The sequence below is a fragment of the Methylobacterium phyllostachyos genome (assembly GCF_900103445.1).
Lineage (GTDB): Bacteria > Pseudomonadota > Alphaproteobacteria > Rhizobiales > Beijerinckiaceae > Methylobacterium > Methylobacterium phyllostachyos.
The window spans coordinates 1-221,808 of the sequence record NZ_FNHS01000005.1; the positions used below are offsets into that span (position 1 = coordinate 1).

Consider the following 221,808-nt stretch of genomic DNA (forward strand, 5'->3'; position numbering starts at 1 on the left):
GCGTTTGCGGTGAGGCGCTTGATGTCGGCGTCGACCATCTCGGTGATCAGCGTCTCCAGGCTGGTCTGCGCCTCCCAGCCGAACGCCGCCTTCGCCTTGGCCGGGTTGCCCAGAAGAACCTCCACCTCCGCCGGACGGAACAGCGCCGGGTCGATCACCAGGTGATCGTCCACGTTCAGTCCCACATGCCGGAACGCGATCGCACACATGTCCCGCACCGTCGTCGTCCGCCCCGTGGCGATCACGTAGTCGTCCGGCTTATCCTGCTGCAGCATCAGCCACATCGCCTGAACGTAGTCCCGCGCATGACCCCAGTCCCGCTTGGCGTCGATGTTGCCCAGACGCAGCTCGCGCTGCCGGCCCAGCTTGATCCGCGCCACCGCGTCCGTGACCTTGCGCGTCACGAACTCAACCCCCCGCAGCGGGCTCTCGTGGTTGAACAGGATCCCGTTCGAGGCGTGAAGCCCAAAACTCTCCCGGTAGTTGATCGTCATCCAGTGCGCGTACAGCTTGGCCACGCCGTAGGGCGAGCGCGGGTAGAACGGCGTCGTCTCGCTCTGGCGCTCCTCCTGGATCAGCCCGAACATCTCCGAGGTCGAGGCCTGGTAGTAGCGCGCCCCCGGCGCCACCGAGCGCAGGCATTCCAGCATGTGCACGGCCCCCAGACCCGTCACCTGCCCGGTCAGAAGCGGCTGCTGCCAGGACGAGGTCACGAACGACTGCGCGGCCAGGTTGTAGATCTCGTCCGGCTTGGCCTCTTGGACGATGCGCAGCAGCGCCGACTGATCCAGAAGGTTGCCGTCCACCAGCGCGACATCGTCCAGGATGCCCAGCCACTTCAGACGGTGATCGAACACGCCGGCATGGCTGGAGCGCCGCACCACGCCGGTGACCGCGTAGCCCTTCTGAAGAAGGAGCTGCGCCAGATACGCCCCGTCCTGGCCCGTCACACCCGTGATCAGCGCGCGCTTGCCCGTCATCAAACCGTCCCATCCCAACGATGAACGGCTGCTACGACCCGGGCAGCCCGCACGTCAAGGCAGGCCCCGAGGCCGGTGGTGATGTCCGGCTGCGGGATCGCCTTGGCCGGCACGCTCGGAATCCGCTGCCGGTCCTGAGGCGTTCGGGCGGGGCGCGGGCAGCCGGGACGCGGATCCCGCGGGCCGAACGGTACGAAGTGAGGCGCTGACCTTCGATCGTGCCGGGCCGACGAGCGCCTGTATCGGCGCCCGGACCGTCGATCGGTCCGGGCGTGGGGCCTCAGCCGTCGAAGCCGAGCATCAGCCCGATATTCTGCACCGCCGCGCCCGAGGCGCCCTTCCCGAGGTTGTCGAGGCGCGCCACCAGCACCGCATGCCCGTGCTCGGACGAGCCGAACACCCGTAGCTCCAGCCGGTCCGTGTCGTTGAGACCCTCCGGCTCGATCTTTTCGCGATGGGCGCCCGTCGCGGCGCCGGGTACGACCTGCACGAGCGACCGGCCAGCGTACCAGTCGCGGAGCGCAGCCTCCAGATCGCCGGCCGTGGGCTTGCCCGGCAGCGCGTCGAGGTGGAGCGGCACGCTCACCAGCATGCCCTGCCGGAAATTGCCCACGGAGGGCACGAAGATCGGCCGCCGGGTCAGCCCACTATAGCGCTGCAGCTCCGGCACGTGCTTGTGGGTGAAGCCCAGGCCGTAGAGCTGGAACGGCGGCGCCGAGCTCTGCTCGTAGGCCTCGATCATGCTCTTGCCGCCGCCGCTGTAGCCGCTGACCGCGTTGACGCTGATCGGGTGATCGGCCGGGATCAGGCCGCCCTCCACCAGGGGCCGCAGGAGCGCGATGCCGCCGGTCGGGTAGCAGCCGGGATTGGCGACCCGGCGGGCGCGGGCGATCGCGGCCTCCTGCTCCCGGGTCATCTCCGGGAAGCCGTAGGTCCAGCCCTCGGCGACGCGATGGGCCGTGCTGGCGTCGAGGACGCGCGGACCCCCGCCCGGCAGGCTGTCGGCCAGCGCCACCGTCTCCTTGGCGGCTTCGTCCGGCAGGCAGAGCACCACGAGATCGACCTCGGCGAGCAGCGCGCGCTTGGCCTGCGGGTCCTTGCGGTGCTCGGGGGCGATGCTGCGCAGGGCGACCCGCCCGTCGCGCTCTAGGCGCTCGCGGATGCCGAGGCCGGTCGTGCCGGCCTCGCCGTCGATGAACACGGTGGGCTTCGTCGCGCCTTCGCCAGCCATCGTCCGTCTCGCTCTCTCCGAATGCAGACCGCCCGAGTCGGTCCTTCGCAGCCGCCGATCAGGTGATCGCGGTGCACCATCCTGTCAACGGCCGCAGCGCGGCCTGAAAACGCGAAAGGGCGGCTCCCGCAGGAACCGCCCTCTCCATGACACCGGTATGACCGGATGTCTTAACGCTTGGAGAACTGGAAGCTGCGGCGGGCCTTCTTGCGGCCGTACTTCTTGCGCTCGACCACGCGGGCGTCGCGGGTGAGGAAGCCCTCACGCTTCAGTGGGGCGCGCAGCTCCGGCTCGTAGTAGGTCAGAGCCTTCGAGAGACCATGGCGCACTGCACCGGCCTGACCCGAGAGGCCACCGCCCGCCACCGTGACGGTGATGTCGTACTGATCGACGCGGCCGGCGATCTCCAGCGGCTGGCGCAGGATCATGCGCAGCACCGGACGGGCGAAGTAGGTCTCGACCGGGCGCTTGTTGATCGTGACCGTGCCCTTGCCGGGCTTGATCCAGACGCGGGCGACCGCGTCCTTGCGCTTGCCGGTGGCGTAGGCACGCCCCTGGGCGTCCAGCTTCTGGACGTGCACGGGGGCCTCGTTGGCGGGATCGACCGCGCCGGTATTCGCCCGGTTGAGGTCGGCGAGGGACTGCAGGGTCGCCATGATCAAGCGCTCACGTTCTTGCGGTTGAGGGCGCCGACGTCGAGCGCCTGCGGCTGCTGGGCCTCATGCGGGTGCTCGGCGCCCTTGTAGACGCGGAGGTTGCCGAGGATCTGACGGAAGAGCGGGCCACGCGGCAGCATGCGCTCGACGGCCTTCTCCACCACGCGCTCGGGGAACCGGCCCTCGAGGATGAACTTGGCCGTGCGCTCCTTGATGCCGCCCGGATAGCCCGTGTGATAGAAGTAGCTCTTCTGCGTGTACTTGCGGCCGGTGAACTTCACCTTGTCCGCGTTGATGACGATGACGTTGTCGCCGCAATCGACGTGGGGCGTGTAGGCGGCCTTGTGCTTGCCGCGCAGGCGCATCGCCACGATCGAGGCGAGACGGCCCACAACGAGGCCCTCCGCGTCGATCACGATCCACTTCTTATCGACCTCGGCGGGCTTCAGCGAGGTGGTCTTCATAGCCAAATCCCAGGGGTTCCGACGGACCGGATCCCGACGCATCGGGTTCCGAAGGCATCGGGGTGCCGAAAAACGAGCCGCCGCGTGGGGGACACGCGGCGGTGGTGGCGGGTGCATAGCCGCACCGGGATGCCGGGTCAACAGCGACACGGGTATTTTTTGAAAACCGCAATTTCCAGAATGATTTAGCGTTTGCGGTATCAGGATACCGCATTCATTCGCCGCGCCGGCCCCGCTCGGCGATGGTGAGCTTCTGAACGCCCTTGGCCGCGAGCACGGGCTTCTTCGCGCTGAGGATGCGGGAATTCACCCCCGTCCAGCCGATCTCGCCCGAGAGGCGCCCGTACTCGATCTTGGGGCAGCGGTTCATGATCACCGAGAGGCCCCGTGCCTCGGCCCGGGCGGCGGCCGCGTCGTCGCGCACGCCGAGCTGCATCCAGATGACTTTGGGAAAGGGCGAAAGGGCCAGCGCCTCGTCGACGAGCGGGCCCGCGGCGGCCGAATTACGGAAGATCTCGACCATGTCGATCGGCTGATCGCCCAGGGCGGCCTGGACCTCGGCGAGGCTCGCCGCGACCCGGCGCCCGAGCAGATCCTGGCCGGCGAGGCCCGGATTGACCGGGGTGACCGCGTAGCCCCGGGCGAGCAGATATTTCAGCACGATCCAGCTCGGGCGGGCGGGGTTCGCCGAGGCGCCCACCAGCGCGATCGTGCGCGTGTCGTTCAGGATCGCGCGGATCCGCGCGTCGGCGTAGCGCGCGTGCCGGTCTGCAACCGTGCCGGATTCGTCGCCTGTCGGCTGCATGGCGTGCCTCGTCTTCTGCCGGAACAGGCGAAACGTCTTCGCTGCCGATGCCGTGTACTCAACTTATGCGTTTCTAGCAATCCAAGGTCAGATCAACTAAGATACACTGACTTGCGCGGCCTTGTGAGAAGGTGATCGCACGATGTTTTCGGCGTTCAGTACGTACATATTCCGAAATTACCATAAAAATTCGGACCGTGCGAGGCTGTCGAGCAGCCTATCCGCGCCCAATCTGTCGACGCCGAATAGGACCAATGGTCTGGATGCGATCAACGGCAAGGCCAACCCGAAAGAGTCCTTCGCCCAGGTTGCGCTCAAGGCAAGAGCTTTTCTCGACGAGGCTTATATCCGGCTCAACAAGACCGCGGACCGCCATACGACCGAGAAGGAATGGCGCGAAGCGATCCATATCGGTACGCTGGACAGACGAACGCTCTATGCGATCAAGAGCAATCAGGGCGGCCTGTTCTCGGAGGCCGAGATCAAGGCCGCGAGCCTGCCCGTCGAGGACATGCTCAAGGCGGCGACGGCCGCCGCCGATCCGAGGGGCAAGGATCCGGCCGCCGCGTTCAAGGCTTCGATCGGTGTCATGGATGGCGCGTCCACCGAGGAGAAGGCGTCGTTGTCCTGGGTAACGGCGCGCGCCAAAGCGCAATGGAGCTACGAGAACGCGATGCGAGAAACGCATCCCCACCGCATTCCGGCCAATGTCACGACGAACAATCCCGTCGTCGATCTCTTCGTCAAAGCGTGGGGCGAGTTCTCCGCGAGCACGTATAGCCTGGACAGCGTGGAGGACACGCCGTCCTGGTCGAAGGCCATGTCGCTCTGGCGCATTCAGGACAGCGGACGGGCGGATTCGAAGACCATCGGGCATCTTTGACGCGCGTTCAGCCTTGATGCGGTCCTGAACGTTCGAGCGTGCGGCTGCCGCGCTGTCCGAGCGCGCTACAGCCGCCAGACCTCGAAGCCCAGCCGTGCGAAGGCCGCCCGCTCATGGAGCGCCTTCACGTCCACCACCAGCCCCCCGGGCCTCAGCCGCCCGGTGATCGCCTCCGGGCCCAGCTGAGCGTAATCCTGATGCGGGACGGCGATCACGATCGCATCCGCCTCATGGGGCAGGTCGTCCCACGCGACCAGCGCGATCCCGTACTCGGCCTGGGCCTCCGCGGCGCTGGCGCGGGGATCGTGGACCGCGACGGTGCAGCCGAAATCCTTCAGCTCCCGGACGAGGTCGGCGACCTTGGAGTTGCGCAAATCCGAACAATTCTCCTTGAAGGTCAGGCCGAGCACGATGACCCGTCCGCCGCCCGACCCCCCTCCCCCGCGAACGATCCGCTTGACCGTCCCGCGGGCGACGTGGGCGGCCATGCTGTCGTTGATGCGCCGCCCCGCCAGGATCACCTGCGGGTGATGGCCGATCATCGCGGCCTTGTGGGTGAGGTAGTAGGGATCGACCCCGATGCAGTGGCCGCCGACGAGCCCGGGGCGGAACGGCAGGAAATTCCACTTGGTCCCGGCGGCCTCCAGAACCTCCAGGGTGTCGAGGCCGAGCTTGTCGAAGATCAGCGACAGCTCGTTCATGAGGGCGATGTTCAGGTCGCGCTGGGTGTTCTCGATGACCTTGGCGGCCTCCGCGACCCGGATCGACGCAGTGGCGTGGATCCCCGCCTCGATGATCGATCCATAGAGGGCGCAGAGCCGCGTCAGGGTCTCGGGCGTGTCGCCGGAGACGACCTTCACCACCTGGGTCAGGGTGTGCTCCCGGTCGCCCGGATTGATCCGCTCCGGGGAATAGCCGACGAAGAAGCCCGATTTCCAGCGCAGGCCCGAGCACCGCTCTAGGACCGGAATGCAGACCTCCTCGGTGGCGCCGGGATAGACGGTGGACTCGAACACCACGGTCGTCCCGGGCCGCATGTGCTGCCCGACCAGCGCGGCCGCCTTGATCAGCAGATCGAAATCCGGGCTCTGCGCCGCATCGACGGGAGTCGGGACCGTGACGATGACGATGTCGGCGACCGAGAGCGCGGCCGGATCGTCGGTGACCGTCAGGTGTTCGGCGGCCCGGAACGAAGCGGCGTCGACCTCGCCCGCCGGATCGCGCCCGGCCCGGTAGGCCGCCACCTTGTCGGCGCATTGCTCGTAGCCGATCGTAGCCCGCGTCCGGCCGAAGGCCAGGGCGAGGGGGAGCCCGACATAGCCCAGGCCGACGATTGCCACGCTCTCTGCCACGCCGCATCCCTCAGCGGACGCGACGGGGCCGATCGCCGCACCGCCCGCCGGGCGCGTATAGGGGGGCCGCGCGTTGGCGTCGATCCGAATCGCGTCGGCCGGTCCGGACCTTCGTCTTGGCGCGCTCCCTTGCGCCGAACCGATCTCCCCGTCGACGAAGAGCGCTACCCTTCAGCTCTCCGTCTCGGCGGGGTCATCCCACTCGATGCGCCGCGGCCGGATCGCTGGCACGGCCGCGGCGATGCCGATCCGGACTGCCGTGCAAACGATGGCGATCACGGCGCAGACGAGGAGCAGGGAATCGAGCACGGCGTTCAGATCAGGGAGCGGCCGGCCCGGTGATGCCGGGCCGCGCGCTGGCGGGCACGCGTGTTGTGAAGGCGCCGCATCTGCTCCTGCAGGAGCAGATCCTCCTGTACGGGATGACTTGTCGTTGCGAGCGGAATTGGTGCTTCCAAGCGGTCATCGCCCTGGGGATAGACTGGTTTCATAGCCGCCCTCCTCAGTAGTACCTACGTAGGAGCTTAACCATTTCTTGAACGATTGCAACCCGGCCGGTGCGACGGGCCTGTTGCGCAGCTGCCGGGCGGACACAGCGCGGCACCTTCCAGGATGAGGGAGCATGAGAGCCGGCACGGGTAACGATTCGCTCCGGACCCACCGCGGACCCGACCCCACGACGCCCGATTCGGTCCTGTCTCAAAGTTGCAGAAACCATGGGGTGATACCACTCAACGGTAGCCCGAAAGCACTCCGTCGCGATGAACGTCCGATCGCCGCGTCCTATTCGACCGTCGCATCTGTCCGCTGTCGGGACACCCGGCGATATGGTGGGCCTCCGCCGATTTGGCGCCGCCAATTCCGGTGAAGCTATCTGGCGGTGAGCTTGAAACCTGCTCTCAGCCTGAAATCCTAAGATCTATGCTGGCCGAAGACCTTGTCGTTAACTGGCTGTTAACGAATTGATCCTAGGTCTCGGGTCGGGGCTGATCGCTGGGGTCTCCCCTGCCGGGCGAGGCTCCGATGCTCATTCTGGTAGCGGCCGCACTCGGGGGTGGCTTGGCGACGGCGGCGTTGCTGGGGCCGGTCAGTCCGCTCGCTGCGCTGATCACGGCGCCGTTCGTAGCCAGTGCCATGGCGGTCCTTGCCAGCTTCCTCCTGGCGTGGCGCGGCAGCCGCGAGACGTCGGTCCTCGACGCCCAGACGGACGCGATGGTGGCGGCCCTGCGGACGCTGACCGAGCAGGCGAGCCCCACCAGCCCGGCCCCGAAGGACTCCGCCGACCGTCACCGGGTCGCCTGAGGTTCACTTCCCCCTCCCCCGCCTGCGCCGCCTTGTGCGCGCTTTCGCGACAGGCGAGTCGGGCCCCGATCGCGCGCGGCTCAGGCTTGCTGCAACGGGGCGGCGGCCCTCCCTGGCGCATGGCTCGGCATACGCGCGCCCGTCGCTCTGACACTCGCGGCGCGCGCCATCAGGCGCTCGGCCAGCGCGCTGCCCGGATGCCGACAGGCCAACGCACGGGCTGAGTCTTCCATTGCCTCGGGCTCGATGCCCCATTGCAGCTGGTCTTCCGCGGAGACGAGCAATCTCCAGAACGGGATGAATTCGTCCGACATTGGCACAGATCCCCGGATGACTGACGTCCTGCCGGGTTCATCGCAAGGATCGGGCGTCGCCGAGGGGCGGTCAGGACGCCAGCGCGAAATTGGCGCCCGCGAAGCCGAGCCCGGCCAGGAACAGGCCCCCGCCCATCATCTCGAGGACGGCGCGATAGCGCCGGGACCAGAGGGATCCGGCCGCCATGCCGGTGCCCGCGACGATGCAATACACGCCCAGCGACATCATGGTGGCCTCCGCGTCGATCTGCGACGAGAAGTCTACACGGGATGGAACGGTGCGGTTCCGTCAGGCGGCGGGCATCGACAGGGTTAATTCAATCCCCTTGCGATGCCGTATGTATGGGCCTCAGGGGCTCGGATCCACGCCCGCCTGGGGTGAATTGAGGAGTCACGTGAGGCGGGCGTGGAGGTCGGCTGAAGCCGATCGGGGGAGGCGACCGCGATCGGGTTGCCCGTTTCCTGATTCAGAGGGGTGTCGCGCCTGCATCCGATTGCGTGTCCAGGCTCAGCCCTTGGCCACGCACACCATGACCGTCGAGGCGCCGGCATAGGGACGGTCGGCCTAGGCGATCGCCTTCGCGGCCGCCTCGCACCCGTCCTCGGCGTTGAAGACGACCGATCCGATCGCCGAGCCGGAGCCGGCCAGCATAATAACGAGCACGTAGATCACGGCACCCTCCCCCGATCGGGGCGCTGGCGCGGCCACCTCGACGTGTTGCTGCCCGGCTCCCGAAAGCTGACGCGCGGCCATCACGAGGCCTGCCCTATGCCGAGGTCCCGGCCTTCTACGCGGCGGTCGCGGCCGGGCGCACGAGCTTCTCCTCGCTCGCGCTGCGCTTCATGATCCTGACGGCCGCCCGGTCCGGCGAGACCCGCAGGCTGAGCTGGGGCGAGGTCGACCTGGCCGCGGCGCTCTGGACGATCCCGGCCGAGCGCATGAAGGCCGGCCGGCTGCACCGGGTGCCGCTGGCGGCGCCGGCGCTCGCGATCCTGGCCGCGGTGCGGCCCGACTGTGCCGGGCCTTCGGATCTTGTCTTTCCCTCAAGGGCGGAGACGCCGATCTCGGACATGGCTCGGGCCATGGTCCTGCGCGGCGCCGACCCGAACGGCTTCACCATCCACAGATTCCGATCATCGTTCCGGGGCTGGGTGACCGAGGAGACCGACTTCCCGGGCGTACTGGCCGAGGCCGCGCTCGCGCATCTCGTCGGCGACGAGACCGCGCGCGCCTACCGCCGCGGCGACACCCTGGAGAAGCGCCGTCACTTGATGGACGCCTAGGCGGCCTTCGTGGCGGCCGACAAGGCCGCGCCGTCGAGCACGCGCGCCAACTCGGAATAAGGGATCAGCGTCGCCGATCCGAGCGTCCGGGCGACGATCTCGCCGTCGGCGATCATCTGGTGGATCGTCGAACGGCTGACGCCGAGCATGGCCGCCGCGTCCTTCGGCCTGTAGGCCAGAGGTTGAAGCGATTCACACAGTGCGCCCTCCGTGGATCTGCGCGATCTCGGCCTCGACCCAGGCGCGCGCCGCCTCGTCGGATCCGTGATCACGCTTGGAGGCGAACCGCGGCGGCCATTCCGAGCTGGATTGGACGACGTACCCGCGGACGCCCTTCGCGGTCGGCCCGACGTAGCCGAGGACGCGGCCCGTTCCGTTGACGAGATCGGTGCAGTGGACCGGACCTTCGATCCATCGCAACTCGCTCATGGCCCCTCCCCTGCTCCTTGCCCTTCCACAGGATCCGGCTGCTCTGGATCCGCAACCGGCCCCGCGCCATCGGGTGAATTGGCCTGCCAGCGGGGGTTAAGCACGAAGCCGTTCACGTCCGCGCCTCCCCGGTCCCCAACTCGCGCAGCGCGGTGGCCAAGGGGCGGTATGTGGCCGCGCGTTGCGCCTGCGCGACGGTGCGCTCGTCCGGTGGGTGCCCAACTGCGTCCTTCTTGGCCTGCTCGGCCGTGCCTTCAGGACCCGGGCGGTAGCCTCGGCGTCGAGTGCAGGCGTGATCGTCTCGAACCGCCCGTCGCGGGCGGTGAAGCTCTCAACCGTGATCGTGCTGTCGGCCATGGGCTGCTCGGCTTCGACGGAGGCGTGGTTGGCGCGGGAGATCACGATCCGCCGACCGATCCAGGCGAGCACCGGCCGCCAGCCGAGCGGCACCCACGCGCGTGCGGCGACCTCGATCCCCGGACAGACGGCCGGGTAGCGGAGCGCGGCCATCCCGGTGCCCCTGCACCGCTTGCCGAGGCAAGGCGTGAGACTTGTGCAAAGCGAAATCCTACAGGATCGTGTTGAAGCACGCGCCCCGAGGAGAGGACTTGGTGAAAAACGTTGCTGCTTTCACGTTCGACGTGACGTTGCCGGCCGTAGGCGCCGGCTTCCTTTCTGCGATCCTTTTTCGCCCCGATGGCATGCAAGCCGGCGTAACGCCCATGTGGATTGGTGGGATCGGCATCGCGGTCGGGATGATTCTCGCCGGCGTCGTGTGCTGGCAGCGGCCGCGATAGCTTCATCGACCGCCCAGGGTCGGAAGGAGCAACGCTCAGAGCCGGATCTCCGGCCATTCGGCAGCCACAACACTGCGCGGCGGCTTCACGAGGCTGGGTATCCGACAGGCGCCGAGGAATGTCCGGTCGCGCGCCCAGGCCTGGAACGTGTGCGTGCCGCGGCGGAGCATCCGGCCGATCCGTACCGCAGAGAATTTAGGAGCGTGGTTCCCTCGGAACTGATTGCAGAATTCGTCGGCTGCCGCGAGGTTCGCCGGATCGTCCGTGCCGCCGTCGCAGCGCGGCACGACGTGCTCGGCTGTGACCGTGCGCATCGCGATGATCCGCCTGCGGTGCCACGCCTTGCCGTCGGTGCTGATCAGCGCGTCGGCAAGGGCTCGGCTCGCATGGCGCGGCAGCATCCGGAAACCGCACCAGCAGCAGCACCAGTTCTGCGCTTCGGCGAGGCGTTGGACGGTGGCGGTGGAGACCGCGCCGATCAGAACGGAATCCGGTCGTCCTCGGGATCCGCGTCCGGATGCGGCAGGGCGAGGTGCGCCGGCGGTTTGTAGGGCCTGTTCGAAGCCAGCGCGAGCCGACGAGCCCGACGAGGCAACCGACGCTGACGCCGAGGCGGTGAGCGAGGACGACCCGGACGAGGCCGTGCCTCTCGAGGATGGCTCGCAGATCCGGCTTGGCCGCTTCGTGTCGAGCAGTCTCGAAGGATGTAATTTTGCGGCACTGAGCGAAGAGCTGCCGATACGTGAAGATGCTTTCGACCCCGATGCACTTAAATCTGGAGGACGAGGCGGCCCCGACGCACCGTCCCCGGAGAACAAAGCGCAAGGCCGCCTGAACCAGCAAACGATTCGGCAGGCACGGAACCCTCGTCCGATAGGACAGTCGAACCCGACATCCGCCGTAGCGCATGATGACCAAGTCGAGAGAGTTCTACATCCAGGATGGCGGCGAGCGCAGGGACGCGCCGCTGCACGACCCCATCCTCGACAACGAGGCGGCCGAGATTGCCGTGATGCGCATGACGCGCGAGCGGCTGATCGCCCAGGGCGAAGATCCGGAGCTGATGAAGCGGTTCTATCCGCTGCCCGAGGACAAGGCCTAGACCGCGCCGGCAGGCCTGCGGGCCGCGAACGGGCCGCGTACCACGGTGTTTGCCCATGCCCGATTCGGTGAACGACGCGATCCTCGAAGCCCAGGTCGGCCACGCGGTCGGCCTGCTGTTCCGAAGGGCGGGCTCGCGATCGACCGGTTCGTGGACCCTCCGGCCACGCCTACATGCTGCCCTCACCGAAGCCTGACGATCCGTGCCCCGGCGCGGCCATCGGCCGGCAGCCATGGCGCTGACCGGCCTCTCCCGCGCTGGGGCGGAAAGAGCCCACCAGGAAGCTCAAGAAGGTCTACGACACTGAGGCCGAGATCCCGGAGGAGGCCGCAGCCTTCTACGAGGCGCGCGCCCCCAACCTGCGCACGGTCCGCGCGACCTATGAGGCCAACCGGGTGTCGCTCGACATCTCCCGCGAGCCGTTCACCGCCGAGCCGATGCCGGCCGGGCGGATGACGGCGAGCCGCTTTCCGGGGCTGCACAGCTAGCGCCATGCCCTGGTCGAACCCCTACAGCGGCCTGCCCTGGCGGGAGCGCGGCCTCACGCGCGAGGGCATCGCGTGCTGGGGGCTGTGCCGGCTCGTCTACGCCGAGCTGCTCGGCATCGCCGTGCCGGACTACGCCGCCGTGGGCGCCTCGCTGGGGGAGCGGGCCGAGGTCGCGGCAATGTTCGCCGGCGGCACGATGCAAGAACCGTGGGCGAGCATCCCCGAGATTGAGGCGCGGCCCTTCGACATCGCCGTGTTTCGCCGCGCCGGACTCGACGTGCATGCCGGCATCGTCACGCAGCCGGGTCGCATGCTGCACATCACGGCCGGCCACGACAGCGCGATCGTGGCCTATGCGGCTGGGCGCTGGCGATGATCACCTGGGTCGGCGTGGTCGCGCCGAAGCTGGGTCTTCAGGTCGAGGTGTGGCCGCGCTGAAGGGCATGCCGGCCGAGCTGTGATCGCGGCTCACCGTGGGCATCGGCACCTACATGCTGGCGCACCTGATCGAGCGCGTGGAAGCCACGGGCCGTCAGATGGACGTGCTGGGAGGCAAGCTCGAACGGATGGGCAAGAAGCTGGCGGGCGTGGCCTCCCGGCGGGACATCGAACTTTTCGTGGCGCGCGAGGAGATCGAGCGGCGGATCGACAAGGCGGTGGACGGCGCGAAGCTTGAGGCTCTGCGGGGCTTGGCTGAGGTGAACGGGCAGGCGCGGACCCTGTACCGGGTCGGCTGGGGGCTAGCCTCGGCGGCGCTGATGGCGTTCGGGGGATCGTGTTGGCGAAGGTCGGGCGGGCGCCGCACTAACTATCCGGCTTGAGCTCACCGGATACCGAGGGATGCCCCGGCTCAAAGCGCGGTGGTACTGACGCCTGCAGGGCTGGTGAGCCAGCGGGAGCGGAACACGAAGTCCGAGATGCGCACGCCGCGCTACACGATGCCGGTCGAGGCGCTGGCGGTTGCCCGGGCATGAGGGCTGAGCCGTCGAGCGTCGGTTGTCTCGCTTCGGGCGGGTTTCTGCCGATCGACTTTCGAGGGTCGAATTTGAGGATGCCGACGTTTTACGCTCATCATGAGCTTATCGAAAGTCGATGGGTTGGTCTTGTTGGCGCGATGTACGAGAGCCAACGTCGCTGCATTCCTGCTGTAAACACGTGAAACACAATTCTCGACGACATTTGACGAGAAACAATATTTTTCCGACGCGGCTGCGGCGGTTCACGCTGGTCAACAGAGATAACCGGCGGTCGTCAGCAGTCAAATCACCTCGGTTTTGAATCACGCTGGGCGGTGAAGCTGCACGCGCCAACGGTCTTGCTGTACGCCGAGCTTTGCCATAGCCAACATTCAGATGCGTCCGAATTTTAGCAAATTTTTTGAACTATGAAAATAATCATGGCGTTAATTTCAGTAAAATCCGTCGATAAATCTTACGCTGGTCGCTCGGGATTGATCTCTGTTCTAACGGAAGTCAATCTCGACATCCTGCATGGGGAGCTTTGTGCCCTGATGGGGGCCTCCGGGTCCGGCAAGACCACGCTGATGAACCTGGTCGGCCTGCTGGACCGCCCCTGTCACGGCGAGATCCACCTGGGTGGCGTGCCGACGGCAAACCTGCGCGACGACGCGCTGGCCGCCCTGCGCAACCGCCAGATCGGCTTCGTCTTCCAGGCGTTCCACCTGCTGCCCCGCCTGTCGGCTCTGGACAATGTCGCCCTTCCGCTCCTGTATCGCGGCCTCGGGAAGCGCCTGCGCCGGGCGCGGGCCGCGGAGGCGCTGCACAAGGTCGGGCTCGCGGACCGCGCATCCCATCGGCCGGACGAGCTGTCCGGCGGCCAGCGTCAGCGCGTCGCGATTGCGCGGGCGCTCGTCGGCGAACCGACGCTGCTGCTGGCCGACGAACCGACCGGCAACCTCGACAGCCGGGCGGCCGACGACATCATGGACCTGTTCCTCACCCTCAATCGGGATCTCGGCGTCACCATCCTGATCGTGACCCACGATCCTACCGTGGCCGCGCGCTGCCCGCGCCGCATCGTCATGCGCGATGGCCGGGTTCTCGACGATACGGGCGTCCTGCCCACATGACGGAAGTGAGCAAGGCGCGGCTGCGCGAGGTCGTGCGCGAAGGCGCCGGTAATCTCCGGGCGCTCGGAGCGCGGGCCCTGCTGGCGCTCACCGGCATCGCGGTCGGCACCGCCGCGGTGATCGCGATCCTGCATGTCGGCCACAATGCCCGCGCCGAGGCGATGCGGCAGTTCGAGGCGCTGGGCACCGACCTCGTGAGCCTCACCCCGCGCGGCGACAACCACGATGTCCCGGACCTGCCGCCCGAGGCGATGCGCACCCTGCCCGCGCGCCGGCTCGGCCTGTCCGAGGCCATCCCGATCGTCTCCGGCAGCGCCTCGCTGCGCGTTGGGCGGGCTTCGCTCTACACCGCCCTGATCGCCGCCGACGCGGCACTCTACGGCTTCCTCAAGGCCCCCGTCGTGGCGGGGCGCCGGACGTCGGATCTCGACGGCGCCGCGCCCTTCGTGGTCCTGGGGGCCGACGTGGCGCGGGATGCGGCGGCCTCCGGAAGACCCGTCCGCATCGGCGATCCCGTGACGGTGAACGATCAGGTGCTGACCGTGATCGGCATCCTCGGGCCGGCGTTCCGGAGCCCGCTGCTGGGCGTCGACCTGAACCGGGCGGCGGTGATCCCGTTCCAGGCCGCGCGGCGGGTGATGCCGGACGCGAAGATCACCAGCGTGGCGGCGCGCCTCGCCCCGGGCGCGGACGACCGGGCGACGGCCCGGCGCGTGACCGATTATTGTCGCCTGCTGCTTCGTACCGGCAGCGTCGACGTCCAGACCGCCCGGCAGCTGATCGACGGGCTGGAGACGCAGATGCGGATCTATGCCCTGCTGCTGATCGGCATCGGCACCACGTCGCTGGTGGTCGGCGGGGTCGGCGTCATGAACGTGATGCTGATGAGCCTGATGGAGCGGCGCCGCGAGATCGGCCTGCGCCGGGCGATCGGGGCGCGCCGCCGCGACATCACCGCCCTGTTCCTCACCGAGGCGCTGCTCCTTTCGGCTGTCGGCTCCCTGCTGGGGACGGGCCTCGGCACCGTCGCCGGCTGGATCTTTGCGCGCGCGTCGGGCTGGCCGTTCCAGCCGGCGCCGCTGGCGCTGCCGCTCGGCGCCGGCATGGCGGCGACGGTCGGCCTGTTCTTCGGCCTCTATCCCGCTCTCAAGGCCGCCCGGCTCGACCCGATCGCCGCCCTGCGCGCCGAGTGAGGCGGAGGCTGGGCCGGCGGCTCGGCGCGCGCGGCCACGAACTGCGCCAGATCTCCAAACCCCGCCCTCATCCTGAGGTGCCGAAGCGAAGCGGAGACCTCGAAGGAGACATCCAGAGAGCACTGTGCCTCCTGGAGGACGCCTTCGAAGCGGCCGCGCCGTTCCCTGGCTTGGAGGCAGTGGTTGAAACGTCCGCGCCGGATCGGCCCCGACGGCGGGGCCACCGAAATGAGATCGCGATCGCTCCCGCTTGAAATAAAGAATTTTCTGGAACGGCTCAAGCATTCGAGCCGATGATCGAACCTCAGCGAGGATTTTGTTCAGATGCAACTTTCTGTTGGTTGACCTCAGGTCGCACTTTTGTTCTGCTGGACAGGCTGGAGCATGAAGCTCGGCGCCGAAGGTCTACGGGATACCGCGACCTCCCCGGATCCGTGGGGCGATGCAGCCTCCACGATCCCGCGCAGATCAGCCGATCGACAGTCTAGGCACGCTGACCGGCTGTTCATCTCACAACACATGCGTTTCCGCATACGCAGCAGGGGGATTCGAACATGCGTGCGTTCATATTCAGTGCAGCTGGCTTGTTGAGCGCTCTGTGTCTGAGCAGCCCGGCCATGGCTCAGAACAGAAACAAGATTACTATAAATCTGTACAATAAAGCTGATCACTCCTTTGGTCTCCATGACGTGGCGTCAATGCCGACGGCCAAGGATTGGAGTTGGAGTCCAGAGACGGTCAAACCTGGGGGCACAGGCAAGTTCGAAGCCTATTGGGATGACAATCAAGGACAGTCTGTTACACTTGAAGTCTCAGGAAGGACACCAGATCCATACTCATGCCCTGTTTCGTGTGCAATTACAGTCAAAATGCCTCTGTACGACGCAACATCGGAAGGTTTGAAATGTTCACAAACAAAACCCACTGTAGAATTCAAAACAACCAGCAACAATAATGTGTGCGGCAATGTTAAATGTAAATATGACTCGGACAAGGTTTCTCCTCTCGACACAGAAAATTGTAATTTTACGTTGAATGCAAAATTTACTAATCCTAACCGGATAGGACAAGAGGATTAACGTTATATTAATTTTAAAATCTTGGTGGTATAACATATTCGCAAATGAAAAATAAAATGACCCATTGTATACTTGGGTGATTCTGGGGCTTGGCGCAAAATGGATATTGAGTAGCACTGCAAATGTGATCAAATTCTTGATTGCGGCAGTCCCTCATCGTGTATCTCTGCCTAAATACGCTCAATGTAGATTTTTTTAATCCGCTTTGTTTGACATCAAAGTTTTTGATTGAAATTAGATTTATGTCTATTGAATATCTAGAAAAGTACTCAAAATCAATTAATAGAAAATATCAGAAATTTGCCGTGATATCAATCTGATAGGAGTGCAACATGGTATCCGCAGTTTCTTCTTCCTCGGCGGCACTGAAAGTCCTGCGGACGCAGGTGCTGGAACGCGTGGCATCTGGGCCGCAGGACCAGGATCCGCTCCAGCGTTTCCTCGATCCGCGGTCGGTCCGGGCACTGGCTCCCCAATCGTTCGATGCTCTGCTGAAGCTGAAAACCGAGCTTCGCCGGGAACCGGTGCAGGGCCTGCAGGCTCAGGAGGGCGTGTCTCTGCCGCCCCGTGGTGGCAAACCAGGACATTCGGGCAAGCTAGCCTGGGAGAACGAAGGCACGTCGGTCCAGACGTCGAATCTGGACCGGTGGGCCGAGGGTATAGAACGCCTGAAGGCTCGCACATCAGAGCGCCCAGACAGCCCGCTGTTGCCTTGGAACTCGCCCGACGTCATTCAGCAATTGAGGGACATGGACAAGCATGGCGCCATCTCATCATCGCGCGAGCGTGCGTTTCTCGCCAGCGATGCGGCAATCTACAAAGGCATGGCCGAGACGCCACCGGAGGACGTGGCGCGGATCAAGGCTAAGGGTGGAGAGATCTGGTACGAAGACAGTCAGTTCTTCGATCGGCGGAGCGACAAGGAATTCTTCCGGGACATCAAGAACTATGCCCTGTATGGCGGGAGCCTCGATGAGCCGATTGATCCGTCCAATGCGAGGTCTCAGGCCCTGCTGAAAGGTACGGCACAGATCATACGTGGTTCGAGAATTCAAGATTTTTTTGATCACTACGCCTCATACACAATGTATGCGTACAACTCTGATGCCAATCAATATAAATGGCTCGGCGGATGGGATCGCGACGAAAACAACGCGCGTCAAATAATTGATGAACTCCAGAAGACTAATCCCACTATGAAGGTGAGTTCAATTTGGGCAGGCAATGATGTTGCATTCATCCTCTATCCCAAGACTGACTCGACCACTACTGCCGCTGCTGAAGGCAGGGCCGCTGGGACCATCACGCCGCTCCCAGCTATGCCCGTACATTGAAAGCTGATGCGCGCTTTGAACCGCCGCAGCGCGGACCCAGTGGCCGCCCAGCGGAGACTATTCAACGCGATATACGGTGTCTCGATCACGATCCGACGACGAAGACCGCTCGACCCGACAGGAGCGCGACATGGTATCGACAGTTTCATCCTCTTCGACGGCGCTAACGGTCCTACAGACGCAGGCGCCGGGGCCAGTGGCATCCGGGCAGCGGGACCAGGATCCGCTCCGAGCCTTCCTCGATCCGCGGTCGGTTCATGCGCTGGCGCCCCAATCGCTCGATGCCCTGCTGAAGCTCAGAACCGAACTTCGCAGGGATCCTGTGCAGGAACCGCGAGAACAGAAAGACGTGTCTCCGACGTCCAGTGCCGGCGTGTCGAAACATTCGGGTTCGAGACATGCGGGCATGTTGGCTTGGGAGAACGAAGGCGCGTCCAAGAAGTATTCGAATTTGGACACGTGGAAGGAGCGAATGCAGTTCCGACAGGCTCATTCGTTCGATCCGATGGCTCAGCTCGTTCCTCATTTAGAGGTTCCCCTGGACAGTCCGCTCAGCCCGTGGAACTCACCTGATGTCATAGAGGAACTGAAAGATAGGGATAGGCACGGTGCCATCTCATCCTCGCGCGAGCGTGCTTTTCTCGCCAGCGATGCGGCGATCTACAAAGGCATGGCCGAGACGCCACCGGAGGACGTGGCGCGGATCAAGGCCGAGGGCGGAGAGATCTGGTACGAAGATAGTCAGTTCTTCGATCGGCCGAGCGACAGGGAATTCTTCTGGGACGCCAAGAACCTTGCCCTGTATGGCGGGAGCCTCGAAGATCCGATCGATCCGTCCGACGAACTGTCTCAGGCTCTCCTGAACGGCACGGCGCAGATGATTCGCGGGTCAAACATTCCAGGGTATTACGAGCGCACTTTCTCGTACAATATGTATGCTTACAATTCTGGTGCCGACCAGTACAAATGGATTGGCGGATGGGGGCGCGGGGAAAGCAATTCAGATGTGATCCGTGAGGACCTCATTAAAAAAAATCCTACTATGCACGTGGCTTGCCTAGGTCTTGACGGGGATACTGCGTTCGTTCTGTATCCTAAGACGAGTCCCACCGCCTCGGCTGCGACGGCTTCGGCCTCAAGCAGCGCAACTGGGACCGGGACGAGTCGGCCGGCCACTGCGGCACACTAAGGACCGATGCGCGCTCCTGGCCGCTGCGGCGCAAACCCGGTCGTCGCCCGGCGAACCGGCTAGCGCCATGTCTCGCTTGCTACGATTGGCACGAGCCGCGATCGGTCTCGTCGCGGCGATCGGGGCGGCCCACGAGTCCCGTGCGGCCCACCGGCCGCCCAAGCCGCCCCGATCGTCCGCGCCGGCAGCGCCGATCTCCGGCAATCCCGACAGCAAGGCGAAAGCCGCGGGCGCGGCCGGCATTCCCCTCAGCCTGACGGACGCCGTGTCCCTGGCCCTGCGCGACAACCGCACCATCCGCGGCGCCTACATCGACCGCATCACCCAGAAATTCAGCCTGCGCGTCGCCGAGGACGGGTTCATGCCGCATCTCGGCCTCTCCGGCGGCGCGGTGCGCCAGACGATCGCCGGGATCACCACCACGAGCCTCGATGTCACGCCGGGCGTCACCGCGCTCCTGCCAACAGGCGCCACCGTCACCTTCTCCTGGGCCGACCACGCGAGCGAAGGCGCCGGCATCCGGACGCGCAGCACGGGCAGCGTCCTGTCGGTCACGCAGCCGCTCCTGCGCGGCGGCGGCGTCGACGTGACCCTGGCGCCGATCCGCTCGGCCCGGCTCAGCGAGCAGGGGAACCGGTTGCGGCTCAAGGCGACCGTGTCGGAGACGATCGGGCAGGCGATCTACGCCTATCGCGATCTGCTGCGCGCCCAGAGGGCCATGGTGCTCGCCCAGGCCGCCGTGCGGCGCGCCGAGGAGATCCTCGAGATCAACCGGGCCTTGATCGAGGCCGGACGGATGGCCGCGGTCGAGATCGTCCAGTCCGAGGCCGACCTGGAGAACCAGCGCCTGGGCGTGCTGGGCGCGACCCGATCCCTCGACAGCGCCCGCCTCAAGCTCCTGGACCTGCTCGCGCTCGACCTCGGGACCCCGATCCTGGCCACCGAGAGCACCGAGCCGGCGCAGGTCGCCACCGACCTGCCGCACCTGATGGCGGTCGCGTTCGCGCAGCGGCCCGACTATCTCGGCCAGCTCCTGGCGCTGGAGCAGACCAAGCTCGGCCTCGTCGTCGCCGAGAACGCCCGGCTCTGGGACCTGTCGCTGTTCGCGACCCGGAGTGTCGGCCGCACGGCGATCACGGGGCCGCAGGGCAGCGTCACCGGCCAGTCCGACACCACGGTCGGGTTGGCCTTCAACGCGCCCCTCAACGATCTCCAGCGCGAGCAGCCCTTCGTCCAGGCGACGGCGAGCCGCCAGTCCGCCGAACTGCAGCTCGAGACGATCCGCCGGGGGATCGAGCTGCAGATCCGCAGCTCGGCGAGCGACGTCGCGATCCGCTGGCGCCAGCTCGAAGGCGCGCGCCGCGCCCGCGATCTGGCGGCCCGTGCCGTCGAGATCGAGCGGGAGAAGCTCAAGGCCGGGCGTTCGGCCAACTATCAGGTCCGGTCCCTGGAGACCTACCTCCGCTCGGCGGACGTCCAGCTTCTGGACAGCGTGATCGGCTACCTCAATACGCTGACCCTGCTCGATATCCAGCTCGGGACGACGCTCGACACATGGCACGTCGCCCTGCGGGATTGACGGACATGGCCGAGCCCGCACCCGAAGCCGCGCTGCTGCCGATCGCCGATCGATTGCCGAAGATCGGCGCACCGCCTCGCGTCCGGCGCGCGGCTGCCCTTGCTTGCGCCGCCACCGTCGGGCTTCTCGCCGGACTGGCTTGGCTCCGGGGAGCGCCGCGGTTCGGTCCGGGTGAGCGCAAGGCCGTGCAGCCGGTCGCGGAACGCACCATCACGGTCGCGCCCGTGGCCGCCGCCGCCTTCGTGACCCTCGCCGGCACGGTCGGGGCGGAGAAGACCGTTCCAGTCGTCGCACCGTTCGACGGCGTGATCCGCGAGGTGCGGGCACAGATCGGCGACGTCGTGCAGGCCGGCGACCCGCTCGTGGTGATGGATGATGGCGAGATCGCCACCCGGGTGCGGGAGGCGCAGGCCGCCTTCCTGAAGAGCTCGATCGCCGTCGACCTCCTCGATCGCTGGGCCGACAGCCCCGAGGTGATCCGCGCCAAGCGCGCGCTGGAGAGCGCCGAGACGAGCCTCGCGCTGGCCGAGCGGCAGGTGACGGAGACCAAAAGGCTGTTCGACCGCGGGATCGTGTCGCGCAACGAGTATGACGGCGTCGTGCAGCAGCGCGACACGCAGAGGAAGGCGGTTGCGAGCGCCGGCATGGACCTGCAGACGACGCTGGCGCACGGCGATGCGAACAGCCGGCGGCTCGCCGAACTGGATCTGCAGAATACGCGATCCCGTCTCACGGACGTGATGGCGCAGGCCGACGGCAAGGTCGTGTGCGCGCCGATTGGCGGCATCCTCTCCCATCCACCCGTCAGCCGACAGACCAATCAGCCTGCGGCCGAGATCACGAGCGGCGTCCGGGTCAGCCGGGGACAGGCGCTCTTCGCCGTCGCCGACACGGCGACGCTCGTGGTGACCGGCCACGTCGACGAGGTCGACGTCAACCGCATCCGGATCGGGCAGCCGGTCGCGATCACCAGTGATGCCTTTCCGGGAGAGCCGATCCCAGGACGCTTGATCGGGATCAGCGCCGAGGCCGACACCGCGCGCGGTGGGAGCCGTGCACCCTCTTTCGAGGTTCGGGCCGCCTTCCCGAGGGACGCCGGCCACGGTCAGATCCGCCTCGGCATGTCGGCCCGGATGCGCATCGAGATCGCCAGCAATCCGCAGGCGCTCGTCGTGCCGATCGAGGCCGTCCGCGACCCGACGACGAATCCGGTTGTCCGGGTGCGTGATCCGGCGACCGGCGAAGCCCGCCTGCGCCAGGTCCGGCTCGGAGTCACACAGCAGCAGGGTATCGAGATTCTGTCCGGCCTTCGGGACGGTGATGTTGTGATCCTGCCTTGAGGTGGCCAGCCGTGCTGCCTTGTTCCCTTGATGTAGTTCGACAGCGGCACGGTCGGCTTTGTTGCGGGAGAAGGGCTGTTGATCGACCCGCTTCAAAGATGCTCGTCATTTCAGAGCACATGGAGGGCTGTGAAGCTGCCGGCGTACTGCTCCATGATGATAGCGATGCTGGCACGCGTCTCCGCATCTCGGTAGCCGCCGTAGACTTCGATGTTCAGGTAGACGACCAAGGTCGGTGGCGCTCCATACCGGTTCCCAGCCTTCTTGCCGATCACGCGATCCAAGGCCTTCGGAAGCTCGTCGAGACGCCTATCCCACTCCTCAACCGGGTCGTGCCGCATACTGGGAGCGTCAGGGGCGTACTCGTTCGCTCGCATCCGGTTGGGCATCATCGCCTCTGTCACCTCCACGTCGAGGATCTGCGAAGCCAACCTCACCCGCCCGTCAGGGTAGTGCTCGGTAGCAGCGGCGAGCTAGACAGCTTCAGCATGGATGAGGTCGGCGAACCGGCCGATGGTCCAGGCGTCTCGCCAGAACGACCAAGCCGGGTTGCGGAAGATGACGTGCGGACCCAGGCGGGCACGAGCATCCTCCACCACCGCCTTGAACTCGATGGGTGTCAGCCAAACCGATAGGCTCTCCCGCACCTCACGGGCGTGTTCCTGCGCATCAGCGAGCATGTGGGTCAGGCCCGGAAGCGGCCGACGCGCGAGCTGACGTCAGAGCGCAAGGGAGCTTTGCAAGGCTTCATCGAGGCGGAGCACACCAAGGAGCTGCCAAGTCTGTGGTCTCTTGGCCATGTTGCCGATGGCGAAGGCCATGCCTCGGCGCGGGTAATCCTCGTTGAAGACACCGTTCATCCAGCGAAGGGCTTCGGCCTCGCTGGTCCGCTGGCGGTGACGCCAGAACATCGCGTGGGCCTCCCAATCACCGTTCCTGTACTCGTGGGAGCCTGAGGCATCCTCGAAGCGGAACTTGAACTCGAAGGGCGAAGGCTCAAGGGCGGCGAGTTCCGCGTCGAAGAACGAGGTCTGACGTGCTGCCCGCTGGTAAGCCTCGCGGTCAGCTTCGATGTCGGCAGGCTTCTTGGCGCGATAGGTGAAGCGCGTGTTCCGAGGCCGTATCAGCGCGAGGGACTGGCCTCGCTGATGGGCCTCTTCGGCAGAGCCGACGATCATGGGTTCGAGGAGCATCGACCGCTCGCGGACGGGCAGCTCACCGTCCACCTCGATGGTCTCCTCGTAGACGTGACAGCTCTCCAGCCGCCTATCTGCCTTCGGTCGTCCGTACTGGAACCGAACCCAGTCCCAGCGGGAGAAGCTTGCTTCCTTCAGATGGCGAAACCGAACCGGGTACAGTCGGAGCCACTTCCCATCAGCCGTGACTCCAGCACAGCAGACGGTCTCACCGTAGGTCTTGCTCGGCTGCGGGAGCGCCTTGACGAGGATCGCGACCCTTGCGGATTGAAGCATTGCGGTAGCGACCTGGAACGTCTCCGAACAGGTCGAAGACTGTCTCAGGGCGATCGCCGATTGCAAGCGCCACCATCGACCGATGGCAGACCTTCGGATCGCGTTCGAAACACATCAGGCACGTTGCCTGCTCGCGCGAGAGCGGACCAAGGACCGCTAGATCCGCCTGCGCTTCAGGGCTGCTGAGGTGGCGGTCGTAGATCGTGCGGAACTCATCGTAGCGACCCGCTCTCGCTGCCTCCCTGCCGGGCTTCGGGTCGCCGAGCCCGCGGAGATGAACATACTTGATCCCCGCAGCTTCCAGACGAGCCCTCAAGCCGTTCTTGGAGAAGCCCTTCTTCCTTGAGACGGTCACGGCTCGCACATCGACGAGCACCTCCACGCCCACGTCTGCGAGAGTAGCGACGAACCGGTCGATGTCCGTCCCTTCGTAGCCGATGGTGAAGATGGTCTGCACTGACTACCCCTGCGCCCTGCCTGCCCGGATAGGGGAGCAGAGCCAGGAGGTCCACCCAAGTTGCCTCACCTTGGCCGTGGGCGCGTCAGAGCTGCCTTGACCCCCGACCAGCCCGACACCGACCCGCGCACCGCCATCGTTCACGCCATCGTCCGTGTCACCATGTCGGACGGCTCACCCGTCAGCACCAAGGTGAAGGCCGGAACCATCCTCGCCAGCTCGGCATCACCGACTGCCCTACTGCCCTGGTGCGCCTTATCGCGAACGGTGTGGGTCACCGGACGCGCTGTGAGAAGAAGTGGTTGAGCCCCGAGGAGCACAAGGCCCGGCTCAGCTCCAGCCCCGAGACGCAGCCGAGCATCGAGCCTGCTCCTGTGGTCGAGCCTGTCCCCGAGGTGATGCCTCCGCTCTTCGAGATCGTCCCGCCGTGGAGCGTCCTGCACGCCCTACCGTCACGGGGGTGCCTCTCGCCGTGGCCGCCCTTCTTCACGGGGGTACAAGCTGGCCCGCAGGGATCGGGAGCGGCGAGACGGCCCAGATCGGATCATGTTCTCGCGGCCTGCCAGCTTCCCGCTCAGTGAGACCGTCCGCATCACGATCAGCGAGCCGCGATAAGCGGCCAGCCGACGAACGTGGTCCAGTCAGCCACCCTTTGGCTCATCCTTGGCGCGCTGCATCTCGGCCGCCTTGTTCAGTAGGCGCTCAACCTCATCCGCGGTGCGGGCCTCAGCCTCGACATCACCGACCTTGAGCCGAACCTTCCGGCCTGCTCGGCCCTGCAACCACGCGACAAGGATCACACCGAGCGTCGGCCCCACGGCTTGCGCGAGGGGGATTATGTATTCGGGGAGAGCGAAGCCCACGGCATCGACGCTGTCGAACGCCATGCCCCGTTGAGAGTACGATACACCCGACTGGTGAAGCTCTCGGCTGACGCCGGCTATGGCGTCTTGCGCCTCGCGTCCGTTCTTCGGCCCATCATCGGGTGCGAGAAGCAGGGTGAGCTTGAGCGACTGAGCGTCCGTTGCTGCGGGCATGTTGGTCGCTTGGCCTGCGATAGAGGGCCCTTCCGAAGCACATAACCACGCGCTGGTGGGGCACTAGCGTGCGGCCGGATGACGCACTGCATGGAGGACACATCGGGGTGCTCACTGGGGGGCAGCGAAGTGAACGCCCGGCCTAACTAACTGTCTAGGCTTGAGTTTCGGACTTGCTTAAGGTCTGGCGGAGGGAGCGGGATTCGAACCCGCGATACCGTTTCCGGTATACACACTTTCCAGGCGTGCGCCTTCAACCACTCGGCCACCCCTCCGTCCGCGGACCGGGCACCCCGGGCACGCGAGCGGGCCCCGGGCGCAGCCAGGGCCGCGCGGTGCGGTGCTGTTAGCCGGGTGCGCCGCCATGCGCAAGGCGTCAGAGCCGGGCAGTACGAAAACCGCCCGGCCGTCGCTCTCACTCCTCCGCGTCGAGGTGGAAGCGGACGGTCTCGACATTGGCCCGCTCGAAGGCCTGCATCACGTGCTGGTACGAGCGCTCCATGGCGTTGTCGCCGTCGCCGGGGCTGTCCTCGGGCTTCAGCACGAACATCAGGAGCGAGCGCCCGGTCACGGCGTAGCCCGTGCCGAACGGGAAGCTCTCCACGTCCTGGCTGTCCGGCAGGTTAGTGTCGAGGAGCCGCGTCCAGGCCACGCCGCCGACCGATTCCGGCAACGTGAAGGTCACGAGGTCGTGGTAGGCGTTGAACATGATCAGCAGGGTCGCGTCCCCACCCCGGCGATGCAGCCCCGTCGCCTGGGCACGCCCGTCGAGCTGAACCGCGAAGGAGCGGGCGCCGCCGTCGGTCCAGTTCTCGGGCGTCATCTCGCTCCCGTCCGGGCGCAGCCACGCCACGTCCTTGACGCCGAACTCCTCGTCGTACTGGCCGGTGAGGAACCGCCCGCGATTCAGGATCGGCAGGGCGTTGCGCAGGAGGATCAGGCGCTGGGTGAATTCGGCCAGATCCCGCTCCTCGTCGCCGATCGCCTCCCAGTCCAGCCAGGAGACTTCGTTGTCCTGGCAATAGGCGTTGTTGTTGCCGTTCTGGGTGCGGGCGAACTCGTCGCCGGCGAGCAGCATCGGCGTGCCGCGGGACAGGAACAGCGTCGCCAGCATGTTGCGCATCTGGCGCAGGCGCGTGGCCCGGATCTCCGGATCGTCGGTCGGGCCCTCGACCCCGTAATTGTACGAGAGGTTGTGCGAGTGGCCGTCGCGGTTGCCCTCGCCGTTCGCGTCGTTGTGCTTGTCGTTGTACGAGACCGTGTCGTGCAGGGTGAAGCCGTCATGCGCGGTGAGGAAGTTCACCGAGGCCCAGGGCTTGCGCCCGCGCTTGTTGAACTTGTCGGCCGAGCCGGCGATGCGCGCCGCCATGTCGGGCAACAGGCCGGCATCGCCCTTCCAATAGGCGCGGACATCGTCGCGGAACCGGTCGTTCCACTCGGCCCAGCCGGGCGGGAAGCCGCCGACCTGATAGCCGCCGGGGCCGCAATCCCACGGCTCGGCGATGAGCTTCACGTTGTTGAGCACCGGATCCTGCCGGCAGGTATCGAGGAAGCCGCCGCCCTCGTCGAAGCCGTAGGGCTCGCGGCCCAGGATCGTGGCGAGGTCGAAGCGGAACCCGTCGACCTGCATCTCCTGCGCCCAGTAGCGCAGCGAGTCGGTCACCAGCTGCAGCACCCGCGGATGCGACAGGTTGAAGGTGTTCCCGGTGCCGGTATCGTTGATGTAGTAGCGCGGCTCGTTCGGTAGCAGCCGGTAGTAGGAGGCGTTGTCGACGCCCTTGAACGACAGGGTCGGGCCCTTCTCGTTGCCCTCGGCGGTGTGGTTGTAGACCACGTCGAGGATCACCTCGAGGCCGGCGCCGTGGAAGCGCGACACCATCTCCTTGAACTCGGAGAAGGCGAAATCCGGCACCGCCGCGTAGCGCCGAGCGGGGGTGAAGAACGAGATCGTGTTGTAGCCCCAGTAGTTCACCAAGCCCTTCTGCTCGAGGTAGTCGTCCTGCACGAAGGAATGGACCGGCAGCAGTTCCACCGAGGTGACGCCGAGGCTCTTGATGTAGTCGAGCACGTCCCGCGTGCCGAGACCGGCATAGGTGCCGCGCAGCTTCTCCGGCACCCGCGGGTCGAGCTTGGTCATGCCCTTGACGTGGGTCTCGTAGAAGATGGTCTTCTCCCACGGGACATGCGGCTTCTGGTGCCGCCCCCAGGTGAAGGCCGGGTCGATGACGCGGGAGCGGCGGGTATAGGGGGCGCTGTCGCGCTCGTCGAAGGTCAGGTCGTCGCCGGATTCCATCTGGTAGCCGAACAGGGCCGGGTTCCAGGTGATCGAGCCGACGAGCCCCTTGGCGTAGGGGTCGATCAAGAGCTTGTTGGGGTTGAACCGGTGGCCGGCCTTCGGCTCGTAGGGGCCGTGGACCCGGTAGCCGTAGATCGTGCCGGGGCGGGCGTCGGGCAGGTAGCCGTGCCAGATCTCGTCGGTGTACTCGGGCAGCTCGATCCGCTCGATCTCCCGCTCGCCCTGGTCGTCGAACAGGCAGAGCTCGACCTTGGTGGCGTGGGCCGAGAACAGCGCGAAATTGACGCCCAGCCCGTCCCAGGTGGCGCCGAGCGGATAGGGTTGGCCCTCTTGGATGCGCGAGCGGGACTGCGACGAGGGACGTCGGGAATCGGACATGGACACTCCGGGACTCCGCCCGCCCGGCCGGCGCCGCGTCGGGGGATGTACCGGGTGAACGTGCCGGCCACGGCGAAGCTCCCCGGAGGTGGTAAAATTTGCTCAGGCTGTGGACGGGGTTGAGGCCCGCCGCTCAGGCCGTCCGGAGCCGCCGCAACAGCATGTCGCGGACATGCACCGTGCGGGCCTCGCGCAGGCTCGCCCGGGTCCAGGCGAGGTACAGCGTGTTGGTCGGCCCCGGCCGGTCCGCGGGCAGCTCGGCCAGGCGCCCTGCGGTCAGCGCCTCGGCGCAGAGATAGTCCGGCAGGATCGTCCAGCCCATGCCGGCCTCGGCCATCCCGAGGAGGATGCGCAGGTCCGGCGCGGTCGCCGCGGGCCGCAGGGTAGCGGGCGCCCCGAAGACCGCTGCGAAGAAGGCGCTGATCAGGGCCAGCTCCTCGTCGTAGGCGAGGCAGGGCAGATCCTGCAGGAGCCCGGCCGAAACCATGCGGCCCTTCACGCGCGCCGCGAATTCCGGGGCCGCCACGAGGGTCAGCCGCTCGCGGTCGAGATCGGCGAAGCCCAGGCTTCGGCTGTCCGGCTTCGAGGCGGTGACGGCGAGGTCGGCCTGCCCCTGGTCCAGGGCGGCGTAGATCCGCGCACGGTTCCCGGTCTGGATGCGCAGGCGCAGGCCCTCGGCCACCAGGGGCGCAAGGGCCGGGCCGACCCGGGCCGAGAGATACTCGGCCGGGCCGACGAGATGCAGCGTTCCGGCGAGTTCGGTGGAGCGGGCACGGGAAGCGGCCATCACGGCGTCGAGGCCGTCGAGGCTCTCGGCGACCTGCCGGGCGAGGTCGTCGGCGGCCGGGGTCGGCGTGATGCCCCGGGCGCCGCGCAGGAACAGCGGCTTGCCCAGCATCGCCTCCAGGGCGGCCAGATGGGCCGAGGCCGCGGGCTGGGTGATGCCGAGCCGGGCGGCTGCCCGAGTCAGCGAGCCGGCGCGATAGGCTTCGAGGAAGGTCCGCAGATAGACGAGGTGACTCACCGGCAGAACCAACCATCGGAATTCCGATGGCTGATAGCGTGAGCGCTGATTTCTGTCGCGGGCTCGGACCCGGCAGGCTCCACGGGCAAGACGGAGCTTGTCCATGGCGGCATTCGACATTCTGATGATCACGACCTCCGCGGCCACGCTGGGGCACACCGGGCGGCCGACCGGGCTTTGGCTGGAGGAGCTGGCGGTTCCCTATTACGCCTTCGTGGAGGCTGGCGCCGCGGTGCGGATGGCCTCGATCGCCGGCGGTCCCGTCCCGATCGATCCGCATTCTGTCAAGCCGCGGGGCGAGAACGCAGCCCCCGTCGAGCGATTCCTCGGCGATGCGGCGGCCCAGGCGGCCGTGGCGGCGACCGAGCCGGTCGCGGATGCCGCCCCCGCCGACGCGGTGTTCCTGCCCGGCGGCCACGGCACGATGGTCGATCTGCCGGAGAGCGCGGCGCTGGCGGCCCTCCTCGGCCGGGCCTGGGCGGCCGGCGGAATCGTGGCGGCCGTCTGCCACGGGCCGGCCGGGCTGGTGAACGCCCGGGACGCGGCCGGCGCGCCGCTGGTGCAGGGCCGGCGCGTCACCGCCTTCTCGGACAGCGAGGAGCGCGCGGTCGGCCTCGACGCGGCGGTGCCGTTCCTGCTCGAGACCCGGCTGCGCGAGCTCGGCGCCCACTACACGAGCGGACCGGATTTCCAGCCCTTCGCCATCGCGGATGGCCGGCTGGTGACCGGCCAGAACCCGGCCTCCTCCCAGCCCACCGCCCGGCTGGTGCTGGACGCCCTGGCGGCCCGCTGAGCCATGGAGCCCCCATCCATGACCGCCACCCCCGCGCGGGCGATCCCGCCCGCCATCTTCATCTTCGCGCTGTCGGCCTTCGCCCTCGGCTTCACGGAATTCGTGACGATCGGCCTCGTCTCGGCCATCGCGACCGATCTGCGGGTCGAGGTCGCCCGGGTCGGGGCCGCGGTGGCGGCCTATGCCCTCGGCGCGACGATCGGCGCCCCGATCCTCACAGCCCTCGCGGCGGGCTGGACCCGCAAGCGGCTCCTGATCGTGGCGATGCTGGTCTTCACCCTCGGCAACGCCCTGGTCGGGCTCTCGACCGACCTGCCGACGCTACTCGCCGCCCGGTTCGGTTCGGGGCTCGGCCACGGGGTTTTTCTGGCGGTCGCCTCCAGCACGGCGACGCGCCTCGTGGCGCCGGACCGCGCCGGCGCGGCGGTCGCGGTGGTGTTCGGCGGGCTGACGCTGGCGCTGGCCTTCGGCTCGCCGCTCGGCACCTGGGCGGGCGGGATTTTTGATTGGCGGACGATCTTCTGGGCGGCCGCCGCCTGCGGCGCAGTGGGGGCTGCCGGCCTCGCGGTTTTCCTGCCCGCCGCGCAGGATGGCGGCGCGGCCTCCGATGCCCTGCACAACCTCGCGGCCCTGCTCGACCGGCGGCTGCTCGGCGCGGCTTTGATCACGGTGCTGGCCTATACCGGCTCGTTCTGCCTGTTCGCCTACATCGCGCCGCTGCTGATCCAGGTGACCGGGCTGGACCCCGCCCGGGTCGGGCCGATGATGCTCGCCTACGGCGTCGCCGCGGCGATCGGCAACCTTGTGGGCGGCCGGATGACCGACCGGCTCGGGCCCGACCGGGCCGTGGCGATCATCCTGGCCGGGCTCGCCCTCGTGCTCGCCGCGATGGCGTTCGCGGCCCGGTCGGTCCCCGGGATGGTGGTGCTGGTGGCGGGACTCGGCGCCCTCACCTACGCGGCGGTGCCGGCCCTGCAGGCGCGCGTCATCGGCATCGCCGAGCGTCACGTACCCCGCGCCCTGGCGGCCGCGGCCGGGCTCAACATCGCGGGGTTCAACGGCGGGATCGCGCTCGGATCGCTGCTCGGCGCGGGCGTGATCGATGCGTTTGGCCTGAGCGCGACGGCTCTGGCCGGATGCGGCGCGATCCTGATTGGGCTGATGTGCTTCGCCCGAGCGTAGGAGGCGCTGCTGTCCCGCTCACCCTATCCGTGGTGGGTCGACGCGGGCCCGGCCAAGCGCTTGAGGTGGAGTTCCTCCAGGTCGATCTCCGCCTCCAGCTGACGCAGCACCGAGTTGTGAATCCGGTTCTCCCGGTGCAGGCCGATCAGCGCCGACCGGCCTGAGCGCACCGCCAGGAGCGCCGCGGTGAAGTGCTCGGTCTTCTCGGCCTCCAGCGCGCCGCGCTCGTCGCGGTCCCGGGAGGTCGCCCGCACCCGGCGCCGATACTCCTCCACGAGCCGCCGGTGCTGCAGCGTTCCGGTCTCGGGAAACACCAGCCCTTCCAGGGCAGCGAGCCCCGCCTCGTTGACCACCACCCGGGCCATGGCTGCGTCGAGATGGCCGTCGGGCAGGTGCGCGGTGGGATCGAGGCGCAGCCGGCGGATCAGCGCTCCCAGCGTGGTCCCCTGGACCAGCACGGTGAACAGGATGACCACGAAGGCCGCCAGCAGGATCGCGTCGCGGCCCGGGAAATCCACCGGCAGCGCCAGGGCGGCCGCCAGCGTCACGACCCCGCGCATGCCGGCCCAACCGATGATCAGCGGCACGGCGGGATTGGGCGGCGGCTCCTCCGCGCGCACCCGCGCCGACAGGCTGCGCCGCAGGTAAACGGCGGGGAACACCCAGAGCAGGCGGGCGAGCACGCAGGCCGCCGTGACGGCGAGCGCCAGGGGCAGCCCCGCCGCGAGCGAGCCGAACTCACCGCCGGTCCGGGCCAGCACGCCGCGCAGCGCCAGCCCGATCAGCACGAAGACCAGCGCCTCCAGCACGAAGACCACGAACTGCCACACCACTACGGCGTGGCGCCGCGTCTGGGCGTCGAAGGTCTCGTGCTCCCGCCCGCCCATCATCAGGCCGCAGGCCACCACGGCGAGCACCCCGGAGGCGTGGACCTCCTCGGCCGCGAGGTAGGCAGCGTAGGCGGCGAGGAAGCTCAGCACCGTGATGGCGTTGGCGTCGTGCAGCCGCCGCACCAGGGCGTTCACCCCCAGCCCGCAGGCGAGCCCCACCGCGACGCCCGCCACCGCCAGCCACGCGAAGCTGCCGGCCGCCGACCACGCGCTGAAGCTGCCGGTGAGCGCCGCCGCCACGGCGAACCGGTAGAGCACGAGGCCCGACGCGTCGTTCACGAGGCTCTCGCCCTCCAACACCGTGATCATCCGGCGGGGCAGGGCAACCCGGGCCAGCACCGCCTTGGCGGCGACCGCATCCGGCGGCGACACGATGGCGCCGAGCGCGAAGCAGGCCGCCCAGGGCAGGGCCGGAACCACCGCGTGGGCGACGAGCCCGACCACCAGGGTCGTGAACACCACCGCCCCGAGCGACAGGGACAGGATCGGGCCGAGGCTCGCCCGGAAGTCGCGCCAGACGGTGAAGTAGGCCGATTCGAGCAGGAGCGGCGGCAGGAACAGGACCATGATCAGGTCCGGATCGAGATCGAAGGCCGGCAGGCCCGGCGCGACGGCCAGCGCCATGCCGCCGAGCACGAGGGCGGCAGCCGGCGGGAAGCCGAGCCGCCCGGCCACCAGCGACAGCAGCAGGGCCGCGCCGAGGAGGCCGAGGATCAGCTCGAACAGGGCGACGGAGGTCATCGGGCGGCCATACCGCACTTCCCGCCGCGAAGTCATGGTTTCAAAAGGTCGAAGACCTTTTGCGGGTGCAGGGCAAAGCCCTGCTCCTGCGCTCGGCCCGATGCATCAGGGCTCCGCCCTGATCACCCGCCAAAGGGCTTAAGCCCTTTGGAAACCCCTTCTCTACAGCGCCCCTTCCCGCACCGCGCCCGGATCGGCGAGCGCATGAAGGATGCGCGCGGCGCTGTGGGCGAAGCGCAGCGTCACGGCCTTGCGGCGGGCGCCACTCAGCGGATGCTCCGGGGGCTCCCGCAGGATCCCGGCCCCGTAGGCATCGGCGACGATCAGGCCGCATTCCTCCGGGATCAGCGATTCCGGCACGTCCTCAGGGATCGCGAAGAAGAACCGGTCGCAGAAATCCCGGTAATCCGGCCATTTCCGGTCGGCGCGGAAATCGGCGACGCTCGACTTGATCTCCACGATCGTGAGCTTGCCCGCCCCGCACAGCGCGATCACGTCGGCCCGGCGGCCGTTCACGAGGGAGAATTCCGCCAGGGTGACGCAGCCCATCTCGGAGAAGAGGCGCCGGACGCCCCGTTGGATCCGCAGGGCCGTGGGCGATTGCCGCCGGTCGGGCGGCAGGAGCGCGTCAATCACCACGGGGGCGGTGTCGGGAAGGCCGGGGGAAGCGGACATCAATCGCGGGGGAGGCGCCTGTATCGAATCGGCACATCCTGCCGATCCAGAGGCCATCCGTCACCTGCGACGCGGGACCACCCCGCGGCCGCTACCCGAGACAGGCCCGGATCGCGTCGAATCCGTCGGTGAGCGCGGCCGGACCGGGCTGCAGGATCAGCGGCGACTTGATCTCGTGGATGCGCCCGTCGCGCACCGCCGGGATCGCGGAAAAACCCGGACGCGCCCGGATCCGGTCGATGTTCACGCGCTTCCCGCACCACGAAGCCAGGATCACCTCGGGCGCCGCGGCGATCACCTGCTCGGGCGTAACGATCCGGTCCTTGGCGGCCTGCTGCCGGCTTAAATCCAAAAAGACGTCCCGGCCGCCGGCCCGGGCGATCAGGTCCGAGACCCAGCCGATGCCGGAGATCATCGGCGCGTCCCATTCCTCGAAATAGACCCGCAGGGGCGGCCGATCCGCCACGGCGCGCGCCGCCTCCGCGAGCCGCGCCTCGAAGCCCGCCGCCAGGGTCTCGGCCCGGTCGGGCGCGCCCACCAGCGCCCCGAGCGTCCGCACCATGGCGAGGCATCCGGCCAGATCGCGCTGGTTGAACAGGTGGACGGCGACCCCGGCACGGGCGAGGTCGGCCACGATGTCGGCCTGGAGGTCCGAGAAGGCGAGGACGAGGTCCGGCGCCAGGGCCAGGATCTTTGGGATGTCGGCGCTGGTGAAGGCCGAGACCCGCGGCTTCTCCTTCCGGACCCGGGCCGGACGCACCGCGTAGCCCGAGACACCGACGATCCGGTCTTCCTCGCCCAGCAGGTACAGGGTCTCGACGGTCTCCTCGGTGAGGCAGACGATCCGCTCCGGCGGGAAGCCGCGCATCAGCGGTCGAGCCAGGTCAGCAGCCCGGCCCCGGGCGCCAGGAGCACGAAGGCCCAGACCAGGGCCGAGGCGACGTTCGCCAGCTGGAACGGCAGCCGCGACAGGCCGAGGATGCCGGCGAGCAGCGGCACCAGGGCGCGCGCCGGCCCGAAGAACCGCCCCAAAGCCACGGCGGCGATGCCCCAGCGGCCGATGAAGGCCTCGGCCTTGGCGGTGAGATCGGGGTAGCGCCGCAGCGGCCACTTGGTCTTCGCCCCCGGCCCGAGCCAATGCCCCACCTCGTAGGAAATCCAGTCGCCCAGAGCGGCGCCGAGGGCGGCCCCCAGGACCACCGGCCAGAACGGGATGTCGGCCCCGCCCACCAGGGCGCCGATGGCGATCAGGATCACGGTAGCCGGCACGAACAGCGACAGCACCGCGATCGATTCGCAGAAGGCGAGGCCGCCCGCGATCAGCGGCGTCCAGGCCTTGTGCGCCTCCACGAAGGCGAGGGTCGTGGTGCGCAGGGCTTCGATGTCCATGGGGCTCAGCAGGCGATGGGAGGGCTGGTCCCATCTGAGGCGGGGGCGGGTGGGGGACAAGGGAGGGGGATTGCGGGCAAGGCTGTCACACCCGAAAATGCACGGCCCCCAACACGACAGCTTCGCCGGTGCCGGCTTCCCGCCCGGTCGTTCGCGGTCTTGGAGGCGAGCTTGGCGAATCGCACGGGTCGCGCGCGGCACGATCGACAGCGGATGAGGGTGGTGCAGATTCTGCTGATGGGCGAAAGCTCACGCTCCGGACACTCGGCCGGACCACGAAGAAGCCGCACCGGCCCGTACGCCCCAGTCGGCGGCCTGCCCAAATGACATCTGCATGTCTTCGTGCCCGATATCGTTTCAATCCAAGCCATGATGTGTTGCAAATCGCCTGCTTGATTAAACAAGATCGCTGACGTGATCAGTCAGGAAATTGCCCATGATCCGGACGGGACTGTTTTGGGCGTCGTTCGTCGCCATCCTGGCGGCATCGCCGGTCGGTGCGCAATCGAAGGCGGCCGCTTACCTCATCCAGCAGGCCATCTCAGAGGGGTGCGAAAGCCATCGCGGAACGATGGATGCGTCCGGCGCCATCGAACGCGACTTGGACGGCGATGGCGTCCCGGACCTGATCATCGCCGATGATGGGTTACGCTGCTCCGGTCCATCGCCGCGCAGCATCAATTGCGGCATGCAGGTCTGTTCGGTGACGTTCTACCTGCGCCGCGGCCCGCTGCTCCGGAAAGTGCACGACATGCTCGGGGCCGGACTCAGCGTTGGGTCCGAGCGCATCCCGAAGGTGCACATGTATGCCCATGGCGGTCGGCGCGGCTTCGTCCGCTGGAATGGCAGCCGCTTCGATTGACGTGACACGCGAGATACCCCCGCGCTTGCGCCCACGCCCCGGATCGCCGACAGCATCGGGCTGGCGCAGCCGAACCGGAATCACCCGCGTTGAACGTCCTGTCGATCCAGTCCCACGTCGCCTACGGCCATGTCGGCAACGCCTCGGCGGTGTTCCCGATGCAGCGGCTCGGCGTCGAGGTCTGGCCCGTGCACACGGTGCAGTTCTCCAACCACACCGGCTACGGCGCATGGCGCGGCCCGGTCTTCGACGCTGCGATGATCCGCGACGTGGTGAAGGGCATCGGCGAGCGCGGGGTGTTTCCCACCTGCGACGCGGTGCTGTCGGGCTACATGGGCTCGGCCGAGATCGGCGCCGCGATCCTGGAGGCGGTGGCTGCCGTGCGGGCGGCGAACCCGAAGGCGCTCTACTGCTGCGACCCGGTGATCGGCGATGTCGAGGAGGGCGTCTACGTGCGGCCAGGCATCGAGGCGTTCCTGCGCGCGCGGGCGGTGCCGCAGGCCGACATCCTCACCCCGAACCAGTTCGAGCTGGGCCTGCTCACCGGCCTGCCGAGCGGCACCCTGGCGGAGGCCGGGGCGGCGGTCGCGGCGCTGCGGGCGCGCGGACCCCGGGTCGTTCTGGTCACCTCGGCGCTCTGCGCCGACACACCGCCCGACAGCATCGACATGCTGGCCGGAGCGGAGGGTCAGCTGTTCCGGGTCCGCACCCCGCGTCTCGCCCTCAAGGTGAACGGGGCGGGCGACTGCATCGCGGCCCTGTTCCTCGTGCACTACGCCCGCACCGGCTCGGCCGCGGCAGCCCTGGGGGCGGCGGCGGCCTCGGTCTACGGACTCCTGAAGCGCACCGCCGAGGCGGGCTCGCGCGAGATCCTGACCGTGGCGGCGCAGGAGGAATACGTGAACCCGAGCGAGCGCTTTCCGGTCGAGGCCGTCTGAGCGTTCAGGGCGCGCCAACCTCCTCGCATAGGATCGTTGGCGCGGTGGTGACCGAAAAATTCACCGATCGCGCGATGAAGCAGAAGGCGTGGGCCTCATGGTGAAGCGCCATGGCCCGCGCCGCGTCCGACCCGGCCGCGATCGTCACGCGGGGCCGAAGGGTGACGGCGGTGAACTGGCCCGCGCCGCCCGCTTCCTCCGTCATGGTGCCCTCGGCGGCATCTTCGTAAGCCGTGACGACGACGCCCGCCCGCGTGCACAGGTCGAGATACCAGAGCTGGTGACAGGCCGAGAGCGACGCCAGCAGCAGCTCCTCGGGGTTCCAGCAGGCGGGATCGCCCCGGAACGCGGGGTCGGACGAGCCCGCGATCGGCGGCTTGCCGGACGCCGACAGGGTGTGGGCGCGCTCGTAGCCGCGATAGCTGCTGGTTCCCGTGCCGGTGTTGCCCGTCCAGGTCACCGTGACGGCGTAGCGGTGCTGCTTGTCGGCCATGGATCCCCCCGCGACACATGGAGTCCGCGCACCACCCGGTCTCCGGGCGAGTCGATCGAACACGCCGCACCGTGTACCAGTCTTGCGGTTCGCCCCCGAGTCGCGGCCGATCCGCCGCCGGGCTCGCGCGGGCAGGAAGGTCGACCCGATGGCGCGCCGCTTCGTTACCCTCGACGTCTTCACCGAGCACCGCCTCGCCGGCAACCCGCTCGCCGTGGTGCTTGAGTCGGAGGGCCTCGACACGGCTGCGATGCAGGCCATCGCCCGAGAGTTCAACCTGTCCGAGACGGTGTTCGTGCTGCCACCCGCCGAGTCCCGCCACCGGGCGCGGGTGCGCATCTTCACCCCCGGCCGCGAGCTGCCCTTCGCGGGCCATCCGACGGTAGGCACCGCGGTGCTGCTGGCGCTGCAGGATCCCACCCGGGGCGATGCCCGCGCCTTCGGCCTGGAGGAAGAGATCGGGATCGTCCCCTGCGTGGTCGAGACCCTGGCGGACGGCAGCGGCGGCCGGGCGCGGTTCCGGCTGCCGATCCTGCCGGACTACCTCGGCCCCGGACCCGAGCCGGAGATCCTGGCGCCGCTGCTGGGCCTCCAACCCGGCGACATCGGCACCGGCCGGCACGCGCCGAGCCGCCACGGGATCGGCCCCCGCTTCACCTGCGTGCCGATCGCCTCCGTGGCGGCCCTCGACGCTGCCCGCCCGGCCCAGGCGCCGGAGCCGGGGGACGGCCTCTACCTCTACACGCCCGATCCCGAGGGAACGGGCCAGAGCTGGCGCGTGCGGATGTTCGCGCCGGATCTCGGCGTCCAGGAGGATCCCGCCACCGGCTCGGCGGCCTCCGCCTTCGCGGGGGTGCTGATGCAGTACGAGGCACTCGGTGACGGCACCCACGACGTGGCGATCCGCCAGGGCCAGGCCATGGGCCGGCCGAGCACGATCGCGCTCCAGCTCACCATCGCGGCGGGCGCGCTGCAGGGCGTGGAGATCGGCGGCGCGGCCGTGATCGTGTCGGATGGCAGCCTGCATGTCTGAGGGGTTCCGCAGCACCAAGCTGGCCGACGTGACGGCGCGGTTCGTGGAGCACGGCTGGGCGTTCCCGCGGGTGCACGAAGCGGCCATCGCGGCACATTGGCAGGATCGGATCACCCGCAGCCCCGGCATGTTCGACGGCACTGTCCTCCTGTGCTGCGCCCACGCAATCGTGGACGGGGTCGCCCGGCTCGACCTGTTCGCGACGCGCTATTCCACATTCACCTACTACCGGCATATCCGGCACGCCGATCCGCAGATCCGCAACGCCTTCGCGGCGATCGTCCCCTGGACGGCGGACGGCGCGGTGCTGCTCGGCGCGATGGGTGGCCACACGGCCAATGCCGGCCAGCTCTACTTCCCCTGCGGCACCCCGGACCCGGACGACGTGCGCGGCGACAGCGTCGACCTCGCCGGCAGCGCCGCCCGGGAACTCGCCGAGGAGACCGGCCTCGCGCTGCCGGAGGATGCCGCGACGGAATGGATCCTCCTCGAGGGCGAGAACCAGCTCGCCTTCCTGCGGCCCGTGCGGTTTCCGGAGCCGGCGACGGTGATCGAGGCCCGCATCGCGGATCATCTCCGCAGCGAGGCCGAGCCGGAACTGGCCGGGATGCGCAGCGTGCGCAGCACGGCGGAGATCGACTCTGCCCGCATGCCAGGCTTCGTGCGGGCCTATCTGGCGCAGGCCCTCGCGGCCTGATCGCGACGCATATGGGGAGCCGGCGATGACCGCGTCCGTAGCGATCCGCGGGGAATGATGTTGTTCGAAGTCGGCACAATACGGAGTTCTGTTTTATTGACCGCTCCGGACCCGGCCATAAACTCAGCCTGATCTCGGGATCGCCCGCACGTTGCTGGCGGGACACCAAGGCAGGCCCCATGCGCATCGCATTTTCCGCCCGTCCCGTCGGTCGCCGGCTGGCGATCGGCCTGCTGGCCCTCCTGGCCGTGGCACTAGCCCCCGCATCGCGTGCGGCCGAGCCGGTGGTCCTGCGCGTCGGCGACCAGAAGGGCGGGAACCGCTCGCTCCTCGAGAGCGCCGGCCTCGCGCAGGACCTGCCCTACCGGATCGAATGGTCGGAATTCCCCGCCGCCGCGCCGATCCTGGAGGCGCTCAACGCCGGCGCCCTCGATGTCGGCTATACCGGCGACCTGTCCTTCCTCACGGTCTACGCGGCCGGCGCTCCCATCAAGGCGATCGGCGGCACCAAGTCGGATCCCCGGACACAGGCCATCCTGGTCCGCGCGGATTCGCCGATCCGCTCGGCTGCCGACCTCAAGGGAAAGCGGCTGGCCGGCACGCGCGGCGGCTGGGGCCAGTTCCTGATCAGCGCGACGCTCGAGAAGGCCGGGATCGCGCCCGCGGAGGCCACCTTCGCGCCGCTCAATCCCGTCGACGCCAAGGTTGCGCTGATGGCGGGCTCTGTGGATGCCTGGGCGGTCTGGGAGCCCTATGTCTCGTTCGCGATGCTCAAGGATAAGGCCCGTCCGATCGCCGACGGGGAAGGCCTGAGCCCGACCATCACATTCATCGTCGCGTCGGACAAAGCCATCGGCGCCAAGCGGGCGGCCGTGCAGGATTTCCTGAACCGCCTGAACAAGGCGCGGCTGTGGTCGCTGGACCACCTCTCCGAATATGCCCGGAACACCGCCGGCCTGACCAGGCTGCCCGAGGATGTCCTGCGCACGGCCTATACGGCGCAGCGGACCAGCCCGATCGCCATCGATGACAACGTCGTGGCCGAGGTCCAGGCGGCGTCGGACCGTGCGACGCGCTACGGCATCCTGTCGAAGACGCTCGATGTCGGCCGGGCCGTGGACCGAAGTTTCACGGGCGCGGCGTCGAAGTGAGGGCTCCGTCCCGTCAATGGGCGGCGCAGCCATCCGCCGGCTGGCCGTAGCCGCTGTACACGACCCGGACCTTGCGCGCGCAACCGGCCGCCGCCTTCGGGGCCGCCACGGGGGCGACCTCAACCGGCTCCACCCGCAGAGTTGCGGCCACCGGCTGATCCTCGGATGTGGCCAGGGCGCGGCTCGCGCTCATCACGAACGGTGTGGCCACGAAGGACGAGACCGCGAGCGCGGCGAAGAGGGCGATGTTCTTGCGGCCGAAGGTGTCGAGCGTGCGAGCGGTGCGCATGGCTGGTCGTCCGATGTATTCAGTTCGGCAGCGCTGAGGTGCCGATATCCCCTGTTGCGCTGATAACTTGGCCGTCAGCTCGGCGGTTCCGGTTTATTGCCCAAAAACCGCCACGCTTGGGTGTCGTCGCGCACGTCGGTGCAGGGTTCAGAACAGCTTGCGGTACTGTACGAAGCCGGACTTCTCCGCGATCCGGTCGTAGAGCTGCATCGCGTCCGTGTTGGTCTCGTGCGTCAGCCAGTGGACCCGCGAGCAGCCGGCGGATTTCGCGGCTTCGTAGACGTGCTCGATGAGCCGCCGGCCGATCCCGAGGCCGCGGGTCCCGTCCGCCACGAACAGGTCCTGCAGGTAGCAATAGTCGCCGATCGTCCAGGCCGAGCGGTGGCGGATATGGTGGACGAGGCCGACCGCCTCGGCACCGCGCCAGGCCAGGGCGCCGTCGACCGGCTCGGCCGGATCGTTGAGGCGCGCCCAGGTGGTGTCGGTGACCGCCTCCGACAGGTCAACCTTGTAGAAGGCCTGATAGCCGCGCCAGAGGGGCAGCCATGCCGCCCGGTCGTCGGCGCCGATCGGGCGAATCGTGAGTGCTTCCGTGTCGGCGTTCATGAGGTTCTCCGGGTGGTCTCCGGTGGGATCGGATCACCATCCGCCCGGGCCGCGCAAGCCGGCCCGCCTTGCACCTGTCACCTTGCACCCCTGCCCGCCCGCACCTAAACCGACCCGCCAGCGGCCCAAGCCGCCGCGCGAGCCCGAGCCTCCGACAGCCATGTCCCAAAAGAAATCGTTCCAGGGTCTGATCCTGACGCTTCAGGAATTCTGGGCGGCGCAGGGCTGCGTGATCCTCCAGCCCTACGACATGGAGGTCGGCGCCGGCACGTTCCATCCGGCCACGACCCTGCGGGCGCTCGGCCCGAAGCCCTGGAAGGCGGCCTACGTCCAGCCCTCGCGCCGGCCCAAGGATGGCCGCTACGGCGAGAACCCCAACCGGCTCCAGCACTATTACCAGTTCCAGGTGATCCTGAAGCCGAACCCGCCGAATCTGCAGGAACTCTACCTCGCCTCGCTGAAGGCGATCGGGGTCGACCTGACGCTCCACGATATCCGCTTCGTCGAGGATGATTGGGAGAGCCCGACGCTCGGCGCCTGGGGCCTCGGCTGGGAATGCTGGTGCGACGGGATGGAAGTCTCCCAGTTCACCTACTTCCAGCAGGTCGCGGGCTTCGAATGCGCGCCGGTGGCGGGCGAGCTGACCTACGGGCTCGAGCGGCTCGCCATGTACGTCCAGGGCGTCGAGAACGTCTACGATCTCGACTTCAACGGTGCCGAGGGGCCGGACCGGATCACCTACGGCGACGTGTTCCTGCAGGCCGAGCAGGAATATTCCCGCCACAACTTCGAGGCGGCCGACACCGCGATGCTGTTCCGCCAGTTCACCGACGCGGAGTCCGCCTGCCGGTCCTATCTCGACGCGGGCGAGCCAGAGGCCGGCGCCAACAGCCAGCGCCACCGGATGGCGCAGCCAGCCTACGACCAGTGCATCAAGGCGAGCCACGTCTTCAACCTGCTCGACGCGCGCGGGGTGATCTCGGTGACCGAGCGCCAGAGCTACATTTTGCGGGTGCGGGAATTGGCCAAGGCCTGCGGCGCGGCGTGGTTGAGGACGGCCGCCGGGGGCGCGTGAGGCGGCGCGCTGGCTTTCTGCCGGGCCGCCGCTGACGCCCCAATCTGGTGTGCGAAAATGCGCCGACGTCTTTGCGAGCGCAGCGAAGCAACACAGTGTCGCGCTGCGCTGAACAGGGTCGCGCTGCCCTGGGTTGCTTCGCTGCGCTCGCGATGACGGAGCGGAGCCCCTGGCGCCCTCGCGCGTTGCAACCCCCGCCAACCGGCGCGCTCCGGCGCGTCCGCAGACGCGGGAATCCTGTGATGAAGAAGACGCTCCTCGCCCTCAGCCTTCTCGGCTTCGGCCTCGCCCCCGCGCTGGCGGCCGATCCCGGCCCGGAGGCGGTCGTGAAGAAGCTCTACGCCGAGCCGCACCCGAATCACTCGGCCGTCTACTCGAAGCGCCTGCAGGGCCTGTTCGACGCCGACGCCAAGCAGGCCAACGGGGCCACCGGCAACCTCGATTTCGACTACCGCCTCAACGGCGAGCCGCTGAAGCCCGACACCGTGAAGAGCCTGACCTTCAAGGAGGCCACGGAGGGCAAGGATCAGGCGAAGGTCACGGTGGAGCGCAAGGGCGGCGACGGCTCGAAGGCGATCGTCTACGACCTCGTGCGCGAGGATGGCGGCTGGAAGGTGTCGGACGCCCACGCGATCGGCGACCGCAAGTGGCAGCTCTCGACCATCCTGAAGGGCGAGGCGCACTGAGGCGGATCCCCGGCCCTCGACAGGGGTGCGGCGCGGCGATATGGCCGCGCCATGCCCGACCTCCTGCTCGAACTCCGCTCGGAAGAGATCCCCGCCCGCATGCAGCGGCGCGCGGCGGAGGATCTCAAGAAGCTCGTCACCGACGCCCTGGTGGCGCGCGGCTTCCTGTATGAGGGCGCCAAGGCGTTCTCGACGCCGCGCCGGCTGGCGCTGCACATCGCCGGCCTGCCCGCCCGGGGCGAGGCCGTGCGCGAGGAACGCCGCGGCCCGCGGGTCGGCGCCCCCGAGGCGGCCGTCCAGGGGTTCCTGAAGGGCGCGGGGCTGACGAGCCTCGATCAGGCCACGACCGTCACTGATCCCAAGAAGGGCGAATTCTACCTCGCGGTGATCGAGCGCCCCGGCCGCGAGACGCTGGACGTGCTGGCCGAGCTCCTGCCGGAGATCATCAAGAACTTCCCCTGGCCGAAATCCATGCGCTGGGGCGCGGCCTCGGCCGAGCCGGGCTCTTTGCGCTGGGTGCGCCCGCTGCAATCGATCGTCGCGACCTTCGGGCCGGAGACCGAGACGCCGGAGGTGGTGCCGTTCACGGTCGGCGGGATCACGGCCGGGACCGTGACCTACGGCCACCGCTTCCTGGCGCCCGAGCCGATCGAGGTGCGCCGGTTCGACGATTACATCCAGGCCCTGGAGCGCGCAAAAGTCGTCCTCGACCCGGAGCGGCGCAAGGACGTGATCCTGCACGACGCCCGCGACCTCGCCTTCGCCCGCGGCCTCGACCTCGTGGAGGACGAGGGGCTGCTGGACGAGGTGTCCGGTCTCGTGGAATGGCCGGTGGTGCTGATGGGCTCGTTCGACGAGAGCTTCCTCGACATCCCCGCCGAGGCGATCCGGGCGACGATCCGGGCGAACCAGAAGTGTTTCGTGCTGCGGAAAAGCGGTTCCGAGGATCTGGCTCCGGCCTTCATCCTGGTCTCGAACCTCGTCGCCTCGGATGGCGGGCAGGCGATCACCGCCGGCAACGAGCGGGTGGTCCGGGCGCGCCTGTCGGACGCGAAGTTCTTCTGGGAGACCGACAAGGCGACCCGCCTGGAGGATCGGCTGCCGAAGCTCGACACGATCGTCTTCCACGAGAAGCTCGGCACGCAGGGCGCGCGGATCGCCCGCATCGCCGCGCTGGCGAAGGACCTCGCGCCGCTGGTGGGGGCCGATCCAGAGTTGGCGGAGCGCGCGGCGCGCCTCGCCAAGGCCGACCTCGTTACCGAGATGGTCGGCGAGTTCCCCGAGCTTCAGGGGTTGATGGGTCGGAAATACGCGACGCTCCAGGGCCATCACGAGAGCGTCTGCGCGGCCATTGAGGAGCACTACAAGCCGGTGGGCCCCTCCGACCGGGTGCCGAGCGATCCCGTCTCGATCGCGGTGGCGCTCGCCGACAAGCTCGACACGCTGGCGGGGTTCTGGGCGATCGACGAGAAGCCGACGGGGAGCAAGGACCCGTTCGCCCTGCGCCGGGCGGCGCTGGGCGTGATCCGGCTGATCCTCGACCGCGGCCTGCGCCTGCGCCTGCTGGAGCAGGTCGGCGCGGCGGATCGCAGCCTCGCCGGGCGGGCCGGCGCCGACCCGCAGGACCTGCTCGGCTTCTTCGCCGACCGCCTCAAAGTCTACCTCCGCGACCAGGGCGCCCGCCACGACCTGATCGACGCCGTCTTCGCCCTGCCCGGCCAGGACGACCTGCTGATGGTGGTCCGCCGGGTCGAAGCCCTCGGGCAGTTCCTCGACACCGAGGACGGCAAGAACCTGCTCGCGGGCTACAAGCGCGCGGCCAACATCCTGCGGATCGAGGAGAAAAAGGATAACCGCGCCTACGACGCCGCGCCCGATTCTACCCTTGCAGCCGCGGGCGAGCCGGCCGAGCAGGCGCTGGCCGAGGCCCTGGCGAAGGCGCGGGAGACCGCCTCGGCCGCCGTCGCCCGCGAGGATTTTTCCGGCGCCATGCAGGCGCTCTCGACGCTGCGCGCGCCGGTGGACGCGTTCTTCCAGGACGTGACCGTCAACGCCCCCGATCCAAAACTCCGCGAGAACCGCCTGTTGCTGCTCAACGCGCTCCGCGCCGCGACCCGCGAGGTGGCGGAGTTCTCGAAGATCGAGGGGTGAAACGCGCCGCTCTCCCTCCCCCGCAGAGGGGGGAGGGAGACCCGCGCCTCATCCGTGATCGTGATGCCCGTCGATCTCCGGCAGGGTCAGCCCGAAATGGCGCACCAGATCGGCCACCTGCCCGGGGCTCAGCTGCCGCGGGTTGAGGTTGCGCAACAACAAATACAGCTTGGCGGTCTCCTCCAACTCCTCGGTGGCGAAGACCGCGCCCTCCAGGCTGTCGCCGGCCACCACCGGGCCGTGATTGGCGAGCAGCACCGAGCTGTACTTCCCCGCCAAGCCCCGGATCGCATCCGCCACCGCCGGGTCGCCGGGGCGGTAATAGGGCACCAGCGCCGTCCCGCCGGTGCGCATCAGGTAGTAGGGCGTCAGCGGCGGCAGCACCTGACGCGGGTCGATCTCCGGCAGCATCGAGACCGCGACCGCATGGGTCGAGTGCAGGTGGACGATGGCCTTGGCCTCGCTGCGGCTCTCGTAGAGTGCGCTGTGCAGCGGGATTTCCTTGGTAGGCTTGTCGCCCGAGACGAGGCGACCGGTCTCGTCCAGCCGCGCGATCCGTGCCGGGTCGAGGAAGCCGAGCGACGCGTTGGTCGGCGTCACGAGCCAGCCGCCATCGGGCAGGCGCAGGGAGATGTTGCCGGAGGAGCCCGGCGTCAGCCCGCGCTCGAACAGCGAGCGGCCGTAGCGGCAGATCTGTTCGCGCAACGCCGTCTCGCTCATGCGGTCGCTCCCTCGATCAGCTCGAATCCGAGATCAAGTCTCTTGGACGCCGGATCGTTCAGGCAGGCGGCGGCCTGACGGCCGATCTCCAGGCGCGGCGTGCGCACCGTCGACAGGGGCTGGGGCATCGCGGCGGCGAAGTCGAGCCCGTTGAAGCCGAACAGCGCGAGCCGCCCCGGCACCGCCAAATCCGCCGCCAGACAGGCGAAGTAGCCGCCGAGCGCCATGTCGTCGTTGGAGAAGTAGACTGCGTCGAGATCGGGCACGCGCGCCAGCAGCGCTTCGAGTCCAGCTCGGCCCGAGGCCGGTGATGACGGTCCGGGCCGGATTTCCCGACCCTGGAGCGCCAGCCCCGCTTCCCCCAGCGCGTGCTCGAACCCGGCGAGCCGCTTGCCTGCCCGCAGGTCGACCGTGAGATCGTGCCCGAGATAGGCGATCCGCCGGTAGCCGCGCGCGACGAGGTGCCGGGCGCTCGCCGCGCCCACGGCCCGGTTGGAGAAGCCGACCACGGCGTCGATCCCTTCTCCGTCCGTGTCGATCATCTCGACCACGCGGACGCCCCCGGCCTTGGCCAGGGCGACGGTGCCGGGAGTGTGCTCCAGCCCGGTGAGCAGCAGCGCCGCGGGCCGCCAGGACAGGAGCGCGGCAACCAGCGCCTCCTCCCGGTCCGGATCGTAATCGCTGACGCCGATCACGCAGGGGATGCCCTCGGCGTCCAGCGCCGCGGTCAGCCCGCGCAGCAGGTCGGGGAAGACCACGTTGGCCAGCGACGGGATCACGACCCCCACGAGCCGCGCGCTCGCTCCCTGCCCGGCGAGGCTGCCGGCGAGTCGGTTCGGCACGTAGCCGAGCCGGGCCACCGCCTCCGCCACCCGTTCGCCGGCGCGCTTCGAATAGGAGCCATGATTGCGCAGCACCCGCGAGACCGTGCTCTCGCCGAGACCGGCTTCCCGGGCGACGTCGGTGAGGGTCACGAGCCGCCCCGGCGGCGGGATGTCGTCCATGGCCCCGCTCTCCCGGCGCGGATTTTCTTGCGATGACAGCGCCAATGAGCCGGATGGATCCGGTCGTGCGCAGGTCTCCTCTCCCAGGCGGGCCACGATGTTCACACAACTGCGCCGACACTCTCTCCTCCCCCTTGTGGGGAGGAGTTGGAGGTGGGGGTGGTGCAGAAGGCACCGCTGCGCCTCATCCTGAACCACCCCTACCCCTGACCCCTCCCCGCAAGGGGAAGGGAAAAGCGCTTTCTTCTGAGGGTCGTCAGCCTCTGAGAGAAGTGTAAATCCGCAAGGCCGCACAGGCTAGGGCACGCGTTGCATCACCTGACATAGCGGCCTGCATTATTTCGCACAATCGGATTGGCAGCGCTGCCAAAAGGCGATATGGCACCGCCCAGCATCGCCCCACGAGCGGTGAAGACCACTATTCGTCCGTACTGAAACGATACGGGCGCGGGAGAACGCCCATGCCGGTCCAAGCCGCCCCGCTCGGGGGCGCCACCGCACCCGCGGACGAGAAGTCCGTCGCCGACCGCACCTACGCGCAGGTGTTCTGGCGGCTCGTGCCGTTCCTGATGCTCTGCTACGTGGTGGCGTATCTCGACCGGGTGAATGTCGGCTTCGCCAAGCTCCAGATGGCGCAGGAGCTGAAGTTCTCCGAGACGGTCTACGGGCTCGGCGCCGGCATCTTCTTCCTCGGCTACTTCCTGTTCGAGGTGCCCTCGAACGTGATCCTCCACCGGGTCGGTGCCCGGGTCTGGATCGCCCGGATCATGATCACCTGGGGGCTCATCTCCGGGGCGTTCCTGTTCGTGAACTCCGAATGGAGTTTCTACGGGATGCGCTTCCTGCTCGGCCTCGCCGAGGCCGGCTTCTATCCGGGCGTGATCCTCTACACGACCGCGTGGTTCCCGGCCCACCGCCGCGCCAGGGTGATCGCGGTGTTCATGGCGGCGATCCCGATCTCCGGCATCTTCGGCAACCCGCTGTCGGGCTGGATCATGGACGCGTTCAACGGCGCCCACGGCCTATCCGGCTGGCAGTGGATGTTCCTGATCGAGGCGGTGCCGGCGGTTCTGGTCGGCCTCGCGGTGTTCCTCTACCTCGACAACCGCCCCGCCGAGGCCAAGTGGCTGACCGAGTCCGAGAAGCGGCTCCTGGCGCACGACATCGCGGCCGACAACCAGGGCAAGGAATCGAGCCCGCACTCGATTGCCACCGTGTTCCGCAACGGGCGCGTGTGGTTCATGAGCCTGATCTACTTCGCCTTCGTTACCGGCCAGTACGGGCTGACCTTCTGGATGCCGACGATCGTCAAGGCGTCGGGCGTGCAGGGCAACTTCCACATCGGCCTGATCAGCGCGATCCCGTTCCTCTGCGCGGCGGTGGTGATGGTCCTGCTGGGGCTCTCCGCCGACCGGATGCGCGAGCGGCGCTGGCACCTGATCATCCCGGCTTTGATCGGTGCTGCCGGCTTCGTGGTCTCGGCCAATGCCGGCTCGACGACGCTCGCCATCGCGGCGCTCTCGGTGGCGGCGGCCGGCGTGCTGACCTGCTCGCCCCTGTTCTGGTCGCTGCCGACGGCGTTCCTGAGCGGCGCGGGCGCGGCAGCCGGGATCGCGCTGATCAACTCTGTGGGGAATCTGGCGGGTTTCGTCAGCCCCTACGTGATCGGCGCCCTGCGCGATGCCACCGGCAGCACCGCCGCAGGCCTCTATGCGCTCGCCGTGATGCTGGTGGTGGGCGCGGCCTGCGTGTTCGTCACGCCGGCGCGGATGGTGAATCGCTGAGGCCTTTCCCCTCCCCCCCTGCGGGGGGGGAAAGGGGTGGGGGTAGTGCAGAACCCAGCTCGGTGGTGCCACCTGCACCACCCCCACCTCCAACTCCTCCCCACAAGGGGGAGGAGAGCGCGTCGAGCTTGATGACGGGGCGCCAGCCGTACCGGCTATGGAATCCAAGAGGGCACCCATGATGACCGACACCCCCACCTGCCGCGCCGCGGTGATCGGCCTGGGCTCGATGGGCTCCGGCATGGCCGGCTCGCTCCTGCGGGCAGGCTTTTCCGTCGCCGCCTGCGACGTGAACCCGGAGGCGGTGGCCCGCTTTGAAGCGGCCGGCGGCCGCGCCGCCGCGAACCCGGCCGAGGCGGCGCGGGACGCCGACGTGGTGGTGAGCGTCGTCGTCAACGCCGCCCAGACCGAGGCGGTGCTGTTCGGTGAGAACGGCGCCGCCGCCGCGATGTCGGAGGGCGCGGTGTTCGTCTCCTCCGCCACCATGGATCCGGCCGTCGCCCGGGCGCTCGCGGCGAGGCTCGAGGCCACCGGCCACCATTACCTCGACGCCCCGATGAGCGGCGGCGCCGCCCGCGCGGCCAATGGCGGCCTGACCTTCCTGGCCTCGGGCTCGGCGGAGGCCTTCGCCAAGGCGCGGCCCGCCCTCGATGCCATGGCGGGCACCCTCTACGAGCTCGGCGACGCGGCCGGTCAGGGCGCGGCCTTCAAGATGATCAACCAGCTGCTCGCGGGCGTCCACATCGCCGCCGCCTGCGAGGCGATGGCCTTCGCGGCCAAGCAGGGCCTCGACCTCGCCCGCGTCTATGAGGTGATCACCAAGTCGGCCGGCAATTCCTGGATGTTCGAGAACCGGGTGCCGCACATCCTCGATGCCGATTACAGCCCGAAGAGCGCCGTCGACATCTTCGTGAAGGATCTCGGCATCGTGCAGGACATGGCCCGGGCCGAGAAGTACCCGGTCCCGGTGGCGGCGGCAGCGCTGCAGATGTTCCTGATGGCGTCGGGCGCCGGCATGGGCCGGGACGACGATGCCTCCGTGGCGCGGCTCTACGCGCAGGTCTCGGGGGCGACGCTCCCGGGCCAGAAGTAGCCGGATCGAGCGCAGGGAGTTCGAAAACAATGCCGCGCTTTGCCGCCAACCTCAGTCTGATGTTCAACGAGGTGCCATTCCTCGACCGGTTCGAGGCGGCGTCTCGGGCCGGGTTCGACGCCGTCGAGTTCCTGTTCCCCTACGAGCACCCGGCCGAAGCGATCGGCGAGCGGCTCCGGGCGAACGGTTTGACCCAGGCGCTGTTCAACCTGCCGCCGGGCGATTTCGCCAAGGGCGAGCGGGGCTTGGCGGCGTTTCCTGAGCGGTTCGATGAGCTGAAGGCGGGGGTCGACACCGCGCTCCGCTATGCCGAGGCGACCGGCGTCGGCCGCCTCCACCTGATGGCGGGCCTTGCCCCCTGGGACGACCCGCGCGCCATCGACTCCTACCGCCGGGCGGTCACCTGGACGGCGGAGCGGCTGGCCCCCGCCGGCCTCGACCTCGTCCTGGAGCCGATCAACGGCCGGAACATGCCGGGCTATTTCCTCAACGACTTCGGCCGGGCGGCGGACCTGATCCGTGAGCTGGCCCTGCCGAACCTGAAGCTTCAGTTCGACCTCTACCATTGCCAGATCCTGCACGGCGACGTGACCATGCGGCTGCGCGCGCTGATGCCGATCATCGGCCACGTCCAGACCGCGAGCGTGCCCGAGCGGCACGAGCCCGGCACAGGCGAGATGGCCGATTTTTTCCTGTTCGATGAGCTGGACCGGCTCGGATACCGCGGCTTCGTCGGCTGCGAGTACATCCCGGCCGCCGACACCGTTGCGGGCCTCAACTGGCTCGCCGCCTACAGAGGGAACGCCCGATGAGCCTTGCCCTGGGATGCGTCGCCGACGACTATACGGGCGCCTCGGACCTCGCCAACACCTTGACCAAGGCGGGCCTGCGCACGATCCAGACCATCGGCATACCGGCCGATGACCGCGCCCTGCCGGAGGCCGACGCGGTGGTGGTGGCGCTCAAGAGCCGCTCGATCCCATCCGATCAGGCCGTGGCGCGCTCCCGCGAGGCGGAAGCCTGGCTGCGGGCCCGGGGCGCCGCCCACGTGATGTTCAAGGTCTGCTCGACCTTCGACTCGACGGATGCCGGCAATATCGGCCCGGTGATGGACGCGCTGCGGACGGAGGCCGGCGAGGCGATCGCGCTGGTGACGCCCGCCTTCCCGGAGACGGGGCGGAGCGTCTACCAGGGCAACCTGTTCGTCGGGTCCGTGCCGCTGAACGAGAGCCCGCTCAAGGACCACCCGCTCAACCCGATGCGCGACGCCAACCTCGTGCGCGTGCTCGCCCGCCAGAGCGCGAGCCCCGTCGGCCTGATCGACACCGCCACGGTCGCCAAGGGCGCCGAGGCTGTGGCGGCCCGCCTCGATGTGCTCGCCGCCGAGGGCAAGGGGGCGGCCATCGCGGACGCGATCTTCGACAGCGACCTCGAAGTGCTCGGCCGGGCGATCATCGGCCGAAAATTCTCGGTCGGGGCGTCCGGTCTGGGACTCGGCCTCGCCCGCGCGCTGGCGGCCGACGGGCGCGGTACGAAGGACGCCGCCGGTGCTGCCGTCGGCGAGCCGGTGGGGGGAACCTCTGCGTGCCTCGCCGGCAGCTGCTCGCAGGCGACGCTCCAGCAGGTCGCGGCCGCGGAGGCGATCATGCCGGTGCTGCGCCTCGACCCGGCGCGGCTGCTGGCCGGCGCCAACGTGGTCGCCGAGGCCCTGGCCTTTGCCGAGGAACGCCTCGCCGCCGGCCCGGTGCTGATCGCCACCTCCGCGTCCCCCGAGGCGGTGCGCGCGCTTCAGGCGCAGCACGGGGTCGATGCGGCCGGTCACGCCATCGAGGCGGCGCTGGCCGCGATCGCCGAAGGCCTCGTCGCCCGTGGCGTCCGCCGGCTCGTGGTGGCGGGCGGCGAGACCTCGGGCGCGGTGGTCGACCGGCTGGGCCTCACCGCCTTCCTGCTCGGCCCCGAGATCGCCGCGGGCGTTCCGGTTCTGCGCACCGCCGGTCGGCCCGAGCCGATGCTGCTCGCCCTGAAATCCGGCAATTTCGGCGGCGCCGACTTCTTCGGCCGCGCCCTCGACATGATGCGATGAACGGGTTTCCAAAGGGACCCCGTCCCTTTGGTGGGGTGTCGGGGTGAAACCCCGGCCTACGGATCCTGGGCCCGCGAGGAGCCCAGGATCCGTACAGCAGGGCTCTGCCCTGCACCCGCCAAAGGACACGTCCTTTGGAATCCCATGACGTTTTTCGGGAGGATTTCATGCACGCCCTGATTCTCGGCGCCGCCGGCATGATCGGCCGCCGCCTCGTGGACGCCCTGGTGACGGAGAACCAGGTCGGCGGGGAGCCGCTCACCGCCCTCACCCTGCTTGATGTGGTGCCGCCCGCGGCACCGGAGGGCTTCTCCGGCCCGGTCCGGGCCGAGGCCGCCGACCTCACGGCGCCCGGCGCCGCCGAGGCCGCCATCGCCGAGCGGCCGGGGGTGATCTTCCACCTTGCCGCCGTGGTCTCGGGCGAGGCCGAGGCCAATCTCGAACTCGGCTACCGGGTCAATCTCGACGGTACGCGCCTGCTCCTCGACGCGATCCGCATGGCCAATGCTGCGGACGGTTACCGGCCGAAGCTGGTCTTCACCTCCTCGCTCGCGGTGTTCGGGCCGCCCTTCCCCAAGGTGATCCCGGACGACCACATCCTGCGCCCCGCCTCCTCGTACGGCGTGCAGAAGGCCATGGGCGAGTTGATGCTCGCCGACTACGCGCGCCGCGGCTTCCTCGACGGGATCGGCCTGCGGCTGCCGACCATCTGCGTGCGGCCGGGCAAGCCCAATAAGGCGGCTTCGGGCTTCTTCTCAGGCATCATCCGCGAGCCGCTCGCCGGCCAGGAGGCGATCCTGCCGGTGCCCGATACGGTACGGCACTGGTTCGCCAGCCCCGCCGCGGCGGTGGGCTTCCTGATTCATGCGGCCGGGCTCGACCTCGCGGCGATCGGCCCGCGGGTCAGCCTGACCATGCCGGGCGTCTCGGCGACGGTGGCGGAGGAGATCGAGGCCCTGCGCCGGGCGGCGGGCGACAAGGCCGTGGCGCTGATCCAGCGCGCGCCCGACGCCACGATCGCGCGGATCGTCGGCTCCTGGCCGGAGGCGTTCGAGCCGGAGGCGGCGCTGGCCCTGGGCTTCCGGGCCGATGCATCCTTCGACGCGATCGTGGCCCAGCACGTGGCGGAGTTCCACGGCGGCTGAAGCTCAGACGAGGGCGGAGCGGATGTCGGTCTGCGGGAAGTCGTCGCCGACATAGAGCAGCGGCACGCCGTGCACCTGCGCGCAGGCATAGGCGAAGCAGTCGCCGAGGTTCAGGCGCGCCGGGTGGCGGCCCTTGCCGTAGCGGGTGTGCGCAGCAACGGCGATGCGGATTTCTGCGACGCCAAGGGAAACCAGCGCGATATCGACCGTCCCACAGAAGCCGTTCACGATGCCCTCGGCGGTTTCGGGTGACACCGACTCAATGCGGGCCAACGCCAGGATGGCCTCGAACAGGGCAAGGGCGCTCGTCAGACGCCGTGGGGCTTGGCGGAGACAATCCGCCACCCGTTCGTAATCCGCCTCGCGGCACAGGATTGCGACGATTGCCGAGGCATCGATAAACATCAGTCTTCGTAGAGACTGTCGTAGAAGGCCTTATCGGCCTTGAGCCCCGTCGCCGGGTAGGCAGCCAGTGCATCCTGGAGCGGTTTGATCTTCGCCAGGAAATCAGCCAGCGACTCCTCGCGCCGACCCAACTCGTTCGTGAGCGCGAGTCGCACCGCCTCGGTCTTGCTCACGCCGGCCCGCGATGCCAGCTTCTCGGCCAGCTGATTCACCTCTTCGCTGCGGATGTTGAGCGGCATTGCAGCCTCCGTGTAGACACGGGAGGCTAGTGTCTACACATCGCTGCCGCAAGCTGGCCGCCGCACGACGGCTTGACCGTCCCAAAGGATTCCGATGACCCGCCTCGACGAGGCCCGCGCCGCACTGAAAAAGACCTTCGGCTACGAGGATTTCCGGCCCGGGCAGGACGAGGTGATCGGCGCGGTGCTGGACGGCGCCGACGTGTTTGCCGTCATGCCCACGGGCTCGGGCAAGTCGATGACCTACCAGCTTCCGGCTCTGGTTGATCCGGGGCTGACCGTGGTGGTCTCGCCGCTGATCGCGCTGATGCACGATCAGGTGCAGCAAATGAAGAGCGTCGGTGTCGAGGCCGCGACCCTCAACTCCAGTGTGACGGAATCCGACTCGCGCGAGACGTGGCGGATGCTGCGCTCGGGCGAGTTGCGGCTGCTGTTCGTGTCGCCTGAGCGCCTGCTGATGGAGGGCTGCATCGAGGCCCTGCGCGGCGCCGGCGTCCGGCGGCTGGCGGTGGACGAGGCGCATTGCGTCTCGCAATGGGGCCACGATTTCCGGCCCGAATACCGGGAGATCGCCCGGGCCCGGACGACGCTGGGCAACATCCAGACCCTGGCGCTCACCGCCACCGCCGACGCGGCGACCCGGGCCGAGATCGCCGAGCGGCTGTTCCCGCAGGGCCGCCCGCCGAAGATCTTCGTTCACTCCTTCGACCGGCCGAACATCCGGCTGACCTTCCAGCCCAAGGACAACCCGGCCCGGCAGATCGAGCGGTTCCTCAAGCACCGAAGGGCGGAGAGCGGGATCATCTACTGCTCGTCGCGCAAGCGCACCGAGCAGCTGGCCGAGACGCTCAAGAAGGATGGGTTCGACGCCCTGCCCTACCATGCCGGCCTCGACCAGGCGACGCGGATGGCGAACCAGGACCGGTTCCTACAGGAGGACGGGGTGGTGATGACCGCCACCATCGCCTTCGGCATGGGCATCAACAAGCCGGACGTGCGCTTCGTCTGCCATGCCGACATGCCCAACAACGTCGAGGGCTACTACCAGGAGATCGGCCGCGCCGGCCGCGACGGGCTGCCGGCCGACACGCTGACCCTCTACGGGCTCGACGACATGGCTTTGCGCCGCCGCCAGATCGACGAGAAGGAGATCTCCGACGAGCGCCGCCGGGTCGAGCGCCGCAAGCTCGAGGCGATGATCACCCTGTGCGAGGGCGCCACCTGCCGGCGCCAGTCGCTGCTCGCCTATTTCGGCGAGATCAGCGAGCCCTGCGGCCGCTGCGACCTGTGCCGCGGCGGCGTCACCCTGGTGGACGGGACGGTCTCGGCCCAGAAGATCCTCTCGGCGATCGTGCGCACCGGCCAGCGCTTCGGCGCGGCCTATATCTGCGACGTGGTCCACGGCAAGGAGAGCGAGCAGATCCGCCGCAACGGGCATACCAGCCTCAAGACCTTCGGGGTCGGCGCCGACAAACCGGTGGCGGCGTGGCGGGCGATCCTGCGCCAGCTCTTCGCGGGTAGGGCGATCGCCGAGAATGCCGATGGCTACGGCGGCCTGTCTCTGACCGCGAAGGGGGAGGCGATCCTGTACGGGCGGGAGCCGGTCCAGCTCCGGCCCGATCCGGAGAAGGCGGAGCCCCGCGAGCGCCGCCGCGCCGCGCCGCGGGAGGACGGGGAGATCACCCTGTCCGAGACCGACGAGGCCCTGTTCCAGCACCTGCGCGGCCTGCGGGCCACCCTGGCCCGGGCCGAGGGGATCGCGGCCTTCATGGTGTTTCCCGACCGCACGCTGATCGAGATGGCCCGCCAGAAGCCCGTCGATCTCTGGGCCCTGCGCACGGTCCACGGGGTCGGCGAGCGCAAGCGCGAGGCCTATGGCGAGCGGTTCGTGGCGGCGATCGCCGAGTTCCTGGCGCATCCTCCGGCCCTGTGAACCGGCGAGCCGGTTCGTGTAGGCAGAGGGCCCTCAACCGAATCGATCGGACCCATCATTTCCGTTTCTGCACCCACCGCCGAGACCCTGGCCCAGGACCGTCCGGACGAGACCGCACCCCGAACCGGCGCCTCCCGGCCGCGGCCCCTGACCGCCCGCATCGTGTTCTATCTGCCGGGCTTCGACCCGCGGGATCCCGAGGTCTACTGGGGCCTGTTCCGTCGCGAGGCCCGCCTCACCGCGTCCCGGCGCGGCGCCGAGATCGCGGTCGGCGATCCGGTCCGCTCGGCGGACGGGCTCGAACTCGCCTGGACCGCGCGGTCGCGCGGCGTCACCACGCGCACCATCCTCCTGCGCTGGGAGGACATCGTCCGCGCGCGCTTCCCGCAGCCGGACTGGGCGCGCCTCCGGGGCGTCCCGACCCTGCTCTGGCGGCTGTGGCGGTCGGGCTACGCGGCCGACCTGCGCCGAGAGGGCTGGCGCTTCTCCACGGTGATCTTCGGCGTCCACGCGATCTATCTCGCGCTGGTCCTCCTCAGCCTCGCCGTCGCGGGGGGGCTCGCCGGCCTGGTACCGGCCGCGCTGCAGCCCTGGCCCCTGCTGGCGGTGCCGCCCCTGGCCTACGGGATCCTCATCGGGCTGGTGCGGGCGACCCGCGGCAAGCCCTTCTATGTTCCCCACCTCGTGGACGACACCGCCTTCACCCACGCCTACGCGGCCGGCGGGGCGCCCGAGGTCGCGCCGCGCCTCGACGCCTTCGCGGCCCGCATCCAAGCCGCCGAGGGCGAGGCCGACGAGGTGGTGGTGGTCGGGCATTCCTCGTCGAGCTTCCTCGGGATCGAGGTGCTGGATCGGGTGCTCGCCCGCGATCCCGCCTTCGGCACCCGCGGGACGCCGGTCACCTTCGTGAGCATTGGCAGCGTCATCCCCTGGCTCGGCCTCGACCCGGCCGCGCAGGAATTCCGCGACGCGCTCCTGCGCTTCGGCCGGGCGCGGCAGATCGGTTGGATCGATGTGCGCGCCCCGTGGGACTGGCTGTCGATCCACGGGAAGAACCCGCTGGACGCCTGCGCCCTGACCCCGCCGGATCCCGAACGCCCGGCCGTGCTCGGGGTGATGATCAATGATCTGATCACGGGCGCCGACGTGCGCCGTCGGCAGTGGAACCTGTTTCAGATGCATTTCCAGCTGCTCATGGCGAGCCAGAGCGTGGACGGCTTCGACTATCTCGACCTGATGACGGGCCCTGACCCGGTCCACACCCTTGCGTCCCGGTGCCGGGAGAGTGATCGCGCCCGGCCGCCGGCTGACCAGTCTAGCCTCTGACCCGGGGGACCGGGGCGCTGTACCGGGCCGCACAGCGGCTGGGGAGCCCGCGCGCCGGAATACCTGCGGATGTTGCCAGGGTGGGCGCTTCCGCTCTAGAGCCGGGGCAACCTCGATCCCGGCCCGGTCCGGGCTCGCCGCGGCAATCGTCTTTCGGGACGGGCCGCTCTTTGCCGAGACCGCCGCATGTTCCGCAACGACGTTCCGATCACCCCCGAACTCGTGGCCCAGCACGGCCTGACGCCGGACGAGTACGCGCGCTTCCGCGGCCTGATCGGGCGCGACCCGACGCTGACCGAACTCGGCATCGTCTCGGCGATGTGGAACGAGCATTGTTCCTACAAATCCTCCCGCAAGCATCTGCGCGGGCTGCCGACCTCGGCGCCGTGGGTGATCCAGGGGCCGGGCGAGAATGCCGGCGTCATCGACATCGGCGACGGCCATGCCTGCGTCTTCAAGATGGAGAGCCACAACCACCCGAGCTACATCGAGCCCTATCAGGGTGCGGCGACGGGGGTCGGCGGCATCCTGCGCGACGTCTTCACCATGGGCGCGCGGCCGATCGCGGCGCTCAACGCCCTGCGCTTCGGCTCCCCGGACCATCCGCGCACGCGCGCCCTCGTCTCGGGCGTCGTGGCGGGCGTCGGCGGCTACGGTAATTCCTTCGGCGTGCCGACCGTTGGCGGCCTGACCGGCTTCCACAAGCGCTACGACGGCAACATCCTGGTCAACGCCATGGCGGTGGGGCTGGCCCGCACCGACGGCATCTTCTACGCGGCCGCCGCCGGCGTCGGGAATCCGATCGTCTATCTCGGCTCCAAGACCGGCCGCGACGGCATCCACGGCGCCACCATGGCGTCGGCCGAGTTCGACGAGGAATCCGAGTCGAAGCGCCCGACCGTGCAGGTCGGCGACCCCTTCGCCGAGAAGCTTCTGCTCGAAGCCTGCCTGGAGCTGATGGCCTCGGGCGCGGTCATCGCCATCCAGGACATGGGCGCGGCGGGCCTCACCTGCTCGGCGGTCGAGATGGGCGCCAAGGGCGACCTCGGCGTCGAGCTCGACATCGACAAGGTGCCGGCCCGCGAAGAGGGCATGACCCCCTACGAGATGATGCTCTCCGAGAGCCAGGAGCGCATGCTCATGGTGCTCAAGCCCGGCATGGAGGCGCAGGCCCAGGCGATCTTCGTGAAATGGGGCCTCGACTTCGCGGTGATCGGCCGGACCACCGACACGCTGCGCTTCGTCATCAAGTGGCACGGCGAGACCGTGGCCGACCTGCCGATCAAGGAACTCGGCGACGAGGCCCCGCTCTATGACCGGCCGCATCTGGCCAACACCCACCAGCCGGTGATCGCGGCCGCCGATGTCCCGGCCCCAGCCTCCCTCACCGACGCGCTGAAGCGCCTCGTCAGCTCCCCCGACCTGTCGTCCAAGCGCTGGGTCTACGAGCAGTACGACCACTTCATCTTAGGCAACACCGTGCAGAAGCCCGGCGGCGACGCCGCGATCGTCCGGGTCGAGGACGGGCCGAAAGGCCTCGCGCTGACCTGCGACGTGACCCCGCGCTACTGCGAGGCCGACCCGGTCGAGGGCGGCCGGCAGGCGGTCGCCGAGGCGTGGCGCAACATCACCGCGGTGGGAGCCAAGCCGCTCGCCATCACCGACAACCTCAACTTCGGCAATCCCGAGAAGCCCGAGGTGATGGGCCAGCTCGTCGGCTGCCTCCAGGGCATCGGCGAGGCCTGCCGGGCGCTGGACTTCCCGGTCGTGTCCGGCAACGTCTCGCTCTACAACGAGACCAACGGCGTTGGCATCCTGCCGACTCCGACCATCGGCGGCGTCGGCGTGCTGGACGACGTGGCGCGCCACGCCACGATCGCCCTGAAGCGGGAGGGCGACGTTCTGGTGCTGATCGGGGCGAGCGAGGGCTGGCTCGGCCAGTCGAGCTACCTGTCGGTGATCGAGGGCCGTGAGGACGGGGCACCGCCCCCGGTGGACCTCGCCCTGGAGCGCCGCAACGGCGATTTCGTCCGCGGCCTGATCCAGGCGGGCACCGTCGACACGGTCCACGACCTCGCGGATGGCGGCCTCGCCGTGGCGCTCGCCGAGATGGCCATGGCGGGCCGGATCGGCGCGGCGCTCTCCGACGTGCCGGTGGACCTGCCGCCCCACGCCTACCTGTTCGGCGAGGATCAGGGCCGCTACCTGCTGGCGGTCCGCCCGGAGGCGGCCACCGATCTCCTCTCGGCCGCAGCGGCCCAGGGCGTGGCGGCGGCGTCGATCGGCGTCGCGGGCTCCGACCGTTTGACCCTGCCGGGCGGCGAGACCATATCGCTCGCCGACCTGAATGCGGCGCACGAGGGCTGGCTGCCCGCCTACATGGCGAGCCAGCCGGCCGCGCCCGCGTCCTGAACCCAAGAAGCCCAGGAGTTTCCCGATGCCGATGGATGCGGGCGAGATCGAGCGCATGATCCGCGAGGCCCTGCCGGACGCGCAGGTGGAGATCCGCGACCTCGCGGGGGACGGCGACCATTACGCCGCCACCGTCCTGTCGGCGGCCTTCAAGGGCAAGACCCGGGTGGTGCAGCACCAGATGGTCTACGGCGCCCTCCAGGGCCGGATGGGCGGCGTGCTCCACGCCCTTGCGCTGACCACGGGTGTCCCGCAGGATTGAGCCTTCTCGCGGGAGCGCTCCCGATGGACCGACCGAGTCTCTACGACGACGACATCGTGACCTGGGCCGAGGAGCAGGCGGCGGCCCTGCGCGCGCTTGCTGCCCGTAGCGATCTCTCGAACGTCGTCGATTGGGAGAACGTGATCGAGGAGATCGAGACCTTGGGCCGGTCAGAGATCCACGGCGTCGAGAGTCTTCTGCTGCAGACCCTCGTGCACGTGCTCAAATACGTGTCTGCTCCGGCAGCGCAATCGACCCGCTCGTGGCGCGCCGAGGTCGTGGCATTCCAGAGTGCAGCGCGTCGGAACTACAAGCGGGCGATGCGGCAGCGGATCGATTGGCAGGCGCTCTGGCGGGATGCGCGGGCGAATGCCGACGTGCAGTTGAAGGTCCATGGCGATAAGCTCGTGGGCGGGCTGCCGGAGACGTTGCCCTTCGAACCGGAAGAGCTGCTGGCGTCGGACTTCGACATGGACGTGGCGCTGGAACGCCTTGCCGCGGCGTTGAAATCCACGGCCGACCATCACTAAATCAGCACCAGAAATAAGGATCACTCGATGACCGACGCAAACACAACCATCCAGAACGAGATCGCCTCCCAGGACGTGGTGGTGTTCATGAAGGGCACGCCGCAGATGCCGCAATGCGGCTTCTCGGGGCAGGTGGTGCAGATCCTCAATTACCTCGGCGTGCCGTTCAAGGGCGTGAACGTGCTGGCCGATCAGGAGATCCGCGAGGGCATCAAGGCCTTCTCGAACTGGCCGACCATCCCGCAGATCTACGTGAAGGGCGAGTTCGTCGGCGGCTGCGACATCACCCGCGAGATGTTCCAGTCCGGCGAGCTGCAGACCTTCCTGTCCGAGAAGGGCATCCCGGTGAAGACCGCCGCCGCCTGATTTTTTGGGATTTGGCACGATGGATGAGGGCGCCTGCGGGCGCCCTTTTTCGTGGGCGCGGCGCAGGGATCAGCGCGGCTCCCGCGCCACGAACAGCGCGACGCAGCCGACGACCGTGATCTCCACCGACCGGAAGCGCTGGTCCAGCGCCGCGCGCAGGTCCGGCAGGGTGTCGGCGGCGTTCGAGAACACCCCCTTGCGGTTGTAGACCCGCATCAGCGCCCGCGCCGCACCCGTGGTCGGGACGCCGCCCGACAGGATCGTGGCGCCGAACACCACGCCGTCGGCGGCCAGGCACGGGCGCACCGTATCGAAGGCCCTCGCCTTCGCGGCGATGTCACCCGGCAGGCAGTGCAGCAGGTAGGTCATCCCAATCGAGTCGAACGGGGCGATGCCGGTGGCCGGGCCGCCGAGCACGTCGATGCGGTAGGTCTCGGGCCGGTAGCGCGCGATCCGCTGGGCCGCGTAGGCGAGGCTATCGGCGTTGAGGTCGATCAGGCCGATCCGCGGCGCTGGTGTCGGGAACCGGCACCGGTCGAGATACCACCCGGTCCCGACGCCGACATCGCAATGCGCCACGCCGGCGTGCCGGTCGTAGAGATCCAGGATCCTAGCCGTGGGGCAGCGCCAGATCAGCGGGTTCGAGAGCCGCAGCACGACGAGATCGTAGATCCGCAGGGTGCGCGGGTTGTAGATCGCCTGCCCGGCCTGCGTGTCGGTCGCCATGGCTCTCCGTGGGGTCAGCTGTCGCCGGCGCGCATTCGCATTCGCCGGCGGGATCGCCTATATCAGACCCTTTCCAATCGTATGGATCGTTTGAACGCCATGGCGACGCCGTCGCTCGACAGCGCCCGCGCGGCCGATGCCGCGATCGAGAAGGCGCCTGATTTCCTCCCCGAGGCGCTGCCCGGCCGCCGGCCCTCGCTGGTCGGCCTGACCCGCGACGCCCTCAAGGCGCAGCTCGTCGCCATGGGCGTGCCCGAGCGCGAGAGCCGGATGCGCGCGGGCCAGATCTGGCACTGGGTCAATTTCCGCGGGGCCTCCGACTTCGCCGAGATGACCAATGTCGGCAAGGCGCTGAAGGCGCAGCTCGCCGAGCACTTCACCCTGGAGCGGCCCGAGGTCGCGAGCCGGCAGGTCTCCCGCGACGGCACCCGCAAGTGGCTGCTGCGCATGGCGCCGACCAACCGGCAGGAGCACAACCGCGGCGCCGAGATCGAGTGCGTCTATATCCCGGGCCCGGACCGGGGTACGCTCTGCGTGTCCTCCCAGGTCGGCTGCACGCTCACCTGCTCGTTCTGCCACACCGGCACGCAGCGCCTCGTGCGCAACCTGTCGGCCGCCGAGATCGTTCAGCAGCTCGTCACCGCCCGGGACGAGCTCGGCGACTGGCCCGGCCAGATGCCGAGCCGCGACGCGGGCGGCTCCGGCGAGGTCGGCCGGCTCGTGACCAACATCGTGTTCATGGGCATGGGCGAGCCCCTCTACAATCTCGACGCCGTGGTCGACGCGGTGGGGGTGATGTCGGACCAGGAGGGGCTCGGCCTGTCCCGGCGGCGGATCACGGTCTCGACCTCGGGGGTCGTGCCGCAGATCCCGCGGCTCGGCGAGCAGGCCAACGCCATGCTGGCGATCTCGCTGCACGCCGTGCGCGACGACCTGCGCAACGAGCTGGTGCCGCTCAACCGCAAGTACCCGATCGCCGAGCTGCTCGCCGCCTGCCGCGCCTATCCCGGCCTGAGCAACGCCCGCCGGATCACCTTCGAGTACGTGATGCTCAAGGGCGTCAACGATTCGGACGCGGATGCGCGGGAGCTGGTCCGCCTGCTCAAGGGCATCCCGGCCAAGATCAACCTGATCCCGTTCAACCCCTGGCCGGGCAGCCGCTACGAGTGCTCCGACTGGGACCGGATCGAGCGCTTCTCCGAGATCGTGTTCAACGCCGGTTACGCCTCGCCGGTGCGCACGCCCCGCGGCCGGGACATCTTGGCGGCCTGCGGCCAGCTCAAGAGCGAGACCGAGAAGCTGCGCGCCCGCGCCCGGCTGATGCAGGAGGAGGGCATCGGCGTGGAGAGCTTCTACGCCGGCGCCGACGATTGACGCCCGTCCTCGCGAGCGCAGCGAAGCAATCCCGCAGCGTCACGCGCACCGATGGCGCCCAGCCCTGGATCGCTTCGCTACGCGCGCGATGACGGTGCGGCTCACGCCGCGAACCGCCGCGCCTCCGCCCGCTGCAGAGCCGGCTCCTGGGTGCCGACCCATTCCGTCCGGTGCCGCGGCAGGGCCTCCGGGTGCTCGGCCTGGAGCCACGTGATCATCGCCTCGCGGACCACGCAACGCAGGTCCCAGGCCTGGGGCGCATTGCGGGCGCTCACCAGCATCCGGATCTCGATGGTCGATTCCTTCGCGTCCGAGACCTGGAGGTTCACCACCTTGCCGTCCCACAGGGGTGTGGCTCTGGCGATCTCGGTCAGCTTCTCGCGCATCGCCGCCACCGGGGCGCGGTGATCGACGTAGAGGAACACGCTGCCGATCAGCGAGGCGCCGTCCCGGGTCCAGTTCTGGAACGGCTTCTGGATGAAGTAGGTCAGGGGCAGCACCAGCCGGCGCCAGTCCCAGAGCCGGACCACCACGTAGGTCGCGGTGATCTCCTCCACCCAGCCCCACTCGTTCTCGACGATCACCGCGTCCTCGATCCGGATCGGCTGCGTGATCGCGATCTGGATCCCGGCCACGAGGTTCGACAGGACCGGCTGCATGGCCAGGCCGAGGACCAGACCCGCCGCGCCCGCCGAGGCCAGCAGGCTGACGCCGTACTGGCGCACCGGCTCGAAGGTCATCAGCGCCACCGAGAGGGTGATGAGCGCCACCAGGGTGACGCCGGCCCGCTCCAGAATCCGCATCTGGGTAAAGTGCTTGCGCGCCAGCAGGTTGTCCTCGGCGTCGAGCTTGAACCGGCGCAGGTAGATCACCGTGGCGATGTGGAGCGCGGTGGCGCAGCACCAGCCGGTCAGCGTCACGAAGGCAACCAGCAGGATCTGGTTGAGGGCGATCCGCACATCCCAGGACAGGTGCACGATGGTCGAGGCGAGGCTGATCGCCACCACGATCAGGCCGAGGCGGCTTGGCCCATGGGTGCGCGAGACGAGGGAGCGCCAGAACAAACTCTTGCCCGCAACGGCGCGCTTCATCGCCCGGTAGACGACCCCGTGCAGGGGCATCACCACGGCGCAGCAGGCGGCGATGAGGAGAAGGCTCTCGGCCCACCAGGGCAGGTAGGCCAGCACGCGGGCGGTGGGACGGGTGAGCGCGTCAAGGTCCGGCATCGGGCATCGCCTCCACGGGTTCCGAACGGGACCTTTGGGAATGGGTGGACGCTCGCCAGGGTTCCGCACCGCACCATGTGCTTGCCGCAACGCAGCGACCCAGCCCAGCGGGTTGCGCCTTCGCGCCCCTGGCTGGGTCTGGACGATGGCTTCAGCACCACCGTCTTCGCTTCGCTTCGCGCGTGATGACGGGAGAGCGACGTCGAGCGAAGCGCTCAAACGCCACCCGTCCTACTTCGCCGCGCCAACCGTCACGCTGCTTGAGGCGGTTCGCCCGAACCGCGCCGGCCGGTACATGTCCTCCACGGTGGCGCCCGGATGCACGTAGGTCCCGGGCGAGACCGCCCGCACCGTGTAGGCCACGGTGAAGAAGGCCGATTGGCTCGGATCGCGGTCGTAGGCCGCGACGAACCGGTCGTCACGGAACTCGGTGTGGACCGGCTGCACGTCCGACTTGGCGAAGGCGAGTCCCTGGAGCGCGTCGGCGTCGAGCAGCTTCGGGTTGTCGATCTCCAGGCCGGCCGGCAGCGGATCCACCAGCAGGAGCCGCGCGCTCTCGGCCTTGGCCTCGGTGACCTTGAGTACCACCACCAGCCGGTCGTTCTGGCGCAGGCCGCCCGCCGGATCGACGACGCTGCCGTCGAGGCGCCGGAAGCTCCGCTCGATCGTGTAGCCCTGCTGCGCCGCCGGCTCCGGTGCCAGGGGGCTGCCGTTGACGGTCACCGCCACCTGCACGGCGTTGCGGCCGGTATTGGTGAGCTGCACGCCCCGGTCGCCCAGGGTCGCCTCCCGGTAGACTCTGGCGAGGGTCCCGGTCTGCGGCGCGCCGTCGAGGCTGAACGACAGGGCGTCCGCCTCCTTGGACAGGCTCTCGGCGGCCAGCACCAGCCAGGCATTCTCCTGCGTGCTCGTCGCCCGGTCGCCCTGCTGCTCCTCGTCCAGCACGGCCGCGACCGGAGCGAGGGCCCCCTGCGCGAGCCCGCTCTCGGCCGCCAGGGTGATCAGCCCGGCCCCGTCGCGCAGGCGCGAGCCGTAATCGGCGCGGTACAGGCCCTTGTCCCGCTCGCGGCGCAGCATCGTCAGCGCCGCGTCCATCGCCTTGGCCGCCCGTCCGCGATCGCCGAGGAGCGCCAGGGCAGCGGCGAGCTGCGCCCGCCCGAGGGCGGAGGAGAAGTCGGCGAGCTTGGTGTCGGCGAGATAGCGCAGGTCGCCCATCACGGGCCGGCCGTTCCGGGCGAGCACGTAGGCCGCATAGGCGAGGTCGCCGCCGCCGTTGCGTACCTCAGTGGCGTTGGCCACCGCGTTGCGCAGGTAGTCGAGGGCCTGGGCGAAAGCCTTCTGCGGCACCGCGAAGCCGCGCTCCCGGGCGCGGGTGAGGAAGTCTGTCACGTAGGCGTCGAGCCAGAGGTCGCTCGATCCTTGCGCCGACCACAGGCCGAAATCACCGCTCGAATCCTGGCGGGCGAGCAAGCGCTCGATCGACTCGCGCACCCGTTCGTCCGCCCCCGCGTCGAGGGCGAGCTTTTCCAGAGCCGCGAGCTTGTTGACGTAGAGCAGCGGCATCGCCCGGCTCACCACCTGCTCGGAGCAGCCGTAGGGGTAGCGGTCGAGCGCCCGGAGCAGGGCGGCCACGTCGACCCCCGGCAGGGGCGTGGCCGAGAGCGAGACGCTGCCCGTCCCTGGCTGCAGCTCGGCGAGGAGGTCCGGGGTGAGCGTCAGGTTCGCGCCGGGAGCGAGGCTGCGCACCGAGCGGCGCAGCAGGGCGCCGGTCCCCGCCGAGATCCCGAGGGCAAAGCTCTGGTTCAGGGCGGTCGGAAGACCCGGCCCCGAGAGAGCGAGGTCGAGCCGGGCCGTCCCCGGGCCGGCGGCGGTGAGCGGAATCGCGAACTGGCCCTTGGCGCCGGCTTCCAGCCGCAGGGTCTGGCGCAGCGCGCTGGCACCGACCACGACCGGGCCGGCGGGGGCGAGATCCACCGTGTAGTCGCCGGCCTGCCCCTCGACATTGTCGAGGGCCACGAACAGCCGCGAGCGGTCGCCGGTATCGAGGAAGCGCGGCAGCGTCGCGCTGAGCACCACCGGATCGCGGATGATTACGTCGGCCTGCGCCTGCCCGACCCGGTCGCCGCTCCAGGCGGTGACCATCACGCGGCCGGTGCCGTTGAAGGCCGGGATCGGGAAGGTGACGCGCGCCGCGCCGTCCGGCCCCACGGTGACGACGCCCGAATACAGGGCGAGCGGCGCCTGGGTCGGGGGTGAGTCGGCGAGCTCGCCGCCCCCCGCATCGCCGCCGGAGCGGATCGCCCCGGCCGAGCCCTGCATGCCGTCGATCAGGTACCCGTAGAGGTCGCGGAATTCCGGCCCGAGCGCCTTCTGGCCGAGGAAGTACTGGGTCGGGTCCGGCGCCGCGTAGCGGGTCAGGTTGAGGATGCCGACATCGACCAGCGCCACGGTGATCCGCGCCGCCTCGCCGGTTTTCAGCCCCATGAGCTGGACCGGCAGGGTCAGGTCCTGGCGCGGGCGCGCGCGCTCGGGTGCCGTCACGGAGACGCCGAGGCTGCGCCGCTCCCGGTCCACCGAGAACCACGCCAGCCCGACCGCGCGCCCGGGCAGGCGCTTGGCCGCCTGATCGAGGGGCCGGTAGGCGGTGGCGACCAGATAGGCGCCGGCGCCCCATTCGGCCTTCACCGGCAGGCTCACCGTGGTGCCGCCCTCCGGCACGCTGACCTCCACGGTCTCGTGCACCCGGTCGCTGACCACCATCAGGCTGGCCTGACCCTTGAACTTCGAGCTGAGCTTGGCCCGCAGGGTGTCGCCCGCCGCGTAGGCGGGTTTGTCGAGGGTCAGATCGAGGAGGTCCGGGGCCTCCGCGGTCTGGGATCCGCCCCAGCCGACATCGAAGCCGAGGCTCGCCGCCGCCTCGGGCGAGCTCGGCGCCGCGACCTCCAGCCGGTAGCGCCCGAGCCCCACCGGCGCCTCGATCCGGCTCGGACCGGTGGCCTTGAGATCGACCGTACCGCTGGCAACGCGCCGGGCGGTCTTGACCGGCTCGAACGACCAGCGCCCGTCCGCCCGGTACCATTGGTAGGACACGTCGATCCGCGACAGGGTCCAGCTCACCCCCGGCTGGGCGAGGAGTGCGCCCTCAGGAGCCGCCAGCACCACGTCGAAGGCCGCGCTCCCACCGTCGCTCAGCTCCGCAAAACCCTTGCGCAGGGCGAGGACCGGGCCGGCCGGGAGGATCGGTAGGGTCAGGCTGCGCGACAGCGCCCGCCCGCCCGGCTCGCCGACCGCTAGCGTGATCTTCGCCTCCAGCGCCCGCGGGGCCGCGACCTGGGGCACCGGAACCGCGACGATGGCGCTGCCCTGCGCGTTCGTGGTGGCGTGCTCCTGAAGCTCCTGGGTGGCCGGCTCCACGGCCTCGTCGTCGAGGCCGATGACGTAGCCGTCCAGGCCCTTGATGCCGCTCGTCGCGGCCGCCTGCACCACGACGCTGCCCGACACCTCGAGATCCGCGCCGGGGGCGCCGTAGAGGTAGCGCGCGGCGACGTCGATCTGCGCCTCCTCCCCGCGATGCAGGGCGGGTTGCCGGGCTTTGAGGCTCACCTCAAGCCGCTCGGGGACATAATCCTCCACGAGGAAGCTCGTCTCGCCGATCGCGGGCGCCTTCGGGTCCGTGTAGGCCGAGACCCGCCACGTGCCGTGCATGGACCCCGACAGGAGCGGCAGCGGCAGGGCCCGGCCGCCGAGCCCCTGATCGGGCACCGAGACGCGCCGATACTCGACGCCATCCGGCCGCTTGACCACGAGGGTCAGCGGCAGGTCCGGCACGGCCGCGCCGCGGGCATCGCGCAGGAGCGCGGTGAGCTGCACGGTCTCGCCCGTCCGGTAGACCCCGCGCTCCGGGAACAGGTAGGCGTCGAGGCCGCCGGTCTCGGGCCGACCCTTCACGCCGCGGTCGGTGAGGTCGAAGGCGCCGAGATTGAGATCGAGGAAGCCGTAATCGCCGCCGATCTGGGCCACCACGAGGCTCGGCGCCGTGCCGCCCTCTCCGCGGGCGAGCCCCGGATCGAAGGCGGCGTGCCCTTGCGCATCCGTGGTGCGCGTGCCCAGCACCTCGTTGTTGCGGGCGATCAGCCGGATCTCGGCGCCGGGCATGACCTGGGCGGAGGCCAGCGAGCGCAGGACCACGTGGACCCCGTCCCGCCCCTTGGTGGCGGTCAGCCCCAGGTCCGAGACGACGAACCACTGCGTCGCCTGGGTCTCGTAGCCCTCGTCGTCGGCCGGGGCCGCACCGGAGGGCCGGGCCAGCATCACGTAGAGGCCGGGCTCCAGCTTGCCCACGGCCTGCAGGACCGGGAAGGCGGTGACCGCCTCCTGGTTCAATTCGGCCTTGGCGGTGTCGAGGGTGCCCTTCCAGACGCGCTGGCCCTTCTCGGAGGCGATCGTGCGGGCGTTGAGGCCGCTGAGCTGGCCGAGGAAATCCTCGGAGCGCAGGGCCGGCAGCAGGCCGCGATCGCCGATGCGCAGCAGCTCGACATCGAGCTTCGGAGCGTTCACCGACACCAGGGGCATGCCCGCCTGACCCGTCCGCGGCAGGACGTAGTTGCGGCCGGTGAAGCGCACCTGCGGGGCGCGGTCGCGGACGTAGATCTCGTAGTCGGCGGACTTCAGCAGGCTCTCGCCCACACTGGAAGGCAGGCCTTCGCGCAGGACGATGGCGTAGCGCCCGCCATGCTTGAGCCCGTCGACGCAGATCTGGGACCCCTCGCCGGTCACGGCGGCGGCGCTCGAGCCCGACACGGCCACGAAGGGCGCGTAGTCGGTCTTGGGCATCAGGGGCTCCGAGACGGTGAAGCAGGCCCGCGGGGCGGCGGCATCCGAATCCACCTTGTAGCCGAGGATGCGGAAGCCGTGCTCGGCCCGCAGGGTGTCGTAGGTTTCCCGGACCGCTTCGTCCTCGTCGAGCGCGAGGCTCGCCGCGTAGGCGTCGAGGGCGGCGCGCCAGGATTCCCGCCCGGCCTCGGCGGCCCCCAGCAGCGCCAGCGACGCCGCGGCGTCGGCGGCCGTGCCGGCCCGCTCGTAGGCGCGATAGGCGGCGGTGGCTGCCCGTTCCCGCAGGCGCGCCCGGCCCTGATAATCGGTCTCCGGACGGATCTCCGATGCCGCCGAGGCCGCGCGGGCATAGGCCTGCCAGCTGCGCGGATCGGCCGGGTCGGCCGCCACCGCGGCGGTGAGCGCGGTGAGGGCCTGATCCGGCTTCCCGGCGGCGAGCAGCGTCTGGCCGGCCGTGAGGGATTGGGCCGCCGGCCGGGTCGACGATCCGGCCTCCGCCTTGAGCGCCGTCTCGAGCCGCACCGCCGCGCTGGCCACGTCGGTCCAGACGAAGGTTTTGGCGAAGGGGGCGGGCGCGGCGGCCGCCGGCCGCGGCGTGACGCGGGCCGCGTTCTGCGCGAGGGCCGGCCCGGCCGTGACCCATCCGATAAGCGCCAGGGCCCCCGCAAGCCGTCCGAGCCGCGCCATCAGCCTATCCCCATCTGCCGTCGCCCCGACGATTCGCTTCGGGGCCGGTCGTGCGGGAGCCTAGCACCGGCTCATCCCGCCGCAACGCCGTGGGGTGGCGTGGGGCGGGCGGTTCCGCTCAGAACGCCTTCAGCACCTGCTCGGCATGCTCCACCGACACCGGCCCGGCGAAGCAGTGCGAGACCAGGGCGCGGTAATCCTGCCAGGGCTGCGAGCCGGTGAAGTCCTTGGTGTGGGCCTCCAGCGTGTCCCAGTGGATCAGCAGGCGGTAGCGCTGCGGGTGCTCGATCGAGCGTCGGACCTCGAAGTGCCGGCAGCCCTTGGCCTCCTTGAAGATCGCCGAAGCCTGCGTGATGCCAGCTTCGAATTCGGCCTCCAGGCCGGGCTTGATCTCGATCTGCGCGATCTCGAGGATCATGGGTGACGTTCCTCTCTCAGGTCCGAAGGGGGCGGCCGAGCTTGGCCGCCAGGATGCGCTGTGGGCTCAGGGCGGGGTCGGCCTGGGCGGCGACCGGCAGGTAGGCGGTCTGTTCCAGCATGTAGCGGCCGCCCATCGCCCCGTGCATCACGAGGTCCGAGAAGGTCACCCAGGTCTCGCCGGGGCGGAATTCCACGTCGGCCTGGGGCGCCGAGGCTTGGTAGGCCGCGTCCTGCTTGAGCGCGTCGTGCAGGTGCAGCATCAGGTGGTCGTATTCCGAGCGCCTCGCCTTGGTGACGCGGAGCGCCGCCAGCAGGCTTGCCGAGAGCGGCGAATAACCCGGCAGCCGCGGCAGGAATTTCTCTGCCATCGCGCCGAAATCCTCGCCGACCCGCCAGCGGCGCGGCTCCCCGGCGGGGTTGATGTTGCGGAAGACCCGCAGGATCCGCTTCTCGCCGATCGGGTTCGACGGGAAGGCATCGACGTGCAGCCGGGTGTCGTCGCGCCGCCAGCTGAGCTTGCGCCGATCGACATCGAAGGGGCGGTAGGAGGTGCCGGCGAGGCTCACCCGGTCGGCATAGTCGGGCAGGTAGGTGCCGATCAGGTCGCGGGCGAAGGCGCGGTAGCGGATCAGGAGCTGGCGCAGGGCCTCCTGCTCCTCCGGGGTGCCAGCGCCGCCGCGCAGCTCCGCCGCCTCGCCGCGGATGTTGACGTTCTTGGCCTTGCCGTCCGCGAAGGGCCGCTCGGTGAAGCGGCGCTCGAATTCCGTGAACGGGAAGGGCAGATCCGGGAACAGCAGCACCGCCCCGGCCTCCAGCTCCCGGGCCAGGGACGCGGGTGTCTCGCCGGGGGCGACTCTGCGGATCGGACTGATCATCGTGCCGGGCTGGCCCTGCCGTGTCGGATGCCGATCGCTGTAGCGGAGCGGCCGCGGGGAGGCCAGAGCCCGCATTTCCGGTGGATGACCCGGGGCCATCCTGGGGACCGGTCCGGCTCGGCTTGCGAAACCGGGCCGTTCCCGCCACGTTCTCCAGCATGTGACCGGCTCTAGACCCGGCGGAGGATGGCGCCGATGGCGACCCTGAAGGAATTCGAGGAAGCCCTGCGCGAGCACGGCATGAACATGGCGCTGGCGCTTCTTGAGCGCCTGCGCGAGCGTGACCGCGCGACCCGCACGGTCAAGCCGGCCCGGCGGCTCACCGGCCAGAAGATGACCCCTGAGCTCGCCCGGGCGATCCTGGACCTGCACGCCACGACCGGCATGACCCAGCAGGAGATCGCCTTCAAGGTCGGGGTGAATCAGGGCCGGGTGAACGAGGTGATCAAGCGCGGCAAGTGGCTGACCGACGATCCGACCGCCCCCGAGGCGGTGGCCCGCGACAAGGCCGTGGCACGGATGCGCGGTGATCCGAAGCCCAAGAAGCCGCCCGTCGCGCGGGCCGCCTCCAGCCGGCCCAAGGAGCGCAAGGCCGCGCCGCCGAAGGCGCGCAACCAGGGGCAGCTGGCGCTGGGGGATTTGTAAAGATCTGCTGCGGGACCTGTTCCGTCTTTGCGAGCGGAGCGAAGCAATCCAGCGGCGCCACACGCACCGATGTCGCGCTGCCCTGGGTTGCTTCGCTCCGCTCGCAAAGACGTAGAGGCGTCGTGCAGGTAGCGGGTCTTCCCGAAGCGGGGACCCCAAGCGGCGGAGGAGACCCTCCCGGATCCCCGATCCGCCCCCTCACCCGGCCGGCGCGAAATGCCCTCGGTAGCGCGCGCCGATCACCTCCACCGGCAGCGTCACGAACACGTCCGTCGTGCCGAACTGCCGGTCGATCACCGCGCCCTCGCCGAAGGTCGCGCCGAGGCGCAGGTAGCCCTTGATCAGGGGCGGCAGCGCCTGCAGGGCGGCCTTCGGATCCACCGCCTCCTTCGGCAGCCGGTCCATCGCCACCGCGCGCTCCGGCAGCGGGCGGACCCGCCAGCCTTCGGGGGCGCGGGCATGGTGGTGCAGGAAGGCCAGCGGCAGCGCCAGCCGGTCCGGATCGGTGCCCTCCAGGCTGGCGCAGCCGATCAGCGCGTCGATCCGGTGGTGCAGAACGTAGGCGTAGATCCCCTGCCACAGGAGTTCGACGGTGCGCTTGCTGCGGTAGGGCTTGAGCACGCAGGAGCGGCCGAGTTCCAAAATCCGCCGATGCCCCTGGGCGGCGAGCAGCGGCGCGAGGTCGTACTCGCTCTCGGAGTAGAAGCCCGCGTGGCGCGCGGCCACGTCGCTGCGCAGCAGGCGGTAGGTGCCGACCACCTTCGGCCGGGGCTTGGCGAAGGGCTTCTTCCGCTTCGGCGGGGTGTGGTCGAGGACGAGGAGGTGGTCGCAGATCGCGTCGTAGCCGTCGGCGTCCCGGCGCGACAGGGCCGCGAGCCCGGTCGGCACCGCCGACAACTCCTCGTAGAAGACCTTGAAGCGCAGGCGCTGGGCCCGGCGGATCTCGGATTTCTTTCGGGCGAGCCGCACTTCGAGGTGGCCGATGCGACCGAGGCTGCGCCCCGCGAACGGCTCGGGCAGGCGGATCGCTTGGTGGGCCGAGAGCATGTCGGCGATGCCGGCCGGGGCCCCCTCGAAACCTCGCGGATGCAGGTGCCGGCGGCGCAGCTTGGCGATCGGTGCGCCGACGCCCCACTGCACGCCTTTATGCCAGCCGGCACCGAGCGCGCTGTAGGCTCCGCGGGCGAGATTGGCGACCATGATCCGGTTCACTCCGGGTGCGTCGTGCACTGTCCCAGCGGAATCAGAGCACGACGTGGACACGCCATTATGACAGTCGCCATATGAAAGCGCCCCGGCCAGGGGCCGGGGCGCTCTTAAACGATCAAGGGGCGCAGGAGGCGCGATCAGGCAGCCTGCTGGACCGAGTCGGTACGGACATCACCCTCGATCACCGGGGCGCTGGCGCGGCCCGCCGTGGCGATCTGGATGCGGCGCGGCTTCTTCGCCTCCGGCACCTCGCGGACGAGGTCGATGTGGAGGAGGCCGTTCTCCAGGGCCGCACCCGTCACCTGGACGTGGTCGGCGAGCTGGAAGCGGCGCTCGAAGGAGCGGGCCGCGATGCCCTGATGCAGGAACTCGGCCTTGCCTTCGGCCTTGCGCTCGCCCTTCAGCGTGAGCGCGTTCTCCCGCACCTCGATCGACAGGTCGGCCTCGGTGAAGCCGGCGACCGCGACGGTGATGCGGTAGGCGTTCTCGCCGGTCCGCTCGATGTTGTAGGGCGGGTAGGTGGGCGCAGCCTCAGCGCTGGCGAACTGGTCGAGCGCGGAAAACAGCCGGTCGAAGCCGACGGTCGAACGGTAGAGGGGCGCGAGATCGAACTGACGCATGACATATCCTCGTGTGAGCAACATGCAATTCCGGTCCGCCCCGAGGGGCCGGACCCGTCTTCCGTGCCGCCAGATGGCCGGCACAGACGAGATATCGGAGGGGGAAAATCGGGGTTCAAGACCCCGGTCCGGAGGGAAAAGCGAGATTTTTTCGCTACGCTTGCGCGGAGCGTGGCTGTGCGTGAGGTGAGTCCATGGGACGGTTCGAGCGTAAGGCCGGGGGGGAGCCGCCGCTCCTGACGCTGCACGACACGCCCGACAATCCGGTCCCGCCCGGCGGCACCCTGATCGCGGTGGGCACGCGCGACGATTGCACCCTGCGGGCGGCCTACTGGCAGGCCACGACGCGCACCTGCCGGGGCACGATCTGCCTGCTGCAGGGCCGGGCCGAGTTCATCGAGAAATACTACGAGACGATCGGCGATCTGCGCGCCCGGGGCTTTGCGGTGGTCGCCTTCGACTGGCGCGGCCAGGGCGAGTCGGACCGGCGGGTGGACGATCCCCACAAGGGTCACGTCGCCCGCTTCGACGATTACCGGCTCGATTTGCGGGCCGTGGCCGAGACGGTCCTGCGCCCGCTGATGCCGGAGCCGCATATCGGGCTCGCCCACTCGATGGGCGGGTGCGTCGCGCTGCTCGGGGCGCTCGACGGCTGGCTGCCGTTCCAGCGCCTCGTGACGGTGGCGCCGATGCTGTCGATCCGGATGATCCGCTGGCCGGCGGCGGCGTCTCTTCTGTCGCGGGGGTTGGACCGGCTGGGCCTTGGAAGCCACTACATCCCGTTCGGCAAGCCGGTCTCGATCGCCACCAACCCCTATCCGGGCAACCGCCTTACGCGGGACCCCGTCCGCTACGCCCGCAACGCCGCGGCGGCCCGGCAGGTCGGCGCGGGCGCGGTCGGCGACCCGACGATCGCGTGGCTCGCCGAGTCGTTCCGGGCGATGGCGCGCCTGCGCGATCCGCGGGCGGCGCCGCGCATCACCCTGCCGACCCTGATCATCGCCGCAGGCGCCGACCCGGTCTGCGGCACCCCCGACACCGAGCGTTTCGCGGCGCGGCTCAAGGCCGGGCACATCCTGGTGCTGCCGGATGCGCGCCACGAGATCCTGTCCGAGCGCGAGGCGATCCGGCAGGATTTCTGGGCGGCCTTCGAGGCCTTCGTGCCGGGCTCCCCCCTGCCCTCCCACGCGGAGGTCGCCACGCATGCCGCGGTGCCGGTGGCCTGACGGGCGAGGGTTTCAAAAGGGCTCAGCCCTTTGGGATCCCGGACGATTCAGCCGCCCAGGTCCGGATTGATGTCGCGGGGGCGGACGAACCGGTCCAGACGCCCCTGCCCCGGGGCGATGTCGGCCCAGCGGTCGGTGTCGAAATCGATCACCACGTACGCGGCGGTGGGGAATTCCAGGCCAAGGCGGTTGCGGGCGGCGCGGGGCCCCTCCCCGGCCAGGTCCGATGCGAGGTCGCCCAGGCCCGGATTGTGGCCGACGACGATCACCGTGGCGGCGCTGTCGGGTGCGTCCCGGATCACCCGCAGGATCCGGTTCGCCGGGGCCTCGTAGATCTCGCGCTGCAAGCGGGTCTCGACGTTACCGAGCGCGGCCGCCATCGCCTCCCACGTCTCGCGGGTGCGGGTGGCGGTGGAGACCAGGGCGAGGTCCGGCCGCAGGCCCGCTTCAGCGAGGTGGGCGCCCACGGCCGGTGCGGCCCTGCGGCCGCGGTCGTTGAGCGGACGCTCGTGATCGGCGACGCCCGCCGGACGATCCGACTTGGCGTGCCGCAACAGGATCAGCCTGCGCATGACGTCAGCCTCTGGCAAGTATTCCGGACCGGCTCCGCGGTCTCCCGACGCCGGTTAGCCGAAAGCGCGGCGCGCGTCAGCCGCCCCGCTGCTCGCGTCGCATCATGAAGGCGAGCTTCTCGAACAGGCTGACATCCTGCTCGTTCTTCAGGAGCGCCCCGTGCAGCGGCGGGATCAGCTTGCGGCCGTCCTGCTCGCGCAGGGTCTCGGGGGCGATGTCCTCCGAGACGAGGAGCTTCAGCCAGTCGAGGAGTTCCGAGGTCGAGGGCTTCTTCTTGAGGCCCGGCACCTCGCGCATCGCCAGGAAGGTCCGCAGGGCCTCCTCGACGAGGCGGTGCTTGATGCCCGGATAGTGGACGTCGACGATCCGCTGCAGCGTCTCGGAATCGGGGAACTTGATGTAGTGGAAGAAGCAGCGGCGCAGGAACGCGTCCGGCAGCTCCTTCTCGTTGTTCGACGTGATGATCACGATCGGCCGGCGCACGGCCTTCACGGTCTCGCCGGTCTCGTAGACGTGGAACTCCATCCGGTCGAGTTCGGTGAGCAGGTCGTTGGGGAACTCGATGTCGGCCTTGTCGATCTCGTCGATCAGCAGGACCGGGCGCTCGGGCGCGGTGAACGCCTCCCAGAGCTTGCCGCGCCGGATGTAGTTGCCGATGTCCGAGACCCGCGGGTCGCCGAGCTGCGAGTCGCGCAGGCGCGAGACCGCGTCGTACTCGTAAAGGCCCTGCTGGGCCTTGGTGGTCGACTTGATGTTCCAGACGATCAGCGGCGCGTTCAGGCCCTTGGCGATTTCCTCCGCCAGCACGGTCTTGCCGGTGCCGGGCTCGCCCTTCACGAGGAGCGGGCGTTCGAGCACCACGGCGGCGTTGACGGCCGCGGTGAGGTCGGGGGTCGCGACGTAGGTCTCGGTGCCGGAAAAGCGCATCGCGGTCTCGGAGAGGCTGGCCTGGGGTCACGGGTAGCGCGGGGCGCGGCCGGGCTGCAAGCGCCGAGCCCTTCCAGCTGGGTCTGTCCGGGTCCCGTCATCACGAGCGAAGCGAAGTGACCCAGGGTAGCGCGACGTTCCGAGGCGTGGCGCTGCCCTGGATTGCTTCGCTCCGCTCGCAAGGACGGTAACGCCGCGAGCGATCTCAGCCCTTCTCGTGCCAGACGCAGTTCCGGGCCAGGATCTCCAGATTCACATCCGACTTCTGCGGCTGCGGCAGGGTCTTGCCGTCCATGGCGAGGTCGATCTTGATCTCGACCTGCCCCTTCGACTCGTTGGAGCGGCGCGAGAAGTAGCAGTACTGCTGGTAGGGCTGGTCGGCGTTGTCTTTGAAATTCCAGCCGGTCACGATCTGCCCGTCGAGGTAGGGCACCTGCTTGAACACCGTGAAGGTGGTGTTCACCGCGGCCTTCGAGGCCGGGGCGGCGTCGCTGCCAAGCTGCGCCTTGGTGGGGGTCGGGGTGCCGGCGGCCTTGGGCAGGCCCTCGAGCTTGAGCGTGTTGTCGGTGAGCGTGACCTCGCCCTTGGTCTTCAGGGTCACGTCCGACAGCGCGGCCTGCATGGCGGAGGCGATTTTTTCCGCTGCGGTGTCGAACTGGTTGAGCGTCGCCCAGCCATAGGCCGCCGCGCCCACGCCCACACCGGTGAGGCACAGGAAGGCGCCGAAGCCCAAAGCCCGGAACAGGAAGGCCCGGGCGGCGACGTAGCTCGAATCCGCTCGCAGGCGGGAATTCACCTGCTGAGCGAGGGCGACGTTCTCAGGCGTGCCGCCGGTCACGTAGTTCATGCGCCGGCTCCCGCGGCTGGCAGGGTCGGGCTCTGGGCCGTCTGTCCGGGCAGGGCCTGCTGGCCCGGCGCCGGCCGGTTCATCGGGATCACCGCGCCGGAGGCGTTGGCCGCGTTGGCTGCCCGCGGCAGGATCGGCTCAGGATGCGAGCGCAGGGCGTCGGCGATCGCGTCCAGCATGTAGGGGGCGGCCTCGGGGTTCACGGCGGCGCCGAGGTCGTCCTCGTCCATGAAGGTCCGGCGGGTCGAGACCGCGCAGAGGGCCAGGATCGTGGATGCGAAGGCGGCGCAGACCGCCGGCACGAACACGAAGATCCGCAGGAAGGCGTGAACCTGGCTCTCGGTCACGTCGATCGGATCGACGCCGTACACCATCGCGGTGAAGGAGTGGAGCTGCGAGCGGTTGACCGCGTTGCGGTAGCCCTGCTCGGCATCGGCCACCCGCCGGTCGGCGGCGCCCGGATCGAGTTCCGTCCGCGCCTTGCGGGCTTCCTCGAGGTTCTTGATCAGGGCGGCGCGGTCGGCCGAAGCCTTGCTGACCTGCGCCGACAGGGCGGCGACCCGTGGGTCGGCGAGGCATTTCAAGTTCTGATATTTCCGGCCCTTGCTGTTGGTGCCGAAGACCCGCTCGCAGCGCTGGGCCGGCAGGCCGGCAAGCTGCTGGGCGTTGTCGGCCGAGCGTTTCTCGATCTGATCGAGCTCGGCCGTGTACTGCGCGACGCGCTCATCCGCGGCCTTGATGCGGTCGCCGATCGTGGCGCGGTCGGCCTGGGCGTCCTTCAGGGCGGTCTTGGCCTTGGCGGCCTCCATCAGGCGGGGATGGAACATCATCTCGCCGAGCTGCGACACCGACTTGGTGGTCACGCCGGCCGCGAAGATGATGCCGAGGACCGCCAGCCCGCGCACGAAATGCGAGCGCTGCGTGCGCGCCAGGATGCCGAGCGGCACCCGGCACAGCTCCACCGCGGCGTAGACCATCGGCGCCAGCAGCATGAAGTAGAAGGCGTGCCAGTCGCCATCGCTGTACACGCCCGCGAACAGCCACGCGCCCCAGAGCGAGGCGCCGATCACCATGAACTCGACGAGGTAGGCGATCGCCACGTAGCCCCATTTGACGCGGTAGCCCCGATCGACGTGGCGCTGGTGGCGCCAGCGGTCCGATTCCAGCTTCCACTCGCGCTGCTCGCGCTTCCGGTCGCGGTTGGGGGGCGCCTTGGGACCCGCAAAGATCGATTTGATGGAGATCATCGGCCTCGTCACATCCATCGGGTCCGGTTCCGGGCACAGCCAGCCGAGCTTAACCCCGGTTTAACTCCTGCGTGTATGCGCGCATTGTGCCGATTTTGGGCCACGTTGCACGCCTGCACTGTACGATACCGGGTCTGCCGCCCGGGTGGCCGAAATGTCTCACCCGGTTCATGTATCCGGCTTGTGTCGCAGCACACGTGCCCAGGCCGGGAATTCGATTGCTCCGGGTGGAGCGGGGACCCATGATCGCGCAGCCGTGATCGGCATCCCCGCCGCCGCCAGAGACGAGGTTCGATCCGCCGCCGATGCCAGAGGTCCACCCGGGTTCCTACAAGGAAGCGATCCTGTTCCTCGTCACCGCGGGGATCGTGGTGCCGCTGTTCCACCGCCTGCGGATCTCGCCGGTGCTCGGCTTCATCGGTGCCGGCGCCCTGCTCGGACCCTACGGCCTCGGCCGTCTGGCGGAGGCCTATCCCTTCGTCCACCTCTTCACCATCGGCAACCGGGCCGAGATCTCCCACCTCGCCGAGTTCGGCGTGATCTTCCTGATGTTCATGATCGGGATCGAGCTGTCCTGGGAGCGCCTGAGGACCCTGCGGCGGCTGGTCTTCGGCCTCGGGTCGCTGCAGGTGGGCTGCTCCACGCTCGTCCTGGCGATGATCCTCTACGGGCTCAACGTGCCGCTGGTCGGCGCCACGATCGTGGGGATCGGGCTCGCGCTCTCCTCCACCGCCGTGGTGCTTCCGGTCCTGGCGGAGCAGAAGCGGCTCAACGCGCCGACCGGGCGCACGAGCTTCGCGGTGCTGCTGTTCCAGGACTTAGCGGTGGCCCCGGCCCTGTTCGCCATCGCGGTGCTCGGCCGCGACGACGGGGGCGACAAGGGCTGGGCGCTGGCCATGGCTTTGGGCCAGGCGGCGGTCGCGCTGGTGCTGATCGTGATCGCGGGCCGCCTCGCCCTGCGCCCGCTGTTCCAGCTGGTCGCGCGCACGCGCTCGACCGAATTGTTCATGGCGGCCTGCCTCCTCGTCATCGTCGGCACGGCCCTGACCGCGGCGGCGAGCGGCCTGTCGATGACGCTCGGCGCCTTCGTGGCCGGGCTGCTGCTCGCCGAGACCGAGTACCGCCGGGCGATCGAGGCGACGATCGACCCGTTCAAGGGCCTCTTGCTCGGCGTGTTCTTCGTCTCGGTGGGTATGAACCTCGATCCGGCCCAGCTCATGGCGACGCCGGGCGCGATCCTGAGCCTGTCGCTCGCCCTGGTGTTGATCAAGGGGGCCGTGGTGGTGATGGCCGCCCCGGTGATGAAGATCCCCCGGCCGGTGGCGATCGAGACGGCTTTGCTGCTTGGGCCGGGCGGGGAGTTCGCCTACGTGCTGATCGGCGGTGCCATGGCCACCGGGCTGGTACCCGAGGAGGTCGGGGCCGCCGCCCTGGTGGTGACCACCGTCACGATGATCATGATCCCGGCGTTCGCGGCGATCGGTCGGCGGCTCAAGCTGCGGGCGACCGCCCAGGCCCAGGCCGCCGCGGGGGCGCAGGAACCGCTGCCCGAACGGGTGGAGAACCGGGTGATCGTGGCGGGCTTCGGCCGCGTCGGCCGGCAGGTCGGCGAGATGCTGGAGCGGCACAAGATCCCGTATCTCGCGCTCGACTCGGACCCCGCCCGGGTCGCCGAGCAGCGCCGCACCGGGAAGCCGGTCTATTTCGGCGATTCCGGCAACACCGAGATCCTGCGCCACTGCGACATCGCCTCGGCCCGGGCCCTGGTGGTGACCCTCGACAATCCCCGCGCCGTCGAGGCGGCGGTGGCGGCGGCCCGCGCCGAGCGGCCGGACCTGACCATCGTGGCCCGGGCCCGCGACGCCCGCCACGCCACGGCGCTCTACGAGCTCGGCGTCGACGACGCTGTGCCGGAGACGATCGAGGCCTCGCTACAATTGTCGGAGGCGGTGCTGGTCGATGTCGGCGTGCCGATGGGACTCGTGATCGCGTCGATCCACGAGCGGCGGGACGAGTACCGCGCCCTGCTGAAGAAGCGCGAGAACGAGGCGAAGCCGATCTTCCGAGCCCGCCGCACCGTGGGCAAGGCGCTTGGCAAGCCCGCTCCCGTCAAGCGGGAGCCCGAGCCTCAGGCGGCGGCCGGCCAGGAGGCGTAAGGCCCGCAGAGCGGTCGGACGGGCGCCCGCGGGTACATGCGGGCGCGCCGCGTCAAACGAAGGCGGGCTGGGCCTCTTCAACCTTGGGACGCCGCACGGCGCGGCTGCGCGGTGCCGGCTCGAACCCCTCGGCGAAGCTGCACCGGTAGACCAGCTCGTCGGCTGGTCCCAGTCCGGTCACCAGTGGCACCGTCACGGTGTCGCCGGAGAAGCGCCAGCCGCGCGCGCCCTTGTCCCAGTAGAGCCAGACCGTGCCGGGATAGCCCCGGAGGGTGAACACCGCGGCCTTGCGCGACAGGGCCTGCACGGCCCGTGGCGCGTACATGCCCTTGTCCCGGTAAGCCTGTTGCGTCGCCTCGGGCTGGCGGTCCATGAAGGTATTGCGCACCAGTTGAATCGTTGCGCCCGGCTTCCCGAGAAACCGCTTGAAGTCCGTCAGATTCTGCAGGACGACCGCCATCGCAGGTCTCCTCGCTCGCCCTGTACGGCCCGCGTCGCCGCGCCCGCACCCACTCGATCCGTCGAGTTGAGCGATTCCCATGACCGATTGCGTGACTGCACGAGGGGTGCCACGGCACATATCAACAGATTCGGCCACTTATGCCCAGATTCTGCGGATCGCGAGGCCGAAGAGACTCTCCCCGGTGTCGGAATCGACTCTGCGCGGGGCGCTGAATCCTGTCGACCATCCGCGAAGATTCGGACTCGATTCCAAACAGTCCTGCCAAGCTCGGACCCAGTGGGCCCGATTCGCCTGGACTTGACCCGCATCACCAACTGGCGCGTTTCTCTCGGATGCTGCTGCAGTTCTTCACCGCCCTGCGGGACGCCAAGGTCCCCGTCTCCCTGAAGGAGTACCTGACCCTGCTGGGCGCCCTCGACCGGGGGCTCGCGGAGCACGATGTCGAGGCGTTCTACTTCCTGTCGCGCACGGCGCTCGTGAAGGACGAGGCGCATCTCGACCGGTTCGATCGGGTGTTCGGCACCGTGTTCAAGGGGCTGGAGACCCTCGGGGAGGCTGTTGAGGCCACGCCCATCCCCGAAGAGTGGCTGCGCAAGCTCGCGGAAAAGTACCTGACCGAGGCCGAGAAGGCGGAGCTGAAGGCGCTCGGCTGGGACAAGCTGTTCGAGACCCTGAAGCAGCGGCTGGCCGAGCAGAAGGGGCGCCACCAGGGCGGCTCGAAATGGATCGGCACCGGCGGGACCTCGCCGTTCGGCGCCTACGGCTACAACCCGGAAGGGATCCGCATCGGCCAGGACGGCAACCGCAACTTCCGGGCCGTAAAGGTCTGGGACAAGCGGGAATTCAAGGACCTCGACGACGACCGGGAGATCGGCGCCCGCAACATGCGCCTCGCGCTGCGGCGCCTGCGCCGCTTCGCCCGGACGGGGGCGGCCGAGGAACTCGACCTCGACGACACGATCCGCGCGAGCGCCCGCCAGGGCTACATCGACGTGAAGCTGCGGCCGGAGCGGCGCAACGCCGTGAAGGTGCTGCTGTTCCTCGATGTCGGCGGCTCGATGGACTGGCACATCGAGCAGGCCGAGGCTCTGTTCTCGGCGGCGCGCTCGGAGTTCAAGCACCTCGCGCACTACTACTTCCACAACTGCCCCTACGAGGCGGTCTGGACCGAGAACCGGCGGCGCCACGAGGCGAAGACGCCGCTGCTCGACGTGATCCGCACCTATGGCAGCGACTACCGGCTCGTCTTCGTGGGCGACGCCTCGATGAGCCCCTACGAGATCGCCACGCCCGGCGGCTCGGTGGAGCACTGGAACGAGGAGGCCGGCGCGGTCTGGATGCAGCGGCTCCTCGACCATTTCCCGAAGGCGGCGTGGCTCAATCCGGTGCCCGAGACGCACTGGGGCTATACGCAGTCGATCGGCATGGTGCAGCGGCTGGTCTCGGGCCGGATGTTCCCGCTGACCCTGGAGGGGCTCGACGCGGCGGCGCGGGCGCTGGTGCGGTAACGGGCAATTGATGCCGCCTCATCCGAAGGGCGCGTGAGCCGGGGCCGCCATCTTTGCGAGGCAGCGAAGCAATCCAGCTGCGCCACGCTTATAAGGTCGTGCTGCCCTGGGTCGCTTCGCTGCGCTCGCGTCGCCGGGAGAGGGATCGATCGAACGGCCTGAACGGCTGCCGTCTCAGCCCTGCTGCGACGGCGTCGTCACCACCAGCCCGTCGAGCGCCGGGGTGATCTTGATCTGGCAGGAGAGGCGGGAATTCTCGCGCACGTCGCTGGCGAAATCGAGCATGTCCTGCTCCATGTCCTGCGCCTTGCCGACCGCCTCGATCCAGTCATCGGCGACGTAGACGTGGCAGGTGGCGCAGGCGCAGGCACCGCCGCATTCCGCGTCGATGCCCGGCACGTTGTTGCGCAGAGCCGTCTCCATCACGGTCGCGCCGACACTGCCTTCGACGGTCCGCTCCGTCCCGGCGTGGTCGACGTAGGTGATCTTGGGCATGCTGAGGCTCCGGGCTCGCGTCGGGCAAAACCAGTCCAACGGGCGGCGTGACTGCTTGGCGGTTGAACCCTCGGAATGCAAGCGCGGCGATTGACACCCGTCGCGGATCGATCGCCGCATCGCGGCACGCTCCGTTTCGGATCGCTGCGCGCGGCCTCCGGAGGCCGGCGACGCCCTCAGGCTCGCCCCTCCGCGATGGCGCGGAGCGCCGCATCGACTGCGTCCGCGAGGTCGTCCAGGGGCACCTGCCCCGCCCCGCGCAGGTGCGCCTCCGCGGCATGGGCCAGCGCGTGGACCCGCGCGGCTCCGACGCCCGCGGCCGAGCCCTTGAGCGTATGGGCGAGGTCGGCGCGCTCGGCCCGGGACAGGGCCGGATCGGTCAGCCGGGGCAGGATCGACCGGCACTGACCAGCGAACAGGTCCAGGACCTCGCGGGCGAGATCGGCGTCGCCGCCGGTCTGGGCGTCGAGGGCCGCCAAGTCGATCGCTGCGGCGATCGCATCGTCGATCGGGGGCCGGCCGGCCCCAGCGGACTCGGTGTTCTCTGGGGATTGCGGATCTGATCCACACAATTCACCCCCTGATTCGCCGGCGGGGGATCGCGCCGGACCCCTCCCCTGCGGCACGATGTGGAGGCGGGGAGCGGCAGGGTCGGTAACCATTCGGTTAACGTTTTCTGGGGCCGACCGGGGACTCGGGTATCGGCAATCGCTGCCCAGGTCTAATCTTGTAATGGTAAACGGGGTGTTGCGTCTCCGGCATCAGCCTCCCCCAAGGTGCCGGTGAACCCGTGTCACGAGGCGTTGAATGGCGACCGAGAAGAAGCTGAAGGACCCGGCCGAGGCCGCGCTCTCTGCCATTGAGCAGGCGCTGAACCTCGACGCCCTGACGCCGACCGGCCTCGAAGGCCGCGCTGAGCCGCGCCTGCCCGACGTCGGTGACGCCGATCCGCTGCTCGACGGGGGGCTCGACGCCGCCGGCCGGACCATGCCGCCGCGCCTCGACCTCGATCCGCCGCTCGCCTCCGATCTGCCCCCGCCCGGCCTGGAACGCCCGCGCCGCGAGGGCGGCCTGCTGCCTCCCGACCGGTCACTCGTGGCCAACGACGACCGGCGCAACATCGGCATCCTGCAGCAGACCCTGCGGGTGCGCTCCTCGCCCAAGCCTTATCTCTTTGCGTTCGCCGCCGGCCTCGCCTGGATCGGCGCCCTCGTGCTGATCGCCTGGACGAAGTCTGGGGGCGACCTGCGCGGCGTCGTCGCGGGGCTCACCGCACTCCAGGCGAGCGTGGGCGCCGCGGCTCTGTTCGGCCCGGTGGTGCTGTTCGTGATCGCCGCCATGCTGGCGGTCCGCGCCCAGGAGATGCGCCTCGTCGCCCGGGCGGTCGGCGAGGTCGCGGTGCGTCTGGCCGAGCCCGAGAGCTTCTCCACCGACGCGGTGCTCACCATGTCACAGACCGTCCGCCGCGAGGTGGCGGCGGTGGGCGACGGCGTGGAGCGGGCGCTCGCCCGCGCGGGCGAGCTAGAGACCCTAGTGCGCGGCGAGATCGCCACCCTGGAGCGCGCTTATTCCGACAACGAGATCCGCATCCGCTCCCTCGTCGAGGAGCTGGTCGCCCAGCGCGAGGCGATCGTCACCAATGCCGACCGGGTGCGCAACGCCATCACCGGCTCGCACCAGAGCCTCAGCCAGGAGCTGGAGGGGGCGTCCGACCGGATCGTGACGGCGCTGACCGGCGCGGGCGAGCGCGTGACCGGCGCCCTGGAGACCCGCGGTGCCGCCATCACCGCCTCCCTCGGCGAGGCCGGCGACCGGGTGGTCGGCCTGATGGATGCCCGCGGCAGCGACCTGATCGACAACCTGACCTCCACCAGCGAGGCGGTGCGCGGCACGCTCCGGGAAGTCGGCGAGGGTCTGACCCGCGCCTTCGAGAGCCGGGCCAGCGAGGCGACCGGCGCCTTCGAGGCCGCCGGTACCGCCCTGGCGGGTCGCCTCACCGAGAATGCCGGCACCCTGACCCGCAGCATCGAGGAGACCGGCGCACAGGTCGGCGCGGCGCTGGAACGCCAGGCCGGCGCGGTGCGCGACAGCTTCGAGCGCTCGGCGACCGGGCTGGAGAGCGTGTTTCTGTCCCGTGGCTCCGAGCTGACCGACCGGTTCGGCGCGATGGGCGCCGAGATCACGGCCCGCTTCGCCGAGACCGGCTCGGCCCTCGCCCAGGACATCGCTGGCCGCAGCACGGCTCTGCGCGCCGAGATCGAGAGCGCGGGCCTGTCGGTCGCCGAGACGATCGAGGGCCGTGGCCGCGACGCGCAGGCCGCCCTGGCGCTCGCAGCGGGCGGCGTCGGCGAGACCCTGACGGCCCGGGTCGCCGCGGTGCGCGACGACCTGATCGGCATTGCCGAGCGGATCGCCGACGCGCTGACCGAGCGCGGTAGTGCCGTCGCCGAGCGCATGGACGGCATCGCGACCCGCCTTGACGAGACCGTGACGGTGCGGGCGGCCGATCTGGAAACCCGCGTCGCCGCCGCCGCCGAGCGCGCCGGCAGCGGTATCGCGCAGCGGACCGAGACGGTCGCAGCCAACCTGGAATCCGCCTTCTCGGCCCTGGGCCGGGGCTTCGAGACGGGGGCGGCCGGCGCGGTCCAGTCCCTGCGCGGCACGCTCGAGAATCTGACGGGCGAGATCGACGGCCGCACCGCCGAGGCGGTCGCGGCGCTGCGGCGCGGCGCCGAGGAGGCCACCACCGCCCTGAACGGGACCGCCGAGGCCGCCACCGGCGCGGTCGAGGCCCGGACCCTGGAGGCCGTACGGGTTCTCGAACGGCGGCTCGCGGAGTCCGCAGCCGCCCTGGTGGCGCGGACCGAGGAAGCGGCCGAGTCGCTGCGCGTCGCCGCCGAGCAGACCGGCACCGCCGCCGAGGCGCAGACCCGGGACGCCGCCGCGCGCCTCGCTGCTACTTTGGAGACCCTGCGCACGGCCTCGACCGAGGTCGCGGGTGCCGTCGAGGCCGAGACCGCCGCCCTCATGGCCCGGTTCCTCGAAGCCGCCGACCGTGCCGGCACGGATCTCGGGTCCCGCGGCACAGAGGCGGTCTCCGCCGTCCGCACCGCTCTCGAGGACCTCAACCGCGAACTCGCCGCCCGCACCGGCGAGGCCACCGGCAGCCTCGCCGAGGCCGCCCGCGCGATCTCGACCGATCTCGCCGCCCGGATCGGCGAGATGGAGGCGGCCTTCGGCGAGCACGGACGGAGCGTCGCCGAGCTGCTCGCCGGCCACGCCGACGAGACCCAGGCCCGGATCAGCGGCACGGGCCGCGACATCGTGCTCGCCGTGGCGAGCCAGGGCGCGCGCATCGCCGACACCCTCAGCCAGACCGGCGCGAGCTTCGCCGAGACCGCCGACGGCCGTGTCCGGGCGATCGACGAGACCCTGGGCAGCCGCCTCGCCGCCCTGCAGGAGACCATCGCCCGCGGCGATATCCTGGCCGACCGGATCGGCCGCGACACCGCGGCGCTCGGCGAGACCGTCGGCGCCCGGCTGGAGGAGGTGGATCGCCTGCTGACCGGCAAAGGCCAGGCCGTGGCCGAGACGATCACGGCCCGGGCCCAGGAGGCCGGCAGCCTGATCGAGGCTCATCTGGGCAGTCTGGAGGAGCGTTCCGCGCAGCGGGCCGCCGAGATTGGCGCGGCCGTGGCGGAGCTCGTCGGCCATATCGACAGCCATCTCGGCACCCGCGCCACCGCGGTGGACGAGACCCTACGCGCCCGCACCGACGAGATGGCGCGCATCATGGCCGAGGGGCACCGCGGCCTCACGGAGATGCTGGAGGGCCGCACCTCCGGCCTCGGGCAGGACATCGCCCGGCACACGGGCGAGATCGCCCGCCGGATCGAGGAGAGCGCTGGCCAGTTCGATGCCGGCGTGATCGGCCGCCTCCAGGCGATCGCCGACTCTCTGGACGAGCGCGCCCGCCTGGTGGACGAGAGCTTTGGCGTGCAGGCCTTCGAGACGATCCGCGTGATTGAGGCCCGCACCCGCGCGGTGGATGAGGAACTGGCCGGCCGGACCCGCGACCTCGTCGCGACGATCACCGACCGGACCGGCGGCCTCGACGGCGCCATGGCGGAGCGCGTTCGCGCCCTCACGGCGACTATCGAGGAGGCCACACACGGCCTCGAGACCGCGCTGTCGGCCCGCGGCGAGGCCCTCGTCCGTCTGGTGGACGAGCGCACCGAGAGCGCCGACGCGGCGCTGGCCGCCCGCGCGGAGGCAGTCCGTGCCGCCTTCGCGGAGCGCGCCGACCTTCTGGCCCGCCAGATCGACGAGCGCATCGCCAACCTGTCGGGCGAGCTCGACGAGAAGGGCCGGGCGGTGTTCGGGGCGATCGGCGGCCGGATCACCGAGCTGGCCCGCCTGTTCGACCGCGGCGGCACGTCGCTGTCCGAGCTGATCGAGCAGCGCGGCGAGAGCGTGCTGGCCAAGCTGCAGCAGACCATCGCGGATGCCGAGCGGATGCTCGACGACGGCGAGGGCCGCCTGGGCCATACCCTGTCGAGCCGCACCGCCGATATCAGCGGTCTGCTCGACGACGGCGTGCGCACGGTCCACACCCTGTTGGACGACCGCACCAACCAGATCCGCGTGATGCTGGACGGTCACGCCGGTACCCTGGCCGCCACCCTCGACGGCCGCATGGGCCCGATCAACGACGCGTTGGACGGCCGCGGTCAGGCGCTGGTCGCCGCTTTGGAGGGCGTGTTCGGCACCGCGACCGGCGCCCTGGATGACCGGACCCGGCAGCTCGGCAGCCTGTTCGACGAGCGGCTCGGCCATCTCGAGACCCTGGTCGAGGGGCGCGGCAACCGCCTCGCCGACACGCTCACCGCCCGGGCCCAGGCGCTGCGCACCCTGTTCGAGGAGGCTCAAGGTGCCCTCGACGCCCTGGTGGAGGGCGGCGGCGGCCGCTTCGCCGCCACGGTGGACGCGCGCATCCAGTCGCTCCGTACGGTCCTGGAGGAGGCGCCGGCCGCCGTCTCGGCGCTGGTCGAGACCCGCGAGCGCCAGCTCGCCGCCACCCTCGACGCGCGCACGCAGCGTCTCCAGACCTTGTTCGAGGAGGCTCAAGCCGGTCTGCGCGACCTCGTGGATGTCCGCGGTCAGCAGGTCGCCGACGCGATCGCGGTCCGGACCGAGACCCTGCGCACGACCCTCGACGCGGCGCCCAGCCAGATGGCGGACGTGCTCGACAACCGCCTCTCCGACCTGCAGGGTCTGTTCGAGCGGGCGCAGGGCGAGATCGACCGGCTCGTCGATGTCCGTGGCCGCCAGATCGCCGGCACGATCGAGCAGCGGACCCAGGCGCTCCAGGCGACCATCGACCATGCGCACCCCGCCATCGCGGGCCTGCTGGAGACGCGCGAAGGCCAGATCGCCGAGACCCTGCGGGAGCGCACGGGCGAATTGCAGGCCCTGTTCGAGCGGGTTCAGACGCGCCTCGGGGCGATCGTCGAGGGGACCGGCCGCGACGTGTCCGAGCGGGTCGATGCCCGGATCGCGGCCCTGCGGACCACCTTCGAGGAGGCCCGCGCGGCGATCGAGGGGCTGCTGGACGAGCGCAGCCAGGCCCTGATCGAAACCGCCCACGGCCGCACCGGAGCCCTGGTTGAGGTGTTCGACACCCGCCTGCGCACCCTCGACGAGGTCGTGCAGGACCGCGCGACGTCCCTGGCGCAGGCCGTGGCGGAGCACAGCGAGGCCCTGGCCCAGGGCGTCGATGCCCGCGCCGATGCCTTCACCCAGCGCATTGACAGCCGGATGCGGCTGTTCGCGACCCTGGTGGCGCAGCGCGCCGACACCCTGGCCAACGCCTTCGACGACCGCCACGAGGCCTTCGCGAGCCTCGTGGACGAGCGCACCGCCAACCTTGTCGCCGCCCTCGACGAGCGGGCGCGTGCCCATGCCGAGCAGGTGGACGCCCACAACGCGGCGCTCGCCGAGACGCTCGGCCGGCGCGAGGCGATCCTGGGCGGCCTGATCGATGCCCGCATCGAGGCGCTGGGGGCCGCCTTCGAGCGGCGCACCGATGCCCTGGGCGCCCTGGTGGATGCCCGCGGCGAGGCCCTGTCGCGCCGCCTCGCGGAGAGCGCCGAGGCGCTGGTGCGCGCCATCGAGGAGCGGGGCGGCGCCCTGCTGGCCGGCCTCGACGACAGCGGCCGCAATGTCGGCGATGCCCTGGAAGGCCATGTCGAGCGCCTGCGCGGCGCCATCGACGGGCCGATGCTCGACCTCGCCCGCGCCCTGGCCGACCGGGCCGAGGCGATCGAGCGGGCACTCACCGAGACCGGCATGCCGCTCGCCGAGACCCTGCGGGAGCGGACCGAGGAACTGGCCGTGCAGTCGCGGGCCTCGGCCGAGCTGCTGCGTGCCGCCGTCGAGGACGGGGCCGGCCGCACCCTCTCGGAACTGTTCGAGACCAACGACCGGATGGGCCGGGAACTCGGCAGCCTGCTCCAGCGGATCGAGGCGGCCAACCGTGCCCTCAGCGACCTCGTGGCCGGGGCCGACACCAACCTCAGCGCGATCGAGCAGGGCCTCGCGGGCCGGATCGAGCAGGTCCAGGCGGCCCTTGAGCGCATCGCGGCCGAGACCGGCCGGGCGAGCGCCGGCGTCTCGTCCCAGGTCGAGGCCCTGCGCGGCGCGGCCGACGGGGCGCTGAGCGAGGCCTCCCGCCTCGCCGAGACCCTCGACGGACGGGGCCGCTCCCTCGCGGAGCAGACCGGCGCGCACGTGGCGACCCTCGACCGGGCTGCTGCCTCGCTCGCCGCCATCGAGGAGCGGCTGGGTTCGGCCCTCTCGGGCCGCGAGACGGCGCTGACCGAGGCGCTCGCCGCCTTCGAGTCCCGCGCCGCCGCCCTGGAGCAGAACGGCAAGGCCCTGGAGCGGACGATCGAGCAGACCCTGCGTGCCGCCGAGGAGCGCGCCCGTAGCGTCGGCGAGACCCTGACCCGGACCGCGGAGGGCGCCGGAGCCTCGGTGACGAGCGCCTTCGCCGACCTGAAGGACAGCGCCAGCGCCGAGGGCGAGAAGGCCGCCCAGGGCGTGCGGCAGGCCCTCGAGGAGGCGGCGCGCGACATGCGCACCGGCTTCCAGGAGGCCCAGGCCAGCTTCGGCGACTCGTTCTCGGCGCTCCGCGAGATGGCGGGCTCGATCCGCGGCGAACTCGACGCGACCCGCGCCGAACTGGCCAAGGGCGTGCTCGAACTGCCCCGCGAGACCCAGGACGCCACGGGCGAGATGCGCCGGGTGGTGGCCGACCAGATCAAGGCGCTCAACGAGCTCTCGTCCCTGGTCTCCCGCTCCGGCCGGTCGGTCGATGTCGCCCAGCCCCAGGCGCAGCGGCGGGTCGCCGAGGGTGGCGGGCGGTCCGTCGCGGCGCCGGCTCCCGCCCCGGCCGCGGCGCCCATCGCGTCCTTTGCGCCTGCAGCCCCCGTCGGGCCGTCTCCGACGCTGCCGACGCCCCCGGCGGTGCAGCGGTCCGCCGCCTCCGGCCAGACCCGGATCGAGGCATCGCGCCCGGCCGCGCCGGCTCGCGATACCGGCCCGGCCCGGGCCGGGGACAAGCGGGGCTGGCTGTCCGACCTGCTGACCCGCGCCTCCCTGGACGACGACGAGGAGGCGGCTCCGGCCATCGAGGCGCCCGCCTCCCCCGCCACATCGGGGCGGCGGTCCCCGGTTGCGGCCGCGGAGACCGGCCGGATCGCCCTCGACACGATCTCGACCGACATCGCCAAGATGATCGAGCATCGGACCGCGGTCGACCTGTGGGAGCGGTACCGCCGTGGCGAGCCGAACCTGTTCGACCCGCGCATCTACACCGCGCAGGGGCGGGCGACCTTCACGGAGATCCAGCGCCGCTACCGGAGCGATGCGGAGTTCCGCCGCAGCGTCGACCGCTACGTCAGCGAGTTCGAGCGCCTGCTCGGCGACGTGGTCAAGAACGACAGCGACGCCAAGCGGACCGACGCCTATCTCACCTCGGAGACCGGCAAGGTCTACACGATGCTGGCCCATGCCAGCGGGCGGTTCGACGGGGCATAGTGGCATCCCGGCGTCCGACTCTCCCTCCCCCTCTGCGGGGGAGGGAGACGCATCGGTCCGTGCGCACTGATGACGAAGGCGCGGTCGCGCGAGCCGTCATCCGTCGCGCCCGGGCACAACCGTCACGCCGCTCCCTTCACAGGAGCCCGAGTCCGACCAGCTCCCGCCGCAGGGCTTCGGGCATCTCGGCGAGGTCGCCCGAGGCTTCCGCCCCGAGGTCTGCCGGCGCATCGCCGGCCGTCAGGTAGCGCCAGCCCTGGAACGGCCGGTACGGCCGCGGGGCCACCGGAACGAGGCGGGGATCGAAGACCAGCCGGCAGCGCGGGATGCCGTCCTCACCGGTGAGCGGCTCGATGGCGGTGATCGCCTGCCGGCACGCAAGGGTTCCACGGATCACCCAGTAGATCGAGCCCCGACCGGTGATCTCGCGGTGGCGCTTCGGCAGGGTCCGGGTGACGTGGAACGGCGCGGCGGACCGCCCGTCCCGCAGCGCCTCGGCAAGGGAGCGCGCCTGCCGGGCCTCAAGGTCGGCGATCGAGGCGGGGCCGACGCAGAGCTTGATCAGGTGCAGGGCCACGGGGCGCGGTCTCGAAGGTCTCGGCGGGGCGCCCGTGATAGAGCATGCGGCGCGAAAGGGGGATCCGGTTTCGCGGAGCCGTGATGCGCGGGGATGTCCGGGACTGACCGCTCAGGCGAACAGCGCCAGTCGCTGCTCCGGCGACAGCGCGTCGATGTCGGCGAAGCTCAGCACGGCCTCCGCGAGTTCCGGCGGAAGCGCGCCTGGTTCGGGCGCGGCCGCGGCGAACCCGGCTTGGTCGAGGTCTGGCGCTTCATGAGCCGGTTCCTCGGCTGCGGTACTCTCTTGAGCGACGCTTTCCGGGGGGGCCTCTTCGGTCTCGGGCTCGCCCGCGACCGGCAGGAACACGAGATCCTCGTGCAGCGGCAGGCTGCCGGGCCGGGCCACCAGGGCGGCGGCCGTGATGGCCGGGAGATCCGTGCCGATATAGCGGTCGATGTCGCTCTGGCAGAGATCGGACGCGCCGATCTCCGCAGCCCCGGCTTCGCTCAGGGGCGGGACCGGCTCGGCCTCTTCGCCCCAGATCGCGATCATCGCCGACAGGCGGTCTTCCAGGTAGCGCAGGGTGTAGACGATCCGGGCGATGCGCTGGGCGGTCAGGTCCTGGAACGAGCAGGCCGTGTAGATGGCGGTGGCGTGGTGGTCGAGGGCGTCGCAGGCCGCCTCGTCGGCGCCCCGCTCGCGCAGCGTCCAGGCCGCCTCCTGGATCGCCTCGGCGGAGCCGAGGATGTCCGAGGTTGCCCGTTCGGTCTCGCGCACGATGCCATCGAGGGCGAGCGACGCCTCGGTCAGGCGGGTCTGCTCGTGGTTCGCGGCGCTGATCGCGGCGATCTCGGCCTTGGTCCGGCTGATCGCGTCGGCCATGTCGACGAGGTTGCCGCGCAGGTGTCCGAACGCCTCGTGGCCGCGATCCGCCGCGACGGTCCGCTCCAGGCGAGCGATCGCCCCGAGCAGCATCTCGGTCTCGGCCCCCCGGTTGCGGCGGGCATGCTCGGCCAGGAACCAGCGCCCGCGCTCGGTAACCGAGATCGTCGCCTCGATGGCCTCGTAGGCGGCCGACGCGTTCGGGCTCGGGGTTGCGGGACCGGACATGGATTTCCCTGAACGCGGATGCTGTCGTCCCGATCGGCCGGCCGTCGGACGACGGCCATGCGGGAGCGCCAATTTGACAGGATCCGTTTAACGGGCGCTTACGGTTGCGCCCCGCCGCCGGGCACTCGCCCGAAACGCCTTCCCCGCCCCTTCCGCCGAGCCCCGCCTTGTCCCGCCCGTCCGGTCCGGCGCGCCTGTCGCTGCTCTACGCCGTCGTCTTCACCGAGATCGGCATCGCGATGCCGTTCATGCCAAAATCGATATACTGTATTCGTGAAAATTTTTCATAATATTATCAGGCATTTATGCTTTATACTTTAGAGCTGTTCTATTTTCCCACACTGCTTCCCACACTACTACGATTTGCCCATTGAATAAGCAAAAAAGTGCGCTTGGCGATGCCGTCCGTAGCGGCTTGGCGAAGAAGGCCCGAGCGATCCCAGGTGATGCTCAGATGGTAATAAATTGGCTCTTCCGATCAGAGCTGACGTTGCTGTCCTTCAGCCAATCTTCCTCGGAATTGCTTCCATGGCGCTCGCGGCATTGTGAATGGCTCTACCTATGGCTGGGCCCGCCTTGGAAAAGCATGGGCAGAATGCAAATGGTCTAGCGACGAGAATGCATGTCTGGAGATGGTCTAAGCATATGCAGGAATATTAGCCTGATCCCAGATGCTCAATTGAACCGAGGGGCTATGCAACCTCGTGAAGGAGAACCGCCAGGCCCACTATGGCTTGGGAGCCGAAGGGCTGCTCAGGGTGGAAAGCCGCCCGTCTGCTTCTGGGCGGCGATACATGGAAGCGGACATCACCGTCAGGTCGAAGGCAGGAGTTCAATACCGAAGCGCGTCGACAAGCTGCCGAGACGTGCTAGAGCCTCCGCATCAGGCACCTGAGCGGGCGCCGAGGTCGCAGCTGTCTGGCCTGCCTCTCGGACGAACTGCTCGAAGCCGGATGGCGTACAGAACACCAGGGCTTCGGCTATTTCTGGACCGGCGTTCCCCAGCCGATGGGCTTGGCCGCGCGGAAGGATCATGACCTCCCCCACGGACAACGAGCGGGTCCTGCCGCCGGTCTCGACCTCGACCTGTCCGGACACCACGTAGATGGTTTCCTCCTCGTGCAAATGCCGATGCGGCGGCGTCCACACGCCGGGCGGGTTGGTGATGTGCAGCAGCGAGAACTGCTGGCCGGTCTCTTCGCCCGTCACCAAGATGTCGACGAGCGTTCCCGCAAAGGTCATGGTTTCGGTCCGGTGCATCGGCGGGCTCCCTGTTTGTGGAATGCCCGACTTTAGGACCACCCTGGACATGAGACGAGCTCAAGCGTTCTCATACGCGCATGAGTCCACGCCATGTGTCTGAGCGCGATCTCCGCCTCTTCCTCGTGCTCGACGCGCTGCTCGATCATCGAAGCGTAACGCAGGCGGCTAGCGCGCTCGGCCTCACGCAATCGGCAATCAGCCATTCGCTGCGGGCATTGCGGAGGCGGTTCGGCGATCCGCTGCTGGTTCGGGTCGGCAATACGCTCTGCCCAACACCCCGCGCGCTGGCCCTGCGCCCCGGGCTGTCGCTTGGGCTATCGGAACTCGAACGCGTGCTGGGCCAAGAACCAACGTTCGATCCGGCGCACTCGACCCGGTGCTTCAGCCTTGCAACACCGGACTATCCCCAGTTCACAGTTCTGCCCGAGCTATTCGGCCGTATTAGGCGCGAAGCACCTGGGCTGGATTTCCAGGTGAGACCGATTGGCCAGGGACTCGCTGAAGACCTTGCGAGCGGTAGCCTCGATCTGGTCCTAGCAGGAGCCGAAGTCGAGCAGCAGCTGGCGCTCGATCGCGCGTTGATGCGGGTGCGTGTCATCTCCGAGCCGTTCCGCTGTGTGGTGAGGCGCGGACATCCAGCTTTGGCGGCTCCGCTCGACCTTGACGCCTACACCACCCTGCCGCACCTGCTCGTCAGCACCGGAGGCGACCGCACGGGTATCGTCGATATAGCTCTGGCAGCTGTCGGACAGCGCCGACGCGTAGCCATGACGGTCCCAAGCTTCCCGGCAGCGATCTGGATGGTGGCAGCTTCCGACCTCATCGCGACGCTGCCGAAGGCGATTACCGATCGCGCGTCGCGGCACGATGTTGAAGTCAGAGAGCCACCGATCCTGTTGCCACCGAGTGACGCCTATCTCTGGTGGCATCCGCGCTTCCAGCACGATCCTGGACACAGCTGGTGGCGTCAAACTCTGTCGAACGCCTTGGGGGGTTCAACCCTTCAGGAGCCGACCTGCCAGACGAACCACCTCGATGAAGCCTAATCGGCACGTGCCGACCCCCAGTTCAAGTAGTCACTGTGCGCCCTCAGCTGAAGTTGCCGGAGGGCTGACGAACGGCTGCTTTGGAGAAGCGCCGATGGCGGTCCGGGCGGCTAGATTGGGTCGAAAGCAGCCTCCAACGGAGTGGTTCAGCGAGCGGCCTGCAGCTCTGGCCGGCGAGACGATCGACGCCGAGACCGTGGAGTGATCCTGCTGGCGATTGCACCCCGGTGCAAAACAGCCTTGGATGGCGGCGCTCTATGACGCGTCCTCGGGCGCCTTCACTTTCCTCCAGGCGGCATGACCGCCACCGCGGCCCGGCACGCGCTCGATCACGCCTTCGTCCTGCAGCTTGAGGAACTCCTTCTTGACCGCGTTCTCCGACTTGATCCCGGTCAAACCCCGCGCCTGCTTGTTCGTGATCTCGGGCTCGGTATCAAGGAAGTTCATGATGGCCTCTGTCGGCAGGGCCAACGGAGCGTGCCGGATCACGACCTTAATGTAGTTGCCCTCCTCCGTGATGGTCGGGGGCTTCAGCTTCCACTCCTTCATTTTCTGGAACGCCGTGTTCAGGCCCTCGCCCATGTCCTTGTTGGGCGCGTCGCGGTAGCGGTTGAGGCACCGGACCAGCTTCGAATTCCGGTTGAAGCGGGCGTCCAAGATATTCTCAACCCGGACATACCCCGGCAGCTTACCGGGGCTGAAGATCTCGATGCGGTCGTTGAAGATCGTCACATGCACATCGTCTGAGATCGAGTAGTCCCGGTGGATGATGGCGTTGACGAAGACCTCCCATATCGCCTCCGGCGGGTAGCCCTTCTTCTCCGAGCCCTCGGTGCCCCACATCGAGATGCTGGACAGGATGGCGATGATCTTCTCCACCGACGCATGGATGAGGCGGTAGGCCGGACCCTCGATGTAGTAGCTCTCCTTAAGGTGTTCGCGCTCCGGATCGTCCTCGCGGGTCTCATAGCGCGAGATCCGGACGCCGCACTTCCGGGGCATCATCGCGGACGGATTGTCACCAAAGAGCAGGATGCCGGCGACCAGGGGCGTCCAATCCCGGATGTCCATCAGGTGCTGATTGACGGCGTAGTCCAGCGGATCGGTCGAGGGAGAGTAGTCGGCCAGGAACGACGCCAGCTCACGCGCATCCGCGATCTGCTCCGGCGGGAGATCCGGCAGCTTCATGTTCTCGTAGGAGCGGGCGCCCTTGGCGAAGCCCAGCTCGGTGATCTGCTCGGCCGTCAACGGCAGGGACTGCGCCCCGGACCGCTGGTAGACCTTGCCGTCCGACGTCTTGTTCACGTCGGCGCCGCGCTCCACGAAGATGTGGAGGGCGATGGTCCCGTTGGTCTCGTGCTTCAGGAACTCGTACCGCACATCGACTGACGGGTTGAGCGTGTGCAGTGCTTGCAGGAGGCCGTTGTAATCCTCGGCGGTCGCGTGGCCGTTCCACCGCTTGGCCGGATCCGGCTCATCCTTGTCGTCAGCGATCCCAACGACGACCTCGCCGCCATCGGCGTTCGCGAGGGCCACAACGATCTTCTGCAACTTCTGACCCGAGAACGCCGCCGCCTTGCGGTCGAAAAAGTGGTCCTCGGCGCGCTTGCACAGCACCAGCGCGTCGGCTTCGGAGATCTGACGTTCCTTCACAGGGCCCTCTCGCGATCGCGCCTTGTAACCGGAACCAAAACGGCTTTTGGATCCGATCCCACCCAAATGTCATGCCACTTCAGTGGAGATAGGGCTGGTCAGTATGCGAGTGGGCGGCGAGGCCGCATGGGTCCTGATGGAGGCCACGGCCGCAAGGCCGTGGCGCAACTGGGATGGTCCGAGACCTAGTGGTCAAACTCCGGCGGTTGTAACCTGTGGTGAGCGACGGCTTCCGATCCGTTGCACAAGATCGAAAGTTCCGGCTACAGGCACTTGATCGAGACAGCGCCAGATGACCGGGTGGGGTGCAAGCAGTCCTCATCGCGCTGCAAAACGCTTAATTTTCTCGACGCAGGCGGGAGAGCTACGCTGAGTTTTCCCACACCACTTCCCACACCACTACGTCGGAACAGGTAGTGAACAAACGCGTGAAAACGTGGTCGCTCATTGCCCTTTACGCTGTGGTTTTCACGGAAGTCGGGATCAGTATGCCATTCATGCCGCTCTGGCTCGACGCCCTCGGGCTCGATGCCGCGGTGATCGGCGTGCTGCTCGCGCTGCCGATCGCCACCCGGATCGTGGCGACCGCGCCGCTGATGAGCCTGCTCGACCAGGGCCTCGGCCCGCGCCGGATGATCCTCGCCGGCAGCCTCGCGCTCAGCCTCACCTACGCGCTGATGCCCGGAGCCGCGGGGATCGGCTGGCCCCTGCTCGCGCTGTTCATCGTGCTCAATGCGGTCGCCGGCGCGCCGCTGGTGCCCTGCATCGACTATCTAACCCTCGCGGCCGTGCGGCAGGACAGCCGCCTCGCCTATTCCCGGATCCGAATGGCCGGCTCCATCGCGTTCCTGTTGGCGAACCTCGCGGGCGGGTTCCTGCTCTCGGCGCTCGGGGGCCAGGTGGCGGTGCCGCTGCTGCTCACCGGCCTCGCCCTCGGGGCGGCCGTGGTGGCGTGGCGCAGCCGCTCGGTGACGGGCCTGCCGCGGGTCGAGACCGGGGCCGGCCGGCCGAAGCTGCCGCTGAAACTCTGGCTCTGTATCGGTGCGGCCGCGGCGATCCAGGCGAGCCACGGGGCGATCTACGGCTTCGGCAGCATCTACTGGACGAGCGCCGGCATCCCGGCGGCCTGGGTTGGGTCGCTCTGGGCGGTCGGGGTGCTCTCCGAGATCGGGCTGTTCGCCGTCATGCCCACCCTTCCGGCCGCCTGGCGCAGCCCGGTGCGGCTCCTGAGCCTCGGCGCCGCCGCCGCGATCCTGCGGGCGGTCGGCATGTTCCTGGTCGGCGACCGCCTCGCCGCCCTGGTGCCGCTGCAGGCTCTGCATGGGCTGACCTTCGGGGCGACGCAGCTCGGCGCCATGGCGGCGGTCTCGGCTTATGCGCCGGACGGCGCGCGGGGCCGGGCGCAGGGTATGCTCAGCGCGGTCAATGCCAGCATCGCCGTCGTCGCCACCCTGGTGAGCGGCCTCGCCTACCGGGCGGGCGGCCCCCTCGCCTTCCTGCTGATGGCGCCGCTCGCGATCGCCGGACTCGGGCTCGCCCTCGCTTCCCGCGAGGTAAAAACGGAGACGGATCGTCAACCGTAATATCGACATAACCGCCCGGCAGGGTGGTGCCTCGATTGAGGAGAGAGGGTCTTGCTGAGCCAGGACACTGTTCCCGCCGGCGCATCGGTGCGGGACCGGCCGGGAGACGGCCGGCTGCAGCTCGATGGCCGCTGGACCGCCGACCAGGCGCCCGCCGTCGAGGCCGCGGCCGCGCGCATCGCGGCGGCCGGCCGGGCGGGGCCCGTGGCCCTCGACCTGTCGGGGATCGAGCGCCTCGACACGCTCGGCGCCTGGGTGCTGGAGCGTACCCGCGCGGAGATCGAGCAGGCCGGCGGCGCCCTCGCCTATCACGCGGTCCGGCCGGAGCACCGCACCCTCCTCGGCGAGGTCCGCCTGCGCGAGCCCGAGGCACCGCCGCCGCGGCGGCACGGCGTGATCGTCGGCGCCCTCGACGCCACCGGCCGCCAGACCGTGCGCGGGGGCCACGAATTCGTCACCGCCCTCGCCTTCCTGGGCGAGCTGATCGCCGCCTGCGGGCGCGTCGCCGTGCGGCCAGGGACGTTCCGGGGCAACGCCCTCGTCAACCAGATCCAGCAGGTGGCGCTGAACGGCACGCCGATCATCGTGCTGATCTCGTTCCTCGTGGGCGGCATCGTCGCCCAGCAGGGCATCTTCCAGCTCCAGCGCTTCGGCGCGCAGACCTTCGTGGTCAACCTGATCGGTCTGCTGATCCTGCGCGAGATGGGCGTGCTGCTGACCTCGATCATGGTGGCGGGCCGCTCCGGCTCGGCGATCACCGCCGAGATCGGCTCCATGCGCATGCGCGAGGAGGTGGATGCGCTCCGGGTGATGGGCCTCGATCCGGTCGAGATCCTGATCGTGCCCCGGGTGCTCGCCCTGATGATCGGCCTGCCGATGCTGACCCTGATCGGCGACCTCGCGGCGCTCGCGGGCGGCGGCCTCACCGCCATGCTCTACGGCGGGCTGACCCTCGACCAGTTCCTGGTCCGGCTCCAGGCGGCGGTGGGCGTCCACCACGTGATGGTCGGTCTCATCAAGGCGCCGTTCATGGCGCTGACCATCGGGGTGATCGCCACGATCGAGGGGTTTGCCGTGGAGGGCTCGGCGGAATCCCTTGGCCGCCACGTCACCGCCTCGGTCGTGAAATCCATCTTCATGGTCATCGTCCTCGACGGCCTGTTTGCGGTGTTCTTCGCCGCGATCGATTTCTGAGACCGCCCCGATGGACGCCTCCGCTCCGATCATCCGCGTGCGCGACCTCGTGGTCGGCTTCCGCGACCGCAACATCCTGAAGGGTCTGAGCCTCGACATCCGCGCCGGCGAAATCCTGGGCTTCGTCGGCCCCTCGGGGCAGGGCAAGTCGGTGCTGACCCGGACGATCCTCGGCCTCAACCCGAAGCGGGCCGGCACGATCGAGGTGTTCGGCCGGGATGTCGATGAACTCACCTACGCGGAGCGGCGGCGCATGGAGCAGCGCTGGGGCGTGCTGTTCCAGCAGGGGGCGCTGTTCTCGGCGCTCACCGTCAAGCAGAACATCCAAGTGCCGATGCGCGAGCACCTGAACCTGTCCGAGCGCCTGCTCGACGAGTTCGCTCGCCTCAAGATCGAGATGGTCGGCCTGAAGCCCGACGCCGCCGACAAGCTGCCCTCGGAGCTGTCGGGCGGCATGATCAAGCGCGCGGCCTTGGCGCGCTCCCTGGCGCTCGATCCCGAGATCCTGTTCCTCGACGAGCCGACCTCGGGCCTCGACCCGATCGGCGCGGGGGAGTTCGACGATCTCGTCTCGACCCTCAAGGAGACGCTGGGGCTGACCGTCTTCATGGTCACCCACGACCTCGACAGCCTCTACACCGCCTGCGACCGCATCGCGGCGCTCGGCGACGGCCAGATCATCGCGGCCGGCACGATCGAGGAGATGCTGGCGAGCGACCATCCCTGGCTGCGCTCCTACTTCCATGGCAAGCGCGCCCGCACCATCGCTATCGGCGGCGCCCCGGCGCATGCCTGACCCCCGCGATCCCGTTCCGCTCCGCGCCCCTCCGGGGACCGGGGCCAGACGCCCGGCAGGAACCCCGCCGGGCAGACACACAGGCTGAGCGCATGGAAACCCGCGCGAACTACGCCCTGATCGGGGCCTTCACCATCGCCGTGATCCTGGCGGGCTTCGGCACCGTCCTCTGGCTCTCCGGCGGCTCGTCCCGGCAGGTCAGCCAGACGGTGCGGATCGTGTTCTCCGGCTCGGTCGGCGGGCTGTCACGCGGATCGAGCGTGAACTTCAACGGCATCAAGGTCGGCGAGGTCACCGATATCCGCCTCGCCCCGCAGGATCCGCGCCGGGTGCTCGCCCAGATCAAGGTCGATCCCGCGACGCCCCTGCGGGCCGATACCCGCGCCCGGCTCGATTCGGCGATGCTGACCGGCGTCTCGGTGATCTCGCTCTCCGGCGGCAACGCCGACGCGCCCGTGCTGACCCCGATGGCCAACGGCGAGCCACCGACCATCTTCGCCGATTCCTCCGACATGCAGGACATGATGGCGCTGGCCCGCCAGGTGGCGCAGCGGGCCGACGACATGCTGGCTCGGCTGGATCGCCTGGTCTCCGCCAACGAGGGCGCGATCAACCGCTCGCTGACCAACGTCGAGACCTTCTCGAAGACGCTGGCCGATGCCGGGCCGAACATCTCGGCCCTGGTCAAGGCGGTGGATGGGGCGAAGCTCGGCCACGTGATCGACAACGCCGACCGCTTCTCGGAGGCCCTGTCCAAGTCCAGCCCCGACATCGAGGGGGCCGTGCACGATGCCCGCTCGCTCGCCGCCAAGCTCAACACCTCGGCCGACAAGATCGACGCGGTGCTCAACGGGGCCCAGGGCTTCCTGGGCTCGGCCTCCGGGCAGGAGGGCTCCAGCACCTTCGCGGAGATTCGCGCGGCCGCGATCTCGGTGCGCGACGCCGGCAAGGCCTTCCGGGTCATGTCGGAGAATCTCGACAAGCGCACGGCCAGCATCTCGGCCAATTTCGGCCGCCTGAGCGGCACCGGCCGCCGGGAGGTGGAGGCCCTGTCGGGGGATGGCCAGCGGACGCTGAGCACCCTCAACCGCACGGTGCGCAGCCTGGAGCGCGATCCGAGTCAGGTGATCTTCGGCGGCAAGCCTTCGTTGCCGGAATACAACGGCGGCCGCTGAAATCGCTCCGCGCCGGGTCCATGTGTCCCGGCGCACGGCACGCGTGCCCTCGCGGCTTAGTTTTAACGGCATAGCTTTTACAACTCCGCCGTCCGTCGGCGGGGTTCCTCAGGTCATGTCTATGGTCCGCTCGTCTCACATCGCTGCCGCCGCGCTGCTCGCCGCCCTGCTGGGCGGCTGCGGTGGCGGCGCGGCGCCGCTCACCTTCGACCTGGCCGCCCTGCCCCCGGCCGGGCGTCCGGTGGCGGCCGGCCGGTCGATCGCGGTGTCTGAGCCGGTGGGTATCCAGCCCTTCGAGGCGGATCGGATCATCGTGCGTGAGAGCGGCGGGTCGCTCGCCTTCCTGGGTGGCGGCCAATGGGCCGACCGGCTGCCGCGGCTGATCCAGTCCCGGATCATCCAGAGCCTGGAGAATTCCGGGCGGCTGCGCTCGGTGAGCCGGCCCGGGGACAAGATCGTGGCCGATTACCAGCTGATCAGCGAGATCCGCGCCTTCGACGTCCAGGCGGCGACGGGCGAGGCGGTGGTCGATCTGGCGTTGAAGCTCGTGGCCGACGGTACCGGGAAGGTGATCGCCGCGCGGATCTTCGTGGCCCGGGTGCCGGTGGCCAAGATCGACGCCGGCAACGGTGCCCGCGCCCTGGATCAGGCGCTCACCACGGTGTTGGCCGACGTGGTGCGTTGGGTGAATACCGGGCGGTGATTTTTTCGGGTTTGCCCGGACACACCTATTCCAGCACCTTCGCGAGCACGACGTTGAACGGCCGGAAGCCGCGCCCCTGGAAGAAGCGGAGGGCCTCCTCGTTCCGCGTCCACGCGTCGAGGACGAGCTGAGTCACGTTCCCAGCGCGGGCCTCGGCCTCGACCGCCTGGAGCAGCGCCGTCGCCACCCCGGAGCGGCGCGCGGACTCGCGGACCGCCAGATGCTGGACGTAGAGGCGCCTGCGGGCCTGCGTCAGCACGGTCGGGGGCCGCTCCTGCCGATCGAACCAGAGATAGCCGACCGGTTCGGCGGCAATCTCGGCGATCAGGAGGCCGGTGTCGGGCTTATCGATCAGAGCCGCGAAGAAAGCGCGCAACGCGGCCACGTCGACCTCGGCTCGAAAGACCTCGGGCTCCAGCTTGACGTGCAGGGCTTGGACGACACGGTTCAAGGACACCAGGGCGTCCAGATCCGCCGCTGTGGCAGGGCGCACGGCGATGTTCGGTCCTCCAGCCATGCCGCCTCAATTGCGCGACGCGGGTTCGAACGCGGGTAGAGCCTCGTCCGCTCGATAGACGCCGACTACGACGACCTGCTCCGGATGGTCGCCGGTGACCCCCAGGACGACTCTCATGTCGCCGGCCCAGACAATGAAGGTCTCCTCGCCACGCAGGATCCCCAGCCGGACCACGTCGTCCGAATGCGTCAGGGTTTCGCGGTCCTGCACGACATGCTCAACCTGTTGCATAAGGCGGTTCACAGCGACGGCCTTGAGGCCCTGCGCGCGCATGCGGTCGACGGCGTGCTGGATGAAGACTGCATTCATGTCTGGTGATCCCCCGGATCGGATCCGAAGATACGCTTGATGTCGTCGAGGGTCCGCAGCTTGCCGTCTCGGATATCGCGTTTCGCGGCCTCGATCATGGGACCCACCCGTTTCTGCAAGGCGATGCCCAGGACACCGGTCTCACTCAAGGCGCGGCGCCTCCGATTTTCATGGCGGGCAGCGCCCCATCCGTAGAGGCCCATGCCCAAGAGGACGAGCAAGAGCAGCCAGAAGGAGCGGCTGTATGGCGTTGCGCTCCAGTCGAGGATCTATACTCCGTCGCGCGTCGTCGTTATCCCGAAGATGTAGGCGCCCGAGAGCAGGTTGCCAACGAGACCAAGCAGGCCAAGGCCAAGCGCTTTCAACAGGGGATGATCAAAGAGCAGCTGCCTGATGTGCTCTACCGAGCCGCCTCTGATTCTGGTCAGTCCCGTTCAGCGTCGAGATTGTTTCAGACGGCGCCTCTGCGCAAGGCCGCCGCTTGGCCTCTTACTCCATCACGGCGGCCTTCAGGATCACCACCATGGTGGCCCGGGCCGGCCCGTCGGTGCAGCGCACGAGGTGGGGCCGGTCGCAGCGGTAGCGCAGGGTCTCGCCGGCCCGCGCCCGCTGCACGACCCCGCCGATCTCCACCTCGAACGCCCCCTCGGCGACCGACAGCGATTCCACCGAGCCGCGCTGGTGCGGATCCGAATCGAGGACGCCGCCGGGATCGGCCGTGACCTCGTACCATTGCAGCCATTCGATCGTCTTCAGCCAGCCGATGATGGCGAGCCGCACCTTGCCGTCCTCGGAGACCAGGATCGGCGTATCCGCCCGAGAGGTTTTCTCGATGAACGGCTCCTCGTCGCCCGTCGCCAGGACCCGTTCGATAGACACATCGAGGGCCTGGGACAGCCGCCAGATCGTGGCCAGCGTCGGGTTGGTCTCGTTGCGCTCGATCTGGCTGATGATCGACTTGGCCACGCCCGACTGCTCGGCGAGTTCCGAGAGCGAGAGATTGTAGGCCTTGCGCAGCCGCTGGATGGTCTTGCCGAGCTGCCCGGAGAGCGCCTGCGCTCCGGTCAGCAGGTCGCGCCCGCGCGTCCGGTCGGGCCGTTCCGCCTGATCCTGCATCGTCACCGGCCCGCCTGTACCGTTCCATTATCCGAACGATCGTGCGCTTCTTCAAACGCAATCGCCGCTCCGGCGCAAGGCGGCAGAGCGGCGTCCGGTCCGCAGATCTACGGCCAGATGGCGTGGAAGTGGTGGACGGGCCCGTGTCCGGCGCCGATCGCCAGTCCATCCGCCGCGTTGAGCGCCGCCGTGAGGTAGGTCTTGGCTTCCGCCACCGCCTCCGGGAGGCCCTGGCCCCGGGCGAGCCCGGCCGCCACCGCGGCCGAGAGCGTGCAGCCGGTGCCGTGGGTGTTGGCCGTTGCGATCCGTGGGGCCACGAGCGTCCGTAGAGTCCCGTCCGCCGTGACGAGGTAGTCGATGCTCTCGCGCCCCGTCCCGTGGCCGCCCTTGATCAGCACCGCCCGGGCGCCGAGCGTCACGAGACGCCGGGCTTGAGCCGCAGCGGTCGCCGGATCCTCGGCCACGGATTCGCCGAGCAGCACCGCCGCCTCCGGCAGGTTGGGGGTGATCAGATCGGCCCGGGCCAGCAGCCGGTCCCGGAGTACCGTCACGGCGTCGTCGGCGATCAGCCGGTCGCCGCTGGTGGCGACCATCACGGGGTCGAGGACGACGGGGATCGTTCCGGCGTGGCGTGCCAGACCGTCGGCCACCGCCACGATCACCTCGGCCCGCGCCAGCATGCCAATCTTCACGGCGCCCACCGCGAGGTCGGCGAAGACGCTGTCCATCTGCCGGGCGACGAACGCCGCCGGCACGTCGTGGATGCCCTGGACGCCCCGCGTGTTCTGCGCGGTGAGTGCCGTGATCACGCTGGCGCCGTAGACCCCGAGCGCCGAGAAGGTCTTGAGATCGGCCTGGATGCCGGCGCCGCCGCCGGAATCCGAGCCCGCGATCGTGACGGCGATGGGAGTGGGGCCGCTCATCGCGCGCCCCGCTCCGCCAGGGCGGCGTCGATCCGCGCGCGCAGGTCGCGGGCGCGCTGGCGCACCGGCTCGGCGCCGAACAAGGCGGTGATGACCGCGACGCCGTCCGCCCCCGCGGCGACCACCGCGGCCGCGTTGTCGAGGCCGATCCCCGCGATCGCACCCAGCGGCAGGCCGGCCCCGCGAGCGAGGCGGGCGCGGAAGGCGATGCTGGCAAAGCCGTCGAGCCCCACCGGCGGGTCGGGGTTGTCCTTGCTGGTGGTGGCGAAAACGCCGCCGATGCAAGCATAGTCCACGGGCAACCGATACAGCTCGTCGGCCTGGTTCGCAGTCTTTACCGTAAGGCCGATGATCGCGCCCGGGCCCAGGAGGCGGCGGGCCTCGGTGGGGTGGAGGTCGCTCTGACCGAGATGCACGCCCTCCGCCCCCGCAGCGAGGGCGAGGTCGACCCGGTCGTTGACGAGCACGGGCACCCGCCCACCCACCGCCTCCCGGATCGCCCGGATCCGCGCCAGGGCGGCGCGGGCGTCCGGAATGTCCTTCTCGCGGTACTGCAGCAGGGTGCAGCCCCCCGCGACCGCCTCGGCGCCGAGCCGCGCCAGCCGGTCACCGTCGCCGCCGCACACGCCGACATCGAGGAGGCCGTAGAGCCGCAGATCGACCGTCCTGTCCCCGGTCGATGCGGCGTTCGCGCTCACTGGCATCGCTGTCGCTCGGCCCCCGCCCCGGGCGGCCCCGCGCCAGCCCCTTCGGATGCTCCTGTTTGGTCAGGCCCCCCCGCCTTGGCAAGCGTTCCGTGGTCCTGCGCGGCGGCGATGCGGCTCTCGGCCATCATGATGCGGCGTTGACGCGCGGCGATCCTGCCCCCCTATAGGCGGGACCCGCTGGCGGCGCGAAGCCGGGCCGGCTCTCAAGCGCGTCCGACGGGAGAGGTGGTCGAGGGACGATGGACGGTGCCGCGACGCAGACGGATGCGCGCGGGGCACAGGCCCCGCCGGAGCGCTCCTCCGTAGGCCTGGTCGCGGTGATCGTCGCCGCGACCAGGGGGGAGCCGCGTGCCTTGACGATCCGCGTGCCCGATCAGGCACCCGGCCGCGGGGATGGCCTGCCCGCGGGGCCGCTCGTCCCCGAGCACGCCACCCTGGAGCGGGGCCTGCGGGCCTGGGTGGAGCGGCAGACGCATCAGCGCCTCGGCTACGTGGAGCAGCTCTACACCTTCGGCGACCGGGACCGCTCCGGAGCCCCGGACATGGCGGGCGTTCATTCCCTCTCGGTCGCCTATCTGGCGCTGGTCCGCGAGGAGCGGCCGGCCGGCCTCGCCGAGGCTGCATGGCAGAACTGGTACCGCTACCTGCCCTACGAGGATTTCCGGCAGGGGCGCCCGCGCCAGCTCGACGCGATCGAGGCGCGGCTCGCCGCCTGGGCGGCCGAGCCCGGGGATTGCGCCACCCGGACCCGGCGCTTCGACCGGCTCGGCCTGACCTTCGGCATGAACGGCGGCACCTGGAACGAGGAGCGCGTGCTGGAGCGCTACGAATTGCTGTTCGAGGCCGGGCTGATCCCGGAGGCCGGGGGCAATGCCGGTCCGGCCCTGCCGAACGACCCGACCGGGGTGCCGATGGCGTTTGACCACCGGCGAGTGCTCGCCACTGCGATCGGGCGCCTGCGCGGCAAGATCAAGTACCGCCCGGTGGTGTTCGAGCTGATGCCGCCGGAATTCACCCTGCTCCAGCTCCAGCGCACCGTGGAAGCGCTCTCGGGCACGCAGCTGCACAAGCAGAATTTTCGCCGGCTCGTGGCGCAGCAGGGGCTGGTGGAGGAGACCGAGAGCGTCACCAGCGGCGCCGCCGGCCGGCCGGCGCGGCTGGTGCGGTTCCGGCGCGAGGTTCTGCTGGAGCGCCCGGCTCCGGGGTTGCGGCTGCCGTCGCGGCGGGTGGGGTGATGGGGGTTGGGCGCTCGGCGGCGCCCGGTCGAGGCTTGTCCGTCAGGCGACGGCTCTCGCCACCAGGTCGGGATGCTGCCCGATCACCCGCCCATAGGCGACGGCGAAACGCGGCGCCGTGGTCCGCGCCTGCTCCCAGTCGCGCAGCGTGCCGATCGGAACCTGGAAGCGGCTGGCGAACTCGGCCTGCTACAGCGCGCGGGCGATGATCGGCAGCGATGACGGTCGGTGGGTCCGGACCGCGCCGACATGCGTCATTGGCCGGTCGAGCTCGTCGAGCGTCGGCAGCCGCTCGCGCCGCCTCGCCTGGCCGACCAAGCCCCTGCGCCGGACGACGAAGACGGCATCCTTCAAGCGCCTCCGGATCGAGCGGCCAACCCCAGCCGCGCCGGGCGCTCGTCATGACGGCGGACCGGTGCGAGCGGTGGTTGCCCAGCGCTGATGGATCGTGGCCCTCGCCGAGCCCGGTGATGAAGGCGGTGCTCTCGGCGCGGGTGACCGCGGAACAGGGCAAGGCGGCCAGCGCGTAGCCCTTGATGGCCTGGAGCACCTCGGCCTTGGTCCGGCCGATGCTCCTGCGCGATTTGGCGATATAGCGGTCGATCGCCGCCCCGAGCGCCGGATCCTCGGTCTTTGGCTGATCGAGGACGCCGGGCGTGTCGAGTTCTTTCGCCCGCATCTTGATCCAGGCCGCGGCCGCCGGTCGAGGGTCCGGATTTCGCGATGGCGCTTGCCGTCCCTTTTGACGACGATCTGGGCGTGATACCCCGTGGTCCCGTTCCTCTGCGTGCGCGACGAGGGACAGCACGAGAGCGACTGCAAGTGACTGGCGGACCGGAAGAACCTGGAAATCTCAACGGATGGCGCTTTAGCGTTGCACCGATGATGGACTGGACGGACCGCCATTGCCGGGCGTTCCACCGGTCGCTCTCCGCCCGCGCGCGGCTCTACACCGAGATGGTGACGACCGGCGCCGTGCTGCACGGGCCGCGCGAACGTCTGCTCGGCTTCTCGGCTGTGGAGCACCCGGTCGCCGTCCAGCTCGGCGGATCGGATCCGGCGGAGTTGGCGCAGGCCGCGCGGATCGCCGCGGATTTCGGCTACGACGAGGTCAACCTCAATGTGGGCTGCCCGTCAGACCGGGTGCAAGAGGGCCGCTTCGGCGCCTGCCTCATGCGCGAGCCGGCCCTGGTAGCCGACTGCGTCGCCGCCATGAAAGCCGCGGTCGCCGTGCCGGTGACGGTGAAGTGCCGTATCGGCGTCGATGATCAGGATCCCGAAGCGGCCCTCGACGCCCTGGCCGACGCGGTGGTGGCCGCGGGCGTCGACGGGCTGATCGTCCATGCCCGCAAGGCTTGGCTCCAGGGCCTCTCGCCCAAGGAGAACCGCGACGTACCGCCCCTCGATTACGGCCGGGCCGCGCGGCTGAAGCGGCGGCTGCCCGGCCTGCCGATCGCGGTCAATGGCGGGATGCGCGATCTCGACGCCGCGCGGGTGCGCCTTGCCGAAGTCGACGGCGTCATGGTCGGCCGCGCCGCCTATACCGAGCCGGCGCTGCTGCTGGGTGTCGATCCCGCGCTGTTCGGTGTCCCTGCGCCAGCTCCCGACGCCTTCGCGGCGGTGGAGACGTTCGAGCCCTACATCGCGGATGTCCTGACCCGGGGCGAGCGCCTGCACGCGGTGACCCGGCACATGCTCGGGCTGTTCAATGGCCGCCCCGGCGCCCGGGCCTACCGGCGCCATCTCTCGACGCACGGGATGCGGCCCGATGCCGGCCTCGCGACCCTGCGGGAAGCCGTGGCGCTGGTTTCCCGGGCTTTGCCCGAGGCGCAGGCTGCCTGAGCGGCCTCCGTCACGGCGGGCTCAACATCAGGCGGTCGCCCCGGACCTCGTAGCTCGAGAGGCGCGTCAGGAAGGTCTGGCCGAGCAGATTGACGGCGAGTGCCCCGGGCTTGGCCACCATGGCGTTCACCCGCCGCTCAGTGATCGTGCCCACGCTGAGGGAATCGAGCTGGACCGGCGCCGCATAGGTGATCCCGTTGGCGGTCGAGACGCGGGCCGTGAACGCGGACGCCGCGGGCGTGAGGGCGAGGGCGGCGGCGTTCTCGGCGGTCAGGACGACGCTGCTCGCACCGGTGTCGAACAGGAACGGCTGCACTTGGCCGTTGATCTCGGCATCGACCCGGAAATCGCCGTCCGCCCGCCGGACGATCGTGACGAGACCGCCGGTGCCCGGGATCGCGGTTCCGGGCCGCACCGCGCCGAGCACCCGGGTGCTGACACCCTGGATCCGGTCGCGCTCGCTGTAGCCGATAACGAGGGCGAGGCCGATCAGTGCCCAAGCCAGGAGCGCCCGCAGGTTCGCCCCGAGCCGGGCCGTGAACTGGCGCCAGAACCCGGCCACCACGAGGATGAGGATCGTGCCCGTCCAGGCGAGGCTGGCGAGCTGATCGGGCTCGATCACGCCGCCGAGGCGGTCGCCGCCGTCGCTGAACACCAGGGCGGCGACGACCAGCGCGAGGGCGGCGAGGCCGAGATAGATCATGCCGGCAGCGCCCCCTCCGGCGGCGCCAGGCAGGCCGCGCGCATCCGGGCCTCCAGCCCCGCCATGATGGTGCGGCGCTGCGCCTCAGACATCCCGCCCCAGACGGCGATCTCGTCGCGGGTCCGGCCGCAGCCGCAGCACAGGCCGGTCCTGGCATCGAGCACGCAGACCTTGGTGCAGGGCGAAGAGGGTTTTGGCGCGGGCGGCATCGGGAAACCTTGGTGGGCGGATCGTGGCCGCGTCATGACCGGGGCAGCCTCGCCCAGCGCGTTATCCCGGCGCCACCGCCGCCACCAGGGCCAGCAGGGCGGCGATCTCCGCGACCTGCTGGCAGGCGCCGATCACGTCCCCGGTCTGGCCGCCGATCTTTCCGCGCGCCAACGCGGTCATCCCCAAAGCCGCGAGGCCGGCCCCCACGATCATCAGCGCGACGCCACCGAACGGCAGGCCGAGGAGACAGGCGGCCAGCGCCAGCGCCACGCCGAGCCCGAGGGCGGTGGCGAGGCTCATCCGGTCCGGGCGCCCCACCGACGCAGAGAGGCCGCCCGTCCGGGCCGGCTCTAGCAGCACCATCGGAGCGAGGGCGGCGACCCGCGACAGGGCGGCGGCGAGGATCAGGGCGGTCGCGGCCGCCGCGCCGGTCCGGTCGAGGAGCGTCGCCAGGGCGCCGATGCGCAGGGCCAGCGCCAGCACCAGGGCCGCACCCCCGTAGGCGCCGATCCGGCTGTCGCGCATGATCTCCAGACGGCGCTCCCGGGTGCCGCCGCCGCCGAAGCCGTCGGCCACGTCGGCGAGCCCGTCCTCGTGCAGCGCGCCGGTCGCCATCACGAGGATCGCGAGGGCCAGCGTCGCCGCCAGGAACGGCCCGAGCCCGATCCACCAGGCCGCCACCAGCGCCAGGGCGGCCGGCAGGGCGAGGATCAGGCCGGCGAGCGGCAGCATCCGCGGCAGGGTGGTGAAGTCGGGAGCCCGGTGCGGGTCCGGCTCGCCGGGCAGTTGCGGCACGGGGAGGCGGGAGTAGAACCGCACGCACCCGGCGAGATCGTAGAGCGCGCCGCGCCCGGGCCAGTCGGCCTCCCCGCCGGTCTGCCTGTCCATCGCGGTCACTCGCATCCGGCCGCCGCCACGCTCGTATGGGGCGGGCCGGTCCAGTATACGCGCCCCGATCCGGTCCCGTCTCCCCGCCCGGGGGCACTCACAGGAAATCATCGTCCCCATGCGTGATCCAGGCCCGTTCGACGACATCCGCAACCTTCTGAAGGCCATGCCGGGCCCCGACCAGGCGGCTGAGGCCGCCGTGGCGGCCCGGGACGCGACCCTGACCAAGCCTGCGGGCTCCCTCGGGCGCTTGGAGACCCTCGTCTCCTGGCTGGCAACGTGGCAGGGTAAGGCGCCGCCGAGCTTCGACCGGCCACTGGTCTGCGTCTTCGCCGGCAGCCACGGGGTGACCCGCCGGGGGGTCTCGGCCTTCCCGGACGCGGTCAACCGCCAGATGCTCGACAATTTCGCGGCCGGCGGTGCCGCGATCAACCAGATCTGCGCCGCTTACGGGCTCGGCTTCAAGGTGTTCGACCTCGCCCTCGACATGCCGACCGGCGACATCACCGAGGGTCCCGCCCTCGACGAGCGCGCCACGGTGGCCACCATGGCGTTCGGCATGGAGGCGGTGGCGGCCGGTACGGACTGCCTCGGTATCGGCGAGATGGGGATCGGCAACACCACGGTGGCGGCGGCCCTCTACGCCGCCCTGTTCGGCGGCGATCCCGGCCACTGGGTCGGGCGCGGCACCGGAATCGACCGGGACGGGCTGTCGCGGAAGATCGCGGCCGTCGAGGCGGCGCTCGCGCACCATGCCGGGCATCTCGACGACCCGCTCCAGATCCTGGCGCGCCTCGGCGGCCGGGAGATCGCCGCCATGGCGGGAGCGATCCTGGCGGCCCGGCTGCAGCGCATTCCGGTGGTGATCGACGGCTACGTGGCGACCGCGGCGGCTGCCGTGCTGCACGCCGCCGATCCCAGCGCCCTCGACCATTGCCTCGCCGGCCACGTCTCGGCGGAGGGCGCCCACGCGGAGGTGCTGGAGCGTCTCGGCCTCGTGCCGCTGCTGGCGCTCGGCATGCGCCTCGGCGAGGCCTCGGGCGCCGGCATGGCGATGGGTCTGCTCAAGGGAGCGCTCGCCTGCCATACCGGGATGGCCACCTTCGCGCAGGCCGGGGTTTCCGAGAAGGCGGGCGGCTAGGCGGGCGCGGCGGGCGATTTGATGCTATGAGGGCGCGAACCCGATAACGGATCCATCGATCCCGCATCCTCCCACCGGATCACCTCATCCTGAGGTGGCACAGCGCAGGGGAGCTCTCCAAGGAGAGCGTCCGGAAGCGCTGTGATCGCTGGCGGGCTCCTTCGAGGCCCGCTCACGCGGGCACCTCCGGATGAGGGCGCGGGTGGGATTACTGCGACGAAACCGATGAAGATCACCCAAGCCTTTACCTTCGAGGCGGCCCACCGGCTGCCGAACGTGCCCGCGACGCATCGCTGTCACCGGATGCACGGGCATTCCTACCGGGTCGAGTTGACTGTGGCCGGCCCCGTCGATCCGCACACCGGCTGGGTGATCGACTTCTACGACATCGAGTCGATCTTCGGCCCCCTGCTGGCCCGGCTCGACCACCATTGCCTCAACGAGATCGAGGGGCTGGAGAACCCGACCGCCGAGAACATCGCGGCCTGGATCTGGCATCGCCTGCGGCCGGACCTGCCGGGGCTCGCCCGCGTCCGGGTGGCCGAGACCCCGATGTCCTGGGCGGAATACGACGGCGACTGACATGGCGACTGACATGGCGACTGACATGGCGGGTGATCGCTCGGCGCTGGTCCTGTTCTCCGGCGGCCAGGATTCGGCCACCTGTCTCGCCTGGGCGCTCGACCGGTTCGCGCATGTCGAGACCCTGGGCTTCGATTACGGCCAGCGCCACCGGGTCGAGCTCGACCGGCGCGCCGCCTTGCGGGCCGGCTTGGTGGGCCTCGTTCCCGCCTGGGCCGGGCGCCTGGGCGAGGACCACACGGTGACGCTCGACGCCTTGGGGGAAATCTCCGAGACGGCGCTGACCCGGGAGGCCGCGATCGGCTACGAAGAATCGGGCCTGCCCAACACCTTCGTGCCGGGTCGCAACCTCGTGTTCCTGACCTTTGCGGCGGCGCTCGCCTACCGGCGGGGTCTCCGGCACGTGGTCGGCGGCATGTGCGAGACGGACTATTCGGGCTATCCCGATTGTCGCGACGACACCATCAAGGCGCTGCAGGTGGCGCTCAACCTCGGCATGGAGCGTCGCTTCGTGCTGCACACGCCGCTGATGTGGCTCGACAAGGCGCAGACCTGGAGTCTCGCCGAGACGCTCGGCGGGCGGGCGCTGGTCGACCTGATCGTCGAGGAGAGCCACACCTGCTACCTCGGAGAGCGCGGGCAGCGCCATGCCTGGGGCTACGGCTGCGGCACCTGCCCGGCCTGCCGCCTGCGGGCGGACGGGTTCGCGCGGTTCAGCGCGGCCTGAGCCCTCCGACCAGCACTGCCAGCGTCCCCCGAAAGGCATCCGGGCTTGCGAACAGGCGCTCCATCAGCAGCGCCCCCTCCAGCGTGGCGATGACGTAGCGGGCCAGCCCCCCCGGATCCGTGCCGGCGCGCACGCTGCTATCCGCCTGCCCCTCCCGCAGGACCGTCTCGAGCCAAACGAGGTGGTCTGCGAAGAAGGCCGCGATGTCCCGGCGCAGGCGCTCGGGCAGGGCATCCCCCTCGATGGCCAGCGCCGCGCAGAGGCAGCCGAGCCCCTGCTCGACGCCGCCGAGATAGAGCCGGCCATAGGCCTCGATCCGCCCGGGGCCGTCGGCCACATCGGCGCGGATCGCCGCGAGGGCGGCTTCGTAGCGGGCCGCGTAGGCCGCCACCAGGGCGGCGCCGAGATCCACTTTGCTGGGGAAGTGATGGTGGATGCTGGCCTTGCGGATGCCCACGGCCGCGGCGAGATCGGCGTAACTGAAGCCGGCATAGCCCCGGCCCCGGACCAGGGTCTCGGCCTGGATCAGCAGTTCGGCGCGGGTGTCCCTCATCGCAGCCTCATCCGGGCGCGGCTCACGCGAACGTGCGGCCCCGACCCTTACCTCATCCAACATGCCACTTGACGCCCTAGAAATCTACCTACCTAATGGTAGACAAGAAAAACAGGAGGATTTGGCATGACGGCCCCCGCCGTCCACCCGCGGGCGTTTCCGGGCATCCGCACGCTATCGCGGCGCGGCGCCCTGTTCGGTGGCCTCTGCCTGTGCTGCCTGCCGACCCTCGGCCGCGCCGCCGAATCCTTCACGATGGAAGAGGTCGGCCCCGGCATCTTCGTCCGCAAGGGCCTGATCGCCGACGCCACGCCCGAGAACGCCGACGCCATCGCCAATATCGGTTTCATCGTCGGTCAGAAGGGTGTGCTGGTAACCGAATCCGGCGGCAGCCTGGCCGACGGCCAGTGGCTGCGCGCCGAGATCGTCAAGCGCACGACCAAGCCGATCACCCATGTGGTCCTGACCCATGTCCATCCGGACCACGTCTTCGGGGCGGGCGCCTTCGTGCAGGACAAACCGGTCTTCATCGGCCATGCCAAGCTCACCGAGGCGCTCTCGGCGCGCGGCGAGTTCTACCGCAAGCGCCTGATCGATCTTCTCGGCGAGGACCGCACCGGACCGGTGGTCTACCCGACTCTGAGCGTCGCCGACACGGCCGAGGTCGATCTCGGCGACCGCCGCCTGACCTTCACGGCGCACGGACCGGCCCACACCACCTCGGACCTGTCGATGATCGATTCCGGCAGCGGCCTGCTGTTCCCGGCGGACCTGCTGTTCGTGACCCGGATCCCGTCCCTCGACGGCAGCCTCAAGGGCTGGCTCAAGGAGGCCGAGCGGCTGAAGGCCATGGGACCCAGCCGCGCCGTGCCGGGCCACGGGCCGGTCTCGGTGGACCTCGCCCCGGCGCTCGCCGACCTGACCGGCTACCTGACGGCGCTGCGCGACGGCACCCGCGCGGCGATCGCCAAGGATGTCTCGATCGAGAAGGCGGTCGACATCGTCGCCCGGGACCAGCGGGACAAGTGGGCCCTATTCGACACCTACAATGGCCGCAACGTCACCGTGGCCTATCAGGAACTCGAGTGGGAATAATTTTTTGAAGTCCCCATATCCGAAGCAATCGGGAGGCACGCCATGACTCACAGGATCGGACAGACACTCTCCAGCCTCGCTCTCGGCCTCGCTCTGGCGACAACGGTGCTCGCTCCCGCAGCCTGGGCCGCGGGCGCCTCCGACACCGATCAGGAGCGGGCCGCCCGCTGGCAGGAGATCGCCAAGTCGATCTTCGGCGACCGGCAGATCGCGCAGACCGACAGCCTCGTGAAGATCGACGCGCCGGTCCGGGCGCTCGACGCCGCCCTGGTGCCGATCACCCTGACCATGCCCAATGACGGGCAGATCAAGGCGGTCTCGCTGATCATCGACGACAACCCGGCGCCCTACGCAGCCAGGTTCGAGTTCGGCCCGGCCGCCGACCCGGCGGAGCTGAAGCTGCGCGTGCGGGTCAACAACTACACCGACATGCACGCCGTGGTGGAGACGCAGGACGGCAAGCTCTACGAGGCCAAGCAGTTCGTGAAGGCCTCGGGCGGTTGCTCGGCCCCGATGGGCATGAGCGATGAGGAGGCCATGAAGGGCATGGGCGACATGCGCATGAAGTTCGCCGAGACGGGCGCCGGCAAGCCCGTGGAGGCGACGCTGATGGTGCGCCACCCGAACTTTTCCGGCATGCAGATGAACCAGGTGACCCGCGACTACACGCCGGCGCGCTACATCGACAAGCTGACCGTCTCGGCGGGCGACCAGAAGGTCTTTACCCTGACGGGCGACATCTCGATTTCGTCCAATCCGGTGATCAACTTCGCGTTCAAGCCGGATGGCAAGCCGATCCAGGTCGCGGCCTCCGACAACCAGGGCGGCCACTGGCAGCACAGCTTCACCCCGCCGAGCCCGACGAACTGAGACGGGGTGACGGACGCATGACCCAGGCCCGCATGTTCGTGCGGATCGCGGCGGCGCTGGCGGCACTGGGCTGCCTCGCCGCCGCCCCGGCCGATTCGCCGATCAATGTCCCGGAGCCGGAGGGGCTCTACGCGGGACCGCCGCACGGCTACACACCGTCGACCCTCAAGGGCGCGACGGTGATCGACGCCGACGCCCTCGCAGGCCTGATGGCGGAGCCGGACAAGCCGGTGCTGATCGACGTGGCGGCCCCGGACCGCAAGCCGTCGAACTTTCCGGCGGGCCGCCTCTGGCTTCCGGTCCATCCCTCGATCCCCGGGGCGGTCTGGATGCCGGAGGCCGGAGCCGAACCCCTGGCGCCGGAGCGCGAGGCCCTGTTCCCTGACCGCGTCGCCGAGCTGACGGGGGGCGACAGGGCCAAGCCCGTGGTGGTCTTCTGCCACGTGGAGTGCTGGGGCAGCTGGAACGCCGCCAAGCGCCTCGTTCGGAAGGGCTATACCGGCGTGCGCTGGTTCCCCGAGGGCGTCGAGGGCTGGCAGGACAAGCATGAGACCGTGAACCTGCGCGTCGATCCGGCCTGGAAGGCCGCATCCGAGCCGCAGGCGGGGCGCTGACCCGCGGCGCCGGGCGGTGTAAGAGGGATCGCCCCACGCGCATGTGGGGCTTGAAGATATCCAATAACCGGCCCGTGCTCTCTCCTCTCCCTTGCGGGGAGGAGTTGGAGGTGGGGGTGGTGCAGGATCGAGCGTTGCGGTGCCACCTGCACCACCCCCGCCCCTAGCCCCTCCCCACAAGGGGGAGGGGAAACGCCCGAGCCGAAAGGGATCTGAACCATGTCGCAGGTCGTGCAGTCGCGCCGCCTCCGGGCGATCGATATCGGCAAGCGCAAGGCCGAGGGGCGCAAGATCATCGCGCTCACCGCCTACCACGCCCATACGGCCGGCATCGTCGATCCCTATTGCGACTTCATCCTCGTGGGCGATTCCCTCGGCATGGTGATGCACGGGATGGAATCGACGATTCCCGTCACCCTGGAGATGATGATCCTGCAGGCGCAGGCGGTGATCCGGGGCACGCAGAAGGCCCTCGTCGTGGTCGACATGCCGTTCGGCTCCTACGAGGCGAGCAAGGAGCAGGCCTTCCTCAATGCCGCCCGGGTGCTCAAGGAGTCCGGCGCCGGCGCGATCAAGATGGAGGGCGGGGCGCATTTCGCCGAGACGGTGGCGTTCCTCGTCCAGCGCGGCGTGCCGGTGATGGGCCATATCGGGCTGACCCCGCAGGCGGTGAACACGATGGGCGGCTTCAAGGTGCAGGGCCGCGCCCCCGACGACGAGCGCCGCCTGCTGGAGGACGCCCGGGCGATCTCCGAGGCCGGGGCCTTCGCGATCGTGCTGGAGGGCATCGTCGAGCCGGTGGCCCGGGCGATCGCGACCTCGCCGCGGGTGAGCGCGGCCACGATCGGCATCGGCGCCTCGGCGGTCTGCGACGGGCAGATCCTGGTCCTGGAGGACATGCTCGGCCTGTCCGAGCGCACGCCGAAATTCGTGCGCCAGTTCGGCAGCCTGCGGAGCCATATCGAGGAGGCCGTGAAGGCCTACGCGGACGAGGTCCGGGCCGGGCGCTTCCCGGCCGAAGACCACACCTACGGATAGGCCCGCCCTCAGCCCCGCGGCAGCGGCCGGGCCGGATTGCCGACGACGGTTGCGCCCGCCGGCACGTCGCGGGTGACGACCGCGCCCGCGCCGATGATGGCGTCGTCACCCACCGTCACGCCGGGCAGGATCAGCGCGCCGCCGCCGATCCAGACATTCGCCCCCACGGTGATCGGCCGGCCGGATTCCACGCCCGCGCGCCGCAGCTCCGGATCGCGCGGATGGTCGGCGGTCAGGAACTGCACCCCGGGGCCGACCTGCGTGAGAGCGCCGATCGACACGGGGGCGACGTCGAGGATCACGCAGTTGAAGTTTAGGAACACCCCGTCGCCGACCGCGATGTGCTGCCCGTAATCGCAGAAGAACGGCGGCCGGATCACCGCGTCCGCGCCGACATGGCCAAGGAGCTCGCGCAGGAGCACGCGCCGTTCGTCGGGGGAGGCCGCCAGGGTGGCGTTGTAGCGGACCATCCAGGCGCGGGCGCGCCGCGCATCGGCTGCGAGTTCCGGGTCGCCGGGGCGGTAGGGCTCGCCGGACAGCATCTTTTGCTTTTCGGTCTTGGCTGTCATGCGGGTTCTCCTGCGGTGCCGGGTGGAAGGATGCCGATTCTGGGCCCGGACGATGACCTCGGTCTGTCGAAGGCCATGCCGATAGCGGTGGCATCGAGAGTGACCGTTGATGATCATACGGACATTCCGCTGGCGGGCGGGCCCGCCCCGTTTTTCTCGGTGAGAAGGAGCAACACGGGTGAAGAGCGAGCCTCGCGCGCTGCCGGCCGACCCGGCCGATGTCGAGGATTTCGCCACGAGGGCCGAGGCGCGGGACCGCGGCCAGCGCGTCCGCCTGATCCGCAGGACGCGGGCCGGGCTCGGCCTGTAGTCCACGCGCCGCCAGGAGGAGATCGTCCGCATCACCTGGGTCGACCTCGACGCGCAACACAGCCGCGTGCTGGTGCGTGACATGAAGAACTCGGGCGACAAGGTCGGCAACGACGTGTGGTGCGAGCTGCCGCCCAAAGCGCTGGCGTTCATCGCGGCCATGCCGCGCAGCGACGCGCGGATCACCCCCCTACTCCACCGATCTCGGCGGCGTTCACCCGGGCCTGCGCGTTTCTCGGGATCGTGGATCTGCACATCCACGATCTCCGGCAATGCGGCATGCCACTGATCATGCAGTGCGCCTGTGCCGAGCTGCCGAAGGCTGCCGTCTTCAACTGTCAGCGCGCCAATCTGGGAGCCCAAGGCCCTACAGAAGCCGATGTGCTGCGCCTCGGCCCGATCAGCGACCTGCTCCGCGAGCAGCTGAACGATACCGGTCACTACGAGATCGTCTCGACAAACCCTGTGAAGGCCGATGTCGCCAAGGCGGATCTTCGAGCCTGCGGCGGTTGCGCAAATGATGTCGCCCGTAGGCTCGGTGCGGACGTGGCGATCATCGGAGAGATTCAGAAGGTTTCCAGCCTCATCCTCAACATCGACGTGAAAGACCTTCGATCTGATACGCCTGGGCGCGCCTACAGCGTCGACATCCGAGGCGACAACGACACCTCATGCGACCACGGCTGAGGTGCCTCGTGAAGGACAGGTTGCCGTCTCCTGGCATGGACGAGGTAAGCAGAGGCACGCCTCGGTAGGCGCGTGGGCTCAGCCGGCGGGATCAGCGTTCGCTCTGCCACCGGGCCGTAATCTCGCGGAGGGCCACGTCACCATTCGCCTCAGACGCGCCTTCTGACCCAAAGGAGCGAACCGACTGGCGCACGATGACGCCGTCGCGCGTAATCGACCATCCGAACCGGCCCGGCTCCTTGACGGCGGGCGCCACGCGCAGCGTGTGAGGGTTCGGTGTGAAGGTGATCATCGAAACCATGTAGGCGCTGACAGGGCCATCCGCGAGGGGGCACGGAGCAATGCTGTGTCGTGCTCCTATGTCCGCCTTCGTCTCGGGCTGCGTGGCGTACTGGGCCCTGGCCGCGCGGAACGGCACCGGGCCCCGTCAGCCCGCAATCCAATCGGGCGAAGGAACGCTTCAGCTTGCCCGCTTGGCACTCCAGCTGCCGCTGCACGCGACGAGCCCCCCGGATGTGCGCCATGTGCCGCGACCGCTGCCGTCGGCGTTCAGGCTGCCGGCGATCGGCACCCGGTTCGCGCCCTGAGTGATCGTAGCCTGCACGGCGCCGCCCGGCGATACCCCGCCATCAACGTCGAACTCCTCACCGGGAATCGATGCGTCACTGTCCTTGATCTCGACGTGATAGCGCGTGCTCGCCGAGCAAGGTCCCTCGTTGGTCGTGGCCACGATGGTCCAGGAGCCATCGTACTGGTTCGGCACGCGCACCGTCTTCATCGCAGCCTCAGCTGGAGAGAGCGCGCCGGCCGAGAGGCCGGTGGCGATGATCAGGGCAAGGGTTCGGGTCACAGACGACTCCATTCGATCGTCGTCAGATCTGACCACGCACCCGCGCAACGACGGGCTCGGTGATTTGGTTTCCGGCGCGAGACTCTTGCTCGCATTGTCGACGGGTAGGCACGATGCGGCCAGGGGGTATCGCCGGGGTCGATCGAAGGGCCAAGGCGAGCCGAAGCTACCAACGACGACGAGTTCTTCTTATCGGTCGGCGTCAATGTCTTCCCAGGGCCGGTTCACCGGGCGAGGCGATACACACGGCCGCAGAAGCGTTCAGACGGTTGTGGCGACCTCGCCCGGTGACGGTTCTGCGCCAGCGGCGCCCGGCTCCGGGCTGACGGCGCGTGCTGACGCATCGGTCCGCACAGGCTCGACCAGAGTCGCGATCATCGTGAGCAACGCGCGATGTTCCGGTGCGCTCGTTCCTGCGGCGAGGAAGACTGAGAGATCGATGCGGGATGCCGTCCCGCCCGAGGGCTCGTTGGGCTCGTGCGAGACGAACACGGCCGCCTCTTCGTCCTTACAAAGGTACCAGCAATCGCCGTTTGAACTGGCGTAGATCAATGTGCGGTTGATCGGCATGCGATGTCTATCCTGCCTCGGTCACGCGGTCCCGCGGATGGGTACGGCGCGGCCACTATGGTGGCTGTGGCAGCGGGTGCACAGGCTGCTATCAATGCGGTCGCATCGCTTTTCGATGCGGCAATGCCGCGACCAAGCCGACACGGTCTTGGGGCGTCATCGGAGCGCGGGAGCGCGCCGAACCGGGCAGGCTATCTTTGTCCGCTCGAAAGGCGCAGTGTGTCGACACCACCGGATCGGTTGATCCAGGCTCCGGTGGCTGAGGGTTCGTGCCCCCGCCTGCAACGGACAGGCGCGGATGGCTGACCGCCTCAAGTTTCCCATCAACACCCGCTCACGGCACGCGCGCCGCGCCTATCAGGTGCATCGGTTCGCCGGGAGCGGTGTCGTGATCGCGTCCCGGATCATCACGGCCCGCGATGACACCGATGCCCAGCGGCAGGCGGCGGGTCTGGCCGCGGGGGATCGCGCTGAACTCTGGGCGAGCAACCGCCTCGTGGCCGTGTTCGGCGCGTTTGGACATCCGGTCGCGACGTCGATTCGGTTGCTCGCGGACCGGCCGACGACGGGGTCGTGAGACGACCCTGTTCGGCTTCACAGCATATCCAGGAGCGAGACCATGGCGACGGAAAAGAAGCGCGGGAATCGCGAGACCAAGAAGCCGAAGAAGCCCGTGCCCAAGACCAACGCGGCGGCACCCTCCAGCAAGGGCACGGTTGCGACCGCCATGAAGACCAGCGGGCGAGGCTGAGGCGATGCGTGAGCGCCACGATCGGTCGCGATGATAGAGCCTAGCCGCCCGCGGATGTGCCCGGTGATGCGCAAGCTGATCACCGTAATCCTCCGCCTGTCGCAGCATCCCGGCCTTCAGGAGCGGGGGCTGCTGATCGATCGACTTACGGATCTTGAAGCGGAGGGCATTGCCCGGGATGTTCCACGGCGGACCGTGGAGGCGATCCGGGCGACCCGGTTGAAGCTGCGGGTCGAGGACCTGATGCCCAAGATGCCTCTGCCGCGCGGCCACTGATGGACTTGAGCATGACGGAAGGTAAGGCGTGCCCGGATGACCTTCGGGCGCTCGTCAGCCGGGCGGACCGGGACGATCTCCGCACAGCGCAAGACATCCTGATTCAATGCATCCTGCGCGAGGACGGCGCAGACCGACGGATGGCGGTCCTCGACACGCTACGCGCCGAGCTCACGCGCGACGATCAGGCGGGCATCAGCTCGCCGGAGCAGCGCGCCTTCCACACGGTGCTCCTTTCGATGATCGAGCGGACACGCACGATGGCAGGATCGACGGCGCGATAACGTTCCGCCACGGCACGGACCTATTTGGAATCGCGCGGTGGCGGTCTCAGGCCCTGACGCGTTTCGGCGATCTCACCGAACCTCTGCGCTGATGTACGCGACTCTCATCGAGGACGCTGCGCCGACCTCTGCTGCGGGCGCCGTGTCATCGGAGTGCGATGCTTGCTGCGCCGGCGTTGGCGGCCTGTTGAACGGTGGCACCATTTCTCAAGGCCAAGGCAATGGCGATCGACATGGTATCGATGGCAAGCGCACGGTCCTGTCCGTAATCATAAGAACTGTTTCGTCCCGAGCTCAGCCGCGCATAGTAGGCATCGGGAAACTCTTGATCGATCCGTGTTCTGAGGAGTCGCACAGCGGCGGCATAGCGATCTTCGAAATTCCGGGCCTCGGTGGCCGACGCGCCCTCGAACGTTCCATCCTCCCTCTGCTGGGCGACCGCACGAGACCTGCGCGCGTGCGCGCTTCCGAGGAAAGTTTGAAGTGTCTTGGAGATCAGCCATCGGATGAGGGGCATCGGAATCTCCTGACTGGGTAGCGTCGAACGACACTTGGCGGACTCGATAGCGATCCCGATGCTCTTTAAGCCACGCCCCGCGCACCGCAGTGGATGCGTGTGTCGCTCATCATCGGCCTGCCCGCGCGAAAACGGCGATGCCCGTCGCATTGCGCTGGGGACTCGCCCGGAGTGATGCCGAAGACGTGCTGACAGGACGCATCGCCGAGCGCTCGCGCCGCAACCGAGGCTGCCCAGGACCGGTCGACGCCCGCGAAGCAGCAGACGCCCCTCGGCATGGGTATTCAGGCCTTCTGCGGTGGCCTGCTGGTCTTGAAGTTTCTGGTCTTCGGCTCGGGGGGGAGCGGTTCAGGTTTGCTGGCCAGGAGGCGCTTCACGCGCTCGTTGAAGTCCTCGGGCGTGACCGCCTGTGCTTTGCCGGTCGTAAATTCACGCGCCATGTCTGCTGCTCTCCGCTTCTTCGCCCAGGGCACGGAATTGCGCGGAGGGAATACGAGGCTATGCGCCTTCTGGGATGAAATGACTACTGCTGATTCTTCTTATTGTTCGACCGGACGGCAGGCCCCCGGAAAAACTGCCGGCTGTTGACGGCGAGGCTTGTCCGTACGCTCGGTTCACGCGGCCGGTCGTCTCACATGCCGCCAAGCCGTGATCGCGCTCCGTCTCGCCTCGAAGGTCGTGCGCAGCCGCGAGCCGGGCTCACCCTGACGCTCGATGCCGAAGCCGTGGAGCAGAACCGCATCCGGTCCAAAAACACGCCGCATCTCGGCGCGCCAGAGGCGATCCGTAACGGTCAGGGCACGCTCGGTCTCCGCAAGGCGATCGATGTTCAAACCTGACCTCCTCCGTTCACCGCCTCCTCTCACAACGCGATGCCCCGTCCGGAGGTCCAGCTCGACCGTGAGAACAGTTTGCGCCACGACGTCCCTCGGCGCTTCGCCGCCCATCGCGGTTGGGTCAGAGCGCCCGCGCGAGACCGGCCTCCAGATCGAGGGCGCTGGCCGTCTGCTGAGAAAGGCGGACACCCGTCGGCTCGACGGTCGCGTCCTCCTTGACCGCCCGGCGCACGATGGCCAGCGCTTCGGTCTCGGATGTGGTGATCGCGACGTAGAACATCACCAACTGCCCGGACAGTTCCGCCTCGTCAGGCCGCGTCACCTTGAGGATGTAGGCGGTCTGATTGGGTTCGATCATCGCCGCTTCAGCCGAATGAGAGGGCGTGTTCATCATCGCGAGCTTCAACAGCCTGAATTGCACGCTGCCCGTCGCATCTCCGCGCGGCCAGCAAACCTTGGCGGAGGCACGGTGCGGGGCGTCGTCTCCCCGTCAGAAGGCTCGGTCTGCCAAAACCGGTCACGACGCGCGCGTGAGTTCGCCTTCCCGCACGGCACGCTCACCGCCCGCGGACCGGATTCGATACGTCGGCTCGCCGGAACGGTCGTCCGGTGTCAGGCGAATGACCTCGAAGAGGCCGTCGACGATACTCTTTCCGCCAGCATAGCTGACGCCCAGCTGCCGGACCTGCTGGCCAATCTTGAACTTGTGGGACATGGGCTTCCTCCGGGTGATGGCGTTTGCTGGCTGGGACCGGCTTACCGGCGGGCCCGCGCCTTTCGGGCCGCAAACCGTGCGTCGCGCGCGGCTTTCTGCTCGGCCGCGAGGGCAGCCTGTCGCTCCGTCTTCTCCGCCGCCTGGCGGACGCGCTCGGCGGCGGCGTCGGCCTCTGCCGCCAGGATCTCCGCCTCGCGCTCGGCCTGCGCGGCGAGACGCGCTGCTTCCCGTTCGGTCGATCGCACCTCCCGCGCCTGAATGACCGCATGCCGCACCGCCTGGCGGGCGAGGACGGCCGGATCATCCGCTGCGGGGCGCGCCCGGAAGCGGGCCAGTGTGGCCTGCCGCGCTTTGGCCGTCGCTTCGAGACGATCAACGAGTTGGTTGCTTTTGAACGGGTTCACGGACTCTCCTGAAGCGCACCGGAGTTCAGCTCCGGAGCGTGAAATCAAAAAAGCCGCTCCGCGATGGGAACGGCTTCGAAGCGCGTCACAGGCGGACGCGCGCTGCTCAGGCGGCCTGAAGGCTGCCGGCCGACTGTTTGCCGCTCCGGCGGTCGGTCTCCATTTCGTAGGAAACCTTCTGGCCCTCGCTCAGGCCCTGCATGCCGGCGCGCTCCACGGCGGAGATGTGGACGAACACGTCCTTGCCGCCATCATCCGGCTGGATGAAGCCGAAGCCCTTGGTGTCGTTGAACCATTTAACGGTGCCGATGGTCATCAGTAATCCATATCACGTTAGGCAAACAATTTGGCCGGGCGCACGAATCGTACGCGCCCGGTCGCTGATCGTCGAAAATGGGAGAGATGCAGAGCGCTCGCCCTGTTGAGGCGATACGGCCGAATGTCTGGCCAAAAGTCGATGGATCATCTGTACGCTATCGGCTGGGCAATGACAACTGCGCAGAAAAATTGTTTAATTCTTGCCGATGTACGCGGAAATTATTTATCTCGCGCGATCGCCTCGGGCACGCCCGTGACCAGCTGTGGCAACGCGCCGAACCGGCTTCCCCCGCACCTGATCCTGCCCGTGTCGCAATGGCGAGCGTTACCTTCGAGCCAGGCGCGCGGACGGCGCAGCTCACGCTACCGCTTGGCCAAACGCCGATCGGCACGTTCGGACACGGATGGCTTCAGCGCGCGTGGTTCGATCGAGGAGGTCGCGCCGGGCCGTCACCCCATCCAGGCGAGAGCTGCCGTGGCGGCGGCAGGTCTCGCAGTCGATCGCTGGCCGGTCGCCGGGGATGTCGCCCAGGCGCTGGACGGCGCGTCAACCAACCTTGTCCGTGGCCTCACACGTAACCGAGCGACATCAGGCGCCCCTGCCCGGGGGCCATGTCCGATTTGAAGCGGTGACGGCTGTTCGGCACCCGCGAAGTTCGACAGCACGCGGATCGGATGGCGCTGAGTCGCTGACAGGAGGCGGTTTCCAGAATTGGACCATGTGGTGCGTGGGCGTGCGCGATGCCGCAGGCCGGCCGGTGCTGTTTCGCGCGTTCACCACCGTGACGGTGGATGGCACGCGGGCGTGGGCGGCGGCATGGCGATGAAGACCAGCTATGTGGTGCAGCCGTTCGAGCTGCACCGGAAGCGGCTGCGTCCGGCGCGGCAGGAGCCGGCACAGACCGAGAGCGGCGCGCTGAAGAAGGCCGAGAACCTGGCCAAGCGGATGCCGGGCGCGGCGGCGCTGAAAGTGGTGGCCGACGACGAGACCGGCGAGCTGGAGGGGGTGACGATCCTCGGCCAGTGGGGCGAGATCCCGGATGACTTCGCCGAGAGCTTGCAGGGGGGCTGAGGCATACCCGGTACAGGGCCAAGCCCTGCACGAGCAGGCCTTGGCTTGGCTCAACAAGCTGATCATCACGATGAAGCGGCACGCGACGCTTAATGAGGCGGATCGCCACCTAATTGCGACCGTATTCGAGCAGGTTAAGGCCCGCTTTGCCGAGAAGTTTGCCACGACGGGATGGCGGGCGCATAAACGGTTTCTCGAGAATCACGATGCTTTACCGCTCGGTCGCCGGCGATTATAGGCGTGCCCTAGATGTGCTATATCGGTACAGCAGATCGATCGATGGATGTGAGAAGCCGCTGCAGTTATTGTGTATTACGAAGCATTAGATTATCTTATGCAGAAATTAGATTTCGACCTTCACATGGGAATTGAGTCGGTATGCTTTTAGATCATGCAATCGTGCTGCATGGTGGGCACATTGAGAGGCAAGGCGACCGCTTCATCTTCAGCGACGGAGCTGTCAAACACCTGTTCGGCTACGGGCTGTTTCTGCGGGAAATTAGGCCGGCACGATGCTTCGACGATGATTTGGTTGAGGTCGATGCATATTTTACCCGTCGTATCCCCAAAAGCGATATGACCGGCACACTGAAGAAACTTCGATTTATCGAGGAAGTTTTAGACCTGAAAAACTACGATTATGGTGCAGAGCTGGTAGGTCCATACCTGCGGCATCACGAGAAGGCCAATTGAGAAGATCGCCTCCAGGGGCTGACAAGACATTGCGTCCCGGTTGGGGAAGCCGCACCTGGCGAGCTGATCCGACGATAAGGGACACTGCGCCGGAGCGCTCTCAGCCGAAGTGGACGTTGGTTCGGCGCAAGAGCGCGCGTGCAAACACCGGCTGAGAACCGTGAGCGATTGAAACGCGATCGGGCACGGCTCTCAGAGTCCGCTCAGCCCCGCCCCGATCTGCTCACGGGGCGGGGGGCGTCCGATCTCACCAGCGTGTGAGCCGAGCCGATACGCAACGTGGCTGTGAGGCAGGATGAACGGTGTCGGTTAGCGGCGGGTGCCGATGGCCCGGCGCCGCGTGTCCCGGGCTGGGACCGTGCGAATAAAGCCTCGCGTGGCGATGCCGACCGTCACGACGAGACCGGCGGCCTCGAAGTTGGCCTGTCGTCTGAACTTCACCAGGTTCCAGCCGTTCCCGTGCCGCAACAATCGCACGGATGATTTCATGACTCGCTCTCTCGTGGCGCTCGCAGGGGCCCTGACCCTCATCCTCGCCGAGCCGGCGTCGGCGCAAGTCGTGACTGGCGGCGCGGGAAACACCGGCGTCGCGCCGCCAGCGACAACTGGCGGCGCGGGCCCGGGTGCCATGGATCTCGGCCCCAGTCCGATCACCCGGGGCAACGAGGCCAACCCGAGCAACTCGCCGATCCCGGGCACGACGCCAAGCGTCAACATCGGCGGCACGCCCACCAGCGGCCCGCCCGGGACGGGAGGCACGGCCGGCGGCCCCTCGCTCGGCCGGTAAGGCTGCTCGGCCTCGCCCCGATCTCTTCACCGGGCGGGGCGGGGCCGATCTCCCAGCGGTGGGCCGCTACGCATCGGGGTTCCGCTCGACAAGCCGAAGGCTATGACTGCGTCTTGAGGTAGGCGATCACGTCGTTGATCTTCTTGTCGTCCGAGTAGCCCTGGAAGATCATCTTGTTGCCGGGCACCTTCGCCTTCGGGTTCTTCAGCCACTCGTGCAGGTTGGCCTCGTCCCAGGTGATGCCCGAGTTCTTCAGCGCGGCCGAGTAGTTGTAGCCCTCGTAGGTGCCGGCCTTGCGCCCGACGACGCCCTTCAGGTCCGGGCCGACGCCATTCTTCTGGAAGTTGTGGCAAGCCTTGCACGGGGCGAACGCCTTCTCGCCGGCTGCCGCGTCGCCAGCCTCCTGGGCCTGCGTCGAGAACGGAACCAGAGCAGCGACGATGACACCAAAAACCAATGACCGCACAGAACCCCTCCCCAAATCCATCTTCCTATGCCGAACGATTCCAAACGCTCGGCATATTGGGGGATTAGACGTTGGGGCCTTCGACTTAATCCGGATCGCGGCGGTCCGACGAAGGCCGCCCGGTCGAAGTGCGAACGAAAAGGCCCCGCGCGGCGGCGGCCGGCGGGGCTGAGGTGGTTGCGTTCACAGGAGGTAGACGCGTCGGCCGCCGACTTAATCCGCACATTCAGTTCGAAGGGGACGATGACGGTGTCCATGCAGGATTCCTCTCCTGAAGTCGGGTTTCCTGAACGGGATCGGCGGATCGGTTAACCTTCGGGCCGGCGCGGACCTGTCGACCGTTTCGGACGTCGAGCCCAAGGGCGATCGCGAGATCGGGCACGCGGCATCAGCGGGCCGCGCCACCCCTGCCCCGACCTTCCAGACCGTGTGCAGCGTGGGCGATTAGCGCCGCCTGGTGGGTCTGCTCGCGGATCGTGTGCGTGACAACGACGCCCCGCAGTTCCTGTCGCTCGCGTCTTGCCGCCGCGCGTGACCGTTCCCTTTGAAGCACGCGCGGCCGGTCGCATCCCGCGGATGCTGGTTCGGATCGAACGTCTTGAGTGTCTCGTGTGCGCTGTCGCGGGTGCAGAACAGCGCTTTGGTGTCAAAAGGGCCGCGGCCGGTCGGCCCACCTCCTGCTGTTCGCGCGGCATCACCGCCACCGTGCCGAGATCGTCGATCGGCAGCACGTTCGCCTGCACCGTGAGCTTGGCCGCGTCGCCGCTGCGGCGGTCGAGGTTTCCCTTCGCGCCGATCTCATCGCGGTCCATGATCCCGTTCTAAGCGAAGGAGGCGTAGAGCTTGGCCCGGGACGCGCTGTCGGCCCGCAGCAGGCCTTCTACGGTGAACTCGGCGTAGAGCGCTGCCCGCTCGGCCGGCTCGATCCGCCGGAGCTGCGCCCGCGGGCCGAGCCTCAGCCAGGACCAGGATCCCGCTCCGGACGCATTACCATCATGATCCCCTAGGTCAGGCTGTTTCGGAATTCTACAGCCGGAAGGTTCCTCGACTTCTCTATAGGAATTGTAATTTTACTCGACGCATCGGATCCAGATTCCAATCAAGTGCTTATAGGGGCATAATACAACTGACGAAAAGGTGAACGCATTTTTGGCCAATATCCATATCTACGTGTTTTTTCCTGCTGCGGTGCCAACCAGATTGTGCAAAACCGATCCCGTCGGCACGCGCCGATGACGCCTGCGCCAGTGTCTCTTCACCCCCTCGATCCGCTGGCGCAGGCGTCCACAATCCAAGACGGCGATCCGGGTTAGAGTCCCGTCAGTACTGGATCGATCTTCGCGTGTCAGGTTCACCAACCAGTATCGATGAGCCCGGTCCCGGAACACCTCTATATCGGGTGTTCCGCCTCAGCCCCGATGGACGCGTCAAGGACAGTCATACGATCCAGGCCCGAACCGATGACGAAGCGAAAGCCGTCGCGGCGACGCTGCTCAACGGTCACGGCATCGATCTGTGGGAGCGTGCCCGTTATCTGGCCAGTTACCCGCCTCGGAGCGCCCTCTATCCTGAGCCGTAGCCGCCAGGATCCGGCTACGGTGCGCACGTCCAGTGCCCGCCGGGGATCGCCGTGGGCGCTGAGCACTGTCCGCTTCGACGCTTCTGCCGCTTGAGGGTGGAACGCCGTTAGTCCACTGCAGGCGGCCGTTCCGAATCCGACCCGCTGCAGCGGTTCACCGATCATGGATCCAGGCCATCATGCATCGAACGCCCCGTATGCGTGGCTGTCTGCAGCACGGGCGCCTGCTCGGCATAGGCTGCAATCTGGTGTGGCCCGACCCACCACGATGACACGGAGTCTGATATTCACGGCGCGAGACCAGCAGATTTCACGCGCCTAAACCGATTGGTAAAAACATAAAAACTCAATTCGAGCAGACGCAAAGGTGGGAAGCAAGCTCCAGAAGGGATTGTCTGAGGATATCGGGTCGAACCGGTTTGTGGAGAAGGGGGATTTCACTATCCGCGGCTTCGCGCAAACGTGCGGGCGCGGTGTCACCGGTGATGAGAATCGCCGGGATGGCCTGATCCCAATGCCGCCTGAGCAAGGCGATGGCGTCGGCGCCCGTTTGGCCCTCGCGCAACCGGTAATCGCAGATCAGCGCATCGGGTGCTGACTCGCGGGACAGGGCCTGTATCGCCTCGTCGGGCCGCTCGAAGGCCCAGCTCACGCATCCCCAGCCGGTCAGAAGCGCCACCATCGCGTCCCGCACGATGGCATCGTCATCGATGATCAGAATACGAGCGCCGGACAGATCGCTCTCCTCCGGAATGTTCGGCGAAGGGGCTTCGTCGGACACGACCTCAAGCGCCCTTGGAAGGAGGATACGGAACACGCTGCCGGTGCCCGCCTTGGATGAGAGGGATAGGGTGTGACCCAGGGAAGTCGCGATCCCCCGCGCGATGGCCAGTCCGAGGCCGAGGCCCTTATGACGGTCGCGCTCAGGATTCCCGAGCTGGTAGAATTCGCGGAAGATGTCGTCCTGCCTGTCTTCGGGGATGCCGATCCCCGTGTCGTAGACTTCGATCGACACTTCGGGGCCCCGGCGACGGCAGCCGATGAGCAGGCCGCCGCGATCGGTGTACCGGATGGCGTTGAGCACCAGATTGCGGAGCACCAGTTCCAGCAGCGCGGCATCGGAGACGATCGCCAGATCCGTCGGAAGTGTCCGGTAGATCAGGCTCTTGGCGTCGGCAAGATGAGCGAGATCGGCCTCGATCTTGTCCAGCAGTGGCTGGAGCTCGAACGCCCGTGGGGAGGGCTTTACCACCCCGGCTTCGAGGCGGGAGAAATCCAGCAGCGTGTTGAGCATGTCGGTCGAGGCGATATTCGCGGCCTGCGCGTTCTGGAGGATCCGGCGCTGCGGGGTGCCGAGATCCGTCTGGCTCAGGGCCTGCAGGAACAAGCCCAGGGCATGAACAGGCTGGCGCAGATCGTGACTGGCCGCCGCGAGGAACTGCGATTTCGCTGTGTTGGCGTGCTCCGCATCGAGACGCGCGCGATGGGCCGCATCGGTCTCGCCGCGCAGTTGTTCGACGAGGGCCATATTTTCAAAGCGGAGTTCGATCGATTCTCGGACCTGGCGGCTGGCGAGCACGACCTGACCATACTGCCCGGCCACAAACAGGAGCGAGCAGATTGCGAGGGCGCGGTAGGGTGCCCCCCCCAATGACCAAAGGGTCCCGGCCGCCAGAAGGGCGACGGGGATGACGAGCGCGAGATACAGATGGCGCCGCGGTGCGAGGAGCGAAACGCCGTTACTGCAGGTCGCACCAAGCAGTGACATCGTCAGGATGCTGACCGCAGGCACCTGCAGCGGGAGCGCGATACAGATCAGCGAGCCTAAGATCGTGCCTTCCAGAATCTTGCTCAGAAAGACGACGCGCTCGACCTGGCGAGCGCGATCGGGCTGGCTCACGACGTGCCGCGCGCGCCTCGCGTAGAGCGCCGCCGCGACCCGCTCGGTGAGGAACGCGACGTACCAAGTCAGCAGGATGCCGTGAGGCGCCAGCGTCCAGAGCACGACGAGCATCAGGGTCGATACGAGGAAGCCGACCGCGACCGACTGTGCGACACCGTCTAGAACAAGTCGTAACTCTTCGGCTGCGATCCAATGATCCTGGGGTGGGTTCACCGGATCAGGCCGAGCTGCTGCGCCTTGAAGACGGCCTCCGAGCGCCGGGTGACGCCGAGCGCTGCGAGCAAGCCTTGCACATGACCGCGAACCGTATGTTCCGATAGTCCCAGCCGGCGCCCGATCATCTTGTTGGACAATCCCCGCCCGACGAGGCTGAGCACCTCGGCTTGCCTCGGTGTTAGAGACGGCCAGAGAATAGTGCCAACCGGCGGGGCAACCGCGGATTGGTGCAGAATCTCGCGCAACACTGTCATCATCCGATCGGGCCGATCTGCTTTGGACAGGAACGCGCAAGCGCCTTGAGCGACTGCCGTATCGACCGTATTCGGCAGATCCAGGGCAGAGACAATGACGATCCTGGCGGCCGGCCAGCGTTGCCGCAGGAGGCCCATCCCTTCCAGGCCGCTGATTCCGGGCAGCTGGATGTCGAGGAGGATGATGGTCGGGACGACTGCGACGAGGGTGAGAGCGTCGTGCAAGGACGGGCTATCAAATATCGGAATGGTGTCGAATGCCGTAGACAGCATCGATACGATCCCTGATCGAAACAGGGCATGGTCGTCGATGATGAGTATCGCTTCGGGCGCCATGCCAAACATACCTAAAGCAATCGCATAGGTGCCGTCACGCGGCGTTGACCAGTCCATCTGGACTGGTCAACGCCGCGCTTTCGATCCGCTAGGATACCAACGATTGGTCGATGCGTGCCCGCCGGATCACGATGGACGGTGGCTCTGCCCGACGGAATCGAATCGAGGGGATCTGATGGCTCGTCCCGATCCGAAGCGCCGTGGTGTCCGCTGTTTGCCGAGGCGCAGCATCGCTTGCCGGAAATCCGTGCCGACGCATGGTAGAGGGCGCGACCTGATCGTGCGGTGGATTGGTGCCGCCGCGGTAAAGCGGCGGAAATCCGCCCGTCGCGCGACCGATCCGGTTCCCTGTCGCGACACGGTGATAAAACTCACCTGGGCGCAAACGCTCGGGCGGGACTTGAGCCAAAGATCGAGCGTGCCCAATTTATCAGCCGATATTCTCGCAATAAGGTCGCGTACGTACACGCTGTGTGCGTAAGCCACGTTTTGTTGAGATGCGCGAGGCTCTGTATCGCCTTTGATCCTGAACCCGACTTCCGGGCAATGCTCTGGAGCAGGGATATCTTGTGCGCTCGGTCGGTACCGGGGGCGTCCGCTCAGGGCGCTCTCCGCTGAACTGGACGGCGGTTCGCCGCCAGGGCGCGCGCCAAAACAACGGCTCCGGACGGGTTCGCCGCCTGGACCTGGGCCCGTTGGCTCAGATCAGCCCGCTGGCTGGACCGGACGTCAGCGTTCGGCCGGCGCGGGTGACGAGCTTGGCGAAGGCCAGAGCCGCGGCGGAAGCCTGCGCCGCCGATGGGAAGGACCGGTCCGATTCCAGAACCGTCATCTGCGTCGCGTCGAGGAGAGCCCAGGTCCACAGGTGCCGACCGGTTGAGCGGATCTCGAAGTGCATGGCGGGCTCGCGTGATGAAACATGCCCGCATCTTGCACCGTGAAAAGGCTCGCGGTGTTAATGGCTTGTCCGGCACAACAACCTGTGTCGGCCAGCACCAAATTTGCCCCCGCCATCCCCGCAGCTCACAGCTTCGATCGGCTACGCCCCTTCGCCGCGAACCGGCAGACGGGGATGCGCGCCCATCTCGAGCGATCCATCTATCACCGCGTGATAAGGTGTATCGTTTCCGACGCATTCTGATACTTGCGATAATAGAAGATTGTACCGCTAACTGAGCGAAACCAACGACGGATCAAGGGCTCGAATAGATGCATGGCCACAAGGGCGACGGCGAGCGAGGACAGAGCTGCGACCGTCGCGATCAAGGCCGGAGATTTTATGCTCCATTGATCGGATATCATGGCGGTGAAGCGGATGACGGGGTAGTTGACCACATATATAGGATAACTGATCGCGCCGAGAGCCCGACAAATTCCCGAGAGACGTGGATTTATCTGAGTGCCAGCGGCGATATAGATGATCAGCGGGAATAGTATAAACACCGAAAAAAGCTGGATGTTGACGTCATGAAGCGGAAGTAGCAGGAGCCCGGCTAAGATCGGGATTGTGAGATAGCCGCGACGGTTGGCGATGATCGGCAAGCGCTGGATCAGCACGCCGCACGCGAACGGGTACACGACGCGGATCGAGCCACACCAAACCCCAACCTGCATCCCGCCGAAATCGAGGGAGAGTGCGGCATGCGCGACTTCGGCGCTGACGTAGGCCGCTACGCAGATCAGGCTAACAAGACCCGGCTTGCGTAAACGGGCCAAGCCTAACGCAAAAGCGATGCTGACAAGCATTTCTTGCAGCAGCGACCACAGAGGCGGATCAACGCCAAACGCCTCAGAGTAAACCGGCAGCAGATTGCCGGTTGGTAGCAGCAGGGCGTTGAGCAGTGTCGCCGTAATCGCCGCGGCGGTGCTGACATCGCCAATGACGAAACACCGTAGGAGCAGAAAACACCCCCCGATCAGTGCTCCGAAGACGGCAAGGGGCATCAGCCGGGCTGCACGACGGCACAGGAAGGGCCACACATGACGGTCTTCTTCGGGCCGGCTCATGTAAGCATGTGCAATGACGAAACCGGATAGACAAAAGAAGAAGTCGACCGCCAAAAATGCGTGCCGGGGAATGATGTAGACCTTGCATACGCAGACGATGTGCAGCCAGAGCACGATGATCGAGGCGACGCCTCGCAATCCGTCGAGAAGATCATAGCGCTGGGATTTTGGAGCTAATCTTACTTGAGGCATGCAAAGGATTGAGAAATTCGCACTTAAGAACGTCATCTTCCTGTGATGCCGAACTGTTATTGAAGAGATATTAAGTTGGGCTGTGATTGACGGGGACAATTCGGCTTCTGTTGGGCGTCACCCGTTGCGCCCCTCCTCGCAGCCGACAACATCGTCCGTGCTCGCCCAGGCCAACGACCGCCGGGGCCGCAAGGGGCGGGTCGACGAGAAGGGGGAATGGCACGCCTACCGGCCGGCCTCGAATGCGGACGACATGGCGACGACAAAGCGTTGATGCCAAAGCGTGCGCCCGGCAGCCTCGCCCGCCTTCGACACCTCGCTAAGACCGGACCGTGATTCGACCCGGTAAGCGCCGTCATGCGGCGACCGGAGATCCTTGGCCTCGTTGTGGCCCAACCGAACCGTCCGCCGACACCGTCGGGTACAAGATCGCCGATCCAACACGCGATGCGCCGGGGGGCGCCACGGTTCTCTCTCGTGCAGGCCGGGCTAAGGCAATGCGTGATGAACCCTCGCCGCCTGCGCCTGCCACGACGCCTGCACGCCGGATGTGGGCCCGCCGTGCCAGCCGGCCGATATGCGCGCTCTGGCGGGCTTGGTTGCCGCCTTCGCGTCCGGCGCGGCTCCGTCAGTGCGTCCGGCGAAGCTGGCTCGGTGAGGTGCGGACGCTTGGTCTCCTGCTCCCGGCTTAGCCCCGCGCGGTCGAGCGGGTTGCTCAAGACGGACCCTTGGGTATCCTCTCGGGATGGCATGTAGCCTCGCTGCCAGGCGGAGCATTCTGCACGACGCACGATGATCTTGAGAACCGCGCTGATCGGAGGGCTCGTCGTGGCGCTTGCGGGCAGCGTAGGCGCTGCGGCTGTCGCACGGCATGGGCAGCCCCGCAGGAATGCTCCTCGTGCGCCGATCGACCCGCTGCAATTCGGCAACCCGCGACTGCCGCCGCTGCGGCCTCCGGATGACGGCATCATCCATTGGAACACGCCCAACAAGGATGGCAATCTCGGTGGTCCAGGGGCGGGTGGAAGTGGTGGTGGAGGCGGCTGATCTGCTCCGCCTTCGCCATCTGCCCCCGGTTCCGCACGCAGCCATCAAAGATGCGGCGCACCCCGTCAGGAGCGCGCCGCAAGTTGGCTCGCGGTCTCGTTGACGAGCCGGCGCTTATGGCAAAGCCCGGGCCATGAAGAACCCGCGCCGGTGAGCCGGGCGGCCTGAGTAGCCGTTGCGAGACTTTGAGGGCCCTGTCCGGTCGCGTCGATCGGAGCCACCTCGCATCCCTTGTCCGGGGACTTCAGGCGCGAGGAAGGATCGATGCGGAAGGCTCAGCGCGCCGGCGCGGATGTGGCGCCGCCCGGGCCGACGCCGGGACGCGTGGTGCCGGTGCCCGGCACGGTCGCTGCACCCGCAGCCCCGGTGGGCGCGCCGGTCGTCGAACCGGTGGTCCGTTCGTTCATCTTCTCGCTGTTGCTCTTCACGCTCCCGGGATTGTTCATATTGCCCGTCGCGCTTCCGCCACCCGCGGCCGTTTGCGCGTAAGCCGCACCGGTCAGAGCAACAGCCAGCGCTGCAGCGAGACCGCAAATCTTCATATTCATGAGCGTTTCCTCGATCGTCCCGGTTCGGGATCTGAGACCAACGCGGTTTGTACTTCTGTAGTTCAGTAGAAAATGATGAGCGGCGCATTCGAAAGCCGTCTGACGCAGGCGTTTCGAGCCTTACGCCTTCGGGTCCGTCACTTGCGGCACGATCGTGTCGATCGAGCGCGCCAGCCTGTAGCCGCCGATCTCAAGGGAAGCCGCGGCCACGGCTCGGTGGGCACGCGCTGGAGCGCGCCACCTGCCCGAGCTTGCCGCTGGCGTTGATGGTGAGCACGATGTGGCGGCCCGCGAGCAGGATCGGCATGACGCGGGCGAACTCGATCGTCGCCGTGGCCTCCTCGGCGACGGAAGGCCAGCCAGAGTTACCCGGGCTGTCGGGATCAGAACAATGCGTTGCGGAAAGCCGCGGTCCCGGTCGAGAGATACGCGGGCTTGCCGTCGGGTATATGACCTGACGATGCTGGTGCTGACCGCAGGTTAGCTGGCCTGACCCCGGAGAGAGGGCGAGAAGAGTCGGCCCGCTGAGATCGGGTTCGACGTAGCTGTCGTCTCCCGACGGGGCTTGCGGAGTGCCCGAAAGCCTCGACGAAGTCGCGGAGGCGGTCCGCCCCGGCAGAGGGGCCTCGGCGACCGATCGGCAGGGTCAGCCTCTTGCCGGTGAATGGCCTGCGCGCCTCCAAGACCCGGTCATCGGCAGGACCGTCCGGCGTGATCGAGCGGTCAAGGCGTGAATCGGCCCTGGACCCGGAGGCGTCGTTCGGGGTAAGATGCGCGCGAGGTTGATGACCGGTTCATAATAACGCTTCAGGACCCGGGGGCGGTACCCGGCGCCTCCACCAGAAGCATCCTGCCCCGGATACCGCACGGGGGCGAGGGCGAGCGTCCGGCGTTGCGGACAGCGCGCTGCCAGGATGCTTCTCGTGGGGGTGAAACAGGTTCGACTGGGCGGTAAAGGGATCGCGAGTTCTGTCCTGCTTCGGCAGGGTAAGATGCGGCTTTCGGTAAGGACTCGACCGGCTCAGCGCGGGCAACCCCCGTTCCGAGCACCTGACCAAAACTCTAAATGCCAACGACAACGTCGGCATGGAGATGCGCCTCGCGGCGTAATCTTCCGGGGCGTGGGCACGCCTAGCAACAGAACCCGGGGCTTCGGCCCCGGGGCCCGCCATTCCAAATCCGGATATGACGGGCGGTGCTTGGTCGGAGCAGCCGGTCCATGCTGGGCTCGCGAGAGCTCAAGGCATCATCACGCCAGCTGACCCGCTCAGCATTGCGTCTTGTGATGAGCGTCCCACCCGGTGAACGGCCTACAATTGGCAAGCCCTTCGAGGCCGTACGCCCTAAGGCAGGCGGATTGTCATTCTGCGGGACCGCCCGGATACCCACCTTCGGCGTGAGATGGGTCGGCCAAGACAGCAATGCCGCGCCGCGCCGAGCGGTCGCGCTGAATTTATGTATTGAACTAGATAATATCTGAGCGATTGACCTGTCATGGAGTAAGCCATGACAGCAATCCGAACCATAATCGCCGCCTCCTTATTGAGTGCATGGCCATTTGGCGTGGTCTTCGCGCAGACGGATCAAATGGGTACTGATAGCGGCACGTCGCCGGCCGCGACACTGCCCGACCCGGTCACGGTCGAAAAGACCAAGCCGCCGATCCGTGATGCGAGCCCGGCCTCGGTGAAGCCCGGCGAGCGTCCGACGCCGGAGCAGGTCTCGAATGACACGATCGTCGACAAGGTCTGTGTGGGGTGTCGCGCCGAACCTGCGACGGCCGATCCATTGTCGCTGAGGATCCGCCCGTCCGGTCCGCCGGAAAGGCGCGACGGCCAGTTGGACGCGCGCGGCGGCCGGCGCGATGCACGCTCGACCGTGGGGGAGCCGAGGCAGCAACCGGATCTGGATACCGTCGCCCTGGCTTCCGCGCACCGCGAACGCGCGGAATCGGTAGACGAGAAGACCACCGGGCTCTGGCAGTCCTGGGTGGTATCGGTCTGCGACGGCTGCGGTGACCAGAAGCCGGCGAAAGCCCTCAAGCTGGAGGATTGGCCGTACCGGACCAGTCCCGTCACCACCGGATCGGTTCTCCACAAGGCGCTCCCGGTTGCGGCGCGTGCCGATGCCAAGCCCTCCGCCCCGCACCCGCACGGAACCCTCGAAGCGGATCTCTCGCCGGAGAATGTCGACTCGATCAGGCGCATGCCGCAACACTGATATCGGCGACCGCACAGGTCACGGGAACGCGCTCTGCAGAAATGACCGATGATGCGGCGCAAGACGGCGCGTCACATCAAGAGTTCGTCGCCCGTCTCGACCGCAACGAGGCCGGGCCTGGCGCCGGGCCCGGCGATGAGATCCTGCGCGATCACTCCGCGGCCGAGACAACAACTTCCGTTCCTCATTGTAGAAACCATCGAGATATCGTCTACCAATTGCCCGATCGAATCTGTGCTGGCACGGATTTGTGACGATCAAGCAAGACATATCGCGATTTGATTTCTTGAGGATGATATGAAGGTGACGATCGGTAGAAAAATATTCTGCCTCTTGGGGGGTGCCATACTGTCATTCATGCTCATCGTGAGCGTGCAGCTTCTATCCCTGGGAACGGTGCTGATGGAGGGCCGCCAGGGCACTGTTCGAGCCCAGGTCGAGGCGGCGCACAGCGTCGTGGCCGCGTTCGCCAAGCAGGCCGAGGCCGGGACCCTCTCGATCGACGAAGCGAAACAGCGCGCGGCCACGGCGCTGCGGGCAATCCGCTACAATGAGGGCGACTACGTCTTCGTCTACAGCTCGACCCCGGGCGATCTGGGCCGCAACGTCGTTCATCCGGATCCCAAGGTCGAGGGCACCAAGTCCCGGGACGACGAGGCCATGAAGAAGACCTTCGTCGGGCGGATGATCGAGGCCGGCCGGGCTGGCGGCTTCACCGCGTATAGCTGGCCACGCCGGGGCGAAACCGAGCCTGCTCCCAAGATCGCCTACTCGCTCAGTTACGAGCCCTGGCAATGGGTGATCAACTCCGCCTTGTATGTGGATGATATCCGCGCGGCGCGTCGGGCCGAGACTCTCACCGCCCTGGCTTGGCTGATCCCGCTCGTGATCGTGATCGGCGTTTCGGGTTATCTGCTGGCCCGCAGCATCACGCGGCCCCTCGGCGCCTTCACCGCGGCCCTCCGCCGGTTGGCGAGCGGCGAGATGGCCGTGGCCATTCCCGGCCTCGGCCGGCACGACGAAATCGGTCAGATGGCCGACGCGGCCGGCGTGTTCCGGGACGGCATGATCCAGGCCCAGGCCTTGTCCGCCGAGCAGCAGGCCGAGCATGCGCGCCGGCAGGAGCGCGCCCGCTGGATGGAGGACACGACGCGCGGCTTCGACGAGGCGGCCGGCCAGCTCCTGGCGCGCGTCGACAACGCCGCGGCCGGAATGCGCGAGGCCTGCCGTGCGATGTCGGAGACCACCGTGGAGGCGGCGCAGCAAGCCGGCTTGGCGGCCGATGCCGCGCAGCAGGCGGCCGCCAACGTGCAGACGGTCGCGGCAGCCACCGAGGAACTCTCGGCCTCGATCGGTGAGATCGGGGGGCAGGTCGCCAGGTCAGCCGAGATTGCCGGACAGGCCGTCGGCGAAGCGGAGCGGACCGATCGGCAGATCCGCGGCCTCGCCGGGGCGGCGGAGCGGATCGGGGAGGTCGTGCGGATCATCTCGGCCATCGCCGAGCAGACGAATCTCCTGGCGCTCAACGCCACGATCGAGGCGGCCCGGGCGGGCGAAGCGGGGCGCGGCTTCGCCGTGGTAGCCGCTGAGGTGAAGGGGCTGGCCGGACAGACCGCCAAGGCCACCGAGGAGATCACCGCGCAGATCGAGGCGATTCAGGGGGAGACGACGGAGGCGGTTGCGGCGGTTCAGTCGATCGGCAAGACGGTCAACCGGATGAACACCATCTCCAGTGCGATCGCGGCGGCCGTCGAGCAGCAGCGCTTCGCCACAGGGCACATCTCCGAGAATGTCGATGCGGCCGCGCACGGGACTGCGGCGGTCAGCCGGAACGTGGTCTCGGCTTCGACAGCGGCGGCCTCGACGCGCAGGGTCGCCGACCATGTCGGATCGGCCGCCGATGACGTCTGCCACAGCGCCGAAGCGCTGCGCGGCGAGGTCATGCGTTTCCTTACCGCGATGCGGGCCGCCTGAACGGGGGCGACCCACATCACGCATCGCCCCCGCGCCCGGTCGCGCGGGGGTTAGGGTCAAAACACCGGCATCGCCCCCGCAACCGTGACGAGCGCGCCCGACGTGTAGCTGCTCTCGTCGGAGGCCAGCATCACGTAGGCCGAGGCGAGTTCGGCCGGCTGACCCGGGCGGCCGAAGGGCACCTGGCTGCCAAACGACGTCACCGCCTCCTGGCTCATCCCGGAGGGGATGAACGGGGTCCAGATCGGCCCGGGCAGCACGCCGTTCACGCGCACCCCCTTCTCGGCGAGCAGCTGTGCGAGGCTCAGCACCATGTTGCTCAGGGCGCCCTTGGTGGCGCTGTAGGCCAGGAGCGTCGGCATCGGGTGCTTCGAGTTGACCGACGAGGTGAAGATCACCGAGGCGCCGGGCTTCAGGTGAGGAAGCGCCGCTTTGGTCACGTAGAACGGCCCAAACACGTTCGTGCGGAAGTGATCCTCGAAGATGTGATCCTCGATAGCATCGAGATCCTGGTTCGGCTGCTGGAACGCGCCGTTGTTGACCAGTACGTCGAGGCGTCCGAACGTCTCCACGGTGCGGGCGACGATCTGGCGCCCGTAGGCGGCGTCCTTGAGGTCGCCGGGCAGCAGCAGGGCGCGCCGGCCCGCCTTCTCGATCCACTGGCCCACGGCCTCCGCGTCGGCCTGCTCTTCCGGCAGGTAGGAGATGGCGACGTCGGCCCCCTCCCGGGCGAAGGCGATCGCGACCGCGCGGCCGATGCCGCTGTCGCCGCCGGTGATGAGCGCCGCGCGCCCGGTGAGCTTGCCCGAACCGGTGTAGCTCGCCTCCCCATGGTCGGGCTCGGGCTCCATGCGGCCGGTCTTGCCGGGGAAGCTCTGCGGCTGTGCCGGGAAGGGCGGGCGGGGATATGTGTGCAGCGGATCCTTGGTCACGCGTCGTCTCCGGTTGGAATGCCGGTCCAACCGGATGGGGATCAGGGTGTTCCGGGCCGCGTCGCCGTGCCCGATCCGCCGGTGTCGCTGAGGGTGTGCCGGATCCACACGCCGACACAGGTCAGCAACAGGCGCCCATCAGTCTCAGCACCGAGGAGACGCCACGATGATCGAGTTTCAGCCCGAGGATCGCGCAGCCCGCGTGATCGATCGTGTCCTGCTCGGTGCGGCGATGCTTTCACTCACCTTCGGCTTGGCCGCCGGCCTCTGGGGCCTGCTGCAATGAGCCGATCGCGGGCCGCCGTCGGACGTGGCAGGTGATCCGGATCGACCGTCCGGGGCGACGAGGCTCCGATCGTACCGCCGTCGCGCTGATCGGCGCGGGGCTCGCGCTTCTTGCGCTGGCGCTCCTGTTCGTGGGCTTCCCGTGATGCTGTGCACCGGGGTGGGGGAGCGGTCGCGATGGTAAACCGGATCGTGGTCGCGGCAATCCTGCTCGCGGCCTCCGTCTTCCTGATCTATCTGGCGAACCTCGCCCGCGCCGCCCTGTCGCCGAACGAAAGTTACGCAGCCAGCATCGGGCTGACGCTGGATCAGTGCGTCGCGGCCCAGGGCGGCCTCACGCCCGGGGACGCGCGCGACTATTGCCGGCGCCCGGTGCCGAAGCGCCTGTGAGCCGGCCCTGCCGGGGCGGCCTTCGCCGGCGCGACCGGTCCGGTCCGGCGGGGGCTGCCGAGGGCCAAGCCCGATCGCGTTGCGATCAGGCCTCGCCTCAAGTCCTAAGGCCGAAGGCCATGGCGGAACACGTCCCGGTCACCGGGCCGGCCGGCTCGTCGGCGTCGTCCCTCCGATCGACTGCGTCTGGTCCCGAAAGCCGGGGTCCGCCTTTCGCGACGACGCTTCAGCTCCCGAACTTGTAGTTCAGTCCGACGCGACCGAGCACGCCCTCGTTCTGGAAACGTGTGACGTAGGCGCCCGCGCCGCGACCCGTCGCCATAAGCGGAAGCGTGCGCTGGCCGAGATCGTAATACAGCGCCTCGGCCTTCACGGTCACGGCGTTGGTATGGAAGACGTTCAGGAACGAGTCGGTGGGCAGGGCGTATTCGATGCCGCCGCCGACCGCATAGCCGGTCTCGACGCGCGCGCGGCTCCCGAAGAAGTTGAGATCACCCCGAGCCGTCTGGAACAGGCCTGCATAGCGCTCGCTGGCATAGGCGAAGCCGCCGGTCCCGTAGACCAGCACCCGGTCGAAGGCGTAGCCGACGCGACCGCGCACGGTGCCGAGGAAGTCGCCCGCCCGCCGGAAGGTGCTGATGCCGCCGGCCTGGCCGACAACGCTGCGCCTGCGGTCCAGGTCCGTGTAGCCGGCATCGACCTCGGCACCCGCCACGAAGCCCGAGCCGGGGGTGAACTGGTAATTGTAGCCGAGCTGGCTACCGCCGGTGAAACCGTCCTGCGGCAGGCGCAGGACGCCCGGCCGGTTCCCGGTCAGGACGCCGACATTGGCGGGGAAAACGCCCGCCGTCCGCGCCGTGTCCTTGGTCGACGTGATGTAGCCGGCGTTGATGCCGAAATAGGCGCCCGTCCAGGTGAAGACCGGCACCGGGATCGGCGCGGGCGGGAATGCGCGGCGCGGGAGATCCGCGGCCGAGGCGGCAGCCGTCAGGGCTGCGAAGGTTGCCGCGGACAAGATGGCCTTGTTCATTTCGAACCGTTCCAAGATGTGTGCCTTGAAGCGGATGTAACGTTTGTCGACGATCAAGTCTGTGTTTGATGTGCAACAGTCTATGTCTGAGGGTATTTGCTATATATTGAGCAGAGTATGCTTGATTTGTATCAAGCTATGAATTTCTAAATCTTGGATCTGGATGGTTTTAGGATGCTAAGAGATCGATTTTTCGATTGAAAATGTTCAACCCTGCCCGGAAAGCGGCGCGGAGCCGATGCCTGTGTGGCTTGCCTGCTGGCTGCGTAGAGGAGCGTGACGTGTCCCCAGCCCCTCTCCCGCACGGGAGAGGGAGCGGCGCTCGATCCTGAAACCGTGTCGTCGGAATCGGCCTGTGAATCGCCGGTACGCGACGCTCATGCTGGGTGCATCGGGATCGGGGCGAGGCTGTAAATCTTCGGGTTCGCTGCACGCCTTGCGCCGACCCCGGATCCGCTGCAGCGAAGCGCGCTTCAATGGTCGTGGTTGCAGCCCGGCCCATGAACATGACCGTGCTGATGATCGTGATCGTGGCTCCGATGTTCGTGCCGATGCCCGTGGTCATGATCGTGGTCATGATCGTGGCTGTGACCGTGCTCGTGCTCGTGCCCGTGATGGTCATGCCCGTGATCGTGGCCGCAGGTGCTGTGATCGTGGGCTGCGCGCTCCGGCCGGAAGGGGCGCGAGACCGGGCTGGCGAGGCAGCCTTGCCCACGCACCAGCTCCGCTGTGGCGGCGGTCGCGGGGATGTAGAGCGCATCCGAAGCGATCTCGGCCGGCACGTGGCTGCCGCCGAGCTGCCAAGCCAGGCGCAGCAGCCGGGCCGGGTTCTCGGCGCGCACCTCGAACAGATCCTGCGTGGCGGCCCGCACCGCGACGAGCCGGCCGTCGTCGAGGCGCAGCGCGTCGCCGTCGTCGAGGGGTGCGGCCTTGGTGAGCGCCACCGAGAATCCGAGCCCGCCCTCGGCCACCAGGGTCTCGGGCAGGGCGGACCGGCCTTCATGGTCGAGACTCACCGTATCGGCGACGCGGTCGGCCCGCACCGCGGCCCGGCGGACGATCGTGGTGGCTGTGGGCATGGAAACCTCGGACATGGCGCCGCAGCGCCCGGTCGGGACGCCGCCTCAGGAGGCGAGGCATAGGGCGAGACGGGAATCGGGTGCAACTCCGGTCATGCCCGGATGGAACCTTAGCCGTAGGGTCGCTATTGCATGACTGCTAAGCTCGGGGCGATCCGCCACGATCACGGCCATCGGCCGGACCGGATGCACAAACCGGACGCACAAGGGAGTTCTGGGGACCATGAAGAAGCTCACTGCCGCCGCCCTCGCCACCATCGCGGCCCTGTCGCTCGGCGCCTGCAACACCCCTGAGGACCGGGCGCTCGGCGGCGCCGGCCTCGGAGCGCTCACCGGCGCGGCGATCGGCGCGGCCGCGACCGGCCGTGCGGGCGGTGCGCTCGCCGGTGCGGCGATCGGCGGCGCCGGCGGCGCCATCGTGGGCGCTTCGACCGCGCCGCGCTGCCCCTACGGCACCTACCGAGACGCCTACGGCAACATCTACTGCCGCTGAGCCGAAGGGTGGGCCGGGCGCGTCCCGGCCCTTCCGCAGGGCCCACGGAGCGGTTAATCCGGCGCTCGGCCGGGGTGTCCCGGTGCCCGACGCCAAGCTCCTCGCGATGATCGCACCGAACCCAGGCCCCCTGCCCTATCCGGCCCGCCCATGAATGCGGCGGCCGAGTCCCAGGGTGTCTGGGGCAAGATCGGCGGCGCCGGAATCGGCCTCGCGATCGGCGGCCCCCTCGGGGCGCTGGTCGGCGGCGTTGCGGGCCATTTCCTGATGGACCGGGTCGGCGCGCCCTTCGGCCGGACGCCGCGCGACGTGGTGTTCACCACCGGTCTCGTCGCTCTGGCCGCCAAGATGGCCAAGTCCGATGGCGTCGTGCTGCCCTCCGAGGTCGAGGCGTTCGGCCGGGTCGTGCAGGTGGAGCCCGCCGCGCGGCCGGGGGTCGAGCGTCTGTTCGATCTCGCCAAGCGCACAACGAACGGCTTCGAGGCCTATGCGCGCCAGCTCGCCACGACCTTCGGTGACGAGCCGGCCCTGCTTGAGGACGTGCTCGACGGCCTGTTCCAGATCGCCGGTGCCGACGGGGCGCTTCACGAGGCCGAGGAGCGCTACCTCCGCGCGGTATCCGGCATCTTCGGCTTCGACGAGGCCGCGTTCCAGCGCATCGCCGCCCGGCACGTGCGGTTGCCGGACGATCCCTACGCGGTCCTGGGGCTCGACCGGGATGCCGACGAGGCGGCCTTGAAGGCCCGCCATCGGGCGCTCGTGGCCGAGCACCATCCCGACCGGGCGCTGGCCCGTGGCCTGCCGGCCGAGGCGGTGGCGATCGCGACTCGGCGGCTGGCCGCGATCAACGCCGCCTACGATCGGATCGTGGCGGAGCGCGGCCCCCGGTGAGATCCGGCCGTCTCGGATTGCCGGATCCGCCCACAGGCTAGCAGCATCGTCTTCGACCGCGCCTTCGGATGGCGAGGTCGGCCGGATGAACCAATGCAAGAGGAGCGAATTGATCCGCCGCGTCACATCGAACGGGGAGAGGATGAATGGCAACACAGTCGGCTCAGTGGCGAGAAGGCATGGAGGCCCGGAAGGCGGGGCAGCTGTCCCACAGCAATCCGTATGAGGCCGGCTCTCAGCAAAGCGCCGATTGGCTCGACGGCTTCACCTACGACGAGCCGGAGCAGAATGTGGATCGTCCTGAGCCCAGCGAAGGCTAGGGTTCGTCACGGGCGCCAAGCCGGGCTCGCAGGCGCTGCGAGCGCCGTGCGGATCCGGCCGCGCATACTCCAGGCCACGGACTGTTTGTATGGTTGCCGCAGGCCGACGGATCGCGGCTGGAACGGCACCGTGCAGCGCGGCGCAGAGCGTCACGCCGTCGACCTACTGCGGGCGGTGTCCGGCGGGGCCAGGCCGGACAAGCATCCGGGTGTCTCTCAGGACGGCCGTCAACGGCCTGACGGTCCGATGCCTCCCGGCGTGAACCGTGGCACAAGCGCGCCATGACGCTGATCCCCGACAGCCCCCTCGCCCGCCGCGTCGCACCTTCGCCGAACCACGGTGAGCGCCGGGGCGGCCGGCCGGATATGCTGATCTTGCACTACACCGGCATGGAGAGCGGGGCTGCCGCCTTGGCGCGGCTGCGCGACCCGTTGAGCGAGGTCTCGGCTCATTATTTGGTGTTCGAGGATGGCGGCATCGTCCAGCTGGTGCCAGAGGCGCGCCGGGCGTGGCATGCGGGTGCGGGCGCCTGGAAGGGCGAGACGGACATCAACTCCCGCTCCCTCGGGATCGAGATCGTCCATCCGGGCCATGCCGGCGGCCTGCCGCCCTATCCGGCGGTGCAGGTCGAGGCGGTGATCGCGCTGGCCCACGACATCCTCGGCCGCTGGCCGATCCCGCCGGAGCGGGTGCTCGCCCATTCCGACATCGCCCCCGAGCGCAAGGAGGATCCGGGCGAGACGTTTCCGTGGGACCGCCTCGCGGCGGCGGGCATTGGCCACCACGTGCCGCCCGCCACCCTGCGGGACGGCCGCTTCTTCGCGCGAGGGGATGCCGGGCAGCCCGTGGAGGCCCTGCAGGCGATGTTCGCCCTCTACGGCTATGACCTGCCGGTCACCGGGATGTTCGACGCGCGCACGCACGCGGTGGTCACCGCATTCCAGCGTCATTTCCGGCAAGCGCGGGTGGACGGCGTGGCCGACGCTTCGACCATCACCACCCTGCGCGACCTCATCGCGGCCCTGCCGACGCGGGGCTGAGAGCCTACGGATACCAGGGCTCCGCCCTGGACCCGCGAAAGGACGCAGTCCTTTCGAAACCCGGATTTCAGGCCCTGTGCGCGCGCGCCGGATGTGGGTGCCCCGGCTCCTCCGGGACCGCCGGCGCGTCGACGCGGGTCCGCCACAGGCTGTAGGCGACGCCCGCCGCCAGGAAGGTGAGCGTCACCACCAGGGAGACCCACGGCGGCACCGAAACGAGGCCGAACGTGTCGGCCACCACGATCTTGGTGCCGATGAAGATCAGGATGAAGGCGAGCGCCGTCTTGAGATAGGCGAAGCGGTCCACCATCGCGGCGAGCGCGAAGTAGAGGGCGCGCAGCCCCAGGATCGCGAAGATATTGGAGGTGTAGACAACGAAGGTGTCGGTGGTGATCGCGAAGATCGCCGGCACGCTGTCGACCGCGAAGATCACGTCGGCGCCGTTGACCAGCACCAGGGCCAGCGCCAGCGGCGTGAACCAGAGGGCGACCTTGCCAGTCTTCGGGTCGGTCTTGCGGATGGCGAAGCGCTGGCCGTGCAGGTCGGGCGTGACCCGGAAGGTCTTCTTGAACCAGCGCACCACGGCGCTGTTCTGGAAGTCGCCCTCGTCTTCGTCGCCCGAGATCAGGATCTTCAGGCCGGCATAGATCAGGAAGGCGGCAAACAGGGAGAGCACCCAGTGCACCTGATGCACAAGGGCGGCGCCGAGCCCGATCATCAGGCCGCGCAGCAGTACCGCCGCCAGGATGCCCCAGAGCAGGACCCGGTGCTGGGCGGCCCGCGGGATACCCAGAGCAGCGAGGATCATCGCGATGACGAAGACGTTGTCCATCGACAGCGACTTCTCGACCACGAGGCCGGTGACGTATTCCTCGCCGGCCTGGGCCCCGAGATACCACCAGATCCAGCCGCCGAAAGCCAAGCCGAGGCTGAGATAGAAGCCGGTGAGCAGGAGGCTCTCCCGCACCCCGATCTCGTGCTCCTTGTCCCGGTGCAGGAGGCCGAGGTCGAAGGCGAGCAGGCACGCGATCAGGACGTGGAAGCCGAGCCACATCCACAACGGCTTGCCGAGCCATTCGACGGTAAGGACGTCCATCATGCGGGGACCTGATGCTGATTCCAAATGGAAAGCATCGGCTCCGACATCACGGGCGCTGGGAGGCGCCCGCCAGAGGGGCCCGCAGCCGATGGGGCCGAGGTAAGCGGTGATCCGGGCGAATCAAGGGCAGACGCGCGGCCCCGCTTCGCTCAGGGTCGGCTTACGCCTTCGGTGTCTCCGGCGCGCCGCTCATCTTGGGCGTGCCCTGCCCGCCGAGCGGCCGCTCCTCCATCAACGCCAGGAACACGAAGGCCGCCAGCAGCCCCAGGCAGGCAGCCGCGAACACGAACCGGAAGGTCAGGGCGAGCTGGGTTGGGTCGGCGCCGCGGATCAGGCTCTCGACGTCGTGCCCCCCGGCTCCACCGGAGACGCCGCCCAGAACGATGGTGCCGAAGGCCGCCACGATCAGCGCGCCGCCGAGCGACCGGAAGAAGTTCATGGAGGCCGTGGCGATGCCGAGCTGGTGGCGCGCCACCGCATTCTGGATCGCGATGGTCGAGAGCGGCAGGATCGTCCCGATCCCCATGGAGAGCAGCGCGAACAGCACCTCCATCAGCCAGAACGGCAGCGCGTGGCCCCGCCACGCGATCACGGCGCAGCAGACGAGGCTGACGCTCATCATGATCAGCGGCACCCGCTTGTAGTGCCGGAAGTAGATCATCGACCGGCCCGACAGGGTGGCCCCCGTCACGGTGCCGACCATGAGCGGGACCAAAGCCACGCCGGACTCGCTCGCCGAGAGACCGATCACCCCTTCGAGGAAGATCGGCACGTAGATGGTGAGCCCGATGAAGGTGCCCATGGCGAAGCAGGCGGCGAGCGTCGCGCTGTAGACCACCTGATTGCGCAGCACTTCGGTGGGGATCAGCGGCTCGGGCGCCGTCGCGAGCCGAGCCGCGAAGCCGACGCCGAGCACGAGGGCCAGGGCGAGGAGCCCCAGCACCGGCGCCGAGCCCCAGGGATAGCGCACCCCGCCCCAGCTCAGGGCGAGCAGCAGGGCGATCGAGCCTGAGACCATCAGGGCGGCCCCGGGCCAGTCCAGCCGATGCCGCCGGTCGTGGCGCGGCAGGCGTTTCAGGTTGGCGTTGGTCAGCGCGAAGGCGAGGATTCCGATCGGCAGGTTGATCCAGAAGATCAGCGACCAGTGCAGGTGCTGGGCGAAGAAGCCGCCGAGCAGCGGCCCCGCCACCGAGGCCGCCACGAACACCCCCGCGATCACCACCTGATAGCGCGCCCGCTCCTTGGGCGACATGATGTCGGCCAGGATGGTCTGCGACAGCGCGATCAGCCCGCCGCCGCCGATCCCCTGGAGGCCCCGGGCCAGCGCCAGCCCCACCATCGTGGGGGCGAGCGCACAGGCGACCGAGCCGAGCACGAAGGTCGTGATGGCGATCAGCAGCATGATCCGCCGGCCGTGGATGTCGGACAGCTTGCCGTAGAGCGGCGTCACCGCGGTGGAGGCCAGGAGATAGGCGGTGACGATCCAGGGCAGGTTGGCAGCATCACCCAGAGCCAGCCCGATGGTCGGCATCGCGGTCGCCACGATGGTCTGATCGAGGGCCGCGAGCAGCATCGCGGTCATCAGGCCGTAGACGATCGCGCGAATCTCGCCGGGGCCGAGCTGGGCCTGCGGGGCGGGGATGCTCGGCGTCCCGGTGATGGCGGCGGGGCTGGCCACGTGTCTGAGCCTCTGTGGTTCGGGGTGAGCGCGGCCGAGCCTGGCGCGTCGAGTGCGGCAGCTTCGGGGATGAGGGAGAATTTTTTTCTGCAGGTTCGGGTTCCGGCAGGGCGGAGCTGCGCCCTTGACAGGACCGGTCCGCCTGCCCCTCTCCGGGCGGATGCCGCAGGACAGGGACGAGATCGCCATCGTGGGCGGCGGGCCGGCTGGGCTCGCTGCGGCCGAGGTGCTGGGCGAGGCCGGCCGCGCCGTAACGGTCTACGAGCGCATGCCTTCGGTCGCCCGCAAGCTGCTGATCGCCGGGCGCGGCGGCCTCAACATCACCCACAGCGAGGGGCGGCCGGACTTCCTCGCCCGCTACCATCCGCAAGGCTACCTCGACGCCGCCATCGCGGCCTTCCCGCCCGAGGCCCTGCGGGACTGGTGCACGGAACTCGGCGAGCCGACCTTCGTCGGGTCGAGCGGACGCGTCTTCCCGCAGAGCTTCAAGGCCTCCCCCCTGCTGCGGGGATGGCTGGCGCGGCTCGACAGCCTCGGCGTCCGGATCCGGACCCGGCACCGGCTCACGGCCCTGGGCGAGGCGCTGACGTTCGAGGCCCCGGACGGCCCCGTCGAAGTCCGACCCCGGGCGACCCTGTTGGCGCTCGGCGGGGCGAGCTGGCCGCGGCTCGGCTCGGACGGGCGTTGGGTGCCGCTCCTCGAAGGGCTCGGCGTGGCGGTGGCGCCCCTGCGTCCGGCCAATGTCGGTTTCGCGGTGGCGTGGTCGGACGTGTTCCGGCAGCGTTTCGCCGGCGCGCCTTTGAAGCGGGTGGCGCTCGCCTGCAACGGCGCCACGGCACGGGGCGAGGCCGTGATTACGGAGGCCGGCCTCGAGGGCGGGGCGGTCTACGCCCTGTCGCGCACCCTGCGCGAGGCAATCGCCGCCCGGGGCAGCGCCGAACTCGTCATCGATCTGCGGCCCGACCTCACCCGGGACGCCCTCGCCCGCCGCCTGTCCGGCGCCCGGCCCGGTGATTCCACCGCGACCCGGCTGCGCAAGGCCGCGGGGCTCCCGCCCGTGGCGGCGGGCCTCCTGCGCGAGACGGTCGCCGCCCTCCCGGCCGATCCCGGCTTGCTCGCCGGGCTGATCAAGGCCGCGCCGCTCACCCTCACCGCCCCGGCGCCGATCGAGCGGGCGATCTCGACGGCGGGCGGTGTCCGGCTCGACGCGCTCGACGGGCGGTCGATGCTGCGCGCCCATCCCGGCCTGTTCCTGGCCGGCGAGATGCTCGACTGGGAGGCCCCGACCGGCGGCTACCTGCTCCAGGGCAGCATCGCCGGCGGCCGGGCCGCGGCCGCCGGGATGCTCGACTGGTTGGCCGAGACCGGCGGCTGAGGTTGGCCACCTGCTCCAACAATCGGGTTTTCGTGCTCAAGGCCGAGCAAAGGTGGGATTCCCCTCGCCCCGCTTGCGGGGAGAGGGATGCGACGACCTCGTTGTCGGCGCATCGAGGCGGCAGCCGAAGGTGAGGGGGCGCTTCCGGACGCGCCTCTTCCGGAATCGCCCCCTCACCGCCGCTCCGGCTTCGCCTGCGCTTCCCGTAGGCACGACAGGGTGCCTGCGGGCCTCTCCCCACGCGCGGGGCTACGATATTCACACTTCGCGGGGCGGGGCGCTCTCTCCTCCCCTGGCGATCCCGGGCTTGCCCGGGATCGCTCGAGCTTGCGGGGAGGAGTTGGAGGTGGGGGTGGTGCAGAAGGCACCGTCACACTCGATCCTGTACCACCCCCACCCCTGGCCCCTCCCCGCAAGGGGGAGGGGAAACGCGCTTGTTTCTCAGGCCCTTGGCGTCCGGTAGAGAAGTGTGAATCCGCTAGGCGCGCGGGGAGAGGGCTCACCTCCGGCTCGGCTCAGACCGGGCCCCTGTCGGACTACGGCCGCGTGCAGAAGCCGACGATCCCCGTCGCCTCCGTCGGGCAGGCGGCGCCCTCCCCGTCATAGGTCGGCGTACCGGCCTTGAGGCAGTGGGCAGTGACCAGTGTCTCCCCGGCCTCGCAGGTCACGGTGCAGCCGCCCGCGCAGTCGGATTTCCGCACCGGCCACAGGGCAGCGCCGGCCTCGCCCCGCGCGCCCATCCCGCCCGGCGGGCCTGCCTGCCCCCTCGGCCCCGGGGCGCCCTGGCTGCCTGAAGCCCCCTTCTCGCCCGGCTCGCCCTTCGGGCCGGGGGCACCCTGCAGACCGGCCGGACCCTGGGCGCCGGCTTCACCCTTCGGACCGGTCTCACCCTTGGGACCCGCATCACCCTTGGGACCCGTCTCACCCTGGGGGCCCTGATCCCCCTTGGCCCCCGGCTCACCGGGCGGTCCTGCGGTCCCTTGCGGGCCGGGCGGGCCCGGAGGCCCCTCGGGGGCGCAGTTCGCCACCACCGCCTCGCGCTCGTCCGGCTCGGATTTCAGCGTCACCACGCAGGTCGAAGGCCGATAGGGCAAGCGGAAGACGAACCGTCCGCGCCGGTCGGCCTGGATCGAGATGTCGTCGTCCAGCACCACGATGGCGCCGGGCTTGCGCACCGAGCCCGAGATCCGCAGGTCGCCGGCCTCGATGCGGGCGTCGTAGACCATGATCGGCTGGTTCGGGGCCTGCGCGGGCCGGGCCTTCGCCCGTTCCCGCGTCTGTGCCGGCCGGCCCGGACTTCCCGGATCCGCCGGTTGCTGGGCCAGCGCCGCCCCCGACAGGGCGAGCAGGAGCGTGAGGGCGAGGCTTGAGCGCATGCGCGGTCCGTATCGACCGCGTCCGGCACGCGGCAGCCGACTTGTGGGCTCACCCTGCGATTGCGGTCAACCGGGGCCGTTGAAACCGCCGGCGAGGACCGATTCCACAGGCGTCCACATCCATCCACAGGCCAAGCTGCTGCGCCGACGCACGATTCCAAGACCTCGCGGAAACCGTTTGAACGTGTTCCTGTTATGTTCCTATGGTCCGCCATGACCGGAGCCGATGGAGATGGGGCTGGACCCTGCGGACGAAAGCGCGCGGACACCCGCGCGCGGCGAGCCCCGGGCGCGGCTGGCAGCCCTGCGGGCGCAGCTCGCGCCGCCGGAAGAGGGGCGAGCCTCACGCCCGATCCTGCCGCTCGGCCTGTCCGCCCTCGACGCCCACCTGCCCGGCGGCGGCCTCGCCCTTGGGCCGCCGCACGAGATCGCGCCGGCCGGGCCCGCGGATGGGGTCGCGGCCCTCGGCTTCGCCCTCACGCTCTGCGCCCTTCACCTGTCCCAGGTGTCCGGGGAAGCGCTGATCGCCGCCGCCCCCGGCGAGCCCCTGCCCTACGGCCACGGGCTCCTGGGTCTCGGCCTCGATCCCGGCCGCCTGCTCCTCCTGGAGGCCGGCGGCGACGGGGAGGTGTTCCGCGCCCTGGAGGCGGCCCTGCACGCCCGCGCCCTGGCGGCCCTGATCGGCCTCCTGCGGGACGGGCTGCCGCTGAAGCCGGGCCGGCGCCTGCAACTCGCCGCGGAGGGGCCGTCTCCGCCGCTCCTGCTGCTGCTGCGCCCTGCGGAGGCCGGGATGCCCAACGGGGCCGCCACCCGCTGGCGGATCGCCGCCGCCCCCGCCTCCCGGGACCGGTTCGGCACCCTCGACCGGCCGCGCTGGCGGGCGCGGCTCGAACGCTGCCGCAACGGGCGCGGCGGTGACTGGCTTCTGGAGTGGGACCATGCCGCGCATCGTCTGCATCTGCCTGAGCCACTGGCCGGTGACGCGGCTGCGTCGGGCCGGTCTCGCGCCTGAGGGCGGCCCGATGGCGGTGGCCGCCGAGGGGCCGGGCGGCCTGCGGCTCCTCGCCCTCGACCCAGCCGCCCAGGCGCTGGGCCTGCGGCCCGGCGAGCCCCTCGGCCGGGTCCGGGCGCGGATCGGCGTGCCGCTTCGGGTCTATCCCGCCGAGCCGGCGGCCGACCGGGACGCCCTGCTGCGCCTCTGCCGCTGGGCCTGCCGCTACGCGCCCGTCGTGGCGCCGTTCGGGCCGGCCGAGGCGTCGGATGGGCTCTACATCGACGTCGCCGGGGCGAGCCACCTGTGCGGCGGCGAGGCGCGCCTCGTCGACGATCTGGCGGGCCGGCTCGCGCGGGCCGACATCCCGGCGCGGATCGCGCTCGCCGACACCCCCGGGGGCGCCTTCGCGCTGGCCCGCCACGGCGGGGCCGACCGGATCGTCGTGCCGCCGGGGGGGGCCGCCGGGGCGCTGCGAGACCTGCCGGTGGAGGCCCTGCGCCTCGATCCCGGCGCGGTCGCGGGCCTGAAGCGGCTTGGCCTGCGCCGGATCGGCGAACTCGACGCCCTCCCCCGCGGCCCCCTCGCCCGTCGGTTCGGCGCGGCGCTGCTGCTGCGCCTCGATCAGGCTCTGGCACGCCGGCCCGAGCCCCTGGCGCCCCTCACGGAGGCGGCCGAATACGCCGCCGCCCGCGGCTTCCTCGACCCGATCGGCCGGCAATCGGACATCGTCCGGACCGCCCGGGACCTGATGGCGGAGATGGCTCCCCGGCTGGAGCGGGACGGGCTCGGCGCCTGCGCCCTGCGCCTCGCCCTCCACCGGGTCGACGGGGTGGTGCGGGCGCTCGACCTCGGCCTGTCCCGGCCCGAACGCGATCCGGAGCGGGTCGCCGCCCTGGTGTCGCTGCGCCTGGACCGGCTGGGGCGTGCCCTCGATGCCGGCTTCGGCTTCGAGACGGTGGCGCTCGCCGTCACGGTGACGGGCGCCATGCCGGCCCGGCAGACGGATCTCGGCGCGGGTTCCGCGGGCGACGGGGTCGGGTTCCTGGCCGACGCCCTGGCGCAGCGCCTTGGGCGGGCGCTGCTGCGGCTCGAACCGCGCGCGAGCCACCTGCCGGAGCGGGCGGGCCGGGGTGTGCTTTGGGTAGCCGGAGGGGGGCCGGGATCGGTGCCGCGTAGGAGCACTGGCCGGCCAAGCGCCCTCCCTCCCCCCTCTCCCTCAGGGGGATTGGAATATTCATGCATCGAGGCCGGCAACACGGCGTCAGGCTCGGTCGCGGGTCCCCTCTCCCGTGCGGGTGAGGGATCAGGTCCATCCGGATGTGGCACGACCGGCACGCGCGGCGATGGCGCGCTCGATCCTGAGAATTCTCGCCCCTCACCCCAACCCTCTCCCGCACGGGAGAGGGGGCACGTCGCGTTTCTTCACCAGGATCGGGGCTCGACCGAGCTGGGTGAACAGCGCTGCGCACAAGGGGCAGGGCACGCGCCTGCTATCCCCTCCCCCTGGCCCGACCACCTCCCGCCCCGCCCCCTGGTGCTGTTCCCCCGGGGCGAGGCCGCCTGCGACGTGCTCTCGACCGTGCCCGAGGGACCGCCCCGGCGCTTCCGCTGGCGGGCGCAGATCCACCGGGTCGCCCATGCCGAGGGGCCGGAGCGGATCGAAGCCGAGTGGTGGCGCGAGCCCGGCGAGCCCCGCGACTATTACCGCGTCGAGTGCGAGGCCGGGCACCGGCTCTGGCTCTACCGCGACGGGCCGCACGCCACCGACCGTCCGGCCGCGTGGTACGTCCACGGGCTGTTCGCGTGAGCGGCCCCGCTTACGCCGAACTCGCCGTCACCACGAACTTCTCCTTCCTGCACGGCGCCTCGCACCCGCAGGAATTCGTCGTGCAGGCGGCGTCCTACGGCCTCACGGCAATTGGCCTCGCCGACCGCAACACCGTGGCCGGTGTGGTGCGGGCTCATGCGGCGGCGCAGTCGCTGGAGGCGGAGGGTGCAAAAATCCGGATCCTGCCGGGGGTGCGCCTCGTCACCGAGGAGGGGTTCGAGGCCGTCACCTACCCGATGAACCGGGACGCCTGGGGGCGCCTCTGCCGGCTGCTCACCCTCGGCAACCGCCGCGTCCGCAAGGGCGAATGCCGCTTCGCCTTCGCCGAGATGCTGGAGGCCGCCGAGGGGCAGATCTTCATCGCCATGCCGCCGGCACGGCGCCTGCCGGAGGGGTTCCGGGCGCGGCTGGAGGCGCTGGCCGCCGCGGCGCCGGGCCGGACCTTCCTCGGAGCGAGCCATGCCCGCCGGGGCGACGAGCGGCGCCGCCTCGGTTTGTTGGCGGAATTGGGCGCGGCCTCCGGCGCCCCGATGGTCGCGGTCTCGGATGCGCTCTACCACCATCCTGAGCGGCGCCCGCTTCAGGACGTGGTCACCTGCATCCGCGAGGGGTGCCGGATCGGGGAGGCTGGCTACCGCCTGGAGGCCAATGCCGAGCGCCACCTGAAGCCCGCCGCCGAGATGGCGCGGCTGTTCGCCGATCACCCGGCGGCGCTCGCCCGCACCATCGAGATCGCCGAGGCCTGCGACTTCAGCCTGTCGGAACTGCACTACGAGTATCCCGACGAGCCGGTGCCCCCGGGCCGCACGCCGCAGGAATACCTGGAGGAGATCACCTGGGAGCGGGCGCGCTGGCGCTATGCCGGGGATATTCCGCCCTCCGTCGCGGCGACGCTCCACGAGGAGCTGCGGCTCATCGCCAAGATGAAGTACGCTCGCTACTTCCTGACCCTGTTCGACGTGGTCGAATTCGCCCGCAGCAAGGGCATCCTCTGCCAGGGCCGGGGCTCGGCGGCCAATTCCGCCGTGTGCTTCTGCCTGGGCATCACCGCGGTGGACCCGTCGAAGCACCGGCTGCTCTTCGCCCGCTTCATCTCGGAGAACCGGGGCGAGCCCCCCGACATCGACGTCGATTTCGAGCACGAACGCCGGGAGGAGGTGATCCAGCACCTCTATGCCCGCTACGGCCGGGAGCGCGCCGCCCTCTGCGCCACGGTGATCCACTACCGCCCGCGCATGGCGATCCGCGAGGTCGGAAAGGTTCTGGGGCTGACCGAGGACGTCACGGCGGCGATCGCCGATACGGTCTGGGGCTCCTGGGGCACCGGCATGCCGGACCAGCATGTCCGCGAGGCCGGCCTTGACCCGGAGAACTCCGCGATCCGGCAGGCACTCGACCTCGCCCATCAGCTGATCGGCTTCCCCCGCCACCTGTCGCAGCATGTCGGCGGCTTCGTGCTGACCCGGGGCCGCCTCGACGAGACCGTGCCGGTGGGCAACGGCGCCATGGCGGACCGCACCTTCATCGAGTGGGACAAGGACGACATCGACGCGATCGGCCTGATGAAGGTCGACGTGCTGGCGCTCGGCATGCTGACCTGCCTCAAGCGCGGCCTCGATTTTCTGGAGCGCGATCACGGCACCTTCTACGCGACGCTCGCCGACCTGCCGCAGGACGATACCGGGACCTACGCCATGCTGGCGAAGGCCGATTCCGTCGGCGTGTTCCAGGTTGAGAGCCGGGCGCAGATGTCGATGCTGCCGCGCCTGAAGCCGAAGGAGTTCTACGACCTCGTGGTGCAGGTCGCGATCGTCCGCCCCGGCCCGATCCAGGGCGACATGGTCCATCCCTACCTGCGGCGCCGCTCCGGGATCGACCCGGTGGAATACCCGGCCCCGCATCCGGACCATGGCCCGGCGGATGAGCTGAAGGAGGTCCTGCAGAAGACCTACGGGGTGCCGCTGTTCCAGGAGCACGCCATGCAGATCGCCATCACGGCGGCGGGCTTCACCCCGGCCGAGGCCGACGGGTTGCGCCGGGCGATGGCGACCTTCCGCCATGTCGGCACGATCGGCGGGTTCGCGGACAAGTTCGTGGGTGGCATGACCCGCCGGGGCTACCCGCAGGACTTCGCCGAGCGCTGCTTCGCGCAGATCCGCGGCTTCTCGACCTACGGCTTCCCGGAGAGCCACGCGGCGAGCTTCGCGCTCCTCGTCTACGCCTCGGCCTGGATGAAGTGCCGGCACCCCGACGTCTTCCTGGCCGCGATCCTCAACGCCCAGCCCATGGGCTTCTACCAGCCGGCCCAGCTCGTGCGCGACGCCCGGGCCCACGGGGTCGAGGTGCGGGGCGTCTGCGTCAATGCCAGCGACTGGGACTGCACCCTGGAGCCGGCCGGGGACCCGACGCGGCACGCCGTGCGGATCGGCCTGCGCGTCGTGCGCGGCCTGCCCGAGGCCGCGATGCGCCGGCTCGTGCGGCTGCGGGCCAACGGCTATGCCAGCATCGAGGGCCTGCAGGCGTCCCTCGCCCTGCCCCGCAACACCCTGGAGCGGCTGGCCGAGGCCGACGCGTTCCGCTCCCTCGGCCTCGACCGGCGCGCCGCCCTGTGGATGGTCCGCACCCTGGAGGGGACCTCATCCCGCAAGGCGGCCAAAGCCGACGGCTCCGAGCGCCGCGCCCATCTCCTCGACGCGCCCCTGCCGCTCTTCGCGTGGCACGCCGATGACGGCCTGTTCCGCCACGAGCCGGCGGTGGAGCTTCCGGCCCTGGCCCTATCCGAGGCGGTGGCCGAGGATTACGCCGCCACCGGCCTGTCGCTCCAGGGGCACCCGGTCGCCTTCTTCCGGGGGCGGCTCGCCCGGATCGGCGCGATCCCGGCCCGGGCCCATTGCGATCCGTCCCTGCCCCAGGGCGCGCGGGTCACGGTGGCGGGGCTCGTGCTGATCCGCCAGCGGCCGGGCACCGCCAAGGGCGTGGTCTTCCTGACCCTGGAGGACGAGACCGGTATCGCCAACGTGATCGTCTGGAAGACGGTGTTCGAGGCCAACCGCCGGGCCGCCATGCAGGCCCGGTTCCTGGCCGTGCGCGGCCGGATCCAGCGGGCGGATGGGGTGGTTCACCTCGTGGCCGAGGGGTTCCGCGATCTCACCGCTTCGCTCCGCGACCTGCGCGAGGCCGGGATGAAACTGCCGCCCGAGAATACGGATTTCGGCGTGCCGTCGGATCGGCGGGTCTATCGCAGCCGGGATTTCCACTGAGCCCACAGGGCATTGGCCGCGATTGCACAACTCTAGGTGTATTGTCTGGCCTGTTCCCGGGAGGGGGCATGGTCCGGACCTGTGTGAGCAGAGGAACCACTCAAGGTGCGGCGTTCTGTCTGCCGAAATATGGACTTCAGGCGCCTTGGCCCCGAACTCATCCCGTGCCTAGGTTGTTAAGCTCGCGCTTGCGGTCACGCAGCCACGACCCAATTGCCGGAGGTGATGAACGCCGGGCAGGAGAGAGCAGGTTCGATGGAACAGCCCGACGCTTGGCACCAGACAGACCGGCTCGACGCCGAACAGGGCAAGGGCGATCCCTTCGCCGCCGCGGTCCGCGCCACGCGGATGCCGATGATCGTCACCAATCCGCGGCTCCCCGACAACCCGATCGTCTTCGCCAACGACGCCTTCCTGCGCATGACCGGCTACGGCCGGGGCGAGGTGATGGGCCGCAACTGCCGGCTGCTCCAGGGCAAGGACACCGACCGTGGCGCCGTCGCGCTGATCCGCGAGGCGGTCGAGGCCAATACCGACATCGCGATCGACATCCTGAACTACCGCAAGGACGGGATGCCGTTCTGGAACGCCCTCTATCTCAGCCCCGTCGTCAACGAGGCCGGCGAGGTGCTGTTCTTCTTCGCCTCGCAGCTCGACGTCACCGACCGGGTGGACGCGCATCTGCGGGTCCAGCAGGAGAAGGACCGGTTCGAGGCCGAAGTCGCCCACCGCACCCGCGACCTGACCGAAGCGCTCGCCACCCAGACCATGCTGGTCCATGAGGTGGATCACCGGGTGAAGAACAACCTCCAGATGATCGCGGCGCTGCTGGCCATGCAGACGCGGGCGATCACCGACCCGGCCGCGCGCAATGCCATGGAGTCGATGCTGACCCGGGTCGAGGCCCTGGGCACGGTCCACCGCCGGCTGTACCAGTCCAACAACGTCGAGCGGTTCGACGTGGCCGAGTTCGCCCGCGACCTCGCCACCGACCTTGTCCGCGGCTCCGGCGACCGGATCCGCCTGCATCTCGACCTGGAGGCCGTGGAGATCCCGGTCGCCAAGGCGCCCCCCGTGGCCCTGATGATGAACGAGCTGATCACCAACGCCCTCAAGCACGCCTTCCCCAACGACCGGCCCGGCCGGCTCTCCGTGACGGTGGCGCCGGATTCGGCCTACTTCACCATCAAGATCGCCGATGACGGCGTCGGCATGCCCGTCCAGGTGATGGAGCAACGCTCCTTCGGGAAGCGCCTGATCGGCACGCTCTGCCGCCAGCTCAGCGCCAGCATCGCCTGGATGACCAACGATCCCGGCACGATCGTCAGCATACGCCTGCCGCGCGAGATGGCCGGCGGTCTGGAGGCCTCGTGACCGAACCGCTCAGGATTCTCGTCGTCGAGGATGAAGCCCTCATCCTGATGCAGATCGAGATGATGCTGGAGGAGGCCGGCCACCACGTCGTCGGCACTGCCATGACCGCCCGGGAGGCCATCGCCCTCGTCCGCGAGACAAGGCCCGAACTGGTGCTGATCGATCTGCGCCTCGGCGACGGTTCCTCGGGCCTCGACGTGGCGCAGGCCGTGCGCGACCTCGGCGGCATCACGGCCGCGTTCATGACCGCCAACGCGCAGGCGCTCAGCGAGGACATGGCGGGGGCCACGGCGGTGATCGCCAAGCCGTTCACCGGCACGGTGCTCGAAGAGTCCCTGACTTATCTGGAGGATTGCGTGCGCCGGCCGCCCCCGGCCGAGTTCGTGCCGCCGGGGATGCGCGTCGCGCCCGCGTGGCTCGCGAGTTTCGCCCGGATGCGGGCCGCCTCGCCCCCTCGACAGGGGCCGCGCCGGGGCTAGATTGGCGCCATGCCGAGCTCGACCGTACCGCGCCTCCTCGCCGCCCTCGCCTGCCTGCCGCTTTTGGGCACGGCCGCCCGGGCTGATACCTGCGACGACCTCGCCCGCCAGATCGCGGGGGCGATCGGCGGCAAGGTCGGCAAGCGCGCGGGCCCCAGCATCGACATCCGCCTCGCCGGGCCGATCAAGTTCGACGTGACCTGCCGGGCCGAGCCGATCGTCCAGGCGACCTCGTCCGAGCCCGCCCCCTCGGCGACCTTCTTCCGCGACCTGTCGGTGGCCTCCGAGATCCTGATCGGCGAATCGGCCGCCACCGTCGAGCCGATCATCGCCAACGCCTACCGGACCTCGCTGTCGGAGCGGCGCAAGTCGTTCATCCAGCAGAACGGCTGGTCGGCTTCCTGCTATACCGACCCGGGCAGCACCACGATGCGCACCCTGTGCTCGGTGGGGCGCATCCCGCCGGGATGAGGCGCCCTTGACCGGGCGGAGCGTTGGCGGGATCCTTGTCTTCCGTCGACTCGGCCCGGGCTGCCCATGACGACTCTCGAAACATCGCCCGTGCACAGGACCGATCCCCATCGGGGATTCTGGGACTTCATCGAGACGCGCCCCGATGAGGAGAAGTGGGAGCTTATCGAGGGCCAGATCGTGATGCAGGCCCGGCCGAGCCTCATCCATCAGGTCATAGTCGTAAATCTCCAGCGCCTCCTGAACGAGGCTCTGGAACGGTCGGGCTCCTCGTGGATCGCCATCCACGATCCCGCCATTGACCTCAGGCCGTTCATCACGGGCCATACCTACGTTCCGGACGTCGCGGTCATCGACGCGGCCGCCATCGAGCCGGACCGGAACGTTGTTGACGGCTGTTATCTGGCCGCCGAGATCCTCTCGCCGAGCGACCACCGGAAGCTGCCCGGCACGCGCCAGACGAAGATCGACGTCAAGCGCACGGGCTACGAGGCCTTGCCGCTCTGTCAGGCCGCGCTCCTGATCGAGCAGAAGAGCCGCGCGCTGACCCTCTCGGTGCGCAGCGGCGAGCCCTGGATCCGTACCCGCCTGACCGGGGACGACCGTCTGGTCCTCCCCGGCTTCGGCCTCGCGTGCGCCGTGGCCGATCTCTATGCCCGCACGCCCGTGGGGCGCGGCTGATCAGTACTCGATCACGCCGTCCAGCGCGTAGTGCTTCACGGTCTTCCGGTTGGCGATCAGCTCATCCACCGTCGGCTCGCCCTTGAGGGCGCGGGCGATGGCGAGCTTCGTCGCCTCGTAATTGGTCCGGTAGAGGTCCTTCTGGTCGAGGTTGTCGTCCTCGGCGCAGCGCTGATCGAGCCAGATCATGATGATCATGCACAGCTCGTCGAGCCCGTCCTTCGGCAGGATGCCCTCGATGAGGCAGTCCACGATCGCGTCGCCGGTGGCCGCCTGAACCACGCCGCCGAGGAGCTCGGCGTACTCGGCTGTGTGAATCGTGACCTTGGTGGTCATCATCGTGGCGGGGCGCACGAGCTGGTTGAGGTCGCGGACCACGAACATCCGGGTATGACCCTGCACCTGCCCCATCATCGACGCGAAGGCCTGACCCACCGGCCCGCGGACGGAGCCGATCAGCACCTCCGGCATGGCGTCGGTGTACTGGCCCTCGGCCGCCAGCACCGTGGCCTCGCCCGTGCGGAACCAGATCTCTTGCATGTTCGAACTCCACCTGATGGAGCCCGCGGGAGACATCATCGAGAGCCCTCCGTCAATCGCCTCAGATCAGGCCGACCGCGTCGAGGACGCCGACCAGCGCGAAGGCGATGGTGACGCCCGAGATGACGTAGACCACCCACTTGTAGGCACCGTCCACGCGCTTGCCCTCCGGCAGGGCGCGGGTGGCGAGGAGGATCAGCAGGCCGAGTGCGAGCGGCAGGAGCAGGGCGTTCATCACCTCGACCGCGATGTTGAGCGCCACCAGATTCGGCACGAGCTGGACGGCCACGGCCCCCGCCGCCACCACCAGCGCGAAGGCGCCGTAGAAGGCCGGCGCCTCCCGGGGCGACTGCTCCAGCGAGTGCGCCTTTCCGGTCACATCGCCGAACCCCCAGGCGAGCGCCAATGCCACGACGTTGAGCGCCACGAAGGCCGCCGCGATGATCCCGACCCCGAACACCACCTGCCCGAGCCAGGGCCCCAGGGCAGGCGTGAAGGCGCCCGCGAGGTCGCCCACGGTCTGCAGGCCGTTCTTGGTCCCCTGCCCGGCCTTGCCGATCGTGGCGGCCGCCGCGATCAGGATCGCCCCCATCACGCATTGCGAGATCACGGCGCCCACGAGCGTGTCGAGCCGCGAGGTCTTTGCATGGTCCCAGCCGAGACCTTTGTCGACGATCGCCGATTGCTGGTAGAAGATCATCCACGGCATGATGACCGCCCCGATATTGGCGGCGATCAGCACCCGGTACTGGCCGTCGCCGAGCGGCATGTGGGCAAAGGATGTGACGATCTCGCCCACGTTCGGCCGCGCCGCGATGGCGAGGCCGATGAAGACCAGCTCGAACAGGCCGACCACGATCGCGACCCGCTCGACACGCCGGTAGCTCCCGGTGAACACAAGTCCGAGCAGCAGGAGGGCTGGAAGGCCGAGGCTGACGAGGCGCGGCACCCCGAACAGGTCGCCGATGCCGGCGATGCCGGAGAACTCGGTGACGATGGCGCCGATCCCTGCCACCACGAGACCACCATAGGAGATCCAGGCCCAGACCGGTCCGTAATGCTCGCGGATCAGCTCGCCGTGACCGCGGCCGGTGGCGGTGCCGAGCCGCACGGTCAGTTCCTGGACGACGTAGAGAATCGGGATCAACAGGATCTGCAGGAGCAGCAGCGAATAGCCCCAGCGGGCGCCGCTCTGGGCCGCCGTGATCAGGCTGCCGACATCCGTGTCGGCCAACATCACCACCAGACCGGGCCCCGCGGTCTTGAGGAACGTCGCGAGGCGGGGCAGGGAAGCGCTTGGCACGGCTCGGGAACAGTTCCGGGCTCGGGCGGTTCCGGCGGGTGCCTGCGGCGTTTTCCCGGGCACGGGAGGGGGAGCAATGGCGGAGAGCGCGGAGCGGGGGCCCGGCTGGAGCCTTCAGGCGAGCGCCGTGCCCGAGGGGGTGCGGCTGGAACTCGCCCTGGCCGACCTCGGCGGCGGGCCGGTCACCGCCGCGATCGTGCTGGAGCGGGCCGAGGCCCGCGCCTTCGCGCGTGCGCTGCTGGCGGCGGCCGGGGACGCCGCCGAGCGCACCTTCCCGAAACCCGGCACGTGATCCGATGTCCAAATCGGCGGATCAGCGCTGGGCGGGGCCGGGGTTGCGGCCCGGCAGGCGCGGCACCACCGTGCCCCGCTTCTCGACCGGCGCGTCGCAAGCATAGGCGAACTCGCTCTTCAGCGGATCGAACACGGTCTCGCCGGTGATCCGGCAATCCTCCCGCACCGTCTCGTCGAGATAGGCCCTTGCGGCCGTGCGGAAGCGCGTCACCCGGGTCGCCTCCGGATCCGGATCGATCCGGACCTCGCTCAGGTTGCAGCCGGCATATTCGCGGAGGGCGTTGGACACGATCAGCATCCGACGCAGCTGCCGGTTGTCGTAGACCTCGTAAGGCTCCTTGCAGCCGATGGTCACGACCTGCGGGGTCAGGGCCACGTAGTTGCGCGAGATGTAGGAGAAGCCCGTCGTGCAGCCGGCCAGCAGGCCGAGGGACAGCACACCGATGGGCAGCAGAGTCGCGCGCCGTCGCATCCTCGTCACCCCTGCCGCTCCAAAGCCCGCCACCGGCTCGGCGGGGCACCGACGCGCATTGAAACGGCCCCGCTTGTGCCGTCAATGCGTTTCTGCCAGATGCCCGCCACGTCCGCATCCGAGCGTGGCCGTATGACGCTTGCGGAACACTTGCGGAACGTTTAACCTGTTCGCGATTTGTTTCCGAGACCGTCCCGAGGCGGTCCGCCTAACCGCGAGGCCCCCGTCGATGCTCACGCGCAAGCAGCTGGACCTCCTGCGCTTCATCCAGGGTCGCATGCAGGAATGCGGCGTCCCCCCGTCCTTCGACGAGATGAAGGACGCCCTCGATCTCAAGTCGAAATCCGGGATCCACCGGCTGATCACGGCCCTGGAGGAGCGCGGCTTCCTGCGCCGCCTGCCGAACCGGGCCCGCGCCATCGAGGTGATCCGGATCCCTGAGAGCCTGGCGACCTCGGCGGCCCCGCCGCCCGCGGAGCCGCGCCGCTTCACCCCGAGCGTGGTGGAGGGCGGCAAGTCCAAGCAGCCGGCCCAGCCCGCCACCGCCCGGATGATCGACGAGACCGGCCGCGCCGTCTCGATCCCGGTGATGGGCCGGATCGCCGCCGGTACACCGGTCTCGGCGATCCAGAACCAGAGCCACGCCATCACCCTGTCGCCGGACTTCCTCGCGGGCGGCGAGCACTACGCCCTGGAAGTGCGCGGCGATTCGATGGTGGAAGCCGGCATTCTCGACGGCGACCTTGTGGTGATCCGCAAGCAGGACACGGCCAATACCGGCGACATCATCGTGGCGCTGATCGACGACGAGGAGGCGACGCTCAAGCGCCTGCGCCGGCGTGGGTCGTCGATCGCCCTGGAAGCCGCCAACCCGGCCTACGAGACCCGCGTGCTCGGCCCGGACCGGGTGCAGATTCAGGGCCGGCTCGTGAGCCTCGTCCGCCGCTACTGAAGCGGTTCCGCCGGCGCGTCGGCGGGGGGCTCCGCCGGGGTTTGAGTCCTATCGGACAGGGCCATCCCGCCGGACGCCTCCCAGGGGGGATCCGTCCCGGAACCGGTGGGGGTCGGTGTGGCCCGAACGCTCCCTGGTCGCCACGGGACGGAGCGGCCATCGTCGCGGGCCCCGCGCAGCGTGAAGCTGTCGGCCCCTGCGCGCAGGGCCACGGCCCCCTGGGCGGCGAGGCGCGGGCGGTCGATCACCAGGGGGCCCGTGCAGGTCGGAGGTGCGGTGAGGCTTGTGATCAGCACCGCGGCTCGGGCGCAATCGTCCGGGAAGGCGCGCCGGTCGCGGACCAGTGCGATGGCCCGGCCGTCCGGCAGGGTCGCGGTGCAGCCAAGCCGGTCGCAGCGGCCGCCGGGGGCCGCGCCGGACCCCCGGCCCGGCGGTCGTCCATCGCCATCGGCCTTCAGCCATTGCTCCAGCACGAAGCCCGAGGGGCTGCCGAGGGCGGCGAGGCGGCCGTCCGGCCCGCGCACAGCCGCGCCCCAGCCCTGCCGATCGACGTAGAGATCGTACCGGTCGGGTAGGGCGGCGAGCCAAAGCCCGATCAGCAGCGGCGGCAGGGCGAGCCAGCGCAGCCGCGAGACCGGGAGCGTCGCCAGGAGAAGACCGGCCGTCAGGAGGGCCAGCGCGCCGGTGCCGAAGGCGGGCACCACGAGGCTCGCCCGCTCGAATCCGGCGATCCAGTGGGAAATCGCCAGCATGCCGCCCACCGCATGCCCCATGAGCCACCAGACCGGACGGTCGAGGGCGAAGGGATAGGCGAGGCAGCCGATCACCGCCGAGGGCATCACCACCAGCGAGACGAGCGGGAGGGTCAGCGCATTGCCGACGAGGCCGAAGGGCTGGATTGTCTGGAAATGGTAGGTCGCGAACGGCGCGGTCGCGATCTGCGCCACGAGCGTCGTCGCCAGGGTGCCGGTGACCGCCGATAGGCTGGTCCCGATCAGGCGCCCGACCCGCCCCGCCCCGGGCCGCACGAACAGGCGGCCGTCGATCAGGCGCGCGCAGGCGATCAGCCCGGCCACCGCGCCGAACGACATCTGGAAGCTCGGACCCAGCAGACCCTCAGGCTCCCGCGCGAGCGCGATCAGGGCGGCGAGCGCGAGGTTGCGCATCGACAGGGCCGGCCGGTCCGCGAGGATCGCCCCCAGCATGATCAGGGTCATGATCAGCGAACGCTCGGCGGCGATGTCCCAGCCCGAGAAGGCGCAGTAGGCGCTCACGCCCACCATGGCGAAGCCGGCCGCGATCTTCTTGATCGGCCAGACCAGCGCGCAGTGGGGGATCAGCGCGAGGGCCGCCCGCACCAGCCAGAAGACGACGCCCGCCGCCAGCACCATGTGGAGCCCGGAGATCGAGACCACGTGGTAGATGCCGGCGGCGCGCAGGGCATCGTTGGTAGCCGGGCCGATTAGCCCGCGCTTGCCGGTCACTAGGGCAGCCGCCACCGCCCCCGCCTGCCCGCCCTCCGATTCCGCGATCCGGCGGGTCAGGGCGTTGCGGGCCTCGTCCAGCAGCGCGGCGAGGCGCAGGCGAAGCGAGGGCGGCTCCGCGGGGGCCCGCACCGTAACTGCGCCGAGCAGCGAGCCGACCGCGCCGATCCCCTGGAAATATGCGTCCCGGGCGAAGTCGTAGCCGCCGGGCCGGGCCGCCTCCGGGGGCGGCAGCAGCCGGGCGGTCGCCGCGATGGTCTCGCCGGGCCTCGGGATCGGCGTCTTGCGGAACGAGACCCGCACCCGGGCCGGCCGCGCCTCCGGCGCGAGTCCGGCAAAGCTCTCCACCCGGATCACCAGCCTGGCACCGACCTCGCGCTCGTCGAGCGCCTCGACCATCCCGACGAGCGGCCCGATGGTGGTCCGGGTCAGGATCGGGGCGGCGACCTGCGCGACGCGCCAGGTCGCCGCGGCGAAGCCGAGGAACGCGAAGCCCGCGGCCAGCGCCAGCGCCATCGCGACCGGCCGCGCCCCCAGGATCGGCACCGGCGCCAGGGTGAGCGCGGCGCCGATCAGCGGGGCGGCCAGGATCGGCGCGCCATCGGTGGCGCTGAAATAGACGAGGATCCCGGCCCCGAACGCCACCGCCAGCCAGGGGAACAGGCGGCGCTGCTCGGCCTCCCGGGCGAGCCCGTCCGCGACCCAGTGATGGAGTGCCGGCAGCGCGGGCGCGCGCGGGCCGGCGAGCGCCAGGGCGCCCCCCGTCAGCCTCGCGCCGATCCGCCGCATTGCCCCTGCCCCGATCCGCGCGACCTGTCGTCGGCGGTCGGGCGATTCCCGGGCCGATTCTTAACGCATCCGTGGCCCCGTGCTACAGGCCGCGCTTCGTGCTACGGGCGCCTCCATCGGGCACCCTCGTCGAGCCCGCCCTTCCGCGCTCCCCGCCTCGCCCCGAACACACCGGACCGATGTCCTCAGCCGTCGTCACGCGCTTCGCCCCCTCGCCTACCGGCTACCTGCATATCGGCGGGGCCCGGACGGCCTTGTTCAACTGGCTCTATGCCCGCCACACGGGCGGCAAGATGCTGCTGCGCATCGAGGATACCGATCGGGAGCGCTCGACCAAGGGCGCGATCGACGCGATCCTCGACGGGCTCAGCTGGCTCGGCCTCGATTGGGACGGCGACGTGGTGTTCCAGTTCGCCCGGGCCGAGCGCCACCGGGCGGTGGCCGAGGAACTGCTGGCGGCGGGCCGCGCCTATCATTGCTACGCCACCGCCGAGGAACTCACGCAGATGCGCGAGACCGCCCGCGCCGAGGGCCGCGCGCCCCGCTACGACGGCCGCTGGCGCGACCGCGACCCGGCCGAGGCGCCGGCCGGGGTCAAGCCGGTGATCCGCCTGCGGGCGCCCACCGAGGGCGAGACCGTGGTGGAGGACGCCGTTCAGGGCCGGGTGACCTGGGCCAACAGGGATCTCGACGACCTCGTCCTGCTCCGCTCGGACGGCACGCCGACCTACATGCTCGCCGTCGTCGTCGACGACCACGACATGGGCGTCACGCAGGTGATCCGCGGCGACGACCACCTCACCAACGCGGCCCGCCAGACCCAGATCTTTTCCGCCCTCGGCTGGGACGTGCCGAAGATGGCCCATATCCCGCTGATCCACGGGGCCGACGGGGCGAAGCTCTCGAAGCGCCACGGGGCGCTCGGCGTCGAGGCCTATCGCGACCTCGGCTACCTACCGACGGCTCTGCGCAACTACCTCGTGCGGCTCGGCTGGAGCCACGGCGACCAGGAGGTGTTCTCCACCGAGGAGATGATCGCGGCCTTCGATCTCGGCTCGGTCGGGCGCTCGGCCGCGCGGTTCGACTTCGCCAAGCTCGCCAACCTCAACGGCCTCTACATCCGCTCCAGCGCCGATGCCGACCTCGTCGCGGCGATCGAGACGATCCTGCCGCAGGTCGGGCCCGAGCGCGGCCTGTCGGCCCCGCTCCAGCCCGATCTCAAGGACAAGCTGACCCAGGCGATGCCGGGCCTGAAGGAGCGGGCCAAGACGCTGATTGAGCTCCTCGACAGCGCCTACTACCTCTACGCCCAGCGTCCCCTGGCGCTCGACGAGAAGGCCCGTGCCCTCCTCTCCGACGAGGGCCGCGCGCGCCTCGCCGGGGTGAAGCCCGCCCTGGAGGCTCTGCCTGAATGGAGCGCGGCCTCGACCGAGGGCGCCGTGCGCCAATACGCGGAGGATGCGGGCTGCAAGCTCGGGCAGGTGGCTCAGCCCCTGCGGGCGGCGCTCACCGGCCGGACCACCTCCCCGCCCCTGTTCGACGTGATGGCGGTACTCGGCCGGGACGAGACCCTCGCGCGACTCGGTGATCAGGTGCCGCAGGGCTGAGGCAGCCCGCAGGGCCGGGAACCGCCAGTTGCGGCCCGGATTTCGCTTGGTGGGGTTCGTTTAACGAATTCGCTTGGCGTCGGGGTCCGGTTGTCACCGACCCCGTTGCTGCTGCAGTGCCGTTTGGGTAACCCATGCCTGTGAGCACCCGCAGCATAACGCAGGTGCTTGAGGCCCCCGGGGCCGATTCGGCACAGCCCGAGTCCGGCACCCGCCACGTCGCCAGAGAAGGGTCCACGATCCATGAGCGCACCCAGCACCATCACCGTGGACGGCAAGACGATCGAATTGCCGGTGAAATCCGGCACGATCGGGCCGGACGTCGTCGATATCGGCAAGCTCTACGCCCAGACCGGCGCCTTCACCTTCGATCCGGGCTTCACCTCGACGGCGAGCTGCGAATCGAAGATCACTTACATCGACGGCGACGAGGGCGTGCTGCTCTACCGTGGCTACCCGATCGAGCAGCTCGCCGAGAAGGGCGACTTCCTCGAGACCTGCTACCTGATGCTGTTCGGCGCCCTGCCGACCGCCGCCCAGCGGGCCGATTTCGAGTACCGGGTCACGCGCCACACCATGGTGCACGACCAGATGAACCGGTTCTTCACCGGCTTCCGCCGCGACGCGCATCCGATGGCCGTGATGGTGGCCTCGGTCGGCGCCCTCTCGGCCTTCTATCACGACTCGACCGATATCACGGACGAGAGCCAGCGGATGATCGCCTCGATCCGCATGATCGCCAAGATGCCGACGCTGGCGGCGATGGCCTACAAGTACTCGATCGGCCAGCCCTTCGTATATCCGAAGAACGACCTCGACTACACGTCGAACTTCCTGCGCATGTGCTACGCGGTGCCGTGCGAGGAATACGAGGTGAACCCGGTCTTCGCGCGCGCCCTCGACAAGATCTTCATCCTGCACGCCGACCACGAGCAGAACGCCTCGACCTCGACGGTGCGGCTCGCTGGCTCCTCGGGCGCCAACCCCTTCGCCTGCATCGCGGCCGGCATCGCCTGCCTGTGGGGTCCGGCCCATGGCGGCGCCAACGAGGCGGCGCTCAAGATGCTGATGGAGATCGGCACCCCTGAGAACGTCGGCAAGTACGTCGCCAAGGCCAAGGACAAGAACGATCCGTTCCGCCTGATGGGCTTCGGTCACCGGGTCTACAAGAACTACGATCCGCGCGCCCGGATCATGCAGAGCACCACCCATCAGGTGCTGAAGGAACTCGGCAAGACCGACGATCCGCTGCTCCACGTCGCCATGGAGCTGGAGCAGATCGCCCTCAAGGACGAGTACTTCATCGAGAAGAAGCTCTACCCGAACATCGATTTCTACTCGGGCATCACCCTCAAGGCGATGGGCTTCCCGACCGACATGTTCACGGTGCTGTTTGCGGTCGCGCGCACGGTCGGCTGGATCGCCCAGTGGGCCGAGATGATCGAGGACCCGTCGCAGAAGATCGGCCGCCCGCGCCAGCTCTACGTCGGCCCGACCCAGCGCGATTACGTGCCGGTCGACCAGCGCGGCTGAGGCGGGACCTGTCCCGAGACACGAACAGGGGGGCGGCCGAGAGGCCGCCCTTCGCGTTTGCAGAGGCGATGGAACTCCGCCTGTCCTATCGGCCGCCGTATGATTGGGCGGCAATCCGCGCCTTCCTGGCCAAGCGGGCGATTCCCGCCGTCGAGGCGCCGAATCCCTCGGCGGCCTACGCGCGCACGATCAGCGTCGCGGGGCGGCACGGCCTCGTGACGGTCGAGCCCGGCGTCGACTGCCTGCGTGCGACGCTCCGCGGTGTCGAGGCGGGTGACGTTCCGGCTATCGCCGGACGCCTGCGCGGCCTGTTCGACTGCGATGCGGATCCCGCCGCCATCGCGGCCTGTCTCACCGGGGACCCGGTTCTGACGCCCCTCGTGGCGGCCCGGCCAGGCCTGCGCCTACCCGGTGCCTGGGACCCGTTCGAGACCGGATGCCGGGCGATTCTCGGCCAGCAGGTCTCGGTGACCGCCGCGATCGGGCTCGCTGGGAAGCTGGTCGCGGCCTTCGGGACGCGACTCGCCGAGCCGGTGGGCGGCCTCACCCATGTCTTCCCCACGCCGGCGGATCTCGTCGAGGCGGATATCGCCCTGGCCCTGAACATGCCGCGTGCCCGCGGTGCGGCGATCCGAGCGCTGGCGGCGGCCGCGCTCGCGGATCCGGACCTGTTCGCCCCGGCGGAAAGCCTGGAGGCCGCGGTGCTGCGCTTCACGGCGATCCGCGGGATCGGGCCGTGGACGGCGCAGTACATCGCCATGCGGGCGCTCAAGCTGCCCGACGCCCTGCCGGTGGGCGATGTCGGCCTGCTGCGGGCGCTGGAGACCAGCACGCGGCGACCGAGCGCGGCGGCGCTCCTGGCGCGGGCCGAGGCGTGGCGGCCGTTCCGGGCCTACGCGGCGCAATACCTCTGGGCGGCGGATGAGGCGGCTGTGAAGTGAGGCGCGTCGTTCGTTCCCCCCATCGCCAGGGTGAGCTAACGCCAGTGCCGGCCGGGGGGCTCGGATTCGATGTCGGACGGGGACGGGGAAGCGCGCGAGAAGCTCGTCGCGAACGAGCGTATCAAATTCTCTGCCACCTATGCCAACGGCCTCGCCGTCGCGATCTTTGCCGTGGGCGGTTTCGCGCCGTTCATATCAACCGCTCTATCGGACCGGCCGCATTTCGAGCCCGTGCTTTTCGCTACGGTGGTTTGTTGGATCATGAGTGGCGCCATACATTGGGGTGTGCGGCACGCGCTTCGGGATCTTCGCCCATGACGACAGCCCAGTTCCTCCTTCTGCTTTCGGTTCCAGTTGCCGGAGGCGTCCTGGCCTTTGGCGCGCTTTGGCTCAATCAGCGTTCGCACTGAGACACGGTTTGTCCCACCCGCGCCCTCATCCTGGGGTGCCGCAGCGGAGCGGAGGCCTCGAAGAAGGCCTCCAGCCTCCCGGGAGCGCGTGGCCGGCTGGCGGGCTCCTTCGAGGCCCGCTGACGCGGTCACCTCAGGATGAGGGCGCGGGTTGGAAGCCCGTCACCCTCCCTCTGTCTCAGCGCCCGAACCGCTCGAACTTCGGGAAGCTGCGCGCCATCATCAGGCCGACCTCGGCGCGGTGGCCGAGCCACTTCTCCAGCACCGCCGCGTTGGCGAGCCGGCCCTCCGGCGACCCGTCCTGCCAGGGCAGGCCGTCGGCGAGCTTGAACACGTGCGCGTCCAAGAGCCCGCCGCTGCGGCAGCGCTGGAGGCGGACGCCCTTGCCGCGGGCGAGTTCCGCCACCTCGGAGATCGGGAAGATCAGGAGCAGCTTCTCGGTGTTCACCACCGCCACGTGATCACCGTCGGCCGGCACCAGCACGGCCGCTGTGGCGTCGCCGTCGAGGCCGAGCACGCTCTTGCCCTTGCGGGTGTTGGCCACCAGCGCGTCAGCGGGCGCCACGAAGCCGCGCCCGTCCGAACCCGCGATCAGCAGCTTGGTCTCCGGCCGGTAGGGCAGAGCCGCCACGATCTCGGTGCCATCGTCGAGGTCGGCCATCAGCCGCACCGGGTCGCCGAAGCCGCGCCCGCCCGGGAGCTTCGAGGCCTCCAGGGTGAACACCTTGCCGTTCGTGGCGAGCAGCAGGATTTTTTGGGTCGTCTCGGTTGGGAAGGCGATCTTCAGGGTGTCGTCGCCCTTGAAGGCAACGCCCGAGAGGTCGGAGACGTGGCCCTTTAGCGCCCGGATCCAGCCCTTGGTGGAGACGATCACGGTGATCGGCTCGCGCTCGACCAGAGCCGCGGTGAAGTCGATGCCGCCGACATCCGGCGGGCTCGCCAACTCCGTGCGGCGCTTGCCGAGCTTGGTCTCGGGCCCGAACGTCTTCTTCACGGCGCGGATCTGCGCCTGGATCGCCTTCCACTGCGCCGGCTCGGAGGCCAGCAGGGCGTCGATCTCGGCCTTCTCGGCGGTGAGCGCGTCGAACTCGCGCTTCAGCTCCATCTCCTCGAGCTTGCGCAGGGAGCGCAGGCGGGTGTCGAGAATGGCGTTGGCCTGAAGCTCGGTCAGCTCGAACCGGGCCATGAGGGCGGCCTTCGGCTCGTCCTCCTCGCGGATGATGCGGATCACCTCGTCGAGGTCGAGATAGACGATCAGCAACCCGCCCAGGATTTCCAGGCGACGGTCGATCTGGCCGAGGCGGTAGCGCGAGCGGCGCTGCAGCACCACGCGGCGGTGGTCGACCCATTCGCGCAGGCACTCGGCGAGCCCGATCACCTTCGGCACGAGGCCACCGACCAGGACGTTGAGGTTGAGCGGGATCCGCGCCTCCAGCTCGGTCAGCCGGAACAAGGATTCCATCAGGATCACGGGATCGACCGTGCGCGAGCGCGGCTCCAGCACCACGCGCACGTCCTCGGCCGATTCGTCGCGGACATCGGCCAGCAGCGGCAGCTTCTTCTCCTGAAGCAGCTCCGCCATCTTCTCGATCAGCCGGCCCTTCGGGATGCCGTAGGGGATCTCGGTGACGACGATGTTCCACGTGCCGCGGCCAAGATCCTCCTTGTGCCAGCGGGCGCGGACCCGGAAGGCGCCGCGCCCGGTGCGGTAGGCCTCGGCGACCGACTCGGCCGAGTCGATCAGGATGCCGCCGGTCGGGAAATCCGGCCCCTGGACGAATTTGGCGAGCTGACCCGAGGTCGCCTCGGGGTGGTTGATCAGGTAGAGCGCCGCGTCGCACAGCTCGGCGGCGTTGTGCGGCGGGATCGAGGTCGCCATGCCGACCGCAATGCCCTGGCTGCCGTTGGCCAAGAGGTTCGGGAAGGCCGCCGGCAGGACGATCGGCTCCTCCTTCTCGCCGTTGTAGGAGGGGCGGAAATCGACCGTGTCCTCGTCGATCCCGTCGAGGAGCAGGCGCGCGACCTCGGTGAGCCGCGCCTCGGTGTAGCGGTAGGCGGCGGGGCCATCACCGTCGATGTTGCCGAAATTGCCCTGGCCGTCGACCAGCGGGTAACGCTGGGCGAAATCCTGGGAGAGCCGGACGAGCGCGTCGTAGATCGCCTGATCGCCGTGCGGGTGGAAATCACCCATCACGTCGCCGACGATCTTGGCGCACTTCTTGTGCGCGGTGTTCGGGTCGAGCCGGAGCAGCCGCATGCCGTACAGGATGCGCCGGTGCACGGGCTTCAACCCGTCGCGGGCATCCGGCAGGGCCCGGTGCATGATCGTGGAGAGCGCATAGGCGAGGTAGCGCTCCTCCAGCGCGGATTTCAGCTCGACGCTCTCGATCCCGTCGCCGGACGGCGGCTCGAAGGGCTGGCCCATGACGGCTCCTCAAATTCTGATCGACTGTGCCGACTCGGCCATCAATCCGGGGCACGGCGGAGCGTGGAATTCCGATGCACCGCCCACTGCCTTAAGCATCGGGCGGCGGGAGGGATCGGGATTCCGGGCTCCGCCTGCGGCCCCGGTCCAACAGCCGGCGGTACGCAGAACATAGCGCGAACATTACTCGGCCTCGCGGCCGAGCGCAACGAATCGCGCCCGCTCCTCGGGCATTCCGAGGCCGCGGGGGCCCCAGACGTGCCGGTCGAGGAAGTATCCCGTCAAGGTAAACCCTTGCGCAACGCCGTCCGGACCGGGGGATCCGCCCGCATGCAGGAAGGTCGGCAGCGCCAGCAGACGGTCGCGGTAGGGCTCGCCCGCCGAGGCGCTGACCGCCCGCCCGCTCTTCGGCGAGACATACGCCAGGGCATCGTTGCCGCCGGTCGCCGCGCAGGCGGTGAGGTCGAGGCCGAAGCCGAGCTCCGACAGGATCGCCAGCTCGAACCGCACCATCAGGGGTGGCGCGATGGCCGGATCGTCGAGATGCTCCACGAGGATCCCCGCCGCCTCGTAGAGTTCCGGATGCGGATCGCGCTCGGGGAGCAGCCGCAGCAACGCCGCCAGATGGCCGATCCCGTACAAAGCGAGGCTCGACCCGATCAGCCGCGAGACCTGCGATTCGAGGGGCTCCACCGCGAAGGCGCCGAGGCCCTCGTCGAGGCGCGCGCGCCACGTGAGGCGGACCCGATTGCCGGGCTGGAGCACCGGCTGCATCCGGCGCGAGCGCCCGCCATGCACGAGGCCGAGATGGCGCCCATGGCTCTCGGTCATCGCCTCCAGGATGACGCTGCTCTCCCCGTGCCGGCGCAGGCCGAGCACCAGGGCGTCGTCGGTCCATTGCATCGAAAGTCGCGTCGCAGGGGGTGAGAGGGGCGCGGCAGGCGCGGTTCGCTGGATCCCCTCATATAGGCATTCGCGCCGTCCGGCGCCGCCCGTGCGCTCCAGCCTCAGGCAGCCTTGTCCGGGTAGCGTTGGCGGATGCCGCCCCGTTCCGCCCTCGCCGCACTGCTTCTCCTCGCCGCCGCCGGGGCACAGGCTGCCCCACGGAAGGCGGCCTCGGACGATGCGCCCTCCCCGGCCCTCCTCCAGCGGATCGCCGCACTGGCGTTGAAGCAGGTCGAGTTCGGTTCGGTCTCGCTGCTGCCGGTGCGATTCGAGGGCAGCCGGATCGCCGGGCCGATCGAGGATGGCGGCCGGGTGATCTACTGCGTCACGGGTCACATGTACGGCCGGACCTTCGGCAAGCCCGAGAAGCCGAAGGTGGCGTTGCGCTACGAGGCCGACCGGCTCACGGTGCTCGACGACGACGAGGTCTGCACCGGGCACCGCACCCGCCCCTTCCCCGAACTCGACGCCCTGGGCAACGCCCGGTGAGGGCGCCGCGTTGAGGGGTATGTCCCCTGACTACCCCCTTGGCCGCACCCTCGATCTCAGCCTCGACCTGATCGCCCGCGCCCATTCCGTCCCGGTGCCCGACGACCCGAGCGCCCTCGAAGTCCTGTCGGACGCCGAGCTGCGCCCGGGGCTGGACGCCATCATCGCCGGCCGGGAGGGCAGCGACCTCTGGGTCTTCGCCTACGGCTCGCTGATGTGGAATCCGGAATTCCCGGTGGCCGAGCGCCGGATCGGGACAGTCCGGGGCTTCCACCGCCGCTTCTGCCTGCTGCAGCGGCGGTTCCGCGGGACGCCGGAGCGGCCGGGCTTCGTCCTGGCGCTCGACCGGGGCGGCCTGTGCCGGGGCGTGGCCTTCCGCCTGCCTGATTCGGAGATCCGCGAAGCGCTGATGCCGGTCTGGCGCCGGGAGATGCGTGGCCGGGGCTACGTCGCCCGCTGGCTGCCGGTCGCCACCGAGGCGGGGACCGTCTCGGCCCTCACCTTCCTGGCCAACCGCGCCAGCGACCGCTACGCCGGACGCCTGTCAGATGCCGAGATCGCGGAAAAAATCGCCGTCGCCTGCGGCCACAAGGGCCCGAGCGCGGAGTACCTGTTCCGCACCGTAGAGGCCTGCGAGCGCCTCGGCATCCGCGACCGGCACCTCTGGAGCCTCCAGGCCCTGGTGGCCGAACGACTCAGGGCCTGCGCGCCGGGGGCGTGACCGCGTCCCTGTCGATGGCTCTGCCCCTTTGCGAGCGCAGCGAAGCAACCCGGTGGCGCGGCGATTTCTGATCTCGCGCTGCCCTGGGTCGCTTCGCTGCACTCGCGATGACGGATCGGGTCGATCATCGGCTTCGCCGGAAGACGCGATGCAACTCAGGCCCAGGCGCGCTTCATCACGATGGCGACGCGCCCGCCGGCGTGCTCCGCATCCGGGTTGCGCGGCTCGCGGATGCCGGGGGCGCGGCCGGTCGTGACGTAGACCACCAGGGTGAGGACGAGCAGGATCTTCGTGCGCATCGCGAGGCTCAAGCTTGAGCGGGCGTGCATAGGATCGATCGGTTTTTACGGAGTTGCTGCAACGCACACGGGTGCTACCGCGGCGCAGTTCGCGTGATCATGGTGAAGGAAGGGTTGCGGCGGGGCTGCGATCGTCTATGCCGCCGGCCCGGGATCGGCACAGGCGAGGACAGGATGCGGCTTCGGATCGGCGTGGGCTTGGGCATCGTGCTCATCGCGGCCGCGGCCCTCCTGGCGGGACCGTTGAGCCGGGGCGCGCGGCTGTCCGACATCCTGACCGGCCGGACGTCGCTGCTGCCGAGCGGCAGCCGCGCCCCTGGAGGCAGCGCGGACCTCACCGGCGCCGCCGACCTGGGGACGGACCAGCGATCGGCGACGCTGCACATCGCCTGCGATCCGGGTGGCACCGGCCTGTCGGCGGCGCTGACCGTGCCGCGCTTCGCCGAACTGACCTCCCGCTTCGATTTCGCCGGGCTCGAAGGCGCCGCCAGCGAGACGCCGCTCACCGGCATCCTCGTCTCCAGCGCCGGCAGCGTGCGCTCGGTGCGCATGCCGGTCCAGGGCGCTGCGACCGGGGCGGATTCAGGGTTCACCCTGACCGTGACGGGGGCCCGCCGCGGCGAGGATCCGCTCCGCGGGGTCGCCCTAGCGCTCACGCAACCGGGCACCAAGCTCACCTGGACGCAGGCGAGCCCGCGCTCCGGCGACCCGGCCCTGACGGCGGTGTTCACGCCGTCTGAGAGCGACGCCGCCGGGCTGAAAGCGGCGCTCGGCGGGTGTCTCGCAACGCCGTTCTGACCTGCCTGCCGGGGCTACGCCGCGTCAGGCGGTCGGGCTGAGCCCCTGCCTAGCTCACCTCCACCTGCACCACCCCCGGCACGGTCCGGAGCTGGCCGGCGAGCGCCGGGCTCGCCTGGAACTTGCCGGGCAGCCGGATCTCCACTTCGCGCCCGCCGCCGTCGAGCTTGAGGATCAGCGAGACCTCGCTCTCGCCGCGCATCGACAGGCGCTGCTGCACCGGTGCGACGCCGCGCGGGTCGCTCAGATGGATCCGGATCCCCTTCTGGTGGCGGGCCACCGCCTGATCGAGGGGTTCAGCGGTGAGGATCCGGGCGCGCACGTCCTCGCCCTCCAGATTGGCCTGGAGTTGCAGCACCAGCGGCCGGCCCGGTTCGAGGATGTCGCGGTACTGGCCCAGCCCCTCGGAGAAGATGATCGCCTCGAAATGCGCGGTCCGGTCCGACAGGGTGACGATACCCATCTTGTTGCCGGTCTTGGTCCGCCGCTCCGCCCGGTCGAGCACCGAGGCCGCCACCCGGCCGACGCTCGAGGTCCCGGCCCGCACGGCGCGGCAGAAATCGGTCCAGCTCTGCACCCGCAGCTTGTCGAGCAGGTCGCCGTACTCGTCGAGCGGGTGGCCCGAGATGAAAAACCCGATCGCCGCGTATTCGCGCTTCAGCGTGTCGGCCATCGGCCAGATCTCGTGGGGCGGGATGCGTAAGCTCACGTCATCCGCAACCACGCCCCCGAACATGTCGGTAACGCCGGCTGACGCGGCCTCCGCCGCGCTGGCGGCGAGCTTCATCATTGGCTCCACCGCCGCGAAGGCGCGCGCCCGGTCGGGCTCGATGCAGTCGAGCGCCCCGGCCTGCACGAGACTTTCAAGGGTCCGCTTGTTGATCATCCGCGGGTTCAGCCGGCGGGCGAGGCAGGCGAGGTCCTTGAACGGCCGGTCGCCGCGGGCCTCGACCAGCGCCCGCACCGCCTCGCGGCCGACGCCCTTGATGGCCGCCAGCGCGTAGAAGATCTTGCCGTCGCGCACCTCGAACACCTCGCCCGAGGTGTTGATCGAGGGCGGCTCGACCACGATCTTCAGGCGCTGCGCGTCCTGGCGGAATTCGGCGAGCTTGTCGGTGTTGTCGATGTCGAGCGTCATGGCGGCCGCCAGGAACTCGACCGGGAAGTTCGCCTTCAGGTAGGCGGTCTGGTAGGTCAGCAGCGCGTAGGCCGCCGCGTGGCTCTTGTTGAAGCCGTAATCGGCGAACTTGGCGAGCAGGTCGAAGATCTCGTTGGCCTTGGCCTTGGTCAGCCCGCGCTCGGTGCAGCCCTTGAGGAACCGATCGCGCTGCGCGTCCATCTCGGCGCGGATCTTCTTACCCATGGCGCGCCGGAGCATGTCGGCCTCGCCGAGGGAGTAGCCCGCCAGGACCTTGGCGATCTCCATCACCTGTTCCTGGTAGACGATGATGCCAAAAGTCTCCTTCAGCATCGGCTCTAGCTTCGGATCCGGATACCACGACGCCTCGTTGCCGGCGTCGCGGCCGAGCTTGCGCTCGCAATAGACCGGGATGTTGGCCATCGGGCCTGGCCGATACAGCGCCACGAGGGCGATGATGTCCTCCAGCCGGTCGGCCTGCATCTCGCAGAGCGCCTTGCGCATGCCGGCCGATTCCACCTGGAACACGCCGACCGTCTCGCCCCGGCCCATCGGCCCGTAGGTGTTCGGGTCGTCGAGGGGCAGCGAGGCGAGGTCGATGTCGATGCCGCGCTGCTTCAGCAGATCGGTGCAGCACCGCAGCATGGTGAGGGTCTTGAGGCCCAGGAAGTCGAACTTCACCAGCCCCGCCTGCTCGACCCACTTCATGTTGAACTGGGTCACCCGCATCCCGGTCTTCGGGTCTCGGTAGAGCGGGACCAGCTCTTCGAGCGGCCGGTCGCCGATCACCACGCCGGCCGCGTGGGTCGAGGCGTGGCGGTGCAGGCCCTCGAGCTTCTTGGAGATGTCGATGAGCCGGGCGACGACCGGCTCCTCCTCCATGGCCTGCTGGAGCTTGGGCTCGCCCTCGATCGCCTGGGCCAGCGTCACGGGGTTGGCGGGGTTCTGCGGCACGAGCTTGGTGAGCTTGTCGACCTGCCCGTACGGCATCTCCAGCACGCGGCCGACATCGCGCAGCACGCCGCGGGCGAGCAGGGTACCGAAGGTGATGATCTGCCCGACCTGCCCCTCGCCGTAGCGCTGCTGCACGTAGCGGATCACGCGCTCGCGGCCCTCGACGCAGAAGTCGATGTCGAAATCCGGCATCGAGACGCGCTCGGGGTTGAGGAAGCGCTCGAACAGCAGGCCGAACCGGAGCGGGTCGAGGTCGGTGATCAGCAGCGACCACGCGACCAGCGAGCCCGCGCCCGAGCCGCGGCCCGGACCCACCGGGATGTCGTGGTCCTTGGCCCACTTGATGAAGTCCGAGACGATCAGGAAGTAGCCCGGGAACTTCATCTTGACGATGACGTCGAGCTCGAATTCGAGGCGCTTGCGGTAATCGTCCTCGGAGAAGCCCGGCGCGGTACCGTGCTGCTTCAGGCGCAGCTCCAGTCCGGCTTCGGCCTGCCGCCGGAGCTCGGTCGGCTCGTCGGCTGAAACCGCCTGCGCGCCCGCGTCTGAAACCTCCGCCAGGGCGTCGGCCATGGGCGGCTTTTCGCCCGCCGCCACGGCGCCGAAATTGGGCAGGATCGGTTTGCGGGTCCGCGCCCGGACGGCGCAGCGCATGGCGATCTCGACGGTGGCCTGGAGTGCGTCCGGCAGGTCGCGAAACAGCTCGGCCATCTCGGCCCGGGTCTTGAAGGCGTGGCTCGGCGTCACCCGGCGGCGGCGGTCGTCCGAGACGATGCGGCCCTCCGCGATGGCGAGCAGCGCATCGTGGGCGTCGTAATCGTCGGGCTTGGCGAAGTAGGGCTCGTTCGTCGCAACGATGCCGAGGCCGTGGCGGCCGGCGAGGTCGAGGAGCGCGGTCTCGATCCGTCCCTCCTCGGGCAGGCCATGGCGCTGCAACTCGACATAGAGGCGGTCCTCGCCGAACGCCTCCTTGAGGCGCCTGAGGCGCGCGAGCGCCAGTTCGGGCCGGCCGGCCCGGAAGGCGGCGTCGAGGGGACCCGCCATGCCGCCGGTGAGGGCGATCAGCCCATCGGAGGATCCGACGAGGGCCGCCGCGTCGAGGCGGGGGGATTCGCCGAGCGCCGTGTCGAAATAGGCGCGGCTCGCCAGCCGCAGCAGGTTTGCGTAGCCGGTCTCGTCCTGGGCCAGGAGCACGATCCCGTGACTCGTCGGCGCCTGGCGCTGGTGCGGGTCGGCGCTCTCGAAGGCCACCGAGAGCTGCACGCCGGCGATCGGCTGCACGCCCTCCCCGGCCGCCTTCTCGGAGAATTCCAGTGCCCCGAACAGGTTGTTGGTATCGGTGAGCGCGAGTGCCGGCTGCCGATCGGCCACCGCGGCCTTGATCAGGGAGCCGACCTTCAGCGCCCCTTCGAGCAGGGAATAGGACGAATGGACATGGAGGTGGACGAATCCGACCTCCTTGAGCTGGCGTTGCATGGCCGACCTTGTTCCGGGGTCGTGCAGCATCCCCGCTCGCCAGCTTCGAGTCGACGTGTGATGGGCCCTCGGCGGACGATATCCACCGGCCGTGCCACGGAAGCACCAGTTCGGGCCCCCGCTGTGGACAATCGGCGCTGGAATGCCGATCGCCTGTGCATAAGCCGTCGCGGGCCGGAACCGGACGGTATTTCGGAAGGCGCGGCTAACGAACGGGGGCCAACGCTATCGCCCAGGCGCCCACGGCGGCGAACAGCATTCCGAACGCCATGAACTCGACCATCCCGGTCAGGACCAACCGCTTCAGCATCGTCGTGCCTCCCGTTGTGTCGGCCCAGTATGTTCATGTTTTGTTCTGTGGGAAGAGGCAAAAGCGCTTCGGTGGCGGTTACGCTCAAGTATAGTAAAAAGTGTCTTGATACGGGTTGAGCGGGCTGGCATGCCCCGCTTCCAGACGCGCTCGTCATCGGTTCGGGGGGGTCGAAGGAGCAGGCTATTCCCGCGCACCGGACTGCCGAACGGTTGCACGTCGCCCTCGTGGCTGTCGGCACGCACGGCGACGTGCTGCCGTTCATCGCTTTGGGCCACGAACTCCTGGCGCGCGGACACGGGGTCTCGCTGGCGGCACCGGCCCCGTTCGAGGGCATGGCGCGCCGCGCCGGCCTCGATTTCCTCCCCCTCGGGACGGTCGCCGACTACGAAGCGGTGATCCGCCAGCCGGATCTCTGGCACCCGCAGCAGGGCTTCCGCCCGATGTTCGACTATGCCCTGCAGGTCGCGGAGGCGACCTGCCTGTGGCTCGGGGCGACCCACGCGCGGGGGGTGAGTCTGCGGGTGGTCGCCTCGCCGCTCGGCTGGGGCGCGCGGCTGGCGCAGGATCTCTACGATCTCCCGACCGCGACGCTGCACGTCATGCCGTTCCTGATCGAGAGCCGGTTCGATCCGCCCCGGCTGCCCGGTCTCGCCATGCCTCGGGTCCTGCCGGCGGCGTTACGGGCCTATATCAATCTCGGCGTCGATGCGGTCGCGGTCGGCCCGTTCACGCTGCCGCCGCTGAATGCGCTCCGCGCGCGGCTCGGCCTCGATCCGGTCCGCCGGCTGCGCCATTGGTGGAACAGCCCGACGCGCATGCTCCTCATGTTCCCGGATTGGTATGCCGCGCCGCAGGCCGATTGGCCGGCCCAGGCGGTGCAGCTCGGCTTCCCGCTGGTCGATCGGTTCGGCGACGTGCAGACCATTCCGCCGGAGCTGGACGCCTTCCTGGCGGCGGGCGACGCGCCGATCGTGTTCACCTACGGCTCGGCCATGCGCCAGGGCGCGCCGTTCTTCGATACGGCGGTGCGCCTCTGCCGGCGTCTGGGCCGGCGCGGCGTGCTGCTCGCCCCCCAGGGCGGCCAGATCCCGAAACCGTTGCCGGCCGGGATCATCCACCTGCCCTACGCGCCCCTGAGCACGCTGCTGCCCCGCAGCGCCGCCCTGGTGCATCACGGCGGCGTCGGGACGGTGGCGCAGGCGCTGGCGGCGGGAGTCCCGCAACTCGTGGTCCCGGTGGCCTTCGACCATTTCGATGAGGGGCGCCGGCTCAAGGACCGGAATCTCGGCGCGACCCTGAGCCGTCGCGCCTTCCGGCCGGCCCGGGCGGCGCGGGTCCTGCGGCGGCTGCTCACCGATCCGGCGGTGGCACACGCCACTGCGGCGGCCCGGACGCGGATGGCGGAGAGCCACGACGCCATCATGGAAGCCTGCGACCACGTGGAGGCTCTCACCGCCGTGCATCCCGCGGCGGTGAATCCCGGCCCTGGATCCGGATCCCGAGTCGGGTCCTGATCGATGGCCGGTCCGGCCGGCGATGTGTTCCGCGACGCGGACGCGAAACCGGCGGCCGTTCCGGGAACGGCCGCCGATCCCAATGCATCGGTCCGGGCTACTGACCTAGCAGTACGGTTGCTGAGCCGACCAGGGTCATCAACAGACCGCTCACGAAGGCACCGATCATTACGTAGGAGAGAGGCTTGAGCTTCATCCGTGTGGGCGATGGATCAGCAGCGGTAACCGCCGGCGGTCTGGCCGTACTGCTTGATCGGCCGGGTCTGCTGGTTCGCGTTGCCCTCGGCGGCCGAACTCATTGGGCAGCCCTCGTAGAAGGGCGCGTCGTGGACGCCGAGGCCGAGCGCACCGGTGGTCTCGGGCGCGTAGGTCTGGAAGCCGGTCCAGCGGGCCTCGGGAGCCGCCATGGCGGAGGACAGCGGCGCAACGGCCAGGATAAGAGCGGTGCAGGCGGCGGCAAAGCGGTTCTTCATGGAAATCTCCTGATCGGTTGAAGTGGCTCTGGGTCGTCTTGCGCAGTTGTTCTTGCGTGATTGCAATATAGGGGCGAAATAGTCTTCGCGACGTGACGCCCCGCACGCGACGGGATGGATTAAAAGGCGCGTGTCTGTTTGCCCGCCGGCACCCGCCGCGCGGGCGCTGTCGACGCTTCGGACAGGTCCGGAGCCCGCCGTCGCGCGATCGCGGCGGCCGGATGGCTGGGCAGGGCGCGATCTCGCAAGCCGGAAAGGCGTCAGGCCGGAGGGCTGACAGGACCTCCGCGCGACGTGGGCGCACCCACTCAGTCGAGCGGCGTGATCAGCCCGTCCCGGATCGTCACCCGGCGGTCCATGCGGGCGGCGAGGTCCAGGTTGTGGGTCGCCACCAGGGCGGCGAGGCCCGAGGCGCGGACCAGGGCCATCAGCACCGAGAAGACGTGGCCGGCCGTGCCGGGGTCGAGGTTGCCGGTGGGCTCGTCGGCGAGCAGCAACCGCGGGCCGTTGGCGACCGCGCGGGCGATGGCCACGCGCTGCTGTTCGCCCCCCGACAACTCCGCCGGGCGATGCGGCAGCCGCTCCTTGAGGCCGAGGAAGCTGAGCAGCTCCGTGGCACGGGCCTTCGCCTCGGCGCTCTTCAGGCCGCGGATGAGCTGCGGCATCACCACGTTCTCCAGCGCTGAGAACTCCGGCAGCAGGTGGTGGAACTGGTAGACGAAGCCCATCTCCTCGCGCCGCAGGCGGGTGCGCTCGGCATCCGCCATCGCGGCCGTGGGATGGCCGCCAATATAGACCTCGCCCCCGTCCGGCCGTTCCAGGAGCCCGGCGAGATGCAGGAGCGTCGACTTGCCGGCGCCCGAGGGCGCCACCAGCGCCACCAGCTCGCCGGGCCAGATCGCAAGGTCGGCCCCGCGCAGGATCTCCAGGGCGCCTTCGGCCTGAGGATAGCGCCGCTCGACGCGGGAAAAGAACAGGGCCGGCACCGGCTGGCCGCCGGCGGGCTGGCTCGTATCGCTCATGGGGTGCGGCCCGTCAGCCGTAGCGGAGGGCCTGCACCGGATCGAGCCGGGCGGCGCGCCAGGAGGGATACAGCGTCGCCGCGAGCGACAGCAGCAGCGCGGTGATCACCACGGCGGTGATCTCCTTCGGGTTCATCTGGGCCGGGATCTCGGCGAGGAAGCGCACGGTCGGGTCCCAGGCGCCCGGAAACAGCACGTGCTGGATCGGCTTGATGTTGAGCGTGATCAGGATGCCGAGCGCCAGCCCACTCAGGGTGCCGACCACGCCGATCAGCGCACCGTTGATCAGGAACACCCGCATGATCGTGCCGGGCGTCGCCCCCATGGTGCGCAGGATCGCGATGTCGCTCGACTTGTCGCGCACCAGCAGGATCAGGCCCGAGACGATGTTGAGCGTCGCCACCACCACGATCAGGCTGAGGATCAGGAACATCACGTTCCGCTCGACCTCCAGCGCCCCGAAGAAGGTCCGGTTGCGCTGGCGCCAGTCGGTGAGCAGGATCGGGCGCTCGGCCGCCATCTCCAGGGGCTCGCGCATGTCGCCGACATGGTCGGGATCGTCGACGTAGATCTCGATCATGCTGACGTCGCCGTCCTTGTTGAAGAACGCCTGCGCCTCGGCGAGCGGCATGAACACGAAGGTCTGGTCGAACTCGGTCATGCCGACCTCGAACACCGCCTTGACTGTGTAGCTCTTGGTGCGCGGCGCAGTGCCGAAGGGCGTCGACGAACCTTTTGGGGTCACCAGCGTGATCGTGTCGCCGGCCTGGAGGCCCAGCGTGTCGGCGAGCCGCCGCCCGATCAGCACGCCGGTGCCGTCATCGAAGCCTTCGAGGGTGCCGCCCCGGATCGAGCTGGACACCGCCGCCAGCGCATCGAGATCGGCGGCCCGCACGCCGCGGATGATCACGCCCGAGCCGCCATATTGCGACGACGCGAAGGCCTGACCCTCCACCAGCGGCACCGCGGCGCGCACACCCGCCACCTTGGACAGGCGGTCCGACAGGTCGGTCCAGTCGTTGAACGGCCGGTCGATCGGCGTGGCGAAGAGATGGCCATTGATGCCCACGATCTTCGACAGGAGCTCGGCCCGGAAGCCGTTCATCACCGAGAGCACGATGATCAGCGTGGCGACGCCGAGCGCGATGCCCAGAACCGAGAAGAACGCCACCACCGAGACGCCGCCTCCCCGGCGGCGCGCCCGCAGGTAGCGTCCGGCGAGGATCCACTCGAACGGCGCGAAGGGCGCGGTACCCTGGCTGAACGAGGCCGCGAGGCCCTTCACCCGCTCCAGCGCCGCTGATGCCGCCATCGGCACGGCTCAGACGCGCCGGATGCGTGCCAGCAGATCGACGATGGCGAGGCTCTCGCGCTCGCCCCCGGCGCGCCGCTTCAGCTCGACCTTACCCTCGGCCAGTCCCTTCGGGCCGACGATCACCTGCCAAGGCAGGCCGATCAGATCCGCGGTGGCGAACTTGGCGCCGGGCCGCTCGTCCCGATCGTCGTAGAGCACCGACAGGCCGGCGGTCTCGAGATCCGACTGGATCTGCGCGCAGGCGGCATCGGTGGCGGAGTCGCCCACCTTGAGATTGATCAACGCCACGTCGAACGGCGCGACCGAATCCGGCCAGATGATCCCGGCGTCGTCGTGGCTCGCCTCGATGATCGCCGCCACGAGCCGGCTGGGGCCGATCCCGTAGGAGCCCATATGGACCGGGCGCTCGATCCCGTCCGGCCCGGCGACCTTGGCGCCCATCGGCTCGGAATACTTGGTTCCGAAGTAGAAGATATGCCCGACCTCGATGCCGCGGGCCGCCAGGCGGTTATCCTCGGCCACCTCCGCGAAGGCCTCCGGCTCGTGCATGTCCTCGGTGGCGGAATAGTGCGAGGTCCAGGCATCGACGATGCCCTGCAGGCCGGCGATGTCGTCGAAATCCACCGTCTCGGGCGGGATGTCGAAATCCAGATAGGCCTTGTCGCAGAAGACCTCGCTCTCGCCGGTCTTGGCCAGGATGATGAACTCGTGGGACAGGTCGCCGCCGATCGGGCCGGTATCGGCACGCATCGGGATCGCCTTCAGGCCAAGGCCCGCGAAGGTGCGGAGATACGCCACGAACATCCGGTTGTAGGCGTGGCGTGCGCCGGCCTGGTCGAAATCGAACGAGTAGGCGTCCTTCATCAGGAACTCGCGCGAGCGCATCGTGCCGAAGCGCGGCCGCACCTCGTCGCGGAACTTCCACGAGATCTGGTAGAGGTTCTTGGGCAGGTCCTTGTACGACCGGACGCTCGCGCGAAAAATCTCGGTGACCATCTCCTCGGCGGTGGGGCCGTAGAGCATCTCGCGGTCGTGCCGGTCCTTCAGGCGCAGCATCTCCTTGCCGTAGGCGTCGTAGCGGCCGGATTCCCGCCACAGCTCGGCCGACTGCACCGTCGGCATCAGGATCTCGATGGCGCCGGCGCGGTTCTGCTCCCGGCGGATCACCGCGCAGACGCGCTCCAGCACCCGCAGGCCGAGGGGCAGCCACGCGTAGATGCCGGCGGCCTCCTGGCGGACCAAGCCCGCGCGCAGCATCAGCCGGTGCGAGACGATCTCGGCTTCCTTGGGCGTCTCGCGCAAGGTCGGCAGGAAGTAGCGGGAGAGACGCATATCGCCAAAGTCTTGGAAAGGGGGCCGGCCGGGAGGAGCCGCGGCGCGTCGGCACACAACACGTGGGAGACGCAAATTACAAGCACTGCGCGACCACGGCGCGGCGTAATCGCGGCGAAGCCATGGCGCCGGAGCCCCCGCGGCCCGGCCGTGCCCTTCGGAAGAGCGGTCTGCCTATTTGCCGGCAAGAAAGCGCAGATTTTTCTCGCCGACCCGGTGACAACACGAATTGTTGTTCCTATAAGCGTCCGGCGATGTTTGCGACGCCCGGAAGAGGCGGCGCAAGGTCCGAGTCTCGGGAGGAAAAACGACCGCCCCGCAAGCAATGCGGAGGATCTCAAGGTCGAGCCACTGAAGCTTGAAAGCAAGGCCTTGGGCCTTGCTTTTTTTATTTGCAGCTCTGAGATCTGCGACCGCCTGGCTGCCGGTGAAGAGCGTTGATAGCGCGCACAACGTGCGAGGCCGCCGGGTTTCCGCCCCGCGCCGGTATGTCTTTAACCGATCGGGGTTTTCTGCAGCGCAGGGTGCGTCCGGACCAGTCCGGGTGAGCCCGCCATGCATTTCGAGATCCTCCGGGCCGACGCGAGCTGGGCTTGGGTCTTGCTCAACGACGCCAACGAGACGATCGCCGAGTCGGACCAGATCTACCCGTCGGCCGCGCAGGCCTCCGCGGCGGCCTTGGCCTTCGCCCATCTGGTGGCGCGGGCGGGCCAATCCCTGACGGCAGCACCGTCCTTCGGCACGTTGCTCTGAGGGCGCTACAGACCGGTCAGGGGGAACACCGCCAGCGCGATCAGGAAGGCGGCCCCCGCCACCAGCGTCGTCCAGATCGCTTTCTCGCGCAGCCGCGGCGCCGCGGGCGCGCCGGGATCCTGCCCCGGCACGACATGGGTCGGCCGGGTCTCGGGCTGGTTGCGCAGGGGCAGGACCGCGAAGAGCAGCGTCCACCACACCACGAAATACAGCGCGATGGCGCCGCCGACCGTGAGCTTGAACAGGCTCACGCCGGCCGCCACGAAGGCGGCGACCAGCACCGTGATGACGCCGAGCGTCTTCAGCGTCGAGCGGGCCAGCACTGCCATCATCGGTTCAGACCTGCTCCAGCTCGACCAGGGTGCCCAAAAAGTCCTTCGGGTGCAGGAACAGGACCGGCTTGCCGTGGGCGCCGATCCGCGGCTCGCCGGTTCCAAGCACCCGGGCGCCCTGCGCCTTCAGCTTGTCGCGGGCTGCCAGGATATCGTCGACCTCGTAGCAGACGTGGTGGACGCCGCCGCCCGGATTGCGCGCCACGAAGGCCTCGATCGGCGAATTCTCGCCGAGCGGCGCCATCAGCTCGACCTTGCTGTTGGGCAATTCCACGAACACGACGGTGACGCCGTGCTCGGGTTGCGGCAGGGGCGGCGTCACCGTGGCGCCGAGCGTATCGCGGTAGATCGCGCAGGCGGCGTCGAGATCCTGGACGGCGATGGCCACGTGGTTGAGACGGCCGATCATGATGGTTCCTCCCCGGCGTGCTCGCTCCCTGTCCGGAAGCTTCTTTCGTTCGCAGACGAGGCCCCGCCAGCGCGCCTGGACGCGACCTGCCCCCTCGCCCGTGCGGGTGAGGGTTGGGGTGAGGGACGAGAACTCTCAGAATGGCGCACGTCACCAACGCGCGTGCGTCGCGCGTCGCATCCGGAGAGTTCTCGCCCCTCACCCTGTCCCTTTCCCGTGCGGGAGAGGGGACTTGAGCCTTGGCTGGCAGCCAATCCGGAAGATCAGCTGTCGCGACGTCTTATAGAATATGACGACCCGATATCCGCTGCCAGTCTCAAACTTCCACAACCTGCACGTGGCAGGCCGGCTTCTTGCCCCAAACCTCGTTGACCGCGGTGCGCACGGCCCGGTCGACCGCCTTCTCGACGCCCTCCGAGTCCTTGAGCTTGCCCCGCGAAAGGCCCGACAGGCTGCGCGAGACCGCTTCCACGATGGTGTCGATCAGGGGCTCGCCGGAGCGCCCGCGGTTCGGTAGGCCGATGATGTCAATCGCCGGCTCGCCCAGCACGACGCCATCCTCATCGATGGCGATCGCCACCGAGACGAGACCCGCCTGCATCAGCTTGCGCCGCTCCGGGATCGCCCGGTCCTTCTCATCGATCAGGACGTCGCCATCCTTGAACAGGCGGCCGGCCTTCACGTGATCGACCACCTCGGGCTTTCCGGGGCTTAGGCGGATCAGGCTGCCGTTGCGTGCCTTGACGACGTTCTGCACGCCCTGCGCGCGGGCAAAGCGGGCATGCTCGTCGAGGTGGAGCGCCTCGCCGTGAACCGGGATCGCGGTGCCGGGCCGCGTCCACTTGTACATCTCGACCATCTCGTCCCGGCGCGGGTGGCCGGAGACGTGGACGAGGGCGCTGCGGTCGGTGATCACTTCGACGCCCTGCTCGATCAGGTCGTTGATGATCGACCCGACATCGCGCTCGTTGCCGGGGATGGCGCGCGAGGAGAAGATCACCTGATCGCCCGCAGTGAGGCTGATATCCGGATGGTCGCGGCGGGAGACCCGGGCGAGCGCCGCCCGCGGTTCGCCCTGGGAACCGGTGAGCAGGGCAACGACCCGCTCGCGCGGCAGGCTCTTCCACGAATCCGAACGGCGGAACTCGGGCAACCCGTCGAGGTAGCCGCATTCGCGCGCCACATCGATCACCCGGTCCATGGCGCGGCCGACCGCCACGATCTCGCGGCCGCAGGCCACCGCCGCCTCGGCGACGGCGCGGATGCGGGCGACGTTCGACGCGAAGGTAGTCACCGCGACCCTGTGGGGGGCCTCGGCGATCAGCGTCTTGAGGGTCGCGGCGACCTCGCGTTCACTCGGGGAAAAACCCTCGCGGACCACGTTGGTCGAGTCGCAGACCAGCGCCAGGATGCCCTCGTCGCCGAGCGCCGTGAAGGCCTCCGGCGAGGTGACTTCGCCGGCCACCGGCGTCGGGTCGATCTTCCAGTCACCGGTGTGGACCACGAGGCCCGCCGCCGTGCGGATCGCGATGGCGTTCGATTCCGGGATCGAGTGCGAGACCGGGACGTATTCCAGCTCGAACGGCCCGACCGTGACGCGCCGGCCAGGCTTGACCTCGCGCAGGTCGACCTTGGGGGCGCCGGGATCCGAGAGGCGGCGGGTCTCCAGCAGGTTCTTGGCGAAGCGGGTCGCGTAGACCGGTGCCTTGAGGCGCGACCACAGCTCCGAGATCGCCCCGATATGGTCCTCGTGCGCGTGGGTGATGAAGATCCCGAGCAGGTCCTTGCGCTTCTCCTCGATGAAGGAGAGGTCCGGGAACATCAGGTCGATGCCCGGCATGTTCTCCTCGCCGGCGAAGCCCATGCCGCAATCGACCATGATCCACTTCCGGCCCTTCTCCGGCCCGAAGCCGTAGAGCGCCGCATTCATTCCGATCTCGCCCACGCCGCCGAGCGGCAGGAAGACCAGATCCTCCTGTCCTGTTGCCATCTGTATCGTCGTCCAAACTCAGGCCGCCGTCGCGGCCGTTCCGAAATGCACCTCGCCCGCCGTCACGGTATGCCGGTTCCCATCGGGGGCGAGGATCACGAGCCGCCCCCCCTCGTCGATCGTCTCGAACACGCCCTCAAGGCTATGTCCGCCGCTGCGCACCGCGATCTCCGATCCGAGACCGGCGGCCCGCGCCAGCCAGTCGGCGCGCAGGGCAGCGAAATTCCGTCCCCGATCCCAGGCGCGCGCCCGCGCGGCCATCCGGTCCGAGAGATGTTCCAGTAGCGCCTCGGCGTCGTACACGTAACCCGCCGCCGCCAAGCTTGTGGCGGGCAGGCCCTCTGGGCACGCCGCGACGTTGACGCCGAAGCCGATCACCGCGGCGCGCCGGCCGCCCGGCAGCGTCTCGGCCTCCAGCAGCAGGCCCGCGAGCTTCGCCCCGCCGAGCAGAACGTCGTTGGGCCATTTCAATCGGAAAGATCGGGCGCTGCCTACGGATGCGGTATCCGGCAGGGTGCCGCAGGTCGCGTCCAGCGCTTCGATCAGCGCGAGACCGGCCACGAAGCCCAGTTCCGCAAGGTGGTCGGGGGCGACCCCGGCGACTGGCCAGAGCACGCTCGCCGCGAGGTTGCCCGGCAGGGACGCCCAGGCATTGCCCCGGCGCCCCCTCCCCGCCTCCTGGCGGTGCGTCGTGATCCAGAGCGGTCCGGTCTCCCCGGCCCGCGCCTGCGCCATCGCCTCCGTGTTGGTGGAGCCGAGGGTGTCGTGGACATGCAGGCGGTGGCCCTGGCTGCGCGCCTCGGGCCCGAGTCGATAGGGCAAGGCCGTCCTAGAAGAGCGACTTGGCGGCCCGGCCGGCGGCGCCGACCAGCGGGCCGGGCAGCAGGAAGAACAGCACCACCACGACGCTCGACAGGGCCAGCACGACGCGCAGGCCCGGGGCCATCGCCTCGTAGGGCTCCCTCGGCTCGTCGAAATACATGATCCGCACGATGCGCAGGTAGTAGTAGGCACCGACCACGCTGGTCACCACGCCGATCACCGCGAGCGTCACGAGGCCCGCCTTGATGGCGGCGGCGAAGACGTAGAACTTCGCAAAGAACCCAGCGAGTGGCGGGATGCCGGCCAGCGAGAACATCATGGCGGCGAGGCAGAAGGCGAGCCACGGATGGGTCCGCGACAGGCCTGACAGATCCTCGATCTTCTCGAACATCACGTTCCGGCGCCGGAGCGACAGGATGATCGCGAAGGAGCCGAGCGTCATCGCGAGGTAGATGATCATGTAGGTGACGAGCCCGCTGATCCCCTCCTCCGAGCCGCAGGCCAGCCCGATCAGCGCGTAGCCGATATTGGCGATCGACGAATAGGCCATCAGGCGCTTGATCGAGCTCTGGCCGATCGCCGCGAAGGAGCCCAGCGCCATCGACACCACCGAGACGAAGATGAAGATCTGCTGCCAGACCGCCGTCACGTCCGGGAGGGCGCCGATGAAGACCCGCACCGTCATCGAGACGGCGGCCATCTTGGGCGCGGTGGCGAAGAAGGCCGTCACCGGTGTGGGTGAGCCCTCGTAGACGTCGGGCGTCCACATGTGGAACGGCACCGCCGACATCTTGAAGCAGACGCCGGCCGCCACGAACACGATGCCCAGCACGATGCCGAGGCCGGCATTCTCGTTGAGCGCCGAGACGATGCCGGGGAACGAGACCGTGCCGGTGAAGCCGTAGATCAGCGAGGCGCCGTAGAGCAGCATGCCCGAGGAGAGCGCGCCGAGCACGAAGTACTTGAGGCCCGCCTCGGTCGACTTGATGTCGTCCCGGTGGAAGGCCGCGATCACGTAGGCCGCGAGCGATTGCAGCTCCAGGCCGAGATAGAGCGCGATCAGGTCGTTGGCCGAGACCATCACCATCATGCCGATGGTGCAGAGCACGATCAGCACCGGGAACTCGAACCGGTCGATGCGCTCGCGCTTGAAGAAGTCGTGCGCCAGCAGGATCGTCGCCGACGAGCCGAGCAGCACCAGCGACTTCATCACCTTCGAGAAGGAGTCGGACACGAAGGCGCCCGACAGGGTCGTGATCCGCCCGTGCACCGGCTGGGAGATCACCGCCGAGAGGGCGACGAGGAGCAGGACAAGGGCACCGATGCTCACGCTCTCAGCCGAGCGGTCGCCGCGCCACGCGCCGTAGAGGATCAGCAGCAGGACGCCGACACCGAGGATCAGCTCGGGCAGGAGCGGCGCCAGCGAGGGCAGGACGGAGTGGACGGTGGTCATGGTGTCCGCCTCAGCGCGGGATCGGCAGCGCCGCGGCGGCCGTCTGGGTGTTCGAGAGCGCGGTCTTGATGCTCGCCATCAGCGCGTCGGTCGAGGGCGCGAACACGTCGAGCACGGGGGCCGGATGCACGCCGTAATAGATCGTCAGGGCGACCAGCGGCGCCAAGATGATCTTCTCGCGCAGATCGAGATCGAGGATGCCCTGGAGGTTCGGCTTCTCCAGCTTCCCGTAGATCACCCGGGCGTAGAGCCACAGGGCGTAGCCGGCCGACAGGATGATGCCGAAGGTGGAGAAGAAGGCGACGTTCGGGTTCGCCTTGAAGGCGCCGAGCATCGACAGGAACTCGCCGACGAAGCCGGAGGTGCCCGGCAGCCCGACATTGGCCATGGTGAACACCATCATGGCCACCGCGTAGAGCGGCATCCGCTTCACGAGGCCGCCATAGGCCGCGATCTCGCGAGTGTGCATCCGGTCGTAGACCACGCCCACGCAGAGGAACAGCGCGCTCGCCACGATACCGTGAGAAATCATCAGGAACAGCGCGCCCTGGATGCCCTGCTCGTTCAGCGTGAACAGGCCGAGCGTCACGAAGCCCATATGGGCCACCGACGAGTAGGCGATCAGCTTCTTGATGTCGGTCTGCATCATCGCGGTGAGCGACGTGAAGATGATCGCGATCACCGAGAGGGCGAACACCAAGGGCGCGAACTCGTGGCTCGCCACCGGCAGCATCGGCAGCGAGATCCGGATGAAGCCGTAGCCGCCCATCTTCAGGAGGATGCCCGCCAGGATCACAGAGCCGGCCGTCGGCGCCTCCACGTGGGCGTCGGGCAGCCAGGTATGGACCGGCCACATCGGCATCTTCACCGCGAAGGAGGCGAAGAAGGCCAGCCACAGCCAAGTCTGCATCTGCACCGGGAAGCGGTACTGCAGTAGGGTCGGGATGTCGGTGGTGCCGGCCTGCCAGTACATCGCCATCACGGCGAGCAGCATCAGCACCGAGCCGAGCAGGGTGTAGAGGAAGAACTTGAAGCTCGCGTAGACCCGGCGCGCGCCGCCCCAGATCCCGATGATCAGGAACATCGGGATCAGGCCGGCCTCGAAGAACAGGTAGAACAGCAGCAGGTCGAGGGAGGCGAACACGCCGATCATCGTCGTCTCGAGGACGAGGAAGGCGACGAAGTACTCCTTCACCCGGACGTTGATCGCGTGCCACGAGGCGCCGATGCAGAACGGCATCAGGAAGGTGGTCAGCAGGATCAGCGGCATCGAGAAACCGTCGACGCCGAGCTTGAACCGGATCGTGTCGGTCAGCCACGCGTGGCTCTCGACCAGCTGGAAGCTCGACGAGGCGGCGTCGTAGCGGCCCCAGGCGACCAGGGAGAGCACGAAGGTGACGATCGTGGTGGCGAGCGCGGCCCAACGGCTGTTGCGCGCGACCGAGGCCTCGTCGCCGTTCAGTGTCAGGATGAAGGCCGCGCCGCAGAGCGGCACGATCAGCAGGCCGGAGAGGATGCCGAGGCCGAGCATATCAGTGAGCACCCTTGGGCAGGCCGGATATCAGGTACCAGCTGATCAGGCCGGCGACGCCGATGAGCATCACGAAGGCGTAGTGGTAGAGGTAGCCGGTCTGGAGGCGGACCACCCCGCGGGTCACGTCGACGACGCGCGCCGCGATCCCGTTCGGCCCCAGCCCGTCGATGATCCGTCCATCACCCTGCTTCCAGAGGAACAGGCCGAAATCCTTGGCCGGGCGGACGAAGATCCGATCGTAGATCTCGTCGAAGTACCACTTGTTGAGCAGGAACCGGTACAGCGACGGCTGCTGCGCGGCGAGCTCGCCCGGCAGCTCCGGCCGGCGGATATACATCCAATAGGCCAGGATAAAGCCGAGGATCAGCATGACCAGCGGCGAGTAGGACACCAGCGCCGGGACCTCGTGGATCTCGTGCATGATGTGGTTGTGCGGGCCGTGCGCCAGGGCGTGGCCCCAGAACGCGTCCATCCCCGCGCCGATGAACCGGTTGTGGAAGATGATCCCGGCGAACAGCGCGCCGAAGGCGAGGATCGCCAGCGGGACCGTCATCACCAGCGGGCTCTCATGGGGGGTGTGGTCCCCGTGATGGCCATGCCCGTGATGGTCGTCGGCGACGACGTCACTCTTGTGGGCCGGCTCGATGTCGTGGCCCTTGTCGTCGTGCGCGACGCCCTCGGTGTGGCCGGGCGGGCCGTCGGCCTCGTGCGCCATCGTCGAGCGTGCGACCGCGGGGGCGTCGTGGTGGTCATGGGCCGCATGGGCGCCCCAGCGGGCCGGACCCTCGAAGGTCATGAAGAACAGGCGCCAGGAATAGAACGAGGTGAAGAACGCCGCCACCACCACGCACAGGAAGGCGAGCGTGTGGCCCGGGCGGGTCGAGGCGTAGGCCGCCTCGATGATCGCGTCCTTCGAGTAGTAGCCGGCGGTGTAGGGGAAGCCGATCAGCGCCAGGGAGCCGATCGCCATCATCGCGCTGGTATAGGGGATGTAGCGGCGCAGGCCGCCCATGTTCCGCATGTCCTGCTCGTGGTGCATCGCGTGGATGACCGAGCCGGCTCCGAGGAACAGCAGCGCCTTGAAGAAGGCGTGGGTGAACAGGTGGAACACCGCCGCCGAATAGGCGCCGACGCCGAGCGCCACGAACATGTAGCCGAGCTGCGAGCAGGTCGAGTAGGCGATCACGCGCTTGATGTCGTTCTGCACCAGCCCGATCGTGGCCGCGAAGAACGCCGTAATGCCGCCGATCACCGTCACCACGACCAGCGCGTTCGGCGCCTCCTCGAACAGCGGCGACAGGCGGGCGACCATGAACACGCCGGCCGTCACCATGGTGGCGGCGTGGATCAGCGCCGAGACTGGGGTCGGGCCCTCCATGGCGTCCGGCAGCCAGGTATGCAGCAGGAACTGCGCCGACTTGCCCATGGCGCCCATGAACAGCAGCAGGCAGGCCAGCGTCAGGGCGTTCCAGTCGTAGCCGAGGAAGTGGAACGAGAGCGTCTTGATCGCATCGACCTTGCCGAAGATCGCGTCGAACGCCACCGACCCGGTGAGCACGAAGGTCAGGAAGATGCCGAGCGAGAAGCCGAAATCGCCGACGCGGTTGACGATGAACGCCTTCATGGCGGCGGCGTTGGCGGAGGGCTTCTCGTACCAGAAGCCGATCAGCAGGTACGAGGCGAGACCCACGCCCTCCCAGCCGAAGAACATCTGCACGAGGTTGTCGGCCGTCACCAGCATCAGCATGGCGAAGGTGAACAGCGACAGGTAGGCGAAGAAGCGCGGCCGGTGCGGATCCTCGTGCATGTACCCGACCGAGTAGAGGTGCACGAGGGTCGAGACCGTGGTCACCACCACCAGCATCACCCGGGTCAGGGTGTCGACCTTGAAGGCCCAGTCGACCTGCAGGTCGCCGGCCGAGAACCAGGAGGCGACCTGCACCCGCTCCGCGTGGCCGCCATCGAGGAACACGCCCCAGGCGATCAGCGCCGTGAAGGCGAGGAACGCCGTGGTGATGTACTCGCAGGCCCGCGCCCCGATGTACCGGCCGAACAGGCCGGCGATCAGGAAGCCGATCAGCGGGAAGAAGACGATCGCGTGATACATCGCTCTCTTGCAGTCCGTCCTCCGGGCCGACCGCGAAGCGGCGACGTCCGGATGTGAATCGGGGCGGCGGGGAAGGAGGCCCTAGCCCTTCATCATGCTCACGTCTTCCACCGCGATGGAGCCGCGGTTGCGGAAGAACACCACCAGGATGGCGAGGCCGATCGCCGATTCGGCGGCCGCGACGGTCAGCACGAACAGGGCGAAGACCTGTCCGGTGATGTCGTTCAGCTGCGTCGAGAAGGCGACGAGGTTGATGTTGACCGAGAGCAGGATCAGCTCGACCGACATCAGGATGACGATGATGTTCTTGCGGTTGATGAAGATGCCGAGCACGCCGAGCGTGAACAGGATCGCCGCGACGGTGAGGTAGTGGCTCAGGCCGATCATCGTTCGAGTCCTCCGGCGGGCATCAGACCTCGACACCCTGGCGCGACGGGACCTTGCGGGTCTCCACAGCCATGGCCTGGGTGCGGGCGTTCTGGACCGCGATGTCCTGGCGCTTGACGCCCGGCCGGTCGCGCAGGGTCAGCACGATCGCGCCGATCATGGCGACCAGCAGGATCAGGCCGGCGAGTTGGAAGAAGTAGGCGTAGTCCGTGTAGATCACCCGGCCCAGCGCCTGGGCGTTGGTCAGGTTCTCGGCCGACGCCACGTTGCCGAGCGGCGCCTGGACGAGGCCCGGATCGATGCTCCAGGAGCCGACCACGAGCAGCAGCTCGACCAGGAAGATCGCGCCGATCAGCGCGCCGACCGGCAGGTATTGCTGGAAGCCCTGGCGCAGCTCGGCGAAGTCCACGTCGAGCATCATCACCACGAACAGGAATAGGACGGCCACCGCGCCGACGTAGACGACGACGAGGATCATCGCGAGGAACTCGGCGCCCATCAGGACGAAGAGCCCCGCGGCGTTCACGAAGGCGAGGATCAGGAACAGCACCGAGGCCACGGGATTGCGCGAGGCGATCACCATGAAGCCCGACGCGACCGTGATGCTCGCGAACAGATAGAAGAAGGCGGCTGCTGCGGTCATGCGCTGGTCGGGATCGGCCGCCGGAGCGGCCCCTTCTGCCGTGCGTGAAGACGGTCCGCAGCGGGCGGGCCGTCTATAGAACCCGGTCGGCGGGGGCACAACAGCGCCCCCGGCATGAGTCAGCGATAAGGCGCGTCCATCGCGATGTTGCGGGCGATTTCGCGCTCCCAGCGGTCGCCGTTCAGAAGAAGCTTCGCCTTGTCGTAGAGAAGCTCTTCCCGGGTCTCCACCGAGAATTCGAAGTTCGGCCCCTCGACGATGGCGTCCACCGGGCAGGCCTCCTGGCACATGCCGCAATAGATGCACTTCACCATGTCGATGTCGTACCGAGTCGTCCGGCGGGTGCCGTCGTTGCGGCGGGGACCCGCCTCGATGGTGATGGCCTGGGCCGGGCAGATCGCCTCGCAGAGCTTGCAGGCGATGCAGCGCTCCTCACCGTTGGGATAGCGGCGCAAAGCGTGCTCACCCCGGAAGCGGGGCCCGCGATGGCCCATCTCGAACGGGTAGTTGATCGTGGCCTTCGGCTTGAAGAAGTAGCGCATGCCGAGGATCATCCCCGACACGAACTCCTTCAAGAGAAGGCTTTTGGCGACCTGATCGAGCTTCATGCCCGGATCTCCGATGCGAAGGGTGGGCTCAGGCGCCCGGCGCGAGGCCGGTCAGCTTGAGCACGAAAGCGACGACGACGACCGAGACCAGCGAGATCGGCAGAAAAACCTTCCAGCCGAGGCGCATGAGCTGATCGTAGCGGTAGCGGGGCACGATGGATTTCACCATCGCGAACAGGAAGAACAGGAAGCTCGCCTTCAGGACGAACCAAATCACGCCGGGCACCCAGGTAAAGGGCGCGAACGGGATCGGCGACAGCCAGCCGCCCAGGAACAGCACGGTGCCGAGGGCGCACATGCTCATGATGGCGACGTACTCGCCCAGCATGAACAGCAGGTACGGGGTCGAGGAATACTCGACCATGTAGCCGGCCACGAGCTCCGATTCGGCCTCCGGCAGATCGAAGGGCGGGCGATTCGTCTCCGCGAGCGCCGAGATGAAGAACACCACGAACATCGGGAACAGCCACAGCCAGTACCATCCAAACAGGCCGAGGCTGGTGTCCTGCGCCATCACGATGCGCGAGAGGTTGAGCGAGCCGGCGCAGAGCAGCACGCAGATGATTACGAAGCCCAGCGAGACCTCGTAGGAGATCATCTGTGCCGCCGACCGGAGCGCGCCCAGGAAGGCGTATTTCGAGTTCGACGCCCAGCCGCCCATGATGACGCCGTAGACGCCGAGGGACGAGATCGCGAAGATGTAGGTGATGCCGACATTGATGTCGGCGATCGCCCAGCCGTCGGCGAGCGGGATCACCGCCCAGCTCGACAGGGCCAGCATCGCGAAGACCAGCGGCGCCAGCAGGTAGATCGCCTTGTTGGCACCCGCCGGAATCACCGGCTCCTTGAGCACGAACTTGAGCAGGTCAGCGAAGGACTGGAACAGGCCGAAGGGCCCGACCACGTTCGGGCCCCGGCGGAGCTGCACCGCCGCCCAGATCTTCCGATCGGCCAGAAGCGCGTAGGCGATGAAGACGAGCAATGCCGAGAGCAGCACGAAGCTCTTCAGCACGATCAGGAGCACGGTCCCGAGGATTTCGAGCGGCGTCATCGGTCAAATAGCTCCTACTCGGCCGCCGCCAGGGGCCGCGCCTCGGCGGCGCGCTCCCGGGCAAGGCGCGAGCACTCGGCGAGGATGCGCGAGGCGCGGGCGATCGGGTTGGTGAGGTAGAAGTCGATCACGGGCGAGGCGAAGGCCGGCCCGGTGGCCGCGCCGCCGAGACCAGCGAGCTTCTCCACCGCCTCCACGACGTTGCCGGGCTCCACGGCTCCGATTGCCGCGAAATGCGGGTGGGCGGTGTAGAGCGCCCGGCGGAGCGCGGTCAGCGAATCGAACGGCAGGCGCTTGCCCAGCACGTCCGACAGGGCGCGGAGGATCGCCCAATCCTCGCGGGCGTCGCCCGGCGGGAAGGCGGCGCGGTTGCCCATCTGGACCCGGCCTTCCGTGTTGACCCAGGTCGCCGATTTCTCGCTGTAGGCGGCCCCCGGCAGGATTACGTCGGCCCGGGAGGCCCCGCGGTCGCCGTGGCTGCCCTGGTAGACCACGAAGGCGCCCGGGGCGACGTCGCGCTCGTCGGCGCCGAGGTTGAACAGGACGTCGAGGGCACCCGGCTCCAGCATCTGCGCGAAGGTCAGGCCGCCCTCCCCCGGCACGAAGCCGAGATCGAGTGCGCCGACCCGGGCTGCAGCCGTGTGCAGCACGCCAAAAGCGTTCCCCTCGGCCGAGACCGCGCCGATCTCCTTGGCGAGCTTGGCCACGGCTGCCAGGATGCCCGGCTCGGCATTGGCACCGACGATCACGAGCGGCGCCTTCGCTTCCTTGAGAACCTCAAGGAAGCTGTGCTCGCCGCGGGCGAGCGCCGCCAGCGAATCGGGGCCGGCGCCGATGTAGTGGCTCGGATAGGTCAGATCGACCGGCTCGCCGATCACGCCCACCGCCAGGGGCGCCATGCGCCAGCGCTTGCGGATGCGCACGTTCAGCAGCGAGGCTTCGGTGCGCGGGTTGGCGCCGACGATCAGGATCGCGTCCGCCGCCTCGATCCCCGGAATGGTGGGGTTGAAGATGTAGGAGGCGCGGCCGAGCGTCGGGTCGAGGCCGGCATCTTTCTGGCGGCAGTCGAGGTTCGGCGAGCCCAGGCTCTTGATCAGCTCGCGCAGCGCGAAGATTTCCTCGACGCCTGCGAGGTCGCCGACGATCGCGCCGACGCGCTTGGGATCGGCCCCCTTCACCTTGGCGGCGATGGCCTGGAACGCCTCACCCCAGGAGGCGGGCCGCAGCCGGCCGTTCTCGCGCAGGTAGGGCCGGTCGAGGCGCTGCATCCGCAGCCCGTCGATATGGTAACGGGTCTTGTCGGAGATCCACTCCTCGTTGATCTCCTCGCTGATCCGCGGCTCGATCTGCATCACCTCGCGGCCGCGCGTGTCGATGCGGATCGACGAGCCGACCGCGTCCATCACGTCGACCGATTCGGTCTTGTTCAGCTCCCAGGGGCGGACGTTGTAGCTCTGCGGCCGGTGCACGAGGGCGCCCACCGGGCAGAGGTCGGCGACGTTGCCCTGGAGTTCCGACGCCATCGACTGCTCGAGGTAGCTCGTGATCTCCATATCCTCGCCGCGGCCGATGGCGCCAAGGTCGGGCACGCCCGCCACTTCGGCCAGGAAGCGCACGCAGCGGGTGCAGTGGATGCAGCGGTTCATCGCGGTCCGCACCAGCGGGCCGATATGCTTCTCCTCGACTGCCCGCTTGTTCTCCTTGTAGCGGGTCGAATCGACCCCGTAGGCCATGGCCTGATCCTGCAGGTCGCAATGGCCGCCCTGGTCGCAAATCGGGCAATCAAGCGGGTGGTTGATGAGGAGGAACTCCATCACCCCTTCCCGCGCCTTCTTGGTCAGGCCGGAGCGGGTCAGCACCTCCGGCGGCTCGCCGTTCGGGCCGGGGCGGCAATCCTTCACCGCGTAGGCGCAGGAGGCCACCGGCTTCGGCGCGCCCTTCAGCTCGACGAGGCACATCCGGCAATTGCCGGCGATCGACAGACGCTCGTGGAAGCAGAAGCGCGGGATCTCGGCCCCCGCGGCCTCGCAGGCCTGGAGCAGCGTGTATTCGGCCGGAACCTCGACCTCGGTGCCGTCGACGAGGATTTTTGTCATCGGTGCAATCTCAGTGCGGGGCGTCGGCGAGATCGAGGCGTCGCTCGATCCGCTCGATGCGAAGCTCGACCCTGTCGATCCGCCGGTGGACGCCAGCCAGATTCTCTTCGACCGCAGCCATGCGGCCGTTCACTTCACGGACATCATCGCTGAGGCGATCGACCTTCTCGTCGATCCGCCGCAGGTACACGAGCATGAGGTTGTCAGGCTGGCTCGTCATCGGATCACTCCGCGGCCATCGGCACCGGCTCGCTGTGCGGGTTCGCGGTGTAGCGGTCGATGCGCTTCTCGATCTCGGGGCGGAAATGCTTGATCAGGCCCTGGATCGGCCAGGCCGCCGCGTCGCCGAGCGCGCAGATCGTGTGACCCTCGATCTGCTTGGTCACCTCGAACAGCATGTCGATCTCGCGCTTCTGGGCGCGACCCTCGGTCATGCGCTGCATCACCCGCCACATCCAGCCGGTGCCCTCGCGGCAGGGCGTGCACTGGCCGCACGACTCGTGCTTGTAGAAGTACGAGATCCGGGTGATCGCCGCGACGATGTCGGTGGACTTGTCGAGCACGATCACCGCCGCGGTGCCGAGGCCGGAGCCGAGGTTGCGCAGCGTGTCGAAATCCATCTTGGCGTCGATGATTTGTTCCGCGGGAACAAGGGGGACTGAGGATCCGCCGGGGATGGAACACAAAAGATTGTCCCAGCCGCCGCGCATGCCGCCGCAATGGCGGTCGATGAGCTCGCGGAAGGTGATGCCCAGCTCCTCCTCGACGTTGCACGGCTTGTTGACGTGCCCGGAGACGCAGAACAGCTTGGTGCCGGTGTTGTTCTTGCCGCCGAGCCCCGCGAACCACGCGCCTCCCCGCCGCAGGATCGTGCCGGCGACCGCGATCGACTCGACGTTGTTCACGGTCGTGGGGCAGCCGTAGAGGCCCATATTGGCCGGGAACGGCGGCTTCAGCCGCGGCATCCCCTTCTTCCCCTCGAGGCTCTCGATGAGGGCCGTCTCCTCGCCGCAGATATAGGCGCCGGCGCCGTGGTGGACGTAGATATCGAAGGGGTAGTCGTGCACGTTCGACTGGCCGACGAGGCGGGCCGCGTAGGCCTCGTCCACGGCCTTCTGGAGGGCGTGCTTCTCGGCGACGTACTCGCCGCGGATGTAGATGTAGCAGGCATGCGCGTTCATCGCGAAACACGCCAGCATGCAGCCCTCGATGAGGAGATGCGGATCGTGCCGCATGATCTCCCGGTCCTTGCAGGTGCCCGGCTCCGACTCGTCGGCGTTGACCACGAGGTAGTGCGGGCGCCCGTCCGACTTCTTGGGCATGAACGACCACTTGAGGCCGGTCGGGAAGCCGGCGCCTCCGCGGCCGCGCAGGCCTGAGGCCTTCATCTCATCGATGATCCAGTCCCGGCCTTGCTCCAGCAGGAACTTGGTCCCGTCCCACGCGCCACGCTTCTTGGCGGCCTCCAAACCCGGGGAATGCAGCCCGTAGAGATTGGTGAAGATGCGATCCTGATCCGACAGCATGTCAGGTCCTCACTGAGCCGGCGCCGACAGGGTCTTGGCCTGCCCCACCCAGTCCTCCCGGTCGATGCGACCCGGGAACGCGAGGTAGGTGCCGACCCAGGTGATTTCGTCGCGGGTCCAGGCGGCGACCTGGTCGAAATGATAGATGCCGAGCCCGTTCAGGCGCTGGCCGTTATCCGCGTCGATGCCCGCGATGCGCGTCAGGTCGTCCGGCTGCCCGGCCCGGGCGGCATCGAGGCCCGGGGGCCGCTTGCCGACCGCGTCGGCCTTCTGCTCGGGGCTCGCGTCCTGCGGCAGGGCCGCCAGGGCTCCGGCGACGCGGGCCTCCTCGGCCTCGGCCGCCACCTCGGCGTCGCTCGCACCGGAGGCTTCCGGCTGCTGCGGGACCGAATCGCGGGCCGGCACGTCCTGCTTCCCCTGCTCGCCAGCAGCGGGCTCGCCCTCGGCGACGCGCTTGGCCGGCGAATCGAGCACGTCGGCATCGTCCTGGCGGGCGCCGCCGTGCTTGGCGGTGGACCGGCCGCGCTCGGCCGCGTCGGCGCGATCCTCGGGCTTGACCGGCGTCTCGCCACCCGCGGCCCGCTGGGCCGGGGCGTCGCTCACGGTGCGCTCGACCGGGCGGCCGGCATCGGGTCGGGCCGGCTTCGGATTGGTCGCGGCCTGCTGCGCGCCGGCCTCCGCCTCGCCGGTCTTAGCAGCGGGGCTGGCCGCCGGCTCCTCGGCCTTTCCGGCCTCTTCGAAGCGCTTGCGCCAAGCGCCGACCCGCGAGCCGTCGAACAGCGTCGGGTCGGTGAGCGTATTCACGGCGCCCTGGGGCTCGGACGAGACGCGCCCAGTCTGCGAGCCGACCTTCACGGGCCGGCCGGCGGCGAGGTCGTCCATCAGTTGCCCAAGCGATTCGGGCGTCAGATCCTCGTAATAGTCCTGGTTGATCTGCACCATCGGCGCGTTGCAGCAGGCGCCCAGGCACTCGACTTCGAGCCAGGAGAAATTGCCGTCCGCCGAGACGTGACCCGGCGCGCCAAGCCGGTCGTGCAGCATCTCCTTCAGCCCACGCGCGCCGCAGGAATCACACGGGACCGTGCCGCAGACCTGGATCCAGAAGCGGCCCACCGGCTCCAGGGCGAACATCGTGTAGAAGGTCGCAACTTCCAGCACGCGGATGTTCGGCATGCCGAGTTCGGCCGCCACCGCCTCGATCGCCGCCCGCGGCAGCCAGCCGCCGTTCTGCTCCTGCGCCTTCCACAGGAGCGAGATCACCGCGGAGGCCTGACGGCCCTCGGGGTACTTGGCGATCTGGGTCTTCGCCCACTCGGCGTTCTCAGGCGAGAACGCGAAGTCTTGGGGCTGCTCAGAGGCGGGGGCGAGTCTGCGGTTGGCCATCGCTTTGTCTTACCGATCCACTTCGCCGAACACGATGTCGAGCGTGCCGAGCACGCAGGAGACGTCGGCGAGAAGGTGCCCACGGCACATCCAGTCCATCGCCTGCAGATGCGCGAAGCCCGGCGCGCGGATCTTGCAGCGATACGGCTTGTTGGTCCCGTCGGACACGAGATAGACGCCGAACTCGCCCTTCGGCGCCTCGACGGCGGCGTAGACCTCGCCCTCGGGGACGTGGAAGCCTTCCGTGTAGAGCTTGAAGTGGTGGATGAGCGCCTCCATCGAGCGCTTCATCTCCCGGCGCGGCGGCGGCGCGAACTTGCCGTCGATCGAGGCGATCGGCCCCTGGCCGGCCGGTTCGCGCAGCTTGGCGATGCACTGCTTCATGATGCGCACCGATTCGCGCATCTCCTCCATGCGGATCACCTGGCGATCATAGGTGTCGCCGTTCTTCCCCACGGGGATGTCGAACTCCATCTCCTCGTAGCACTCGTAGGGCTGCGCCTTGCGCAGATCCCACGGGATGCCGGAGCCGCGCACCATCACGCCGGAGAAGCCCCACTGCATCGCCTCGTCGACCGACACGATGCCGATGTCGACGTTGCGCTGCTTGAAGATGCGGTTGGCCATGACGAGGTCGTCGAGATCCTGGACGACCTGCAGGAACGGGTCGCAGAACGCGTCGATGTCGTCGATCAGCTTCGGCGGCAGGTCCTGGTGGACGCCGCCGGGCCGGAAGTAGTTGGCGTGGAGCCGGGCGCCGGAGGCCCGCTCGTAGAAGATCATCAGCTTCTCGCGCTCCTCGAAGCCCCAGAGCGGGGGCGTGAGGGCGCCGACATCCATCGCCTGCGTGGTGACGTTGAGCAGGTGCGACAGCAGGCGGCCGATCTCGCAGAACAGCGTGCGGATCAGCTTGGCCCGGCGCGGCACCTCGATCCCGGCGAGCTTCTCGATCGCCAGGCAGAACGCATGCTCCTGATTCATCGGCGACACGTAGTCGAGCCGGTCGAAATAGGGCGTCGCCTGCAGGTAGGTCTTGTACTCGATCAGCTTCTCGGTGCCGCGGTGGAGCAGGCCGATATGCGGATCGACGCGCTCGACCACCTCGCCGTCGAGTTCCAGCACGAGGCGGAGCACGCCGTGCGCCGCCGGATGCTGCGGGCCGAAGTTGATCGCGAAGTTGCGGATGTTGTGTTCGGTCATCGGCCGGCTCCGTCCTCAGGCCGACTTCTTCTCGTCGCCCGGCAGCACGTAATCCGTGCCTTCCCAGGGCGAGAGGAAATCGAAGTTCCGGAATTCCTGCGTCAGCTTCACCGGCTCGTACACGACGCGCGCCTGGTCCTGGTCGTAGCGGACCTCGACGAAGCCGGTGAGCGGAAAGTCTTTTCGCAGGGGGTGCCCCTCGAACCCATAATCGGTGAGCAGGCGGCGCAGGTCGGGATGGCCCGAGAACAGGATCCCGTAGAGATCGTAGGTCTCGCGCTCGTACCAGTTGGCGGCCGGAAACACCTCGATCACCGAGGGGACGGGCGTCACCTCGTCGGTCTGCACCTTCACCCGGATGCGCAGGTTATGGCGCAGGGACAGCAGGTGGTAGACGACGTCGAAGCGCTTCTCGCGCTGCGGGTAGTCCACGCCGCAAATGTCGATGAAGTTGCGGAACGCGCAGGCGGGATCGTCGCGCAGATAGGTCAACGCGTAGACGATGTCGGAGGCCTGGACCACAAGGGTCAGCTCGCCGAACGCGATGGTATGGGACACCACCGCGGGGCCCAGCGCGCCGACGACCCGCTCGGCCATGGCCGAAACCGCGTCCGCGCCGTAGACCGGCTGGGTGTGGGGGAGGATCGAGATGCCGTTCGTCATGGCCGCCCCTCAGCGCTCGATCGTGCCGGTGCGGCGGATCTTCTTCTGGAGAAGGAGCACGCCGTAGAGCAGCGCCTCGGCGGTGGGCGGGCAGCCGGGCACGTAGATGTCCACCGGCACCACCCGGTCGCAGCCGCGTACCACCGAATAGGAGTAGTGGTAGTAGCCGCCGCCGTTGGCGCAGGAACCCATCGAGATGACGTAGCGCGGCTCCGGCATCTGGTCGTAGACCTTGCGCAGGGCCGGGGCCATCTTGTTGGTCAGCGTGCCGGCGACGATCATCACGTCGGACTGGCGGGGCGAGCCGCGGGGCGCGAAGCCGAATCGCTCGCAATCGTAGCGCGGCATCGACATCTGCATCATCTCGACCGCGCAGCAGGCGAGACCGAAGGTCATCCACATCAGCGAGCCCGTGCGGGCCCAGTTGATCAGCTCGTCCGTGGTGGTGAGCAGGAAGCCCCGGTCGGCCAGCTCGTCGCTGATCGACAGGAAAGTCGGATCGTCCGCACCGATCGGGCGGCCGGTATTGGGATCGATGATCCCCTTCGGCTGGGGCGCGACCGCGGGGGCGCGGGACAGGCTGTGGTTTGTGTCGGTGATCAGGGCCATCGGCGACTCGGGTGTCCGGTGCGGGCGGGGGCTGACGGGGCTCAATCCCACTCAAGGGCGCCCTTGCGCCACTCGTAGACGAAGCCGACGGTCAGCACGCCCAGGAAGACGATCATCGACCAGAAGCCGAACCAGCCGAGATCCCCGAAGGTGATCGCCCAGGGAAACAGGAACGCGACTTCGAGATCGAAGATGATGAATAGGATCGCGACGAGGTAGAACCGCACGTCGAACTTCATGCGGGCGTCGTCGAAGGCGTTGAACCCGCACTCGTAGGCCGAGAGCTTCTCCGGATCCGGGCTCTTGAACGCGACAAGAAAGGGCACGACCAGCAGAGCCGTGGCGATGAACAGTGCCACACCGATGAACACGATGAGCGGCAGGTAATCCGCCAACAATCCGGTCATACCAGGGCCTCGCGAGACGAAAGAAAACCGCGGTGCGACGCCGACCCGGATTCGCCCGTGGAATTGTTCTTATGCCAGGATGCGCGCGGCCGGAGGCTTAGTCGAGCCGCCGGCCCGTGACAATGGCTTGTCGCGTCGCACAAAGAGGGCTGTCAGTCTTCTCCAGAGATGGGCACGGGCGGCAGGTCTGCAACACGACGGAAGCGCGCAGGCCCATCGGCACGCCGACGCACAAATCCGCGCCTGACGTGCTTGACAGTCCCCCGGTCGCCCCATAAACCCCGCCCCGTCGCCGGGCGAAACGCCCCTTCGAGGCGAACACGCCGTGCGGGCGTAGCTCAGTTGGTTAGAGTGCCGGCCTGTCACGCCGGAGGTCGCGGGTTCGAGCCCCGTCGCCCGCGCCACTTCACTGCATCCCTTACATCTGATCCGCAGGGTCCAGGCAGCTTGTTCCGGCCGCTCGGAGCTCATGCCGGGCGGACATGGTCGCGAGGCGCCGTCTGCCGAATCGTTGGCAATACGCTGATCGCGACCGGAGACGATCGTGGAGAAACGGCTCGGCTGCGCCCTCGTCCTGCGCGCCTTCCGCGCGGAATCCACGGGCAACGATCGGGGTGGCCCGACCTTCGACGATCTCGACGTGTGACTGTCCGGATCACCGTGGAGCCCCGCTATGGGCGCGGGCTCAAGGCACTGCCGCCGGATCGCCGGAAGGCGGCCCACCAGGTGATTCTCGAGCTTCACGCTGATCCGGGCTGGCCGAGTCATTGCGCCGGGAAGGCGGCACTCTCAGGGCCGCGGAACGGCTGCCACCATCTCGATCTCGATACGCGCCCCGAGCGGAAGCGCTGCAACGCCGATCGTCGTGCGCGCGGGATAGGGTTCTGAGAAGTAACCCGCATAAACACGATTCATGACGGCGAAATCGTTCATTTCAGTCAAAAAGACGTTGCATTTTACGACGTCGTCGAAGTCGAGTCCGGCTGACTTGAGAATCGCACCGAGATTGCGGAGGCATTGGTGAGCCTGCGTGTCGATTCCTCCTTCGACCAAGCGGCCTGTCGCGGGGTCGAGGGGCGTTTGGCCGGATAAGTAGACTGTGTCGCCGGTTCGGATGCCGGGCGAATAGGGTCCGACTGCCGTGGCGTTCGGTGCGATGACTGGTATTCTGCTCACCTGTGTTCCTCGCTCGATGCATTGGGGCTGCACGTCCAATGGGCGTCGAACCCAAAATCGTCTCAGCGTTTCACCGCCGCCGCGCCTGCCGACGCTCCGCGCGGCGGCCGTTCAGCAGGTCGATGGCATCGAAGGCGCCCGGTCCGCAGGCATCCGCTACATCCTGGCGCGACAGGCCGATATCCTTCAACTCGCGCTCCGACAGCGTCGAGAGCCGATGCAGCACGCGCCGGTTCATCGCCGCCCGCGACAGGCCAGCCCGGATCTTCGCGGCAGCCGCGCCGATCGCCCGCGCGACGCGGGTGATCCACGGGGTCCGTGAAGCGGCGGTCTGTGAAAGGCACTGGTCCATGATCCCCTCCCCTCTGGGGTGGGGCGATCCTGACTTGGCGGCACTGGCGGCGACAGGAACACTTCGGTACGGTTCGGACAAATTGTCCGGTCGGTCGAGCAGTACGGATGTCGGTCGCAGTCAGAAGCCCCGGGACGCGTGTCGAGGCGGTGGTCGGGGAGATCCGCGGGCGGATCGCGGCACGGCACCTCGTGCCCGGCGTCCGGATCCCGTCGGTGCGCGCCTTCGCGGAGGCGATGGGCGTGTCGAAATCCACCGTCGTGGAAGCCTATGAGCGGCTCGCTGCCGAGGGCGCAGTCGTGGCCCGGCCGGGCTCCGGCTTCTACGTCGCCGGCAAGACCCGACCGCTCTCGCTCCAGGCGATGGGGCCGCAGCTCGACCGGATCGTCGATCCGCTCTGGATCACCCGGCAGGCGCAGCAGGCGGGGTCCGATCAGCTCAAGCCGGGGGCCGGCTGGCTGCCCGACGACTGGATGCCCCACGAGTCGATCCGGCGCGGCTTACGCCGGGTGGCCCGGGCCGACCTCGCCGAGATGACCAACTACGACCGGCCGCTGGGCTACGAGCCCCTGCGCCGCCAGATCGCCCGCAAGATCGGCGAGAAGGGCGTCGGCGCCGAGCCCGACCAGATCGTGCTGGTCGAATCGGCCACCCAGGCGCTCGATCTCGTCTGCCGCTTCCTGCTCCAGCCCGGCGACACCGTGCTGGTGGACGATCCCTGCTACTTCAACTTCCTGGCGCTGCTGCGCGCCCAGCGGGTCACGGTGGTCGGCGTGCCGATCACCCCGGAGGGGCCGGACCTGCGGGCGCTCGCGAGCCTGCTGGAGCAGCACCGGCCGCGCTTTTACCTGACCAACGCCGCCCTCCAGAACCCGACGGGGACGAGCCTCGCGCCGAATGTGGCGCACCGGCTGCTGAAGCTGTGCGAGGCGCACGACACGCTCATCGTCGAGGACGAGATCTTTGGCGATCTCGAGCCCGATGCGGCCCCGCGGCTCGCGGGCTTCGATGGGCTGGAGCGGGTGATCCAGATCGGCAGCTTCTCCAAGACCCTCTCGGCGGCTGCGCGCTGCGGCTGGATCGCGCTCCGGGCCGACTGGGTCGAGCCCCTGGTCGATCTCAAGCTGGCCCTGAGCCTCGGCAACGGCCACGTCACGGCGGCCCTGGTCCACGCGCTGATCACCGAGGGCGCCTATCGGCGCCACCTCGCCGAGACCCGCCGCCGGCTCGCCTCCGCGATGGTGCAGGCCTCCGCGGAGCTGCGCGCCTGCGGCCTGGAGCTGTGGTCGCAGCCCCGGGGCGGGTTCTTCCTGTGGATGCGCCTGCCGGACGGGCGCGACGGCGCCGAGGTTGCCCGCCGGGCGCTGGCCCGCGGCATGGTGCTGGCGCCGGGCACCTCGTTCAGCCTGTCGGACGCCTGGAACGGCTACATGCGCTTCAACGTCGCCCATTGCATCGACCCGCGCATCCGCCCGATCCTGCGGGAGGCGCTGGGCTGAGAACGTGTTTCCAAAGGGCGTGCCCTTTGGCGGGTCGTCAGGGCGGAGCCCGACATCGAGCGAAGCTCGACATCAGGGCTTTGCCCTGCACCCACGAAAGGTCCCGGACCTTTCGAAACCAGGACCTTCTCGGGTCAGGCCGGGAGACGCAGCTCCGAGCGCAGGCCGCCGAGATCCGAACGGTCCAGGCTCAAGCCCCCGCCGTAGAGTTCGGCGAGCTCCAGCGTGATCGGCAGGCCGAACCCATGCCCCGGCACGCCCTCGTCGAGGCGGCGTCCCCGCGCCATGACGGCGGCGGCGGCTTCCGGGTCGAGGCCGGGCCCGTCATCCTCGACCCGCACCCGCACCGCGCCATCCTCCGTGGCCGCCGAGACCCGCACCCGCCCCCGGCACCAGCGGCAGGCATTGTCCACGAGGTTACCCAGCATCTCGTCGAGGTCCTGGCCCTCGCACGACACCACGAGGCCGTCCGGCACGGCCACCACGATCGCCACGCCCTTCTCGGCATAGAGCCGCGTGAGCGCGTCGCGCAGGTCCGTGAGCCGCGGCGCCAGGGGCGTTCGGGTCCGGGCCGCGCCTTCGAGCGCCGCCGCCCGGGCCCGGCGCAGGTGGTGGCGGACCCGGCGGTCCATGTCCTCCACCTGCCGGCGGAGGTCTCCGTCTGGGTCTCGGGCTGCGAGCGCCATCGACAGGGTGGCGAGGGGCGTCTTCAGGGCGTGGGCGAGGTTGGCGACGTGGCCCCGGGCCCGCTCCAGGTTCCGGGCGTTCTGGTCGAGGAGCGCGTTGAGTTCGGCCACCACGGGCGCGATTTCGGCGGGCTGCTCGGCCGGAACCCGCTCCTGCGTCCCGGCCCGGACCGCGGCGAGGTCGACCCGCAGGCGCCGCAGCGGCGCGAGGCCGAGCCGCACCTGGAAGGCCAGCCCGGCCAGCAGGCACAGGCCAAGGATTCCCAACGCCAAAGCGAGGCTGGTCAGGGCCTCGCGCAGCGGCCCGTACAGCTCGCCCTCCGGGGCCGCCACCACGATCGTGGCGGGCGTTGGTCCCGGTACGGTGAGGACACGCGCATAGAGCGGCTGGCCCCGGGGGCCGGTGCCCCAGGCCGGGTGCGGGGGGCCGGGATCGTCCTCCGGCCCGGGATCGCTCAGGCGGATGTCACCGCCGCGCAGGGAGCCCGAGCGGATCGTCTCGGACCCGCGCCGCACGATCCAGGCCCAGCCGGGGCCCGGCCTGTCGTAGGGCGGCGCGTCGAGGGTCTCCGGCAGGATCCCGGCCTCCAGCCCGGCCCGGAGGGCGACGATCTGCGCGTCGAGCCGCCCGTCGAGCTGCCCGCGCACGAACCGGTGCAGGATCACCCCGATGGCGAGGCCCGCCACCACCAGGGCCGCCAGGACCAGCACCAGGGCGGCGCCGAGCAGCCGGGTGCGCAGCGAGCGGCGCGGCGTGCCGTCTGCCATCAGGCGGGATCCGCGTGCAGGCGGTAGCCGTGGCCGCGCACGCTCTCGATCCGCGCCGGCGCGATCTTCCGGCGCAGGCGGGTGATGATCACCTCGACCGAGTTCGAATCGACGTCGGCGTCGCCCTCGTAGACCCGCTCGATCAGGTGCAGGCGCGGCACCACGGTCTCGCGGTTCAGCATCAGGCAGGACAGGACCCGCCATTCGAGGCCGGTGAGCTTGAGCGGCAGCCCGTCCTGCTCGAAGGCGCCGAGCCCGGGGTCGAAGCTCAGGGGGCCGCAGGTGATCCGGCTGGCGCCCCCACCCTGCGACCGCCGCACCAGGGCGCGCAGGCGGATCACCAGCTCCTCCACCCGGACCGGCTTGACGAGGTAGTCGTCCGCCCCCGCCTTGAAGGCCGCGACCTTGTCGCTCCAGCCGTCGCGCGCCGTGAGGACCAGCACCGGCAGGGTCCGCCCGGCGCCGCGCCACGCCCGCAGGACCGAGACGCCGTCGCCCTTCGGCAGGCCGAGATCGAGCACGACGGCGTCGTAGCCTTCGGTCTCGCCGAGATGCTGGGCATCCTCGCCGGTGGCGGCATGATCGAGGACGAAGTTCTCCGCCCGCAGCACCTTGGCCACCTCGGCGGCGAGCGCCGCATCGTCCTCCACCAGCAGGATCTTCACCCGTCCACCCTCCGCTGCCCGTCGCCTGAAGCCGCGTCCGGGCAAGCATTTAGGGCCGGCTCCTCGCGTTGCCCGCCGATTCGCATGCGGGGTCGGCTTCGCTTCAACCGCCGCGGCCAAGTGCTTGATGCCACGAACGCTTCCGCGCCGGACCGCTCTAGGCGGCCGGGTTTAACCGGGGCTGAACCGGGCGGTTCAGTCCGGATTGCCGGGGGCTCCTTACGAAGGGGCATCGGGTCGAACGGACCCGGACCTTTCGAAGGACCAAACCATGACCGACGACAAGACCATCGACGGCACCGCGCGGGAAATCCCCGGCCCCGCCAAGCCGGCGCACCAGGCGATCCCCCGGCGGACCTGGGTCGTGGGCGCGCTGGCAGCCCCCCTGGCGATGGGCGCCCTGGGCCTCTCCCTGGCGCAGGGCACGACCTTCCAGCCGACGCCGGTGGAGCCGGTGGCGATCCAGGCGCTCGCGCCCTCCGGGGCGACCGCCATCAAGGGCACGGTGGCCGAGATTTTCGGCAACAAGTTCGTGGTCCAGGACCCGACCGGCCGTGCCCTAGTCGAGACCGGCCCCGCGGGCGAGGACGGCAAGCTCGTCGCCAAGGGCGAGGCGGTCACGGTGCAGGGTCGGTTCGAGACGGGCTTCCTGCACGCCAGCGTCCTCACCCACGGCGACGGGCGCAAGATCCTGCTCGGGCCGGCGGGCGGCCCGCCCATGGGGAGCCTCGACTGGGCCAAGGACCGGATCGGCCTGGGGCCGCAGCCCGACCTCCCGGCGCTGACGGCCTCCGTGCAGGCAGCCGGCTACAGCGACGTGCGCATCACCGGCCGCGGCCCGCGCCACCTCGACGTCGCCGCCAAGGACCGGGACGGGCGCGAGCACCAGCTGCATGTCGGCTTCGACGGGCAGGTCCGGGAGCAGCCGGCGCCGCCGCGGCCGCCGGTGTGAGCCTGCGCCGGGCGGGGGGCATGCAACCCTTCCCGCCCTGCCGCGTCCTCCTGTCTCTCAGCCAGCAGGAGACACGTGCCGTGGAGCCGATGAAACCGATGAAGCCCATGGAACCCATGAAGCCGATGGAGCCGATGAAGGGCATGGAGCCCTGGTGGCCGAAGGATCTCGGCGATCCCGCGACCAGCGGCGCGCAGAACGGGATGAAATATGCCGTCTTCCCCGACAAGCACCGTCTGCTGATCGAGCGCGACGGGCAGGTCTCGACCTACGACAGCGGCGACCACAGGATCGGCGGCGTGTCGCAGGCGGACGGGTCGTCGAAGTCGCTGACCTTCTCCAGCCAGAACGGCGACGTGGATCTCGGCTCGCTCAAGAAGCTCGATTAGAGCGCTCTCCGCCGAAGTGGACACCGGTTCGGCGTAAGAGAGCGCCAAAACAACGCCCTGGACCCGTGCCCGATCACTTTGCGATCGGGCACGGGTCCAAGCCCGCCGTGGACAGGCCGGGTCGGCGCCCTTAAGCCCGGCCCGGCCATGCGAGCCGCCCGACCAAAGCCCCCGACGCCATGCGCGCGCTGATCGACCTCGTCCGCGTCATGCGGGCGCCCGATCGGCGGCGGCTGGCCCTGATCGCGCTGGGCCTCGCCGTAGCGGCGCTGCTGGAGGTGGTGGGCGTCGCCGCCGTGATCCCGTTCCTGACGCTGGTGGGCGACCCCTCGGCCGCGACCCGCGTCCCCTACCTGGCCCAGGCGCGGGCCTTCCTCGGCCTCGCCGACGAGCGCAGCTTCCTGCTGGTCACCGGCGGCGCGGCTTTGGTTGCGATCCTCGTCACTGCCCTGGTCAATGCCGGGCTGACCTACGCGCAGCTTCGGTTCACGCATCTGGCCGGCTACGGCTTCAGCCGGCGGCTGCTGTTCCGCTACCTCGACCGGGAGCGGCTGTTCTTCACGCAGGCCAACAGCGCCGAGCTCGCCAAGAACGTGCTGTCCGAGACCGACCGGCTCGTGGTCGGCGCCCTGACGCCCGCCACGGTTCTGGCCTCGCGGGCGAGTTCGGCGCTGGCGGTGATCGCCTTCCTGCTGGCCTACGCGCCGCAACTCGCGCTGATCCTCGGCGGTGGCTTCGGCGGCCTCTATGTCGGGATCTACCTCGTGATGCGCGCCCGCCTCGCCCGGCTCGGCGCCCGTACGGTGGCCGACAACGAGGCCCGCTTCCGGATCGTGCAGGAGACGTTCGGGGCACTCACCGAGCTGAAGCTCTACGGCCGGGCCGAGGCCTTCGCGGCCCGGTTCGACGCCCCGGCGCGCGCCTACGCCACCGCCACCGCGGCGAGCCTGCTTACCGGCCAGATGCCGCGCTTCGTCATCGAGGCGCTGGCGTTCGGCGGGGTGATCGTGGTGGTGCTCTTCGCCCTGGCGCAGGGGCTCGATGTCGCCGGGATCCTGCCGCTGCTGGGGCTGTTCGCCTTCGCGGGCTACCGGATGCTGCCGGCCTTCCAGAACATCTTCACCTCGGTGGCGCTGATGCGCTTCACCCTGCCGGCGGTGCGGGTGATCGTGGACGAACTCGCGCACGAGCGCCCCCCCCTGCCCCGCACGACGGAGCGCCTGCCGTTCACGCAAGCGATCCGCCTGGAGGGGATCGGCTTCAATTACGGCACCGGCCAGCCGGCGCTGGCGGGGATCGATCTCACGATCCCGGTCAACACCACGATCGGCCTCGCCGGGCGGACCGGCTCGGGCAAGTCGACGCTCGCCGGCCTCATCCTCGGGGTGCTGAGCCCCGGCACAGGGCGGATCACCGTGGACGGCCGCGTCCTCGATCCCGGCACCCTCCCCGCGTGGCAGAACCGCATCGGCTACGTGCCGCAGGACGTTTTTCTGGTGGACGGCACGGTGGCGGAGAACATCGCGCTCGGTGTCGATGGGCCGGATCGCGCCGCCGTCGAGCGGGCGGCGCGGCTCGCGGGCGCGCATGACTTCATCGCCGCCCTGCCGCAGGGCTACGACGCACGGGTCGGCGAGCGCGGGGCGCGGCTTTCGGGCGGCCAGCGCCAGCGCCTCGGCATCGCCCGGGCGCTCTATCACGACCCCGACGTGATCGTGTTCGACGAGGCGACCTCGGCCCTCGACGAGGAGACGCAGGCCGCGGTGATGCGGGCGCTGCGGGCGCTCTCGGGCCGGCGGACGCTGATCCTGATCGCCCACCGCCTGTCGACCCTGGAGGGCGCGGACGCGGTCCACGTGCTGGAGGCGGGCCGGCTGGTCGCCTCCGGGCCGCCCGGGGCGGTGCTGCCGGGATTGGGCTCGGCGGCGTGAGGCAGCCCCTTGCGTCCCGCCCGGCCTCCGTTACCTCGGCTTTCCGAACCAGGACCGGGAGACGACCGTGAGCACGCGCATCGAGCTGACAGCAGCGGACGGCACCACGGCCACGCTCGCCACAAACGGCGCCGAGCCGGTCTCCTGGCGGGTCAAGGGGGCCGAGTACCTCTGGAGCGGCGACCCGGCCCATTGGAACCGTCATGCCCCCTGGCTCTTCCCGGTGGTCGGCGCCTCGGCGGGCGGGCGGGTAAAGGTTGGGTCCGAAAGCTACCCGATGGGCCAGCACGGCTTCGCCCGGGACCTGCCCTTCACGGTGGTGGAGCAGAGCGCCGAGGCGGTGACCCTGCGCCTCACCGACGGGCCCGAGACCCGGGCGCATTACCCCTTCACCTTCCAGCTCGACGTCACCGCCCGGGTGCGCCCGGCGGGCCTCGACTTCGACGTGACCGTGACCAATCCGGGCGACACGCCCCTGCCCTACGCGCTCGGGTTCCACCCGGCCTTCCCGTGGCCCTTCGCGGGCGGCGCGCGGGCGAAGGAGGGCGGTTACGCGGTCGTCTTCGACCATCCCGAGCGGCCCTTCGCCCCGCAGGTCGGCCCCGGCGGTCTGCTGCTGCGCGCCGAGCAGCCGATCCCGCTCTCCGGCGACACCCTGCCCCTCGACCCGGCGATCTTCACCGAGGCCTTCGTGTTCCGGAACGCGGGCAGCCGTTCGATGCGCTTCACCGGGCCCGGCAAGACGATCCGCATGGAGATGGCGGATTTCCCGCATCTCGCCGTCTGGACGAAACCCACGGCGCCGTTCCTCTCGCTCGAATGCTGGACCGGCTACGCCGACTGGGCCGATTTTTCCGGTGACCTGACCGAGCGGGATTCGCAGCGCCTGCTCCCGCCGGGGGCGGAGGCGCGCCACGGTGTCCGCCTGACCCTGGAAGGCTGACGTTGCGCGTCTGGGTGGCGCGGCCGGAGCCCGGCGCGACGCGCACCGGCGCGGCGCTGGCGGCGCTCGGCCACGCGCCGCTGGTGGCGCCGGTCCTCGCGGTGCGCCCAACCGGCGCGCGCCCGCCCGGCGGTCCGTTCGACGCGCTGCTGCTCACCAGCGCCAACGCGGTGCCGGCCCTGCGGCACATCCCGGCCCTACCGGTCTTCGCGGTCGGCGCCCGCACGGCCGCCCTGGCGACGGAGGCGGGGCTCGGGCCGGTCCACGAGGGGCCGGGCGATGCGGCCGGTCTCGCCGCCCTCGTGCGTGGATTCCTGCCGCCTGGGGCGCGCCTCCTCCACGCGGCCGGGGCCGAGCGCAAGCCCGAGCCCGCGGCGACGCTGACGGCGGCCGGTTTCCAGGTCACGACCTGCGTGGCCTACGCGGCGGAGGCCCTGCCGACCCTGCCCGGTCCGGTCGATCGTGCGCTCGCCGACGGAAACCTCGACGCCGTCCTGCATTACTCCCGTCGCAGCGCCGCAATCGCCCTCGCGCTGGCGGAAGACATCGGCCACGGCGGAGCTTTCCGCCGCCTGAGGCATTACTGCCTGTCGGCGGATGTCGCCGCACCCCTGGAAGCGGCGGGTGTTCCGGTCCATTTCGTCGCGGCGCGTCCGCGGGAAGCGGACCTGCTGGACGCCCTTGCGCCTCCGCCCGGCCCGGCGTGCGGTGACAGGGAGGCCGGGCCGCCGCATCTCGCCCTCGCGCCCGGGGCCGCGGCGGTGCTAGGGGGGCGCGGCGACGCCGAAGAGTTGGAGGACTTGCCCGTGACGCCACCACCCAGCGACGCCGACAAGTCCGGATCCGGCGGCCGCAAGCCCGATTCCGCGCCCGCCAAGGCCGGGCAGCTGAATCCGTCCGGAGCCGAGGCCCGGCCCGGTGCGTCCGCGGGCGGCGCGACCGGAGGCGTGAAGCCGGGCCCGTCCGGACCGGCCGCGAGCGGTCCCCAGCCCGTCGGTGCGCCGCCCAAGCCGGCGACCGAGCCGGTCGTCGCCGCCAAGCCTGGGACGAACGACGCCAAGCCATCCTCTGGGCCCTCATCCGGTCCGGCCGCGCAGCCGAGTGCCGCCAAGCCCGATGCCTTGAAGGCCGAAGCTGTCGGGACGGTCCCGCCCAAGGATGCGTCCGGCAAGCCCGAGGCCGGCAAGCCTGAAACAGCCAAGTCGGATCCGCCGAAACCGGGATCCGCCCCGGCGGCGGACGCCGCGAAGATGGCGGCCGCATCCGCCTCACCCACGGCCCCGACCGCCTCGGCGACGGGCGCCGCGGCCGGGAAGCCGGATGCCGCGCGGGCCGAGCCGCCGAAGCCCGGCCAGCCGGGCGCGGGTCCGCAATCGGGTGCCGGGCCGCAGGGCGGTCCGCGTCCGGGCGGATCCCCCACGGGCGCCGCGGGCGCGGTGAGCGCCGGTACGGTCACGTCCGGGCCGATCCTCGACATGAAGGCCAAGCGCATCCCTGATCCGCCCACCGGCAAGGAGCCGGGCCAAGGGGCGCAGGCGCGCAGCCAGACGGGCGGCAAGGAGCCGCCGAAGGATCCTCCCAAGGAAACCGCGAGGGGGCCGATTCCGGGCGTCGCCGCCGGCACGACCGCCGCCGCGCCGGCGTCCCGGGCGCGGGCCGGCTTCGGCTCCCTGGCGGCTGCGGGCTTGCTCGGCGGCGTGATCGGCGCGGGTCTCCTGTTCGGAGCCGAGACGGCCGGGATCGGCCCCGATCCGCGCCTGAACGCGCTCGATCAAAAACTCTCCGGGCAGATCGCGGCCCTGAGCGGTCGTCTCGACGGGCTCGCGCCCCGGGATGCGCTGGCGGCCCTCGACAAGCGGATCGGCACGGCCGAATCCACCGCCAAGCAGGCCCTCGACAAGGCGGGAAGCGCCCCCGCGCCGGACGGCTCCGCCTCCGGGCCGGCGCCGGCCGTGCCGGCCGACCTGACGGCGCGCCTCGACAGCCTCGACCAGCGCGTGGCTGCGCTCCAGGAGGAGCCGGGCCGCGACCAGCCCGCTGAAGCCAAGCTCAACGCGGTCCAGGATAACGGCAAGCAGATCGCCGACCTCGAATCCCGCCTGAAGGCCCTGGAGGCGAAGGGGGGCGACGCGGACGCCGTCCAGAAACTCACCGCGCTGCAGAGCGAGGTGGATCAGAAGACGCAGGCGAATGCCGCGGCCGATGCGGCTTTGGGCCAGCGCCTCGATGCGCTTCAGCAGAGCCTCGATGCGCGGGTCAAGGCCGCCACCGAGGCGGTCCAGGCGGCCACGCAGGCGAGCCGCACCGCCGCCGAGGCCGGTCAGACTCAGGCCGCGGAAGCCGCCAAGGCGGTCGACCGGCGGCTTCAGGAGCAGGCCGACAGGATCGCCGCCCTGGACAAGAGCGTGTCGCAGCGCGCCGAGACCACCACGGTCCAGGCGGCCCTGCGCGTGGTCGTCGCGGACCGTGTGGCTTCGGCCCTGGAATCCGGAACGGCCTACGCCGAGCCGCTGGCGACCCTGCGCAAGCTGGATCCTGCCACCGAGGCCCAGGCCAAGGCGCTTGCGCCCTTCGCCGACAAGGGGGCACCGACGGCGGCGCAACTTGCCGCCGACTTCCGCCCGATCGCCGAGCGGATCGCCGCCAAGCGGCAGGCACAGCAGGCCAAGGCGAAGGCCGGGAGCGGCGATTTCCGGGCGAAGCTCCTGAGCATGGCCGATGGCCTCGTGCAGGTGCGCAAGGCCGACGCGCCGGCTCCGGAGGCCGTCGACCAGCCGGAGGGTAAGGTCCAGGCGGCGCTCGATCGCGGCGATCTGACGGGGGCGGAGGCGGCCTTTGCGGCCTTGCCGGCCGAGGCCCGGGACGAGGCCGGCGACTTCGGCGCCACGCTCAAGGCCCGTGCGGAGGCCGAGGCGGCGGCGCGGACGATCATCGGAAACACCCTCCAGGCCTTGCCGACCGGCGCGGGCTCGGCGACGCCCGCCTCCGCTCCGGCTGCATCGCCCAGCCGCTAGGACCGTGACGGCATCGAGCCGCGCCCCGCGCGGCCGCAACTCCTCCGGGCGGGCGTGCAGGCGCCCCGCCCCTCCCGCACCCAGCGACCGTCGCCGCGCGGCCGTCGACAGGAGACACTGAACCCATGTGGCGCGCCCTCGCCTTCCTGGCCCTGCTCGCACTCGCCGCCTTCGGGGCGGTCTGGATCGCCGACAGGCCCGGCACCGTCACCATCGTGTGGAACGGCTACCAGATCGGCACCAGCCTCGCCGTCGCCCTCGTCGGCGTGATCGCCGCGGCCATCGTCCTGGGCCTGCTCTGGGCGATCGTGCGCGGCGTGATCGGCCTGCCCGAGGCCCTGGTCCGCGGCTCCGCCGAGCGGCGCCGGACCAAGGGCCTCTCGGCCCTGTCCCGCGGCATGGTGGCGGTGGGCTCGGGCGATCCGTTGGCGGCCCGCCGCTATGCTGGCGATGCCGAGCGGCTGCTGGGCACCGAACCGCTGACCCTCCTGCTCAAGGCGCAGGCCGCCCAGATCTCCGGTGATCGGGACGCGGCCGAGAGCGCCTTCCAGCGCATGGTCGACGATCCCGAAACCCGGGTGCTGGGCCTGCGCGGCCTGTTCGTGGAGGCCCGCCGCCGGGAGGACGAGACCGCCGCCCGCGCCTACGCCACGGAGGCCGCCCGCCTCGCTCCGAGCGTCACCTGGGCCAACGAGGCCCTGCTGGAGGCCCAGAGCGCCGACGGCGACTGGGGCGCGGCCCTTGAGACCATCGAGCGGCGTTCGTCGCTCGGGCTGATCGACAAGGCCACTGCGCGGCGTCAGCGCGCCGTGCTGCTGACCGCGATCGCGGGCGAGCGCGAGGCCGGCGAGCCGGAGGTCGCCACCGAGCGCGCCCTCCAAGCCGTCAAGCTGGCACCGGATCTCGTCCCGGCCGCCTGCATCGCCGGGCGGCTGCTCGCCCGCCGCGGCGATTTCCGGAAGGCGGCCCGCATCGTCGAGGCGGCCTGGAAGGCCAATCCCCACCCCGACCTCGCCAAGGTCTATCTCGGCCTGCGCACCGGCGACTCGGTGCGCGACCGCCTCGCCCGGGCCGAGGTCCTGGCGAAGCTGTCGGTCTGGGATCCCGAGTCGCGGCTCGCCCTGGGCCAGGCGGCCCTCGACGCCCGGGATTACAAGCGGGCCCGGGAGGCCGTGAAGCCGCTGCTCACCGAGCGTCCGACCGCGCGCGCCTGCCTGATGATGGCCGCCATCGAGGAGGCCGAGCACGGCACCGCCTCGGGCCAGGCCCGCGAATGGCTCGCCCGGGCCGCCCGCGCTCCGCGGGACCGGGTCTGGATCGCCGACGGCATCGCCTCCGAGGTCTGGGCTCCGGTGTCGCCGGTCAGCGGCCGTCTCGACGCCTTCACGTGGCAGGAACCGCCGAACACCATTGCGGCCCCGGTGGAGCCGGAGGCCGTCTCGGATGCCCCCGCCTCGCCCGTCCTGGTTCCGGCTGCACCGAAGGCGGCCGCCCCGGCGCCGGCGTCCGTCTCCGCCCCGGTCGTGCCCCCCGTTGCCCCGCCACCGGCTGGCGGTGCCAAGGGCTCCGGGCCGGATCCGGTCTCGGCCGGGATGGCGGCAGCCGCGCTGCCGGCCGCCAAGCCCGTGGATCGCGCGGTGCTCAAGACTGGTTGACCACGCGTCCGTCGCGGTTTCTGCGGCGCGGCGCGGTTCGTGATATGATGTATCTCCCGGCCGCGGATCTGATCCCGCGGCGCTCGGTTCGTCCTTAGACTGGTGTTGAGCCATCGCCTTGTGGCTTGCGCCGCCGCAGATCCGAGGATCCGATCATCCGCCACCCCCTGCCCGCCACGGACACGCCGCCGGTTCGACCCGAGATGCGGCCGGCTTCGCGCCGCGCGGTGCGGCCGTGACGAGTCTCGATGAGGATGGCGAGCCGCGGCGTCAGGTCGGCGCGCTCCCGTTCCGGTTTGGGCGGGTCGGCAAGCCCAAGATCCTGCTGGTGACGTCCCGGGAGAGCCGGCGCTGGGTGATCCCGAAGGGCTGGCCGATGAAGGGCCGCAAGCCGTTCGAGGCTGCCGCCCGGGAAGCCTACGAGGAGGCCGGGCTGCGTGGGGTGATCGGCAAGCGGCCGATCGGGCATTATCTCTATCAGAAGCGGCTCAAAAACCTCGACGCCGTCCTATGCCAGGTGAAGGTGTTCCCGCTCCAGGTGCGCAAGCAGCTCAAGCACTTTCCCGAGGAAGATCAACGGGATCTGCGCTGGTTCTCGCCCGCGGATGCCGCCGAGGCGGTCTCCGAACCGGGCCTGGCCGCACTCATCCGGGCCGCCTGCCGTTGGTAAAACGTTGGGATGCGGCGTTGCCAACGTGGCAGCGATCCGCTATGGCCCCACTCGGCCGGACGGACACGCCCCCGCGGGGGCGCCCCGGTCACCGGCTGCGGTAGCTCAGTGGTAGAGCACTTCATTGGTAATGAAGAGGTCGAGAGTTCAATCCTCTCTCGCAGCACCATACATCCCAAGCTTTTAGCGCTGTAATCGAGACTGGCTCAAAGGTTCGAACGAACCTGTGGTGCGTCCGTGCCTGTGCTCGGGCGTGAGCCTGCCGGCGCGTCCGCGGTAGCCGCACGCGGAGGCCCCTGGATGACGCCGGAATCCCGGACGCCCGTTTCTCCCTGAGCTTCACAGCGAGAAGGCCCCGGTGACGAACCGAGGCCTTCAGAACTCCAGGACGCGGTGGCTCGAGGGGTTGGCTGCGGCGCTCAGTACGAGCGCGAGGTCGTCGTCGTGGTCGCCGGGCCCGTGGAGGTCGGCACCGTGTTGGTCGTCGTCGCCCGGTTGGCGCGGTGATGGCCGATGGCGCAGCCGGCCGCGGCACCCGCCACGCCGTGACCGACCATGTGGCCGGCAAGGCCGCCGACGACGGCACCCTTCAGGCAGCCCTTGGCCTCCGCCTGGCCGACGCCCGCAAGGGCCGTGAGAGCGAGGACGGAAGCGATCGTCAGAGCACGCATGGCGTTTCTCCCAGGATTGGAATGCGCTCTGAAACGTCGTTCGCCCGCACGGCGTTCCGCATCCGCCGTCGGGCGCACGTCCGCGGACTCAATAGGCGGGGACGATCCGCTGATCCGGCAGCGGCGCGCGCATGGTGAAATGCAGGCCGACGGGCTCGTAGGCGAAGGCGATGTCCGCCTCGCACTGGAGCTTCAGCACGCGCTGGAGCAGGGTCGAGCCGAAGCCCTTTCGGGTCGGCGGTTCCACCACCGGGCCGCCGCGCTCAGTCCAGTCGAGGGACAGCACCTGCCGGTCGGCCTCCTGCTCGACGCTCCAGCGGATCTCGATCCGGCCCTCGGGAACCGACAGGGCCCCGTGCTTGGCGGCGTTCGTCGTCAATTCGTGGATCGCCATCCCGGTCGGGACCGCCAGGTCGCCGACGAGATCGACCCGCGGCCCTACGAGCGTGATCCGGGAGCCCTCGGTGTCGTTGTAGGGCCCGAGTTCGGCCACCAGCATGTCGCGCAGGGGCGCCTGCTGCCAGTAATCCTCGGTCAGCAGGTTGTGCGTCTTCGCGAGCGAGATCACCCGCGCCGAGAACGCGGCGTAGAAGGCATCGACGGTCGTCGCCGAACGGGCCGAGGCTCCGAGCAGCGCCTGCACGGTCGCCAGCGTGTTCTTCACCCGGTGGTGCAACTCGCGGATCAAGAGCGTCTGCCGCTCCGCCGTGCGCTCACGCTCCGCGAGGTAGAGCCGCGCCTGATGCTGCCGCCGCATGGCGCGCAGGCCCGCGCGCGCCGCCGTGACCAGGGTCGCCGGGTGAAACGGCCGCTCGAGGACGCTGACATTGCCCAGCATGTCGGTGAGGGCGCCGCGCGGCTGCGCGTTGCGCTGCGTCAGCAGGATGAACGGGAAGTCGGACCAGGGCGGCTGCCGGGCGATCCAATCCGCCAGCGCCTGCCGGTTCGAGGAGGACAGCGCCTCTTCAGTCAGGATCGCGCACCCCGCCGTGTCGAGGCGCGCCACCAGCGCGTCGAGCGATCCGCAGATCTCCGTGGCGATCTGCTCCTCGGCCAGGATGGTCGCGGCGACGGCGCTGTCGCGTCCGAGCGGTGCGAAGATCAGGGTCGGCCGTTCCGCCTCAGGCATCGCGGTCGCCGGCAGGCAGAAGCGACGACCGCTGACCCTCGAATGTCGGCACGCCGGTCATGACCCCCCGGAACTGATGGAGCGGTTCGCCGACGCGAATACCCCCCGCCTCGATCCGCAACTCCCGGATCGTGTCCTCGTGGCCGCCGGTCCGCTTCTTCACGACCGAGATCGCCCGCCGCAGCCGGCCCTCGGCCTCGAAGGCGCGGAACAGCAGGACCGTGTCGCTGAGGTAGGTCAGGTCGACGGTCGATCCCATCGTCCCGATCATGCCGTGCTGCGCCAGGATCAGCAGCGTGATCACGCCCTGCTGGTTCAGGTAGGTCAGCAGTTCGTGCATCTGCAGGAGGAGGTAATTCTCCTCCGGCATGGCGTTGTGGTAGCCGGTCAGGGAATCGATCACGACGGTCCGGACGCCCACTTGCTCGACCGCGTTCTGCACCATGTCGGCGAGTTCGCCGGGCGAGACTTCCGCCGGATCGATCTGTTCGACCCGCAGGTGGCCGGAGGCGATCGCGTCCTCC

The 221,808-nt window shown here is 69.2% G+C and carries 220 protein-coding genes, 3 tRNA genes, 1 other RNA gene and 2 pseudogenes (1 of these 226 only partly in view); 105 read left to right on the top strand and 121 right to left on the bottom strand.

Features of this window, described 5'->3' with window-relative positions; translation table 11 throughout:
• The 5 genes from gmd to BLQ49_RS08920 all read right to left on the bottom strand — a co-directional run.
• Positions 1-980 (bottom strand): GDP-mannose 4,6-dehydratase (gene gmd / locus BLQ49_RS08900; protein WP_091715162.1); only part of this gene is annotated, 980 nt, incomplete at its 3' end.
• A gap of 280 nt (positions 981-1,260) precedes the next feature.
• Positions 1,261-2,211 carry an N-acetyl-gamma-glutamyl-phosphate reductase gene (gene argC / locus BLQ49_RS08905; protein WP_091715163.1) on the bottom strand — a complete coding sequence of 317 codons (951 nt, stop codon included), beginning with the start codon at positions 2,209-2,211 and terminating at the stop codon, positions 1,261-1,263.
• A gap of 170 nt (positions 2,212-2,381) precedes the next feature.
• Positions 2,382-2,867, bottom strand: a complete 486-nt coding sequence (gene rpsI, locus BLQ49_RS08910; RefSeq protein WP_091715164.1) for a 30S ribosomal protein S9 — start codon at positions 2,865-2,867, stop codon at positions 2,382-2,384.
• Between the two features lie 2 nt (positions 2,868-2,869).
• A complete protein-coding gene (gene rplM, locus BLQ49_RS08915; RefSeq protein WP_091715165.1) occupies positions 2,870-3,331 on the bottom strand; it encodes a 50S ribosomal protein L13 in 462 nt (153 codons plus the stop codon).
• Between the two features lie 214 nt (positions 3,332-3,545).
• Positions 3,546-4,136, bottom strand: coding sequence for a CoA-binding protein (locus BLQ49_RS08920; protein ID WP_091715166.1), 591 nt, complete (start codon positions 4,134-4,136; stop codon positions 3,546-3,548).
• A 142-nt stretch (positions 4,137-4,278) separates the two neighbouring features.
• Here BLQ49_RS08920 and BLQ49_RS08925 point away from each other — a divergent pair, with 142 nt between their 5' ends.
• Complete coding sequence (locus BLQ49_RS08925) at positions 4,279-5,019, top strand: hypothetical protein (protein ID WP_091715167.1); 741 nt, start codon at positions 4,279-4,281, stop codon at positions 5,017-5,019.
• A gap of 65 nt (positions 5,020-5,084) precedes the next feature.
• Here BLQ49_RS08925 and BLQ49_RS08930 read toward each other — a convergent pair whose 3' ends face one another.
• Both BLQ49_RS08930 and BLQ49_RS29615 read right to left on the bottom strand, forming a co-directional pair.
• Positions 5,085-6,371 (bottom strand): nucleotide sugar dehydrogenase, encoded by a 1,287-nt coding sequence (locus BLQ49_RS08930; protein ID WP_091715168.1) that lies wholly within the window; start codon positions 6,369-6,371, stop codon positions 5,085-5,087.
• A 171-nt stretch (positions 6,372-6,542) separates the two neighbouring features.
• On the bottom strand, positions 6,543-6,680 hold the full coding sequence (locus BLQ49_RS29615; protein WP_167627671.1) for a hypothetical protein: 138 nt from the start codon (positions 6,678-6,680) through the stop codon (positions 6,543-6,545).
• Positions 6,681-7,394: 714 nt separating this feature from the next.
• On the opposite strand from BLQ49_RS29615, the gene BLQ49_RS08935 reads away from it, so the two are divergent.
• Positions 7,395-7,673 (top strand): hypothetical protein, encoded by a 279-nt coding sequence (locus tag BLQ49_RS08935; protein ID WP_091715169.1) that lies wholly within the window; start codon positions 7,395-7,397, stop codon positions 7,671-7,673.
• A gap of 80 nt (positions 7,674-7,753) precedes the next feature.
• On the opposite strand, the gene BLQ49_RS08940 is transcribed toward BLQ49_RS08935, so the two are convergent.
• Together BLQ49_RS08940 and BLQ49_RS29620 are read right to left on the bottom strand one after the other, a co-directional pair.
• Positions 7,754-7,987 (bottom strand): hypothetical protein, encoded by a 234-nt coding sequence (locus BLQ49_RS08940; protein ID WP_091715170.1) that lies wholly within the window; start codon positions 7,985-7,987, stop codon positions 7,754-7,756.
• Positions 7,988-8,057: 70 nt separating this feature from the next.
• Positions 8,058-8,216 (bottom strand): hypothetical protein, encoded by a 159-nt coding sequence (locus BLQ49_RS29620; protein ID WP_167627672.1) that lies wholly within the window; start codon positions 8,214-8,216, stop codon positions 8,058-8,060.
• Between the two features lie 605 nt (positions 8,217-8,821).
• On the opposite strand from BLQ49_RS29620, the gene BLQ49_RS08945 reads away from it, so the two are divergent.
• Complete coding sequence (locus BLQ49_RS08945; protein WP_244507536.1) at positions 8,822-9,271, top strand: tyrosine-type recombinase/integrase; 450 nt, start codon at positions 8,822-8,824, stop codon at positions 9,269-9,271.
• Here the strand turns inward: BLQ49_RS08945 and BLQ49_RS30590 are convergent.
• Together BLQ49_RS30590 and BLQ49_RS08955 are read right to left on the bottom strand one after the other, a co-directional pair.
• Positions 9,268-9,543, bottom strand: a complete 276-nt coding sequence (locus BLQ49_RS30590; RefSeq protein ID WP_280140954.1) for a helix-turn-helix domain-containing protein — start codon at positions 9,541-9,543, stop codon at positions 9,268-9,270. The genes BLQ49_RS08945 and BLQ49_RS30590 overlap by 4 nt on opposite strands.
• The gene (locus tag BLQ49_RS08955) at positions 9,464-9,700 is read right to left on the bottom strand and encodes a hypothetical protein (protein ID WP_091715172.1); all 237 of its coding nucleotides are present in this window, start codon (positions 9,698-9,700) and stop codon (positions 9,464-9,466) included. The genes BLQ49_RS30590 and BLQ49_RS08955 overlap by 80 nt, the downstream gene beginning before the upstream one ends.
• 292 nt (positions 9,701-9,992) lie before the next feature.
• On the opposite strand from BLQ49_RS08955, the gene BLQ49_RS08960 reads away from it, so the two are divergent.
• Positions 9,993-10,196: a hypothetical protein gene (locus BLQ49_RS08960; protein WP_091715174.1), complete on the top strand. Its 204-nt coding sequence runs from the start codon at positions 9,993-9,995 to the stop codon at positions 10,194-10,196.
• A gap of 115 nt (positions 10,197-10,311) precedes the next feature.
• Positions 10,312-10,497: a hypothetical protein gene (locus tag BLQ49_RS08965; protein ID WP_143012230.1), complete on the top strand. Its 186-nt coding sequence runs from the start codon at positions 10,312-10,314 to the stop codon at positions 10,495-10,497.
• A gap of 35 nt (positions 10,498-10,532) precedes the next feature.
• Here BLQ49_RS08965 and BLQ49_RS08970 read toward each other — a convergent pair whose 3' ends face one another.
• A complete protein-coding gene (locus BLQ49_RS08970) occupies positions 10,533-10,898 on the bottom strand; it encodes an HNH endonuclease (protein ID WP_091715176.1) in 366 nt (121 codons plus the stop codon).
• 509 nt (positions 10,899-11,407) lie between these two features.
• Between BLQ49_RS08970 and BLQ49_RS08975 the strand changes: the two genes are divergently transcribed.
• From BLQ49_RS08975 to BLQ49_RS09010, 10 genes are all read left to right on the top strand, one after another.
• Positions 11,408-11,599: a hypothetical protein gene (locus tag BLQ49_RS08975; RefSeq protein WP_143012231.1), complete on the top strand. Its 192-nt coding sequence runs from the start codon at positions 11,408-11,410 to the stop codon at positions 11,597-11,599.
• Positions 11,600-11,654: 55 nt separating this feature from the next.
• Positions 11,655-11,795: a hypothetical protein gene (locus tag BLQ49_RS29625; protein WP_167627673.1), complete on the top strand. Its 141-nt coding sequence runs from the start codon at positions 11,655-11,657 to the stop codon at positions 11,793-11,795.
• Positions 11,796-12,091: 296 nt separating this feature from the next.
• Positions 12,092-12,463, top strand: coding sequence for an NlpC/P60 family protein (locus tag BLQ49_RS08980; protein WP_091715181.1), 372 nt, complete (start codon positions 12,092-12,094; stop codon positions 12,461-12,463).
• A 97-nt stretch (positions 12,464-12,560) separates the two neighbouring features.
• Positions 12,561-12,908, top strand: a complete 348-nt coding sequence (locus BLQ49_RS08985) for a hypothetical protein (RefSeq protein WP_091715182.1) — start codon at positions 12,561-12,563, stop codon at positions 12,906-12,908.
• A 575-nt stretch (positions 12,909-13,483) separates the two neighbouring features.
• The gene (locus BLQ49_RS08990) at positions 13,484-14,176 is read left to right on the top strand and encodes an ATP-binding cassette domain-containing protein (RefSeq protein ID WP_091715183.1); all 693 of its coding nucleotides are present in this window, start codon (positions 13,484-13,486) and stop codon (positions 14,174-14,176) included.
• Positions 14,173-15,369, top strand: coding sequence for an ABC transporter permease (locus BLQ49_RS08995; RefSeq protein WP_091715184.1), 1,197 nt, complete (start codon positions 14,173-14,175; stop codon positions 15,367-15,369). Before BLQ49_RS08990 ends, BLQ49_RS08995 begins: the two co-directional genes overlap by 4 nt.
• Before the next feature lie 1,411 nt (positions 15,370-16,780).
• The gene (locus tag BLQ49_RS28890; RefSeq protein ID WP_143012232.1) at positions 16,781-17,782 is read left to right on the top strand and encodes a hypothetical protein; all 1,002 of its coding nucleotides are present in this window, start codon (positions 16,781-16,783) and stop codon (positions 17,780-17,782) included.
• A gap of 130 nt (positions 17,783-17,912) precedes the next feature.
• Positions 17,913-18,971, top strand: coding sequence for a hypothetical protein (locus tag BLQ49_RS09000; RefSeq protein ID WP_143012233.1), 1,059 nt, complete (start codon positions 17,913-17,915; stop codon positions 18,969-18,971).
• Positions 18,972-19,038: 67 nt separating this feature from the next.
• A complete protein-coding gene (locus tag BLQ49_RS09005) occupies positions 19,039-20,550 on the top strand; it encodes a TolC family protein (protein ID WP_091715186.1) in 1,512 nt (503 codons plus the stop codon).
• A gap of 224 nt (positions 20,551-20,774) precedes the next feature.
• Positions 20,775-21,890, top strand: coding sequence for an efflux RND transporter periplasmic adaptor subunit (locus BLQ49_RS09010; protein WP_167627674.1), 1,116 nt, complete (start codon positions 20,775-20,777; stop codon positions 21,888-21,890).
• Positions 21,891-22,000: 110 nt separating this feature from the next.
• On the opposite strand, the gene BLQ49_RS09015 is transcribed toward BLQ49_RS09010, so the two are convergent.
• The 8 genes from BLQ49_RS09015 to BLQ49_RS09055 all read right to left on the bottom strand — a co-directional run bounded on the left by BLQ49_RS09015 (position 22,001) and on the right by BLQ49_RS09055 (position 28,554).
• On the bottom strand, positions 22,001-22,321 hold the full coding sequence (locus BLQ49_RS09015) for a hypothetical protein (protein ID WP_143012234.1): 321 nt from the start codon (positions 22,319-22,321) through the stop codon (positions 22,001-22,003).
• A 42-nt stretch (positions 22,322-22,363) separates the two neighbouring features.
• Positions 22,364-22,570: a hypothetical protein gene (locus BLQ49_RS09020; protein WP_091715189.1), complete on the bottom strand. Its 207-nt coding sequence runs from the start codon at positions 22,568-22,570 to the stop codon at positions 22,364-22,366.
• Between the two features lie 39 nt (positions 22,571-22,609).
• A complete protein-coding gene (locus BLQ49_RS09025) occupies positions 22,610-23,362 on the bottom strand; it encodes a hypothetical protein (RefSeq protein WP_244507518.1) in 753 nt (250 codons plus the stop codon).
• Complete coding sequence (locus BLQ49_RS09030; RefSeq protein ID WP_091715190.1) at positions 23,295-23,819, bottom strand: DUF488 domain-containing protein; 525 nt, start codon at positions 23,817-23,819, stop codon at positions 23,295-23,297. Before BLQ49_RS09030 ends, BLQ49_RS09025 begins: the two co-directional genes overlap by 68 nt.
• A 641-nt stretch (positions 23,820-24,460) precedes the next feature.
• Positions 24,461-24,856 carry a hypothetical protein gene (locus BLQ49_RS09040; protein WP_091715193.1) on the bottom strand — a complete coding sequence of 132 codons (396 nt, stop codon included), beginning with the start codon at positions 24,854-24,856 and terminating at the stop codon, positions 24,461-24,463.
• 185 nt (positions 24,857-25,041) lie between these two features.
• Positions 25,042-25,131 (bottom strand) — tRNA-Ser (locus BLQ49_RS09045).
• Between the two features lie 140 nt (positions 25,132-25,271).
• Complete coding sequence (gene glgX / locus BLQ49_RS09050; RefSeq protein WP_091715195.1) at positions 25,272-27,530, bottom strand: glycogen debranching protein GlgX; 2,259 nt, start codon at positions 27,528-27,530, stop codon at positions 25,272-25,274.
• Positions 27,531-27,663: 133 nt separating this feature from the next.
• The gene (locus tag BLQ49_RS09055; RefSeq protein WP_091715681.1) at positions 27,664-28,554 is read right to left on the bottom strand and encodes a LysR family transcriptional regulator; all 891 of its coding nucleotides are present in this window, start codon (positions 28,552-28,554) and stop codon (positions 27,664-27,666) included.
• 103 nt (positions 28,555-28,657) lie between these two features.
• Here BLQ49_RS09055 and BLQ49_RS09060 point away from each other — a divergent pair, with 103 nt between their 5' ends.
• Both BLQ49_RS09060 and BLQ49_RS09065 read left to right on the top strand, forming a co-directional pair.
• On the top strand, positions 28,658-29,347 hold the full coding sequence (locus BLQ49_RS09060) for a type 1 glutamine amidotransferase domain-containing protein (RefSeq protein ID WP_091715202.1): 690 nt from the start codon (positions 28,658-28,660) through the stop codon (positions 29,345-29,347).
• An 18-nt stretch (positions 29,348-29,365) separates the two neighbouring features.
• Positions 29,366-30,529 carry an MFS transporter gene (locus tag BLQ49_RS09065; RefSeq protein WP_091715204.1) on the top strand — a complete coding sequence of 388 codons (1,164 nt, stop codon included), beginning with the start codon at positions 29,366-29,368 and terminating at the stop codon, positions 30,527-30,529.
• 23 nt (positions 30,530-30,552) lie between these two features.
• On the opposite strand, the gene BLQ49_RS09070 is transcribed toward BLQ49_RS09065, so the two are convergent.
• From BLQ49_RS09070 to BLQ49_RS09085, 4 genes are all read right to left on the bottom strand, one after another.
• On the bottom strand, positions 30,553-32,160 hold the full coding sequence (locus BLQ49_RS09070) for a Na+/H+ antiporter (protein WP_091715205.1): 1,608 nt from the start codon (positions 32,158-32,160) through the stop codon (positions 30,553-30,555).
• A gap of 162 nt (positions 32,161-32,322) precedes the next feature.
• Positions 32,323-32,835 (bottom strand): MmcB family DNA repair protein, encoded by a 513-nt coding sequence (locus BLQ49_RS09075; protein WP_091715211.1) that lies wholly within the window; start codon positions 32,833-32,835, stop codon positions 32,323-32,325.
• 91 nt (positions 32,836-32,926) lie between these two features.
• Positions 32,927-33,703 carry a cobalamin-binding protein gene (locus BLQ49_RS09080; RefSeq protein ID WP_091715213.1) on the bottom strand — a complete coding sequence of 259 codons (777 nt, stop codon included), beginning with the start codon at positions 33,701-33,703 and terminating at the stop codon, positions 32,927-32,929.
• Positions 33,703-34,224 carry a DedA family protein gene (locus tag BLQ49_RS09085; protein ID WP_091715214.1) on the bottom strand — a complete coding sequence of 174 codons (522 nt, stop codon included), beginning with the start codon at positions 34,222-34,224 and terminating at the stop codon, positions 33,703-33,705. The genes BLQ49_RS09080 and BLQ49_RS09085 overlap by 1 nt, the downstream gene beginning before the upstream one ends.
• Positions 34,225-34,660: 436 nt before the next feature.
• On the opposite strand from BLQ49_RS09085, the gene BLQ49_RS09090 reads away from it, so the two are divergent.
• On the top strand, positions 34,661-35,086 hold the full coding sequence (locus BLQ49_RS09090; protein WP_091715216.1) for a hypothetical protein: 426 nt from the start codon (positions 34,661-34,663) through the stop codon (positions 35,084-35,086).
• A gap of 89 nt (positions 35,087-35,175) precedes the next feature.
• Positions 35,176-36,024 (top strand): pyridoxal kinase PdxY, encoded by an 849-nt coding sequence (gene pdxY, locus BLQ49_RS09095; RefSeq protein ID WP_091715218.1) that lies wholly within the window; start codon positions 35,176-35,178, stop codon positions 36,022-36,024.
• 4 nt (positions 36,025-36,028) lie between these two features.
• On the opposite strand, the gene BLQ49_RS09100 is transcribed toward pdxY, so the two are convergent.
• Positions 36,029-36,517 (bottom strand): OsmC family protein, encoded by a 489-nt coding sequence (locus tag BLQ49_RS09100; RefSeq protein WP_091715224.1) that lies wholly within the window; start codon positions 36,515-36,517, stop codon positions 36,029-36,031.
• A 148-nt stretch (positions 36,518-36,665) separates the two neighbouring features.
• Between BLQ49_RS09100 and BLQ49_RS09105 the strand changes: the two genes are divergently transcribed.
• The 3 genes from BLQ49_RS09105 to BLQ49_RS09115 all read left to right on the top strand — a co-directional run bounded on the left by BLQ49_RS09105 (position 36,666) and on the right by BLQ49_RS09115 (position 39,398).
• Positions 36,666-37,550, top strand: coding sequence for a PhzF family phenazine biosynthesis protein (locus tag BLQ49_RS09105; protein WP_091715225.1), 885 nt, complete (start codon positions 36,666-36,668; stop codon positions 37,548-37,550).
• Positions 37,543-38,247: an NUDIX hydrolase gene (locus BLQ49_RS09110; protein WP_091715226.1), complete on the top strand. Its 705-nt coding sequence runs from the start codon at positions 37,543-37,545 to the stop codon at positions 38,245-38,247. Before BLQ49_RS09105 ends, BLQ49_RS09110 begins: the two co-directional genes overlap by 8 nt.
• A gap of 179 nt (positions 38,248-38,426) precedes the next feature.
• Positions 38,427-39,398: an ABC transporter substrate-binding protein gene (locus BLQ49_RS09115; RefSeq protein ID WP_091715227.1), complete on the top strand. Its 972-nt coding sequence runs from the start codon at positions 38,427-38,429 to the stop codon at positions 39,396-39,398.
• A 13-nt stretch (positions 39,399-39,411) separates the two neighbouring features.
• Here the strand turns inward: BLQ49_RS09115 and BLQ49_RS09120 are convergent, their stop codons facing one another.
• Positions 39,412-39,687, bottom strand: a complete 276-nt coding sequence (locus BLQ49_RS09120) for a hypothetical protein (protein ID WP_091715232.1) — start codon at positions 39,685-39,687, stop codon at positions 39,412-39,414.
• Positions 39,688-39,834: 147 nt separating this feature from the next.
• On the bottom strand, positions 39,835-40,293 hold the full coding sequence (locus tag BLQ49_RS09125; protein WP_091715234.1) for a GNAT family N-acetyltransferase: 459 nt from the start codon (positions 40,291-40,293) through the stop codon (positions 39,835-39,837).
• 160 nt (positions 40,294-40,453) lie between these two features.
• Here BLQ49_RS09125 and BLQ49_RS09130 point away from each other — a divergent pair, with 160 nt between their 5' ends.
• From BLQ49_RS09130 to glyS, 3 genes are all read left to right on the top strand, one after another.
• Positions 40,454-41,368 (top strand): glycine--tRNA ligase subunit alpha, encoded by a 915-nt coding sequence (locus BLQ49_RS09130; RefSeq protein ID WP_091715236.1) that lies wholly within the window; start codon positions 40,454-40,456, stop codon positions 41,366-41,368.
• A gap of 242 nt (positions 41,369-41,610) precedes the next feature.
• The gene (locus BLQ49_RS09135; protein WP_091715237.1) at positions 41,611-42,054 is read left to right on the top strand and encodes a DUF3828 domain-containing protein; all 444 of its coding nucleotides are present in this window, start codon (positions 41,611-41,613) and stop codon (positions 42,052-42,054) included.
• Between the two features lie 51 nt (positions 42,055-42,105).
• Entirely contained in the window at positions 42,106-44,205 is a 2,100-nt protein-coding gene (gene glyS / locus BLQ49_RS09140) for a glycine--tRNA ligase subunit beta (protein WP_091715238.1), read from the top strand.
• Between the two features lie 48 nt (positions 44,206-44,253).
• Here the strand turns inward: glyS and otnC are convergent, their stop codons facing one another.
• Together otnC and BLQ49_RS09150 are read right to left on the bottom strand one after the other, a co-directional pair.
• Positions 44,254-44,925 carry a 3-oxo-tetronate 4-phosphate decarboxylase gene (gene otnC, locus BLQ49_RS09145; RefSeq protein WP_091715239.1) on the bottom strand — a complete coding sequence of 224 codons (672 nt, stop codon included), beginning with the start codon at positions 44,923-44,925 and terminating at the stop codon, positions 44,254-44,256.
• Positions 44,922-45,929 (bottom strand): LacI family DNA-binding transcriptional regulator, encoded by a 1,008-nt coding sequence (locus BLQ49_RS09150; RefSeq protein WP_091715241.1) that lies wholly within the window; start codon positions 45,927-45,929, stop codon positions 44,922-44,924. Before BLQ49_RS09150 ends, otnC begins: the two co-directional genes overlap by 4 nt.
• 461 nt (positions 45,930-46,390) lie before the next feature.
• Here BLQ49_RS09150 and BLQ49_RS09155 point away from each other — a divergent pair, with 461 nt between their 5' ends.
• From BLQ49_RS09155 to denD, 5 genes are all read left to right on the top strand, one after another.
• Positions 46,391-47,713 (top strand): MFS transporter, encoded by a 1,323-nt coding sequence (locus BLQ49_RS09155; RefSeq protein ID WP_091715242.1) that lies wholly within the window; start codon positions 46,391-46,393, stop codon positions 47,711-47,713.
• A gap of 178 nt (positions 47,714-47,891) precedes the next feature.
• Positions 47,892-48,806 carry an L-threonate dehydrogenase gene (ltnD, locus tag BLQ49_RS09160; protein WP_280140956.1) on the top strand — a complete coding sequence of 305 codons (915 nt, stop codon included), beginning with the start codon at positions 47,892-47,894 and terminating at the stop codon, positions 48,804-48,806.
• A 29-nt stretch (positions 48,807-48,835) separates the two neighbouring features.
• Positions 48,836-49,618 (top strand): 2-oxo-tetronate isomerase, encoded by a 783-nt coding sequence (gene otnI / locus BLQ49_RS09165; protein ID WP_091715244.1) that lies wholly within the window; start codon positions 48,836-48,838, stop codon positions 49,616-49,618.
• Positions 49,615-50,889 (top strand): 3-oxo-tetronate kinase, encoded by a 1,275-nt coding sequence (otnK, locus tag BLQ49_RS09170; protein ID WP_091715245.1) that lies wholly within the window; start codon positions 49,615-49,617, stop codon positions 50,887-50,889. Before otnI ends, otnK begins: the two co-directional genes overlap by 4 nt.
• A 167-nt stretch (positions 50,890-51,056) precedes the next feature.
• Positions 51,057-52,034 carry a D-erythronate dehydrogenase gene (gene denD, locus BLQ49_RS09175; RefSeq protein ID WP_091715685.1) on the top strand — a complete coding sequence of 326 codons (978 nt, stop codon included), beginning with the start codon at positions 51,057-51,059 and terminating at the stop codon, positions 52,032-52,034.
• A gap of 3 nt (positions 52,035-52,037) precedes the next feature.
• Here denD and BLQ49_RS09180 read toward each other — a convergent pair whose 3' ends face one another.
• Positions 52,038-52,439: a type II toxin-antitoxin system VapC family toxin gene (locus BLQ49_RS09180; protein WP_091715247.1), complete on the bottom strand. Its 402-nt coding sequence runs from the start codon at positions 52,437-52,439 to the stop codon at positions 52,038-52,040.
• A complete protein-coding gene (locus tag BLQ49_RS09185) occupies positions 52,439-52,678 on the bottom strand; it encodes a type II toxin-antitoxin system VapB family antitoxin (RefSeq protein WP_091715249.1) in 240 nt (79 codons plus the stop codon). Before BLQ49_RS09185 ends, BLQ49_RS09180 begins: the two co-directional genes overlap by 1 nt.
• A gap of 94 nt (positions 52,679-52,772) precedes the next feature.
• Here BLQ49_RS09185 and recQ point away from each other — a divergent pair, with 94 nt between their 5' ends.
• From recQ to grxD, 6 genes are all read left to right on the top strand, one after another.
• The gene (gene recQ / locus BLQ49_RS09190; protein WP_091715251.1) at positions 52,773-54,611 is read left to right on the top strand and encodes a DNA helicase RecQ; all 1,839 of its coding nucleotides are present in this window, start codon (positions 52,773-52,775) and stop codon (positions 54,609-54,611) included.
• A gap of 162 nt (positions 54,612-54,773) precedes the next feature.
• On the top strand, positions 54,774-55,937 hold the full coding sequence (locus BLQ49_RS09195) for a hydrolase (RefSeq protein ID WP_091715253.1): 1,164 nt from the start codon (positions 54,774-54,776) through the stop codon (positions 55,935-55,937).
• Between the two features lie 186 nt (positions 55,938-56,123).
• Positions 56,124-58,349, top strand: a complete 2,226-nt coding sequence (gene purL / locus BLQ49_RS09200; protein WP_091715254.1) for a phosphoribosylformylglycinamidine synthase subunit PurL — start codon at positions 56,124-56,126, stop codon at positions 58,347-58,349.
• 25 nt (positions 58,350-58,374) lie between these two features.
• Complete coding sequence (locus BLQ49_RS09205) at positions 58,375-58,611, top strand: BolA/IbaG family iron-sulfur metabolism protein (RefSeq protein ID WP_091715256.1); 237 nt, start codon at positions 58,375-58,377, stop codon at positions 58,609-58,611.
• Positions 58,612-58,634: 23 nt separating this feature from the next.
• The gene (locus BLQ49_RS09210) at positions 58,635-59,141 is read left to right on the top strand and encodes a DUF29 domain-containing protein (protein ID WP_091715258.1); all 507 of its coding nucleotides are present in this window, start codon (positions 58,635-58,637) and stop codon (positions 59,139-59,141) included.
• Positions 59,142-59,168: 27 nt separating this feature from the next.
• Complete coding sequence (gene grxD / locus BLQ49_RS09215; RefSeq protein ID WP_091715259.1) at positions 59,169-59,507, top strand: Grx4 family monothiol glutaredoxin; 339 nt, start codon at positions 59,169-59,171, stop codon at positions 59,505-59,507.
• 69 nt (positions 59,508-59,576) lie between these two features.
• Here grxD and BLQ49_RS09220 read toward each other — a convergent pair whose 3' ends face one another.
• The gene (locus tag BLQ49_RS09220; protein WP_091715261.1) at positions 59,577-60,233 is read right to left on the bottom strand and encodes a class I SAM-dependent methyltransferase; all 657 of its coding nucleotides are present in this window, start codon (positions 60,231-60,233) and stop codon (positions 59,577-59,579) included.
• A gap of 99 nt (positions 60,234-60,332) precedes the next feature.
• Here BLQ49_RS09220 and rlmN point away from each other — a divergent pair, with 99 nt between their 5' ends.
• A complete protein-coding gene (rlmN, locus tag BLQ49_RS09225; RefSeq protein WP_091715687.1) occupies positions 60,333-61,607 on the top strand; it encodes a dual-specificity RNA methyltransferase RlmN in 1,275 nt (424 codons plus the stop codon).
• Between the two features lie 101 nt (positions 61,608-61,708).
• Here rlmN and BLQ49_RS09230 read toward each other — a convergent pair whose 3' ends face one another.
• The 4 genes from BLQ49_RS09230 to kdoO form a co-directional block, all read right to left on the bottom strand.
• Positions 61,709-62,833: a mechanosensitive ion channel domain-containing protein gene (locus BLQ49_RS09230; protein WP_091715263.1), complete on the bottom strand. Its 1,125-nt coding sequence runs from the start codon at positions 62,831-62,833 to the stop codon at positions 61,709-61,711.
• A 231-nt stretch (positions 62,834-63,064) separates the two neighbouring features.
• Complete coding sequence (locus tag BLQ49_RS09235; protein ID WP_091715265.1) at positions 63,065-68,353, bottom strand: alpha-2-macroglobulin family protein; 5,289 nt, start codon at positions 68,351-68,353, stop codon at positions 63,065-63,067.
• Positions 68,354-68,471: 118 nt separating this feature from the next.
• Positions 68,472-68,771 (bottom strand): antibiotic biosynthesis monooxygenase family protein, encoded by a 300-nt coding sequence (locus BLQ49_RS09240; protein WP_091715266.1) that lies wholly within the window; start codon positions 68,769-68,771, stop codon positions 68,472-68,474.
• Positions 68,772-68,787: 16 nt separating this feature from the next.
• Complete coding sequence (gene kdoO, locus BLQ49_RS09245; protein ID WP_091715689.1) at positions 68,788-69,648, bottom strand: Kdo hydroxylase KdoO; 861 nt, start codon at positions 69,646-69,648, stop codon at positions 68,788-68,790.
• 195 nt (positions 69,649-69,843) lie between these two features.
• Between kdoO and BLQ49_RS09250 the strand changes: the two genes are divergently transcribed.
• On the top strand, positions 69,844-70,293 hold the full coding sequence (locus BLQ49_RS09250) for an RNA polymerase subunit sigma-70 (RefSeq protein ID WP_091715268.1): 450 nt from the start codon (positions 69,844-69,846) through the stop codon (positions 70,291-70,293).
• 198 nt (positions 70,294-70,491) lie between these two features.
• Here the strand turns inward: BLQ49_RS09250 and olsB are convergent, their stop codons facing one another.
• Both olsB and BLQ49_RS09260 read right to left on the bottom strand, forming a co-directional pair.
• Complete coding sequence (gene olsB, locus BLQ49_RS09255) at positions 70,492-71,493, bottom strand: l-ornithine N(alpha)-acyltransferase (RefSeq protein ID WP_091715269.1); 1,002 nt, start codon at positions 71,491-71,493, stop codon at positions 70,492-70,494.
• Positions 71,494-71,639: 146 nt separating this feature from the next.
• Positions 71,640-72,122: an Hsp20 family protein gene (locus BLQ49_RS09260; protein ID WP_091715271.1), complete on the bottom strand. Its 483-nt coding sequence runs from the start codon at positions 72,120-72,122 to the stop codon at positions 71,640-71,642.
• A gap of 194 nt (positions 72,123-72,316) precedes the next feature.
• Here BLQ49_RS09260 and BLQ49_RS09265 point away from each other — a divergent pair, with 194 nt between their 5' ends.
• On the top strand, positions 72,317-73,348 hold the full coding sequence (locus tag BLQ49_RS09265; protein ID WP_091715272.1) for an alpha/beta fold hydrolase: 1,032 nt from the start codon (positions 72,317-72,319) through the stop codon (positions 73,346-73,348).
• A 47-nt stretch (positions 73,349-73,395) separates the two neighbouring features.
• Here BLQ49_RS09265 and BLQ49_RS09270 read toward each other — a convergent pair whose 3' ends face one another.
• The 4 genes from BLQ49_RS09270 to BLQ49_RS09285 all read right to left on the bottom strand — a co-directional run bounded on the left by BLQ49_RS09270 (position 73,396) and on the right by BLQ49_RS09285 (position 76,960).
• Positions 73,396-73,920 (bottom strand): SixA phosphatase family protein, encoded by a 525-nt coding sequence (locus tag BLQ49_RS09270; RefSeq protein WP_091715274.1) that lies wholly within the window; start codon positions 73,918-73,920, stop codon positions 73,396-73,398.
• A 76-nt stretch (positions 73,921-73,996) separates the two neighbouring features.
• Complete coding sequence (locus BLQ49_RS09275) at positions 73,997-74,848, bottom strand: AAA family ATPase (protein WP_091715276.1); 852 nt, start codon at positions 74,846-74,848, stop codon at positions 73,997-73,999.
• A 205-nt stretch (positions 74,849-75,053) separates the two neighbouring features.
• Positions 75,054-75,695: a hypothetical protein gene (locus BLQ49_RS09280; protein WP_091715277.1), complete on the bottom strand. Its 642-nt coding sequence runs from the start codon at positions 75,693-75,695 to the stop codon at positions 75,054-75,056.
• Positions 75,692-76,960: an ATPase gene (locus BLQ49_RS09285; protein ID WP_091715279.1), complete on the bottom strand. Its 1,269-nt coding sequence runs from the start codon at positions 76,958-76,960 to the stop codon at positions 75,692-75,694. Before BLQ49_RS09285 ends, BLQ49_RS09280 begins: the two co-directional genes overlap by 4 nt.
• A gap of 287 nt (positions 76,961-77,247) precedes the next feature.
• Between BLQ49_RS09285 and BLQ49_RS09290 the strand changes: the two genes are divergently transcribed.
• Positions 77,248-79,098, top strand: coding sequence for a cation:proton antiporter domain-containing protein (locus tag BLQ49_RS09290; protein ID WP_091715280.1), 1,851 nt, complete (start codon positions 77,248-77,250; stop codon positions 79,096-79,098).
• 52 nt (positions 79,099-79,150) lie between these two features.
• Here the strand turns inward: BLQ49_RS09290 and BLQ49_RS09295 are convergent, their stop codons facing one another.
• Positions 79,151-79,558: a hypothetical protein gene (locus BLQ49_RS09295; RefSeq protein ID WP_091715281.1), complete on the bottom strand. Its 408-nt coding sequence runs from the start codon at positions 79,556-79,558 to the stop codon at positions 79,151-79,153.
• Positions 79,559-79,893: 335 nt separating this feature from the next.
• Between BLQ49_RS09295 and BLQ49_RS09300 the strand changes: the two genes are divergently transcribed.
• Complete coding sequence (locus BLQ49_RS09300; protein WP_091715283.1) at positions 79,894-81,069, top strand: vWA domain-containing protein; 1,176 nt, start codon at positions 79,894-79,896, stop codon at positions 81,067-81,069.
• Positions 81,070-81,243: 174 nt separating this feature from the next.
• Here BLQ49_RS09300 and BLQ49_RS09305 read toward each other — a convergent pair whose 3' ends face one another.
• Together BLQ49_RS09305 and BLQ49_RS09310 are read right to left on the bottom strand one after the other, a co-directional pair.
• Positions 81,244-81,564 (bottom strand): 2Fe-2S iron-sulfur cluster-binding protein, encoded by a 321-nt coding sequence (locus BLQ49_RS09305; protein ID WP_091715284.1) that lies wholly within the window; start codon positions 81,562-81,564, stop codon positions 81,244-81,246.
• A gap of 176 nt (positions 81,565-81,740) precedes the next feature.
• The gene (locus BLQ49_RS09310) at positions 81,741-82,043 is read right to left on the bottom strand and encodes an Hpt domain-containing protein (RefSeq protein WP_425283985.1); all 303 of its coding nucleotides are present in this window, start codon (positions 82,041-82,043) and stop codon (positions 81,741-81,743) included.
• 328 nt (positions 82,044-82,371) lie between these two features.
• Between BLQ49_RS09310 and BLQ49_RS09315 the strand changes: the two genes are divergently transcribed.
• On the top strand, positions 82,372-89,664 hold the full coding sequence (locus tag BLQ49_RS09315; protein ID WP_091715287.1) for an apolipoprotein A-IV repeat region-like domain-containing protein: 7,293 nt from the start codon (positions 82,372-82,374) through the stop codon (positions 89,662-89,664).
• Positions 89,665-89,800: 136 nt separating this feature from the next.
• Here BLQ49_RS09315 and BLQ49_RS09320 read toward each other — a convergent pair whose 3' ends face one another.
• The 3 genes from BLQ49_RS09320 to BLQ49_RS09330 form a co-directional block, all read right to left on the bottom strand.
• A complete protein-coding gene (locus BLQ49_RS09320) occupies positions 89,801-90,241 on the bottom strand; it encodes a DUF1489 family protein (protein WP_091715290.1) in 441 nt (146 codons plus the stop codon).
• A gap of 111 nt (positions 90,242-90,352) precedes the next feature.
• Positions 90,353-91,333 (bottom strand): hypothetical protein, encoded by a 981-nt coding sequence (locus BLQ49_RS09325; protein ID WP_091715291.1) that lies wholly within the window; start codon positions 91,331-91,333, stop codon positions 90,353-90,355.
• A gap of 813 nt (positions 91,334-92,146) precedes the next feature.
• Positions 92,147-92,593 (bottom strand): cupin domain-containing protein, encoded by a 447-nt coding sequence (locus BLQ49_RS09330; protein WP_167627675.1) that lies wholly within the window; start codon positions 92,591-92,593, stop codon positions 92,147-92,149.
• A 95-nt stretch (positions 92,594-92,688) separates the two neighbouring features.
• Between BLQ49_RS09330 and BLQ49_RS09335 the strand changes: the two genes are divergently transcribed.
• The gene (locus BLQ49_RS09335) at positions 92,689-93,642 is read left to right on the top strand and encodes a LysR family transcriptional regulator (protein WP_167627676.1); all 954 of its coding nucleotides are present in this window, start codon (positions 92,689-92,691) and stop codon (positions 93,640-93,642) included.
• Between the two features lie 255 nt (positions 93,643-93,897).
• On the opposite strand, the gene BLQ49_RS09340 is transcribed toward BLQ49_RS09335, so the two are convergent.
• Positions 93,898-95,295: an ATP-binding protein gene (locus tag BLQ49_RS09340; protein ID WP_091715296.1), complete on the bottom strand. Its 1,398-nt coding sequence runs from the start codon at positions 95,293-95,295 to the stop codon at positions 93,898-93,900.
• 416 nt (positions 95,296-95,711) lie between these two features.
• Between BLQ49_RS09340 and BLQ49_RS09345 the strand changes: the two genes are divergently transcribed.
• From BLQ49_RS09345 to BLQ49_RS09365, 5 genes are all read left to right on the top strand, one after another.
• Entirely contained in the window at positions 95,712-96,878 is a 1,167-nt protein-coding gene (locus BLQ49_RS09345; RefSeq protein WP_091715297.1) for an MFS transporter, read from the top strand.
• A gap of 51 nt (positions 96,879-96,929) precedes the next feature.
• A complete protein-coding gene (locus BLQ49_RS09350; protein WP_091715299.1) occupies positions 96,930-98,072 on the top strand; it encodes an ABC transporter permease in 1,143 nt (380 codons plus the stop codon).
• 10 nt (positions 98,073-98,082) lie between these two features.
• Positions 98,083-98,868, top strand: coding sequence for an ABC transporter ATP-binding protein (locus BLQ49_RS09355; RefSeq protein WP_208859032.1), 786 nt, complete (start codon positions 98,083-98,085; stop codon positions 98,866-98,868).
• Between the two features lie 92 nt (positions 98,869-98,960).
• Positions 98,961-100,043: an MlaD family protein gene (locus BLQ49_RS09360; protein ID WP_091715301.1), complete on the top strand. Its 1,083-nt coding sequence runs from the start codon at positions 98,961-98,963 to the stop codon at positions 100,041-100,043.
• Positions 100,044-100,164: 121 nt separating this feature from the next.
• Entirely contained in the window at positions 100,165-100,746 is a 582-nt protein-coding gene (locus BLQ49_RS09365; protein WP_091715302.1) for an ABC-type transport auxiliary lipoprotein family protein, read from the top strand.
• Between the two features lie 25 nt (positions 100,747-100,771).
• Here the strand turns inward: BLQ49_RS09365 and BLQ49_RS09370 are convergent, their stop codons facing one another.
• The 6 genes from BLQ49_RS09370 to thiE all read right to left on the bottom strand — a co-directional run bounded on the left by BLQ49_RS09370 (position 100,772) and on the right by thiE (position 104,315).
• Positions 100,772-101,239: a GNAT family N-acetyltransferase gene (locus tag BLQ49_RS09370; protein WP_167627677.1), complete on the bottom strand. Its 468-nt coding sequence runs from the start codon at positions 101,237-101,239 to the stop codon at positions 100,772-100,774.
• A 30-nt stretch (positions 101,240-101,269) separates the two neighbouring features.
• Entirely contained in the window at positions 101,270-101,572 is a 303-nt protein-coding gene (locus BLQ49_RS09375) for a hypothetical protein (protein ID WP_091715305.1), read from the bottom strand.
• Entirely contained in the window at positions 101,569-101,721 is a 153-nt protein-coding gene (locus BLQ49_RS29630; protein ID WP_167627678.1) for a hypothetical protein, read from the bottom strand. Before BLQ49_RS29630 ends, BLQ49_RS09375 begins: the two co-directional genes overlap by 4 nt.
• Before the next feature lie 340 nt (positions 101,722-102,061).
• Positions 102,062-102,688: a helix-turn-helix domain-containing protein gene (locus BLQ49_RS09380; protein WP_091715307.1), complete on the bottom strand. Its 627-nt coding sequence runs from the start codon at positions 102,686-102,688 to the stop codon at positions 102,062-102,064.
• Between the two features lie 107 nt (positions 102,689-102,795).
• Positions 102,796-103,611, bottom strand: coding sequence for a bifunctional hydroxymethylpyrimidine kinase/phosphomethylpyrimidine kinase (thiD, locus tag BLQ49_RS09385; protein WP_091715309.1), 816 nt, complete (start codon positions 103,609-103,611; stop codon positions 102,796-102,798).
• Complete coding sequence (gene thiE / locus BLQ49_RS09390; protein ID WP_091715311.1) at positions 103,608-104,315, bottom strand: thiamine phosphate synthase; 708 nt, start codon at positions 104,313-104,315, stop codon at positions 103,608-103,610. Before thiE ends, thiD begins: the two co-directional genes overlap by 4 nt.
• A gap of 242 nt (positions 104,316-104,557) precedes the next feature.
• Here thiE and BLQ49_RS09395 point away from each other — a divergent pair, with 242 nt between their 5' ends.
• Positions 104,558-105,553 (top strand): NUDIX hydrolase, encoded by a 996-nt coding sequence (locus BLQ49_RS09395; RefSeq protein ID WP_091715312.1) that lies wholly within the window; start codon positions 104,558-104,560, stop codon positions 105,551-105,553.
• A 189-nt stretch (positions 105,554-105,742) separates the two neighbouring features.
• On the opposite strand, the gene BLQ49_RS30225 is transcribed toward BLQ49_RS09395, so the two are convergent.
• Complete coding sequence (locus BLQ49_RS30225; protein ID WP_244507519.1) at positions 105,743-105,907, bottom strand: hypothetical protein; 165 nt, start codon at positions 105,905-105,907, stop codon at positions 105,743-105,745.
• A gap of 468 nt (positions 105,908-106,375) precedes the next feature.
• On the opposite strand from BLQ49_RS30225, the gene dusA reads away from it, so the two are divergent.
• Positions 106,376-107,395, top strand: a complete 1,020-nt coding sequence (dusA, locus tag BLQ49_RS09405; protein WP_280140957.1) for a tRNA dihydrouridine(20/20a) synthase DusA — start codon at positions 106,376-106,378, stop codon at positions 107,393-107,395.
• A gap of 10 nt (positions 107,396-107,405) precedes the next feature.
• Here dusA and BLQ49_RS09410 read toward each other — a convergent pair whose 3' ends face one another.
• The 3 genes from BLQ49_RS09410 to cobS form a co-directional block, all read right to left on the bottom strand.
• Positions 107,406-108,098 (bottom strand): retropepsin-like aspartic protease family protein, encoded by a 693-nt coding sequence (locus BLQ49_RS09410; RefSeq protein WP_091715314.1) that lies wholly within the window; start codon positions 108,096-108,098, stop codon positions 107,406-107,408.
• Positions 108,095-108,307 carry a DUF1289 domain-containing protein gene (locus BLQ49_RS09415; protein ID WP_091715315.1) on the bottom strand — a complete coding sequence of 71 codons (213 nt, stop codon included), beginning with the start codon at positions 108,305-108,307 and terminating at the stop codon, positions 108,095-108,097. Before BLQ49_RS09415 ends, BLQ49_RS09410 begins: the two co-directional genes overlap by 4 nt.
• Before the next feature lie 61 nt (positions 108,308-108,368).
• Positions 108,369-109,196, bottom strand: coding sequence for an adenosylcobinamide-GDP ribazoletransferase (gene cobS, locus BLQ49_RS09420; protein WP_091715317.1), 828 nt, complete (start codon positions 109,194-109,196; stop codon positions 108,369-108,371).
• A gap of 118 nt (positions 109,197-109,314) precedes the next feature.
• On the opposite strand from cobS, the gene cobT reads away from it, so the two are divergent.
• The 3 genes from cobT to queC all read left to right on the top strand — a co-directional run bounded on the left by cobT (position 109,315) and on the right by queC (position 111,646).
• Complete coding sequence (gene cobT, locus BLQ49_RS09425; RefSeq protein ID WP_091715319.1) at positions 109,315-110,337, top strand: nicotinate-nucleotide--dimethylbenzimidazole phosphoribosyltransferase; 1,023 nt, start codon at positions 109,315-109,317, stop codon at positions 110,335-110,337.
• Positions 110,338-110,562: 225 nt separating this feature from the next.
• Entirely contained in the window at positions 110,563-110,919 is a 357-nt protein-coding gene (queD, locus tag BLQ49_RS09430; protein ID WP_091715320.1) for a 6-carboxytetrahydropterin synthase QueD, read from the top strand.
• 25 nt (positions 110,920-110,944) lie between these two features.
• A complete protein-coding gene (gene queC / locus BLQ49_RS09435; protein WP_091715694.1) occupies positions 110,945-111,646 on the top strand; it encodes a 7-cyano-7-deazaguanine synthase QueC in 702 nt (233 codons plus the stop codon).
• Here the strand turns inward: queC and BLQ49_RS09440 are convergent.
• Positions 111,633-112,199, bottom strand: a complete 567-nt coding sequence (locus BLQ49_RS09440) for a TetR/AcrR family transcriptional regulator (protein WP_091715322.1) — start codon at positions 112,197-112,199, stop codon at positions 111,633-111,635. The genes queC and BLQ49_RS09440 overlap by 14 nt on opposite strands.
• A gap of 126 nt (positions 112,200-112,325) precedes the next feature.
• Here BLQ49_RS09440 and BLQ49_RS09445 point away from each other — a divergent pair, with 126 nt between their 5' ends.
• The 4 genes from BLQ49_RS09445 to panB all read left to right on the top strand — a co-directional run bounded on the left by BLQ49_RS09445 (position 112,326) and on the right by panB (position 115,816).
• Entirely contained in the window at positions 112,326-113,294 is a 969-nt protein-coding gene (locus BLQ49_RS09445; protein ID WP_091715323.1) for a quinoprotein relay system zinc metallohydrolase 2, read from the top strand.
• 42 nt (positions 113,295-113,336) lie between these two features.
• Positions 113,337-114,164, top strand: coding sequence for a quinoprotein dehydrogenase-associated SoxYZ-like carrier (locus tag BLQ49_RS09450; RefSeq protein ID WP_091715325.1), 828 nt, complete (start codon positions 113,337-113,339; stop codon positions 114,162-114,164).
• A 17-nt stretch (positions 114,165-114,181) separates the two neighbouring features.
• Positions 114,182-114,778: a rhodanese-like domain-containing protein gene (locus BLQ49_RS09455; protein WP_244507521.1), complete on the top strand. Its 597-nt coding sequence runs from the start codon at positions 114,182-114,184 to the stop codon at positions 114,776-114,778.
• A gap of 219 nt (positions 114,779-114,997) precedes the next feature.
• The gene (gene panB / locus BLQ49_RS09460) at positions 114,998-115,816 is read left to right on the top strand and encodes a 3-methyl-2-oxobutanoate hydroxymethyltransferase (protein WP_091715326.1); all 819 of its coding nucleotides are present in this window, start codon (positions 114,998-115,000) and stop codon (positions 115,814-115,816) included.
• 8 nt (positions 115,817-115,824) lie between these two features.
• On the opposite strand, the gene BLQ49_RS09465 is transcribed toward panB, so the two are convergent.
• Positions 115,825-116,385 (bottom strand): sugar O-acetyltransferase, encoded by a 561-nt coding sequence (locus BLQ49_RS09465; protein ID WP_091715328.1) that lies wholly within the window; start codon positions 116,383-116,385, stop codon positions 115,825-115,827.
• Between the two features lie 178 nt (positions 116,386-116,563).
• Here BLQ49_RS09465 and BLQ49_RS30595 point away from each other — a divergent pair, with 178 nt between their 5' ends.
• Together BLQ49_RS30595 and BLQ49_RS09475 are read left to right on the top strand one after the other, a co-directional pair.
• Entirely contained in the window at positions 116,564-116,695 is a 132-nt protein-coding gene (locus tag BLQ49_RS30595) for a hypothetical protein (RefSeq protein WP_280140958.1), read from the top strand.
• Between the two features lie 242 nt (positions 116,696-116,937).
• Positions 116,938-117,381, top strand: a complete 444-nt coding sequence (locus tag BLQ49_RS09475; protein ID WP_244507522.1) for a DUF3280 domain-containing protein — start codon at positions 116,938-116,940, stop codon at positions 117,379-117,381.
• A 460-nt stretch (positions 117,382-117,841) separates the two neighbouring features.
• On the opposite strand, the gene BLQ49_RS09485 is transcribed toward BLQ49_RS09475, so the two are convergent.
• On the bottom strand, positions 117,842-118,231 hold the full coding sequence (locus tag BLQ49_RS09485) for a heme utilization protein (protein ID WP_091715697.1): 390 nt from the start codon (positions 118,229-118,231) through the stop codon (positions 117,842-117,844).
• 261 nt (positions 118,232-118,492) lie between these two features.
• Complete coding sequence (locus tag BLQ49_RS09490; RefSeq protein WP_091715331.1) at positions 118,493-118,801, bottom strand: hypothetical protein; 309 nt, start codon at positions 118,799-118,801, stop codon at positions 118,493-118,495.
• A 298-nt stretch (positions 118,802-119,099) separates the two neighbouring features.
• Here BLQ49_RS09490 and BLQ49_RS09495 point away from each other — a divergent pair, with 298 nt between their 5' ends.
• The 4 genes from BLQ49_RS09495 to BLQ49_RS29635 all read left to right on the top strand — a co-directional run bounded on the left by BLQ49_RS09495 (position 119,100) and on the right by BLQ49_RS29635 (position 120,112).
• Positions 119,100-119,378 (top strand): hypothetical protein, encoded by a 279-nt coding sequence (locus tag BLQ49_RS09495; RefSeq protein ID WP_091715332.1) that lies wholly within the window; start codon positions 119,100-119,102, stop codon positions 119,376-119,378.
• Positions 119,379-119,420: 42 nt separating this feature from the next.
• Positions 119,421-119,552, top strand: coding sequence for a hypothetical protein (locus BLQ49_RS30600; RefSeq protein WP_280140959.1), 132 nt, complete (start codon positions 119,421-119,423; stop codon positions 119,550-119,552).
• Positions 119,553-119,618: 66 nt separating this feature from the next.
• The gene (locus BLQ49_RS09500; RefSeq protein ID WP_244507523.1) at positions 119,619-119,828 is read left to right on the top strand and encodes a hypothetical protein; all 210 of its coding nucleotides are present in this window, start codon (positions 119,619-119,621) and stop codon (positions 119,826-119,828) included.
• Between the two features lie 140 nt (positions 119,829-119,968).
• The gene (locus BLQ49_RS29635) at positions 119,969-120,112 is read left to right on the top strand and encodes a hypothetical protein (protein WP_167627680.1); all 144 of its coding nucleotides are present in this window, start codon (positions 119,969-119,971) and stop codon (positions 120,110-120,112) included.
• A 145-nt stretch (positions 120,113-120,257) separates the two neighbouring features.
• Here BLQ49_RS29635 and BLQ49_RS09510 read toward each other — a convergent pair whose 3' ends face one another.
• The 7 genes from BLQ49_RS09510 to BLQ49_RS09535 form a co-directional block, all read right to left on the bottom strand.
• The gene (locus tag BLQ49_RS09510; RefSeq protein ID WP_091715337.1) at positions 120,258-120,629 is read right to left on the bottom strand and encodes a hypothetical protein; all 372 of its coding nucleotides are present in this window, start codon (positions 120,627-120,629) and stop codon (positions 120,258-120,260) included.
• A 284-nt stretch (positions 120,630-120,913) separates the two neighbouring features.
• Complete coding sequence (locus BLQ49_RS29640; RefSeq protein WP_167627681.1) at positions 120,914-121,069, bottom strand: hypothetical protein; 156 nt, start codon at positions 121,067-121,069, stop codon at positions 120,914-120,916.
• Between the two features lie 174 nt (positions 121,070-121,243).
• Positions 121,244-121,462 (bottom strand): hypothetical protein, encoded by a 219-nt coding sequence (locus BLQ49_RS09515; protein ID WP_091715339.1) that lies wholly within the window; start codon positions 121,460-121,462, stop codon positions 121,244-121,246.
• Positions 121,463-121,586: 124 nt separating this feature from the next.
• Positions 121,587-121,871: a hypothetical protein gene (locus BLQ49_RS09520; RefSeq protein WP_244507524.1), complete on the bottom strand. Its 285-nt coding sequence runs from the start codon at positions 121,869-121,871 to the stop codon at positions 121,587-121,589.
• Positions 121,872-121,982: 111 nt separating this feature from the next.
• Complete coding sequence (locus BLQ49_RS09525; RefSeq protein WP_091715340.1) at positions 121,983-122,180, bottom strand: hypothetical protein; 198 nt, start codon at positions 122,178-122,180, stop codon at positions 121,983-121,985.
• 41 nt (positions 122,181-122,221) lie between these two features.
• On the bottom strand, positions 122,222-122,584 hold the full coding sequence (locus BLQ49_RS09530) for a DUF6481 family protein (RefSeq protein WP_091715342.1): 363 nt from the start codon (positions 122,582-122,584) through the stop codon (positions 122,222-122,224).
• Positions 122,585-122,690: 106 nt separating this feature from the next.
• The gene (locus tag BLQ49_RS09535; protein ID WP_091715344.1) at positions 122,691-122,900 is read right to left on the bottom strand and encodes a cold-shock protein; all 210 of its coding nucleotides are present in this window, start codon (positions 122,898-122,900) and stop codon (positions 122,691-122,693) included.
• A gap of 287 nt (positions 122,901-123,187) precedes the next feature.
• On the opposite strand from BLQ49_RS09535, the pseudogene BLQ49_RS30230 reads away from it, so the two are divergent.
• From BLQ49_RS30230 to BLQ49_RS28900, 4 genes and pseudogenes are all read left to right on the top strand, one after another.
• A pseudogene (locus BLQ49_RS30230) lies at positions 123,188-123,350 on the top strand (cupin domain-containing protein); the annotation flags it as partial.
• A 369-nt stretch (positions 123,351-123,719) separates the two neighbouring features.
• Positions 123,720-123,974 (top strand): hypothetical protein, encoded by a 255-nt coding sequence (locus tag BLQ49_RS09545; protein WP_091715700.1) that lies wholly within the window; start codon positions 123,720-123,722, stop codon positions 123,972-123,974.
• 40 nt (positions 123,975-124,014) lie between these two features.
• The gene (locus BLQ49_RS28895) at positions 124,015-124,212 is read left to right on the top strand and encodes a hypothetical protein (protein WP_143012235.1); all 198 of its coding nucleotides are present in this window, start codon (positions 124,015-124,017) and stop codon (positions 124,210-124,212) included.
• 140 nt (positions 124,213-124,352) lie between these two features.
• Positions 124,353-124,667 (top strand): hypothetical protein, encoded by a 315-nt coding sequence (locus BLQ49_RS28900; protein ID WP_143012236.1) that lies wholly within the window; start codon positions 124,353-124,355, stop codon positions 124,665-124,667.
• A 309-nt stretch (positions 124,668-124,976) separates the two neighbouring features.
• Here the strand turns inward: BLQ49_RS28900 and BLQ49_RS09550 are convergent, their stop codons facing one another.
• Positions 124,977-125,156, bottom strand: a complete 180-nt coding sequence (locus tag BLQ49_RS09550) for a hypothetical protein (protein WP_091715345.1) — start codon at positions 125,154-125,156, stop codon at positions 124,977-124,979.
• Between BLQ49_RS09550 and BLQ49_RS09555 the strand changes: the two genes are divergently transcribed.
• Positions 125,155-125,454 (top strand): hypothetical protein, encoded by a 300-nt coding sequence (locus BLQ49_RS09555; protein ID WP_091715347.1) that lies wholly within the window; start codon positions 125,155-125,157, stop codon positions 125,452-125,454. The two genes, BLQ49_RS09550 and BLQ49_RS09555, sit on opposite strands and share 2 nt — an antisense overlap.
• A 100-nt stretch (positions 125,455-125,554) precedes the next feature.
• Here the strand turns inward: BLQ49_RS09555 and BLQ49_RS09560 are convergent, their stop codons facing one another.
• The 6 genes from BLQ49_RS09560 to BLQ49_RS09590 form a co-directional block, all read right to left on the bottom strand.
• Positions 125,555-125,920: a c-type cytochrome gene (locus BLQ49_RS09560; RefSeq protein WP_091715348.1), complete on the bottom strand. Its 366-nt coding sequence runs from the start codon at positions 125,918-125,920 to the stop codon at positions 125,555-125,557.
• Between the two features lie 1,925 nt (positions 125,921-127,845).
• Complete coding sequence (locus BLQ49_RS09570) at positions 127,846-129,513, bottom strand: ATP-binding response regulator (protein WP_244507525.1); 1,668 nt, start codon at positions 129,511-129,513, stop codon at positions 127,846-127,848.
• A gap of 98 nt (positions 129,514-129,611) precedes the next feature.
• On the bottom strand, positions 129,612-130,265 hold the full coding sequence (locus tag BLQ49_RS09575) for a response regulator (RefSeq protein WP_244507526.1): 654 nt from the start codon (positions 130,263-130,265) through the stop codon (positions 129,612-129,614).
• Positions 130,266-130,908: 643 nt separating this feature from the next.
• The gene (locus tag BLQ49_RS09580) at positions 130,909-131,106 is read right to left on the bottom strand and encodes a hypothetical protein (RefSeq protein ID WP_091715354.1); all 198 of its coding nucleotides are present in this window, start codon (positions 131,104-131,106) and stop codon (positions 130,909-130,911) included.
• A 203-nt stretch (positions 131,107-131,309) separates the two neighbouring features.
• A complete protein-coding gene (locus tag BLQ49_RS09585) occupies positions 131,310-132,443 on the bottom strand; it encodes an acyltransferase family protein (RefSeq protein ID WP_091715355.1) in 1,134 nt (377 codons plus the stop codon).
• A 1,286-nt stretch (positions 132,444-133,729) separates the two neighbouring features.
• The gene (locus BLQ49_RS09590; protein ID WP_091715357.1) at positions 133,730-134,002 is read right to left on the bottom strand and encodes a hypothetical protein; all 273 of its coding nucleotides are present in this window, start codon (positions 134,000-134,002) and stop codon (positions 133,730-133,732) included.
• A 790-nt stretch (positions 134,003-134,792) separates the two neighbouring features.
• Between BLQ49_RS09590 and ssrA the strand changes: the two genes are divergently transcribed.
• The 4 genes from ssrA to BLQ49_RS09605 all read left to right on the top strand — a co-directional run bounded on the left by ssrA (position 134,793) and on the right by BLQ49_RS09605 (position 138,196).
• Positions 134,793-134,965, top strand: a transfer-messenger RNA (tmRNA) gene (ssrA, locus tag BLQ49_RS30875).
• Positions 134,966-135,508: 543 nt separating this feature from the next.
• Positions 135,509-136,222, top strand: a complete 714-nt coding sequence (locus BLQ49_RS09600; RefSeq protein WP_091715359.1) for a hypothetical protein — start codon at positions 135,509-135,511, stop codon at positions 136,220-136,222.
• Between the two features lie 41 nt (positions 136,223-136,263).
• Complete coding sequence (locus BLQ49_RS28905) at positions 136,264-136,476, top strand: hypothetical protein (RefSeq protein WP_143012237.1); 213 nt, start codon at positions 136,264-136,266, stop codon at positions 136,474-136,476.
• Between the two features lie 103 nt (positions 136,477-136,579).
• A complete protein-coding gene (locus BLQ49_RS09605) occupies positions 136,580-138,196 on the top strand; it encodes a methyl-accepting chemotaxis protein (protein WP_091715360.1) in 1,617 nt (538 codons plus the stop codon).
• 56 nt (positions 138,197-138,252) lie between these two features.
• On the opposite strand, the gene BLQ49_RS09610 is transcribed toward BLQ49_RS09605, so the two are convergent.
• Positions 138,253-139,128 (bottom strand): SDR family oxidoreductase, encoded by an 876-nt coding sequence (locus tag BLQ49_RS09610; RefSeq protein WP_091715362.1) that lies wholly within the window; start codon positions 139,126-139,128, stop codon positions 138,253-138,255.
• A 462-nt stretch (positions 139,129-139,590) separates the two neighbouring features.
• Here BLQ49_RS09610 and BLQ49_RS09615 point away from each other — a divergent pair, with 462 nt between their 5' ends.
• A complete protein-coding gene (locus BLQ49_RS09615) occupies positions 139,591-139,803 on the top strand; it encodes a hypothetical protein (protein WP_091715364.1) in 213 nt (70 codons plus the stop codon).
• A 226-nt stretch (positions 139,804-140,029) separates the two neighbouring features.
• On the opposite strand, the gene BLQ49_RS09620 is transcribed toward BLQ49_RS09615, so the two are convergent.
• Both BLQ49_RS09620 and BLQ49_RS09625 read right to left on the bottom strand, forming a co-directional pair.
• Positions 140,030-140,833: an outer membrane protein gene (locus BLQ49_RS09620; protein ID WP_091715704.1), complete on the bottom strand. Its 804-nt coding sequence runs from the start codon at positions 140,831-140,833 to the stop codon at positions 140,030-140,032.
• Between the two features lie 473 nt (positions 140,834-141,306).
• Positions 141,307-141,912 (bottom strand): urease accessory protein UreE, encoded by a 606-nt coding sequence (locus BLQ49_RS09625; RefSeq protein ID WP_091715366.1) that lies wholly within the window; start codon positions 141,910-141,912, stop codon positions 141,307-141,309.
• 223 nt (positions 141,913-142,135) lie between these two features.
• On the opposite strand from BLQ49_RS09625, the gene BLQ49_RS09630 reads away from it, so the two are divergent.
• From BLQ49_RS09630 to BLQ49_RS09640, 4 genes are all read left to right on the top strand, one after another.
• A complete protein-coding gene (locus BLQ49_RS09630) occupies positions 142,136-142,405 on the top strand; it encodes a hypothetical protein (protein WP_007560631.1) in 270 nt (89 codons plus the stop codon).
• Between the two features lie 150 nt (positions 142,406-142,555).
• Positions 142,556-143,296 carry a TerB family tellurite resistance protein gene (locus BLQ49_RS09635; RefSeq protein WP_091715367.1) on the top strand — a complete coding sequence of 247 codons (741 nt, stop codon included), beginning with the start codon at positions 142,556-142,558 and terminating at the stop codon, positions 143,294-143,296.
• Positions 143,297-143,442: 146 nt separating this feature from the next.
• Positions 143,443-143,616, top strand: a complete 174-nt coding sequence (locus BLQ49_RS29645) for a hypothetical protein (RefSeq protein WP_167627683.1) — start codon at positions 143,443-143,445, stop codon at positions 143,614-143,616.
• A gap of 282 nt (positions 143,617-143,898) precedes the next feature.
• Positions 143,899-144,657: an N-acetylmuramoyl-L-alanine amidase gene (locus BLQ49_RS09640; RefSeq protein ID WP_091715368.1), complete on the top strand. Its 759-nt coding sequence runs from the start codon at positions 143,899-143,901 to the stop codon at positions 144,655-144,657.
• A gap of 67 nt (positions 144,658-144,724) precedes the next feature.
• Here BLQ49_RS09640 and BLQ49_RS09645 read toward each other — a convergent pair whose 3' ends face one another.
• The gene (locus tag BLQ49_RS09645) at positions 144,725-145,756 is read right to left on the bottom strand and encodes a TerC family protein (protein WP_091715370.1); all 1,032 of its coding nucleotides are present in this window, start codon (positions 145,754-145,756) and stop codon (positions 144,725-144,727) included.
• 160 nt (positions 145,757-145,916) lie between these two features.
• Positions 145,917-147,434, bottom strand: a complete 1,518-nt coding sequence (locus BLQ49_RS09650; RefSeq protein ID WP_208859034.1) for an MDR family MFS transporter — start codon at positions 147,432-147,434, stop codon at positions 145,917-145,919.
• A 160-nt stretch (positions 147,435-147,594) separates the two neighbouring features.
• On the opposite strand from BLQ49_RS09650, the gene BLQ49_RS09655 reads away from it, so the two are divergent.
• The gene (locus BLQ49_RS09655; protein ID WP_091715372.1) at positions 147,595-148,809 is read left to right on the top strand and encodes a TIGR03862 family flavoprotein; all 1,215 of its coding nucleotides are present in this window, start codon (positions 147,595-147,597) and stop codon (positions 148,807-148,809) included.
• 536 nt (positions 148,810-149,345) lie between these two features.
• Here BLQ49_RS09655 and BLQ49_RS09660 read toward each other — a convergent pair.
• Positions 149,346-150,185, bottom strand: a complete 840-nt coding sequence (locus BLQ49_RS09660; RefSeq protein ID WP_091715373.1) for a collagen-like protein — start codon at positions 150,183-150,185, stop codon at positions 149,346-149,348.
• 226 nt (positions 150,186-150,411) lie between these two features.
• Here BLQ49_RS09660 and BLQ49_RS09665 point away from each other — a divergent pair, with 226 nt between their 5' ends.
• The 7 genes from BLQ49_RS09665 to BLQ49_RS09700 all read left to right on the top strand — a co-directional run bounded on the left by BLQ49_RS09665 (position 150,412) and on the right by BLQ49_RS09700 (position 159,272).
• Complete coding sequence (locus BLQ49_RS09665) at positions 150,412-151,197, top strand: ImuA protein (RefSeq protein WP_091715375.1); 786 nt, start codon at positions 150,412-150,414, stop codon at positions 151,195-151,197.
• Entirely contained in the window at positions 151,124-152,986 is a 1,863-nt protein-coding gene (locus BLQ49_RS30235; RefSeq protein ID WP_244507527.1) for a DNA polymerase Y family protein, read from the top strand. Before BLQ49_RS09665 ends, BLQ49_RS30235 begins: the two co-directional genes overlap by 74 nt.
• Positions 152,983-156,267: an error-prone DNA polymerase gene (locus BLQ49_RS09680; RefSeq protein ID WP_091715376.1), complete on the top strand. Its 3,285-nt coding sequence runs from the start codon at positions 152,983-152,985 to the stop codon at positions 156,265-156,267. The genes BLQ49_RS30235 and BLQ49_RS09680 overlap by 4 nt, the downstream gene beginning before the upstream one ends.
• A gap of 255 nt (positions 156,268-156,522) precedes the next feature.
• Positions 156,523-157,641 carry a histidine kinase dimerization/phosphoacceptor domain -containing protein gene (locus BLQ49_RS09685; protein WP_091715378.1) on the top strand — a complete coding sequence of 373 codons (1,119 nt, stop codon included), beginning with the start codon at positions 156,523-156,525 and terminating at the stop codon, positions 157,639-157,641.
• Positions 157,638-158,120, top strand: coding sequence for a response regulator (locus BLQ49_RS09690; protein ID WP_091715380.1), 483 nt, complete (start codon positions 157,638-157,640; stop codon positions 158,118-158,120). The genes BLQ49_RS09685 and BLQ49_RS09690 overlap by 4 nt, the downstream gene beginning before the upstream one ends.
• Before the next feature lie 9 nt (positions 158,121-158,129).
• Positions 158,130-158,591 (top strand): hypothetical protein, encoded by a 462-nt coding sequence (locus BLQ49_RS09695; RefSeq protein WP_091715382.1) that lies wholly within the window; start codon positions 158,130-158,132, stop codon positions 158,589-158,591.
• A 66-nt stretch (positions 158,592-158,657) separates the two neighbouring features.
• A complete protein-coding gene (locus BLQ49_RS09700) occupies positions 158,658-159,272 on the top strand; it encodes a Uma2 family endonuclease (RefSeq protein ID WP_091715384.1) in 615 nt (204 codons plus the stop codon).
• Here BLQ49_RS09700 and fae read toward each other — a convergent pair whose 3' ends face one another.
• Both fae and BLQ49_RS09710 read right to left on the bottom strand, forming a co-directional pair.
• Positions 159,273-159,812: a formaldehyde-activating enzyme gene (gene fae / locus BLQ49_RS09705; RefSeq protein WP_091715386.1), complete on the bottom strand. Its 540-nt coding sequence runs from the start codon at positions 159,810-159,812 to the stop codon at positions 159,273-159,275.
• Positions 159,813-159,873: 61 nt separating this feature from the next.
• A complete protein-coding gene (locus BLQ49_RS09710; RefSeq protein WP_091715387.1) occupies positions 159,874-161,115 on the bottom strand; it encodes an NRAMP family divalent metal transporter in 1,242 nt (413 codons plus the stop codon).
• Positions 161,116-161,191: 76 nt separating this feature from the next.
• Between BLQ49_RS09710 and BLQ49_RS09715 the strand changes: the two genes are divergently transcribed.
• Positions 161,192-161,407, top strand: a complete 216-nt coding sequence (locus BLQ49_RS09715; protein ID WP_091715389.1) for a hypothetical protein — start codon at positions 161,192-161,194, stop codon at positions 161,405-161,407.
• Positions 161,408-161,428: 21 nt separating this feature from the next.
• Here the strand turns inward: BLQ49_RS09715 and BLQ49_RS09720 are convergent, their stop codons facing one another.
• Complete coding sequence (locus BLQ49_RS09720; protein WP_091715390.1) at positions 161,429-161,881, bottom strand: hypothetical protein; 453 nt, start codon at positions 161,879-161,881, stop codon at positions 161,429-161,431.
• Between the two features lie 229 nt (positions 161,882-162,110).
• On the opposite strand from BLQ49_RS09720, the gene lexA reads away from it, so the two are divergent.
• A complete protein-coding gene (gene lexA / locus BLQ49_RS09725) occupies positions 162,111-162,833 on the top strand; it encodes a transcriptional repressor LexA (protein ID WP_091715392.1) in 723 nt (240 codons plus the stop codon).
• Here lexA and BLQ49_RS09730 read toward each other — a convergent pair.
• On the bottom strand, positions 162,827-165,106 hold the full coding sequence (locus tag BLQ49_RS09730) for a ComEC/Rec2 family competence protein (RefSeq protein ID WP_091715393.1): 2,280 nt from the start codon (positions 165,104-165,106) through the stop codon (positions 162,827-162,829). The genes lexA and BLQ49_RS09730 overlap by 7 nt on opposite strands.
• A 179-nt stretch (positions 165,107-165,285) precedes the next feature.
• Between BLQ49_RS09730 and gltX the strand changes: the two genes are divergently transcribed.
• The 3 genes from gltX to BLQ49_RS09745 all read left to right on the top strand — a co-directional run bounded on the left by gltX (position 165,286) and on the right by BLQ49_RS09745 (position 169,187).
• On the top strand, positions 165,286-166,713 hold the full coding sequence (gene gltX / locus BLQ49_RS09735) for a glutamate--tRNA ligase (RefSeq protein ID WP_091715395.1): 1,428 nt from the start codon (positions 165,286-165,288) through the stop codon (positions 166,711-166,713).
• Between the two features lie 243 nt (positions 166,714-166,956).
• Positions 166,957-168,246, top strand: coding sequence for a citrate synthase (gltA, locus tag BLQ49_RS09740; RefSeq protein WP_091715397.1), 1,290 nt, complete (start codon positions 166,957-166,959; stop codon positions 168,244-168,246).
• A 68-nt stretch (positions 168,247-168,314) separates the two neighbouring features.
• Positions 168,315-169,187: a DNA-3-methyladenine glycosylase family protein gene (locus BLQ49_RS09745; RefSeq protein WP_091715398.1), complete on the top strand. Its 873-nt coding sequence runs from the start codon at positions 168,315-168,317 to the stop codon at positions 169,185-169,187.
• A gap of 588 nt (positions 169,188-169,775) precedes the next feature.
• Here BLQ49_RS09745 and parC read toward each other — a convergent pair.
• Both parC and recO read right to left on the bottom strand, forming a co-directional pair.
• Positions 169,776-172,022, bottom strand: coding sequence for a DNA topoisomerase IV subunit A (gene parC, locus BLQ49_RS09755; protein ID WP_091715402.1), 2,247 nt, complete (start codon positions 172,020-172,022; stop codon positions 169,776-169,778).
• 183 nt (positions 172,023-172,205) lie between these two features.
• Positions 172,206-172,925 carry a DNA repair protein RecO gene (recO, locus tag BLQ49_RS09760; protein ID WP_091715404.1) on the bottom strand — a complete coding sequence of 240 codons (720 nt, stop codon included), beginning with the start codon at positions 172,923-172,925 and terminating at the stop codon, positions 172,206-172,208.
• Positions 172,926-173,060: 135 nt separating this feature from the next.
• Here recO and BLQ49_RS09765 point away from each other — a divergent pair, with 135 nt between their 5' ends.
• Positions 173,061-173,456 (top strand): hypothetical protein, encoded by a 396-nt coding sequence (locus tag BLQ49_RS09765; RefSeq protein WP_091715405.1) that lies wholly within the window; start codon positions 173,061-173,063, stop codon positions 173,454-173,456.
• Between the two features lie 19 nt (positions 173,457-173,475).
• On the top strand, positions 173,476-174,177 hold the full coding sequence (locus BLQ49_RS09770; protein ID WP_091715407.1) for a gamma-glutamylcyclotransferase: 702 nt from the start codon (positions 173,476-173,478) through the stop codon (positions 174,175-174,177).
• Positions 174,178-174,332: 155 nt separating this feature from the next.
• Here the strand turns inward: BLQ49_RS09770 and BLQ49_RS29650 are convergent, their stop codons facing one another.
• Positions 174,333-174,476 carry a hypothetical protein gene (locus BLQ49_RS29650; protein WP_167627684.1) on the bottom strand — a complete coding sequence of 48 codons (144 nt, stop codon included), beginning with the start codon at positions 174,474-174,476 and terminating at the stop codon, positions 174,333-174,335.
• Positions 174,477-174,650: 174 nt separating this feature from the next.
• Between BLQ49_RS29650 and BLQ49_RS09775 the strand changes: the two genes are divergently transcribed.
• On the top strand, positions 174,651-175,274 hold the full coding sequence (locus BLQ49_RS09775; RefSeq protein ID WP_091715409.1) for a hypothetical protein: 624 nt from the start codon (positions 174,651-174,653) through the stop codon (positions 175,272-175,274).
• Between the two features lie 49 nt (positions 175,275-175,323).
• Here BLQ49_RS09775 and dnaE read toward each other — a convergent pair whose 3' ends face one another.
• Positions 175,324-178,842, bottom strand: a complete 3,519-nt coding sequence (dnaE, locus tag BLQ49_RS09780) for a DNA polymerase III subunit alpha (RefSeq protein ID WP_091715411.1) — start codon at positions 178,840-178,842, stop codon at positions 175,324-175,326.
• Between the two features lie 522 nt (positions 178,843-179,364).
• Here dnaE and BLQ49_RS09785 point away from each other — a divergent pair.
• Positions 179,365-180,669: a glycosyltransferase gene (locus BLQ49_RS09785; protein WP_091715413.1), complete on the top strand. Its 1,305-nt coding sequence runs from the start codon at positions 179,365-179,367 to the stop codon at positions 180,667-180,669.
• A gap of 212 nt (positions 180,670-180,881) precedes the next feature.
• On the opposite strand, the gene BLQ49_RS09790 is transcribed toward BLQ49_RS09785, so the two are convergent.
• From BLQ49_RS09790 to proS, 4 genes are all read right to left on the bottom strand, one after another.
• Entirely contained in the window at positions 180,882-181,142 is a 261-nt protein-coding gene (locus tag BLQ49_RS09790) for a hypothetical protein (RefSeq protein ID WP_091715415.1), read from the bottom strand.
• A 308-nt stretch (positions 181,143-181,450) separates the two neighbouring features.
• Positions 181,451-182,164, bottom strand: coding sequence for an ABC transporter ATP-binding protein (locus BLQ49_RS09795; protein ID WP_091715416.1), 714 nt, complete (start codon positions 182,162-182,164; stop codon positions 181,451-181,453).
• A 13-nt stretch (positions 182,165-182,177) separates the two neighbouring features.
• Entirely contained in the window at positions 182,178-183,476 is a 1,299-nt protein-coding gene (locus BLQ49_RS09800; protein WP_091715418.1) for a lipoprotein-releasing ABC transporter permease subunit, read from the bottom strand.
• A 9-nt stretch (positions 183,477-183,485) separates the two neighbouring features.
• Complete coding sequence (proS, locus tag BLQ49_RS09805) at positions 183,486-184,811, bottom strand: proline--tRNA ligase (RefSeq protein ID WP_091715420.1); 1,326 nt, start codon at positions 184,809-184,811, stop codon at positions 183,486-183,488.
• A gap of 555 nt (positions 184,812-185,366) precedes the next feature.
• Between proS and BLQ49_RS09810 the strand changes: the two genes are divergently transcribed.
• The gene (locus tag BLQ49_RS09810) at positions 185,367-185,564 is read left to right on the top strand and encodes a hypothetical protein (RefSeq protein ID WP_091715422.1); all 198 of its coding nucleotides are present in this window, start codon (positions 185,367-185,369) and stop codon (positions 185,562-185,564) included.
• A gap of 5 nt (positions 185,565-185,569) precedes the next feature.
• Here BLQ49_RS09810 and BLQ49_RS09815 read toward each other — a convergent pair whose 3' ends face one another.
• The 19 genes from BLQ49_RS09815 to BLQ49_RS09905 all read right to left on the bottom strand — a co-directional run bounded on the left by BLQ49_RS09815 (position 185,570) and on the right by BLQ49_RS09905 (position 204,784).
• Positions 185,570-185,896, bottom strand: coding sequence for a DUF1467 family protein (locus BLQ49_RS09815; protein ID WP_091715424.1), 327 nt, complete (start codon positions 185,894-185,896; stop codon positions 185,570-185,572).
• Positions 185,897-185,900: 4 nt separating this feature from the next.
• The gene (gene mce / locus BLQ49_RS09820; protein ID WP_091715426.1) at positions 185,901-186,305 is read right to left on the bottom strand and encodes a methylmalonyl-CoA epimerase; all 405 of its coding nucleotides are present in this window, start codon (positions 186,303-186,305) and stop codon (positions 185,901-185,903) included.
• Between the two features lie 316 nt (positions 186,306-186,621).
• Positions 186,622-188,295 (bottom strand): ribonuclease J, encoded by a 1,674-nt coding sequence (locus tag BLQ49_RS09825; protein ID WP_091715427.1) that lies wholly within the window; start codon positions 188,293-188,295, stop codon positions 186,622-186,624.
• Positions 188,296-188,313: 18 nt separating this feature from the next.
• Entirely contained in the window at positions 188,314-189,117 is an 804-nt protein-coding gene (locus tag BLQ49_RS09830; RefSeq protein ID WP_091715429.1) for a biotin--[acetyl-CoA-carboxylase] ligase, read from the bottom strand.
• Positions 189,118-189,124: 7 nt separating this feature from the next.
• Entirely contained in the window at positions 189,125-190,570 is a 1,446-nt protein-coding gene (gene nuoN, locus BLQ49_RS09835) for an NADH-quinone oxidoreductase subunit NuoN (RefSeq protein ID WP_091715431.1), read from the bottom strand.
• Positions 190,571-190,580: 10 nt separating this feature from the next.
• Positions 190,581-192,101, bottom strand: coding sequence for an NADH-quinone oxidoreductase subunit M (locus tag BLQ49_RS09840; RefSeq protein ID WP_091715433.1), 1,521 nt, complete (start codon positions 192,099-192,101; stop codon positions 190,581-190,583).
• Between the two features lies 1 nt (position 192,102).
• Entirely contained in the window at positions 192,103-194,211 is a 2,109-nt protein-coding gene (gene nuoL, locus BLQ49_RS09845) for an NADH-quinone oxidoreductase subunit L (protein WP_091715435.1), read from the bottom strand.
• An 81-nt stretch (positions 194,212-194,292) separates the two neighbouring features.
• A complete protein-coding gene (gene nuoK / locus BLQ49_RS09850; RefSeq protein ID WP_010686008.1) occupies positions 194,293-194,598 on the bottom strand; it encodes an NADH-quinone oxidoreductase subunit NuoK in 306 nt (101 codons plus the stop codon).
• A 22-nt stretch (positions 194,599-194,620) separates the two neighbouring features.
• Entirely contained in the window at positions 194,621-195,241 is a 621-nt protein-coding gene (locus tag BLQ49_RS09855; protein ID WP_091715436.1) for an NADH-quinone oxidoreductase subunit J, read from the bottom strand.
• 119 nt (positions 195,242-195,360) lie between these two features.
• Positions 195,361-195,849 (bottom strand): NADH-quinone oxidoreductase subunit NuoI, encoded by a 489-nt coding sequence (gene nuoI / locus BLQ49_RS09860; protein WP_091715437.1) that lies wholly within the window; start codon positions 195,847-195,849, stop codon positions 195,361-195,363.
• 28 nt (positions 195,850-195,877) lie between these two features.
• Complete coding sequence (gene nuoH, locus BLQ49_RS09865; protein WP_091715438.1) at positions 195,878-196,900, bottom strand: NADH-quinone oxidoreductase subunit NuoH; 1,023 nt, start codon at positions 196,898-196,900, stop codon at positions 195,878-195,880.
• Positions 196,901-196,914: 14 nt separating this feature from the next.
• A complete protein-coding gene (gene nuoG, locus BLQ49_RS09870) occupies positions 196,915-198,996 on the bottom strand; it encodes an NADH-quinone oxidoreductase subunit NuoG (protein ID WP_091715440.1) in 2,082 nt (693 codons plus the stop codon).
• Positions 198,997-199,006: 10 nt separating this feature from the next.
• The gene (locus BLQ49_RS09875; RefSeq protein WP_091715441.1) at positions 199,007-199,216 is read right to left on the bottom strand and encodes a hypothetical protein; all 210 of its coding nucleotides are present in this window, start codon (positions 199,214-199,216) and stop codon (positions 199,007-199,009) included.
• Positions 199,217-199,220: 4 nt separating this feature from the next.
• Positions 199,221-200,522 (bottom strand): NADH-quinone oxidoreductase subunit NuoF, encoded by a 1,302-nt coding sequence (nuoF, locus tag BLQ49_RS09880; RefSeq protein WP_091715443.1) that lies wholly within the window; start codon positions 200,520-200,522, stop codon positions 199,221-199,223.
• A 9-nt stretch (positions 200,523-200,531) separates the two neighbouring features.
• Positions 200,532-201,905, bottom strand: a complete 1,374-nt coding sequence (gene nuoE / locus BLQ49_RS09885) for an NADH-quinone oxidoreductase subunit NuoE (protein ID WP_091715445.1) — start codon at positions 201,903-201,905, stop codon at positions 200,532-200,534.
• A 9-nt stretch (positions 201,906-201,914) separates the two neighbouring features.
• Positions 201,915-203,105, bottom strand: coding sequence for an NADH-quinone oxidoreductase subunit D (locus tag BLQ49_RS09890; RefSeq protein ID WP_091715447.1), 1,191 nt, complete (start codon positions 203,103-203,105; stop codon positions 201,915-201,917).
• Positions 203,106-203,120: 15 nt separating this feature from the next.
• Entirely contained in the window at positions 203,121-203,768 is a 648-nt protein-coding gene (locus BLQ49_RS09895; protein ID WP_091715448.1) for an NADH-quinone oxidoreductase subunit C, read from the bottom strand.
• Positions 203,769-203,777: 9 nt separating this feature from the next.
• Positions 203,778-204,377: a NuoB/complex I 20 kDa subunit family protein gene (locus tag BLQ49_RS09900; RefSeq protein ID WP_091715450.1), complete on the bottom strand. Its 600-nt coding sequence runs from the start codon at positions 204,375-204,377 to the stop codon at positions 203,778-203,780.
• Between the two features lie 41 nt (positions 204,378-204,418).
• Positions 204,419-204,784, bottom strand: coding sequence for an NADH-quinone oxidoreductase subunit A (locus tag BLQ49_RS09905; RefSeq protein ID WP_007560754.1), 366 nt, complete (start codon positions 204,782-204,784; stop codon positions 204,419-204,421).
• A 327-nt stretch (positions 204,785-205,111) separates the two neighbouring features.
• On the opposite strand from BLQ49_RS09905, the gene BLQ49_RS09910 reads away from it, so the two are divergent.
• A tRNA-Asp gene (locus BLQ49_RS09910) sits at positions 205,112-205,188 on the top strand.
• A gap of 385 nt (positions 205,189-205,573) precedes the next feature.
• Here the strand turns inward: BLQ49_RS09910 and BLQ49_RS09915 are convergent.
• On the bottom strand, positions 205,574-205,960 hold the full coding sequence (locus BLQ49_RS09915) for a RidA family protein (protein WP_091715452.1): 387 nt from the start codon (positions 205,958-205,960) through the stop codon (positions 205,574-205,576).
• 70 nt (positions 205,961-206,030) lie between these two features.
• Positions 206,031-206,312, bottom strand: coding sequence for a DUF1127 domain-containing protein (locus tag BLQ49_RS09920; RefSeq protein ID WP_091715453.1), 282 nt, complete (start codon positions 206,310-206,312; stop codon positions 206,031-206,033).
• A gap of 107 nt (positions 206,313-206,419) precedes the next feature.
• Between BLQ49_RS09920 and BLQ49_RS09925 the strand changes: the two genes are divergently transcribed.
• Positions 206,420-207,811 (top strand): aminotransferase-like domain-containing protein, encoded by a 1,392-nt coding sequence (locus BLQ49_RS09925; protein WP_091715455.1) that lies wholly within the window; start codon positions 206,420-206,422, stop codon positions 207,809-207,811.
• A 134-nt stretch (positions 207,812-207,945) separates the two neighbouring features.
• Here the strand turns inward: BLQ49_RS09925 and BLQ49_RS09930 are convergent, their stop codons facing one another.
• Positions 207,946-209,265 carry a sensor histidine kinase gene (locus BLQ49_RS09930; protein ID WP_091715457.1) on the bottom strand — a complete coding sequence of 440 codons (1,320 nt, stop codon included), beginning with the start codon at positions 209,263-209,265 and terminating at the stop codon, positions 207,946-207,948.
• On the bottom strand, positions 209,265-209,930 hold the full coding sequence (locus BLQ49_RS09935; protein WP_091715459.1) for a response regulator transcription factor: 666 nt from the start codon (positions 209,928-209,930) through the stop codon (positions 209,265-209,267). Before BLQ49_RS09935 ends, BLQ49_RS09930 begins: the two co-directional genes overlap by 1 nt.
• A 271-nt stretch (positions 209,931-210,201) precedes the next feature.
• Here BLQ49_RS09935 and BLQ49_RS09940 point away from each other — a divergent pair, with 271 nt between their 5' ends.
• The 8 genes and pseudogenes from BLQ49_RS09940 (at position 210,202) to BLQ49_RS09980 (ending at position 219,653) form a co-directional block, all read left to right on the top strand.
• A complete protein-coding gene (locus BLQ49_RS09940) occupies positions 210,202-210,882 on the top strand; it encodes a DNA-binding protein (RefSeq protein WP_091715461.1) in 681 nt (226 codons plus the stop codon).
• 89 nt (positions 210,883-210,971) lie between these two features.
• The gene (locus tag BLQ49_RS09945; RefSeq protein WP_091715708.1) at positions 210,972-211,271 is read left to right on the top strand and encodes a hypothetical protein; all 300 of its coding nucleotides are present in this window, start codon (positions 210,972-210,974) and stop codon (positions 211,269-211,271) included.
• A 179-nt stretch (positions 211,272-211,450) separates the two neighbouring features.
• Positions 211,451-213,202, top strand: a complete 1,752-nt coding sequence (locus tag BLQ49_RS09950) for an ABC transporter ATP-binding protein (RefSeq protein ID WP_091715462.1) — start codon at positions 211,451-211,453, stop codon at positions 213,200-213,202.
• A 67-nt stretch (positions 213,203-213,269) separates the two neighbouring features.
• Positions 213,270-214,145 (top strand): aldose 1-epimerase family protein, encoded by an 876-nt coding sequence (locus BLQ49_RS09955; protein ID WP_091715464.1) that lies wholly within the window; start codon positions 213,270-213,272, stop codon positions 214,143-214,145.
• Between the two features lie 2 nt (positions 214,146-214,147).
• Positions 214,148-214,843: pseudogene (locus tag BLQ49_RS09960) on the top strand (uroporphyrinogen-III synthase); the annotation flags it as partial.
• 2,441 nt (positions 214,844-217,284) lie between these two features.
• Positions 217,285-218,814: a heme biosynthesis protein HemY gene (locus tag BLQ49_RS09970; RefSeq protein ID WP_091715465.1), complete on the top strand. Its 1,530-nt coding sequence runs from the start codon at positions 217,285-217,287 to the stop codon at positions 218,812-218,814.
• A 235-nt stretch (positions 218,815-219,049) separates the two neighbouring features.
• Complete coding sequence (locus BLQ49_RS09975; protein ID WP_091715467.1) at positions 219,050-219,484, top strand: NUDIX hydrolase; 435 nt, start codon at positions 219,050-219,052, stop codon at positions 219,482-219,484.
• Positions 219,485-219,578: 94 nt separating this feature from the next.
• Positions 219,579-219,653: transfer RNA gene (locus BLQ49_RS09980), tRNA-Thr, on the top strand.
• Between the two features lie 250 nt (positions 219,654-219,903).
• Here the strand turns inward: BLQ49_RS09980 and BLQ49_RS09985 are convergent.
• The 3 genes from BLQ49_RS09985 to BLQ49_RS09995 all read right to left on the bottom strand — a co-directional run.
• On the bottom strand, positions 219,904-220,155 hold the full coding sequence (locus BLQ49_RS09985) for a hypothetical protein (RefSeq protein WP_244507528.1): 252 nt from the start codon (positions 220,153-220,155) through the stop codon (positions 219,904-219,906).
• Between the two features lie 88 nt (positions 220,156-220,243).
• The gene (locus BLQ49_RS09990; RefSeq protein ID WP_091715468.1) at positions 220,244-221,284 is read right to left on the bottom strand and encodes a sensor histidine kinase; all 1,041 of its coding nucleotides are present in this window, start codon (positions 221,282-221,284) and stop codon (positions 220,244-220,246) included.
• A protein-coding gene (locus tag BLQ49_RS09995) for an ATPase domain-containing protein (RefSeq protein ID WP_091715470.1) crosses the window boundary here: on the bottom strand, positions 221,277-221,808 show its 3' portion. Its footprint extends 971 nt past the window's final position; the window shows 532 of its 1,503 coding nt (coding positions 972-1,503); the start codon falls outside the window, past its right edge; the stop codon is at positions 221,277-221,279. The genes BLQ49_RS09990 and BLQ49_RS09995 overlap by 8 nt, the downstream gene beginning before the upstream one ends.

Excerpts from the sequence above, each read along its gene's own strand:
- argC (WP_091715163.1), bottom strand. The coding sequence starts at position 2,211 with ATGGCTGGCGAAGGCGCGACGAAGCCCACCGTGTTCATCGACGGCGAG.
- rpsI (WP_091715164.1), bottom strand. The coding sequence starts at position 2,867 with ATGGCGACCCTGCAGTCCCTCGCCGACCTCAACCGGGCGAATACCGGC.
- rplM (WP_091715165.1), bottom strand. The coding sequence starts at position 3,331 with ATGAAGACCACCTCGCTGAAGCCCGCCGAGGTCGATAAGAAGTGGATC.
- BLQ49_RS08920 (WP_091715166.1), bottom strand. The coding sequence starts at position 4,136 with ATGCAGCCGACAGGCGACGAATCCGGCACGGTTGCAGACCGGCACGCG.
- BLQ49_RS08925 (WP_091715167.1), top strand. The coding sequence starts at position 4,279 with ATGTTTTCGGCGTTCAGTACGTACATATTCCGAAATTACCATAAAAAT.
- BLQ49_RS08935 (WP_091715169.1), top strand. The coding sequence starts at position 7,395 with ATGCTCATTCTGGTAGCGGCCGCACTCGGGGGTGGCTTGGCGACGGCG.
- BLQ49_RS08940 (WP_091715170.1), bottom strand. The coding sequence starts at position 7,987 with ATGTCGGACGAATTCATCCCGTTCTGGAGATTGCTCGTCTCCGCGGAA.
- BLQ49_RS29620 (WP_167627672.1), bottom strand. The coding sequence starts at position 8,216 with ATGATGTCGCTGGGCGTGTATTGCATCGTCGCGGGCACCGGCATGGCG.
- BLQ49_RS08955 (WP_091715172.1), bottom strand. The coding sequence starts at position 9,700 with ATGAGCGAGTTGCGATGGATCGAAGGTCCGGTCCACTGCACCGATCTC.
- BLQ49_RS08970 (WP_091715176.1), bottom strand. The coding sequence starts at position 10,898 with ATGCTGCCGCGCCATGCGAGCCGAGCCCTTGCCGACGCGCTGATCAGC.
- BLQ49_RS08975 (WP_143012231.1), top strand. The coding sequence starts at position 11,408 with ATGACCAAGTCGAGAGAGTTCTACATCCAGGATGGCGGCGAGCGCAGG.
- BLQ49_RS29625 (WP_167627673.1), top strand. The coding sequence starts at position 11,655 with ATGCCCGATTCGGTGAACGACGCGATCCTCGAAGCCCAGGTCGGCCAC.
- BLQ49_RS08980 (WP_091715181.1), top strand. The coding sequence starts at position 12,092 with ATGCCCTGGTCGAACCCCTACAGCGGCCTGCCCTGGCGGGAGCGCGGC.
- BLQ49_RS08990 (WP_091715183.1), top strand. The coding sequence starts at position 13,484 with ATGGCGTTAATTTCAGTAAAATCCGTCGATAAATCTTACGCTGGTCGC.
- BLQ49_RS08995 (WP_091715184.1), top strand. The coding sequence starts at position 14,173 with ATGACGGAAGTGAGCAAGGCGCGGCTGCGCGAGGTCGTGCGCGAAGGC.
- BLQ49_RS28890 (WP_143012232.1), top strand. The coding sequence starts at position 16,781 with ATGGTATCCGCAGTTTCTTCTTCCTCGGCGGCACTGAAAGTCCTGCGG.
- BLQ49_RS09000 (WP_143012233.1), top strand. The coding sequence starts at position 17,913 with ATGGTATCGACAGTTTCATCCTCTTCGACGGCGCTAACGGTCCTACAG.
- BLQ49_RS09005 (WP_091715186.1), top strand. The coding sequence starts at position 19,039 with ATGTCTCGCTTGCTACGATTGGCACGAGCCGCGATCGGTCTCGTCGCG.
- BLQ49_RS09020 (WP_091715189.1), bottom strand. The coding sequence starts at position 22,570 with ATGCTCGCTGATGCGCAGGAACACGCCCGTGAGGTGCGGGAGAGCCTA.
- BLQ49_RS09025 (WP_244507518.1), bottom strand. The coding sequence starts at position 23,362 with ATGCTTCAATCCGCAAGGGTCGCGATCCTCGTCAAGGCGCTCCCGCAG.
- BLQ49_RS09040 (WP_091715193.1), bottom strand. The coding sequence starts at position 24,856 with ATGCCCGCAGCAACGGACGCTCAGTCGCTCAAGCTCACCCTGCTTCTC.
- glgX (WP_091715195.1), bottom strand. The coding sequence starts at position 27,530 with ATGTCCGATTCCCGACGTCCCTCGTCGCAGTCCCGCTCGCGCATCCAA.
- BLQ49_RS09060 (WP_091715202.1), top strand. The coding sequence starts at position 28,658 with ATGGCGGCATTCGACATTCTGATGATCACGACCTCCGCGGCCACGCTG.
- BLQ49_RS09065 (WP_091715204.1), top strand. The coding sequence starts at position 29,366 with ATGACCGCCACCCCCGCGCGGGCGATCCCGCCCGCCATCTTCATCTTC.
- BLQ49_RS09070 (WP_091715205.1), bottom strand. The coding sequence starts at position 32,160 with ATGACCTCCGTCGCCCTGTTCGAGCTGATCCTCGGCCTCCTCGGCGCG.
- BLQ49_RS09075 (WP_091715211.1), bottom strand. The coding sequence starts at position 32,835 with ATGTCCGCTTCCCCCGGCCTTCCCGACACCGCCCCCGTGGTGATTGAC.
- BLQ49_RS09080 (WP_091715213.1), bottom strand. The coding sequence starts at position 33,703 with ATGCGCGGCTTCCCGCCGGAGCGGATCGTCTGCCTCACCGAGGAGACC.
- BLQ49_RS09085 (WP_091715214.1), bottom strand. The coding sequence starts at position 34,224 with ATGGACATCGAAGCCCTGCGCACCACGACCCTCGCCTTCGTGGAGGCG.
- BLQ49_RS09090 (WP_091715216.1), top strand. The coding sequence starts at position 34,661 with ATGATCCGGACGGGACTGTTTTGGGCGTCGTTCGTCGCCATCCTGGCG.
- BLQ49_RS09100 (WP_091715224.1), bottom strand. The coding sequence starts at position 36,517 with ATGGCCGACAAGCAGCACCGCTACGCCGTCACGGTGACCTGGACGGGC.
- BLQ49_RS09105 (WP_091715225.1), top strand. The coding sequence starts at position 36,666 with ATGGCGCGCCGCTTCGTTACCCTCGACGTCTTCACCGAGCACCGCCTC.
- BLQ49_RS09110 (WP_091715226.1), top strand. The coding sequence starts at position 37,543 with ATGTCTGAGGGGTTCCGCAGCACCAAGCTGGCCGACGTGACGGCGCGG.
- BLQ49_RS09115 (WP_091715227.1), top strand. The coding sequence starts at position 38,427 with ATGCGCATCGCATTTTCCGCCCGTCCCGTCGGTCGCCGGCTGGCGATC.
- BLQ49_RS09120 (WP_091715232.1), bottom strand. The coding sequence starts at position 39,687 with ATGCGCACCGCTCGCACGCTCGACACCTTCGGCCGCAAGAACATCGCC.
- BLQ49_RS09125 (WP_091715234.1), bottom strand. The coding sequence starts at position 40,293 with ATGAACGCCGACACGGAAGCACTCACGATTCGCCCGATCGGCGCCGAC.
- BLQ49_RS09130 (WP_091715236.1), top strand. The coding sequence starts at position 40,454 with ATGTCCCAAAAGAAATCGTTCCAGGGTCTGATCCTGACGCTTCAGGAA.
- BLQ49_RS09135 (WP_091715237.1), top strand. The coding sequence starts at position 41,611 with ATGAAGAAGACGCTCCTCGCCCTCAGCCTTCTCGGCTTCGGCCTCGCC.
- glyS (WP_091715238.1), top strand. The coding sequence starts at position 42,106 with ATGCCCGACCTCCTGCTCGAACTCCGCTCGGAAGAGATCCCCGCCCGC.
- otnC (WP_091715239.1), bottom strand. The coding sequence starts at position 44,925 with ATGAGCGAGACGGCGTTGCGCGAACAGATCTGCCGCTACGGCCGCTCG.
- BLQ49_RS09150 (WP_091715241.1), bottom strand. The coding sequence starts at position 45,929 with ATGGACGACATCCCGCCGCCGGGGCGGCTCGTGACCCTCACCGACGTC.
- BLQ49_RS09155 (WP_091715242.1), top strand. The coding sequence starts at position 46,391 with ATGCCGGTCCAAGCCGCCCCGCTCGGGGGCGCCACCGCACCCGCGGAC.
- ltnD (WP_280140956.1), top strand. The coding sequence starts at position 47,892 with ATGATGACCGACACCCCCACCTGCCGCGCCGCGGTGATCGGCCTGGGC.
- otnI (WP_091715244.1), top strand. The coding sequence starts at position 48,836 with ATGCCGCGCTTTGCCGCCAACCTCAGTCTGATGTTCAACGAGGTGCCA.
- otnK (WP_091715245.1), top strand. The coding sequence starts at position 49,615 with ATGAGCCTTGCCCTGGGATGCGTCGCCGACGACTATACGGGCGCCTCG.
- denD (WP_091715685.1), top strand. The coding sequence starts at position 51,057 with ATGCACGCCCTGATTCTCGGCGCCGCCGGCATGATCGGCCGCCGCCTC.
- BLQ49_RS09180 (WP_091715247.1), bottom strand. The coding sequence starts at position 52,439 with ATGTTTATCGATGCCTCGGCAATCGTCGCAATCCTGTGCCGCGAGGCG.
- BLQ49_RS09185 (WP_091715249.1), bottom strand. The coding sequence starts at position 52,678 with ATGCCGCTCAACATCCGCAGCGAAGAGGTGAATCAGCTGGCCGAGAAG.
- recQ (WP_091715251.1), top strand. The coding sequence starts at position 52,773 with ATGACCCGCCTCGACGAGGCCCGCGCCGCACTGAAAAAGACCTTCGGC.
- purL (WP_091715254.1), top strand. The coding sequence starts at position 56,124 with ATGTTCCGCAACGACGTTCCGATCACCCCCGAACTCGTGGCCCAGCAC.
- BLQ49_RS09205 (WP_091715256.1), top strand. The coding sequence starts at position 58,375 with ATGCCGATGGATGCGGGCGAGATCGAGCGCATGATCCGCGAGGCCCTG.
- BLQ49_RS09210 (WP_091715258.1), top strand. The coding sequence starts at position 58,635 with ATGGACCGACCGAGTCTCTACGACGACGACATCGTGACCTGGGCCGAG.
- grxD (WP_091715259.1), top strand. The coding sequence starts at position 59,169 with ATGACCGACGCAAACACAACCATCCAGAACGAGATCGCCTCCCAGGAC.
- BLQ49_RS09220 (WP_091715261.1), bottom strand. The coding sequence starts at position 60,233 with ATGGCGACCGACACGCAGGCCGGGCAGGCGATCTACAACCCGCGCACC.
- rlmN (WP_091715687.1), top strand. The coding sequence starts at position 60,333 with ATGGCGACGCCGTCGCTCGACAGCGCCCGCGCGGCCGATGCCGCGATC.
- BLQ49_RS09230 (WP_091715263.1), bottom strand. The coding sequence starts at position 62,833 with ATGCCGGACCTTGACGCGCTCACCCGTCCCACCGCCCGCGTGCTGGCC.
- BLQ49_RS09235 (WP_091715265.1), bottom strand. The coding sequence starts at position 68,353 with ATGGCGCGGCTCGGACGGCTTGCGGGGGCCCTGGCGCTTATCGGATGG.
- BLQ49_RS09240 (WP_091715266.1), bottom strand. The coding sequence starts at position 68,771 with ATGATCCTCGAGATCGCGCAGATCGAGATCAAGCCCGGCCTGGAGGCC.
- kdoO (WP_091715689.1), bottom strand. The coding sequence starts at position 69,648 with ATGATCAGTCCGATCCGCAGAGTCGCCCCCGGCGAGACACCCGCGTCC.
- BLQ49_RS09250 (WP_091715268.1), top strand. The coding sequence starts at position 69,844 with ATGGCGACCCTGAAGGAATTCGAGGAAGCCCTGCGCGAGCACGGCATG.
- olsB (WP_091715269.1), bottom strand. The coding sequence starts at position 71,493 with ATGGTCGCCAATCTCGCCCGCGGAGCCTACAGCGCGCTCGGTGCCGGC.
- BLQ49_RS09260 (WP_091715271.1), bottom strand. The coding sequence starts at position 72,122 with ATGCGTCAGTTCGATCTCGCGCCCCTCTACCGTTCGACCGTCGGCTTC.
- BLQ49_RS09265 (WP_091715272.1), top strand. The coding sequence starts at position 72,317 with ATGGGACGGTTCGAGCGTAAGGCCGGGGGGGAGCCGCCGCTCCTGACG.
- BLQ49_RS09270 (WP_091715274.1), bottom strand. The coding sequence starts at position 73,920 with ATGCGCAGGCTGATCCTGTTGCGGCACGCCAAGTCGGATCGTCCGGCG.
- BLQ49_RS09275 (WP_091715276.1), bottom strand. The coding sequence starts at position 74,848 with ATGCGCTTTTCCGGCACCGAGACCTACGTCGCGACCCCCGACCTCACC.
- BLQ49_RS09280 (WP_091715277.1), bottom strand. The coding sequence starts at position 75,695 with ATGAACTACGTGACCGGCGGCACGCCTGAGAACGTCGCCCTCGCTCAG.
- BLQ49_RS09285 (WP_091715279.1), bottom strand. The coding sequence starts at position 76,960 with ATGGATGTGACGAGGCCGATGATCTCCATCAAATCGATCTTTGCGGGT.
- BLQ49_RS09290 (WP_091715280.1), top strand. The coding sequence starts at position 77,248 with ATGCCAGAGGTCCACCCGGGTTCCTACAAGGAAGCGATCCTGTTCCTC.
- BLQ49_RS09295 (WP_091715281.1), bottom strand. The coding sequence starts at position 79,558 with ATGGCGGTCGTCCTGCAGAATCTGACGGACTTCAAGCGGTTTCTCGGG.
- BLQ49_RS09300 (WP_091715283.1), top strand. The coding sequence starts at position 79,894 with ATGCTGCTGCAGTTCTTCACCGCCCTGCGGGACGCCAAGGTCCCCGTC.
- BLQ49_RS09305 (WP_091715284.1), bottom strand. The coding sequence starts at position 81,564 with ATGCCCAAGATCACCTACGTCGACCACGCCGGGACGGAGCGGACCGTC.
- BLQ49_RS09315 (WP_091715287.1), top strand. The coding sequence starts at position 82,372 with ATGGCGACCGAGAAGAAGCTGAAGGACCCGGCCGAGGCCGCGCTCTCT.
- BLQ49_RS09325 (WP_091715291.1), bottom strand. The coding sequence starts at position 91,333 with ATGTCCGGTCCCGCAACCCCGAGCCCGAACGCGTCGGCCGCCTACGAG.
- BLQ49_RS09330 (WP_167627675.1), bottom strand. The coding sequence starts at position 92,593 with ATGCACCGGACCGAAACCATGACCTTTGCGGGAACGCTCGTCGACATC.
- BLQ49_RS09355 (WP_208859032.1), top strand. The coding sequence starts at position 98,083 with ATGGACGCCTCCGCTCCGATCATCCGCGTGCGCGACCTCGTGGTCGGC.
- BLQ49_RS09360 (WP_091715301.1), top strand. The coding sequence starts at position 98,961 with ATGGAAACCCGCGCGAACTACGCCCTGATCGGGGCCTTCACCATCGCC.
- BLQ49_RS09365 (WP_091715302.1), top strand. The coding sequence starts at position 100,165 with ATGGTCCGCTCGTCTCACATCGCTGCCGCCGCGCTGCTCGCCGCCCTG.
- BLQ49_RS09375 (WP_091715305.1), bottom strand. The coding sequence starts at position 101,572 with ATGAATGCAGTCTTCATCCAGCACGCCGTCGACCGCATGCGCGCGCAG.
- BLQ49_RS09380 (WP_091715307.1), bottom strand. The coding sequence starts at position 102,688 with ATGCAGGATCAGGCGGAACGGCCCGACCGGACGCGCGGGCGCGACCTG.
- thiD (WP_091715309.1), bottom strand. The coding sequence starts at position 103,611 with ATGAGCGGCCCCACTCCCATCGCCGTCACGATCGCGGGCTCGGATTCC.
- thiE (WP_091715311.1), bottom strand. The coding sequence starts at position 104,315 with ATGCCAGTGAGCGCGAACGCCGCATCGACCGGGGACAGGACGGTCGAT.
- BLQ49_RS09395 (WP_091715312.1), top strand. The coding sequence starts at position 104,558 with ATGGACGGTGCCGCGACGCAGACGGATGCGCGCGGGGCACAGGCCCCG.
- BLQ49_RS09410 (WP_091715314.1), bottom strand. The coding sequence starts at position 108,098 with ATGATCTATCTCGGCCTCGCCGCCCTCGCGCTGGTCGTCGCCGCCCTG.
- BLQ49_RS09415 (WP_091715315.1), bottom strand. The coding sequence starts at position 108,307 with ATGCCGCCCGCGCCAAAACCCTCTTCGCCCTGCACCAAGGTCTGCGTG.
- cobS (WP_091715317.1), bottom strand. The coding sequence starts at position 109,196 with ATGGACAGGCAGACCGGCGGGGAGGCCGACTGGCCCGGGCGCGGCGCG.
- cobT (WP_091715319.1), top strand. The coding sequence starts at position 109,315 with ATGCGTGATCCAGGCCCGTTCGACGACATCCGCAACCTTCTGAAGGCC.
- queD (WP_091715320.1), top strand. The coding sequence starts at position 110,563 with ATGAAGATCACCCAAGCCTTTACCTTCGAGGCGGCCCACCGGCTGCCG.
- queC (WP_091715694.1), top strand. The coding sequence starts at position 110,945 with ATGGCGGGTGATCGCTCGGCGCTGGTCCTGTTCTCCGGCGGCCAGGAT.
- BLQ49_RS09440 (WP_091715322.1), bottom strand. The coding sequence starts at position 112,199 with ATGAGGGACACCCGCGCCGAACTGCTGATCCAGGCCGAGACCCTGGTC.
- BLQ49_RS09445 (WP_091715323.1), top strand. The coding sequence starts at position 112,326 with ATGACGGCCCCCGCCGTCCACCCGCGGGCGTTTCCGGGCATCCGCACG.
- BLQ49_RS09450 (WP_091715325.1), top strand. The coding sequence starts at position 113,337 with ATGACTCACAGGATCGGACAGACACTCTCCAGCCTCGCTCTCGGCCTC.
- BLQ49_RS09455 (WP_244507521.1), top strand. The coding sequence starts at position 114,182 with ATGACCCAGGCCCGCATGTTCGTGCGGATCGCGGCGGCGCTGGCGGCA.
- panB (WP_091715326.1), top strand. The coding sequence starts at position 114,998 with ATGTCGCAGGTCGTGCAGTCGCGCCGCCTCCGGGCGATCGATATCGGC.
- BLQ49_RS09465 (WP_091715328.1), bottom strand. The coding sequence starts at position 116,385 with ATGACAGCCAAGACCGAAAAGCAAAAGATGCTGTCCGGCGAGCCCTAC.
- BLQ49_RS09490 (WP_091715331.1), bottom strand. The coding sequence starts at position 118,801 with ATGCCGATCAACCGCACATTGATCTACGCCAGTTCAAACGGCGATTGC.
- BLQ49_RS09495 (WP_091715332.1), top strand. The coding sequence starts at position 119,100 with ATGGCTGACCGCCTCAAGTTTCCCATCAACACCCGCTCACGGCACGCG.
- BLQ49_RS30600 (WP_280140959.1), top strand. The coding sequence starts at position 119,421 with ATGGCGACGGAAAAGAAGCGCGGGAATCGCGAGACCAAGAAGCCGAAG.
- BLQ49_RS09500 (WP_244507523.1), top strand. The coding sequence starts at position 119,619 with ATGCGCAAGCTGATCACCGTAATCCTCCGCCTGTCGCAGCATCCCGGC.
- BLQ49_RS29635 (WP_167627680.1), top strand. The coding sequence starts at position 119,969 with ATGGCGGTCCTCGACACGCTACGCGCCGAGCTCACGCGCGACGATCAG.
- BLQ49_RS09510 (WP_091715337.1), bottom strand. The coding sequence starts at position 120,629 with ATGCCCCTCATCCGATGGCTGATCTCCAAGACACTTCAAACTTTCCTC.
- BLQ49_RS29640 (WP_167627681.1), bottom strand. The coding sequence starts at position 121,069 with ATGGCGCGTGAATTTACGACCGGCAAAGCACAGGCGGTCACGCCCGAG.
- BLQ49_RS09525 (WP_091715340.1), bottom strand. The coding sequence starts at position 122,180 with ATGTCCCACAAGTTCAAGATTGGCCAGCAGGTCCGGCAGCTGGGCGTC.
- BLQ49_RS09535 (WP_091715344.1), bottom strand. The coding sequence starts at position 122,900 with ATGACCATCGGCACCGTTAAATGGTTCAACGACACCAAGGGCTTCGGC.
- BLQ49_RS09545 (WP_091715700.1), top strand. The coding sequence starts at position 123,720 with ATGGCGATGAAGACCAGCTATGTGGTGCAGCCGTTCGAGCTGCACCGG.
- BLQ49_RS28900 (WP_143012236.1), top strand. The coding sequence starts at position 124,353 with ATGCTTTTAGATCATGCAATCGTGCTGCATGGTGGGCACATTGAGAGG.
- BLQ49_RS09555 (WP_091715347.1), top strand. The coding sequence starts at position 125,155 with ATGACTCGCTCTCTCGTGGCGCTCGCAGGGGCCCTGACCCTCATCCTC.
- BLQ49_RS09550 (WP_091715345.1), bottom strand. The coding sequence starts at position 125,156 with ATGAAATCATCCGTGCGATTGTTGCGGCACGGGAACGGCTGGAACCTG.
- BLQ49_RS09570 (WP_244507525.1), bottom strand. The coding sequence starts at position 129,513 with ATGCTCGTCGTGCTCTGGACGCTGGCGCCTCACGGCATCCTGCTGACT.
- BLQ49_RS09575 (WP_244507526.1), bottom strand. The coding sequence starts at position 130,265 with ATGGACTGGTCAACGCCGCGTGACGGCACCTATGCGATTGCTTTAGGT.
- BLQ49_RS09580 (WP_091715354.1), bottom strand. The coding sequence starts at position 131,106 with ATGCACTTCGAGATCCGCTCAACCGGTCGGCACCTGTGGACCTGGGCT.
- BLQ49_RS09585 (WP_091715355.1), bottom strand. The coding sequence starts at position 132,443 with ATGACGTTCTTAAGTGCGAATTTCTCAATCCTTTGCATGCCTCAAGTA.
- BLQ49_RS09590 (WP_091715357.1), bottom strand. The coding sequence starts at position 134,002 with ATGAATATGAAGATTTGCGGTCTCGCTGCAGCGCTGGCTGTTGCTCTG.
- BLQ49_RS09600 (WP_091715359.1), top strand. The coding sequence starts at position 135,509 with ATGACAGCAATCCGAACCATAATCGCCGCCTCCTTATTGAGTGCATGG.
- BLQ49_RS28905 (WP_143012237.1), top strand. The coding sequence starts at position 136,264 with ATGACCGATGATGCGGCGCAAGACGGCGCGTCACATCAAGAGTTCGTC.
- BLQ49_RS09605 (WP_091715360.1), top strand. The coding sequence starts at position 136,580 with ATGCTCATCGTGAGCGTGCAGCTTCTATCCCTGGGAACGGTGCTGATG.
- BLQ49_RS09615 (WP_091715364.1), top strand. The coding sequence starts at position 139,591 with ATGGTAAACCGGATCGTGGTCGCGGCAATCCTGCTCGCGGCCTCCGTC.
- BLQ49_RS09620 (WP_091715704.1), bottom strand. The coding sequence starts at position 140,833 with ATGAACAAGGCCATCTTGTCCGCGGCAACCTTCGCAGCCCTGACGGCT.
- BLQ49_RS09625 (WP_091715366.1), bottom strand. The coding sequence starts at position 141,912 with ATGCCCACAGCCACCACGATCGTCCGCCGGGCCGCGGTGCGGGCCGAC.
- BLQ49_RS09630 (WP_007560631.1), top strand. The coding sequence starts at position 142,136 with ATGAAGAAGCTCACTGCCGCCGCCCTCGCCACCATCGCGGCCCTGTCG.
- BLQ49_RS09635 (WP_091715367.1), top strand. The coding sequence starts at position 142,556 with ATGAATGCGGCGGCCGAGTCCCAGGGTGTCTGGGGCAAGATCGGCGGC.
- BLQ49_RS29645 (WP_167627683.1), top strand. The coding sequence starts at position 143,443 with ATGGCAACACAGTCGGCTCAGTGGCGAGAAGGCATGGAGGCCCGGAAG.
- BLQ49_RS09640 (WP_091715368.1), top strand. The coding sequence starts at position 143,899 with ATGACGCTGATCCCCGACAGCCCCCTCGCCCGCCGCGTCGCACCTTCG.
- BLQ49_RS09645 (WP_091715370.1), bottom strand. The coding sequence starts at position 145,756 with ATGATGGACGTCCTTACCGTCGAATGGCTCGGCAAGCCGTTGTGGATG.
- BLQ49_RS09655 (WP_091715372.1), top strand. The coding sequence starts at position 147,595 with ATGCCGCAGGACAGGGACGAGATCGCCATCGTGGGCGGCGGGCCGGCT.
- BLQ49_RS09660 (WP_091715373.1), bottom strand. The coding sequence starts at position 150,185 with ATGCGCTCAAGCCTCGCCCTCACGCTCCTGCTCGCCCTGTCGGGGGCG.
- BLQ49_RS09665 (WP_091715375.1), top strand. The coding sequence starts at position 150,412 with ATGGAGATGGGGCTGGACCCTGCGGACGAAAGCGCGCGGACACCCGCG.
- BLQ49_RS30235 (WP_244507527.1), top strand. The coding sequence starts at position 151,124 with ATGCCGCGCATCGTCTGCATCTGCCTGAGCCACTGGCCGGTGACGCGG.
- BLQ49_RS09685 (WP_091715378.1), top strand. The coding sequence starts at position 156,523 with ATGGAACAGCCCGACGCTTGGCACCAGACAGACCGGCTCGACGCCGAA.
- BLQ49_RS09695 (WP_091715382.1), top strand. The coding sequence starts at position 158,130 with ATGCCGAGCTCGACCGTACCGCGCCTCCTCGCCGCCCTCGCCTGCCTG.
- BLQ49_RS09700 (WP_091715384.1), top strand. The coding sequence starts at position 158,658 with ATGACGACTCTCGAAACATCGCCCGTGCACAGGACCGATCCCCATCGG.
- fae (WP_091715386.1), bottom strand. The coding sequence starts at position 159,812 with ATGCAAGAGATCTGGTTCCGCACGGGCGAGGCCACGGTGCTGGCGGCC.
- BLQ49_RS09715 (WP_091715389.1), top strand. The coding sequence starts at position 161,192 with ATGGCGGAGAGCGCGGAGCGGGGGCCCGGCTGGAGCCTTCAGGCGAGC.
- BLQ49_RS09720 (WP_091715390.1), bottom strand. The coding sequence starts at position 161,881 with ATGCGACGGCGCGCGACTCTGCTGCCCATCGGTGTGCTGTCCCTCGGC.
- lexA (WP_091715392.1), top strand. The coding sequence starts at position 162,111 with ATGCTCACGCGCAAGCAGCTGGACCTCCTGCGCTTCATCCAGGGTCGC.
- BLQ49_RS09730 (WP_091715393.1), bottom strand. The coding sequence starts at position 165,106 with ATGCGGCGGATCGGCGCGAGGCTGACGGGGGGCGCCCTGGCGCTCGCC.
- gltX (WP_091715395.1), top strand. The coding sequence starts at position 165,286 with ATGTCCTCAGCCGTCGTCACGCGCTTCGCCCCCTCGCCTACCGGCTAC.
- gltA (WP_091715397.1), top strand. The coding sequence starts at position 166,957 with ATGAGCGCACCCAGCACCATCACCGTGGACGGCAAGACGATCGAATTG.
- BLQ49_RS09745 (WP_091715398.1), top strand. The coding sequence starts at position 168,315 with ATGGAACTCCGCCTGTCCTATCGGCCGCCGTATGATTGGGCGGCAATC.
- parC (WP_091715402.1), bottom strand. The coding sequence starts at position 172,022 with ATGGGCCAGCCCTTCGAGCCGCCGTCCGGCGACGGGATCGAGAGCGTC.
- recO (WP_091715404.1), bottom strand. The coding sequence starts at position 172,925 with ATGCAATGGACCGACGACGCCCTGGTGCTCGGCCTGCGCCGGCACGGG.
- BLQ49_RS09765 (WP_091715405.1), top strand. The coding sequence starts at position 173,061 with ATGCCGCCCCGTTCCGCCCTCGCCGCACTGCTTCTCCTCGCCGCCGCC.
- BLQ49_RS09770 (WP_091715407.1), top strand. The coding sequence starts at position 173,476 with ATGTCCCCTGACTACCCCCTTGGCCGCACCCTCGATCTCAGCCTCGAC.
- BLQ49_RS29650 (WP_167627684.1), bottom strand. The coding sequence starts at position 174,476 with ATGCGCACGAAGATCCTGCTCGTCCTCACCCTGGTGGTCTACGTCACG.
- BLQ49_RS09775 (WP_091715409.1), top strand. The coding sequence starts at position 174,651 with ATGCGGCTTCGGATCGGCGTGGGCTTGGGCATCGTGCTCATCGCGGCC.
- dnaE (WP_091715411.1), bottom strand. The coding sequence starts at position 178,842 with ATGCAACGCCAGCTCAAGGAGGTCGGATTCGTCCACCTCCATGTCCAT.
- BLQ49_RS09790 (WP_091715415.1), bottom strand. The coding sequence starts at position 181,142 with ATGAAGAACCGCTTTGCCGCCGCCTGCACCGCTCTTATCCTGGCCGTT.
- BLQ49_RS09795 (WP_091715416.1), bottom strand. The coding sequence starts at position 182,164 with ATGAGCGATACGAGCCAGCCCGCCGGCGGCCAGCCGGTGCCGGCCCTG.
- BLQ49_RS09800 (WP_091715418.1), bottom strand. The coding sequence starts at position 183,476 with ATGGCGGCATCAGCGGCGCTGGAGCGGGTGAAGGGCCTCGCGGCCTCG.
- proS (WP_091715420.1), bottom strand. The coding sequence starts at position 184,811 with ATGCGTCTCTCCCGCTACTTCCTGCCGACCTTGCGCGAGACGCCCAAG.
- BLQ49_RS09810 (WP_091715422.1), top strand. The coding sequence starts at position 185,367 with ATGCATTTCGAGATCCTCCGGGCCGACGCGAGCTGGGCTTGGGTCTTG.
- BLQ49_RS09815 (WP_091715424.1), bottom strand. The coding sequence starts at position 185,896 with ATGATGGCAGTGCTGGCCCGCTCGACGCTGAAGACGCTCGGCGTCATC.
- mce (WP_091715426.1), bottom strand. The coding sequence starts at position 186,305 with ATGATCGGCCGTCTCAACCACGTGGCCATCGCCGTCCAGGATCTCGAC.
- BLQ49_RS09825 (WP_091715427.1), bottom strand. The coding sequence starts at position 188,295 with ATGGCAACAGGACAGGAGGATCTGGTCTTCCTGCCGCTCGGCGGCGTG.
- nuoN (WP_091715431.1), bottom strand. The coding sequence starts at position 190,570 with ATGACCACCGTCCACTCCGTCCTGCCCTCGCTGGCGCCGCTCCTGCCC.
- BLQ49_RS09840 (WP_091715433.1), bottom strand. The coding sequence starts at position 192,101 with ATGCTCGGCCTCGGCATCCTCTCCGGCCTGCTGATCGTGCCGCTCTGC.
- nuoL (WP_091715435.1), bottom strand. The coding sequence starts at position 194,211 with ATGTATCACGCGATCGTCTTCTTCCCGCTGATCGGCTTCCTGATCGCC.
- nuoK (WP_010686008.1), bottom strand. The coding sequence starts at position 194,598 with ATGATCGGCCTGAGCCACTACCTCACCGTCGCGGCGATCCTGTTCACG.
- BLQ49_RS09855 (WP_091715436.1), bottom strand. The coding sequence starts at position 195,241 with ATGACCGCAGCAGCCGCCTTCTTCTATCTGTTCGCGAGCATCACGGTC.
- nuoI (WP_091715437.1), bottom strand. The coding sequence starts at position 195,849 with ATGAAGCTCGATCAGGTCGCCAAAAGCCTTCTCTTGAAGGAGTTCGTG.
- nuoH (WP_091715438.1), bottom strand. The coding sequence starts at position 196,900 with ATGACGCCGCTCGAAATCCTCGGGACCGTGCTCCTGATCGTGCTGAAG.
- nuoG (WP_091715440.1), bottom strand. The coding sequence starts at position 198,996 with ATGACAAAAATCCTCGTCGACGGCACCGAGGTCGAGGTTCCGGCCGAA.
- BLQ49_RS09875 (WP_091715441.1), bottom strand. The coding sequence starts at position 199,216 with ATGACGAGCCAGCCTGACAACCTCATGCTCGTGTACCTGCGGCGGATC.
- nuoF (WP_091715443.1), bottom strand. The coding sequence starts at position 200,522 with ATGCTGTCGGATCAGGATCGCATCTTCACCAATCTCTACGGGCTGCAT.
- nuoE (WP_091715445.1), bottom strand. The coding sequence starts at position 201,905 with ATGGCCAACCGCAGACTCGCCCCCGCCTCTGAGCAGCCCCAAGACTTC.
- BLQ49_RS09890 (WP_091715447.1), bottom strand. The coding sequence starts at position 203,105 with ATGACCGAACACAACATCCGCAACTTCGCGATCAACTTCGGCCCGCAG.
- BLQ49_RS09895 (WP_091715448.1), bottom strand. The coding sequence starts at position 203,768 with ATGACGAACGGCATCTCGATCCTCCCCCACACCCAGCCGGTCTACGGC.
- BLQ49_RS09900 (WP_091715450.1), bottom strand. The coding sequence starts at position 204,377 with ATGGCCCTGATCACCGACACAAACCACAGCCTGTCCCGCGCCCCCGCG.
- BLQ49_RS09905 (WP_007560754.1), bottom strand. The coding sequence starts at position 204,784 with ATGACCGGATTGTTGGCGGATTACCTGCCGCTCATCGTGTTCATCGGT.
- BLQ49_RS09920 (WP_091715453.1), bottom strand. The coding sequence starts at position 206,312 with ATGGACCAGTGCCTTTCACAGACCGCCGCTTCACGGACCCCGTGGATC.
- BLQ49_RS09925 (WP_091715455.1), top strand. The coding sequence starts at position 206,420 with ATGTCGGTCGCAGTCAGAAGCCCCGGGACGCGTGTCGAGGCGGTGGTC.
- BLQ49_RS09930 (WP_091715457.1), bottom strand. The coding sequence starts at position 209,265 with ATGGCAGACGGCACGCCGCGCCGCTCGCTGCGCACCCGGCTGCTCGGC.
- BLQ49_RS09940 (WP_091715461.1), top strand. The coding sequence starts at position 210,202 with ATGACCGACGACAAGACCATCGACGGCACCGCGCGGGAAATCCCCGGC.
- BLQ49_RS09945 (WP_091715708.1), top strand. The coding sequence starts at position 210,972 with ATGAAACCGATGAAGCCCATGGAACCCATGAAGCCGATGGAGCCGATG.
- BLQ49_RS09950 (WP_091715462.1), top strand. The coding sequence starts at position 211,451 with ATGCGCGCGCTGATCGACCTCGTCCGCGTCATGCGGGCGCCCGATCGG.
- BLQ49_RS09970 (WP_091715465.1), top strand. The coding sequence starts at position 217,285 with ATGTGGCGCGCCCTCGCCTTCCTGGCCCTGCTCGCACTCGCCGCCTTC.
- BLQ49_RS09985 (WP_244507528.1), bottom strand. The coding sequence starts at position 220,155 with ATGCGTGCTCTGACGATCGCTTCCGTCCTCGCTCTCACGGCCCTTGCG.
- BLQ49_RS09990 (WP_091715468.1), bottom strand. The coding sequence starts at position 221,284 with ATGCCTGAGGCGGAACGGCCGACCCTGATCTTCGCACCGCTCGGACGC.